At 60.6% G+C, this 230686-nt stretch carries 192 protein-coding genes, 2 pseudogenes and 2 riboswitches (1 of these 196 cut by a window edge); of the genes and pseudogenes, 104 read left to right on the top strand and 90 right to left on the bottom strand.

All coding sequences use genetic code 11. The annotated features are described in order from the left end of the window. On the bottom strand, positions 1 to 190 hold the 5' end (the start) of the coding sequence (locus tag ABOK31_RS16310; RefSeq protein WP_349956700.1) for an O-antigen ligase family protein. Its footprint begins 1196 nt before the window's first position; only the first 190 of its 1386 coding nucleotides appear in the window; its start codon is at positions 188 to 190; its stop codon lies off the left edge, out of view. 154 nt (positions 191 to 344) lie between these two features. Continuing rightward, a complete protein-coding gene (locus ABOK31_RS16305; RefSeq protein WP_349958982.1) occupies positions 345 to 920 on the bottom strand; it encodes a sugar transferase in 576 nt (191 codons plus the stop codon). 187 nt (positions 921 to 1107) lie between these two features. Between ABOK31_RS16305 and ABOK31_RS16300 the strand changes: the two genes are divergently transcribed. Further along, positions 1108 to 2043 (top strand): SDR family oxidoreductase, encoded by a 936-nt coding sequence (locus ABOK31_RS16300; RefSeq protein ID WP_349956699.1) that lies wholly within the window; start codon positions 1108 to 1110, stop codon positions 2041 to 2043. Positions 2044 to 2058: 15 nt separating this feature from the next. Here ABOK31_RS16300 and ABOK31_RS16295 read toward each other — a convergent pair whose 3' ends face one another. Continuing rightward, positions 2059 to 3345 (bottom strand): nucleotide sugar dehydrogenase, encoded by a 1287-nt coding sequence (locus ABOK31_RS16295; RefSeq protein ID WP_349956698.1) that lies wholly within the window; start codon positions 3343 to 3345, stop codon positions 2059 to 2061. A 258-nt stretch (positions 3346 to 3603) separates the two neighbouring features. Between ABOK31_RS16295 and ABOK31_RS16290 the strand changes: the two genes are divergently transcribed. Then, on the top strand, positions 3604 to 3792 hold the full coding sequence (locus tag ABOK31_RS16290) for a hypothetical protein (protein WP_349956697.1): 189 nt from the start codon (positions 3604 to 3606) through the stop codon (positions 3790 to 3792). Positions 3793 to 4018: 226 nt separating this feature from the next. Here the strand turns inward: ABOK31_RS16290 and ABOK31_RS16285 are convergent, their stop codons facing one another. The 5 genes and pseudogenes from ABOK31_RS16285 to ABOK31_RS16265 all read right to left on the bottom strand — a co-directional run bounded on the left by ABOK31_RS16285 (position 4019) and on the right by ABOK31_RS16265 (position 6662). Further along, entirely contained in the window at positions 4019 to 4321 is a 303-nt protein-coding gene (locus tag ABOK31_RS16285) for a recombinase family protein (protein WP_349958980.1), read from the bottom strand. A 168-nt stretch (positions 4322 to 4489) separates the two neighbouring features. Continuing rightward, a complete protein-coding gene (gene fic, locus ABOK31_RS16280) occupies positions 4490 to 5593 on the bottom strand; it encodes a protein adenylyltransferase Fic (protein ID WP_349956696.1) in 1104 nt (367 codons plus the stop codon). Between the two features lie 458 nt (positions 5594 to 6051). Further along, positions 6052 to 6146, bottom strand: a pseudogene (locus tag ABOK31_RS16275) (IS481 family transposase); the annotation flags it as partial. Positions 6147 to 6157: 11 nt separating this feature from the next. Next, the gene (locus ABOK31_RS16270; protein ID WP_349958979.1) at positions 6158 to 6388 is read right to left on the bottom strand and encodes a conjugal transfer protein TraD; all 231 of its coding nucleotides are present in this window, start codon (positions 6386 to 6388) and stop codon (positions 6158 to 6160) included. Between the two features lie 49 nt (positions 6389 to 6437). Continuing rightward, positions 6438 to 6662 (bottom strand): TraC family protein, encoded by a 225-nt coding sequence (locus ABOK31_RS16265; RefSeq protein ID WP_349956695.1) that lies wholly within the window; start codon positions 6660 to 6662, stop codon positions 6438 to 6440. Positions 6663 to 6853: 191 nt separating this feature from the next. Between ABOK31_RS16265 and traA the strand changes: the two genes are divergently transcribed. After that, positions 6854 to 10738 carry a Ti-type conjugative transfer relaxase TraA gene (gene traA / locus ABOK31_RS16260; RefSeq protein ID WP_349958978.1) on the top strand — a complete coding sequence of 1295 codons (3885 nt, stop codon included), beginning with the start codon at positions 6854 to 6856 and terminating at the stop codon, positions 10736 to 10738. Positions 10739 to 11042: 304 nt separating this feature from the next. Here traA and ABOK31_RS16255 read toward each other — a convergent pair. Both ABOK31_RS16255 and ABOK31_RS16250 read right to left on the bottom strand, forming a co-directional pair. Further along, positions 11043 to 11159 (bottom strand): annotated as a pseudogene (locus ABOK31_RS16255) (IS110 family transposase); the annotation flags it as partial. 93 nt (positions 11160 to 11252) lie between these two features. After that, on the bottom strand, positions 11253 to 12317 hold the full coding sequence (locus ABOK31_RS16250; RefSeq protein WP_349956694.1) for a GSU2403 family nucleotidyltransferase fold protein: 1065 nt from the start codon (positions 12315 to 12317) through the stop codon (positions 11253 to 11255). A gap of 588 nt (positions 12318 to 12905) precedes the next feature. On the opposite strand from ABOK31_RS16250, the gene ABOK31_RS16245 reads away from it, so the two are divergent. The 3 genes from ABOK31_RS16245 to ABOK31_RS16235 all read left to right on the top strand — a co-directional run bounded on the left by ABOK31_RS16245 (position 12906) and on the right by ABOK31_RS16235 (position 16270). Further along, positions 12906 to 13589 carry a DUF1275 family protein gene (locus ABOK31_RS16245; RefSeq protein WP_349956693.1) on the top strand — a complete coding sequence of 228 codons (684 nt, stop codon included), beginning with the start codon at positions 12906 to 12908 and terminating at the stop codon, positions 13587 to 13589. Positions 13590 to 13740: 151 nt separating this feature from the next. Beyond that, entirely contained in the window at positions 13741 to 14724 is a 984-nt protein-coding gene (gene galE / locus ABOK31_RS16240) for a UDP-glucose 4-epimerase GalE (protein WP_075853799.1), read from the top strand. Next, positions 14702 to 16270 carry an alkaline phosphatase family protein gene (locus ABOK31_RS16235; RefSeq protein WP_349956692.1) on the top strand — a complete coding sequence of 523 codons (1569 nt, stop codon included), beginning with the start codon at positions 14702 to 14704 and terminating at the stop codon, positions 16268 to 16270. The genes galE and ABOK31_RS16235 overlap by 23 nt, the downstream gene beginning before the upstream one ends. Before the next feature lie 71 nt (positions 16271 to 16341). Here the strand turns inward: ABOK31_RS16235 and ABOK31_RS16230 are convergent, their stop codons facing one another. Continuing rightward, positions 16342 to 16848, bottom strand: coding sequence for a DUF1993 domain-containing protein (locus ABOK31_RS16230; protein ID WP_349956691.1), 507 nt, complete (start codon positions 16846 to 16848; stop codon positions 16342 to 16344). 371 nt (positions 16849 to 17219) lie between these two features. On the opposite strand from ABOK31_RS16230, the gene ABOK31_RS16225 reads away from it, so the two are divergent. From ABOK31_RS16225 to opgC, 13 genes are all read left to right on the top strand, one after another. Beyond that, positions 17220 to 18146: a sugar ABC transporter substrate-binding protein gene (locus tag ABOK31_RS16225; protein ID WP_174176176.1), complete on the top strand. Its 927-nt coding sequence runs from the start codon at positions 17220 to 17222 to the stop codon at positions 18144 to 18146. A gap of 70 nt (positions 18147 to 18216) precedes the next feature. Beyond that, positions 18217 to 19758 carry a sugar ABC transporter ATP-binding protein gene (locus ABOK31_RS16220; RefSeq protein ID WP_174176178.1) on the top strand — a complete coding sequence of 514 codons (1542 nt, stop codon included), beginning with the start codon at positions 18217 to 18219 and terminating at the stop codon, positions 19756 to 19758. Positions 19759 to 19790: 32 nt separating this feature from the next. Beyond that, positions 19791 to 20816, top strand: coding sequence for an ABC transporter permease (locus ABOK31_RS16215; RefSeq protein ID WP_092720429.1), 1026 nt, complete (start codon positions 19791 to 19793; stop codon positions 20814 to 20816). Between the two features lie 190 nt (positions 20817 to 21006). Next, a complete protein-coding gene (locus ABOK31_RS16210) occupies positions 21007 to 22065 on the top strand; it encodes a dipeptidase (RefSeq protein ID WP_349956690.1) in 1059 nt (352 codons plus the stop codon). Positions 22066 to 22112: 47 nt separating this feature from the next. Next, positions 22113 to 23753 carry an ABC transporter substrate-binding protein gene (locus ABOK31_RS16205; RefSeq protein WP_349956689.1) on the top strand — a complete coding sequence of 547 codons (1641 nt, stop codon included), beginning with the start codon at positions 22113 to 22115 and terminating at the stop codon, positions 23751 to 23753. Between the two features lie 21 nt (positions 23754 to 23774). Beyond that, positions 23775 to 24842: an ABC transporter permease gene (locus ABOK31_RS16200; RefSeq protein ID WP_349956688.1), complete on the top strand. Its 1068-nt coding sequence runs from the start codon at positions 23775 to 23777 to the stop codon at positions 24840 to 24842. Continuing rightward, positions 24839 to 25765, top strand: coding sequence for an ABC transporter permease (locus ABOK31_RS16195; RefSeq protein ID WP_174176186.1), 927 nt, complete (start codon positions 24839 to 24841; stop codon positions 25763 to 25765). The genes ABOK31_RS16200 and ABOK31_RS16195 overlap by 4 nt, the downstream gene beginning before the upstream one ends. Then, positions 25762 to 26595 carry an ABC transporter ATP-binding protein gene (locus ABOK31_RS16190; protein ID WP_174176188.1) on the top strand — a complete coding sequence of 278 codons (834 nt, stop codon included), beginning with the start codon at positions 25762 to 25764 and terminating at the stop codon, positions 26593 to 26595. The genes ABOK31_RS16195 and ABOK31_RS16190 overlap by 4 nt, the downstream gene beginning before the upstream one ends. After that, positions 26592 to 27341 carry an ABC transporter ATP-binding protein gene (locus ABOK31_RS16185; protein WP_349956687.1) on the top strand — a complete coding sequence of 250 codons (750 nt, stop codon included), beginning with the start codon at positions 26592 to 26594 and terminating at the stop codon, positions 27339 to 27341. Before ABOK31_RS16190 ends, ABOK31_RS16185 begins: the two co-directional genes overlap by 4 nt. Positions 27342 to 27604: 263 nt before the next feature. Beyond that, the gene (locus ABOK31_RS16180) at positions 27605 to 27793 is read left to right on the top strand and encodes a hypothetical protein (protein WP_349956686.1); all 189 of its coding nucleotides are present in this window, start codon (positions 27605 to 27607) and stop codon (positions 27791 to 27793) included. Positions 27794 to 27954: 161 nt separating this feature from the next. After that, positions 27955 to 28113 (top strand): hypothetical protein, encoded by a 159-nt coding sequence (locus ABOK31_RS16175; RefSeq protein WP_174176193.1) that lies wholly within the window; start codon positions 27955 to 27957, stop codon positions 28111 to 28113. An 853-nt stretch (positions 28114 to 28966) separates the two neighbouring features. Then, positions 28967 to 37477 (top strand): glucoamylase family protein, encoded by an 8511-nt coding sequence (locus tag ABOK31_RS16170; RefSeq protein WP_349956685.1) that lies wholly within the window; start codon positions 28967 to 28969, stop codon positions 37475 to 37477. A 108-nt stretch (positions 37478 to 37585) separates the two neighbouring features. Further along, complete coding sequence (gene opgC, locus ABOK31_RS16165) at positions 37586 to 38782, top strand: OpgC domain-containing protein (protein WP_349958976.1); 1197 nt, start codon at positions 37586 to 37588, stop codon at positions 38780 to 38782. Positions 38783 to 39735: 953 nt separating this feature from the next. Here opgC and ABOK31_RS16160 read toward each other — a convergent pair. After that, positions 39736 to 41505 carry a glucan ABC transporter ATP-binding protein/ permease gene (locus ABOK31_RS16160; protein ID WP_174173288.1) on the bottom strand — a complete coding sequence of 590 codons (1770 nt, stop codon included), beginning with the start codon at positions 41503 to 41505 and terminating at the stop codon, positions 39736 to 39738. A 377-nt stretch (positions 41506 to 41882) separates the two neighbouring features. Here ABOK31_RS16160 and ABOK31_RS16155 point away from each other — a divergent pair, with 377 nt between their 5' ends. The 4 genes from ABOK31_RS16155 to ABOK31_RS16140 all read left to right on the top strand — a co-directional run bounded on the left by ABOK31_RS16155 (position 41883) and on the right by ABOK31_RS16140 (position 47655). Continuing rightward, positions 41883 to 42623: a LuxR family transcriptional regulator gene (locus tag ABOK31_RS16155; RefSeq protein ID WP_349956684.1), complete on the top strand. Its 741-nt coding sequence runs from the start codon at positions 41883 to 41885 to the stop codon at positions 42621 to 42623. Positions 42624 to 42739: 116 nt separating this feature from the next. Then, positions 42740 to 46201 carry a pyruvate carboxylase gene (pyc, locus tag ABOK31_RS16150; protein ID WP_349956683.1) on the top strand — a complete coding sequence of 1154 codons (3462 nt, stop codon included), beginning with the start codon at positions 42740 to 42742 and terminating at the stop codon, positions 46199 to 46201. 76 nt (positions 46202 to 46277) lie between these two features. Then, a complete protein-coding gene (locus ABOK31_RS16145; RefSeq protein WP_349956682.1) occupies positions 46278 to 47099 on the top strand; it encodes an MBL fold metallo-hydrolase in 822 nt (273 codons plus the stop codon). 97 nt (positions 47100 to 47196) lie between these two features. Next, positions 47197 to 47655: a GNAT family N-acetyltransferase gene (locus ABOK31_RS16140; RefSeq protein WP_349956681.1), complete on the top strand. Its 459-nt coding sequence runs from the start codon at positions 47197 to 47199 to the stop codon at positions 47653 to 47655. A gap of 7 nt (positions 47656 to 47662) precedes the next feature. Here ABOK31_RS16140 and ABOK31_RS16135 read toward each other — a convergent pair whose 3' ends face one another. The 4 genes from ABOK31_RS16135 to ABOK31_RS16120 form a co-directional block, all read right to left on the bottom strand. Continuing rightward, a complete protein-coding gene (locus ABOK31_RS16135; RefSeq protein WP_349956680.1) occupies positions 47663 to 48907 on the bottom strand; it encodes a multidrug effflux MFS transporter in 1245 nt (414 codons plus the stop codon). Positions 48908 to 49172: 265 nt separating this feature from the next. Next, positions 49173 to 49934 (bottom strand): amino acid ABC transporter ATP-binding protein, encoded by a 762-nt coding sequence (locus ABOK31_RS16130; RefSeq protein ID WP_174173294.1) that lies wholly within the window; start codon positions 49932 to 49934, stop codon positions 49173 to 49175. Next, entirely contained in the window at positions 49931 to 50611 is a 681-nt protein-coding gene (locus ABOK31_RS16125; protein ID WP_349956679.1) for an amino acid ABC transporter permease, read from the bottom strand. Before ABOK31_RS16125 ends, ABOK31_RS16130 begins: the two co-directional genes overlap by 4 nt. An 85-nt stretch (positions 50612 to 50696) precedes the next feature. Then, positions 50697 to 51470 carry an amino acid ABC transporter substrate-binding protein gene (locus tag ABOK31_RS16120; RefSeq protein ID WP_349956678.1) on the bottom strand — a complete coding sequence of 258 codons (774 nt, stop codon included), beginning with the start codon at positions 51468 to 51470 and terminating at the stop codon, positions 50697 to 50699. A 393-nt stretch (positions 51471 to 51863) separates the two neighbouring features. Here ABOK31_RS16120 and ABOK31_RS16115 point away from each other — a divergent pair, with 393 nt between their 5' ends. Together ABOK31_RS16115 and ABOK31_RS16110 are read left to right on the top strand one after the other, a co-directional pair. After that, on the top strand, positions 51864 to 52931 hold the full coding sequence (locus ABOK31_RS16115) for an SGNH/GDSL hydrolase family protein (RefSeq protein WP_349956677.1): 1068 nt from the start codon (positions 51864 to 51866) through the stop codon (positions 52929 to 52931). Further along, positions 52885 to 53997, top strand: coding sequence for an acyltransferase (locus ABOK31_RS16110; RefSeq protein ID WP_349956676.1), 1113 nt, complete (start codon positions 52885 to 52887; stop codon positions 53995 to 53997). Before ABOK31_RS16115 ends, ABOK31_RS16110 begins: the two co-directional genes overlap by 47 nt. 196 nt (positions 53998 to 54193) lie before the next feature. Here ABOK31_RS16110 and ABOK31_RS16105 read toward each other — a convergent pair whose 3' ends face one another. After that, positions 54194 to 54766 (bottom strand): TetR/AcrR family transcriptional regulator, encoded by a 573-nt coding sequence (locus ABOK31_RS16105; protein WP_349956675.1) that lies wholly within the window; start codon positions 54764 to 54766, stop codon positions 54194 to 54196. A gap of 144 nt (positions 54767 to 54910) precedes the next feature. Here ABOK31_RS16105 and ABOK31_RS16100 point away from each other — a divergent pair, with 144 nt between their 5' ends. Beyond that, positions 54911 to 55273, top strand: a complete 363-nt coding sequence (locus tag ABOK31_RS16100; RefSeq protein WP_174173300.1) for a DoxX family protein — start codon at positions 54911 to 54913, stop codon at positions 55271 to 55273. Between the two features lie 189 nt (positions 55274 to 55462). Continuing rightward, a complete protein-coding gene (locus ABOK31_RS16095; protein WP_349956674.1) occupies positions 55463 to 56041 on the top strand; it encodes a flavodoxin family protein in 579 nt (192 codons plus the stop codon). Positions 56042 to 56186: 145 nt separating this feature from the next. Here the strand turns inward: ABOK31_RS16095 and ABOK31_RS16090 are convergent, their stop codons facing one another. Next, positions 56187 to 57059, bottom strand: coding sequence for an EamA family transporter (locus ABOK31_RS16090; protein WP_174173302.1), 873 nt, complete (start codon positions 57057 to 57059; stop codon positions 56187 to 56189). Positions 57060 to 57411: 352 nt separating this feature from the next. Here ABOK31_RS16090 and ABOK31_RS16085 point away from each other — a divergent pair, with 352 nt between their 5' ends. Both ABOK31_RS16085 and ispG read left to right on the top strand, forming a co-directional pair. Continuing rightward, the gene (locus ABOK31_RS16085) at positions 57412 to 58611 is read left to right on the top strand and encodes an MFS transporter (RefSeq protein WP_349956673.1); all 1200 of its coding nucleotides are present in this window, start codon (positions 57412 to 57414) and stop codon (positions 58609 to 58611) included. 141 nt (positions 58612 to 58752) lie between these two features. Further along, entirely contained in the window at positions 58753 to 60006 is a 1254-nt protein-coding gene (gene ispG / locus ABOK31_RS16080) for a flavodoxin-dependent (E)-4-hydroxy-3-methylbut-2-enyl-diphosphate synthase (protein WP_349956672.1), read from the top strand. A gap of 24 nt (positions 60007 to 60030) precedes the next feature. Here the strand turns inward: ispG and ABOK31_RS16075 are convergent, their stop codons facing one another. Then, positions 60031 to 60672 carry a LysE family translocator gene (locus ABOK31_RS16075; RefSeq protein WP_349956671.1) on the bottom strand — a complete coding sequence of 214 codons (642 nt, stop codon included), beginning with the start codon at positions 60670 to 60672 and terminating at the stop codon, positions 60031 to 60033. 251 nt (positions 60673 to 60923) lie between these two features. Then, a complete protein-coding gene (locus ABOK31_RS16070) occupies positions 60924 to 61838 on the bottom strand; it encodes a polyprenyl synthetase family protein (RefSeq protein ID WP_349956670.1) in 915 nt (304 codons plus the stop codon). A gap of 217 nt (positions 61839 to 62055) precedes the next feature. Between ABOK31_RS16070 and mtgA the strand changes: the two genes are divergently transcribed. The 4 genes from mtgA to rpmF all read left to right on the top strand — a co-directional run bounded on the left by mtgA (position 62056) and on the right by rpmF (position 64615). Continuing rightward, entirely contained in the window at positions 62056 to 62766 is a 711-nt protein-coding gene (mtgA, locus tag ABOK31_RS16065) for a monofunctional biosynthetic peptidoglycan transglycosylase (protein ID WP_174173390.1), read from the top strand. An 80-nt stretch (positions 62767 to 62846) separates the two neighbouring features. Then, entirely contained in the window at positions 62847 to 63584 is a 738-nt protein-coding gene (locus ABOK31_RS16060; RefSeq protein ID WP_349956669.1) for a DUF1868 domain-containing protein, read from the top strand. Between the two features lie 18 nt (positions 63585 to 63602). Next, positions 63603 to 64250 (top strand): glutathione S-transferase family protein, encoded by a 648-nt coding sequence (locus tag ABOK31_RS16055; RefSeq protein WP_349956668.1) that lies wholly within the window; start codon positions 63603 to 63605, stop codon positions 64248 to 64250. Positions 64251 to 64429: 179 nt separating this feature from the next. Beyond that, positions 64430 to 64615 carry a 50S ribosomal protein L32 gene (gene rpmF, locus ABOK31_RS16050; protein ID WP_003543812.1) on the top strand — a complete coding sequence of 62 codons (186 nt, stop codon included), beginning with the start codon at positions 64430 to 64432 and terminating at the stop codon, positions 64613 to 64615. A gap of 348 nt (positions 64616 to 64963) precedes the next feature. On the opposite strand, the gene phaR is transcribed toward rpmF, so the two are convergent. Further along, positions 64964 to 65536, bottom strand: a complete 573-nt coding sequence (gene phaR, locus ABOK31_RS16045) for a polyhydroxyalkanoate synthesis repressor PhaR (protein ID WP_174173308.1) — start codon at positions 65534 to 65536, stop codon at positions 64964 to 64966. A 241-nt stretch (positions 65537 to 65777) separates the two neighbouring features. Here phaR and ABOK31_RS16040 point away from each other — a divergent pair, with 241 nt between their 5' ends. Next, on the top strand, positions 65778 to 66959 hold the full coding sequence (locus ABOK31_RS16040; RefSeq protein ID WP_349956667.1) for an acetyl-CoA C-acetyltransferase: 1182 nt from the start codon (positions 65778 to 65780) through the stop codon (positions 66957 to 66959). A gap of 163 nt (positions 66960 to 67122) precedes the next feature. Further along, on the top strand, positions 67123 to 67848 hold the full coding sequence (gene phbB, locus ABOK31_RS16035) for an acetoacetyl-CoA reductase (RefSeq protein WP_047634384.1): 726 nt from the start codon (positions 67123 to 67125) through the stop codon (positions 67846 to 67848). Positions 67849 to 67987: 139 nt separating this feature from the next. Here phbB and ABOK31_RS16030 read toward each other — a convergent pair whose 3' ends face one another. The 3 genes from ABOK31_RS16030 to ABOK31_RS16020 form a co-directional block, all read right to left on the bottom strand. Beyond that, a complete protein-coding gene (locus ABOK31_RS16030) occupies positions 67988 to 68161 on the bottom strand; it encodes a hypothetical protein (RefSeq protein WP_349956666.1) in 174 nt (57 codons plus the stop codon). Between the two features lie 151 nt (positions 68162 to 68312). Further along, positions 68313 to 68567: a YMGG-like glycine zipper-containing protein gene (locus tag ABOK31_RS16025; RefSeq protein ID WP_112341591.1), complete on the bottom strand. Its 255-nt coding sequence runs from the start codon at positions 68565 to 68567 to the stop codon at positions 68313 to 68315. 46 nt (positions 68568 to 68613) lie between these two features. Beyond that, positions 68614 to 68769: a DUF3309 family protein gene (locus ABOK31_RS16020; RefSeq protein WP_168812441.1), complete on the bottom strand. Its 156-nt coding sequence runs from the start codon at positions 68767 to 68769 to the stop codon at positions 68614 to 68616. Between the two features lie 1261 nt (positions 68770 to 70030). On the opposite strand from ABOK31_RS16020, the gene ABOK31_RS16015 reads away from it, so the two are divergent. The 5 genes from ABOK31_RS16015 (at position 70031) to ABOK31_RS15995 (ending at position 76361) form a co-directional block, all read left to right on the top strand. Beyond that, complete coding sequence (locus ABOK31_RS16015; protein ID WP_349956665.1) at positions 70031 to 73162, top strand: helicase-related protein; 3132 nt, start codon at positions 70031 to 70033, stop codon at positions 73160 to 73162. Between the two features lie 5 nt (positions 73163 to 73167). Next, on the top strand, positions 73168 to 73572 hold the full coding sequence (locus ABOK31_RS16010; protein ID WP_349956664.1) for an RNA-binding S4 domain-containing protein: 405 nt from the start codon (positions 73168 to 73170) through the stop codon (positions 73570 to 73572). Between the two features lie 207 nt (positions 73573 to 73779). Continuing rightward, positions 73780 to 74118 carry a ferredoxin FdxA gene (gene fdxA, locus ABOK31_RS16005; RefSeq protein WP_092719014.1) on the top strand — a complete coding sequence of 113 codons (339 nt, stop codon included), beginning with the start codon at positions 73780 to 73782 and terminating at the stop codon, positions 74116 to 74118. Between the two features lie 399 nt (positions 74119 to 74517). Next, complete coding sequence (locus ABOK31_RS16000; protein WP_174173313.1) at positions 74518 to 75090, top strand: CarD family transcriptional regulator; 573 nt, start codon at positions 74518 to 74520, stop codon at positions 75088 to 75090. Between the two features lie 407 nt (positions 75091 to 75497). After that, the gene (locus ABOK31_RS15995; protein ID WP_349956663.1) at positions 75498 to 76361 is read left to right on the top strand and encodes an RNA polymerase factor sigma-32; all 864 of its coding nucleotides are present in this window, start codon (positions 75498 to 75500) and stop codon (positions 76359 to 76361) included. Positions 76362 to 76488: 127 nt separating this feature from the next. Here ABOK31_RS15995 and ABOK31_RS15990 read toward each other — a convergent pair whose 3' ends face one another. The 5 genes from ABOK31_RS15990 to ABOK31_RS15970 all read right to left on the bottom strand — a co-directional run bounded on the left by ABOK31_RS15990 (position 76489) and on the right by ABOK31_RS15970 (position 83465). Then, positions 76489 to 77916 carry a M48 family metalloprotease gene (locus ABOK31_RS15990; protein ID WP_174173392.1) on the bottom strand — a complete coding sequence of 476 codons (1428 nt, stop codon included), beginning with the start codon at positions 77914 to 77916 and terminating at the stop codon, positions 76489 to 76491. Between the two features lie 374 nt (positions 77917 to 78290). Further along, positions 78291 to 79019: an ATP-binding cassette domain-containing protein gene (locus ABOK31_RS15985; RefSeq protein WP_349958974.1), complete on the bottom strand. Its 729-nt coding sequence runs from the start codon at positions 79017 to 79019 to the stop codon at positions 78291 to 78293. Further along, complete coding sequence (thiP, locus tag ABOK31_RS15980) at positions 79012 to 80649, bottom strand: thiamine/thiamine pyrophosphate ABC transporter permease ThiP (protein WP_349956662.1); 1638 nt, start codon at positions 80647 to 80649, stop codon at positions 79012 to 79014. Before thiP ends, ABOK31_RS15985 begins: the two co-directional genes overlap by 8 nt. A gap of 10 nt (positions 80650 to 80659) precedes the next feature. Then, positions 80660 to 81688 (bottom strand): thiamine ABC transporter substrate binding subunit, encoded by a 1029-nt coding sequence (thiB, locus tag ABOK31_RS15975; RefSeq protein ID WP_349956661.1) that lies wholly within the window; start codon positions 81686 to 81688, stop codon positions 80660 to 80662. 50 nt (positions 81689 to 81738) lie between these two features. Continuing rightward, positions 81739 to 81855: riboswitch (TPP riboswitch) on the bottom strand. Positions 81856 to 81926: 71 nt separating this feature from the next. Further along, entirely contained in the window at positions 81927 to 83465 is a 1539-nt protein-coding gene (locus ABOK31_RS15970; protein ID WP_349956660.1) for an MDR family MFS transporter, read from the bottom strand. Between the two features lie 167 nt (positions 83466 to 83632). Here ABOK31_RS15970 and ABOK31_RS15965 point away from each other — a divergent pair, with 167 nt between their 5' ends. From ABOK31_RS15965 to ABOK31_RS15945, 5 genes are all read left to right on the top strand, one after another. Further along, positions 83633 to 84160: a MarR family winged helix-turn-helix transcriptional regulator gene (locus ABOK31_RS15965; protein WP_174173318.1), complete on the top strand. Its 528-nt coding sequence runs from the start codon at positions 83633 to 83635 to the stop codon at positions 84158 to 84160. Between the two features lie 72 nt (positions 84161 to 84232). After that, positions 84233 to 84886, top strand: a complete 654-nt coding sequence (locus tag ABOK31_RS15960; protein WP_349956659.1) for a thiamine diphosphokinase — start codon at positions 84233 to 84235, stop codon at positions 84884 to 84886. 2 nt (positions 84887 to 84888) lie between these two features. Then, positions 84889 to 86718 carry an ABC-F family ATP-binding cassette domain-containing protein gene (locus ABOK31_RS15955; protein ID WP_349956658.1) on the top strand — a complete coding sequence of 610 codons (1830 nt, stop codon included), beginning with the start codon at positions 84889 to 84891 and terminating at the stop codon, positions 86716 to 86718. Between the two features lie 321 nt (positions 86719 to 87039). After that, positions 87040 to 88215: an efflux RND transporter periplasmic adaptor subunit gene (locus ABOK31_RS15950; protein WP_349956657.1), complete on the top strand. Its 1176-nt coding sequence runs from the start codon at positions 87040 to 87042 to the stop codon at positions 88213 to 88215. Then, a complete protein-coding gene (locus ABOK31_RS15945) occupies positions 88212 to 91385 on the top strand; it encodes a multidrug efflux RND transporter permease subunit (protein ID WP_349956656.1) in 3174 nt (1057 codons plus the stop codon). Before ABOK31_RS15950 ends, ABOK31_RS15945 begins: the two co-directional genes overlap by 4 nt. A 107-nt stretch (positions 91386 to 91492) precedes the next feature. Here ABOK31_RS15945 and ABOK31_RS15940 read toward each other — a convergent pair whose 3' ends face one another. The 10 genes from ABOK31_RS15940 to ABOK31_RS15895 all read right to left on the bottom strand — a co-directional run bounded on the left by ABOK31_RS15940 (position 91493) and on the right by ABOK31_RS15895 (position 100677). Next, positions 91493 to 92221: an SIS domain-containing protein gene (locus tag ABOK31_RS15940; RefSeq protein ID WP_174173323.1), complete on the bottom strand. Its 729-nt coding sequence runs from the start codon at positions 92219 to 92221 to the stop codon at positions 91493 to 91495. 23 nt (positions 92222 to 92244) lie between these two features. Then, a complete protein-coding gene (gene nagA, locus ABOK31_RS15935; protein WP_349956655.1) occupies positions 92245 to 93402 on the bottom strand; it encodes an N-acetylglucosamine-6-phosphate deacetylase in 1158 nt (385 codons plus the stop codon). After that, positions 93402 to 94433 (bottom strand): SIS domain-containing protein, encoded by a 1032-nt coding sequence (locus ABOK31_RS15930; protein ID WP_349956654.1) that lies wholly within the window; start codon positions 94431 to 94433, stop codon positions 93402 to 93404. Before ABOK31_RS15930 ends, nagA begins: the two co-directional genes overlap by 1 nt. Next, a complete protein-coding gene (locus ABOK31_RS15925) occupies positions 94430 to 95203 on the bottom strand; it encodes a GntR family transcriptional regulator (protein ID WP_174173326.1) in 774 nt (257 codons plus the stop codon). Before ABOK31_RS15925 ends, ABOK31_RS15930 begins: the two co-directional genes overlap by 4 nt. A gap of 122 nt (positions 95204 to 95325) precedes the next feature. Then, positions 95326 to 96351: an aldose epimerase family protein gene (locus tag ABOK31_RS15920; RefSeq protein WP_349956653.1), complete on the bottom strand. Its 1026-nt coding sequence runs from the start codon at positions 96349 to 96351 to the stop codon at positions 95326 to 95328. 133 nt (positions 96352 to 96484) lie between these two features. Then, a complete protein-coding gene (locus tag ABOK31_RS15915; RefSeq protein ID WP_349956652.1) occupies positions 96485 to 96976 on the bottom strand; it encodes a hypothetical protein in 492 nt (163 codons plus the stop codon). Between the two features lie 110 nt (positions 96977 to 97086). Then, positions 97087 to 98280 (bottom strand): VWA domain-containing protein, encoded by a 1194-nt coding sequence (locus ABOK31_RS15910; protein ID WP_349956651.1) that lies wholly within the window; start codon positions 98278 to 98280, stop codon positions 97087 to 97089. A gap of 3 nt (positions 98281 to 98283) precedes the next feature. After that, entirely contained in the window at positions 98284 to 99210 is a 927-nt protein-coding gene (metA, locus tag ABOK31_RS15905) for a homoserine O-succinyltransferase (protein WP_349956650.1), read from the bottom strand. A 48-nt stretch (positions 99211 to 99258) separates the two neighbouring features. Further along, positions 99259 to 99336, bottom strand: a riboswitch (SAM riboswitch). Between the two features lie 76 nt (positions 99337 to 99412). Then, positions 99413 to 99835, bottom strand: coding sequence for an NUDIX domain-containing protein (locus ABOK31_RS15900; protein WP_349956649.1), 423 nt, complete (start codon positions 99833 to 99835; stop codon positions 99413 to 99415). Continuing rightward, positions 99835 to 100677: a MoxR family ATPase gene (locus ABOK31_RS15895; RefSeq protein ID WP_349956648.1), complete on the bottom strand. Its 843-nt coding sequence runs from the start codon at positions 100675 to 100677 to the stop codon at positions 99835 to 99837. Before ABOK31_RS15895 ends, ABOK31_RS15900 begins: the two co-directional genes overlap by 1 nt. A 163-nt stretch (positions 100678 to 100840) precedes the next feature. Here ABOK31_RS15895 and ABOK31_RS15890 point away from each other — a divergent pair, with 163 nt between their 5' ends. Further along, entirely contained in the window at positions 100841 to 102691 is a 1851-nt protein-coding gene (locus tag ABOK31_RS15890; RefSeq protein WP_349956647.1) for an ABC transporter ATP-binding protein/permease, read from the top strand. 131 nt (positions 102692 to 102822) lie between these two features. Here ABOK31_RS15890 and efp read toward each other — a convergent pair whose 3' ends face one another. After that, complete coding sequence (gene efp, locus ABOK31_RS15885; RefSeq protein WP_047634353.1) at positions 102823 to 103392, bottom strand: elongation factor P; 570 nt, start codon at positions 103390 to 103392, stop codon at positions 102823 to 102825. Between the two features lie 152 nt (positions 103393 to 103544). Between efp and epmA the strand changes: the two genes are divergently transcribed. The 7 genes from epmA (at position 103545) to ABOK31_RS15850 (ending at position 111886) form a co-directional block, all read left to right on the top strand. Beyond that, complete coding sequence (epmA, locus tag ABOK31_RS15880; protein ID WP_349956646.1) at positions 103545 to 104609, top strand: EF-P lysine aminoacylase EpmA; 1065 nt, start codon at positions 103545 to 103547, stop codon at positions 104607 to 104609. Further along, positions 104606 to 105658: a lysine-2,3-aminomutase-like protein gene (locus tag ABOK31_RS15875; protein WP_349956645.1), complete on the top strand. Its 1053-nt coding sequence runs from the start codon at positions 104606 to 104608 to the stop codon at positions 105656 to 105658. The genes epmA and ABOK31_RS15875 overlap by 4 nt, the downstream gene beginning before the upstream one ends. A 356-nt stretch (positions 105659 to 106014) precedes the next feature. Further along, positions 106015 to 106266 (top strand): acyl carrier protein, encoded by a 252-nt coding sequence (locus tag ABOK31_RS15870; RefSeq protein WP_075853503.1) that lies wholly within the window; start codon positions 106015 to 106017, stop codon positions 106264 to 106266. Further along, on the top strand, positions 106266 to 107459 hold the full coding sequence (locus ABOK31_RS15865) for an acyl-CoA dehydrogenase family protein (protein ID WP_349956644.1): 1194 nt from the start codon (positions 106266 to 106268) through the stop codon (positions 107457 to 107459). The genes ABOK31_RS15870 and ABOK31_RS15865 overlap by 1 nt, the downstream gene beginning before the upstream one ends. Positions 107460 to 107464: 5 nt before the next feature. After that, entirely contained in the window at positions 107465 to 108373 is a 909-nt protein-coding gene (locus ABOK31_RS15860; RefSeq protein ID WP_349956643.1) for an amino acid--[acyl-carrier-protein] ligase, read from the top strand. An 8-nt stretch (positions 108374 to 108381) separates the two neighbouring features. After that, on the top strand, positions 108382 to 109341 hold the full coding sequence (locus tag ABOK31_RS15855; RefSeq protein ID WP_349956642.1) for a DUF1839 family protein: 960 nt from the start codon (positions 108382 to 108384) through the stop codon (positions 109339 to 109341). 76 nt (positions 109342 to 109417) lie between these two features. Next, the gene (locus ABOK31_RS15850) at positions 109418 to 111886 is read left to right on the top strand and encodes a glycoside hydrolase family 2 protein (RefSeq protein ID WP_349956641.1); all 2469 of its coding nucleotides are present in this window, start codon (positions 109418 to 109420) and stop codon (positions 111884 to 111886) included. Between the two features lie 63 nt (positions 111887 to 111949). On the opposite strand, the gene ugpC (ABOK31_RS15845) is transcribed toward ABOK31_RS15850, so the two are convergent. The 6 genes from ugpC (ABOK31_RS15845) to ABOK31_RS15820 all read right to left on the bottom strand — a co-directional run bounded on the left by ugpC (ABOK31_RS15845) (position 111950) and on the right by ABOK31_RS15820 (position 118387). After that, complete coding sequence (gene ugpC, locus ABOK31_RS15845; RefSeq protein ID WP_174173338.1) at positions 111950 to 113029, bottom strand: sn-glycerol-3-phosphate ABC transporter ATP-binding protein UgpC; 1080 nt, start codon at positions 113027 to 113029, stop codon at positions 111950 to 111952. A 44-nt stretch (positions 113030 to 113073) separates the two neighbouring features. Beyond that, the gene (locus ABOK31_RS15840) at positions 113074 to 114144 is read right to left on the bottom strand and encodes a Gfo/Idh/MocA family oxidoreductase (RefSeq protein WP_349956640.1); all 1071 of its coding nucleotides are present in this window, start codon (positions 114142 to 114144) and stop codon (positions 113074 to 113076) included. A gap of 7 nt (positions 114145 to 114151) precedes the next feature. Beyond that, complete coding sequence (locus tag ABOK31_RS15835) at positions 114152 to 115177, bottom strand: Gfo/Idh/MocA family oxidoreductase (protein WP_349956639.1); 1026 nt, start codon at positions 115175 to 115177, stop codon at positions 114152 to 114154. A 73-nt stretch (positions 115178 to 115250) separates the two neighbouring features. Then, positions 115251 to 116099, bottom strand: a complete 849-nt coding sequence (locus tag ABOK31_RS15830; RefSeq protein WP_349958972.1) for a carbohydrate ABC transporter permease — start codon at positions 116097 to 116099, stop codon at positions 115251 to 115253. Between the two features lie 28 nt (positions 116100 to 116127). Beyond that, the gene (locus tag ABOK31_RS15825; RefSeq protein WP_349958970.1) at positions 116128 to 117039 is read right to left on the bottom strand and encodes a sugar ABC transporter permease; all 912 of its coding nucleotides are present in this window, start codon (positions 117037 to 117039) and stop codon (positions 116128 to 116130) included. 61 nt (positions 117040 to 117100) lie between these two features. Further along, positions 117101 to 118387 (bottom strand): ABC transporter substrate-binding protein, encoded by a 1287-nt coding sequence (locus ABOK31_RS15820; protein WP_349956638.1) that lies wholly within the window; start codon positions 118385 to 118387, stop codon positions 117101 to 117103. A 181-nt stretch (positions 118388 to 118568) separates the two neighbouring features. Between ABOK31_RS15820 and ABOK31_RS15815 the strand changes: the two genes are divergently transcribed. The 3 genes from ABOK31_RS15815 (at position 118569) to ABOK31_RS15805 (ending at position 122401) form a co-directional block, all read left to right on the top strand. Next, entirely contained in the window at positions 118569 to 119273 is a 705-nt protein-coding gene (locus ABOK31_RS15815) for a TetR/AcrR family transcriptional regulator (protein ID WP_174173343.1), read from the top strand. A gap of 336 nt (positions 119274 to 119609) precedes the next feature. Then, on the top strand, positions 119610 to 121031 hold the full coding sequence (locus ABOK31_RS15810) for a mandelate racemase (RefSeq protein WP_349956637.1): 1422 nt from the start codon (positions 119610 to 119612) through the stop codon (positions 121029 to 121031). Positions 121032 to 121138: 107 nt separating this feature from the next. Further along, entirely contained in the window at positions 121139 to 122401 is a 1263-nt protein-coding gene (locus ABOK31_RS15805; RefSeq protein ID WP_349956636.1) for a Gfo/Idh/MocA family oxidoreductase, read from the top strand. Positions 122402 to 122554: 153 nt separating this feature from the next. Here the strand turns inward: ABOK31_RS15805 and ABOK31_RS15800 are convergent, their stop codons facing one another. The 4 genes from ABOK31_RS15800 to ABOK31_RS15785 all read right to left on the bottom strand — a co-directional run bounded on the left by ABOK31_RS15800 (position 122555) and on the right by ABOK31_RS15785 (position 127300). Beyond that, the gene (locus ABOK31_RS15800) at positions 122555 to 123142 is read right to left on the bottom strand and encodes a transglycosylase SLT domain-containing protein (RefSeq protein WP_174173346.1); all 588 of its coding nucleotides are present in this window, start codon (positions 123140 to 123142) and stop codon (positions 122555 to 122557) included. Between the two features lie 217 nt (positions 123143 to 123359). Continuing rightward, a complete protein-coding gene (locus ABOK31_RS15795; protein ID WP_349956635.1) occupies positions 123360 to 124385 on the bottom strand; it encodes a hydroxyacid dehydrogenase in 1026 nt (341 codons plus the stop codon). After that, the gene (locus tag ABOK31_RS15790) at positions 124382 to 126238 is read right to left on the bottom strand and encodes a DUF2264 domain-containing protein (protein ID WP_349958969.1); all 1857 of its coding nucleotides are present in this window, start codon (positions 126236 to 126238) and stop codon (positions 124382 to 124384) included. The genes ABOK31_RS15795 and ABOK31_RS15790 overlap by 4 nt, the downstream gene beginning before the upstream one ends. Before the next feature lie 39 nt (positions 126239 to 126277). Further along, complete coding sequence (locus tag ABOK31_RS15785; RefSeq protein ID WP_349956634.1) at positions 126278 to 127300, bottom strand: LacI family DNA-binding transcriptional regulator; 1023 nt, start codon at positions 127298 to 127300, stop codon at positions 126278 to 126280. A gap of 151 nt (positions 127301 to 127451) precedes the next feature. Here ABOK31_RS15785 and ABOK31_RS15780 point away from each other — a divergent pair, with 151 nt between their 5' ends. Then, positions 127452 to 128747 carry an ABC transporter substrate-binding protein gene (locus ABOK31_RS15780; RefSeq protein ID WP_349956633.1) on the top strand — a complete coding sequence of 432 codons (1296 nt, stop codon included), beginning with the start codon at positions 127452 to 127454 and terminating at the stop codon, positions 128745 to 128747. A gap of 259 nt (positions 128748 to 129006) precedes the next feature. Here the strand turns inward: ABOK31_RS15780 and ABOK31_RS15775 are convergent, their stop codons facing one another. The 10 genes from ABOK31_RS15775 to ABOK31_RS15730 form a co-directional block, all read right to left on the bottom strand. Then, a complete protein-coding gene (locus tag ABOK31_RS15775; RefSeq protein WP_174173350.1) occupies positions 129007 to 129864 on the bottom strand; it encodes an HAD family acid phosphatase in 858 nt (285 codons plus the stop codon). A 329-nt stretch (positions 129865 to 130193) separates the two neighbouring features. After that, complete coding sequence (locus tag ABOK31_RS15770) at positions 130194 to 131924, bottom strand: ABC transporter substrate-binding protein (protein WP_174173351.1); 1731 nt, start codon at positions 131922 to 131924, stop codon at positions 130194 to 130196. A 70-nt stretch (positions 131925 to 131994) separates the two neighbouring features. Further along, the gene (locus ABOK31_RS15765) at positions 131995 to 132282 is read right to left on the bottom strand and encodes a DUF2160 domain-containing protein (RefSeq protein ID WP_174173352.1); all 288 of its coding nucleotides are present in this window, start codon (positions 132280 to 132282) and stop codon (positions 131995 to 131997) included. Positions 132283 to 132294: 12 nt separating this feature from the next. Beyond that, positions 132295 to 133176 (bottom strand): ABC transporter permease subunit, encoded by an 882-nt coding sequence (locus tag ABOK31_RS15760; protein ID WP_234910290.1) that lies wholly within the window; start codon positions 133174 to 133176, stop codon positions 132295 to 132297. Positions 133177 to 133214: 38 nt separating this feature from the next. Next, positions 133215 to 134087 carry a sugar ABC transporter permease gene (locus ABOK31_RS15755; protein ID WP_349956632.1) on the bottom strand — a complete coding sequence of 291 codons (873 nt, stop codon included), beginning with the start codon at positions 134085 to 134087 and terminating at the stop codon, positions 133215 to 133217. 2 nt (positions 134088 to 134089) lie between these two features. Then, on the bottom strand, positions 134090 to 135160 hold the full coding sequence (locus ABOK31_RS15750; protein ID WP_349956631.1) for an ABC transporter ATP-binding protein: 1071 nt from the start codon (positions 135158 to 135160) through the stop codon (positions 134090 to 134092). A gap of 9 nt (positions 135161 to 135169) precedes the next feature. Beyond that, entirely contained in the window at positions 135170 to 136252 is a 1083-nt protein-coding gene (locus tag ABOK31_RS15745; protein WP_349956630.1) for an ABC transporter ATP-binding protein, read from the bottom strand. A gap of 769 nt (positions 136253 to 137021) precedes the next feature. Next, positions 137022 to 137663, bottom strand: coding sequence for a ThuA domain-containing protein (locus ABOK31_RS15740; protein WP_349956629.1), 642 nt, complete (start codon positions 137661 to 137663; stop codon positions 137022 to 137024). A gap of 24 nt (positions 137664 to 137687) precedes the next feature. Further along, entirely contained in the window at positions 137688 to 138788 is a 1101-nt protein-coding gene (locus ABOK31_RS15735; RefSeq protein ID WP_349956628.1) for a Gfo/Idh/MocA family oxidoreductase, read from the bottom strand. 141 nt (positions 138789 to 138929) lie between these two features. Then, positions 138930 to 140132, bottom strand: a complete 1203-nt coding sequence (locus ABOK31_RS15730; protein ID WP_174173358.1) for an ROK family transcriptional regulator — start codon at positions 140130 to 140132, stop codon at positions 138930 to 138932. Between the two features lie 221 nt (positions 140133 to 140353). Here ABOK31_RS15730 and ABOK31_RS15725 point away from each other — a divergent pair, with 221 nt between their 5' ends. The 4 genes from ABOK31_RS15725 (at position 140354) to ugpC (ABOK31_RS15710) (ending at position 144701) form a co-directional block, all read left to right on the top strand. After that, positions 140354 to 141655: an extracellular solute-binding protein gene (locus ABOK31_RS15725; protein ID WP_349956627.1), complete on the top strand. Its 1302-nt coding sequence runs from the start codon at positions 140354 to 140356 to the stop codon at positions 141653 to 141655. Positions 141656 to 141754: 99 nt separating this feature from the next. Further along, positions 141755 to 142666 (top strand): ABC transporter permease subunit, encoded by a 912-nt coding sequence (locus tag ABOK31_RS15720; RefSeq protein ID WP_234910291.1) that lies wholly within the window; start codon positions 141755 to 141757, stop codon positions 142664 to 142666. Continuing rightward, positions 142659 to 143507, top strand: a complete 849-nt coding sequence (locus ABOK31_RS15715; RefSeq protein ID WP_349956626.1) for a carbohydrate ABC transporter permease — start codon at positions 142659 to 142661, stop codon at positions 143505 to 143507. The genes ABOK31_RS15720 and ABOK31_RS15715 overlap by 8 nt, the downstream gene beginning before the upstream one ends. 123 nt (positions 143508 to 143630) lie before the next feature. After that, positions 143631 to 144701: a sn-glycerol-3-phosphate ABC transporter ATP-binding protein UgpC gene (gene ugpC, locus ABOK31_RS15710; protein ID WP_349956625.1), complete on the top strand. Its 1071-nt coding sequence runs from the start codon at positions 143631 to 143633 to the stop codon at positions 144699 to 144701. Here the strand turns inward: ugpC (ABOK31_RS15710) and ABOK31_RS15705 are convergent. The 5 genes from ABOK31_RS15705 to ABOK31_RS15685 form a co-directional block, all read right to left on the bottom strand. Then, positions 144698 to 145075 carry a DUF427 domain-containing protein gene (locus ABOK31_RS15705; RefSeq protein ID WP_349956624.1) on the bottom strand — a complete coding sequence of 126 codons (378 nt, stop codon included), beginning with the start codon at positions 145073 to 145075 and terminating at the stop codon, positions 144698 to 144700. The genes ugpC (ABOK31_RS15710) and ABOK31_RS15705 overlap by 4 nt on opposite strands. 274 nt (positions 145076 to 145349) lie before the next feature. Next, the gene (locus ABOK31_RS15700; protein WP_349958967.1) at positions 145350 to 145949 is read right to left on the bottom strand and encodes a TetR family transcriptional regulator; all 600 of its coding nucleotides are present in this window, start codon (positions 145947 to 145949) and stop codon (positions 145350 to 145352) included. A 220-nt stretch (positions 145950 to 146169) separates the two neighbouring features. Continuing rightward, a complete protein-coding gene (locus tag ABOK31_RS15695; RefSeq protein ID WP_349956623.1) occupies positions 146170 to 148041 on the bottom strand; it encodes a M23 family metallopeptidase in 1872 nt (623 codons plus the stop codon). Between the two features lie 132 nt (positions 148042 to 148173). Then, positions 148174 to 149532: an Nramp family divalent metal transporter gene (locus ABOK31_RS15690; RefSeq protein ID WP_349956622.1), complete on the bottom strand. Its 1359-nt coding sequence runs from the start codon at positions 149530 to 149532 to the stop codon at positions 148174 to 148176. A 401-nt stretch (positions 149533 to 149933) separates the two neighbouring features. Next, on the bottom strand, positions 149934 to 150683 hold the full coding sequence (locus ABOK31_RS15685) for a tryptophan 2,3-dioxygenase family protein (protein ID WP_349956621.1): 750 nt from the start codon (positions 150681 to 150683) through the stop codon (positions 149934 to 149936). Positions 150684 to 150832: 149 nt separating this feature from the next. On the opposite strand from ABOK31_RS15685, the gene ABOK31_RS15680 reads away from it, so the two are divergent. Further along, a complete protein-coding gene (locus ABOK31_RS15680) occupies positions 150833 to 151303 on the top strand; it encodes an Lrp/AsnC family transcriptional regulator (protein WP_349956620.1) in 471 nt (156 codons plus the stop codon). Positions 151304 to 151406: 103 nt separating this feature from the next. Here the strand turns inward: ABOK31_RS15680 and ABOK31_RS15675 are convergent, their stop codons facing one another. Beyond that, positions 151407 to 152030, bottom strand: a complete 624-nt coding sequence (locus tag ABOK31_RS15675; protein WP_349956619.1) for a TetR family transcriptional regulator — start codon at positions 152028 to 152030, stop codon at positions 151407 to 151409. A gap of 201 nt (positions 152031 to 152231) precedes the next feature. On the opposite strand from ABOK31_RS15675, the gene ABOK31_RS15670 reads away from it, so the two are divergent. Continuing rightward, the gene (locus tag ABOK31_RS15670) at positions 152232 to 153401 is read left to right on the top strand and encodes an efflux RND transporter periplasmic adaptor subunit (protein ID WP_174173369.1); all 1170 of its coding nucleotides are present in this window, start codon (positions 152232 to 152234) and stop codon (positions 153399 to 153401) included. Then, positions 153401 to 156559, top strand: coding sequence for an efflux RND transporter permease subunit (locus ABOK31_RS15665; RefSeq protein ID WP_349956618.1), 3159 nt, complete (start codon positions 153401 to 153403; stop codon positions 156557 to 156559). Before ABOK31_RS15670 ends, ABOK31_RS15665 begins: the two co-directional genes overlap by 1 nt. A 103-nt stretch (positions 156560 to 156662) precedes the next feature. Here ABOK31_RS15665 and ABOK31_RS15660 read toward each other — a convergent pair whose 3' ends face one another. After that, complete coding sequence (locus tag ABOK31_RS15660) at positions 156663 to 157277, bottom strand: hypothetical protein (protein ID WP_349956617.1); 615 nt, start codon at positions 157275 to 157277, stop codon at positions 156663 to 156665. Positions 157278 to 157589: 312 nt separating this feature from the next. Between ABOK31_RS15660 and ABOK31_RS15655 the strand changes: the two genes are divergently transcribed. Then, on the top strand, positions 157590 to 157742 hold the full coding sequence (locus tag ABOK31_RS15655; RefSeq protein WP_167376678.1) for a hypothetical protein: 153 nt from the start codon (positions 157590 to 157592) through the stop codon (positions 157740 to 157742). A gap of 19 nt (positions 157743 to 157761) precedes the next feature. Here the strand turns inward: ABOK31_RS15655 and hutC are convergent, their stop codons facing one another. Further along, positions 157762 to 158481 carry a histidine utilization repressor gene (hutC, locus tag ABOK31_RS15650; protein ID WP_174173399.1) on the bottom strand — a complete coding sequence of 240 codons (720 nt, stop codon included), beginning with the start codon at positions 158479 to 158481 and terminating at the stop codon, positions 157762 to 157764. 193 nt (positions 158482 to 158674) lie between these two features. Next, positions 158675 to 160018: a formimidoylglutamate deiminase gene (locus tag ABOK31_RS15645; protein WP_174173372.1), complete on the bottom strand. Its 1344-nt coding sequence runs from the start codon at positions 160016 to 160018 to the stop codon at positions 158675 to 158677. A gap of 101 nt (positions 160019 to 160119) precedes the next feature. Between ABOK31_RS15645 and hutI the strand changes: the two genes are divergently transcribed. The 7 genes from hutI to ABOK31_RS15610 all read left to right on the top strand — a co-directional run bounded on the left by hutI (position 160120) and on the right by ABOK31_RS15610 (position 167939). Next, on the top strand, positions 160120 to 161376 hold the full coding sequence (gene hutI, locus ABOK31_RS15640; protein ID WP_174173373.1) for an imidazolonepropionase: 1257 nt from the start codon (positions 160120 to 160122) through the stop codon (positions 161374 to 161376). Then, positions 161373 to 162908 (top strand): histidine ammonia-lyase, encoded by a 1536-nt coding sequence (hutH, locus tag ABOK31_RS15635; RefSeq protein ID WP_349956616.1) that lies wholly within the window; start codon positions 161373 to 161375, stop codon positions 162906 to 162908. The genes hutI and hutH overlap by 4 nt, the downstream gene beginning before the upstream one ends. A 1-nt stretch (position 162909) precedes the next feature. After that, positions 162910 to 164595, top strand: a complete 1686-nt coding sequence (hutU, locus tag ABOK31_RS15630; protein WP_349956615.1) for a urocanate hydratase — start codon at positions 162910 to 162912, stop codon at positions 164593 to 164595. Between the two features lies 1 nt (position 164596). Then, complete coding sequence (locus tag ABOK31_RS15625; RefSeq protein ID WP_349956614.1) at positions 164597 to 165160, top strand: HutD family protein; 564 nt, start codon at positions 164597 to 164599, stop codon at positions 165158 to 165160. 78 nt (positions 165161 to 165238) lie between these two features. After that, on the top strand, positions 165239 to 165901 hold the full coding sequence (locus tag ABOK31_RS15620; protein ID WP_174173377.1) for a sulfite oxidase-like oxidoreductase: 663 nt from the start codon (positions 165239 to 165241) through the stop codon (positions 165899 to 165901). A gap of 189 nt (positions 165902 to 166090) precedes the next feature. Continuing rightward, on the top strand, positions 166091 to 167530 hold the full coding sequence (locus tag ABOK31_RS15615) for an MFS transporter (RefSeq protein WP_349956613.1): 1440 nt from the start codon (positions 166091 to 166093) through the stop codon (positions 167528 to 167530). A gap of 103 nt (positions 167531 to 167633) precedes the next feature. Then, positions 167634 to 167939 (top strand): hypothetical protein, encoded by a 306-nt coding sequence (locus tag ABOK31_RS15610; protein ID WP_174173379.1) that lies wholly within the window; start codon positions 167634 to 167636, stop codon positions 167937 to 167939. 42 nt (positions 167940 to 167981) lie between these two features. On the opposite strand, the gene ABOK31_RS15605 is transcribed toward ABOK31_RS15610, so the two are convergent. Both ABOK31_RS15605 and ABOK31_RS15600 read right to left on the bottom strand, forming a co-directional pair. Then, positions 167982 to 168377 carry a type II toxin-antitoxin system VapC family toxin gene (locus ABOK31_RS15605; protein ID WP_349956612.1) on the bottom strand — a complete coding sequence of 132 codons (396 nt, stop codon included), beginning with the start codon at positions 168375 to 168377 and terminating at the stop codon, positions 167982 to 167984. Next, entirely contained in the window at positions 168377 to 168604 is a 228-nt protein-coding gene (locus ABOK31_RS15600) for a type II toxin-antitoxin system VapB family antitoxin (protein ID WP_349956611.1), read from the bottom strand. Before ABOK31_RS15600 ends, ABOK31_RS15605 begins: the two co-directional genes overlap by 1 nt. Positions 168605 to 168772: 168 nt before the next feature. On the opposite strand from ABOK31_RS15600, the gene ABOK31_RS15595 reads away from it, so the two are divergent. Further along, a complete protein-coding gene (locus ABOK31_RS15595; protein WP_349956610.1) occupies positions 168773 to 169963 on the top strand; it encodes an acetyl-CoA C-acyltransferase in 1191 nt (396 codons plus the stop codon). Positions 169964 to 170184: 221 nt separating this feature from the next. Here ABOK31_RS15595 and ABOK31_RS15590 read toward each other — a convergent pair whose 3' ends face one another. Next, positions 170185 to 170475 (bottom strand): hypothetical protein, encoded by a 291-nt coding sequence (locus ABOK31_RS15590; RefSeq protein ID WP_349956609.1) that lies wholly within the window; start codon positions 170473 to 170475, stop codon positions 170185 to 170187. 75 nt (positions 170476 to 170550) lie between these two features. Next, positions 170551 to 173058, bottom strand: a complete 2508-nt coding sequence (locus ABOK31_RS15585; RefSeq protein ID WP_349956608.1) for a heavy metal translocating P-type ATPase — start codon at positions 173056 to 173058, stop codon at positions 170551 to 170553. Between the two features lie 170 nt (positions 173059 to 173228). On the opposite strand from ABOK31_RS15585, the gene ABOK31_RS15580 reads away from it, so the two are divergent. The 4 genes from ABOK31_RS15580 (at position 173229) to ABOK31_RS15565 (ending at position 182267) form a co-directional block, all read left to right on the top strand. Continuing rightward, positions 173229 to 174338: an RHE_PE00001 family protein gene (locus ABOK31_RS15580; protein WP_349956607.1), complete on the top strand. Its 1110-nt coding sequence runs from the start codon at positions 173229 to 173231 to the stop codon at positions 174336 to 174338. Between the two features lie 212 nt (positions 174339 to 174550). Next, the gene (locus ABOK31_RS15575) at positions 174551 to 176047 is read left to right on the top strand and encodes an efflux RND transporter periplasmic adaptor subunit (protein ID WP_349956606.1); all 1497 of its coding nucleotides are present in this window, start codon (positions 174551 to 174553) and stop codon (positions 176045 to 176047) included. Beyond that, positions 176044 to 179163, top strand: coding sequence for an efflux RND transporter permease subunit (locus ABOK31_RS15570; protein ID WP_349956605.1), 3120 nt, complete (start codon positions 176044 to 176046; stop codon positions 179161 to 179163). The genes ABOK31_RS15575 and ABOK31_RS15570 overlap by 4 nt, the downstream gene beginning before the upstream one ends. Further along, the gene (locus ABOK31_RS15565) at positions 179160 to 182267 is read left to right on the top strand and encodes an efflux RND transporter permease subunit (RefSeq protein WP_174173388.1); all 3108 of its coding nucleotides are present in this window, start codon (positions 179160 to 179162) and stop codon (positions 182265 to 182267) included. The genes ABOK31_RS15570 and ABOK31_RS15565 overlap by 4 nt, the downstream gene beginning before the upstream one ends. 159 nt (positions 182268 to 182426) lie before the next feature. On the opposite strand, the gene ABOK31_RS15560 is transcribed toward ABOK31_RS15565, so the two are convergent. After that, positions 182427 to 185576, bottom strand: coding sequence for an efflux RND transporter permease subunit (locus ABOK31_RS15560; RefSeq protein ID WP_349956604.1), 3150 nt, complete (start codon positions 185574 to 185576; stop codon positions 182427 to 182429). A 9-nt stretch (positions 185577 to 185585) separates the two neighbouring features. Next, entirely contained in the window at positions 185586 to 186785 is a 1200-nt protein-coding gene (locus ABOK31_RS15555; RefSeq protein WP_349958966.1) for an efflux RND transporter periplasmic adaptor subunit, read from the bottom strand. 206 nt (positions 186786 to 186991) lie between these two features. On the opposite strand from ABOK31_RS15555, the gene ABOK31_RS15550 reads away from it, so the two are divergent. Further along, positions 186992 to 187669 (top strand): TetR/AcrR family transcriptional regulator, encoded by a 678-nt coding sequence (locus ABOK31_RS15550; protein ID WP_349956603.1) that lies wholly within the window; start codon positions 186992 to 186994, stop codon positions 187667 to 187669. Positions 187670 to 187876: 207 nt separating this feature from the next. Here ABOK31_RS15550 and ABOK31_RS15545 read toward each other — a convergent pair whose 3' ends face one another. From ABOK31_RS15545 to ABOK31_RS15535, 3 genes are all read right to left on the bottom strand, one after another. After that, positions 187877 to 188116, bottom strand: a complete 240-nt coding sequence (locus tag ABOK31_RS15545; protein WP_349956602.1) for a hypothetical protein — start codon at positions 188114 to 188116, stop codon at positions 187877 to 187879. 331 nt (positions 188117 to 188447) lie between these two features. Beyond that, on the bottom strand, positions 188448 to 188906 hold the full coding sequence (locus ABOK31_RS15540) for a helix-turn-helix transcriptional regulator (protein ID WP_349956601.1): 459 nt from the start codon (positions 188904 to 188906) through the stop codon (positions 188448 to 188450). Positions 188907 to 189092: 186 nt separating this feature from the next. Further along, entirely contained in the window at positions 189093 to 189401 is a 309-nt protein-coding gene (locus tag ABOK31_RS15535; RefSeq protein ID WP_174178252.1) for a hypothetical protein, read from the bottom strand. Between the two features lie 269 nt (positions 189402 to 189670). Here ABOK31_RS15535 and ABOK31_RS15530 point away from each other — a divergent pair, with 269 nt between their 5' ends. The 4 genes from ABOK31_RS15530 to ABOK31_RS15515 all read left to right on the top strand — a co-directional run bounded on the left by ABOK31_RS15530 (position 189671) and on the right by ABOK31_RS15515 (position 193784). Continuing rightward, on the top strand, positions 189671 to 190684 hold the full coding sequence (locus tag ABOK31_RS15530) for an ABC transporter substrate-binding protein (protein WP_349956600.1): 1014 nt from the start codon (positions 189671 to 189673) through the stop codon (positions 190682 to 190684). Positions 190685 to 190935: 251 nt separating this feature from the next. After that, entirely contained in the window at positions 190936 to 191949 is a 1014-nt protein-coding gene (locus ABOK31_RS15525) for an ABC transporter substrate-binding protein (RefSeq protein ID WP_174178249.1), read from the top strand. A gap of 121 nt (positions 191950 to 192070) precedes the next feature. Beyond that, positions 192071 to 192889 carry an ABC transporter ATP-binding protein gene (locus ABOK31_RS15520; RefSeq protein ID WP_113359050.1) on the top strand — a complete coding sequence of 273 codons (819 nt, stop codon included), beginning with the start codon at positions 192071 to 192073 and terminating at the stop codon, positions 192887 to 192889. 13 nt (positions 192890 to 192902) lie between these two features. Then, entirely contained in the window at positions 192903 to 193784 is an 882-nt protein-coding gene (locus tag ABOK31_RS15515; RefSeq protein ID WP_174178247.1) for an ABC transporter permease, read from the top strand. A 161-nt stretch (positions 193785 to 193945) separates the two neighbouring features. Here ABOK31_RS15515 and ABOK31_RS15510 read toward each other — a convergent pair whose 3' ends face one another. From ABOK31_RS15510 to ABOK31_RS15495, 4 genes are all read right to left on the bottom strand, one after another. Beyond that, positions 193946 to 195361: a sensor histidine kinase gene (locus ABOK31_RS15510; protein WP_349956599.1), complete on the bottom strand. Its 1416-nt coding sequence runs from the start codon at positions 195359 to 195361 to the stop codon at positions 193946 to 193948. Continuing rightward, positions 195351 to 196019 carry a response regulator gene (locus ABOK31_RS15505; protein WP_075853561.1) on the bottom strand — a complete coding sequence of 223 codons (669 nt, stop codon included), beginning with the start codon at positions 196017 to 196019 and terminating at the stop codon, positions 195351 to 195353. The genes ABOK31_RS15510 and ABOK31_RS15505 overlap by 11 nt, the downstream gene beginning before the upstream one ends. Before the next feature lie 63 nt (positions 196020 to 196082). Then, positions 196083 to 197873 (bottom strand): alpha/beta fold hydrolase, encoded by a 1791-nt coding sequence (locus ABOK31_RS15500; protein WP_349956598.1) that lies wholly within the window; start codon positions 197871 to 197873, stop codon positions 196083 to 196085. Positions 197874 to 197884: 11 nt separating this feature from the next. Next, on the bottom strand, positions 197885 to 199384 hold the full coding sequence (locus ABOK31_RS15495) for a polysaccharide biosynthesis C-terminal domain-containing protein (protein ID WP_349956597.1): 1500 nt from the start codon (positions 199382 to 199384) through the stop codon (positions 197885 to 197887). Between the two features lie 209 nt (positions 199385 to 199593). Here ABOK31_RS15495 and ABOK31_RS15490 point away from each other — a divergent pair, with 209 nt between their 5' ends. Continuing rightward, a complete protein-coding gene (locus ABOK31_RS15490; protein WP_349956596.1) occupies positions 199594 to 200448 on the top strand; it encodes a glycosyltransferase family A protein in 855 nt (284 codons plus the stop codon). Here the strand turns inward: ABOK31_RS15490 and ABOK31_RS15485 are convergent. Next, positions 200415 to 201617, bottom strand: a complete 1203-nt coding sequence (locus ABOK31_RS15485; RefSeq protein ID WP_174178238.1) for a glycosyltransferase family 4 protein — start codon at positions 201615 to 201617, stop codon at positions 200415 to 200417. The two genes, ABOK31_RS15490 and ABOK31_RS15485, sit on opposite strands and share 34 nt — an antisense overlap. A gap of 342 nt (positions 201618 to 201959) precedes the next feature. Beyond that, the gene (locus ABOK31_RS15480) at positions 201960 to 202196 is read right to left on the bottom strand and encodes an Lrp/AsnC ligand binding domain-containing protein (protein ID WP_047630985.1); all 237 of its coding nucleotides are present in this window, start codon (positions 202194 to 202196) and stop codon (positions 201960 to 201962) included. A 208-nt stretch (positions 202197 to 202404) separates the two neighbouring features. On the opposite strand from ABOK31_RS15480, the gene ABOK31_RS15475 reads away from it, so the two are divergent. The 3 genes from ABOK31_RS15475 to ABOK31_RS15465 all read left to right on the top strand — a co-directional run bounded on the left by ABOK31_RS15475 (position 202405) and on the right by ABOK31_RS15465 (position 206457). After that, on the top strand, positions 202405 to 203688 hold the full coding sequence (locus ABOK31_RS15475; RefSeq protein ID WP_174178236.1) for an FAD-binding oxidoreductase: 1284 nt from the start codon (positions 202405 to 202407) through the stop codon (positions 203686 to 203688). Positions 203689 to 203786: 98 nt separating this feature from the next. Continuing rightward, entirely contained in the window at positions 203787 to 205322 is a 1536-nt protein-coding gene (locus ABOK31_RS15470) for an aldehyde dehydrogenase family protein (RefSeq protein WP_349956595.1), read from the top strand. Between the two features lie 145 nt (positions 205323 to 205467). After that, positions 205468 to 206457 (top strand): Ldh family oxidoreductase, encoded by a 990-nt coding sequence (locus ABOK31_RS15465; RefSeq protein WP_349956594.1) that lies wholly within the window; start codon positions 205468 to 205470, stop codon positions 206455 to 206457. Between the two features lie 252 nt (positions 206458 to 206709). On the opposite strand, the gene ABOK31_RS15460 is transcribed toward ABOK31_RS15465, so the two are convergent. The 4 genes from ABOK31_RS15460 to ABOK31_RS15445 form a co-directional block, all read right to left on the bottom strand. Continuing rightward, positions 206710 to 208026: a glucoamylase family protein gene (locus ABOK31_RS15460; protein ID WP_349956593.1), complete on the bottom strand. Its 1317-nt coding sequence runs from the start codon at positions 208024 to 208026 to the stop codon at positions 206710 to 206712. Between the two features lie 255 nt (positions 208027 to 208281). Beyond that, positions 208282 to 208845, bottom strand: coding sequence for a TetR/AcrR family transcriptional regulator (locus ABOK31_RS15455; protein ID WP_349956592.1), 564 nt, complete (start codon positions 208843 to 208845; stop codon positions 208282 to 208284). 1 nt (position 208846) lies between these two features. Next, positions 208847 to 209311 (bottom strand): nuclear transport factor 2 family protein, encoded by a 465-nt coding sequence (locus tag ABOK31_RS15450; RefSeq protein ID WP_349956591.1) that lies wholly within the window; start codon positions 209309 to 209311, stop codon positions 208847 to 208849. Between the two features lie 86 nt (positions 209312 to 209397). Beyond that, a complete protein-coding gene (locus tag ABOK31_RS15445; protein ID WP_349956590.1) occupies positions 209398 to 210261 on the bottom strand; it encodes a DMT family transporter in 864 nt (287 codons plus the stop codon). A 162-nt stretch (positions 210262 to 210423) separates the two neighbouring features. Between ABOK31_RS15445 and ABOK31_RS15440 the strand changes: the two genes are divergently transcribed. From ABOK31_RS15440 to ABOK31_RS15385, 12 genes are all read left to right on the top strand, one after another. Beyond that, a complete protein-coding gene (locus tag ABOK31_RS15440; protein ID WP_349958964.1) occupies positions 210424 to 211779 on the top strand; it encodes a PLP-dependent aminotransferase family protein in 1356 nt (451 codons plus the stop codon). A gap of 161 nt (positions 211780 to 211940) precedes the next feature. Then, positions 211941 to 212597 carry a response regulator gene (locus tag ABOK31_RS15435; RefSeq protein ID WP_174178220.1) on the top strand — a complete coding sequence of 219 codons (657 nt, stop codon included), beginning with the start codon at positions 211941 to 211943 and terminating at the stop codon, positions 212595 to 212597. Beyond that, positions 212594 to 213970: a HAMP domain-containing sensor histidine kinase gene (locus tag ABOK31_RS15430; protein ID WP_349956589.1), complete on the top strand. Its 1377-nt coding sequence runs from the start codon at positions 212594 to 212596 to the stop codon at positions 213968 to 213970. Before ABOK31_RS15435 ends, ABOK31_RS15430 begins: the two co-directional genes overlap by 4 nt. A 104-nt stretch (positions 213971 to 214074) precedes the next feature. Further along, positions 214075 to 214758, top strand: a complete 684-nt coding sequence (locus tag ABOK31_RS15425) for an MtnX-like HAD-IB family phosphatase (RefSeq protein WP_174178216.1) — start codon at positions 214075 to 214077, stop codon at positions 214756 to 214758. Between the two features lie 20 nt (positions 214759 to 214778). Continuing rightward, complete coding sequence (locus ABOK31_RS15420) at positions 214779 to 216197, top strand: aminotransferase class III-fold pyridoxal phosphate-dependent enzyme (RefSeq protein ID WP_174178214.1); 1419 nt, start codon at positions 214779 to 214781, stop codon at positions 216195 to 216197. 4 nt (positions 216198 to 216201) lie between these two features. Continuing rightward, on the top strand, positions 216202 to 217155 hold the full coding sequence (locus ABOK31_RS15415; protein WP_174178212.1) for an arginase family protein: 954 nt from the start codon (positions 216202 to 216204) through the stop codon (positions 217153 to 217155). After that, positions 217152 to 217505, top strand: a complete 354-nt coding sequence (locus ABOK31_RS15410) for an EamA family transporter (protein WP_349956588.1) — start codon at positions 217152 to 217154, stop codon at positions 217503 to 217505. Before ABOK31_RS15415 ends, ABOK31_RS15410 begins: the two co-directional genes overlap by 4 nt. After that, positions 217502 to 218374 carry a fatty acid desaturase gene (locus ABOK31_RS15405; RefSeq protein WP_174178208.1) on the top strand — a complete coding sequence of 291 codons (873 nt, stop codon included), beginning with the start codon at positions 217502 to 217504 and terminating at the stop codon, positions 218372 to 218374. Before ABOK31_RS15410 ends, ABOK31_RS15405 begins: the two co-directional genes overlap by 4 nt. Continuing rightward, positions 218364 to 219176, top strand: coding sequence for an alpha/beta fold hydrolase (locus tag ABOK31_RS15400; protein WP_349956587.1), 813 nt, complete (start codon positions 218364 to 218366; stop codon positions 219174 to 219176). The genes ABOK31_RS15405 and ABOK31_RS15400 overlap by 11 nt, the downstream gene beginning before the upstream one ends. Then, positions 219157 to 220305: a peptidogalycan biosysnthesis protein gene (locus tag ABOK31_RS15395; protein WP_349956586.1), complete on the top strand. Its 1149-nt coding sequence runs from the start codon at positions 219157 to 219159 to the stop codon at positions 220303 to 220305. Before ABOK31_RS15400 ends, ABOK31_RS15395 begins: the two co-directional genes overlap by 20 nt. Further along, positions 220305 to 220742, top strand: coding sequence for an EamA family transporter (locus tag ABOK31_RS15390; RefSeq protein ID WP_174178203.1), 438 nt, complete (start codon positions 220305 to 220307; stop codon positions 220740 to 220742). The genes ABOK31_RS15395 and ABOK31_RS15390 overlap by 1 nt, the downstream gene beginning before the upstream one ends. Positions 220743 to 220750: 8 nt before the next feature. Continuing rightward, on the top strand, positions 220751 to 222082 hold the full coding sequence (locus tag ABOK31_RS15385; protein WP_349956585.1) for a cyclopropane-fatty-acyl-phospholipid synthase family protein: 1332 nt from the start codon (positions 220751 to 220753) through the stop codon (positions 222080 to 222082). On the opposite strand, the gene ABOK31_RS15380 is transcribed toward ABOK31_RS15385, so the two are convergent. Then, positions 222023 to 222874, bottom strand: a complete 852-nt coding sequence (locus ABOK31_RS15380; RefSeq protein WP_174178201.1) for a MipA/OmpV family protein — start codon at positions 222872 to 222874, stop codon at positions 222023 to 222025. The two genes, ABOK31_RS15385 and ABOK31_RS15380, sit on opposite strands and share 60 nt — an antisense overlap. A gap of 423 nt (positions 222875 to 223297) precedes the next feature. Here ABOK31_RS15380 and ABOK31_RS15375 point away from each other — a divergent pair, with 423 nt between their 5' ends. Beyond that, positions 223298 to 224044 (top strand): phosphatase PAP2 family protein, encoded by a 747-nt coding sequence (locus ABOK31_RS15375; RefSeq protein WP_349956584.1) that lies wholly within the window; start codon positions 223298 to 223300, stop codon positions 224042 to 224044. A 24-nt stretch (positions 224045 to 224068) separates the two neighbouring features. Here the strand turns inward: ABOK31_RS15375 and ABOK31_RS15370 are convergent, their stop codons facing one another. Then, a complete protein-coding gene (locus ABOK31_RS15370; RefSeq protein WP_349956583.1) occupies positions 224069 to 224710 on the bottom strand; it encodes a DUF1007 family protein in 642 nt (213 codons plus the stop codon). 418 nt (positions 224711 to 225128) lie between these two features. Between ABOK31_RS15370 and ABOK31_RS15365 the strand changes: the two genes are divergently transcribed. The 5 genes from ABOK31_RS15365 (at position 225129) to ABOK31_RS15345 (ending at position 230457) form a co-directional block, all read left to right on the top strand. Further along, on the top strand, positions 225129 to 226532 hold the full coding sequence (locus tag ABOK31_RS15365) for a site-specific integrase (RefSeq protein ID WP_349956582.1): 1404 nt from the start codon (positions 225129 to 225131) through the stop codon (positions 226530 to 226532). Positions 226533 to 227151: 619 nt separating this feature from the next. Further along, positions 227152 to 227472 carry a hypothetical protein gene (locus ABOK31_RS15360; protein ID WP_349956581.1) on the top strand — a complete coding sequence of 107 codons (321 nt, stop codon included), beginning with the start codon at positions 227152 to 227154 and terminating at the stop codon, positions 227470 to 227472. Positions 227473 to 228109: 637 nt separating this feature from the next. Continuing rightward, the gene (locus ABOK31_RS15355) at positions 228110 to 228571 is read left to right on the top strand and encodes a contractile injection system protein, VgrG/Pvc8 family (protein ID WP_349956580.1); all 462 of its coding nucleotides are present in this window, start codon (positions 228110 to 228112) and stop codon (positions 228569 to 228571) included. 94 nt (positions 228572 to 228665) lie between these two features. Beyond that, the gene (locus ABOK31_RS15350) at positions 228666 to 229373 is read left to right on the top strand and encodes a LuxR family transcriptional regulator (protein ID WP_349956579.1); all 708 of its coding nucleotides are present in this window, start codon (positions 228666 to 228668) and stop codon (positions 229371 to 229373) included. 241 nt (positions 229374 to 229614) lie between these two features. After that, positions 229615 to 230457 (top strand): serine hydrolase, encoded by an 843-nt coding sequence (locus tag ABOK31_RS15345; protein ID WP_349956578.1) that lies wholly within the window; start codon positions 229615 to 229617, stop codon positions 230455 to 230457. Positions 230458 to 230686 lie beyond the last annotated feature (229 nt).

Here is a 230686-nt window from a genome sequence, read left to right as displayed (position 1 = left end):
TATAATAATAGAGGGCGATCAGAGAGAGAAGCGCGGTGGCATAGCGATAGGCATCGCTTTCGACCACGGTCGGGGAGGCGACGAGTAGCCAGAGCAGGCCACCGATGATGGCGACCGGCTTTGCCATGCTGCTTGAGGCCTTTGTGACGCCGATCGGCTCAGCTGCGAGATCAGCATGCGGTTTGTTCATGCGCGAGTCGTCCAATGTGGTCCGCCTTCGTCTAGAGTCGGTTCATCATCCGGCATTTCTCGCCCCCATGACCGCCCCTATGGTTGCAAAGGGGCAGGAATGCGGCATTTTCCGATGCCGGTGCATCAATGATGTCGATTTCGCCGGATGCTTGTTAATGGGCAACTCCGTCGCGCCGGACCACTTTCAAGGCTGTCAGGAAAATCACCTTGAGATCGAAAAGAAAGGAGCGCCGGCGCAGATAGTCTTCGTCCAGGGCCACCTTCTCGGGGATCGGCAGTTCGTCGCGGCCGTTGACCTGCGCCCAGCCGGTCAAGCCCGGCAGCAAAGCGTCGACGCCGCGCTCGGTGCGCAGGGCTATGAGGTCGTGCTGATTGAAAAGGGCAGGGCGCGGGCCGACGATGCTCATCTCTCCTTTGAGGATGCACCAGAGCTGCGGCAGTTCGTCGAGGCTGGATTTGCGCAGGAAGGAGCCAATGGGCGTCAGATAAATCTTGGGGTCCTTCAGCAGATGGGTTGCGACCGCAGGCGTGTCGGTGCGCATGCTGCGAAATTTCGGCATGCGGAAGATCTTGTTTTTGCGGCCGACGCGATCCGACCAATAGAGGATCGGGCCGCGCGACGTCAGCCGTACTGCGAGTGCGACGATCAGGATCGGAATGAAAAAGACGATGGCCGCCGCAAAAGCGGCGAGAAAATCGAAAAGGCGCTTGGCGATCGTATAAAGCATCATCTCTTATCGTTGCATCGCCCTGTGTTGTAAGGGTAATGAAGGTCGTCATTGCCCTGTGCATCTCATATCGCGATTTTAAGCACAACCATCCACGGCAAGATTCCCCGCCCTTGTTCCGAGCGAATATCCTGTGCAAAGCATGTCTCAGCTAATAATGGTGCGCAAAAGCGGAGGCAGCGTAGGCATGATCCTGGTGACGGGTGCGACGGGTTTTGTCGGACAGGCTCTATGCGCGGAGCTTTCCCGCCGGCGGATGGATTATCGGCCGGTCAGTCGCAACTCCCGCCCAGGCTTCGCCGTCATCGGGGCAGCTAATGGCGATACCGATTGGACCGGAGCGCTTGCCGGTGTCGATATCGTCATGCATCTGGCAGCCCGCGTCCATGTCATGAACGAGAGTGCTGCCGATCCGCTAGCCGCGTTTCGCGCCGTCAATGTCGATGCAACGGCCAATCTGGCGCGGCAGGCAGCCGGCGCGGGCGTGAAACGCTTCATCTTTTTAAGCTCGATCAAGGTCAACGGCGAGGGGACGGCGGCGGGAGAGCCCTTCAGCGCTTCGGACGCGCCGCATCCGGAAGATGCCTATGGCCGCTCGAAGCTCGAGGCGGAGGAGGCCCTGCTTGCGATATCAGCGGAAACGGGTATGGAGGTCGTCATCATCCGGCCGCCGCTCGTCTACGGCCCAGGGGTGAGGGCGAATTTCGCAAGCCTGATGACATGGGCCGCCCGGCCGTTTCCCTGGCCGTTCGGGGCGGTTCGAAACCGCAGGTCGCTGATCTTCGTCGGCAATCTCGCCGACTTCATGTTGCTCAGCGCTCGCCATCCGGCCGCTGGAAATCGCGTGTTTCTGGTCAGTGATGGCGAAGATCTTTCGATCGGCCAACTGATCGCCAAACTATCCTTGGCCGCGGGGCGCAAGGCTTGGATGCTGCCGGTGCCCCCAGCGTTGCTGGAGGGGCTCGCCGCGCTTCTGGGGCGTCGAGCCGCCGCGCAGCGGCTGCTTGGCTCGCTTCAGGTCGATATCGGCGAGACGAGGGCGGTTACCGGCTGGTCGCCGCCCTATTCGATCGAAGAGGGGTTGGCGGCGACGGTCGCCGGTGCAGGGGCGAAGGCGCGCTAAGCCAGCCTTTCAGCCTTAGAGACTCCAGACGGAATGGCCTTCCAGCAAAGAGTTGCTCCGATCGAGAGCGGCCTTCACGTCGACGACGACGCCGTTCTCACTCAAGAGATCGAGGATCTTGCCGGCACCCTCGGCCAGATAGGATTTGTGGGGAACGGCAAGGACGAGGGCGTCAAGCTTGCCGAAATCCTGCAACTCCTTGAGCTTGATGCCATATTCTTCTTCAGCTTCCGAATGGCTCGCCATCGGGTCGTGGACCAGCGGTTCCAGGCCGAACTGACGCAGTTCACTGATAATATCGGGAACGCGGCTGTTGCGCAGATCGGGCACGTTTTCCTTGAAGGTCAGGCCGAATATGCCGATCCGGGCACCATTGATCGGCTTTTTCGCCGCGACCAGCATCTTGATGAGCTTCTGGGCGATGAAGGCGCCCATGCCGTCGTTGATACGCCGGCCCGACAGGATGACTTCCGGGTGGTAGCCGAGCTCTTCGGCCTTCGCGGTCAGATAATAGGGATCGACGCCGATGCAGTGGCCGCCGACCAGGCCGGGAGTGAAAGGCAGGAAATTCCACTTCGTACGGGCCGCCTTCAGCACATCGGCCGTGCGGATATCCATCTTCTCGAAAATGATCGAAAGCTCGTTCATCAGTGCAATGTTCAGGTCGCGCTGGGTGTTCTCGATCACCTTGGCGGCCTCGGCCACCTTGATGCTGGGGGCGCGGTGGATGCCGGCCTCAACCACGGCGCCATAGATGGCGGCGATCCTTTCCAGCGTTTCCTCGTCGTCGCCGGCGACCACCTTTACGATGCGCTCGAATGTATGTTCCTTGTCGCCGGGGTTGATGCGCTCCGGCGAGTAGCCGACATGGAAATCCTCGCCCTGGCGCAGGCCGGAGACTTCGGCCAGTACCGGGCCGCAGACTTCTTCGGTCACACCTGGATAGACGGTCGATTCGTAGACGACGATCGAACCTTCGCGCAAAACCTTGCCAACGGTGCGCGAGGCCGAAATCATCGGCCGCAGATCGGGTTGCCGGTTCCGGTCGATCGGTGTCGGCACGGCGACGATGAAGAAATCGCGACCCCGCAAATCCTCAATTTCGCCTGAGATCCGAAGGCCACTGGCCTTCAGCCGCTCGGGCGAAACCTCACGGGTATCGTCGTCGCCCGCCTTTAGCGCGGCGATGCGCGAAGCGTTGATGTCAAAACCGACCACATCGTGGAATTTTTCGGCGAGCGCGATCGCGACTGGTAGGCCCACATAACCGAGGCCAATGACTGCAATTTTTTCGTTCAACACACCATACCTCGAACATTCCGCCTGAATTAGCCCAAATCCGAAGCGGATGTCAGCGCCTAATATTTGCCTTCAGGATCATTTCAGATGCGATTCGCATGAATGTGATGAGCGGTCAGCTGCTTTGCAATGGCCTTAGCGTGCGGTCTTGTCGCGCGTCGCGTCTCAGCTTTGGCGCAGGATGCCTATCGAAACTTTCTGGTTTCGATCCCATTTATTTAGGTGAGACTTATCTTCTTTTCTCGGAAAGCGTGGCTCGCGATGCGAAACAGCTATCTTAAACAACTGCGCACCCAGCGCGAGCAGCTCGAAGCCAGGCTTGAGCTGCATATAGCGCGCTATTGTTTCGGCGAAGGCGAGGTGGACGACGGTACCGAAGCGGAGCTCCGGCAACGGATTGCGGAAATTTCCGACGAAATTGCCGCTCTCGAGGACGAGCGCGGCGAGTAAGATTGCATGAGGCAGGTTTCCAGCTGTCCGGATCGATTCTAACGCTTACAAAATAGCAAAGTCAGCGTTATTGATGGCATTTTTTCGCAATAAATACAGGACAATGACCATATCTAATAGCTACGCTCGCGAGGTAACTTCGACGATGCGTCCGAAGAAAGCCATTGGCTGGCGGAAGCTTCGATGCGATCGGCGCAAGCCGCTTTCCGCACCGCGGTCATTTTCGCTAAGGCCTCCGGGGTTCTTTCTCGGAGGCGGCGTCAACTGGAAGTCCGCCCGTTGTTCTTGCGGCCTTGATGCCTTTTGCTCGTTCGGAGATCAGCGCGCGTTCGAGCTGTGCAACGCCGCCAAGCACTTGGCGCGAGAACATGCGCTGCGTTATAGAGCTGTCGATCGGATCTTGTAGCAATCGGAAATGCGCCCCTCTGACCGAGAGATCCTCGATGACCTCGAATAGATGGCTCAGCGAACGAGCCGAACGATCGAGGCGTACGGCAACGAGCGCGTCTCCGGTATCAACGTTGCGCAGGCGCTTTGCCAGGATAGTGCAGCCCGGGTAAGGGATTGGACTGAACCCTGTTCTTGAACAATGATGTCGCAGCCGACCGAGCGCAGTTCAACTTCTTGGGCATCCGTTGTCTGCTCTCCTGTGGAAACACTAAATAGCCGATCAGGGGAAACTTGCCGTTCCTGTGCCTCATTGATCATGCCGCACTATGGCTTGATCACGGAGGAGGGTGAGTAACGCCGGATTGATATAGAGATTTTCTCGTCCGGCTTTGATTTCTTGGAGTAGGCCGGCTTCGACAAGAAGCTTAAGATAGACTGATGCGGATTGCCGCTTGGCGATCTGCGCCTCAACGAGGTCGCCGATCCGGCAATAAGGGTTCACAAAGATTACTTCTGCGAGTTCTCGCGAATAAATCCTCGGTATATCCCGCCGAATGCTTTCTGCCGTCTCGTTGAGAAGATCGCGAATAGCACGAATGCGAGCTGTCGACCATTCCGCTGTGTCGCGAACTGCTTCCAGCATATAGAGTATCCAGCCCTCCCAGGCGCCTTCCGTTGTCACGGCCAATAGCCGGTCATAATAAGCTCTCTTATTGCCAATGATGTAGCGGCTAAGGTAGAGCACTGGAATGTCGAGTAGTCCTTTGTCGACGAGATAGAGGAGGTTCAAAACGCGTCCGGTGCGGCCATTGCCATCAGCAAATGGGTGAATGGCTTCGAACTGGTAGTGCATTACCGCAAGGCGGATCAACGGATCGATATCCTCGGCCTCGTGGATGTAGCGTTCCCAGTTGGCAAGCTTGCTCCGGAGCAATTCCTGACCTTCCGGCGGGGTGTAGATGACCGTGCCAGTAGCCTCATTCATCAGTGCCGTGCCTGGCGTTGAGCGAATGTCGAGATCGATGCCCTTGATCGTTCGGCAGACGGCAACTGCTGTAGATGTCGAGACCGGCCGGTTCCGGAGCGATTGAAATCCTTCGCTGAGAGCCGTGCGATAACGGAGCGCTTCCTTTGTCGCGGGATCGGCGTGATTGCCGGCTTCGTTTGCAAAACGGAAGAGCCTGTCTGTCGTGGTGACGATGTTCTCGATTTCGGAGCTTGCTTGCGCCTCGAGTAGCGGGATCGAGTTAATCAGGATCGACTGGTTGGGAATAAGCTGTCCCGACACCCGTAATTCCGCGAGAGCGGCCCGAGCAGCGATGCAGGCCTTGAGTATTTCCTTCGTTTCAACGTCTGAACGCGGGGGCAACACGGGAAGATCGTTGTAAGGGCGGTCAGGTCGAAACGTCATGTCGATGATTCCTCATTTCATTGACACACAGCGGGTAATATGTCGATGGCGTCGACACATTGGCAAATTATGTCGATGAAATGCAAATTTATCGACATATCTTTCGGCTTACAAGCGGCGCTCAAAGTGTTTTACGATCAAAACCGAGAGCCATAGAGCGCGCCTTCCGACAAGGGTAGGCATTAAATCCATCGCGTCCGCCAAATGCACATCAGGAGGCTTTGATGGCCAAAGCCGCATAAATCGGTCGTTTCGCAAGAGGGCCTACTCCCGCCCCGCTGTTTGGTCAGGTTCTGACGCGGAGAAGTGGCTAGTGGCAATTCTTGGCCACGATTATTGATGAGATCTGTCCGTCAAACGGCTCCCACGGATCGATCATTCAGTCGTAGTTTAGTTACGCAATGTATAAATTGCAGGAGACGAGCAACATCCGTACGCAGCCGCTTCTTTGTTCGCTACTTGTCGCCTTCGACGTTGGTAATCGCGAAATTCCGTGACGCTGAAGGCCTCGATGTAAAGATGAACGTGTCAGAGGGGGTATCGTCGGCGGGATCAAAGCCTGGGTCAAACATCTAGATCCTTGCTCTCCGAATTATTCATGCGTGCATCGGCTCGGAACGCTTCCATACCAATCTTGTGAAGCTCGCGGTACTGCGCAGTATCTGGCGGGATCCGGCTGGCCTCGATCAAGGCGCCAAGCAGGAACGCGCGATCGGCTTTTCTCAAGCCAGCCTTGATGATCAATCCGCCGAAGATCATCTTTTCGCGCGATTCGCGCTTGCGATCGTTTGTCATATCGCGCTGCCGCCTTCGTTCGAGAAGCATAATCCGCTGATCCAGCCTCTTAAGCGGATTCGCCCGCTGTCCTTTTTTCGCCGTCGCGAAATCGCGCTGTGATTTCGACGAGAATCTCATTGAGCTCGGCGTCGGAAATGTCCAGTTCGGCGAGACCTGCCCTCCGTGCCGCGCTAGCGAAACGGTCATTGGCCTTGGCGACCATGGTCTTTCGTTTCTCTCTGAGCAGCTCGATCTGTGTGTCGATCTCGGAAACCGTGGTTCTTGCACGCATATCTGTCCTTCCTTTCATCAGAGCCGAGTCTGTTGGCATCTTTTATACTATATTAAATAATGTAGTCAAATCAGCTGCAATAATATAGGAAAGTGGAATTCGCCTTGGAAAATTGCGGATTTTTCGAAGAAATTGCCGCTAAATATCTCGCTATCCGCGATGCGGATGTGCCAGAAAATATAGAGTCAAATATGGCTATTATGTTTTTGAGAGCGAAAATAATCAGCCGCGGAGCGGGACAGAACATTGTCTCGGCTGCCGCCTATCGTCATCGTACCAAGATGATGGATGAGCAGGTGGGGACTAGGTTCCTCTACTCCGCAGACGCGGCCGAACTCGTCCATGAGGAACTCGCTCTGCCTGATGATACACCGGCATGGTTGCGAATTTTAATCGACGGACGATCGGTTGCCGGCGCCAGCGAAGCGCTTTGGAATGCCGTCGATCGTTTCGAGACCCAACGTAATGCACAGTTGGCCCGCGAGATCATCCTTGCGCTTCCAAACGAGCTCAGCAGGAAGGAGAATATCGCCCTGGTACGCGACTTCGTTCGCGAGAACCTAGTGTCGCGCGGAATGGTGGCAGACTGGGTCTATCACGACAAGAAGGGCAATCCGCACGTCCACGTTATCACCACGCTGCGTCCACTAACAGCGGAGGGATTTGGGCTGAAGCGCGTCGCTGTCGTTGACGACGGCGGTGAGCCGTTACGCCACAAAACGCGTCGCAGGCAGAAAGGAGAAATCATTCGCCATCCATGGGCAGGCAACAAGGCAACGCTGGAGGAGTGGAAGCTTGCATGGGCTCAAACGGTAACGCACCATCTGGCCCTTGCCGGTCACGATATCCGCATAGACGGCCGCTCCTATGAGGAGCAGGGGTTGCGGGGAATGGGGCAGCGCCATCTCGGTCCCGCCCGCACAGCGCGTCTACGCAACGGTGCCGATGTCTATTTCGCCCCTGCAGCATTGGCACAGCGTTACGAGACGGCGGATCGCCTCGCTGCCGACCCCGCCCTACTGCTTAGGCAACTCAGCAACGAGCGCTCGACTTTCGATGAAGCCGAGATCGCCCGTGCCCTGCACCGCCACGTTGATGATCCAATCGTCTTTGCCAATATCCGCGCGAAACTGATGGCGTCAGACGACTTGGTAATGCTACGGCCGCAGCAGGTGAGTTCGGAAACTGGTGGGGTCGAGCTGCCGGCGGTCTTCACTACGCGCGCGACGATTAGGACCGAATTCCATATGGCGCGGTCGGCATTCAACCTTTCGAACATCGGTGGCTTCGCGATATCGTCATCCCAAGTTGATGCTGCCATAGGGGAGATTGAGGCAGCGCCAAACAAGGCCATTCGCCTCGATGCCGAGCAGGTCGATGCGGTCCGACACATCACGGCCGATAGCGGCATTGCCGCAGTCGTCGGTGTCGCGGGTGCTGGCAAATCGACATTGCTGAGTGTGGCACGTCTCGTATGGGAAGGAGACGGCAGGCGCGTCCTCGGAGCAGCGCTCGCCGGCAAGGCGGTGGAGGCATTGACTGGTAGTTCCGGGATCCGTTCACGTACGATTGCCGCTTGGGAGCTTGCCTGGAAAAACGACTATGACCTGCTGCAGAAGGGCGACGTGCTGGTTCTGGACGAAGCTGGTATGGTGTCGTCGCAACAGATGGCGCGTCTTCTCAAACGCGTCGAGGATGCCGGTGCGAAAGCGGTTCTTGTCGGCGACGCGATGCAGCTTCAGCCGATCCAGGCGGGGGCCGCCTTCCGTGCCATCGTCGAGCGCATCGGCTTTGCCGAATTGGTCGGCGTTCGCCGCCAGAGACACGAATGGGCGCGAGAGGCGTCCGGTCTGTTTGCCCGTGGAAATGTTGAGGAAGCCTTGAGGGCCTATAGCGCCCATGGCCATGTCCTCGAAAGTGACACGCGCAATGATGCGGTTCAACGCATCGTCTCCGACTGGGCCAACGCTCGCCTTGATGCTATTGCGAAGGCGCAGGTCGTCGGTCGTAAGTTGCGGGGTGACGAGTTGATGGTTCTCGCCCACACCAATAGCGATGTTAGACGCCTCAACGATGCGATCCGTGCGGTCATGTTGCAACAGGATGCGCTTGGGGAAGGTAGGTCGTTTCGCACAGAGCGCGGCAGACGTGAGTTCCGTGAGGGAGACCGGATCATCTTCCTGGAAAATGCGCGGTTCGTCGAACCCAAGGCCCCCCACCTAAGTGTTCAGCATGTCAAGAACGGCATGTTTGGAACGGTGATATCGATAGCGGGTCGAGGTGGGGAACCATTTCTCTTTGTTCGGTTGGACAATGGTCGCGATGTCATGTTTTCCGAAGACACTTATCGCAATGTCGACCATGGCTACGCCGCAACGATTCACAAGACCCAAGGATCGACCTTCGACCGCGCTTTCGTGCTGGCAACGGGCATGATGGACCGACACCTGACATATGTTGCCATGACGCGTCATCGCGAGCGTGTCGATCTATATGCGGCAAGGGAAGATTTTCAGCCAAAGTTCGAATGGGGCAAGCCGGTACGCGTCGAACATGCCGCTGGCATCACGGGCGAGCTTATTGAAACTGGGCTTGCGAAGTTTCGCAAGCGGGACGACGATGGTCCTTCTCCTTATGTTGACGTCAGAACGAACGACGGAACCACGCATCGCCTTTGGGGCGTCAGTCTGCCCAAGGCGCTTGAGGAGGCCGGCGTCGGGGTCGGCGATACAGTGACTCTGCGCAAGGACGGAACTGAAAAAGTTACCGTCAAAGTCCCGGTTATTGATGAGGAAACGGGCGCGAGGCACTTTGAGGATCGTGTTGTCGACCGCAATATTTGGACAGCATATTCAACCGATAAGGCCAAGGATCGGGCGGACCAGTTTGCAGCCGAACATCATCCTCCGACGCTCTTTGCGCAACTGGTCGAACGGCTGTCGCGCCCCGGCGAAAAGACGACAACGCTCGATTTCGAAAACGAGGCGTCTTATCGATCCGTGGCTTTCGACTTCGCACGGCGGCGCGGCATCGACACTATCGCGGAGTATGGTCACGCCGTCGAGGCACAGGTTGAGCGTCTATCCAAATGGCTCAGCGTACAAAGTGATCATGTGGCGCGGCTCTGGCAACGGGCGAACGTGCCCTTCGGGGTCGCAGTCGAAACTTCGGGGCGGAATACTGCTATTCACGCAACACGCGACAAAGACGCCTTGCCCGCTCCGACGGCGGATGCTTCCGATCTATTACCCGCAGTGAATTCCCTTACCCGATCGTTTGCAGAAGAGGCGCGTCTCGCCCAACCCGAATCTCCTGCGATGTTGCCAGCGGTCACGAAATTCAAGGCAAGCCTCGATGAGGAGGCGCGGATGCATGTGATCGAGGCCGAGCACTACAAACAGGTAAGAGCTGTACTCATAGCGACTGCATCCGTGATCTGGCGCGACCCCGCAGCCGCCGTGGCGGTGATCGAAGATCTGGTGCTGAAGCAGATCGACCCTGAGCGTATTGCACGTGCTGTTGCCACAGAGCCAACGGCCTATGGCCCTTTGCGCGGCAGCGCCAGAACGATGGATAGGCTGCTCGCTGGTGGCCGGGAGCGCAGGAAAGCACTGCAGGCGGTTAACGCAGTTAGTGCCGACATTCACTCTCTTGGTCGATATTACTTGAGCGCTTTTGAGACCGAAAAATCGGTGGTCATGATAGAGCGGGAACGGATGGCAATAGCCATTCCAGCGTTGACGAGAATTGCCGAGACTGAGCTGCGACACATCACGTCCGAGACGGAGAAGAACCCGCGCGAGCTGGCGCGATTGGTCCGGTCTTTGTCACCAGATGTCCGACACGAATTTTCTGTGGTCAGTAAGGCACTTGATGCTCGCTTCGGACCGGGCGCAATTTTGCGCAACGAGACCGATGTTGCCAATATGGTCTCAAGGTCTCAGCAACCGGTCTTCAAATCCATCCTTGGCCAATTGCGCACAGTCCAGCGTGCCGTCGCTATAGATAGGACAGAAGAGATTATCGCTGAGCGCCAAAGTCGAACGATCAACCGTGCCCGTGGTATTGATCGCTGAGAACGTCCAAAGATTTGAAAGGAAAACGACAGGCTATACCCGAGTCCGTGTCGTGGAGCCGCCTTTTGGTCGTCCAACAGAAGCGAAGATGCGGGTTGTTCGGCTGGTAATGAGTAGTGGCGAGATGGCGACAGACCTGAATGCGGGTTTTGGAGGAGCGTCGGGCGCTAGTGGAATAGAGGGTGCCTTTCGCGCCGGCGCATCAGCTGTCGCCCAAAAGCGGCTGTTCGTTCGGGTAGGATCGAAGCCTAGTGTCGGCCACGGCCACGGACGGGCCGCGCTTTCGGTTCAGATCAAAAAGTCCAAGCAACTGATCACGCCGAAGTTTCTTGCGCAAAAGCGCGCTGCCAGTTCTATCAGAGCAATGGACCTGAAACACATTCTTCGCCAGATCCAGTCCGATAATACTAACATCTTTCATGGACGCCTCCTCTAAATGGTGATCAACGTCTCCATTCTGGCACACAGATGCCGTCGGGGCCGTCCCCATCAGAGCCGGTAGCGGCCCCTTCCCCTATCCCCCGTCATTTTCATCGATGACTTTCACCAGCCGATTAGCAGTTTCATTGGGGATCATGGAAAGCGCTTCGGTGATCGCCTCTCGCCAAGCCGGTCCTCTCGCCCAAGCCTCTTGAAGAGCTTCCCTCATATCGTTGAATCGGCGCACTTGCGCCATGGCCTCGATCAGTGCTGTCGCCTGATCGAGGTCTTTCTGCTGCTTCAGAAAGCTATCGGCCGTCTTAATCCGCCGCGTGGCGACGATCAGCTTATGAATGGCATACCGAGCCGGATCGGGTACGAGAACCGACACTCCAGCTTGATGCAGCAAGACCGTCCGCACCGGCTCGTAGATCAGGAAATCGAGAAACCGGAGCGGATCAGCCGAGGCACCGCCAAGGGCGGGCATTTCGGCAGGCTTGTCCAAATAATCGTCTGATCCTCGATTCCCGGTCAAAAATTCGACGCGGTAAGCATCTTGTGTCCGGAAAGCCGACGATCGCGGCGAGCCCGAACCATGCGGCGGGATCGGCTGGAATGTCTCGTCGACCGATCGGAGCAGATCGAGAATAGGGGGAAGGCTGTCTTGTACTTCGTTGGAGATTGCAAAATCTTGCGCGAGATCAGCGTCACCCGTCACCATGGAAGCGGAAGGCAGACGGACGCCGAGGAGGCCGGAGTAGCATTGATACGCGACTGTGCCGATGAGGACGCCACGCAGCCGGAAGAAACCCGCATTGGCGAGAACTTCAATGATGTCCCCAGCCCTATTCTCAGGTCTGGGAAGTCCGCCTTCACGAATCAACGTCCGAACGAGCTTGCGGCGTGACGTGAAATCATTCTTTAGCGCCTTGAATTGCGTAACCCTTTCAGTGATCGCGGCATCATCAGCAGGACCGACATAGCGGCGAGTTTGGCCGCCCTGCCCGTCGGGTTGATCGAAATACCAATATTTGCGATCCTTCACCGTGACGGAGACAAAACGGCCGTCGGCCGGGAAGTCGGAAACGAAGCTGGCATCGAAAACCCGTTGACCAAGTTCGGCTAGGATCGTTTGATACATTGTGTCGAGGCGGTTCATCAGAAGCTCCGTTATACTATTTTTGCAAATCTAGTATAACGCCGCCCATTTCTCAATCAAAGATACCAACGAAGATGCCGCAACGTGCGTAGGTCTGCCAGTTTCGGAATGCCTTGACCCAGATTTGCATTTGAGGCTGATCCGTTCTGTCGCGAAAATGCCGTTGACGAAATTGCGCTATTGGAATTCAGCCAGGGTCACGATGAAACGCAAAGTTGGGTGAAATTTCGGCGCAAATGAACAGTGCTTATGAGGCCGCGCCCCAGTTGGTTGCGAAATCCAACGTGTCCAACAAGCCACGACGACCCAGTTGAATCGCTAGTCCTGCTGCGGCCCTTATCCGACGGTCTTGGACGAGGAGGTGCACAAGACGCGAGAAAACTGCTGGAATCGTGAAGCGCTGCTTCCCACCGTCTTTGTGACAGACGACCGGTTGGGCACGTGGATGCAACTTTGATCTGCAGTATGCCGCCGCCGTCCGATCGGCGTTGCACGGCGACGTTTCGTTTCGCGGCCACGCAAGCATCTCGACATCGGCGGCTTTTCGGCGCGATAAGGTCGGAGACGATCGAAGCGCGCGAGGAACCAATGAAGCCGAGCCTTCCCACCCTTCTGAGCATCAATGGTGGCTATGTCGACACCGCCGGGTTTCTTGCCCTGCATGGGCTGTTCACGGCGCATGTCACGGGCAATTTCGTTACGCTCGGCGCTTCATTGGTACTCGGGACCTCGGGCGCGCTAGCCAAGCTTCTGGCGCTGCCGGTTTTCTGCGTCGTTGTCATCCTCGCGCGTCTTATTGGCGGCGATCTCTCGCGGCGCAATCTGCCGACGTTGCAGATCATCCTGACGCTGAAATTGCTGCTGCTTGTGTTTGCGGCAATCCTCGCCCTACGCTTCGGCCCGTTTGGCGATGGGGACGGGTGGCAGCCGATTCTGACAGGGATGACGCTTGTCGCCGCCATGGCCATTCAGACGACGGCGCACCGCATCCATCTCGGTTCGACGCCGCCGACGACGATGATGACGGGCACGACGACGCAGATCATGATCGACATTGCCGACCTGCTGCGAGGTGCCAAGCCGGAAGATAAAGTTGCGATGAAGGCGCGGCTTGGCCGCATGGGTGTCGCCGTCGGCGGCTTTGCCTTTGGCTGTGCGCTGGCGGCGGCGCTTTTCATGCTTGCCGGCATGGCTTGTTTCCTGCTGCCGCCGGTTCTGGCGCTTGCCGGAATTCTTATGCATACCGGCAAGGCAGAGGGCAAGCCGGCTTAGCTTCTGGGTATCCGTCCATTCTTGAGACTACCAATCTTGCTCCTTTCTCCCGCCTTGCAAGTCGGCTACAGCTCTCTAAGTGTACGCGTCGGATCGAACTGGTCCGCCGCGTCTGGAGCGGCAAATCCTTGTGAGTCAAGAAGGGATGGTCATGGCAGGAGAAACGGTGCTTGTGGTCGGCGGAGCCGGATATATCGGTTCGCACACATGTCTGGATCTGGCGAACAAGGGGTTCAAACCCGTCGTCTACGACAATTTCTCCAACGGTCATCGTGAGTTCGTCAAATGGGGTCCGGCAGAGGAAGGCGATATCCGCGATCGTGCGCGTCTCGATGAAGTCCTTGCCAAGCACAAGCCGGCCGCCATCCTGCATTTTGCCGCACTGATCGAGGTCGGTGAGTCGGTGAAGGATCCCGTCTCCTTCTATGAAAACAATGTCATCGGCACGCTGACCCTGCTTTCGGCAGCACAGGCGGCCGGCGTGAAGGCTTTCGTCTTTTCGTCCACCTGCGCGACCTATGGCCTGCCGCAGAGCGTGCCGCTTGATGAAAGCCACCAGCAGGTACCGATCAACCCCTATGGCCGCACGAAATACATCGTCGAGCAGGCGCTTGCCGATTACGACCAGTACAAGGACCTGCGCTCCGTCGTGCTGCGCTATTTCAATGCCGCCGGCGCCGATTTCGAGGGCCGCATCGGCGAGTGGCATACGCCGGAAACCCATGCGATCCCGCTTGCCATCGATGCCGCCCTCGGTCGCCGCCAGGGTTTCAAGGTCTTCGGCAGTGACTATGATACGCGCGACGGCACTTGTGTCCGCGATTACATCCATGTGCTCGATCTTGCCGACGCTCATGTCCGCGCCGTGGAATATCTGCTTGATGGCGGCGATTCCGTCGCGCTCAATCTCGGTACCGGCACGGGCACGACGGTGAAGGAATTGCTCGGCACGATCGAGACGGTGTCGAACCGGCCGTTCCCGGTCGAATATGTCGGCCGCCGCGAAGGCGATTCGACGACGCTCGTCGCCAACAACGACAAGGCCCGCGATATCCTTGGCTGGTCGCCGCAATACGATCTAACCGAGATCATCCAATCCGCATGGAATTGGCATGCCAAATCCAACCAGCACTGAACCCTCCTCTTTGGTTGGTGTTGGGGGCAAGCGCCCGAACGTTCTGTTGATTTCGGCTGACCAGTGGCGGGGAGATTGCCTTTCCGCCGTCGGACATGAATGCGTGAAGACACCCAATGTCGATGCGCTGGCAAAGGAAGGCGTGCTCTTTCGACGCCACTATGCCGGTACTGCACCCTGCTCGCCGGCGCGGGCGACGCTCTATACCGGCCTTTATCAGATGAACCATCGCGTTTGCCGCAATGGTTCGCCGCTGGATGCCCGTTTCGACAATGTCGCGCTTGCGGCGCGCCGCGCCGGCTACGATCCGACGCTGTTCGGCTATACCGACACGGCGCCCGATCCGCGCGACCGCGATCCCCATGATCCGCATCTGACGACCTATGAAGGCGTGCTGCCCGGGTTTACGCCGCGGCAGCTTCTGCCGGAGCATGAGAAGCAGTGGCTCTCCTGGCTGCGGTCACGCGGCCATGCCGATGCCGTCAGCCGCGATATCCATATTCCGCTCAGTGCCGAGCCCGGCGAAATTTCCAACAATGCGCCGGCCTATTCCAGGGACGAGACGCAGACGGCCTTTCTGGCGGGCGAGTTCATCCGCTGGCTTGGCGAGCAGGATCAGCCCTGGTTCGCGCATGTTTCCTTCCTGCGGCCGCATCCGCCTTTCTCGGTGCCGGAGCCCTATAACCGCATGTTCTCGACCGCCGATGGCCCGGCCTTTGCACGCGCCGCCGACCGCGAGACGGAAATGGCGCTGCATCCCCTGCTCGCCTTCGGCCTGCCGCTGATCGGCAAGGGCGGCTTCATGTATGGCGGCAAAGGCTCCATCAACGAGTGGACGTCGGAGGATTTTTCGGCGATCCGCGCCATCTATTACGGCATGATCGCCGAGGTCGATGCGCAGCTTGGCCGGATCTGGCAGGCCCTGAAGGATGCCGGCGCCTGGGACGATACCGTCATCGTCTTCACGTCGGACCATGCCGAGATGATGGGCGATCACTGGATGCTCGGCAAGGGCGGCTTCTTCGACGGAAGCTATCATGTTCCCCTTGTCATTCGTGATCCCCGTCAGAGCGCCACGCATGGCCGGCAGGTGGCACGCTTCACCAGCGCCGCTGATATTTTCCCAAGCCTGTGTGACCGGCTGGGTGTTGCGCCGGCAAATCATGTCGATGGCGAAAGCCTGCTGCCCTTCCTCTCCGGTTCCGAACCGGAAGGTTGGCGTGATGCGGCCTTCTGGGAGTTCGATTTCCGCGATATTGCCGAGGGCATTCCCGAGCGGCATTTCGGCCTGCGGTCCAATGCCTGCAATCTGGCCGTTATCCGCGATGAGCGTTTCAAATACGTCCATTGCGCGGGTCTTCCGCCGCTGCTCTTCGATCTTTCAAAGGATCCGGCGGAACTATCCAATGTCGCCGAGGACGGCGTTTACACGGCGATCAGGCTCGCCTACGCCGAAAAGCTTCTCTCGCTTCGGGCGGAGCATCTGGACCAGACGCTGGCCTATACAGAGCTGACGGAAAAAGGGCCGGTTTCGCTCCGGCCCTGAGTGGCTTCTGTCATTCGTTTTTGCGTAATTCCGGACGGAAAACCGCTGCGGGCTTTTCCTGGAATTGCTCCTTAAGCAAACGATCCGAGATAGTTCATCTTGCCGATAGACAGGCCGCGGCTGCGCAGGATGTCGTGTGCCGTGGTGACGTGGAAGAAGAAATTCGGCAGCGCGAATTTCGCCAGGTAATCCTCGCCCTTGAAGACGATCTTGTTGCCTCCGGGCGAGATCGTCACTTCCCGCACATCGCTGCCTTCCATCGTTGCCGGCGTAACCGTCGCCAGGAAATCCTGCGTTTTCTTCAGACGCTCGCGCAGATCGGCGACAGTCGTTTCGTTGTCTTCGAAGCGCGGCGCATCGATGCCGGCAAGACGGGAAATGGTGAGCTTTGCAGTATCGGAGGCGCGCTGATACTGGCCGGAGAGCGGCAGCATGTCGTCGATCAGGCGGGCGGAAATGAGTTCCTCCGCCGCAACGCCTTTTTCAGCCGCATGGGCTTCGATCTTGTCGAGATAGGCCGAAAGGTTTTGGAGGCCGCGTTGGAAGACGGGGACCGAGAAACTGTACATCGAGGGCATGTGTGTTCTCCATTGCGGGCCGCGGCGCGGCCGGTTGGTCGTCTGCATTCTATTCCGTTCCCGTGTCGATGGAATAACCGTTCCACGGTGACGGGTGCCCGTATGTAGGTTTGATCATCCGATCTTGCAGTGTGAGCGGCAAGAAAACTCGTCTTCCCCGGCTCCAGCGATGCGCCCAGAATTTGCTGTTGACCTTTGCCCTGAAAAATGGAATGAATATTCCGCATAATGAATTTTACGGTTTGTTTGTTCCGTTTTCGATGTGGCTGCCATGGGAGTGGCGACCGAATTGAATAGAGGCCCTGCAGTCGAGACTGGGGGCTCCGGCATTTAGGAGGGGTGTGGCCGGGCACCTTATCTGGGAGGAAAACATGAAGAAATTTATCCTTGGTTCTGCGATGGCTCTCCTGCTGTCGACTGCTGCTCACGCCCAAACCATCGGCGTTTCGATGGCTCTGTTCGACGACAACTTTCTGACCGTTCTGCGCAACGGCATGCAGGACTACGCCAAGGACAAGGGCGTGACGCTGCAGGTCGAAGATGCCCAGAACGACATTGCCAAGCAGCAGAGCCAGATCCAGAACTTCATCGCCAGTAAGGTCGATGCCATCATTGTGAACCCGGTCGATACCGACGCAACGGCTGCCATTTCCAAGCTCGCCGCCGATGCCAAGATCCCGCTCGTCTACGTCAACCGCGAGCCGGCCAACGTCGACAGCCTTCCGGATCAGCAGGCCTTTGTTGCTTCCAACGAGCAGGAATCCGGTACGCTGGAAGCCAAGGAAGTGTGCCGGTTGCTGGGTGGCAAGGGCAAAGCCGTCATCATGATGGGCGAACTCTCGAACCAGGCTGCCCGCATGCGCACCAAGGACGTCCATGACGTCGTTGCGACCGACGAGTGCAAGGGTATCCAGATCGTCCAGGAGCAGACCGCCAACTGGCAGCGTACCCAGGGCGCCGACCTGATGACCAACTGGCTCTCCAGCGGTCTCGAATTCGATGCTGTCATCTCCAACAACGACGAAATGGCGATCGGCGCCATCCAGGCGCTGAAGGCTGCCGGCAAGCCGCTGGACAAGATTGTCGTTGCCGGCGTCGACGCCACGCAGGATGCACTTGCCGCCATGCAGGCCGGCGACCTGAAGGTCACCGTATTCCAGGATGCTGCCGGCCAGGGCAAGGGTGCGGTCGATGCCGCGATGAAGCTCGCCAAGGGCGATAAGATCGAGAAGAAGGTCTATATCCCCTTCCAGCTCGTCACGCCGGCCAACGTCAAGGACTTCGTCAAGAAGAACTGAGAACGAAGATGATCGACGGATGCGGGCTTTGCCCGCATCCTTTGAAATCCGATCTGCCCGGGAGGGAAAAATGGTTGTGAGCCCATCCACCATGGCGGCGGTACGCGCCAGCGGCGTTGTCCCCAATGCCGCCTATCTGCTGAGCGCAGAAGGCATCCGCAAGGAATTTCCCGGCGTGCTCGCCCTTGATGACGTTTCCTTCCGCCTGAAGCGCGGAACGGTGCATGCGCTGATGGGCGAAAACGGCGCGGGCAAATCGACGCTGATGAAGATCCTTGCCGGCATCTATATTCCCGACCAGGGCGAAGTGCGCCTCAAGGGTGTGGACATCCGGCTGAAGTCGCCGCTCGACGCGCTGGAAAACGGCATCGCCATGATCCATCAGGAACTGAACCTGATGCCCTTCATGACCGTTTCGGAGAATATCTGGATCCGGCGCGAGCCGAAGAACCGTTTCGGCCTCGTCGACCACGCGGAGATGAGCCGCAAGACCGAGGAACTCTTCCAGCGCCTCAACATTTCCATCGACCCTGAAATTCAGGTGCGCGAGCTTTCGGTCGCGAGCCGGCAGATGGTCGAGATCGCCAAGGCGGTTTCCTATAATTCCGATGTGCTGATCATGGACGAGCCGACTTCGGCGCTGACCGAGCGCGAGGTGGCGCATCTCTTCCAGATCATCCGCGACCTGCGCTCCCAGGGCATCGGCATCGTCTACATCACCCACAAGATGAATGAGCTGTTCGAGATCGCCGACGAATTTTCGGTGTTCCGCGACGGCAAATATATCGGCACGCATGCCTCCACCGATGTGACCCGCGACGACATCATCCGCATGATGGTCGGCCGCGAGATCACGCAGATGTTTCCCAAAGAGGAAGTGCCGATCGGCGAGACCGTGCTGTCGGTCAAGGATCTCAGCCTCAACGGCGTCTTCTCCAATGTTTCATTCGATGTCAGGGCCGGCGAAATTCTCGGCGTGGCCGGGCTTGTGGGATCGGGCCGGTCGAATGTCGCCGAAGCCATCTTCGGCGTCACGCCGGCCTCCTCCGGCACGATCGAGCTTTTCGGCAAGAAGACCGAAATCACCTCGCCGGCGGCTGCGATCCGCCACGGCATGGCGTTCCTGACCGAGGACCGCAAGGATACGGGCTGTCTTCTTATCCTCAGCGTGCTCGAGAACATGCAGGTGGCTGTGCTGCACGACAAATTCGTGCGCGGCGGCTTCGTGCAGGAGGGCGCGATCGAAGAGGCCTGCGAGGAGATGGCGCGCAAGCTGCGCGTCAAGACGCCGAACCTCGACGAACGCATCGAAAACCTTTCCGGCGGCAATCAGCAGAAGGCGCTGATCGGCCGGTGGATGCTCACCAATCCCCGCATTCTCATCCTGGACGAGCCGACGCGCGGCATCGATGTCGGCGCCAAGGCGGAGATCCATCGCCTCGTTACCGAAATGGCGCGCAACGGCGTCGCCGTCATCATGATCTCGTCGGAAATGCCCGAGGTGCTCGGCATGAGCGACCGCATCATGGTGATGCATGAGGGACGGGTGACAGGGTTCCTGGATCGTGCGGACGCAACTCAAGTGAAGGTGATGGAGCTGGCCGCGCAGTGACGCCGCCAACCATCGCAAGGGAGGATTGAACCATGGTTAGCAAAGTTGCAGAGGCGACCGCCCCGGCAGTCACACGGCCAAGACGTCGCCGCGTGCCGCCCGAACTCGGCATCTTCCTGGTGCTGATCGGCATCGCGCTCCTCTGTGAGATCCTCGGTTGGATCTTCGTCGGCCAGAGCTTCCTTTTGAACCTGCAGCGCCTGAAAATCATGATCCTGCAGGTCTCGGTCATCGGCATCATCTCGGTCGGTGTGACGCAAGTCATCATCACGGGCGGCATCGACCTCTCGTCCGGCTCCGTCGTCGGCCTGACGGCCATGGTGGCCGCGAGCTTCGCTCAGTCGTCGACCTGGGCGCGTGCCGTCTATCCCGCGCTGACCGACATGCCCTTCTTCGTGCCGATCGGCATCGGCCTGCTGATCGGCCTCCTTGCCGGCTATATCAATGGGCAGCTGATCACGAAAACGAAGATCCCACCCTTCATCGCAACGCTCGGGATGATGGTCTCCGCCCGTGGCCTATCGAAGCTCTACACCAAGGGCCAGCCGATCTCGGGTCTGACCGACCAGTTCAATTTCATCGGCTCCGGTATCTGGCCAGTTGTCGTTTTCCTCATCATCGCGGTCCTCTTCCATGTCGTGCTGCGCTACACGCGCTATGGCAAGTTCACCTATGCGATCGGCGCCAATGTGCAGGCGGCGCGCGTATCGGGCATCAATGTCGAGGCGCATCTGGTCAAGGTCTATGCAATTGCCGGACTTCTGGCAGGTCTCGCCGGCATCATCACGGCTGCCCGCGTGCAGACGGCGCAGGCCGGCATGGGCGTGAACTATGAACTGGATGCGATCGCAGCTGCCGTCATCGGCGGCACGTCGCTGACAGGCGGTGTTGGTCGCATCGCCGGCACGGTGATCGGCACCGTCATCCTCGGCGTGATGATCTCGGGCTTCACCTTCCTCAACGTCGATGCCTATTACCAGGAAATCGCCAAGGGTTTCATCATCGTCGCGGCCGTTGCCATCGACGTCTACCGCCAGAAGAAGCGGGCCAAGCGCTGAAATGCCCGACACATCGTCAGCGTTCTAAAACATGCTCTTGAGGCGGGGTTTTTATCCCGCCTTTTCCATTCGGCGATACCATTCCATGCAAATGCAAATTTTTTTCATTTGGGTATGGCGAATCCCGTCAGCTTTTCTATTCTGGCCGCTTTCCATTCGCTCCCCCAGAGCGCTTCACCCAGGATAGAAAATGCAAGCCGTATTCGATGGTCACAACGACGTTCTCTTGAGACTCTGGCATCACGCGCGCGACGGCGCGGACCCGATCGCTGAATTCAAGGACGGGACGTCTAGCGGCCATATCGATGCACCCCGGGCTCGGGCCGGTGGCCTGGCCGGTGGTCTTTGCGCCATCTATATTCCTTCGGGCGATCTCGTCTTTGCCGATCCGGACAGCAACGGTCACTATGCCACACTGCTGGCGGCTCCGCTGGAGCGGACGCCTTCTCTCGACATCGCGCTGGACATGGCGGCGATCGCGCTGAGGCTCGATCGCGCCGGCGCCTGGAAGCTTTGCCGCTCCACCGCCGAGATCCGCAATTGCATGGAGAAGGGCGTTTTCGCCGCCGTCATGCATATGGAAGGCTGCGAGGCGATCGACGCCGATCTCATTGCGCTCGAAACCTTCTATGCCGCCGGCTTGCGCTCGCTCGGTCCCGTCTGGAGCCGCAACAACGTCTTTGCCCATGGCGTGCCCTTTGCCTATCCGAGCTCGCCGGATACCGGACCTGGCCTGACGGACGCCGGCTTTGCGCTGGTGCGCGCCTGCAACCGGCTCGGCATTCTCGTCGATCTCGCCCACATCACCGAAAAGGGCTTCTGGGATGTGGCCAAGACTTCGGACCAGCCGCTGGTCGCCAGCCACTCCAATGCGCATGCTCTGACGCCGGTCGCACGCAATCTCACCGACAAGCAGCTCGACGCCATCAAGGAGAGCCACGGCATCGTCGGTCTCAACTATGCAACGGCGATGCTGCGCGACGACGCGCGCTCGGATGCCGATACATCGCTCGAGGCGATGGTGCGCCATGTCGATCATCTCGTCAGCCGCCTCGGCATCGACTGCGTAGGTCTCGGATCGGACTTCGACGGCGCCACGATCCCAGCCGAAATCGGCGATGCTGCCGGCAATCAAAACCTGATTGCCGCCCTTCGGGACGCTGGTTATGCTGAAGCCGATCTTGTGAAGCTGTGCAGGGAAAACTGGCTTCGCGTCCTGGCGTCCGCCTGGAAGGAAGGCAGCCGATAAAGTGCGTGCCGATATTGCGTAGAGTTTAAAAAAGGGGAATGAAAACAATGATGATTACCAGGATGAACCGCGGTTTCCGCGCACTTTCTGCCGGCGTGGCTCTCTCGCTTCTGCTGATGGCGGCGCCGAATGCCTATGCTGCGACGCCCAAGGACACGCTGGTCGAGGGCTTTGCCTTCGACGACATTCTGAGCATGGACCCGGCCGAAGCCTACGAACTGTCTGCTGCCGAAATCACCGGCAACACCTACAGCCTGCTCGTCCGCCTCGACATCAACGACACCTCGAAGATCAAGGGCGATCTGGCCGAGAGCTGGTCCGTCTCCGACGATCATCTCACCTATACGTTCAAGCTGAAGCCCGGCCTGAAATTCGCCTCCGGCAATCCGATTACCGCCGAAGACGTCGCCTGGTCCTTCGAGCGTGTCGTCAAGCTCGACAAGAGCCCGGCCTTCATTCTCACCCAGTTCGGTCTTACCGGCGACAATGTGACGGAAAAGGCCAAGGCGACCGATCCGAACACTTTCACCTTCACTGTCGACAAGCCCTATGCGCCGAGCTTCGTGCTGAACTGCCTGACGGCGACCGTCGCCGAAGTGGTCGACAAGAAGCTGGTCCTGCAGCATGTGAAGCCGGCAACGCCGACTGCCGACTACAAATACGACAATGATTTCGGCAATAGCTGGCTGAAGACCGGCTTTGCCGGTTCCGGTCCGTTCAAGCTGCGCGAATGGCGTGCCAACGAAGCCGTCGTACTGGAGCGCAACGACAATTATTACGGCGATAAGGCCAAGCTCAATCGCGTCATCTATCGCTTCATGAAAGAAAGCTCGGCGCAGCGCCTGGCGCTGGAGAACGGCGATATCGACGTCGCCCGCAACCTCTCGCCGACCGATCTCCAGGCTGTCGAGAAGAATGCGCAGCTCGCGACGACCAGCGCGCCGAAGGGCACCATCTACTATATGAGCCTCAACCAGAAGAACGCCAATCTGGCCAAGCCGGAAGTGCAGCAGGCGTTCAAATGGTTGGTCGACTATGATGCCATCGGCAAGACGCTGATCAAGGGTATCGGCGAGATCCACCAGACCTTCGAGCCGAAGGGCATGCTCGGCTCGCTGGATGAGAACCCGTTCAAGCTCGACGTTGCCAAGGCCAAGGAACTGCTCGCCAAGGCAGGCCTGCCCAATGGCTTCTCGATCACCATGGACGTGCGCAGCATCGAGCCGGACACGGGCATTGCAACCGCGATCCAGCAGACGCTCGGCCAGGCCGGCATCAAGGTGGAGATCATCCCCGGCGACGGCAAGCAGAAGCTGACCAAGTATCGTGCCCGCAATCACGACATCTATTTCGGCAACTGGGGCCCGGATTATTGGGATCCCCATTCCAATGCCGATACCTTCACCACCAACGACGACAATTCCGACACCAGCACCAACAAGACGCTCGTCTGGCGCAACACCTGGACCTCGCCTGAGCTGGAGAAGGAAGCCAAGGCTGCGCTCTTCGAAGGCGATGCGGCCAAGCGCGGTGCCATGTATCAGGACATCCAGAAGAAATTCCTGGAAGCAAGCCCCTTCATCATCCTCTATCAGCAGACGGAAGTCGCCGGCTATCGCAAGGACGTGAAGGACTTCAAGCTTGGTCCGAGCTTCGACAACAACTTCGTCTGGCCGATCTCCAAGTGATAATCCGGCAGGATTAGTTCTTTGAGCACCGTCGAACGGAAAATGCAGGTGCGGCCCAAAAAGGGCCGTGCCGCTCCCTTCTTCATGGGTCTGCTGCGATTTCTGGTCGTGGCGGTCACGACCTATCTCGGCCTACTCGCCGTCACCTTCTTCATCGGGCGTGTCATCCCGATCGATCCGGCGCTGGCGATCGCCGGCGATCACGCGCCTCAGCAGGTGCTGGAGCGCCTGCATCGAGAGATGCACCTCGACCAACCGCTCTATCTGCAGTTCTATTATTATCTCCTAAGCGCTTTGACCGGCGATTTCGGCATTTCGGTGCTGACCACCAATCCGGTCATGGACGACATCAAGCGCGTCTTTCCCGCGACGATGGAGCTTGCCACGGTCGGCACGATCATCGGCGCCGTGTTCGGGGTTCCTTTCGGCGTCCTTGCGGCCGTGCGCCGCAACAGCATCGTCGACCAGATCGTCCGCGTCATCGGCCTCGTCGGCTATTCCGTGCCGGTCTTTTGGCTGGCCATGGTTTCGCTTGTCATCTTCTATGCGAAGCTGAACTGGGTCGCCTATCCCGGCCGCATCGACATCGCTTATGAATATACTTTTACGCCGATCACGGGCTTCTTCCTGCTCGACAGCGCCATGCAGGGGCAATGGGACGTCTTCTGGGACGTGTTCCGCCACATCATCCTTCCCGCATCGCTGCTCGGCTATTTCTCGCTCGCCTATATCAGCCGCATGACGCGCAGCTTCATGCTGAATGAATTGGGCCAGGAATATATCGTCGCCGCCCGCGCCAAGGGGCTTTCCGAGACGCGGGTGATCTGGGGCCATGCCCTGCGCAGCGCCGCTGTTCCGCTGATCACGGTGATCGCGCTCTCCTATGCCGGGCTGCTCGAGGGCTCCGTGCTGACGGAGATCGTCTTCTCCTGGCCGGGCATCGGCTTCTATATCACCAGCTCGCTGCGCAATGCCGACATGAACGCCGTTCTCGGCGGCACTATCGTCGTCGGCACTGTTTTCATCGGCATCAATCTGATTTCCGATCTCCTGTATCGGACGCTCGATCCAAGGACCCGACGTAAATGACTGTCGAGACCACCCAACCCAGCTTGAGGGACTGGCTGCTCTCCGATCGGCCGCAGTCGCGCCGGCAGGCGAGACTCGGGCGCGCCTACGTCACCTGGCGGCAGTTTTCCGCCAATCGCCTTGCCGTCATCGGGCTTGCGATCATCATCGCGCTCGTGCTCGTGGCGGCGCTTGCCGATGTCATCGCTCCGCATTCGCCCGTGATCGGCGATCTCACCAATGCCTATCTGAAGCCGCCCGGCACGCCGGGCTATCTTCTCGGCACCGACGACCTCGGCCGCGATATCCTCTCGCGCCTCATCTACGGCTCGCGCTGGACGCTCTATATCGTCGTGCTCGTTGCGATCATCTCGGCGCCGATCGGCCTGATCATCGGCATGGTATCGGGCTATATGGGCGGCTGGGTCGACGTGATCCTGATGCGCGTCACCGATATCTTCCTTGCCTTTCCGAAGCTGGTGCTGGCGCTTGCCTTCGCTGGCGCGCTCGGCGCCGGCATCGAGAATGCCATCATCGCCATCGCCATTACCTCCTGGCCGCCCTATGCGCGCCTGGCGCGGGCCGAGACGATGACGGTGCGGCGCTCGGACTATATTGCCGCGGTCCAGCTCATGGGCGCCTCGCCCTTGCGCATCATCTTCCGTCACGTCATGCCGCTCTGCATCTCCTCGGTGATCGTCCGCGTCACGCTCGACATGGCGGGCGTGATCCTGACCGCCGCCGGTCTCGGCTTCCTCGGGCTTGGCGCGCAGCCGCCGCTGCCGGAATGGGGCGTCATGATCGCGACCGGCTTCAAATACTATCTCGATCAATGGTGGGTGGCGGCCATGCCGGGGATCGCGATCCTCATCGTCAGCCTCGGCTTCAACCTGCTCGGCGATGGCCTGCGCGATGCGCTCGATCCGAAGGAGAGCGGCCAATGACGACGCTTCTGACCGTGGAGAACCTCAAAGTCCGCTATCCGACGCGCACCGGCGTCATCGACGCCGTACGCGGCGTATCCTTCACGCTCGGCCGCGAGCGGTTGGGCATCGTCGGCGAGAGCGGCTCCGGCAAGTCGCAGACCGGCCGCGCCATCATGGGGCTGACGTCGTCGCATGGTATCGTCACGGCCGACAGGCTTGACTTCAGCGGCATCGATCTTCTGTCGACCTCGGCAAAAGAGCGCCGGTCGCTACGCGGCAAGCGCATCGCCATGGTGCTGCAGGACCCGAAATATTCGCTCGATCCGGTCATGACCATCGGCAAGCAGATCACCGAGACGCTGCGCACGCATGAGAAGGTGAGCAAGGCGGAGGCGCGGGATCGCGCGCTTGCCATGCTCGAAGCCGTGCAGATCCGCGATCCCGGCCGTGTCTATGACCTGCATCCGCACGAGGTTTCGGGCGGCATGGGCCAGCGCGTCATGATCGCCATGATGCTGATCGCCGGGCCGGAGCTTTTGATCGCCGACGAGCCGACCTCCGCGCTCGACGTCACCGTCCAGCTCGATGTGTTGAAGATCATGGACAAGCTTGTCTCCGAGCGCGGCATGGGGTTGATTTTCGTATCGCACGATCTGCGGCTGGTGTCGTCCTTCTGCGACCGCGTGATCGTCATGTATGCAGGTAAGGTCGTGGAAGAGCTCAAGGCTTCCGAATTGAACAATGCCCAGCATCCCTACACGCGCGGTCTGCTGAACTGCATGCCCGTCATCGGCGAAAACAGGCATCCGCTGCCGGTTCTCGACCGCAAGCCGGAGTGGGCGGCATGACGGCGGCACTTGCAGTTGACGGCCTCAGCGTCGTCTATGACGGTTACTATGCTCTCGATGCCGTCGGCGTCGAGGTGAACAAGGGCGAATCCTTCGGCCTGGTCGGCGAGTCCGGCTCCGGCAAGTCGACGCTGCTGCGCGCCGTCGCCGGTCTTGCGCCCGTCACGGACGGTACGATCCGCGTCGGCGGCGAACAGCTGAAGGGCGCCAGGCGCAGCAAGACCTTCTATCGGCAGGTGCAGATGGTGTTTCAGGACCCCTACGGTTCCCTGCATCCGCGCCAGACGATCGACCGGCTGTTGCTTGAGCCGCTGGCGATCCATGGGATCGGCGATACCGAGACGCGCATTGCCCGGGCGCTGGACGAAGTCGGCCTCGGGACCGGCTTTCGCTTCCGCTATCCGCACCAGCTCTCCGGCGGCCAGCGTCAGCGCGTCGCCATTGCCCGCGCGCTGATTGTCGAGCCGTCGATCCTGTTGCTCGACGAGCCGACTTCGGCACTCGATGCCTCGGTTCAGGCCGAGGTGCTTAATCTGCTGGAACAGGTGCGTAAGGACCGACACCTGACCTTCGTGATGGTGAGCCACGATCTCGGCGTCATCACCCATATGTGCGAGCGTCTGGCCGTCATGCGCAATGGCGCTGTCGTCGAGAGGCTGACGGCGAAGGAGCTGGCAGCCGGCGACGTGAAGGAAGACTACACGCGCAATCTCATGATCGCCAGCAAGGGGTTCGTCCGCGTCTAGAGCCTTTCCGCTTTTCCTCGAATTGCGGAAAGGCTCTATCTCTTTGTTTTACGTAATTGCGGACGCAAAACCGCTTCGCACTCTTGCTGAAATTGCTCTAAGCGGACGGCAGCCTGCGCCTTCGTCGCGTTAACGAATGGGCCGTTTAAACACGACCAATCGTATAGACTATTGACACCTGCCGCAATTCTGTCATGATCTCGTTAATGGCAGTTAACTTTCGTGATCCTGATCAAGGGGTCAGACGTTAAGCGGAGGCAGGCATGTTTTTCATGGGTGGCATGACCATGGGCTATCTCCATCCGCCGGTTCCGGCGAAGCAGGAAGGTGCACGGTCCGCTACTCTTTCTGAGGAAAACAGCCGCCGCCAGGCCGGACCTGCCGAAGAGCAGGCGGCCGATACCAGCGCCATCGAGCGCAGCTTGATTTGGGCCCGCCGCATTCTTTGCTGATTAGGCGTTGCCGATCTTTCGGGTCCTCGACATCCAATGGTTTAATTTTTCTCGGCTCGTGTTCTGGACGGAAATTCATCTCTACCTAATTGATAGGAAATGTATGAATGTCTGTCCTGGTCTGGCCCGCGAGACATATAAAAAACGAACGGAGGCAACACATGGCGAATTTGGGTATGTCGAATACGCATGTGAATCAGTTCGATGGTTCCAAGCGCGCCGCCAAGACGCGGCAAAAGATTCAAACGGCGATTCACGTCGTCCTGTTTTCGGCTGCATTCCTGTTTGTTGCGGCCATTGTTTGCGGCATTGTCGTCTAACGCGACGTTTTGCCGGATGGCGGTTTTGTTTTGCCGCTGATGTGAGGCCGATGCGGCCCATCTCTTGAAATTTGCGAAGTTTGCGGATCCGGTCGATCAAGACTGGCAGTTTCTCCCTTGCGCAGCTTCCGATCTCGTTTCACTGGCATAGTTTCGCCGGGCAAAGTAAATTTGCCCGGCCGATGGAATATGCCGTGTGAAAACAGTAAACTTCACCTCAAAATATAAGGAGGTTCACGAAGGCCGTCGGCGCAGCCGGGCCTTGGTGGCGCGGAGGGGCAACCGATCTTTTGTATTGAGCTTTCCGGGATCAGGAAAGGGGCTGTCTTTTGGTGGCAGGCATAGGATTGGGCCAGGTTAGTCAACTTTCGCATTGGCACGCTGGCTTCAAACCAAGCCATGAGCTGCCGCGAAAGCGATGCTCCCGACAGGAATTTGCGAATCTTTTGAGGGGGTTCAGTTGAAGTTCATCTTCTGCGGGATATTGAGGGTTCAATATGCCGAACCATGCTGAATTTCCGAAAGCGGATCCATCAGCCGAAGGAGAATGCCTCATGATCTTGATCGATTGTCGTTGACGTGTGCGGATCGCTGCCGGAACCATTTGGCCGCGTATCCAGTTTCATGGGCACCCAACCGGGATAATGGCAAAAAGCGCCAAGATCCTTAAGACCGGCCCCGTGAAAATCTTCGCCTCTATATATTTGTTTTAAGCTGACACTTCTAATTCACCCCCTTCGCCCGCCAGGAAGCGAAGCAAAAGGGTCCAAATGCGTGAATTCTTGTGTCGGGCAGGGCAAAGACGATAAAGGCGACAATGCCACTTACTCTGTTTGGACCCAGAACCCGATCCATGACATCTCAAAATCTCTCCACCGTTACGCCACGCGATTCTGAAGCCAAGCAGATCGATCATAATGATGCGATCCGTGCCACCTATTTCTCCAACGAGCAGATAAAGGAATGCGGCGCGACCTTCGCCCGCAATGGTGCGAAAACCAAGCTGCCAGGCTTTGCGCCCTTCGATTTCTTCGCCCGGCACAAGGAAAACGAGAAAGAGATCCTGCGCGTCTATCGCTCGGCCAATGCCGATGTCGATGCCGGCGAGTCGATCACGCCGGCCGCCGAATGGCTGCTCGACAACCACTACATCATCGAAGAAGCCATTCAGGAAGTCCGCCGTGATTTTCCGAAGAAGTTTTACGACCAGCTGCAGACGCTGACCATCGACGGCATGGTGATGCCGCGCACCATGGCGCTGGCCTGGCTTTACGTCGCCCACACGCATAGCACAGTATCCAATCAGGGCCTGCTGGCGCTCGTCGAAGGTTTCCAGTCGGTGGAGATGCTGAAGATCGGCGAGCTTTGGGCCGTTCCTTCGCTGGTGCGCTACATCCTCGTCGAAAATCTGCGCCGCATTTCGAGCCGCGTCGAGCAGAGCCGCATGACCCGCAAGAAGGCCAATGCCGCCGTCGATGAGCTGATCCGTCTCAACGACGATGCCAAGGTCGCCGAGTTCCTGAAGACGCTCGAGCCCTTAACCTCGGACAATACCTTCGCCACGCAGTTCCTCTATCGCCTGCGCGACGGCTCGCATACGTCGGGTCTTGCCGTCACTTGGCTCGAAAAGCGGCTTGCCGAGGCCGGTACCGACGCCGAAAGCGTCATGATGGCGGAGCACAATCGCCTGTCGTCGGGCAATGTGACGATGGGCAACATCATCAAGAGCCTCCGTCTCATCGACGATACCGACTGGTCCGTCTGGGTCGAAGAGGTCAGCGCCGTCGACAAGCTGCTCTGGGACGAGACCGACTACGCCAAGCTCGATCCGGGTTCGCGCAACAGCTACCGCCGCCGCATTGAAAAGCTCGCCCGCCGTTCCGACAAGACCGAAATGGAGATCGCCCAGGTCGCCATGGCGATGACCGAGGCCGCCAAGGCATCGGGCGAAGGGCAGGCGCGTGAGCCGAATATCGGCGATTTCATCATGGGTCAGCAGACCCAGAAGCTGGAAAAGGCAATCGGCTACCGTGCGCCGATTTCGGTCAGCTTCGTGCGCCAGTGGCGCAAGCTGAACTGGCTGTCGATCGCAGCCCCGGTGCTGTTCCTGACCGTCGTGGCGCTCGGCGTCGTCGGCTATTTCATGCTGCATGCCGGCATGGGCTGGGCCGAGACCATCCTGCTGCTTCTGATGTTCTCGCTGCCGGCCTCGGAAGGCGCCACCGGCCTCTTCAATTTCTTCGTCACCATGTATCTGACGCCGGCGCGTCTGGTCGGCTACGAATTCAAGGAAGGCATTCCGGAAGAAGCCCGCACCCTGGTCGTCGTGCCGACGCTGATCGGCAACCGCGACAGCGTCGACGAACTCGTGCGCAATCTCGAAGTCCATTATCTCGCCAATCCGGGCGGCGAGATCTACTACGCGCTGCTCAGCGACTGGCCCGACAGCCAGGAGGAGGAGAGCGAGCGCGATCTGGAAATCCTCGACTACGCCCGCCGCGAAGTCGCCAATCTGGCTGCCCGCTACGATGAAGACGGCATCCAGCGCTTCTACCTGCTGCATCGCCGCCGTCTCTACAATCCGGCCGAAGGCGCGTGGATGGGCTGGGAGCGCAAGCGCGGCAAGCTGCACGAGCTGAACATGCTCCTGCGCGGCGACCGCGACACCACCTTCCTGCCTGGCGCCAATATCGTGCCGAAGGACGTGCAGTATGTCATGACGCTCGATTCCGATACACGCCTGGTGCGCGATACCGTGACGAAGCTCGTCGGCAAGCTGCATCACCCGATCAACCGCCCGGTTTTCGACCCCGAGAGCAAGCGCGTCGTGCGCGGCTACGGCGTGCTGCAGCCGCGCGTCACGCCGTCCTTGACCACGGGCAAGGATGCGTCGGTCTTCCAGCGTGTCTTCTCGGTCAACCGCGGCCTCGACCCTTACGTCTTCGCCGTTTCAGACGTCTATCAGGATCTGGTCGAGGAAGGCACCTTCACCGGCAAGGGCCTCTATCACGTGGATGCCTTCGAAGCGTCGCTGAAGGGCAAGATCGACGAAAACGCTGTTCTCAGCCACGATTTGCTCGAGGGCTCGATGGCGCGCTGCGCCCTCGTCACGGACTGCGAACTCGTCGAAGACTTCCCGATCCGCTACGAAGTGGAAGTCTCGCGCCAGCATCGCTGGGCGCGCGGCGACTGGCAGCTCCTTCCCTATCTCTTCAATCCGAAGCGCGGCGTCACCGGCCTTGGCCGCTGGAAGATGATGGATAATCTGCGTCGTTCGTTGACGCCAATCGCCTGGTTCTTCGCCTCCGTGCTCGGCTGGTACTTCATGGAGCCGCTGGCGGCGCTCATCTGGCAGATTCTTCTGATCTTCTGCCTGTTCGTAGCGCCGACGCTGTCGCTCATCAACGGCATCATTCCGCGTACCAGCGATATCGTCGCCCGTGCCCATCTCTACACCGTCTGGTCGGACATCCGCGCCGCCAATGCCCAGGTGGCGCTGCGCATCGTCTTCATCGCCGACGGCGCCTGCATTATGGCCGACGCCATCGGCCGTTCGCTCTACCGTGCCTTTGTCAGCCGCAAGCTGATGCTGCAATGGCGAACTGCCGCAAGCGCCCAGGCTGCCGCGCAGACGACGATCCTCGGCCACTACCGCGTCATGTGGCATGCGCCGGTGCTGGCGCTCTTGGCTCTGGCCTTCGCCTCGCTCTCCGGCGACAACGCCTTCTTCGTCGGCATTCCCTTTGCGCTGCTCTGGGTCCTGTCGCCGGCGATCGCCTGGTATGTCAGCCAGTCGGCCGAGACCGAAGACCGGCTCGAAGTGCCGGAAAGCGTTTCGTTCGAACTGCGCAAGATCGCGCGCCGCACCTGGCGCTATTTCGAGACCTTCGTCGTCGAACAGCAGAACCATCTGCCGCCCGACAACGTGCAGCAGACCCCGAATGCCGTCGTCGCGTCGCGGACGTCGCCGACCAATATCGGCGTCTACCTGCTGTCGGTCATTTCGGCCCGTCATTTCGGCTGGACCTCCTTCGAGGAAACCATCGATCGCATGGAAAAGACCATGGCGACCGTGGCGAAGCTCGAAAAATTTCGCGGGCACCTGTGCAACTGGTATCACACCGATACGCTGAAGCCGATGGGCGCGCGCTATATCTCGGCTGTCGATAGCGGCAACTTTGCCGGCCACCTGATTGCCGTTTCGTCGGCCTGCCGCATCTGGGCGGAAGCGCCATCGGCGCATATGCAGGGCAATCTGGACGGTATCGGCGACGTCGCCGGCATTCTCGCCGAAATGCTTGCCGAGCTTCCGGACGACCGCAAGACGGTGCGGCCGCTGCGCCGCCGCCTGGAAGAGCGCATTGTCGGCTTCCAGAACGCGCTCGCCGCCGTCAAGCGCGAGCATGAGTTCGCCTCCATCCGCGTCATCAATCTTTCGGTTCTGGCGCAGGACATCCAGAAGCTTGCTGCAAACCTCGACCATGAGGTGAAGTCGACGCAGAGCGGCGAAGTGCTCACCTGGTCGCAATCGCTGGTTAGGGTTTGCGAAGGCCATATTGCCGACAGCATCTTCGATCTCGCCAATGTGGATTCGCTGCGCCAGCGTCTGGCGAAGCTGCGCGACCAGATGCGCGAACTCGCCTTCGGCATGGAATACGCCTTTCTCTATCGTCCGGAGCGGCGCCTGCTTTCCATCGGCTTCCGCGTCGAAACCAACGAGCTCGATGCGGCCTGCTACGACCTTCTGGCCTCCGAAGCCCGCCTCACCAGCCTTTTCGCCATCGCGAAGGGCGATCTGCCGACCGAGCACTGGTATCGTCTCGGCCGTCAGGTCGTGCCCGTCGGTTCGCGTGGCGCGCTGGTCTCCTGGTCCGGCTCGATGTTCGAATATCTGATGCCGCCGCTCGTCATGCAGGAGCGCCAGGGCGGTATCCTCAACCAGACGAACAATCTTATCGTGCAGGAGCAGATGAACTACGCCAAGCGTCTTGGCTCGGATATCCCCTGGGGCATTTCGGAAGCGGCTTTCAATGCCCGCGACCACTACATGCACTACCAGTACACCAATTTCGGTGTGCCTTCCCTCGGCCTCAAGCGCGGCCTCGGCCAGAACGCCGTCATCGCACCCTATGCCTCGATCCTTGCCAGCCAGTATCGTCCGGCCGCGGCGCTCGAAAACCTGCAGAAGCTGCGCAAAGTGGGCGCGCTCGGCATCTACGGCTTCCACGATGCCGTCGACTTCACGCCGACCCGCGTTCCCGAAGGCAAGAAGTGCGCGGTGGTCTACAATTACTATGCGCACCATCATGGCATGTCGATCGCCGCGATCGCCAACGTCGCCTTCAATGGCCGCTTGCGCGAGCTCTTCCATGCCGATCCGGTGATCGAGGCGGCCGAATTGCTGCTGCAGGAAAAGGCGCCGCGCGACATTCCGGTCATGGCCGCGAAGCACGAAAGCGACCAGCCGGCCAATATCCAGGAAGACATGCTGCGTCCGGAGATCCGCAAGATCGCCGATCCGGCGACGCAGGATCGCGAGCTCGCCTTCCTTTCCAACGGCCACTATTCCGTCATGCTGACGGCAACCGGTGCCGGCTACTCGCGCTGGAATGGTCTGACGGTCTCGCGCTGGCGCGCCGACCCGACGGAAGACCGCTGGGGCACCTTCATCTTCCTGCGCGATACGGCTTCCGGCCAATGGTGGTCGGCGACCGCCGAGCCGCGCAGCATCGAAGGAGAAAAGACCAAGGTCGCCTTCAGCGATGAAAAGGCCGAATACAGCAAGACCGTCGGTGATCTCACCAGCGACGTCGAATGCATCGTCGCGACGGAGCACGATGCCGAAGGCCGTCGCGTGACGCTGCTCAACATGGGTGCGGAAGATCGCTTCATCGAAGTGACCTCCTATCTCGAGCCAGCGCTTGCGAGCGACGACGTCGATTCCGGTCACCCGGTCTTCACGCGCATGTTCGTGCGCACCGAGATCGGCAAAAACGGCGACGTGATCCGCGCCGAGCGCAACAAGCGCGACTATAATGAGCCGGATATGTCGGTCGCTCACCTGGTCGTCGACAATGCCGGATCGGAACGCCCGACCGAATTCGAAACCGACCGCCGCAAGTTCCTCGGCCGCGGCCGCACGCTTGCCGAAGCAGCCGCCTTCGATCCTGGCGCAACGCTCTCTGGCACCGATGGCTTCACCATGGATGCCTGCCTGTCGCTGCGTCGCGTGGTGCGCGTTCCCGCCGGCAAGAAGGTCAGCGTCATTTTCTGGACGATTGCCGCGCCGAACCGCGAGGAAGTCGACAAGGCCGTCGAGCGCTACCGCAATCCGGACACCTTCGGCATCGAGCTCACGCAGGCCTGGACCCGCACGCAGATGCAGATGCGCCATGTCGGCGTCACCTCGCAGCAGGCGGCCGCCTTCCAGAAGCTGGCGCGTTATCTCGTCTACCCGGACATGCATCTGCGCGCCGATGGCGCCACCGTGCAGGCCGGCTTGCATTCGCAGTCTGCTCTCTGGCCGGTGACGATCTCGGGCGATTTCCCGATCTTCACGCTGCGCATCAACGATGATATCGACCTCGAAATCGCCAGAGAAGCGCTGATGGCCGCGGAATATCTGCGGTCGCGCGGCATCAGCGCCGATCTCGTGATCGTCAACGAACGCGCCGTCGAGCAGGCCCAGGACATGCAGCGGGAGCTGGACAAGCTCGTCGAACACGTCCGTCACAATCAGGGCGACGGCCTGCGCCAGAACATCTTCTCGGTTCGCAAGGATCAGATCGAGAACGAGACCTATCAGGAGATCCTTGCCGCATCGCGGGTGATCTTCCATGCGCGCAATGGCAAGCTGGTCGATCAGATCGCCCGCGCGGCGACGCTGTTCGCCTCCGCGCAGTCCGACGGCCCGGCGCCGGTCAATCGTCTGACCGTGCCGACTGTGCTGCAGGAATCGATCTTTATGGCCGAGCCTATCGAGGCGCAGGACGATCTCGATTTCTGGAACGGCTATGGCGGCTTCTCCAAGGACGGCCGCGAATATGTCGTGCGTCTGCCCGGCGGTCAGTCGACGCCGCATCCGTGGATCAACGTCATTTCGAACGAGCGCTTCGGCTTCCATGTTCCCGCCGAAGGTGGCGGCTTCACCTGGAGCCACAATTCGCGCGACTATCAGTTGACGCCCTGGACCAACGATATGGTCATCAACCGTCCGGGCGAGGCGCTTTATGTTGCCGATCTCGACAGCAACAAGGTCATGACGCCCTATGCCGGCCTGTCGCGCAACGCGAAGGTCCGTTTCGAGGCCCGTCACGGCCTCGGTTACTCCGTCTTCTCGAGCGAAGAGGATGGCGTGGCGCTGGAGCTGACTCAGACCGTCGATCGCGAGCGCCCGGTCAAGTTCTTCCGCCTGCGGCTCAGCAACAAGGGCGCTGGCAGCCGGCGCCTGCGGATCTACAACTACGCCGAATGGGTGCTCGGCATCAATCAAAACAAGACCAGGCCCTTCATCCTGTCGACGCTGGATGAGGAGACGGGTGCTCTGTTTGCCAACAACCCCTACAGCATCGATTACTTCAAGCGGACCGCCTTCATGGCGGCGAGCGAGACGCATTCGAGCTTTTCGGCAAGCCGCCGCGAGTTCATTGGCCGCCATGGCACGATCCAGATGCCGGAAGCCGTGGTGACGGCTGCGGCGCTCTCTAACTCGACCGATCTGGATGGCGACCCCTGCGGTGCTCTGGCCTTCGACGTGACGATTGCCGCTGGCGAGCAGAAGGAAATCTGCTTCTACATGGGCGATACGGCGACCGTCGAAGAGGCCCGCGCCCTGGTTTTGGAAATCCGCAAGGCCGATTTCGAGGCCGTGCTTTCCGAAGGCCGCGAGTTCTGGAACGGCTTCACCGGCCATGTGAAGATCTCGACGCCGGACAAGGCGATGAACAACATGATCAACGCCTGGCTGCCCTATCAGAGCCTCGGCTGCCGCATCATGGCGCGTACCGCCTTCTATCAGTCGTCGGGCGCCTTCGGCTTCCGCGACCAGCTGCAGGATACGCTGGCATTCCTGGTGCACAAGCCGGAGCTTGCCCGCAACCAGATCCTCAATGCCGCCCAGCGTCAGTTCCGCGAAGGCGACGTGCAGCATTGGTGGCTGCCGGGCAGCGGCGCCGGCGTGCGTACGCATATTTCCGACGATGTCGTCTGGCTCGCCTATGCCATCGACCAGTACTGCACCGTGACGGGCGACAAGTCGCTCCTCGACGAGGAACTTGCCTTCGTCGAAGGTGCGGCGCTGATGCCGGGAACGCATGACGTCTTCTATCAGCCGACCGTGTCGCAGGACAAAGTCAGCGTCTACGAACATGCGGCCTTGGCGCTCGATCTCGCGATCAAGCGCAAGGGCGGCAATGGCCTGCCGCTGATCCTCGGCGGCGACTGGAACGACGGCATGAACCGCGTCGGCATCCAGGGCCGCGGCGAAAGCGTCTGGCTCGGCTGGTTCCTGGCCGGCATGCTCACCGCCTTCCTGCCCTATGCCGAGGCCCGCGGCGACAAGGAGCGCGTCAAGCGCTGGTCCGATCACCTGCCGGAGCTGCGCAAGGCGCTGGAATCGGCCGGCTGGGACGGCGGTCACTATCGCCGCGGCTATTTCGACGATGGCAGCCCGCTCGGCTCCAGCGAGAATTTCGAGTGCCAGATCGATTCGATCGCGCAGTCGTGGAACATTCTCTCCGGCGAAGGCGACAAGGCACGCGGCGAGAAGGCGATGAACGCCGTGCTCGACAAGCTTGTCGACGACGAAAACCGCATCATCCGGCTGTTCACGCCGCCCTTTGCCAAGTCGGCCCGCGACCCGGGCTACATCAAGTCCTACCCGCCGGGCGTGCGCGAAAATGGCGGTCAGTACACCCATGCGGCCACATGGGTGGTTATGGCGCTGGCGGAGATGGATCGCGGCGACGATGCCTGGCATTGCTTCGACATGCTGAACCCGATCAACCATGCACGCGATCGTGATCAGGCTGATACCTATCGTGTAGAGCCCTATGTGGTCGCCGCTGATATCTACTGCGAAGGACAATTGACGGGCCGAGGCGGCTGGACCTGGTATACGGGCTCCGCCGGCTGGCTGTATCGCGTCGCTGTCGAAGGCATTCTCGGTATCCGCGTGAAAAACGGACGACTTTTCGTCAAGCCGGCACTGCCTTCGAACTGGGACGGCTTTGCGGCGGATATCGAACTGCCGAGCGGAAATTACCGTATTTCCGTCTCAAAAGCGCCCGATGCGGCGAGATACTCGGTGACCATCAATGACAGGGCGGTCGCCCATCCCGAAGAGGGCTTTCCGGTCGGACAGTAGCGTTTCTGCACTGTTTCGCTTCGACGATCGGGGCCAAAGGGGGAACTCTTTGGCCCCGATTGCATTTGATTGTCGGAACAGGAGAGTTTTATGAATTCAAGGGCGAATATGAGCCCGGTGCCGGCACAACGAGTGAGTTTGCCGAAGCCGGTCTCCCAGAGGGATACCCGACTGGATGTTCTGAGAGCCTTGGCTCTGATCATGATCTTTATCAACCATGTGCCAGGGCAGATCTTCGAAGATTTGACCTCCAAGAATTTCGGATTTTCCGACGGCGCCGAGGCTTTCGTACTGATCTCCGGCATTTCCGTCGGTCTTGCCTACGGAACGCGGTTTCTTCCGGGCGATCGGCTGAAAATGGCATGGAAGGCGGTCAGGCGCGCCTTCACGCTCTATACTGCGCATATGATCACGACTTTCGTGACGCTGGTGCTCTTCATTTCCGGCGCGTGGATTTTCCACCAGAAGGGCCTGCTCTGCGAAGTGAACATTCTTGCCCTGCTGATGGACCCGGCGCGCGGCATTCCCGCGCTGCTGACGCTCGGGCACCAGATCGGCTACAACAACATTCTGCCCATGTACGGCGCCCTGTTCCTTATGCTGCCGCTGATCATGCTGCTGGAGGCAAGGAGTCCTTTGCTTCTGCTCGCAGTTTCGGTCGGCGTCTGGCTGGTGTCGGGCATCTATTACATCGCGCCGCACACGACGCTGCTTGACGGCTTCTGGTTCCTCAATCCGCTATCCTGGCAGCTGCTTTTCGTCATCGGCTTCGTCGCCAGCATGCATGTCAAGCGCGGCGGGCAAATCCCTGCCCATCCGGTTCTGATCGCGCTGGCCTGCGCCTATGTGCTCCTGTCCTTCATCTGGGTGACCGACAAGCTATGGATACTCGGCGACTACCTCGCCATGCTCGGCCTGCCGACCGTGGTCACCGGCTTCGACAAGACCTTCCTGTCGCTGCCGCGGCTGCTGCATGTACTGGCGCTCGCCTATCTGATCATCAGCATACCTTCCATTTCGGCGCTGCTGCGCCGCTCGGCAAGCCACCCGCTGACGATCCTCGGGCGGCATTCGCTGAATATCTTCGTTGCAGGCACGATACTCGCCATGGCCGGCCAGGTCCTTCTCTATGTGACCAACAAGAGCTCCGTCGTCGGTGCGATCTATGTCGTCTTCGGCATCGCCGCGCAGTTCCTCTATGCCTATCATCTCGAGCACAAGCGGCTTGAGCTTGCCGGCCAGCGCGCGGCGAAGGCGCCTGCAGCACCGATCGCAATGCCTGCTCATTTCGGAAAGCGTCATTGAAGGGTTCCGCCGCGCCGCGTGCCCGCACGCGGTTCGGCCCATTGATCTTCCCGCCGTTGCTGAGATCGCGGCGACCAGGCTCACGGGGCCCGCACTGACAAATGGACGGCCTGTTCAGCTTCGAGTGCAAGTTCTGATCCGATGCCGGTCGGGTGCCGACCCTAACTCCAGTCAGCATTCGTCCGTATTGACCTCCGATCAGAAAACGGAAAGGCCCGGTTTTCCCGCCGGGTCTTTCTTGTTCCGGGTGCCTGCCTATGGATGCCCGTCCGCGGTGAATGGCGCCAGCTTTGGGCTCCGCTGGCCTTTACTAAATTCAAGCTTCGCTCTTGCTCACCTGGCTTTCAAGATCGCGACCGCAGTGCTTGCGCCGCTACTCAACAGCCGAGGCACACACCAAAAGCAGCGGGCGTCGTGGGGCGAGCGGGGATGCCATCCGGTTGCCTAATCATGCGTTGAGAATGATGATCATCTTGCCGATGACAGTGCCACAGTCATTTTGTCTGGCTTGCCCTGGTCGCTCAAATTTGTGCAAAGGGCATCGATGCGTGGAGCAGCATGGGCGAGATGCTGATTTGAACTGCATCCCCTAGTCCAGGCAGGCGGCATTGCCGGATAGTCCCCTCTCCTCGCAAGCGGCGAGTGGGCCAAGGTGAGGGCCTGTTTGCGAAGACAGTAATTGCGTGATGCTGTCGATCGTCCATAAGCGATACCGTCGGCTCCTAAAACCATGGGTGCCATTTGCGATGGGTGGCTTGCAGAAGGCGGTGGGCGTGTCTGACCCAAGGCGCAGCCAGCGCGAAACAAATCAGCACTCTCCATCAAGTCGGTAGCTTGCGGCCCTCACCCCAGCCCTCGCACTGCTTATGGGGAGAGGGGGTTTCTTGTGCCGAGCACAAAAAAGCCGGGAGAGCGTTGCTCTCCCGGCTTTGATCTTGGGCCCCTTGCGAAGATCAGGCGGCTTCGTTTTCCGTTGCGTGTGCCTTGCGGACTTCCTCGTCCGTCAGGATGCCGCTGGCGCGCAGGAGGGCGGCGAAGCGACCGTTGCTCTGGCTGAGCTCGTTGAAGCTGCCGTTCTCGATGATGCGGCCGTTGTCCAGGAAGAGGACCATGTCGGCCTCGCGGACCGTCGACAGGCGGTGCGCAATGATGAAGGTCGTGCGGTTCTGGCGCAGGTTGTCGATCGCGGTCTTGACCCGGTTTTCGGTTTCGACGTCGAGCGCACTGGTCGCTTCGTCGAGCACAAGGATCGGCGCATCCTTGAGGATGGCGCGGGCGATCGCGATACGCTGGCGTTCACCACCCGAGAGCTTGTTGCCACGCTCGCCGACGCGGGTATCGTAGCCGCCTTCGCGGGTTTCGATGAAGTCGTTGGCGGCGGCGGCCTGGGCGGCACGGATCATTTCTTCCTGCGTCGCGCCTTCGCGGCCGAGGCGGATGTTGTCGCTGATCGAGCGGTTCAGCAGGCCGGCATCCTGGAAGACGGTGGCGATGAAGCGGCGCAGCGACTTGCGGGTCACCTTGGTGATGTCGTGACCGTCGACGAGGATCTGGCCCTTCTGCGGGTCGAAGACGCGCTGCAGCAGGTTGACGAGTGTCGTCTTGCCGGCGCCGGTCGGGCCGACGATAGCAACGGTCTGGCCTGCTTTCACCTTGAAGGAGATGTCGTGCAGGCCCTGCGAGGAGTTGGCGAAGCCGAAGGATACGTCGCGGAATTCCACTTCGCCCTTGACGTCCTTGATTTCGGCAAGACCGGCCGGCTCTTCGCGGTCGCGAACCGAATCTTCCAGCGTGTAGAAGTCCACGAGCTTGGCGCGCGCTTCGAAAATCTGGTTGGCGAAGTTGCGCAGCTGTTCCAGACGGCCGATCAGCACGTTCGCAAAAGCGATGAAGGTGATCAGGGCACCGAGGCTGAGGCTGCCATCCTGGACGAGGACGGTGCCGATCATCAGGATCGCCATCATGGCGACGGTCGAGGCCGTGCGGTTCAGCGCGCCGGCAAGCGCCCACCAGTCAAGGACCGGATACTGGGCAGCGAGCAGGCGTTCGGTGAAGGACTTCAGCGCCTTGGTTTCAGCTTCGATACGATTGTAGCTGTGCAGCACCGATACATTGCTGATCGAGTCGCTGACATGCGAGAAAACCGTGTTGTAGTGGCTTTCGACCGAGGTCTGGCCATCCTTCGTGCGGCTCATGACCAGACGGCCGATGATCCAGTAGAAGACGCCGAGCAGGACGAGGACTGCAGACAGGCGCAGGTCCATGGCCATGGCGGTCGGAACCATGATGACGAGCGCAACGGCGGTCGACAGATGGTTGCGCATGAATTCGAGCCACAGGCCGAACAACGCTTCGCAGGCGCGCAGAAGCGTGTTCAGCGCGCTCGCCGTGCCGCGCTGGCTATGCCAGGAGAGCGGCATCGAAATGATGCGGCCGAATGCTTCGGTGAGCAGGGAGGCGCGGCGGCCATGCGCAAGGCGGTCGGCCTCGCGGGACACCACGATGAAGGCGACAGCACTGAAGACGGCAAAACCGGCCCACAGCATCATGGTCGGTGTTACGGCTTCTTTCTTGGCAATGGCGTCGAAGATGCGGCCGAACAGAACCGGTTCATAGATGGTGGTCATCGCAAGCGCGATGTTTGCGATCACGACCATCCAAACGCGGTATCGATACGCGCCAAGATACTTCAGGGCTCTTGCATAGACTTTGAACAGTGACACGTCAGGCACCCTCTGTGCATCAGCAAAACTCGGAATGCTGCGACACTACAGATCGGTACCTGAACCGGCGATTAACGGAATCTGAAGCTGTTTTTTCAAGGGAATTTCGCGCGCAACGCGTGCTGTCACGGCGAGGTGCTATCGGTCGCCGCAGAAATGTGACAATTTGGGGACGACCCTGCCGCGGCATCATCCGTTACTATTAAGTCACGCCGAAGGCGGCCATTCAGGGTTGAATGGTAAAAAAATCGCCAAAGGCGTTCAATTTCCCGTCGGCCTGAGTATGTTGCCGGCGATTAAGCGCGCTATGGGGCCTGGCGAGCAAGGTGGCAACGCTCGTCCGCCGATAATTCAGGCTGCGAGGCCGAGGGGTAAATGTGAATATCCATTCGCTAATACAATTGCTTGTGGTCATCGAAGAATGCAAGCGTACCAAGGATGTCGTGGCCGAGCTCGAGCTTGTGCTCCGTTCCTACAAATTCGATTTCTACGGTCTGTTGAGGCAGACGCGGCCGAATGTCGATATTGCCAGTTTCATGCTGGCAGGCCGCTGGCCCGATCAATGGCCGCTAACCTATGTCCGCAAGAGATACATGCTCGTCGATCCGGTTGCGCGCTATGCCACCCGGGCGCAGCGCCCCTTCCGCTGGAGCGATGCCGTGGCTGCGCAGAAATCTGATCCGCTCCGGCGCCGGATGGAGCAGATGATGGCGGACGCCCGTGCCAACGGGCTGATCGACGGCTATATCTTTCCGATTCACGGACGAAGCGGTCTGCTTGGCAGCATGACGATGGGCGGGGAGGCGGTCGATCTATCCCCGACGGAGCTTTCGCTCTTCGATGCCGTGGCCAGAAAGGCCTTCTGGCGACTTCTGGAGCTGCGTGACGAAGCGCAATCGATCGAGGAGCAGGGAAAGGTCGATGTGAAACTGACCAAACGCGAGATGGAGGTGCTGAACCATCTGGCCGACGGCATGACGTCGATCGAGATCAGCCGGCTGCTGACGATCTCCAATCATACCGTCGACTGGTACATGAACAGCATCCAGGACAAGCTGAAGGCCAGAAATCGGCAACACATCGTTGCCATCGCTTTCAGAAACGGACTTATTCCGTAATGGCAACTATTTTGATGTCGGATGTCGCAGGAGAAATTGAACTTCCTGTGACAAGAAGTTAAGAATTCTCTTCGCGGGTGCAGCATTGCCCGTTTCGATGCCGTGAGGAGACAGCATTGCCCATTTCCAAGATCCTGGTTGCCAACCGTTCCGAAATCGCCATCCGCGTATTCCGCGCCGCCAACGAGCTTGGCATAAAAACGGTGGCCATCTGGGCCGAGGAAGACAAACTCGCGCTGCATCGCTTCAAGGCCGACGAGAGCTATCAGGTCGGCCGCGGTCCGCATCTTGCCCGCGATCTCGGGCCGATCGAGAGCTATCTGTCGATCGACGAGATCATCCGCGTTGCCAAGCTTTCCGGTGCCGATGCCATCCATCCGGGCTACGGCCTGCTGTCGGAAAGCCCGGAATTCGTCGATGCGTGCGATGCCGCCGGCATCATCTTCATCGGCCCGCGCGCCGATACGATGCGTCAGCTCGGCAACAAGGTCGCGGCCCGCAATCTCGCAATCTCGGTCGGCGTGCCGGTCGTGCCGGCCACCGATCCCTTGCCTGACGATATGGCTGAAGTCGCCAAGATGGCGGCTGAGATCGGCTATCCGGTGATGCTCAAGGCTTCCTGGGGCGGCGGCGGGCGCGGCATGCGCGTCATCCGCTCCGAGGCCGATCTCGCCAAGGAAGTGACGGAAGCCAAGCGCGAGGCGAAGGCCGCCTTCGGCAAGGACGAGGTCTATCTCGAAAAGCTCGTCGAGCGCGCCCGCCATGTCGAAAGCCAGATTCTCGGCGACACGCATGGGAATGTCGTGCATCTGTTCGAGCGCGACTGTTCGGTCCAGCGCCGTAATCAGAAGGTCGTCGAGCGCGCACCGGCCCCCTATCTCAGCGACGCGCAGCGTCAGGAGCTGGCGTCCCATTCGCTGAAGATCGCCAAAGCGACGAATTATATCGGCGCCGGCACCGTCGAATATCTGATGGACGCCGATACCGGCAAATTCTACTTCATCGAAGTCAATCCACGCATCCAGGTCGAACATACGGTGACCGAAGTCGTCACCGGCATCGATATCGTCAAGGCGCAGATCCATATTCTCGACGGCTTTGCCATCGGTACGCCGGAATCGGGTGTTCCACGCCAAGAAGACATCCGTCTCAACGGCCATGCGCTGCAGTGCCGTGTGACGACGGAAGATCCGGAACATAACTTCATCCCGGATTACGGCCGCATCACTGCCTATCGCTCGGCCTCGGGCTTCGGCATCCGTCTCGACGGCGGCACCTCCTACACCGGTGCGATCATCACCCGTTATTACGATCCGCTGCTGGTGAAGGTGACGGCTTGGGCGCCGAACCCGCAGGAGGCGATCGCCCGCATGTACCGTGCGCTGCGCGAATTCCGTATTCGCGGCGTGGCGACGAACCTCACCTTCCTCGAAGCGATCATCACGCACGAGAAATTCCGCGACAACAGCTACACGACGCGCTTCATCGATTCGACGCCGGAACTGTTCCAGCAGGTCAAGCGCCAGGACCGCGCCACCAAGCTTCTGACCTATCTCGCTGATGTCACCGTCAACGGCCATCCGGAAACGCGCGGTCGTCCCGCGCCCTCGCCGAAGGTTGCCGAGCCGGTATTGCCCTATATCGACAGCAATATTCCCGACGGCACCAAGCAGCTGCTCGACAAGCTCGGCCCGCAGAAATTTGCAGAATGGATGCGCGGCGAAAAGCGCGTGCTGATGACCGACACGACGATGCGGGACGGTCACCAGTCGCTGCTGGCGACGCGCATGCGCACCTACGATATCGCCAGCGTCGCCGGCACCTATGCGCGCGCCCTGCCGCAACTGCTGTCGCTGGAATGCTGGGGCGGCGCCACTTTCGACGTTTCCATGCGCTTCCTGACGGAAGATCCGTGGGAGCGTCTGTCGCTGATCCGCGAGGGCGCGCCGAACCTGCTCCTGCAGATGCTTTTGCGCGGCGCCAACGGTGTCGGCTATACCAACTATCCCGACAATGTCGTGAAATACTTCGTCCGCCAGGCGGCCAAGGGCGGCATCGACCTCTTCCGCGTCTTCGATTGCCTGAACTGGGTCGAGAACATGCGCGTGTCGATGGATGCCGTTGCCGAAGAGAACAAGCTCTGCGAGGCGGCGATCTGCTATACGGGCGATATCCTCAATTCCGCCCGCCCGAAATACGATCTGAAATATTATACCGATCTCGCCGTCGAGCTGGAAAAGGCCGGCGCCCATATCATCGCCCTGAAGGACATGGCGGGCCTCCTGAAGCCGGCGGCGGCCAAGGTGCTGTTCAAGGCGCTGCGCGAGGCGACCGGCCTGCCGATCCATTTCCATACGCATGACACGTCGGGCATTGCGGCCGCAACCGTGCTCGCGGCGATCGATGCCGGCGTCGATGCCGTCGATGCGGCGATGGATGCGCTGTCGGGCAATACCTCGCAGCCCTGCCTTGGCTCGATCGTCGAAGCCCTTAAAGGCTCCGAGCGCGATCCCGGCCTCGATCCCGAATGGATCCGCCGCATCTCCTTCTACTGGGAAGCCGTGCGCCACCAGTACGCCGCCTTCGAAAGCGATCTCAAGGGGCCGGCCTCGGAAGTCTATCTGCACGAAATGCCCGGCGGTCAGTTCACCAATCTCAAGGAACAGGCCCGTTCGCTGGGCCTGGAAACCCGCTGGCACCAGGTGGCGCAGGCCTATGCCGACGCCAACCAGATGTTTGGCGATATCGTCAAGGTGACGCCGTCCTCCAAGGTTGTCGGCGATATGGCGCTGATGATGGTGAGCCAGGATCTGACGGTTGCCGATGTCGAAAACCCGGCCAAGGATATCGCCTTCCCGGATTCGGTCGTTTCCATGCTGAAGGGTGATCTCGGCCAGCCGCCGTCCGGATGGCCGGAAGCGCTGCAGAAGAAGGCGCTGAAGGGTGACAAGCCCTATGTCGTTCGCCCCGGCTCGCTGCTGGCTGAGGCCGATCTCGATGCGGAGCGTAAGGTCATCGAGACCAAGCTGGAGCGCAAGGTCGACGATTTCGAATTCGCCTCCTACCTGATGTATCCGAAGGTCTTCACCGACTATGCGTTGGCAGCCGACACCTATGGTCCGGTCTCGGTGCTGCCGACGCCGGCCTATTTCTACGGCCTGAAGGAAGGCGACGAGCTCTTTGCCGAAATCGAGAGGGGCAAGACGCTCGTCATCGTCAACCAGGCGATGACGGCGACCGATGAGAAGGGCATGGTCACGGTGTTCTTCGAGCTCAACGGCCAGCCGCGCCGCATCAAGGTGCCCGATCGCGCCCATGGCGCGTCTGGCAGTGCTATCCGCCGCAAGGCCGAGACCGGCAATGCCGCGCATGTCGGCGCGCCGATGCCAGGCGTCATCTCCACGGTCTTCGTTTCGCCCGGCCAGGCGATCAAGGCCGGCGATGTGCTCGTTTCCATCGAAGCCATGAAGATGGAGACGGCGCTGCACGCCGAAAAGGACGGCACGGTCTCCGAGGTGCTGGTGCGCGCCGGCGACCAGATCGATGCCAAGGATCTGCTCGTCGTCTACGGCGCCTAAACGTCCATAAAGATACGAAAGGGGCCGGCATCGATCCGGCCCTTTTTTGTGAAGCTTTTCTGGCGGAGGCGCAGCCATGACTGATCGTTCCCTGCATATCGGGCAATATGACGTTACCCTCCTGCTCGATGGCCTCTTCGAGGCGCCGGCGGATGTGTTGATCCACGCAGATGGCGATGCTGCAAGGCAGCAGGCGATCGCAACCTGGGGCAAGCCGACGCTGCAGGTGGATGTGAACTGCTTCCTCCTGCGCGGACCCGGCGGCGCCATTCTGGTCGATGCCGGCACGGGCACGTCCTGGGGGCCGAAATACGGCCATGCGCGCTCGGCATTGCATAAAGCGGGTGTTTCGCCGGATGAAATCCAGGCCGTTTTGCTCACCCATATCCATGGCGACCATGCTCTCGGCTTGCTCGATGGAGACAAGCCGTATTTCCCCTCTGCCGATGTGTTCGTGCCGGAGCGTGACCTTGCCTTTTTCACCGATCCAGTGGTGCGCGAGGCGATGCCGGAAGCGCGGCGGGGTGGCTTCAAGGCGGCCGAACAGCTGCAGAGCGTCTACGGGTCGAGCATAAGGCGGATCGGGGCTGGCGAAGTGCTGCCTGATATAGAGGTGCATCCGCTGCCGGGTCATACGCCCGGCCACACTGGCTATCTGCTGCGCGGTGACGACGATTCTCTGCTGATCTGGGGCGATACCTTGCATCTGGGGGACCTGCAGCCGATCGATCCGAAGATCGGCCTCGCCTATGATCTCGATCCGGAGCAGGCGGTTAGAACCCGGCAGATTGCTTTGGAGGATGCTGCCCGCGAAGGCTGGATCGTCGCCGGCGGCCACATCACCGGCTTTGGGCGCGTAAAGCGGGAGCCGAAGGGCTACAGGATCCTGTCGGCGTGAGACCGATGCCGGCAAGGAAATTGGCCATCTTGCGTGGTTCCACGAAGACCGTGAGAAACGCCGCGAAAGACGTCTGGGTGCTATCGGAGGTGGAGGAGTGACGGAAGCGATTTCCTTGCGGGCGGCAACGGAGGCCGATGTCGACGCCATCCGGGCGTTGACGCGTGAGGCTTACGGCAAATGGGTGCCTCTCATCGGCCGCGAACCGCTGCCGATGACGGCTGATTATGCCGAGGCCGTGCGCAAGCATCGCATCGATCTCGTGGAGGTGGGTGGTGAGCTTGTGGCGTTGATCGAGATAGTGCCGGCCTCGGATCATCTGTTGATCGAGAACGTCGCGGTATCGCCGCGACATCAGGGGCAGGGTATCGGCAGGAGACTGCTTGCCCATGCGGAGCAAGTCGCGGCCACGCTTGGCCTGAAAGATATCCGGCTCTACACCAACAAACGTTTTGCCGAGAATGTGCAGCTCTATCTTAGGTATGGCTATGCGATCGACCGCGAGGAGCCGCTGAAAGACGGCTTCCTCGTCCATATGAGCAAGAATATCGGATAAGCCGCAATTACCTCCGTTTGCCGATCAAGGCTGCCCAGATTGCCGCCAGCAGGGCGAGCAGTGCGGATGCCAGCATCAGCGTGAAAAGCGTATGGATCGTTGCCGATTGCGCGATGAAAACCCCGCCGATCGACCCGATGAGTGCGCCGCCAGCAATCCGCATGGCGGCGGCAAGCCCAGCGGCTGTGCCGACCATATCCGATCGGACCGACATGGCGCCGCTGTTGGCGGCCGGCATGGTGAGGCCATTGCCTATGCCGATGAAGACGCAGGGGCCGAAGAACGCCAGAACCTCCGTCATGCCCCACAGCGACAAAGCGAGGCCGACTGTCAGGCCGATGCAGGTCAGCAGCCGGGCAACGACGAGGATCATGCCGAGCGGAATTCTTGCCCCGTAGCGACCGGCGAGATAGCTGCCGAGAATGAAACCGGCGGGAACCAGGCCCATGTAGAAGCCGAGCCTGGCGCTCGAGCCGCCGAGCGTGTCGCCTATCGTGAGCGGCGCTCCGCCGAGGAAGATATAAAGCACGCCCATCGAGCAGGCCATGCAGAGCGTATAGGCCCAGAACCGCGCCGAACGCAAAAGCAGCGCATAGGAGGCAAGATAATTCTTGTGCGCGGCAGATTTTGGCGCCCTCGAGCCTCTTAACTCGCGCGTGGAGAGGAGGAAGGCGGCAATGCCGAGGATCGCGAGGACGACGAAGCTGGCGCGCCAGCCGAGAAGCTCGTCCAGCGAACCGCCGAACAGGGGGCCGACCATGGGAGCCAGCGCCCACCCCATGGCGAGATAGCCGAACTTGCTGGCGGCTTCCCGATCGTCAGATGTTTCCTTGATGATGACGAGGGCGACGGAGTAGCAGGGGCCGATGCACGCCTGCATCATGCGGCACAGCAGGAAGATGCCGATGTTCGGAGCGAGAACGCAGCCGATCGACGCGATGATGAAGATGGCCAGCGCCATCAGGACGACTGGCCTGCGGCCGAAACGATCCGATATCGCGCCGCCGATGGCTTCCAGGGTTGCGGTGACGATGGAAAAGCCGGCGACGGAGAGGTTCACGAGGGCGAAATCGGCGTGGAATGCCGATGATATCTTCGGCAGCGATGGCAGGATCATGTTGACTGGCAGCACGGCTAGGGCCGAGAGCAGGATGAGGGTCGTCAGCCTAGGCTGCACGGCGGCTCTTTCGGTGGTCGTGTCGTTGTTGGTTTGCTTGGCTGAGGGGTCGATGCGGCTTTCGGTGCGCGTCATGGCCTTGTCCGTCATATGGGTGGAAGGTCGAGGGAGATCTGACGAGGCGCCGCCCGCAATCCGGGCAATAAAAAAGGCCCCGTCAGGAGCCTGCTTACCGCGCATGGGTGCTTTCGCCGGATGGTTACACCATCCTGCCCATGCGCCTTCCTACCACTACGAGAACGAGTGCCGTATTCATGGCATTAGAGCTAACCGCAAAGCCGCATGCCGTCAATGCGCGGCTTTGTCCAAAACTGAGGCCGTTTTAACTCAGGTTGCCGGCTCAGATGTCGTAGCTGAGCCCGGAATTCAGCGTCGAGATGAATTGCTTCGTCCGCTCCTGCGAGGGGTTGGAGAAGATGTTGCGCGACGAGCCGGTCTCGACGATGTTGCCCGCTTCCAGGAACACCACGTTGTTGGCGATCTTCGAGGCAAGGCGCAGGTCGTGCGTTGCCATGACCATGGTCGTGCCTTCGTTGGCGAGCTTGCCGAGGACATCGACCACTTCGGCCGCCAGTTCCGGATCGAGCGCCGAGGTCGGTTCGTCGCAGAGCAGCACGCGCGGTGAGGGGGCAAGCGCCCGGGCGATGGCGACGCGCTGCTGCTGGCCGCCCGAAAGCGTCGAAGGCCAGGCATCCATCTTGTGCGCCATTCCCACCTTGGTCAAAAGCTCGACGGCGCGGGCGCGGGCCTTGTCGGCCGGCCAGCGCAATACGGTCGTCAGGCCCTCCATGACGTTTCCGATGGCGGTCTGATGCGGAAAGAGCTGGAAATTCTGGAAAACCATGCCCGTCTGCCGGCGGATTTTCTGGATTTCCTGCCAGGACGGCTTTTTGCCCGGCTGGAAGGTGGCCGTCTCCCCACCGATGCGGATCGTGCCTGATGTCGGGATTTCAAGCAGGTTGATGCAGCGAAGCAGCGTGCTCTTGCCGCCGCCCGAGGGGCCTACGAGCGCCGTCACCGTTCCCTCCGGGATCATCAGGTTGATATCCTTGAGGATGACGTTGTCACCGAAGCGCTTTTCGATATGCGATAGCTCGATCATGCCTGTGCCTCCAGCGTGCCGCCGGAGCGGGCGAAGCGGCGTTCGAGGTAGCCCTGCAGCGTCGACAGGAAGGTGCTGAGCACGAGATAGATGATGGCGGCCTCGATATAGAGGATCAGCGGCTCATAGGTCGTCGCCACGATGCGCTGTGCCGCCTGGAACAGCTCCGGCACGGTGATGGCGGCGGCAAGCGACGTGTCCTTGACGAGCGAGATGAAGGTGTTCGACAGCGGCGGCACGGCGACGCGCGCTGCCTGCGGCAGGATGGTGCGGCTCATGGCCTGGCGCCAGTTCATGCCGATCGAATAGGCGGCTTCCCACTGGCCCTTAGGCACGGAAGAAATGACGGCGCGGATGATTTCGGACGTATAGGCGCCGACACTCAGCGTAAAGCCGATCACGGCGGCCGGAAAGGCATCGAGCAGGATGCCGAGACTCGGCAGGCCGTAGAAGATGACGAAAAGCTGCACGAGCAACGGCGTGCCGCGGATCACCCAGACATAGAAGCGGGCGATCGCCACCAGCGGCGGCGGGCCGAAAAGCCTGACGACGGCGGTGAGTAGACCGAGTAGCAGACCGAGGACAAAGGTAATCAAGGTGAGCGGGATGGTGAAGACGAGCCCTGCCCAAAGCAGTGTGCCCAATGACTCCCACATCAGTTGCAACCAATGCTCCACGGAGAAGCCTTTCGATAAGAGAATGCGTCCGGAGGTGACCCCGGACGCATCTTTTTCACAGTTTTATGTCGCTGCCTATGCCTTCTTACTTCGAAACATCCTGTCCGAAGTATTTCTGCGAGATCTTGTCATAGGTGCCGTCGGCCTTGATATCGGCCAGCGCCTTGTTGATGGCGGCCAAGAGTTCCGGCTCGCCCTTGCGGATGATGACGGCGGAGAAATCGGCGTTGGACTGCTGGGCGACGATCTTCACCGGCGCATCGGGCTTGTGCTTCTTGAAATCGAGGAAGGAGAGGCTGTCGTTGATGGTGGCGTCGGCGCGGCCGGTCAGCACGAGCTGGATCGACTGGTCGAAGCCGTCGGTGCCGACGAGTTCGGCGCCAGCCTCGGTGGCGATCTTGCCGAAGTTGCTGGTCAGCGACTGTGCGGACTTCTTGCCCTTCAGATCGGGGAAATCCTTGATGTCGGTGTTGCTGTCCTTGACGATCAGCACGGCCTTGGAGGCGATGTAGGGCTCGGAGAAATCATACTTCTTCTTGCGGGCTTCTGTGACGCCGACTTCGTTGATGACGGCATCGTAGCGGTTGGCGTCGAGGCCGGCGATCAGGCCATCCCACTTGCCTTCGAGGAACTGCGCCTTGACGCCGAGTTTGGAAGCGATCGCCTCGGCGATCTCGACATCGAAGCCGGTGAGCTTGCCGCTCTCGTCATGATAGGTGAAGGGAGCGTAGGTGCCTTCCGTGCCGACCTTGAATACACCGGCCGACTGGATCGCCTTGAGGTTTTCGCCGGCATGGGCGGGGAGCAGGAATGCAGCCTGCACGAGGGCGGCGGCGGCAACAGTCTTCAACCAGTTCATCGTTCTCTTCCGTTTCTGGAGCGGTTTCATTCAATGTCGCATACATCGCAGAAAAATTGCATCGCGAAAGCGTAGAAAACTGCGAGATAAATGGGCAATTGCGAATATTTTTCTCAAGAGGTTGGGATTGTGCCGCTGCGAGAGCCGCCGTGTCCGTCTATCCTCAATAATCGCTGATGGACGATGACGTGAGGGAGCATGGTGACAATTCTCAACACTGCCCTATGTCGTCATCTGATTATTGTCTTGGGTATGCCATTCTTCGTGCAAGGCATGCGCGTCGACGAGTGCATCCTGGCGGCTCGAAACGAGACACCGCCGGCGATCAAATTGCATTTCTATCAGAAAGCGAAAATACAAGAATTGATCTGACACAGCCGAAGAGGTGGGGAATTGCCTATCGTTGCGCGCTGGCGGCCTTGGCCGGTTACCAGGCTTGATGTCGCGGTTGCGTCTCTCTTTCTGGTTTTGAGTACAGCCCTGCCGACCTTTGCGGCGGAAACGATCGAACGGCCGTCGAAATGGATCGGTCGCGTTGCAACCAGCGATGCGGCGTTTGGCTGGCCCGGCAGCGGTTTTGCGCTGCGCTTCGAAGGCACATCGCTCTCGGTTACTCTCGTTGATACCGGGCAAAACAGCCTGGAGATCGAATTGGACGGCGCTCCCCAGCGCCTTGATCTGCAGGCGGGGCAGCACCGATATCAGCTTGCCGATGGTTTGCAGCAAGGCGTGCATAGTGCTCGTGTGATGCGTCGCACCGAAGGATGGAATGGCGATACCATATTCGTTTCCGCCGAAACCGATGGGTCGTTCCTCCCAGCGATAGCATCGACCGAAGAGATGGTGGCAATAGGCGATTCCATCACTGCGGGCTACGGCGTCGAGGGTGTCGGTCCCGGATGTCAATTTACACCCGGGACTGAAAATCAATATCTGACATATGCTGCCGTCGCAGCGCGTAGCCTCGGGATGGAGCTTACGACGCTCGCGGTTTCGGGAATTGGCCTTTCGCATGCTCGCAAGGGCACGAAAACCATGCTTGACGTCATCGACAACGGGACGTTGTTGAGAAGCGCTACGCCCGGTCCTCCTGACGAGCGTGTTTCCGCGGTGATTATCAATCTAGGGACGAACGACTTTTCGGACGGCAAGAATCCCAGCGATTTCGGCGGGGAATACGCCAAGCTTCTCTCCAAGCTCAGATATCAGTTTCCAAAAGCGTATCTCTACGCCGCGCTCGGTCCGATGATGCCACAGAAGGATTTCGATACGGCCGAGAAGGCCATCAAAGCCGTCGTTCAGACGAGCGTCGCGAAAGGCGAAAGCCGCCTTCGCTATCTGAGCTTACGCGTCAAACCGAAGGATTTTGGATGCAATTGGCATCCGAGCCGCAGCACCCAGGCGGCAATGGCGGATGTGTTGGAACAAGCAATCAAAGCGGATCGGGGCCGTCATGGTTAACGGGCAGATGCTTCCCATTCGGCGGCCAAACTCGAAGCAATTGGACTCTCTCCAGTTTCTCCGGTTTGTGGCCGCCTTCTCAGTCGTTCTCTTTCATTTCGGGCGTACTCTTGTGCTCGAGTACCATGTCGATCGCAATTATTTCGACATGGGCGCCGTCGGCGTCGACATTTTCTTTGTCCTCAGCGGCTTCATCATCAGCTACTCCTCCGATCCGGGCCGCGGGCTTGTCTATTTCGCACGCAAGCGCGTTGCGAGAATAGTTCCGCTCTATTGGTTGCTGACGCTGGTGATCGTCTTGATCGCGCTTGTGAAGCCCGACCTGCTCAATTCGACTGTGGTGACCGTGGACACGGTGATCAAATCTCTTCTTTTCATCCCTTATCAGAAAAGCGGAGGCGCCATACAGCCGATCCTTTTCCTGGGCTGGACGCTCTGTTACGAGGTGTTTTTCTACGTAATCTATGGCGCCTGCCTGATCTTCGGCGCCAGGGCAACCTGGTTCGCCTCCGCGGCTATCTTCTTCCTGATCGCGCTGCATGCGATTTGGCCGGAGGGATCCGTCGAATGGCGCTTCTATACAAGTCCGATATTGATCGAATTCGTTCTCGGCATGATGCTCCACAAGGCATATTCGGCCTCCGGCGCCATCAGGAGCGGATCGAATGCCGCCGCCGTTGCGCTCGTTCTCCTGGCATGCGGGGCCTACTTTTTCATTGTGACATTCGCCGGTCCCAGTCTGTTCGCCTCGAGCCTGTTTGCGGTCCTGTTCGTTTCAGGCTTCCTGCTCATGCGGATGCCGTCCGGGAAAATATGGGCCATTCTGGTTCTGCTGGGAGACGCGTCCTACTCGCTTTACCTCATTCACCCCTACACGTTTCAGCTTCCGGTCAAATTGCTGGGCAAGCACCTCTCCCTACCCGCTGCGACGGGAATATTGGCGCTAGCCACGCTTTGCACGATCGGGATTTCGGTGGTGCTTTTCAAATTCTTCGAACGGCCGATGCAGGCCTTTCTGATGCGGCGGCCGCAACCTGTCGAGCGGACTGCTGCTGCGGCGGAGTGAAATCCGAGGTCTCGATGCGGGTCGGAAGCGTCGCTCGCCAGGCAATCCTCGCTTGCGCATGCCTTCGAAGAGAGCGAGCTGGAGGGCACTTCCGCTTTCCGGCCCGACGCGCCCAAATTCAGGGCTTAAGCCCTTCGCCTCGTCCCCCGTTCCCAAAGCCATTTGTGCGAGATCATATCACCTGCAACATCTGCCCTCAGCGCTGACCCGATACCATCTGCATGACGAGGGTGATCCGTTGAGACCGGAAAGCGGGTCTTATTCTGCCGTGGCGCTCAAGCTCCGCCAATCCGTGAAGTGCCGCCCAGAAAGTTTCAGTTGCGGTATCCACGTCCTGGGCGAACGGCGCGATCACCGTCGCCATGGCTCCGAAGCCCTCACGGAGCTGTGCCGGCGTATCCGACCTGGCGAAGCGGAGACCGGTTGGAAGGATAAACATCGCCTCGTACATCGCCGGCCGGGCAAAAGCGAAATCGAGATAGGCTGTCGCCACGCTCTCCACTAACTCCCCGGGTGTGGACGATGGCCGGATCGCGGCGCGCAGTATCACGGCCAACTCGCCGAAGCCTTCGAGCGCGACCGCTCCGACGATTTCATCGCGATTTTGGAAATGCGAATAGAGAACCGGCTGACTGTATTCTATCTCGTCGGCGAGACGCCGGATCGTGACCGAAGCCCAGCCGTCGCGTTCCGCAATCGTCCTTGCCGCGACAACGATCCTGCGTTCACGTTCGTCCCTTTCCCGGGTCTTGCGTTCGCTGATGCCCACGTTGTTCCTCTATCTCCATTTGCACGATTTCTCTGACGTTATGGCTATCAAAAAGAACGTCGATTGACAAACTAGCATTGCTAGAATATATGATAACGCTATAATAATTTGCCGCGATATGGCTCGCCGGAGAAGAGAATATCCATGAATCTTCCAGTTCAAATTTTCACGGGTCCAACGATGCTCAATACCGTCCTTGTCTGGCTGTCCGCAGCGGCGTTTCTCGCTGGTGCCATCGTCAATGCGACGGGCCATCAAAAAATCCGCGCGGGCTTCGTGCGCCTTGGATTTCCGTTCTGGTGGTGCTGGGTCACGGCTGCCCTTGAGCTCTTAACCGCAGTGCTGTTGGTCATAGCCGGCATCCGATACATCGGGGTCGCGTTAGGCGCCTGCATCATGCTCACCGCGATCGTGGCTATTGTCCGTGTCCGGAATTATCGGGAACTCCCGCCGCCAATGCTGTTCCTGCTGCTGCTGATACTAGCCGATATCAGCGGCTACGCCTGAGCATTTCAGGGCAAACAGAGGCGATACATATGAGAGCCAGCGTGCAACCGGCTGGATAATGCTCTCCATCGCCGAGCATCGGGTGCCATCCAAACTTCAATCACAAACACATCTGAAGGAACGTGTCGGACGGAGCGAACTCGCTTCCGGACAGCGCAAAGCAACGGCCTGAAGGAGGCCAAGATCACCATGTCGAATCGTACAGCAACTACAGTCGTCGTCTATCATTCAGGCTACGGTCACACCCAGCGGATGGCGGAAGCCGTTGCCGAAGGCGCGGGCGGTACGCTTCACGCCATTGACGCCGACGGCAATCTTTCAGATGACGGATGGGCTGCGTTGGACGCTGCTGACGCCATCATCTTCGGATCGCCGACGTACATGGGCGGCCCGAGCTGGCAGTTTAAGAAGTTTGCGGACACTTCCTCGAAGGCTTGGTTCACCAACAAATGGCAGGACAAGATTTTCGGCGGCTTCACCAACAGCGCCAGTCTGAACGGCGACAAGCTCAACACTCTCGAATATTTCGTTCTTCTGGCGGGACAGCATGGCGGTCTGTGGGTCAGTCTGGGGATGAAGCCAGCGAATGTGAAGGCGTCGAAGCGGGACGATGCAAACAGGATGGGATCATACATCGCGCCAATGGCGCAGTCCGATGCCGACGCAGCTCCGAGCGAAATGTCGGTCGGCGACCTCGAGACTGCTCGCGTTTACGGCGAGCGCGTGGCACGCGCCGCACGGCGGTTCGCACCGGCTCAGGCCGCCTGATGCGTTAACTCTCGAGACGCAAATGGCTGATGAATCCGGCGGACAGGACGGTCGTTTTCAATGCTAAACAACCATGTCGGACCGTGAGCATATCCAACTGATGCGGCAATGCTCGCGAGTCCGGCAATCACCATACACTCTCGCGTCAAGCCGTAGCCGTCCTTCGCTTCATCCGCTCGCTGATAATGATGATGAACCCGGCGCTCAGGATCAAAATCGCGCCGATGAAGGTGTTGGCGCCGGGGATGTCGCCCCAGATCAAGTAGCCGAGCAGGAAGGCCCAGACGAGCGAGGTGTATTCGAATGGCGCCAGCACCGAGACAGGCGCCTGGCGCATGCCTTCGAAGAGGGCGAGCTGGCCGGCGCCGGCGATGATGCCGGTCAAGGCAAGCAGGACGATCTGGAAGGGTGTCGGCGTGTGCCAGTGGGCGATTGCCATGCCGGCTGTCAGGATGATGAACATGATGTTGGAAACGGCCATCTGGATATGGCTCTTCTCGTGCAGCGCGGTTTTCCGCAAAAGCACCATGCCGCATGCCCAGAGGACAGCCGCCTGCAGCGCCAGATAGACCGGCCAGGAGATCGATAGTCCCACGGGATTGGAGGCGATTACCACGCCGCAGAAGCCAACGCCGACGGCCATCCAGCGGGCGACGGTGACCCTTTCCCGCAGCACGATGGTCGCCAGGATCGTGCCGACGATCGGTGCGGCGTAATAGAGCGTCGTCACCTCGGCGAGCTGCAGATAGGAGGCGGCCGAATAATAGGAAATCCAGGCGATCAGGATGATGACGCTGCGCACGATCATCGGCTTGATGATCGGCGAGCGCGCCACCTTGCGGACCAACGACGGGCCTTCGAAGACGAAGCAGCCGGCAAGAATGGTGCAGCTTCGGATGAACAGGACCTGCCAGACGGGGATGGAGGCGACGAGCAGCTTCACCGCCGAATCATGGGCGGTGAACAGCATGTAGGCAAACACCGTAAGCAGGATGCCATAGCTGATGGGGTTTTTCACGGGGATGCACCAGAGGATGACCCGACTCGGGGTCGACTGAATAATCTTTCAGGCCTCAACCGATAGGAGCCTACTTTTTCGGCGTCAATAGGACATTTTGCCAATGCCGTGCGTATATGAATGATTTATTCGGGGTTGTGGCGTCTTTGCCTCCGTTCTACAGCGTTGCGCGTTATATATGACGCGCAAAGGCGGCTTAGCACATTAAAGCTGCTGCATAATTCCCTAAATCGATCCCGCTTTAGGGAATTATCAGTAACAGACGGAGACGAAATGTGACCATTTCAGTCTTTTCGGTCGTTGTGATTTCAATCGATTTAAATAGACTGCGGCGCTGATTTGGGGGGATATCATGGACGATAGGGCTGGATTCGAGGGTCTCGAGGTGCGCAGGACTGGATTTTTCACAAAATCGCGTGCGGCCGTTTCGTTGATGTTTCTCCTGAATGGCTTCATGGTCGGCTGCTGGGCGCCGAAAATCCCGGAGTTTGCCGAGCGGCTGCAGCTTTCGAAATTCGAGCTCGGCCTGATGATCCTCGTCTTCGGTATCGGCTCGCTCGTCATGATGCCGCTCGCCGGCGCGCAGATCGCCGTGCGCGGCTCGCGCGTTGTGGTGCGTGCCTTTGCAGTGCTGCTGCTGCCGATGATCCTGGCGCTTACGCTGGCGCCGAACGTCTGGACGGCGGCGATCGCGCTCTTCCTCTTCGGCGGTTTCATCGGCGCGATGGATGTGGCCATGAACGCCAATGCCGTCTCGGTCGAAAAATCCATGCGCCGGGCGATCATGTCCTCCTGCCATGCCTTCTGGAGCCTCGGCGGCCTCCTGGGCTCGGCAATCGGCGGGCTGCTGATCTCGCGCCTGGGCATTCTCGGTCATGCCGAGGCCTCGACGGCTCTCGCCGTCCTTTTCCTGGTCGTCGCCTGGCCGATGGTGTTTGGCGACCAGCCCCATCCTGACGAGGCCAAGCCGAAGGCGAAGCTGCCGATGATCCCGCTGCCTTGGCTGCTTGGCATAGTTGCGCTGTTCTGCATGGTGCCGGAAGGTGCCGTGCTCGATTGGAGCGCGCTCTATCTCGGCCAGGAAAAGGGGGCATCGGTCGCGCTATCAGGTTTCGGCTTTGCCGCCTTCTCGGCCACCATGGCGACCATGCGCTTTGCCGGTGATTTCGTCCGCGACTGGCTGGGCGCTGTGCGCACGCTGCGCGTTTGCACGGTCTTTGCCATCGTCGGCATGCTGACGGCAGCACTCGCGCCGAATGCGGAAATCGCCATCCTCGGCTTTGCACTCTGCGGCATCGGCATTTCCAACATGGTGCCGATCGCCTTTTCGGCTGCCGGCAATATTCCGGGGCTGCAGCCGGGCATCGCCATTTCGGTCGTCACCACGCTTGGCTATTCCGGCATGCTGGTCGCGCCGTCAGCGATCGGCTTTGCCGCCGAGCATGTCGGCTTCTCGCCCGTCCTGATGGCGCTGCCGGTGCTGTTGCTCGTCGTGCTCGCCTTGTCGTCGCTGGCGCGTTACGCCGACGGCATCGGCGAGAGTGAGCATTAATTTCGTCGCTTTTGCCCGCTAACGGCTAAAGTCAGTCCGATCAAAAGAGCCAGATTAAAAGAGATTGACGCAGCGGTTGACAAGGACCGCTTGGTGATCCACCTGAAAGGCACCCCTTTCAAAGGCCTGCGAGAGTTTTCCATGTCGTCCGCCAGTGATTTCGATCCGAAACCGCGCCGTTCCTCCGTTGCCGTCGATGTCGGCGGCGTGATCGTCGGCGGCGGTGCCCCCGTCGTCGTGCAGTCGATGACCAATACCGACACGGCCGATGTCGATTCGACCGTCGCCCAGGTCGCTGCGCTCTACAAAGCCGGCTCGGAACTCGTGCGCATCACCGTCGATCGCGATGAAAGTGCTGCCGCCGTGCCAAAGATTCGCGAGCGGCTGCTGCGCCTCGGCATGGACGTGCCGCTGATCGGCGATTTCCATTATATCGGCCACAAGCTGCTTGCCGATCATCCGGCCTGCGCCGAGGCGCTGGCGAAATACCGCATCAATCCCGGCAATGTCGGCTTCAAGGACAAGAAGGACAAGCAGTTCGCCGAAATCATCGAGATGGCGATCCGCTACGACAAGCCGGTGCGCATCGGCGTCAACTGGGGTTCGCTCGACCAGGATCTCCTGACCGCGCTGATGGACAAGAATGCCGCCGAAGGCTCGCCTCTGTCGGCCCGTCAGGTGACGCGCGAGACGATCGTGCAGTCGGCGCTGATCTCGGCCGATCTTGCCGAGGAAATCGGCCTGCCGCGCAACCGCATCATCCTGTCGGCCAAGGTCAGCCAGGTCCAGGACCTGATCGCCGTCTATTCCATGCTGTCTGAGCGCTCCGACCATGCGCTGCATCTCGGCCTCACCGAAGCCGGCATGGGCTCCAAGGGCATCGTCGCCTCGTCCGCCGCCATGGGCTACGTGCTGCAGCATGGTATCGGCGACACGATCCGCGTTTCCTTGACGCCGGAGCCGAATGGCGATCGCACCCGCGAGGTGCAGGTGGCGCAGGAGCTGCTGCAGGTCATGGGCTTCCGCCAGTTCATCCCGGTCGTCGCTGCTTGTCCCGGCTGTGGCCGCACGACCTCGACGGTCTTCCAGGAACTGGCGCAGAACATCCAGAACGACATCCGCAAGAACATGCCGGTCTGGCGTGAGAAATATCCGGGCGTCGAGGCGCTGAACGTTGCCGTCATGGGCTGCATCGTCAACGGCCCCGGCGAAAGCAAGCATGCCGATATCGGCATTTCGCTCCCCGGCACGGGTGAGACGCCGGCCGCCCCCGTCTTCATCGATGGCCAGAAGGCGATGACGCTGCGCGGTCCAAACATCGCCTCCGATTTCGAGGCGCTGGTAACCGACTATATCGAGAAGCGGTTCGGCCAGAAGACCGTCGCGGCGGAGTGATCCGCCGCTCGAGCTAAGGCCGGATCATATATTGCTCGTCAGCAGCTTGATGCCGGCGAAGCAATAGAAGCCGGCCATGGCGCCCTCGATCCAGCGGCGCGCATTGCGATAGATTTTCAGCGCATGCGGCGTCGAAAACAGGATCGCATAACCCATGAACGCCAGGAAGCCGGTCACACCGCAGACGCCGATGATCAGTATCGCGACCGAGCCTGGTGCGCCCTGCGGCATGCCGAGCGCGATGATGGCGAGCCAGGCGAAGATGGCCTTCGGGTTGGTGACGTGGATGCCATAGCCGCGCAGGACCAGCGATTTGAAGCTGGGCGTTTTCGGGCCTTCGGCGGCGGTCGGCAGGTCGCCGCTGGCGCGGACGGCGCGGAATGCCTTGTAGGCGAGGTAGAGCAGATAGAGGCCGCCGAAGATTTTCAGAACTTCCAGCGCCATCGCATAGGTCTGCAGCAGCGTGGCGAGACCTGCCGCCGCGGCAATCGCCCAGGTCAGCGATCCCCCGAAGATGCCGAGCGCCAAGGTCATGCCGGCCTTGCGGCCATGGGTCATCGATGTGCCGATGATGGCCATGATGGCGGGGCCGGGGCTGACGACGGCGACGATGTAGGCGATATAGGCCGGCAGGATTTGCGGCAGATAGGCAAGCGTTTCGCGCATGGAGACTATTCCCGGGGGGCGTTGGCCGGCGCGGAGAATTCTGCGTCTAGAGGCCAGTTCGGGACGGGAATGTGTCACAAAATGCAGCGGAAATCACCCGGCAACGCCCGGCAACGCATGGATTCTTGTTATGGTGACATTCCGGAACTGAATGGGTAGCCGTCATTGAACGGATGGCAGATGCCTATCGCCGCCCCGGTCTGAAGGTCAGTCGCTTGCCGTCAGGCAACACCATGTGGAAGTCTTCGGGGTCAGCTCTTGCGGTTTGCGACGAAGCGGGCGGTTTCCGTCAGGACATCCGCCTTGTCGCCATAGCCGGATAGCAGGTCAGCGGCTTCGCCGATCAGCCTTGCGAGCGCTGTTTCTGCCCATTCCTGGCCATGCAGGGCGACCAGCGTGCCCTTGCCCCGGGCGGCATCCTTGCCGGTTGCCTTGCCCATGGTGGCGGTGTCGGCTGTCAGGTCGAGGAGATCGTCGGCCAGCTGGAAGGCGAGGCCGATCTTTTCGCCGAACCTCCGGAGGCGCTTGCGGTCTTCAGTCGAGGCGCCTGATATGATGGCGCCGGCCTCGCAGGCAAAGCGGATCAGCGCGCCTGTCTTCATCGCCTGCAGCGTCGTGATGCCGCTTTCGTCGGGCGTTTCTTTCTCCGCGGCGAGATCAAGCGCCTGGCCGCCGGCCATGCCGCCGACGCCGGCTGCGCGTGATAGCGCCAGCACGAGCGCCATTTTCCGATCCGCCGGCAGCTCCGTTTCAGGGGCGGCGATAATATCGAAGGCATAGGTCAGCAGGCTGTCGCCGGCAAGAATCGCCGTTGCGTAATCGAAGGCGATATGCACCGTCGGCTGGCCGCGGCGCAGGTCGTCGTCGTCCATGGCAGGCAGGTCGTCATGGACGAGGGAATAGCAGTGCACGCATTCGAGCGCCGCGCCGACCCTGAGCGCGGCCTCTGCATTGCCGCCGAGGAGCGCCGCAGATTCCATGACGAGGAAGGGCCGCAGCCGCTTGCCGCCGTTCAGGACGCCATGGCGCATCGCACTCAGCAGTCTGTCGGGGCGAACGATCTCGTCATTGAGGCTGGTGTCGGTCAGCAGCCGGGCCAGCAGTGCTTCGGTCTTGCCGGCATTGTCCCTGAGGCGCTGTTCGAATGAGGTATCGGTGCTGTCCATGGCGGCTGTTTGGCATGAGAGGCGGTTGCTGGCAACGAGAATTGTCAACAGCCGGGTGGGGAATTGCGCCGCACTCTGGTCATCGCTTTGTGTAGACGGTATGACGAGTGCAGCATCAGAGCGTTTCCCGGATGGACTAAGGCTGTACCGGGCTGGAGCGACCGTGGACGTCAGGCATTTGGACATATCGACGGACAATGAGGAGGAGGAAGCCGAGGTGCCGCGACGCTCCTCCCTGTTGGCGCGCTTCAGAGACCGTCCATTCTGGCAGCGCATCGTCCTCGTCCTGATCGGCCTTTTGCTGCTGCCCTACGTCTTCATCGTCTTCTACCTGCTGCCGTTCATCCATCCCGTTTCCACCCTGATGATAGGCGATGCCGTCACCTTTCAGGGATATGACCGCCGCTGGGTCCCGCTCGATAAAATCGCGCCGGTGCTGGTGAAATCCGTCATGGTCTCGGAGGACGGGCAGTTTTGTTTTCACGGCGGCGTCGATTGGGGTGAGATGCGGGTCCTCGTCGAGGAGACGCTGAGCGGCAAATCCACCCGCGGCGGCAGCACCATCCCGATGCAGACCGTCAAGAACCTGTTTTTATGGAACAGCCGCTCCTTCGTGCGCAAGACACTGGAACTGCCGCTTGCTGTTTCCGCCTCGGCCGTCTGGTCGAAGCGTCGGATGATGGAGATCTATCTCAATATCGCCGAATGGGGGCCGGGCATCTACGGCATCGAGGCGGCGGCACGCTACCATTTCAAGGTGCCGGCCTCCAAGCTCACGGCACGCCAGGCTGCACTTCTCGCCGTATCGCTTCCCAATCCGATCGATCGGGTGGCAAGCAAGCCTGGACGGGGCCTCAGCCAGCTCGCCTCGTTGATCCAGCGCCGCGCGCGGAACGCCGACGCATATATCAAATGCCTTTATGATTGAGATCAGAACTTGTCGTTCGATCGGCTTGTTGTCATCTGGCATTCTCGGCCAATGACGGAAGGGCGGCTGATCCGCCAACGATGATCGGACTTGCCATGGACTTCGACGCCTTTTCGCCCGAACTGCTGCAATATTCCAAAACCCTCCATCCGGCACCGCCGCGCTATCTCGGCACCCGCTACGATCGTTCCGGTGCCTTTCAGCCCGAGCCCGGCAACACGGTCGTCTGCCATCTGGCGGAGGGTTCAGCGACGCAGCATGCTATCGTTGCGGCGAGGCAGAAATATCTCGACATGCCGGAGGCCCGGCAATTCGCCTTCACACCGGTCTCCAGCCTGCACATGACCCTGTTCCAGGGGATCATCGAATATCGCCGCGCTCAGCCCTATTGGCCCGCGGATGTCGCGCTCGACACGCCGATCGACCAGATGACCGAAATCATGGGTGAACGGCTGAAGGCCTTTTCCGGACGCAACCCATTCGAGATGGCGGTGATCAAGGCGCGGCCCAGTGGCCTGGTGGTTGCCGGCGCGACCGAAAGCGATCGCAAGGCCATGCGCGATTGGCGCAATGCCCTCGCGGATCTCCTGGGCTATCGCCATCCCGATCATGAGACTTATGTTTTTCACATCACGTTCACCTATGTCATCGAGCGATTGGCCGACGAAGCCCTGCCGCGCTGGCAGACGATGCTGGATGATGCCGCTGATACGCTTCGCGCCGAGGTGCCCGTTCTGGAATTGCGGCCGCCGGCCTTCTGCTCGTTCGAGGATATGAACCATTTCGAGGAGCTCCTCGCCTTCGAAGTTCGAGATTAAGAAAGGAATTATGCGATCATGGACAAGCTCAGCCTCTATATCGGCAACAAGAATTATTCCTCCTGGTCGTTCCGGCCGTGGATCGCGCTGGAGGGTTGTGGCGTTGCTTTCGAAGAAGTGCTGATTCCCTTCGATTTTGTGGGCGGCAATCCACGCATCCGCGAGGTGTCGCCGACGGGCAAGGTGCCGATGCTGGTCCATGGCGAATTCAAGGTCTGGGAATCGCTCGCCATCATCGAATATGTGGCCGAACTTTTCCCGGATGCCGGCCTTCTGCCTAAAGACCGGCAGGCTCGCGCGCTGGCGCGGTCCTACAGCATGGAGATGCTTTCGGGCTTCCGTGCGTTGCGCAGTGCCTGCCCGATGAACATGCACCGCCCGGTCAGCCGCCTTGATTTGCCCGAGGAGGTCATGGAAGAGGTGGCGCGCATCGAGACCATATGGCGTGAGGCACGGGCTCTTTCCGGTGGTCCCTTCCTGTTCGGGGCGTTTTCCGGAGCGGATGCGATGTTTGCGCCTGTCGTCTGCCGCCTGGAACGATACGACATTGCGGTTGCCGCCGACACGCGCGATTATATGGCTGCGATGAAGGCTCTGCCTGCTTGGAAGAAGTGGGAGGAGGCGGCGTTGAAGGAAACATGGATCATACCGGATTACGAAATCTGAACACTGATTCGGCCCCGAATATTCGGGAATCCATCGTGGCGGGCAAAAAATGCGGGAAGGGACTGGTCAAAGCCCGGCAAGCCATGTATAAGCCCGCCCAATTTCCGAAATTGATGCATGTCTGTTTCGGCCGCCTTGCTGGCCGTGGATATGTTTCGTCCGTACATGGAGTAACGAGAATGGCTGTACCGAAGAGAAAAACGAGCCCGTCCAAGCGCGGTATGCGCCGCTCTGCTGACGCCCTGAAGGCTCCGACCTACGTCGAAGACAAGAACTCCGGCGAACTGCGTCGTCCGCATCACATCGACCTGAAGACCGGCATGTATCGCGGCCGTCAGGTTCTGACGCCGAAGGAAAGCGCATAATCTAGCGCTGCCTTGATGGCATGAATGAAAAGGCTGGCAGTTCGCCGGCCTTTTTCTGTTTGGTCTGGATGTGCTGGGTGCGTGAAAAACTGGCCGTTCGTGTGCCCGACCTTTCACACACACTCTCTCTGTCACTTTCGGGACATCTCCCCCCACAAGGGGGAGATTGTTGGGAGTATGCTGCCTGTCCTCACCAAACCGATAAGCTGCAGTTCGGCGGATTCAATATCCGCTTGAGGTGAAGGGATTCTGCGCGCTACCGATCTCTCCCCTTGTGGGGGAGATGTCACGTCAGTGACAGAGGGGGGTGAAAGCTCTCCATGAATTCATAGGCACGCCGCCAGGATTTCAAAGGCTATCCAGCTTGTTTTGCATGGCGCGGAGCTGTTCCTTCAGCTCGTCGATGTCCTTCGCTTCGGCCTTGCGGCTTTCCTTGGCCGGCTGCTGCATGAAGGGTGAGAACATCTGCATGGCCTGCTGGAACATCTCGGTGTTGCGGCGGACCTGTTCCTCGACCATCTGCATGGGCAACTGCAGGTTCTTGCCGAGAGGCGTTTCGCCGAAGGCGCGATTGATCTGTTCACGCATCTGCGTCTGCTGCTCCGTGAAGGCGCGCATCGAGTGCTCGAGGAAGCTCGGCACGACCATCTGCATCTGATCGCCGTAATAGCCGATCAGCTGCCGGAGGAAGGAAATCGGCAGCAGCGTGTTGCCGGTCTTCGATTCCTGTTCGAAAATGATCTGTGTCAGGACCGAATGCGTAATATCTTCACCGCTCTTGGCATCCTGGACGATGAATTCCTCGCCCTTCTTCACCATCTCCGCCAGATCGTCCAGCGTCACATAGGTGCTGGTGCCGGTATTGTATAGGCGGCGATTGGCATACTTCTTGATTACGATCTGGCCCTCATTCTTTGCCATTATCAGTCTCCTGGCCCCGTCTGATTGTATGGAATATTCCTCCACTCCGGAGTGTAGACGCAAAAGAAGCTTGGTGACAATCGGTTTGTGCGATGCGGCAAGGCCTTTCCTTTGATTGGATTTTTTGAAGGCGGTGACAGCTTCGTGAAATCTGCGCGATGAAAATTCTTGCTGTTTGACTCGGACGCAAAGCTTTGACAGTTTCGCCTCATATACGTGTTCATTTTGTGAGGAGGCTTCCATGAGCAGTTCATCCATCGTTGTCGCCAGCGCTGCCCGCACTGCGGTCGGTTCGTTCAATGGCGCTTTCGCGACCGTTCCGGCGCATGAACTCGGCGCTGCCGCGATCAAGGGTGCGCTGGAGCGCGCCGGTGTCGATGCCAGGGAAGTCGACGAAGTGATCCTCGGCCAGGTGCTTCAGGCTGGCGAGGGGCAGAACCCTGCCCGCCAGGCCGCAATGAAGGCCGGTATTCCGCAGGAAGCGACCGCCTGGGGCGTCAACCAGCTTTGCGGCTCCGGCTTGCGCGCCGTGGCGCTCGGCATGCAGCAGATCGCGACCGGTGACGCAAAGATCATTGTCGCCGGCGGCCAGGAATCGATGTCGATGGCGCCGCATGCCGCGAACCTTCGCTCCGGCACCAAGATGGGCGACATGAAGATGATCGATACCATGATCAAGGATGGCCTGACGGACGCCTTCTATGGCTATCACATGGGTATCACGGCGGAAAATATCGCCCGTCAATGGCAGCTGTCGCGCGAGGAGCAGGACCAGTTTGCCGTTGCCTCGCAGAACAAGGCGGAAGCCGCGCAGAAGGCCGGCCGCTTCAAGGACGAGATCATTCCCTTTACCATCCAGACGCGCAAGGGCGACATCATTGTCGATGCCGACGAATATATCCGCCATGGCGCGACGATGGAGGCCATGGCGAAGCTGCGTCCGGCCTTCGACAAGGAGGGCTCCGTCACCGCCGGCAACGCTTCCGGCCTCAATGACGGCGCTGCCGCTGCCGTGCTGATGACCGAGGCCGAGGCCTCCCGTCGCGGTATTCAGCCGCTTGCCCGCATCGTCTCCTGGGCAACGGCCGGCGTTGACCCGCAGATCATGGGCACCGGACCGATCCCGGCCTCCCGCAAGGCGCTGGAAAAGGCCGGCTGGTCTGCCAGTGACCTCGATCTCGTTGAGGCCAATGAGGCGTTTGCCGCCCAGGCCTGCGCCGTCAACAAGGATCTCGGCTGGGATACGTCTATCGTCAACGTCAACGGCGGCGCAATCGCCATCGGCCACCCGATCGGTGCCTCCGGCGCCCGCGTCCTCAACACGCTGCTGTTCGAAATGAAGCGCCGCGGCGCCCGCAAGGGGCTCGCTACGCTGTGCATCGGTGGCGGCATGGGTGTCGCTATGTGCTTCGAGGCGCTCTAGAATCAAAGACGTGGAGCATGGTGACGTCCGAAAACCGCTCACGTTTTTCGGCATCATGCTCCAAGGCGTCTCGAACGGAATTTTCCGGAAGAAGTAGTGAAAGCGGAGCGGGCGACCCGGCATTCGGGCGTCCAGTTTCCGCAGCAACAAAGGGGAGTGGCACATGAGCAGAGTGGCATTGGTAACCGGGGGTACGCGCGGCATCGGCGCCGCCATTTCGATGGCGCTGCACAATGCAGGCTATAAGGTGGCGGCAACCTATGCCGGCAATGACGAGAAAGCCCGGGCTTTCCACGATGTGACCGGCATCTCCGTTCACAAGTGGGATGTCACCGACTACGAGGCCTGCGGCAAGGGCATCGCCAAGATCGAGCATGATCTCGGCCATGTCGAAATTCTGGTCAACAATGCCGGGATCACCCGCGACGCCATGTTCCACAAGATGACGCCGCAGCAGTGGCACGAGGTCATCAATACCAACCTCACCGGCCTCTTCAACATGACGCACCACGTCTGGCAGGGCATGCGCGACCGCAGCTTCGGCCGCGTCATCAACATCTCCTCGATCAACGGCCAGAAGGGACAGATGGGGCAGGCGAACTATTCCGCCGCCAAGGCCGGCGATCTCGGCTTCACCAAGGCACTGGCGCAGGAAGGTGCTGCCAAGAACATTACGGTCAACGCGATTTGCCCTGGCTATATCGGTACGGAGATGGTGCTGGCGGTGCCGGAGAAAGTGCTGAACGAGCGTATCATCCCGCAGATCCCCGTGGGACGCCTCGGCGAGCCCGAGGAAATCGCTCGCATCGCGGTCTTTCTTGCCAGCGACGATGCCGGCTTCATTACGGGATCGACGATTACAGCCAATGGCGGCCAGTTCTTCGTCTAAGGCAATTGCTGGAAAATGTGCGGCGATTCTCGATCTAAACTGCACAAATCAATGAGATAAAGCGGTTCGGCGCTTTCACGGGGCCGAGCCGCTTGAGATGACTTGCATAAGAGACGGGATTGCCGGCCCGACCCGGCAATCATCCCTGGCCTGAGCCTGCTTGCCGCTGGCGTCGTGGTTTGAATTCCAGGATGACGGCTTCCAATGCGACCTGCCGTTTCTCCTTGCCCCGTGCCCTTGCCGCGCTTGCGAGCGCGCAGAATGTGGTGCCGATGAGCACGAGTGCTGCAATGCTTGCGATGATTGCGGCCATAATGCCGTTCCTTCCTCAAAACACTGCTGCCTTCCCGCGACAGATGGCGCGGGAAGAGGATTATTCTTAGCGACTATGGCTCCCCGAGCCTGTCGATAGATCCGATACTTGCGACGAGCCGTGGGAAACGACCGGTCACGAAAGGTCGGTCTTAGCGGCAGCGGGCCTCATAGCGATGACCGTAGCGGTCGCGATAGATGCAATAGCCGCGGCGCTCATGGGAGCGTCCGATGAGGTTGCCGACGACGCCACCGGCGACGGCGCCGACAGCGGCACCACCCCAGCTATGCGTGGCCACGCCACCGATCAGCGCGCCGGTACCGGCGCCGATCGCCGTACCCTTTTCCGTTGCGGTGCACGACGCCAATGCGCCGACGAGGGCGATCGCGACGATGATCTTCTTCATGGTGTTAGCTCCCTGGTGTTGCGAGGTTTAAGCAATAACCTGCGGATCAGATCCGCCCCATCAATAACAGAATGAGGACAATGACGAGAACAAGCCCGAGACCGCCCGATGGGCCGTACCCCCAACCGCGGCTGTAACCCCAGCTGGGAAATGCGCCGATCAGCAGCAGAATCAGTATCACAAGCAATACCGTACCAAGCATGATATGTCTCCTCCATGTCCATCGCTCGAATATCCCGCCAATATCGTCATCTGACACGGCGGTATGCTTCCAGCGACTCCAGCTCAAATCTGTTTCCAGTGAATGGGCGGAGTTCCTCAACTCTGCTCATAGAAACTTGCCTGCCCGATAATTGTTCCGGCTAAGAAATAAAAATGCGGTCAGGCGATCGCTCCCGTGACTAGCGAAATGTTAACGCGCTGGCGCGACGCAACTGCCGAGGACGTCGCGGCTGACCTGCTTCTATGGTTAAAATATGATTAAAATACAATAGGTTGCGGTGAACGAAACGAGAAAGACCTGATGTCTGTGATTCGTCTGCGATTCGTTCTGTGTTTGGACTTTAGTTAACCGCAGGGCCTTTGCCGGCGTGCCGAGAGGCAAGGCGGGACCGGTGGCGAATATCGCTTGGGTGGTGCATTCACGAGCCGATTGGTTAATTCGCCACGAGCCTTCGGGCAGTATCGCCGTTCATGCCGATCCCTATGTGGCGATGCTGGCCCGGCGAAATACAACATGTAGCCGTGAACAAAGACGATACCGGTGCCTGTCAGCGATTCGTCACCGATTCGTTCCGGCTTTGATCGAGATGTTAACGTTCGCACTTAATGCGTGTGTTCATTGATTCATAATAGCTACGCTCGCTAAAAGATTAACTGCAATCGCAGATTCGGCCTGAATCCCGGTCTCAACCATTCAGAGTCCGGTATGCCTTTGCCCAGGAAACGCTAGATGTTGTGGAGAACAAAAGTGGAATCGCTTCGAATCTACGATTCGTCTCCGATTCGTTCCGGCTTTGAGCCAGACGTTAACAGGGCTGGATGATTCACGAGAAATGTCATTATTTGCAGATTGTTAACTATAAAATTACGCGAAATTTCGCTGGCTGAGGATTCTCCGCTTGACTCCTTTTGCCGTGGAAAAGCTGCATAAACAAGATTCAGTATTTGGTGGGAATCTTTTTATTGAAATCCATATGTAGTCGTGAACAAATAAGGAACTCGACGGAGTCAGCGATTCGTCTCCGATTCGTTCTCAAGCTGTTCCGGAATCGCCGGGACTCGCATGGGATGCAGCGAAAATGTATCTTATGGTTGAAGCGATCAAATATGAAATCGATTGTTGCCGCATCTGTTTTTTCATTCAGGTCTTGCCTTTGTCACATATGGTCGTCATCTGTTCGTTTCCTCCAAGAGGAGCACGCTGATCGGAAGACGGCGGTTTCTCGCCCATGCACGGACCTATGACTCAGACTTCGCAGCCCATGATCCTGAGCGGACGCGGCGTGACCGCGGTGCTCGGACCGACCAATACCGGCAAGACCCATTACGCCATCGAGCGCATGGTGGCGCACGGCAGCGGCGTGATCGGCCTGCCGCTGCGGCTGCTTGCGCGCGAGGTCTATACGCGCGTGGTCGAAAAGGTCGGGGCGCACAACGTTGCTTTGGTGACGGGTGAGGAAAAGATATCGCCGCCAAATGCGCGCTATTCCGTCTGTACCGTCGAGGCCATGCCGCGCGAGACACGCGCCTCCTTCGTCGCCATCGACGAGGTGCAGCTGGCGGGCGATCTGGAGCGCGGGCACATCTTCACCGACCGTATCCTGCACCTGCGCGGGCGCGACGAAACCCTGCTGCTCGGCGCGGGCACCATGCGGCCCATCCTCGAGCAGCTTCTGCCAGGGATCACCGTCGTCGAACGGCCCAGGCTGTCGCATCTTTTTTATGCCGGGCAGAAGAAGATCACCCGCCTGCCGCAGCGCACGGCGATCGTCGCCTTCTCTGCCGACGAGGTCTATGCGATCGCAGAACTTATCCGCCGCCAACGCGGTGGGGCGGCCGTCGTCCTTGGAGCGCTCAGCCCGCGAACCCGCAATGCGCAGGTGGCTCTCTATCAGGCCGGCGATGTCGAATATCTGGTTGCGACCGATGCGATCGGCATGGGTCTCAACCTCGATGTCGATCATGTCGCCTTCGCCCAGGACCGCAAGTTCGACGGCTATCAGTTCCGCAATCTCAATCCGGCCGAGCTCGGACAGATTGCGGGTCGCGCCGGTCGTTATCTCAAGGACGGCACCTTCGGCGTGACCGGGCAGGTCGATCCTTTCGACGACGAACTCGTGCGCCGGATCGAGGGACACGAATTCGACATGGTCAAGGTGCTGCAATGGCGCACCAAAGAACTGAATTTTGCTTCGATCGCGGCATTGCGCAGCAGTTTGGAAGACGCGCCTCGCGTGCAGGGCTTGACGCGGGCGCTGCCTGCGGTAGACCAGCAGGCGTTGGAATATCTGTCACGCGATCTGGAGATAGTCGATCTTGCCAGCAACCCGGCCCGGGTTGAGAAATTATGGGAAGCCTGTGCGCTTCCAGACTATCGGCGCATCACGCCTGCCCAGCACGCCGATCTCATTGCCGCCCTCTTTTCCGACCTCGTGCGCTATGGCACGGTGAAAGAGGATTTTCTTGCCGAACAGGTGCACCGCGCCGATCGGACGGATGGCGAGATCGACACGCTTTCGGCGCGAATCGCGCAGATAAGGACTTGGACCTATGTGTCGAACCGGCCCGGCTGGCTTGCCGATCCGACACACTGGCAAGAAAAGACGCGGGAAATCGAAGATCGATTGTCCGACGCGTTACATGAGAGGTTGACGAAACGCTTTGTTGATCGCAGGACATCTGTGCTCATGAAGCGCCTGAGAGAGAATGCGATGCTGGAAGCTGAAATCAGTGTGAATGGAGATGTCTTCGTTGAGGGACATCATGTGGGGCAGTTGACCGGATTCCGGTTCACGCCTATCGCAGGGACCGAAGGGCCGGATGCCAAGGCTGTCCAGACGGCCTCGCAGAAGGCGCTCGCGCTGGAATTCGAGGCACGTGCCGCACGTCTGCATGCGGCCGGCAACGGCGATCTCGCGATCAGCGCCGATGGCTTGGTGCGTTGGCTCGGCGATCCCGTGGCACGCCTGTCGGGCAGTGATCATGTCATGCGTCCGCGCGTCATCCTGCTCGCCGACGAGCAGCTGACGGGCAATGCGCGCGACCATGTCGCCGCTCGTATCGAGCGCTTCGTGAACCATCATATCAGCACGATCCTGAAGCCGCTGGACGATCTCCAGCGCGCCGAGGATCTGCAGGGCCTTGCCAAGGGGCTGGCTTTCCAGCTGGTGGAAAATCTCGGCGTTCTGTTCCGTCGCGACGTGACCGAAGAAGTGAAGTCGCTGGATCAGGATGGGCGCGCCTCCATGCGCCGCTACGGTGTTCGCTTCGGCGCTTACCATATTTTCGTGCCTGCGCTTCTGAAGCCGGCTCCGGCCGAGCTCATCACGCTGCTCTGGGCGCTGAAGAATGATGGTCTCGACAAGCCGGGTTATGGCGATCTGATCCCGGTTCTTGCTGCCGGCCGTACCTCTGTTGTCACCGATCCGGGCTATGAGCGCACATTCTACAAGCTTGCGGGCTTCCGGTTCCTCGGCAAGCGCGCGGTGCGTATCGACATCCTCGAGCGCCTGGCGGATCTCATTCGTCCGCTGCTGCAGTGGAAGCCCGGCCAGGCTTCACGCCCCGACGGCGCCTATGACGGCCGTCGCTTCACGACGACCACCGCGATGCTCTCCATCCTCGGCGCGACGCTCGAGGACATGGAGGAAATCCTCAAGGGTCTCGGTTATCGCGCCGATTCCGTAAAGGCGGAGGAGGCAACAGCCTTTCTCGCCCAGCAGGACGCGGCTGCGGCACCGGCGGCGCCGGCTGCTGAGGTCGTTGCCGAAAAGGCCGATCACGATGATGCCGACGCTGCGACTGAAGAGCCGGCTAAGGAAGTAGAAGCCGTTTCGCAAGAAACGGCGGCTCCCGCCGAGGCGTCGGCTGAGACCGAAGTCGCCGTGGCTGTCGAAGCCATTGCCGTTGCGGAAGCGGCCGCTGAACCGGCGGAACCGAAGCCGGTTCTGCTCTGGCGCCTGGGCGGCCGAAGCGACAACCAGCAGCGCCAGGGTGGCCGTGGTCATGGTGACCGTCGTGGCCAGCAGGGCGAGGGTCGCGGTCAGCACGGCAATCGCCGTGGCGGCAGCGAACAGCAGGCAAGTGGTGGCGAAGGCAATCGTGAGGGACGCGATCGTCGTGATGGCCGTGACAATCGCGGCGGCGACAACAAGGGTCCGCGCGGCAACCGCGAAGGCGGTCGTCCGCAGCATCAGGGCAATCGCGGTGATCGTCAGGACCGTGGCGAACGCAACGACCGGAATGATCGCAACAATCGCGGCGCGTCGCAGCCGCTGCGCTTCGAGGCCAAGCCGCCGCGCAAGGAAAAGCCGATCGATCCGGATTCTCCTTTCGCCAAGCTCGCTGCCCTCAAGGAGCAGATGAAGAAATAGAGCCCATGACGGACGAGAAACAGCCATTTTCCGGTTCGCGCCAGCGCATCGATAAGTGGCTGTTCTTTGCCCGTATGGTGAAATCCCGCTCGTTGGCGCAGCTCTATGTGCAGAACGGCAGCGTACGGGTGAATGGCGAGCGGGTCGTACAGCCGAGCCATGGCATCAAGGCCGGCGACCGCATCGAACTCTCGCTGGAGCGGCGGGATGTCATACTGATCGTACGCGCATCCGGCGATCGCAGAGGCCCATTCGAGGAAGCCAGGCTGCTTTACGAAGATCTGACGCCGCCGCCGGATGAGACAAAACGCCTCACCCCATTCGAGCAGGCGTTACGGACGCCGGGCAGCGGCAGACCCACGAAAAGGGATCGGCGCGCAATCGATCGGCTCACCTCCGACAAGGATTAGAAAACTCTGCCTGCTGCAGGCGGTTTTCAAGATTGTTTGTCCTTGAAATTGGCTGACAAAGTCGATACCTCACGATCAACCCGCCGGTAAACAGCCGGACGGCGCGTTTGTGCGTGGCGCATTCGTCTGTCCGTTCGGCTCCGTGGAAAGGTGCGACGTTCCAGGTTGCGCATCCGCGGAAAGCTAGAGACATTCCTGGAGTGCTTCATGACATATGTCGTGACCGACAATTGCATCCGCTGCAAATACACCGACTGCGTGGAAGTCTGCCCCGTCGACTGCTTCTACGAAGGCGAGAACTTCCTTGTCATCCATCCCGACGAATGCATCGATTGCGGTGTCTGCGAGCCGGAATGTCCTGCCGAGGCGATCAAGCCCGATACGGAGCCGGGTCTCGACAAGTGGCTGAAGGTCAATGCGGAATATGCCGCCATCTGGCCGAACATCACGGTCAAGCGCGACCCGATGCCGGAAGCCAAGGAAATGGACGGCGAACAGGGTAAATTCGAGAAGTATTTCTCGACCAACCCCGGCGCGGGCGACTGATCGAAGGTCGTGACAGGCCGTCGATAAAGGTGTAGTCGATATCGCAGAAAGCGAATCATTGCCGTTGGGCCGCTGGTCGGTCAACGTGGCCATTTTGGCGCGCGCGCAGCAAATTATTGATTTCCTCAGATTTTTGTGATAGGTTCCTCACACTGATCCACTGCGGCATTTCGCATGCCCAAAACCATCACGAAAGCAAATCACCAATCCGTACGCGGTTTCCTTGACATATCAACGTATTGTGTTGTCGGGTCCCGGATCGCGATGGATGGGTTTCTGTTTGCATAAGTCTGGCTGGACCAGGATGAAGTGACCCGACGGTACGTCCGTCTCATCCGGGCCTGACTGACCCGGCACCCCGGCCCTAACGGGGCGCGTAACAGGGAGTTTTTGAAAAGAATGACGACCCAGCAGAAAAAACCTTCAGCAGCACGCCACGGCTTCAAGACTGGTGAAGCGATCGTTTATCCGGCCCATGGTGTCGGTACGATCACTGCGATCGAAGAACAAGAAGTCGCAGGCATGAAGCTCGAGCTGTTCGTAATCGACTTCGAGAAAGACAAGATGCGCCTGAAGGTGCCGGTGGCCAAGGCCATGAGCATCGGCATGCGTAAGCTTTCCGAGACGGATTTCGTCGAGCGTGCATTGAAGGTCGTGCAGGGCAAGGCCCGTGTGAAGCGCACTATGTGGTCGCGCCGCGCGCAGGAATACGATGCCAAAATCAATTCCGGCGATCTGATCTCGATCGCGGAGGTCGTTCGCGATCTCTATCGTGCCGAGAACCAGCCAGAGCAGTCCTATTCCGAACGCCAGCTTTACGAAGCTGCCCTCGATCGCATGGCGCGCGAAATTGCCGCCGTCAACAAGATGTCGGAAACCGAAGCCGTTCGTCTTGTCGAGGCCAATCTGAACAAGGGTCCGAAGCGCGGCAAGGTCGTTGACGACGACGACTCGCAGGACGAAGCCGCATAAGGCCAAGGCGCCAATATTGCTTCAAAAAACCCGGCCTTCGTGCCGGGTTTTTTCTTTGGAACCTTTTCCGTTCTGCCGCGTTTAAACCTCGTGTTACCGGTCGGTGTGGGTGCGCTCCTGTGGAGAGGGGTTCCATAAAGGCCGTATTTATAGACGTTCACGAGGACCGGCCTATGCGTTTTCACTCGAAGCTCCCCGGCGATCTGAAGATGCTTCAATCGTCAGACCCGTTCGATGAGATCGAACTAGACTAGTCATCGATCATCCGGCGAGCCGGATATCGGTTTCCAATTTGCAATTTCATTCATTGATTTCCATCCGAACAGCGATGTTCGGAAACGATGCTTACTGCCCTTTTCGTCGACCGCGGCATAGAGACGATTTGAGGCCGAACCCAGGAGATGCATATGACGAATATGTCTGCAGATCGGCGCATGATCAAAGTTGCGATGGCTGCTCCCTATCTCGATCGCGACGAAGAGCACGATCTCGCCATTCGCTGGAAGGACCACGAGGATCGTGGTGCCCGCAATCAGATCGCAACCGCCCATATGCGCCTCGTCATTTCCATGGCGGGAAAATTTCGTAATTTCGGATTGCCGATGAGCGATCTGGTGCAGGAAGGTTATGTCGGTCTGCTTGAAGCGGCTGCCCGCTTCGAACCGGAACGGGAGGTTCGCTTCTCTACCTATGCAAGCTGGTGGATTCGCGCTTCGATCCAGGACTATATCCTGCGCAACTGGTCGATCGTGCGCGGCGGCACAAGTTCCGCCCAGAAGGCATTGTTCTTCAACCTGCGCCGGCTGCGCGCCAAGCTTGCCCGCAGCAATTCCAGCGTCACTGTCCAGTCCATCCATGAGGAAATCGCCGTCACGCTCGGCGTCAGCCTCGCCGATGTGCAGACGATGGATGCGCGCCTTTCCAGCAGCGATACCTCGCTGCAGGCGCCCTCGATAGCCGGCGATTCCGAAAGCGCCGAACGCATCGATTTTCTGATCAGCGACGAACCGCTTCCCGATGAGCAGGTCTCCGACATGATCGACGGCGAACGCCGCCGCATCTGGCTCGCATCGGCGCTAAAGCATCTCAACGAGCGCGAGATGAAGATCATCCGGGCGCGTCGTCTCGTCGAAGATGGGGCAACGCTCGAGGAACTCGGCGCCGATCTCGGCATTTCCAAGGAGCGCGTGCGTCAGATCGAAAGCCGCGCCATGGACAAGCTTCGCTCCGCGCTGGTCGATGCCGATCCACGCATGGCAAGCTACGCCTGAGAGATCCTGTCTCTCAGCCGGGGACGGTAACAGCCGCTAGAGCGTTTCTGCTTTTCTTTGAATTGCGAAAACGCTCCCTTAGGCAATTCCGGACGGAAAACCGCTTCGCACTTTTCCTGGAATTGCTCTATTCCGCGATAATCTTGACCTTGTCGCCCGGTGCAATATTTGCGCCGGTCGGCAGGGCATTGATCAGCTTGAATAGATCGAGCTTGCGGTCGGTGCCCATCATGCGGGCTGCAAGTGTCGTGATCGTATCGCCGGGCTTGACGGTGACGACGCGGACACGCAGCGGCTTCAGCGAAGCGGCTTCGTCCGGCGTCATATGGCGGAAGCTCGCGCGCAGCACATTGGCCGTCTGATCGAGCTGGGCGATATTTCCTTTCGGCACCGCCGTCAGGAAGCGGAAGATCTGCGTGCGATCACGGATCACGGTCACATCGAAATCCCAGCGATCGGCAGAGGCGCGCGCCGTAGCGGCGGGCATGCCGTTGACGGTGATCGACTTGATCGAGGACGGATCGAGGCCTGTGACCCAGCCGCTGGAAATATAGTTCGTCAGATTCTGGTTCTGCGTGTCGGCAACGCCATCGAAACGGATGGCGATATCGCCGGGGCCGGTCGCCATGACAGCTTCGACCTTGTTGTCGATACGGAAATCGGGCGGCACGTCGAAGCGGATGCCGAGGCCGCCATGCAGGAAGGTCTGGCCACGCACATAGCCTTCCTCGGGACTGTCGCCATAGAGCAGGCCGTCGATGCCGTTGAGATAATAGTCGCGGCCGGTATCACCGACCTTGCCTTCCTCGCCGAATTCACGTGCATGCGCCTTGGCAAGGTCGATGCGCTGCGGCGTGCTCGGATGGCTTGAAAGGAAGTCCAGGCTCTGGTCCACGTCGGAATTGGCCGACATGAAGCGGCTGTAGTCCTCCATCGCGTTCAGGAAGCGGGCAGCGGCATAAGGGTCGTAGCCGGCTTGGCCGAGCGTTCGGATGCCGATTTCGTCGGCCTGCAATTCCTGCTGACGCGAGAAGGCGGCGAGGCGCAGCTTGCCGCGGGCAAGCGCCTGCTTGCCGGCGAGATCGCTCGACAAGACTTCGGCGACGACGCGGCTGGCGATGACTTCGGCTTCTTCGCGCTTCTGCCGCTCGATGCCGTGATTGGCTGTCACATGCGCCATTTCATGTGCCAGCACGGCAGCGACTTCGGAAGCGTCATTGGCAAGCGCCAAGAGACCGCGCGTGACATAGAGATAGCCGCCCGGCAGCGCGAATGCGTTGATCGAGGGGGAGTTGAGAATGGTGATGCGGTAGGACTGCTGCGGATTTTCCGACACGCTGGTCAAGGCGCCGGCGATGCGGGCAACGAGCCGCTCGGTCTTGGCATCCTTATATTCGCCGCCATAGCTTGCAAGAATGCGCGGATGCTCGCGAGCGCCCATCTGCGCGCGCGGATCGTTCTTCTGCACCTCGGAAACGATCTGCGGATTGGCGGAGGGGGAAACGCTCGGCTGATAGGATTGGTCCAGCACCGTCTGGCAGCTGTTCAATATCATTGCGGCTGCAAGGAAGGGGACAAAGCGGCGCAAACGGGCTGCGACGGTCGCGCTGATCCTTCGTTCTGCTCGCTTGCTCTGCTTCAGGACTTGTATCCTACTCATTTCGCTGTCATGCCGGCTCGGCGCCAAATCCGGTTGATCGTTACCGGGCCGATCATCGTCGCGCGCCGACAAAGGTTAGTTCCGCCCCCATCGATCCGCATTTACCCGACGGTCTCCACCCCTTGCTGTAGCCGATTTTGGCACCGGTTGCATAGCGAGACTCCGTTTAAATGTGGCGGCGTTGTATTTTAGCAAGCATTCCCCAGGACTTTCAGCCGCTTGCCGCGACGAAATTAAGGCAAAATCGGCGACAAGATGCTGCGGCGCAATCAATGCCGCAGAAATGTGGTCAATGCCGGAATGCCGTCCGTCTCCAGGAAGGTCCCGATGGGAGCGGCGAGCTTGATCATGCCGCCATCGATGAAGACGGCATGGTCGGCAAGGCGCCGCACTTCGGCCGGATCATGCGAGACGATCAGTACCGTATTGCCGGTTTCGCGATGCAGGGTCTTCAGGAGTTCGACCATGCCGGAGCGCAGGCCGGGATCGAGGGCGGCAAAAGGCTCGTCCAGCAGCAGGATCGGCTTGTCGCGCACCAGCGCCCGGGCGAAGGCGGCCCGTTGCCGCTCGCCGCCGGAGAGCGTTCCCGGCTTGCGCTTCTCGAAGTCAGGCAGTCCAACGCGCACCAAGGCTTCCGAGACCCTATGCCGGTCATGAGCTGAGAGTTTCAGGGACGGGCTGATACCGAGACCGACATTGGTGAAGAGGTCGAGATGGGCAAAGAGGTTGTTGTCCTGGAAGACAAGCGATACCGGTCGTTCGGCGGGGTGCAGGCCGGTCACGTCTTGTCCGGCGAGCATAATGCGGCCGCGGTCGGGCTGTTCGAAGCCGGCTAGCAAATTGAGGAAGGTCGATTTTCCTGATCCGGAAGGTCCGGCGACGGCGATGATCTTGCCCTGCGGCAATGTGCAGTCGAAGCGGAAGTCATGCGCGCCGAGGCGCAGTTCGACGCCGGCCATGGCGATGCCCTGTTCCTTCATGTCCCTGCCATCATCCATTTCGCCTGCTTTCGTCATCGCGTACGCTTTGACCGGCTGTGCCGGCCATGGTCAAGAGAAGGCAGACCAAGCCGAGGATCAAGGCGTATCCGTCGGCATCGTTGGTACGGTAGCTGCCGAGCTTGCTGTAGACCAGCCAGGGGAGGGTCATCAGGCTGTTGGAGCCGAAGAGCGCCACGGCGCCGAGATCGCCGAGCGACAGGGCCATGGCGAAGGAGAGCGCCGTGAAGAACGGTTTGCGCAAACCCGGCCAATCGATCAGGCGAAGGCGGGCACTGCCGTGAAGTCCGAGGCTTGCCGCCAGCCGCTCGGTGCGAAGGCGATGCACCGTATGGGCTGGCTCGATGACACGGATGACGAAGGGCAGCGCCATCAGTGCATTGATGATCACGATCAGAAGAGCGGCGAAACGGCTGGGATCGCCCAATGGCCGCAGCGCCAGGAACCAGCCCGTCGCCAGCACGATCGGCGGCACCAGCAGGATGAGCGAAGAGCTTGCGCTTAACGCGATCGCCAGGCCACGCAGGCTGAAGGTTTTGCGGCGATCTGCCGATATCACCGAGCGGGCGCGAATGATCGCAAAGGATAGCAGAACGGCCAGAAGGCCGGCAGCGAGCGCGATCGCCAGGCTTGTAGCGACCGCCTGCAGGAAGATCGGCTGGCCGATGAGCTTCAAGAGATTTGCCTCGAGGCCGGTCACGACGACCGAAGCGAGCGGCAGGCCGAGAAAGAGTGTGGCCGCCGACAGCATGATGGCGTCGACCCATCGTGCAGCCGCTCTTTGCCCATCGATGCGTCGCAGGGCGCGGCCGCTGGTGAGCCCGTGATCGTCCGGTGCGCGAAACAGCGTCATGGCGCCAAGGATGACGAGAGTGACGGCGATTTGCAGCAGCGACAGCAACACGGCGCGGGCAGGATCGAAATCGAAACGGAGCGCCTGATAGATCGCCACCTCCAGCGTCGTTGCGGCCGGGCCGCCGCCGAGGATCAGGACCAGCGTGAAGCTGGTGGCGCAGAGCATGAAGATCAGGCCGGCAATGCCGGGAATGAGGCCGCGCAGGATAGGCCATTCGATGAAGCGAAAGACCGAGGCAGGCCGCATGCCGAGCCCGCCGGCCACGAGCCAATATTCCGCCGGCACGCGCTCCAGCCCGGCAAGCATCAGCCGGCAGGCGAGCGGCATGTTGAAGAAGACATGCGCAAGCAGGATGCCGGCAAGACCATAAATGCTGACGGGTTGCGACAGGCCGAGGGCGGCGAGCATCTGGTTGAGCAGCCCCTGCCGGCCCCATATGCCGAGCAGGCCAAGGGCGCCGATCAGGACAGGCAGGCCCATCGGCACGGCCATCAGCCGGATCAGCCACAGCCGGCCGGGAAAGCGCGGCTGGCGGGCCAATGCTCGGGCAACGGGTATGGCGAGGGCGACGGAGAGCAGCGTCGACAGCGCCGCCTGCAGCAGCGTGAACCGCAGGACGCGTAGCAGGTAAGGGTCGGTCAGCGAGGTATCACCGCCGGATTCGATGCCGGCGGTGAGCAGGGTGAGCACGGCGATCCCGACGAAGAGTGCGATGCCGGCGAAGCTGAATGCCCCGCCGGAAATGGCACGTCGTCGTTCGGGTGCCGTGAGCATGATCAGGACGTCAGTTGCCGCTGGTGGCGGTCAGCCATTCGTCGATCCAGGCCTTGCGGTTCTTGTCGACGTCGGCAGGGCTCATCAGGAAGGTCTTCGACGGCACCACGAGCTTGCTGAAGGCGTCCGGCAGCGGCGCGGAAGTGGCCGAGGCCGGCATCATCCAGTTGCTCGTGGGGATGATGTCCTGGAAGCCGGGGGAAACCATGAACTTCAGGAAGTCGCGGGCAAGCTCCTTGTTCGGCGAGGCCTTGATCAGGCCGGCGACCTCGATCTGGATATAGTGCCCTTCCGAGAAGGCAGCCGCCTGATAGCGGTCGGTCTTGTCCTCGATCATATGGTAGGCCGGCGAGGTCGTGTAGGAGAGCACCATCGGTGCCTCGCCCTTGGTGAAGAGATCATAGGCTTCCGACCAGCCAGGCGTCACCGTCAGGACGCGGCCCTTGAGCTTTGCCCAGGCATCGGCCGCCTTGTCGCCATAGATCGATTTGACCCAGAGCAGCAGGCCGAGGCCGGGCGTCGAGGTGCGTGGGTCTTCGATGACGATCTTCTGGGTGGGATCGCCCTCGACGAGATCCTTCATGCTCTTCGGCGGATTCTTGACGGTCTGGCTGTCGTAGATCACGGCGAAATGGCCGTAGTCGTAGGGTACGAAGACATCATCCTTGAAGCCACCGGGAACCTTGAGGGCCGAGGTGTCGACGCCGCTCACATCGAAGAGGCCGGTATCCTTCGCTTCATCGACGAGATTGGTGTCGAGGCCGAGAACGACATCGGCCTTGGTGCCTGCACCTTCCAGCTTCAGACGCGACAGAAGCGCGACGCCGTCGGTGACGGCGACGTAATTGACCGTGCAGCCGCAGGTCTTTTCGAAGGCAGCTTTGACCTTGGCGCCCGGACCCCAATCGGCGGTGAAGCTCTCATAGGTGTAGATGGTCAGGGTCTTGTCGGCTGCAGCGGCAGGCTGTGCGGCCAGAAAGGCCGTTCCGGCGGCAAGCGCCAGGCCGGCGAAAAATGACAATGGCGAACGGTTGTGCATGGTAGCGCCTCCTCTTTGGTTTCGTCTTGAAGGGGAAAAGGGCGCTATGATTTCGTCACGCGTCTAATCCCTCCGCCGGTGTTAGCCGGATCAGGTTCCGCGGGTTGGCCGGTCAAAGCCTCTCAGCCGGATGTCCGTAAGGACATAAGGCACCCCGTTAGAGCGTTGGCAGATTTAGCCTTGTGACGAAGGGATGACAAGGGAAATGATTCCCTTGCCGATTGCAGGCCGGAGGAGCTTACTCGGCGGCGTGCGCGGCGGCCGTCGGGCTGTCGAATTTCTTCGCCGCACCCGGGAGCTGGACGTTCTTCAGCGTCAGCGAGGTCAGGAGGCCGATGAGGCAGATGCCCGCGGCCGTCATGAACAGCGGGCTGAAGGCGCTCGCATAGGCGTTGGCGACGGCCTCGCGGGTTGCTTCCGGCAATGCGGCCATCATCTTCGGTGTCAGCTGTTCGATATCGGATACGCCGGCGATGGAGATTCCGACATTGCCGAGCTTGGCGGCGATGATGGCGCCGTAGATGGAGATGGCGATGGAGGCGCCGCCCATGCGCGAGAGCGTGACAGCGCCGGTTGCTGCACCGACGTCCCGGGCAGCGGCTGCATTCTGCACGCCGATGACGGGCACCTGCTGGGCAAGACCGATGCCGATGCCGTGCAGCAGCATCAGGCCGCCGATGAAGACGATGGGCGTGCCGGCAGGCATGAAGGCGAGCGAGCCGAATGCGATGGCACTGCAGGCAGCACTTGCGACGGCGAAGGGCTTGTAGCGGCCCCTCGCGGCGATCAGTCGTCCGGCCGAGAGCGAACCGCAGACGATGCCGCCGGTCAGGAGAATGAACAGCAGCCCGGCCATCGAGGGCGAAAGGCCCGTCGTCGTCTGCAGGAAGAGCGCGAAATAATTCACCATACCGATGGCGACGGCGCCGCTGGTGATAGAGATGATCAGCAGAAGGCCGAATGTCGGATTGCGAAACAGTGTCATCGGCACGATGGGCTCTGGTGCGCGGCGCTCGATGAAGACCCAGGCGACGGCGCAGATCACGCCGAAGGCGATGATGCCGAGACATTGCGGCGACAGCAACGATCCGAAGAGTTCGGTACCGTCGGCGGCAAGCACGATGCTCGTCGTCGTCAGCGCAAGGACGATCGCGCCAGCATAGTCGATCTTCGGTCGGCGGGCCGGCTTGCGATAGGGAAGCATGGTGGCAAGGCCGGCCAGCACGATAAAGCCGATCGGCACATTGACGAGGAAGATGGAGCGCCAGCCGAAGAGATCGCTCATCGTGCCGCCGAGAACGGGGCCGATGGCACCCGACGCCATGAGCACGAGGCTCGAATAGCTCTGGTAGCGGGCACGTTCCCGCGGCTCGAACAGATCGGCATTGACGGCGAAGATCGACACGAGGATGCCGCCGCCGCCGAGGCCCTGAAGGACGCGGGCGGCGATCAGCGTATCCATCGAAACGGCGAGGCCGCAGACGGCGGAGCCGACGGTGAAGATGGCGATCGCCGTCATCATCACATATTTGCGGCCGAAGAGATCGCCGAGCTTGCCGTAAACGGGCATGACGGCGGAGAGCGAGAGAAGATAGGCCGATCCGATCCAGCCGAAGCGCTCCAGATGGCCGAACTCACCGACGATCGTCGGCAGTGCCGTCGAGACGATCTGGTTATCGAGCGTTGCCATGAACATGGCAGTCATCAGAAACAGGAAAAGGATAAGCCGCCGCTTATGATCCGCCACGAGCGGCGCGAAGGTTGTCTGCATGTCCATGGGGCAGGAAATCCGAGCTTGGCCGAAACGCTGCGCGGTCGATCGAATGCGCGGGACGCCCCGGTTTTCATAGTTGAGATATATGTGCTAATGGCATATAATTGTCAATGACAGGTGAATGCTGTTTGCATGTTTTATTTGTTTTCTGCCTCTGATATGGTGGAAAGATGACATCTGCGACCAATACACGTGAAGTTGAAGCCCAGGCCCAGACCGATGATGAGAATCTGCTGCGCATCGGCCATGCCATGACGCGCATGCGTCTGCTGACGGGGCGCCGCATGATCGGCAGGCTTGCCATCCAGAGCGTGGCGCCAGGGCTTGAGCTTTCGCATCTCGATGTGCTCGATGTCGTCAGGCGGGCGGAGGCGACGGGTGAAGTCACCGTCGGTACCATCGCCGAGATGCTGCGCATCGATCCCTCGCGAGCAAGCCGTATCGTTGCCGACATGGTGACGCGCGGCGTGTTGCGGCGCAAGGCATCGCAGGCGGATGCGCGGCGCATCGTGGTGGTGCTCACCGCTCTCGGGCAAAGATTGCTGTCGGAAATCCAGGCACAGAAATATTCCGTCATCGGCAGCATCTTTGCCGACTGGACGCCGGAGGAGATCGAGAGCTTCTCGCTACTGTTCGACCGTTACGTCAGTGGCTACGAGCAGGTTTTCCAGGCGCGCATCAAGGAAACGGACGACTGAGCCGTCGTCGCGGCCGTTCTTGCCCATGGTGCTCTTCCCTAGGGATATGACTTTGCGCTATGGGCTTGCCTCATGAGCCAGTCCACCACCTTCACCATCCTGCTCGGCGGCGAGCTCCGTCTGACGGAGCGGTTGCGCGCTGCGGTTTCCGGCAGTCGTTTCATCGCGGCCGATGGCGGTATGCGCCATGCGCTCGCGCTCGGCGTGGAGCCTGAGGTGTGGGTCGGCGATTTCGATTCCACGCCTGCCGATTTGCAGGGCGCGTTTCCCAAGGTGCCCAAGCAGCCTTATCCAGCGGCGAAAGCGGCGACCGATGGTGAGATTGCCGTCTCGGAAGCGATCGATCGCGGTGCCACGAGACTGATCCTTGCAGGCGCCATGGGCGGCGAACGCTCCGATCACGCGATCCAGCATCTGCTCTATGGCGTGCATCTGGCCGAAAAGGGCCTCGATATCTTGCTGACCTCAGGTGACGAGGAGGCGGTGCCGCTTCCGCCCGGCAATCTCACGCTGGCGCTGCCGGCCGGCTCGCTGTTTTCCGTCCTCAGCTTCAGCGATCTGAAGGGCCTGTTCATTGAGAATGCCCGTTATCCCTTGCGCGATTTTCATTTGTCCTTTGGCGGATCGCGCACCATTTCCAACGTGGCGGAAGGCGACGTGCGCTTTTCGCTCGGCAGCGGCAGGGCGATTGTTCTTGCCCGCCCTTATGATCTTTCCGGAGTCTGATCTTGGCCCCTCCCATTCTGAAACTTGACGACATCTTTCTGAGCTTCGGCGGTGCGCCCTTGCTCGCCGGTGCCGGCCTGCAGGTGGAGCCCGGTGACAAGATCTGCCTTGTCGGCCGCAATGGTTCCGGCAAGTCGACGCTATTGAAGATCGCTGCCGGTCTCGTCGAAGCGCAATCCGGCGAGGTGTTCCGTCATCCGTCATCGACTGTGCGCTATCTTGAGCAGGCGCCGGATTTTGCCGGTTACAAGACGGTGGCGGCCTATGCCGAGGCTGGCCTCGGGCCGGGCGACGATCCCTATCGTGTCACCTATCTCCTTTCCCATCTCGGCCTGACCGGCGAGGAAGATCCGAAGAATCTCTCCGGCGGCGAAGCGCGTCGCGCGGCTCTCGCCCGCGTCATGGCGCCGGAGCCGGATATCCTGCTGCTCGACGAGCCGACGAACCATCTGGACCTGCCGACCATCGAATGGCTGGAAGGCGAGCTGCAGAAGAGCCGCAGCGCGCTGGTGCTGATCTCGCACGACCGTCGTTTCCTGGAGAAGGTCTCGACCGCGACCGTTTGGCTGGACCGCGGCACCTCGCGCCGGCTGGACAGGGGGTTTGCGCATTTCGAAGTCTGGCGCGATCAGGTGCTCGAGGCCGAAGAGCTGGAGCAGCACAAGCTCGGCAAGCAGATCGAGCGCGAAGAGCACTGGCTGCGCTATGGCGTGACGGCGCGGCGCAAGCGCAATATGCGCCGCCTCGGCGAGCTGCAGGACATGCGTTCCCGCTATCGCGGCCACAAGGGCGCTCTCGGCACCGTGCAGGCGGCTGCGTCCGACGCGCAGGAAAGCGGCAAGCTGGTGATCGAGGCGGAGAAGATCACCAAGACCTATGGCGATCGGTCGATCGTCGCGCCGTTCTCGATCCGCGTGCATCGCGGCGACTGCATCGGTCTCGTCGGCCCGAACGGTGCCGGCAAGACGACGCTTCTGAAGATGCTGACGGGTCAGCTGGAGCCGGATAGCGGCACGGTGAAGCTTGGCACCAATCTGGAAATCGCCACGCTCGACCAGAAGCGCGAGGAGCTGAACCCGGAAGATACGCTCGCCAACTACCTGACTGACGGACGCGGCGAGAACCTGCTCGTCAACGGCGAGCAGCGGCACGTGACCGGCTACATGAAGGAATTCCTGTTCCAGCCGGAGCAGGCGCGCACGCCGATCAAGAATCTTTCCGGCGGCGAGCGCGCCCGGCTGATGCTGGCGCGCATCCTGTCGCGGCCGACCAATCTGCTGATCCTCGACGAACCGACGAACGATCTCGATATCGAGACGCTCGACCTGCTGCAGGAAATCGTCTCCGGCTTTGCCGGCACCGTCATCCTCGTCAGTCACGATCGCGATTTCCTCGACCGTACCGTGACGTCGACGATCGCGCCGGCCGATCCGGAAGATCCCGACGGTCGCTGGATCGAATATGCCGGTGGCTATTCCGACATGCTCGCCCAGCGAAAGGGGGCCATCGAGGAGCGAAAGCGGGCGGAAAAGGCTGCCGAGAAGCCGAAATTGGCCGAAGCTTCGGCGCCGGCTTCCGACGCCTCGAAGAGCAAGGGGAAGCTTTCCTACAAGCAGAAATTCGCTTTGGAAAATCTGCCGAAGGAAATGGCCAAGGCGGAAGCCGAAATCGCTGCGCGCGAGCAGAAAATGGCCGATCCGAACCTCTTTTCCAAGGATGCCGCAACGTTCAACCGTCTTGCTGCGGAGATGGAAAAGCTGCGCGAAAGCCTGAGCAAGATGGAAGAGGAATGGCTGGAGCTCGAAATGCTGCGTGAGGAGCTGGAGGGCTAGGGCTCATATCCGCTCACCTTATGCGCGTCTTTACTATGTAGTAAAAACAATCGGTTGCGCTCGGCCGCAGCCGGTTCATTCCCTGTTGTCGAATCCGATAAACCGTTTATACATTAACGCATGCTGCCGGACGACGAGCCGGTTGATACCCCCGGGCCGACGTGGCCCGTGGCGCATGTTGGGGAAGTCCGAAGCGACCTGATTTCATTGCGCCTGATGGCGACAGGTTCTTCGCGGAAAGTTACAGGCAAATTTCGTGAGCGCTTACCGTGATGACGGCGCTTGATGCCGCATGCGGTTTTTCGAGGGGGGCTTCTGCCGATGCTGCCGCGTGCCGTTTTGTTTAGCTGTGTTTTTGCCGTTTTTTCCGGTGCCCAAGCACTGGCGCAGGGCGCCCCGACGGCTCCGCCCGTCACGGTCGCCAAACCCATCGTCCGCGATGTCGTTGACAGTGACGAGTTCATCGGGCGCTTCCAGGCAGTCGATGAGGTTTCTATCCGCTCGCGGGTAGGTGGCTACCTGCAGGAAGTACATTTCAAGGATGGCGCCATGGTCAAGCAGGGCGACCTGCTTTTCGTCATCGACCAGCGGCCTTTCGTGACCGCGCTGAACGAGTCGACGGCCTCGCTGGAAGTTGCGAAATCGTCGCTGACGCTTGCCGATGCGCAGTTCAAGCGCGCTCAGTCCCTGTCGACGACGGGCAGCCAGTCGGCATCGACCCTCGACGACCGCCGCCGAGATCTCGTTTCCGCCGAGGCGAATGTGCGCGGCGCGCAGGCGGCCGTCGACCGCGCCAATCTCGACATGGATTTCACCAAGATCACCGCACCGCTCAGCGGCCGTATCGACCGCCGGCTGATCTCGGTGGGCAATCTCGTGCAGGCGGATCAAACCGTGCTGACGACCATCGTGTCGCTCGACCCGATCGATTTCTATTTCGATGTCGACGAGCGTCGGTTGCTTTCCTATGCCGACGAAGCCCGCAAGAACGGCAGCGCCCTGCAGCAAGGCGGCGGCGGGCTCGATGTGACCGTGACCATCGCCGATTCCCGCCAGAAGCCGTTCAAGGGCAAGCTCGATTTCGCTGAGAACCGCGTCGATAACGAAACGGGCACGATCCGCGTCCGCGCCAGCTTCCCGAATCCCGATCTTATCCTCCAGCCCGGCCTCTTCGGGCGCGTCCAGGTACAGGGCTCCAACAGCTACAAGGCGATCCTCGTTCCGGACGAAGCCATCGGCTCGGATCAGAACCAGCGTGTCGTCTATACCGTCGATACTGCCGGCAACATCACGCCGAAGTCCGTCCGTCTCGGACCGAAACTCTATGGCTATCGCGTCATCCGCGACGGCATGACCGGCGACGAGACCATCGTCGTCAACGGGCTGATGCGCATCCGGCCCGGCGTCAAGGTGACGCCGCAGCTGATCGAGCTGCCGCAGCAGGCGACGAATGACGAGCCGCCGGCTCAGGCCGATGCACAGGGGACGAACCAATGAGGTTTTCCCACTTCTTCGTCGATCGACCGATCTTCGCATCGGTTCTATCCATCGTGCTGCTGATCGTCGGCGGCATTGCCTATTTCCAGCTGCCGGTGGCGCAATATCCTGAAGTCGCGCCGCCGACCATCGTCGTGCGCACGTCCTATCCGGGCGCCGATGCCCAGACCATCGCCGATACGGTGGCAACGCCGATCGAGCAGGAAGTGAACGGCGTCGAGGACATGCTCTATATGTCCTCCTATTCCAGCGCCGACGGCTCCATGGCGCTGACGATCACCTTCAAGCTCGGCACCGATCTCGACAAGGCGCAGGTGCTGGTGCAGAACCGTGTCGCCATTGCAGAACCGCGCCTGCCCGACGATGTCCGCCGCATCGGCATCACCACGGTCAAGAGTTCGCCCGATCTGATGATGGTCGTGCATCTCCTCTCGCCGAACAATCGCTACGACCAGCTTTATATTTCCAACTATGCCCGCACGCGCATCCGCGATGTTCTCGTGCGCCTGGATGGCGTTGGCGACGTGCAGCTCTTCGGCGAGCGGCAATATTCGCTGCGCATCTGGCTCGATCCGGAAAAGCTTGCCGCCTACGGCATGACCGCCGGCGATATCGTGCAGGCGCTGCGGGACCAGAACGTGCAGGTTTCCGGCGGCTCGATCGGCGGGCCGCCGGTTTCCGGCACTAATGCCTTCCAATATACCGTCACGACGCAGGGGCGTTTTTCCGACGCACGGCAATTCCGCTACGTCATCGTCAAAGCGACAGGCAACGGCCGTCTCGTGCAGCTGCAGGATGTCGCGCGCATCGAGCTCGGGGCGCAGGATTATGTGACCAACAGCTATCTGAACGGCAGTCCGGCGGTCGCGCTCGGCGTCTTTGCCCGGCCCGGCACCAATGCGCTCGCCGCTGCCGCCGATATAGAGAAGACGATGGAGGACCTGTCGCGGGATTTCCCGCAGGGGCTTGAGTACCGCATCATCTACAATCCGACCGAGTTCATCGCCGAGTCGATCAGCGAAGTCTACAAGACCATCTTCGAGGCGGCTGTCCTCGTCGCCATCGTCGTGCTGGTGTTCCTGCAATCCTGGCGGACGGCGATCATTCCGATCGTCGCCATTCCCGTGTCGCTGATCGGCACTTTCGCCTTCCTGCTCGCCTTCGGCTTCTCGCTGAACATGCTGACGCTGTTCGGCCTGGTGCTTGCGATCGGCATCGTCGTCGACGATGCGATCGTGGTGGTCGAGAATGTCGAGCGCAACCTCGCGCTCGGGATGACGCCGAAAGAGGCGTCGCATGTCACGATGAACGAAGTCGGCACGGCCGTGCTTGCGATCTCGCTGGTGCTGATCGCGGTCTTCCTGCCGACGGCCTTCATTCCGGGCATAACGGGGCAGTTCTACCGGCAGTTCGCCGTGACGATCTCGGTCGCGACGGCGATTTCCTGTCTGAATTCGCTGACGCTGTCGCCGGCGATCGCGGCGATCGTGTTGCGTCCGCACAGTCACGAGAAATCCAACAATGTCTTCGCGCGGTTCGGCCGCGCCTTGGGTGACGGGTTCAACCGCGGTTTCGAGTGGATGAGCAGCGGCTATTCCTGGATCGTGCGCCACCTTGTGACGACATGGGCGGCGCTTGCCTGCGCGCTTCTCGTCTTCGCCGGGCTGTTGGCCGGCACATGGTATATGGGCAGGATCGTACCACAAGGCTTCGTTCCCACCATGGACCAGGGCTATGCCATCGTCGTCGTGCAGCTGCCTGACGGCGCGTCGCTGGCGCGTACCAACGCCGTCATCCAGAAGGCGACGGAGATCATCACCAAGACGCCGGGTATCGCCAATGCTGTCGCCTTCGCCGGCTTCAACGGCGCAACCTTCACCAATGCCTCGAATTCCGGCGTCATCTTCACGCCGTTCAAGCCGTTCGAGGAGCGATTGAAGACCGGCGACACGGCCACCAAGATCATCGGCCAGCTCTTCGGCAGCCTGCAGGGCATCCAGGAAGCCTTCATCATTGCCATTCCGCCCCCGTCGATCCGCGGCGTCGGCAATTCCGGCGGCTTCAAGATGCAGATCATGGACCGGGAAAATCCGGATATGCGCCGCATTCTGCCGCTCGCCTATCAAATGATGGGAGCGGCCGCGCAGAACAAGGGCGTCAGCGGCGTCTTCACCACCTTCTCGGCCAACAGCCCGCAATATTTCCTGGCGATCGATCGCGACAAGGCGCGTGCCCTCAACGTGCCGATCCCAAATATCTTCGAGACGCTGTCGATCAACCTCGGCACATCCTATGTCAACGACTTCAACGCTTTCGGCCGCGTCTATCAGGTGCGGGCGCAGGCCGATCAGCAATATCGCATGGAGCGGGAGGATATTCTGGCGCTGAAAGTGCGCTCGGCGACAGGGGCTCTGGTGCCGCTCGGCACGCTGGTCGACATCCGGGATACGACCGGACCGACGCTCGTGCAGCGCTACAACATGTATGTCTCTGTTCCCGTGCAGGGCAATCCGGCGCCGGGCGTTTCCACAGGTTCGGCCCTCGACATCATGGAGGGGCTGGCAAAAAACCTCCTGCCTGCGGGCACGACCTTCGAATGGACGGAGCTTGCCTATCAGGAGAAGCATACCGGCAATACGGCGATCTATATCTTCGCCCTGTCGGTGATCTTCGTCTTCCTGGCGCTGTCGGCGCAGTATGAAAGCTGGATCCTGCCGCTTGCCATCATTCTCATCGTGCCGCTGGCGGTTCTCGCGGCGCTGATCGGGGTGCATCTCAGGGGCATGGACAACAATATCCTCACGCAGATCGGGCTTATCGTGCTGATCGGCCTTGCGGCAAAAAATGCGATCCTGATCGTCGAGTTCGCGCGGCAGGCGCAGGCTGAGGGGAAAAGTGCCGTCGAAGCAGCGATCGAGGCCAGCCATCTGCGTCTGCGCCCGATCCTGATGACGGCCTTCGCCTTCATCTTCGGTGTCGTGCCGTTGATGATCGCCACCGGCCCGGGTGCGGAAATGCGCCAGTCGCTCGGCACGGCGGTCTTCTCCGGCATGCTCGGCGTGACGCTGTTCGGCCTGTTCCTGACGCCGGTCTTCTACGTCGTCCTGCGCCGCCGGCGCAAGCAGGCGGAAGCCGCGCAGGAGCCTTCGGCGGCCGATGCAGCGCAATGATCTCTGATGGAGTGGCCGAGCGTTTCACGGGAATCGCTCGGCTGTTCTATCTGATTGTTTTCACGCGGTTCCAGATGGGAAATGGCTAGGCGTCTTCCGCAGATGCCTTAAAGATGCGGGTTGCGCGGTCGATATTTCTTGACCAGCTGCTGGTTGGTTTCCTTGGCGCCCGGCATGTTGGCGCTGAGATAGACGGGCGGATTGCCATCCTTACAGAGTTCGGCGGCGACATCGGCGAAGATAGCGTTCAGGACCGTCGTGCCGACGGCCGTCGAGGCAGGTCCGACCTTCAGCTCCGTGCCCGGCAGGTCGATCATGGCATCGCCCGGCGGCAGGCCGTTGTCCAGCACGATATCTGCGATATCGGCAAGTCTTCGGCGGCCATTGGCGATGGCTGCCGAATAGGCGAGCGACGTGATGGCAATGACCGTCGCGCCGATCTCGCGGCCATAATCCGCCGCCTCGATCGGCGCGGCATTGACGCCGGAATTGGAGGCGATGATCAGCACGTCGCCCGGCTGCATACCGTAGCGTTCGAAGACCGGTCGAATGAGGCCTTCAGTGCGCTCATAGACCGAACTGATGACGGCGCCTTCATGCAGCATGGCGGAGCCCACAAGCACCGGAATGGTGAAGGCGAGGCCGCCGGCGCGATAATGCACTTCTTCGGCCAGCATATGCGAGTGGCCGGTGCCGAAGACATAGACGCGGCGGTCGGCGCGGGCGGCGGCGCAGATGGCAGCGGAAGCTTTCGACATGGGCTCGGCCAGCGTTTCACGCAAGGTTTCCAGTCGGCCGATAAGGGCCGAGAAATAGCTGTCCGTGACTGCGCTCATGCCGAATGTCCTTGCATGTTGGATCAGGCCGAAGGTTGACCCGAGATCCATGTTTCCGTGACTTCGATGCCGTCGTTGATGTGAACGAGATCGGCTCGCATTCCCGGCGTCAGGTGGCCGCGATCCGTAAGCCGCAGGAAACGGGCGGGGTAGGACGTCGCCATGCGCAGGGCTTCCGCCAGTGGCAGCTCGAGGATATTGACGCCGTAGCGGATGGTGGAGGCCATATCGACATCCGAGCCGGCCAGTGTGCCATCGTCGAGCGTCAGCTTGGAGCAATAGCCGCCCTTGGTGCGATAGACCGTGCGGCCGTTCAGCGTGAAACTCGAAAGGTCGGTGCCGACGAGCGACATGGCATCCGTCACGAAGAACAGCCGGCCTTCGCCCCGCTTGGCGCGCAGCGCGACCCGCAGCGCTATCGGGTCGACATGGTGGCCATCGGCGATGATGCCGCACCAGGGGGCAGGGTGGTCGATCGCCGCGCCGACGAGACCGGGTGCACGATGCGCCATCTGGCTCATGGCGTTGAAAAGATGGGTGACGCCGCGGGCGCCGGCATCGAAACGGGCATCGGCGGCTTCCGCCGTGCAGTCGCTGTGGCCGATGCTGACGATGACGCCGCCTTCGGCCAGCGCCTGCACCTGCCGCTCGGTGATCTGTTCGGCGGCAATCGTCACCAGCAAGGTGCCGATTTCCTCACGGGCGCGGATGAAGGTCCGGACGTCGCTGTCCTCGACCGGGCGCATGAGCTCGGCAAGATGCGCACCCTTGCGCGCCGGTGCCAGATGCGGGCCTTCCAGGTGTAGGCCGGCGACGCCGCGATTGGCTTTTACCGCCTCGATGGCGCCTTCGATCGCTGCCGCGCTTGCGGCTGCGACATCCGTAATCAGCGTCGGCAGCAGAGATGTCGTGCCGTAGGGGCGATGCCCGGCGGCGATCATATACATGGAGTCGGCCGAAGGTTCGTCGTTCAGCATGCGGCCGCCGCCGCCATTGACCTGCGCATCGATGAAGCCGGGCGCAAGGACGCCGCCCCTCAATTCGATCGTTTCGGCGTTGTCGGGCACATCGTTGACGCCGGTGATGGCATGGATGCGGCCGTTGCCGATCACCAATGCGCTATCCTCGTGAAAGCGGTCGCCATCGAAGATGCGCGCGCCTTTAAAGACCTTGTAGTCCATCACATGGTCTCCGTTACCTTTAGAAGATTAGCCGGCTTGTCCGGATCGAAGCCCTTGCGACGCGTCACCGACTCGATGAGGCGATAATAGCATAGCAGCGACACCAGCGGGTCGAGCAGGCCGTTGCCTGTCGTCGGCATGCGCAGGTTGATGCCGGCGAGCGGTGCGGTCGAAAAGGAGACGGCGGTCGCGCCGAGTTTCTGCAGGCGCTCGAGCGCCTGGGCGTTGTTGGCGAAGGCGGCATCGTCGGGCGAAAAGGCGACGATCGGGAAGCCCGGCTGCACGAGGCGCATCGGGCCGTGCATGAGTTCGGCCAGTGAGAAGGCTTCGGCGTGAAGGCCGGCGGTTTCCTTGGCCTTCAGCGCCGCTTCGAGCGCGATCGCAAATGCGGGGCCGCGACCGCCGGTATAGAGCGAGGAGGCGTGGAAGAGCACATCCTCGGCAGCCTTGCCGTCGATGCCCGAGGTGGCGGCCAGCGCTTCCGGCAGCTTGGCAAGGCCGTCGATCAGGGCCTTATCCTGCGAAACCGCAGCCGTGACGCCGGCAAGGGCTGCGACCGAGGCAATGAAGGATTTGGTGGCGGCGACGCTCTGTTCCTTGCCGGCATTGAGGCCGAGCACGATGTCGGCTTCCTTGGCGAGCGGGCTGTCGGTGACGTTGACAACGGCGATCGTGGTCGCGCCGCCCTTCTTGGCGGCCGCCTGCATGGCGATGATGTCAGGGCTGCCGCCGGACTGGGACACCGTGAAGTGGATGCCGCCCTTCAGGTTCAGCGGTGCACCATAGACGGAGGCGATCGACGGGCCGACTGAGGCGACCGGGATGCCGCAGGAGATTTCGAAGAGATATTTGAAGAAGGTAGCGGCATGGTCGGATGAGCCGCGCGCCGCCGTCGTGATCAGCGACGGCTGGCCGGTCGAGAAGAGCTTCGCGATCTCGGCGAAGGCGGGCTTTTCCTTTTCAAGCAGGGTCGCAACCACCTCAGGCGATTGGCCGGCTTCCGTCAGCATCAGGGATTGGGTCTCGCTCATAGGTCATCTCCAATTCTCAATTCGGCAACAAAATCATAGGCATCGCCGCGATAGTGCGAGCGGGTATATTCAACGACGCGCTGGTCGGCCAGGCGGGAAACGCGCTCGATCAGCAGCGCCGGCGCCCCGGCCTTGACGGTCAGGATCGATGCGGAGGTGGGGTCGAGCGTCACGGCGGTCAGCCTTTGCTGGGCACGGACGGGCTTGAAGCCCTTGGCGGCCAGCGCATCGTAGAGCGACCCTTCGGATATGGCGTTTTCGCCGAGGAACTTGATGGGAACGACGGCGCGCTCGATGGCAAGCGGCTGACCATCGGCGAGGCGCAGTCGGTCGAGCCGCAACACCGGCTCATCGAGGCCGAGGCCGAGCAGGAAGGATTCTTCCGGCGCCGGTGTGCTGATGGTGCGCTGGAGGATGCGAGCTCCCGGCTCGCGACCGCGCGAGCGCATGTCGGCCGAGAAGGAGGAGAGGCGCCAGAGCGGCTGCTCGATGCGCTCGACATGCTGCGAAACGAAGGTACCGCTGCCATGGCGGGATTCGATGACGCCTGAGGTGAGGAGGTCGCGGTAGGCGGTTCTGACCGTGACGCGGCCGATTTCCAGTGCGCTGGCAAGATCGCGCTCGCCCGGCAGCGCCGTGCCTGGTTTCAGCAGACCCTCCTGGATAAGGCCGGTCAGCGCCTGTGCCAGGCGCTTGTAAAGCGGCCCGCTCCCAGTCCCATCGCTGAGGCCGCGATTGTTCAATTCGGCGATCAAACTGGTTCTATCCATGGCTGCCATATAGAACCTATTTAGAACCAATTCACAAGATGAATCTGGTCGAAGCGCAAAAAAGAATCGGCCGGGCGCTTGGGACGCCCGGCCGAATGTCAGGAAAGCGGCGCGCGCCCGGTTCAGTTCTTGGTGAAAATGTAATCCGTTTCCTGCCGCAATACTTCGCCCGGGCGGAGCACGGCATTTGGGAAGCCTTCGTGGTTTATAGCGTCGGGCCAGACCTGCGTCTCCAGGCAGAAGCCGGCGAACGGGCCGATCTTGCGGCCGTCATGGCCGGGAACCGGCACATCGAGCTTGAAGCCGGTATAGAACTGCACGCCGGGCTCGGTGGTGCGGACCTCAAGCGATACGCCGGAATTGACGCTGCGGGCGAGCACGACGGAGCGCTTGGCGGTGCGTTCGGTCGACAGGCAGAAATTGTGGTCGTAAAGCGCCTGTTCGCTTCCGTCGAAGCGCTTCATCGGCGACATCTCGCGGAAATCGAAGACGGTGCTCTCGACGGAGCGGATCTCGCCGGTCGGGACCTGCTTGTCGTCCGTCGGCGTGTAGTGATCGGCGGCGATCATGATGTCGTGGCCGAGCGCATCGTCGCGGCCGTCGAGATTGAAATAGGCGTGCTGGCAGACATTGGCGAGGGTCGGCTGGTCGGTTGTGGATTCGTAGGTGACCGACAGTTCGCCGTTGCCATGTACCCGGTAGGTCGCCTGGATCGCGCAGTTGCCGGGATAGCCGGCGCGGCCATCGGGATCGACGATCTTCAGGACCACGCGGTCGGTATCGTGCTCGACGATCGTCCAGTTGCGCTTGGCGATATTGTCCTTGCCGCCGTGCAGGTGAGTGACACCCTTTTCGTTGAGCTCGAGTTGATACTCCTTGCCATCCAGCGTGAAGCGGCCGGCGCCGATGCGGTTGGCGCAGCGACCGGGCGTGGCGCCGAAATAGGAGGAATGGGCGGGATAATCGGCAAAATCGTCAAAGCCGAGCAGGAGCGAGGGCTCGTGGCCCTCAAGGCGAAGATCCTGGATGACCGCGCCCCACGACATGATGTGCGCGGTTAACCCGCCACCGACGATCTTGACGCGATAGACCGTATCTCCATCGGCTGTCGTCCCAAAAACTTCCCGCTGCAAAGTGCTTTCCGTCATATCAACTCATCCATTGCTTTTGAGTATGTGAGGCCAGACCCTGCCCCCATTCTCGTCGTTCCGCAACCAGTCCGATGGCGAAATTTAGGGGCGGGTGGAAAGGGAGCAAGGTCTGATTAGGCTTTGCCCATAACTAGTAGACTGACACGTTATGCTGTGAATGTGAGGCGCATAAGAAAGGCAGTCGATTTCGTCCTGATCCGTCCGGCTTGTCGTGAAGAGAGTTGGTTGTCTGTCTGCTGAAAAGCGTGCGAATTAATTGGTTCGACCCATCCGCTTTTTCGGCCTCCATGATCACCATCAACCTGTCACCGCGAACGGCGAGAAGGATATGGAACGCCTTTTGACCGTATTTTTCCATATAGGAGCTCCAGCGTCCTATACCCGCCGCGTAACTCGCGTTTCCATAACTGCTCGTCTCCGCAGTAGCGCTCCAGCCATTGCTGGTGCTGATCCTCATAAACCTGCCCTGCCTGATTATTCCCATGCGGCACTTTTCACCGACGCTGGCGTTGGAGTCGATCTGTTCCCATTGTCCGGAGAAGCCCCCTTCTTCGGATCTTGCTTGCTGCGAAACGAGCAAAATGGTTGCGATGAAGAGAAGAAATTTCACAGCGTAGTGCACGCATATCTCCACCGATTTCCCCGAAGATGCGGGGAGGTATCTATCATCCTTCTCTTTCTACAAATGGTTGTGGTTATTTGGTGGCGCCGCGAGAGGCAAATGCTGAACATTCAGCGCGATAATTCCCGCGTCGCCTTTTCCAGCCCGCCGAGTGTCAGAGGGTACATGCGGTCGCTCATCAGCCGCCGGATCATCGAGATCGAGGTCGTATGGCCCCAATAGCTTTCCGGCACGGGGTTGATCCAGATGCATTTGCGGAAATGGCCGGTCATCCGGGCGAGCCAGGCTTGCCCTGCCTCCTTGTTCCAATGCTCGACCGAGCCGCCGGGCTGTGTGATCTCGTAGGGGCTCATCGAGGCGTCGCCGACGAAAACGACACGGTAGTCGGGGCCGAAGGTGCGGATCAGGTCCGTCGTTGCAGTAATGTCGACGCGCCGGCGGCGATTGTCCTTCCAGACACCTTCATAGAGGCAGTTGTGGAAGTAGAAATATTCCATGTGACGAAACTCCGCGCGGGCGGCGGAGAAGAGTTCCTCGACAACGCGGATATGGTCGTCCATCGAGCCGCCGACATCGAAGAACATCAGGAGTTTGACGGCGTTGCGGCGCTCCGGCCGCGTCTGGACGTCGAGATAGCCATGCTCGGCGGTGGAGCGGATGGTGCCGAAGAGATCCAGCTCCTCGGCTGCCCCCTCGCGCACCCAGCGGCGCAGGCGTTTCAGCGCCACTTTGATGTTGCGGGTGCCGAGCTCGACGCCGTCGTCGAGATTCTGGAAGTCGCGCCGATCCCAGACTTTTACCGCGCGGCGGTGGCGCGATGTTTCCTGGCCGATGCGCACGCCTTCCGGATTGTAGCCATAGGCGCCGAAGGGCGAGGTGCCTGCCGTGCCGATCCACTTCGAGCCGCCCTGGTGCCGGCCCTTCTGCTCGGCCAGCCGCTCACGCAGCGTCTCCATCAGTCTGTCGAAGCCGCCGAGCGCCTCGATCTCTCGTCTTTCCTCTTCGGTCAGATACCGCTCGGTGAGCTTGCGCAGCCATTCCTCGGGTATGGCCCTCGGCTCGACCACATCGCCCTCGGTATTGCCGCCGATCGCTTCCACGCCGCGGAAATAGTCGGCGAAGACCTGATCGAAGCGATCGATGAAGCGCTCGTCCTTGATCAGCGTCGCGCGGGCTAGATAGTAGAAGGCCTCGACGTCGTAATCGGCAATCCCTTCTTCCATTCCCCCGAGCAGCGACAGGAATTCCCGGAGCGTCACCGGCACCTTCGCTTCCTTCAGTTTCAGGAAGAAGGGAATGAACAAGCCTCAGGTCCTTTCCTGGCCGATCTCCTCCAGATCATACGGCGTGGTCTGGTAGATCTCGTTGATCCAGTTGCCGAAGAACAGATGCGCGTGGCTGCGCCACCGGTTCTGCGGGGAGATTTCCGGGTCGTTATGCGGGAAGTAGTTGTGCGGCATCTTGATCGGCACGCCCGCATTCACATCGCGGAAATATTCGTCCGCCAGCGAGGTGGAATCATACTCCACGTGATTGAACATGTAGAGCCGGTTGCAGGCCTGTTCGTGCACGAGGCAGACGCCCATTTCGCTCGAATCCATCAGGATCTGCAGGCCGGGCACTTTTTCGATGTCGGTGCGCTTTACCTCGGTCCAGCGCGAGACCGGAATGGCGAAATCGTCGGAGAAGCCGTTGAGATAGACTGAGGAGGGTTTCAGGTTCTGGTGGCGATAGACGCCAAAGGCCTTTTCCGTCAGCGTATATTTCGGCACGTTGTGGAAATGGTAGATCGCCGCCATCGCGCCCCAGCAGACGTTCAGCGTCGAATGGACGTTGGTGGCGGTCCACTCGAAGATCTCCTGCATCTCTTTCCAGTAGGTGACGTCTTCATAGTTCAGCAGCTCGATCGGCGCGCCGGTGATGATGAAGCCGTCGAACTTGCGGTGCTTCACTTCTTCCCAGGTCTCGTAGAAAGCAAGCAGATGCTCCTCGGAGGTGTTCTTTGCCTTGTGCGCGCCGATGCGCACCAGCGAGAACTCCACCTGCAGCGGCGATGCGCCGACCAGGCGCGCCATCTGGACCTCGGTCTTGATCTTGTTCGGCATGAGGTTCAAGAGCCCGATCTGAAGGGGGCGGATATCCTGACGGAACGCCACCGTTTCGGTCATCACCCGCACACCCTCATTCTGAAGGGTTTCAAACGCGGGGAGCGTATCGGGAATCTTGATGGGCATCTTTTCACTCGCCAAATACAAAAAAACCGGCCGCGATCATGAATCGCTACCGGTCCGCACGCGGCCCTTTAGCGACTTATTTAACGTGGCTGCAAGCCGGCCGGCCAAATCACCACGAGAGAGATTTCATAAACCTGTCATTCCGGCGGGTCAATGGGCTAACGGGTCGCCCGTGCGGCCGCTCTCTGGTGTCGTTTCTCCCTCACAGATGGTCGAGAAGTGCGTCCATGTCGTAGCCCAGGCGCTTCCGCGCTTCGGCAACCGGTATCCAGAAAAAGCGAAAGCGGATGGGTTCGCCGCCGCCAAAGGGCATCGTTTCGAAATGATGCCATTCGGCCGGTGTCGCTTCAGGCACATGGCAGCGAAAATAATGCCGGCGATAGAGATGGCTACGCCCATTCTTTTCAAATCGATAATCACTAACGCCGAGGGGATGAATGGCATCCGCAATCAATCCGGTCTCCTCGGCAAATTCGCGCGCTGCTGCCAGAGCCAGATCTTCGCCTTCCTCGACCGTACCGCCCGGCACCTGCGGTTCGATCGTTGGGAAATCCGGCTCGTCGAAGACAAGCAAATGTCCATCCCGAACGGCGTAGATCAGGACCTTGACGGCATCCGGCTGCATTATTTTCCTTGCCCTCGCGCCATGAAGGCCAGCCGTTCGAAGAGATGGACATCCTGCTCGTTCTTCAGCAATGCGCCATGCAGCTTCGGCAGCGCGTTCTTCGCATCGGCGCGCAGCGTTTCGGGATCGACGTCGTCGGCGACCAGCAGGCGAATCCAGTCGAGGGCTTCGGAGGTCGAGGGTTTCTTCTTCAGGCCCGACACGTCTCGAATTTCGAAGAATTGCGTCAGCGCCGCATGGACGAGTGATTGCTTGATGCCGGGATAATGCACCTCGACGATGCGCTTCAGCGTCTCCATGTCGGGAAAACGGATATAGTGGAAGAAACAGCGGCGCAGGAAGGCATCCGGCAATTCCTTCTCGTTGTTCGAGGTGATGATGACGATCGGGCGGATCGCGGCCTGGATCGTTTCGCCGGTCTCGTAGACATGGAATTCCATGCGGTCGAGTTCCTGCAGGAGATCGTTCGGGAATTCGATATCGGCCTTGTCGATCTCGTCGATCAGCAGCACGCACTTCTTCGGTGAGGTGAAGGCCTGCCAGAGCTTGCCCTGGCGGATATAGTTCCTGACATCATGAACTCTGATGTCGCCGAGCTGGCTGTCGCGCAGGCGAGAGACTGCATCGTATTCGTAGAGACCCTGTTGGGCCTTCGTCGTCGATTTGACATTCCATTCGATAAGGTCGAGGCCGAGGGCGGCGGCCACCTGGCGTGCAAGTTCGGTCTTGCCCGTACCGGGCTCGCCCTTTACCAGAAGCGGGCGCTCCAGTCTTATGGCGGCGTTGACGGCGACCATCAGATCCTTGTCGGCGATATAGTCGGCAGTTCCCTGGAATTGCATCGGAAGGCTTTCTCAATCTTTCGAGTGCAAGCTAATTGCTGACCTTATTCGGTTCAAGACGCGAAACCGTGTATATAGGAATGTGATCCCACCGATCTATTGCAAGGGTGGACATGAGGGCGGGTCATGATTAACTGACGGGACGCGTCGCAGGGAAGTGCTGATGGCAGTTGAAAAGCAAGCCAAGCCGAATATCCAGGGAAACGAACAGGTCGGATACGATTTGAGCCTTTTCTTTCGGCTGAGGATGATGTTCTCCGCTTTCTGGAATTCGGCTGTTCGCATCAAGATCATTTCCCTGACTGTCGCGCTCTTCGTGATCATTCTGGTCACGGCCTATGTCCAGGTGCTGCTCAATAGCTGGAATGCGCCCTTCTACGATTCGCTGGCAAGGCGCGATATTTCCGCTTTCTTCCATCAGCTCGGCGTCTTCGGCATCATAGCTGGCTCGCTGCTGGTCCTCAACGTCGTCCAGGCCTGGCTCAACCAGATGACCGCGCTCTATATGCGCGAAGGGCTGGCGCGCGATCTGGTCGATCAATGGCTGCAGGCCAAGCGTGCGCTTCGCCTTGCTTCCTCCGGTCTTATCGGCGTCAATCCCGACCAGCGGCTGCATGAGGACGCCCGCAATCTTGCCGAAAGCTCGACCGGTCTGGCCATCGGCCTGGTGCAGGCGACGATCCTGCTTTTGAGCTTCATCGGCGTGCTCTGGGAGCTCTCCAGCGGCATGGTTTTTCACCTCAGGGGCATGAGCTTCTCCATTCCGGGCTATATGGTCTGGGCGGCGATCCTTTATGCCGGATCGGCGTCCTTCCTCAGTCAATTCGTCGGCCGCCGTCTGGTGCGGCTGAACGCGGATCGCTATTCGAAGGAGGCTGAGCTGCGCTTCGCGCTCATGCATGCCAACGAGCACATGCCGGCGATCACGATTGCCGGCGGCGAGGAGAACGAGCGCCGGCGGATCAATCTCGATATATCAGCCGTGCTTGCCGTCATCCGCCAGCTCGCCATTGCCAATACCAATCTTACCTGGGTTTCTGCCGGCTACGGCTGGCTGGTGCTGATCATTCCCATCCTCGTTGCCGCGCCCGCCTATTTCTCCGGCGGCCTGACCTTCGGCCAGCTGATGGTGGCGGTTGGCGCCTTCAATCAGGTCAATTCCGCGCTGCGCTGGTATGTCGCCAATTTCGGCCCGATTGCCGAATGGCGTGCCACGCTGATGCGCGTGACCGATTTCCGCAAGGCGCTGACGGAAATGGACGACAAGACGCCGATGCCGCACACCCTCGTCTTCGAAAAGGCGGCACCGGGCACGATGGTTTGGACCGATCTGGAGATTTCGACGAAGACCAATGACGAGGCGACGGAAAACGGCTTCCGGATCGCGGAAGGTACCGTGACGATCAATGCTGGCGAGCATGTGATGATCAACGGCGATCACGGCGTGAACCGCAGGCTGCTGTTCGAGGTGCTGGCGCATCAATGGTACAGCGGTTCCGGCACGGTCAGCCTGCCACCGATGGACGATATGCTGTTTGTGCCGCACACGCCCTATGTGCCGACCGGCACGCTCAGGGAGGCAATCTGTTTTCCGGACGATCGGGACGCCTATGACGATGCCGCCGTCGATACCGTCATCGACAAGGTGGGGCTTGGCCGCCTGAAGAGCCGTCTCGACACGCAGGCCCGCTGGGATCGATTGCTCGACACAGAAGAACAGAAGGCCGTCGGCTTTGCGCATCTGCTGCTCGCGAAGCCGAAATGGGTCGTTTTCGACGATGCCCTGGAAGGGCTGGAGGCCGAAGTTCAGGCGAAGGCCTTTGCTCTGCTGGCAGAACTGGAGGATGCAACCCTGATCTATATCGGCCGCTCCGATGCTTTCATGCACGCCATGTCGCCGCGCGTCCTGCACCTGCAGTCCTTGGCTCCGCATGAGCACAGCACCGATATGCCAACGCCTGCCGAAACTGCCGGTGCTGCGCAGACGGATGAGAAAAAGGCCAGTGCACCGTAACCAAGCGCGCCGTAACTAGGGCGGCAGGGTAAGTCCTCGCATCGCCGCCGCTCTGGCTTCAATTTGCCCAAAACGAAAAACGCCCCGTCACCGGGACGGGGCGTTTTTCAATACGGAAAGAAGCTGATCGCTCAGTCCTTGGCGCGCTCGACGTAGGAATTGTCTTCCGTGGCGATGACGACGCGGGTGCCGGCGGTAATGTGCGGCGGCACCAGGGTGCGGATGCCGTTCGACAGTATGGCAGGCTTGTAGGAAGACGATGCCGTCTGGCCCTTGACGACCGGTTCGGTCTCGGTGATTTCGAGCGTCACGTGGCGCGGCAGTTCGAGTGCCAGCGGAATGCCTTCATGGATCGACAGGATGCAGGTCATGCCTTCCTGCAGATAGGCCTTCTGGTCGCCCATGGTTTCAACGTCGACGACGACCTGGTCGTAGGTGGCCGGGTTCATGAAGTGGAAGCCTTCGCCGTCTTCATAGAGATACTGGAAGTTCACGTCTTCGACGAAAGCGCGCTCGACCTGCTCGGTGGTGCGCCAACGCTCGGAGACCTTCACGCCATCGACGATGCGGCGCATGTCGACCTGGGTGACTGGAGTGCCCTTGCCCGGATGAAAGTTCTGAGCGGTGAGAACGACGTAGAGCTTGCCGTCGACGTCGAGAACGTTGCCCTTGCGGACGGAAGAGGCGATGACCTTGACCATAAGACTTCCTTGTAACGCTGCGTTTTGCGTCGTAGAGGGACTGTCTGAATGCTCTCCGAGACGCAGCTTTTGTTTGCTTGGGGGCGCAACTACCCTAAATCAACGGAAATTGCCACCCCCCAACGTGGCCGGTGCGCGGAAGAAAGCTAGGAATGAAGCCAAAGACGAGCAAAGCGTCCCCCTGGTGGACCCGCAATGTCCATGCGGACCGGCGGCCGTTCCTCATCGGCCGCAATGCCATCCAGGCGGCGCTGCGGGTTTTCTTTGCGCGCAACGACTTCATCGAGGTGGATACGGCGACGCTGCAGGTGTCACCCGGGAACGAGGCGCATCTGCATGCTTTCGAGACCGAGGCGCTGACGACAGACGGCAAGGCTTTGCCGCTTTATCTGCACACATCGCCGGAATTTGCCTGCAAGAAGCTGCTTGCGGCCGGCGAAGAGCGCATCGCGTGCTTTGCCCATGTCTACCGCAATCGCGAGCGTGGGCCGCTGCACCATCCGGAATTCACCATGCTCGAATGGTACAGGGCGAGTGAGAGCTACGAGGCCTTGATGGCCGATTGCTCCGCGCTGCTGGCACTTGCTGCGGAAACGGTGGGGGCTAAAAAACTGAGCTATCGCGGCGCCGAGATTGATCCGTTCCTTACGCCCGATCGCATCAGTGTTGCGGCCGCCTTTGAGCGCTATGCCGGCATCGATCTCTTTGCCTCTATCGGCCTCGATGGGTCGACGGATCGCGAGCGCCTGGCGGCGGATATGCGCCAGGCCGGTATGCGCGTGGCGGAGGACGACCTGTGGCAGGACCTCTTCAGCCGAGTGCTGGTCGAGAAGATCGAGCCGAATCTAGGCTTCGGCCGTGCCACGATTCTTGACGAATATCCCGTCTCCGAGGCAGCACTTGCGCGGCCCTCGGCCGGGGATCATCGCGTTGCTGAGCGGTTCGAGCTCTATGCCTGTGGCGTCGAGCTTGCCAATGCCTTCGGCGAGCTCACCAATGCCGAGGAGCAACGCCGCCGGTTCGAGATCGAGATGGCGGAAAAGCAGCGCGTCTATGGCGAGACCTATCCGCTGGACGAGGAGTTTCTGGAAGCGCTCGCGGTCATGCCCGAGGCGAGCGGCATCGCGCTCGGCTTTGACCGGCTTGTCATGCTGGCAACCGGCGCCTCGCGGATCGAGCAGGTGCTCTGGGCGCCGGTTGTGGAGTATGACGCATGAATGTGATGCGCCCGATCCGGACCATCGGCGAGCTTGAACGTGCCGGGCTGATCGATGCCGACCAGGCAGTTGCGCTCGAAGTGGTAGCGGAGCGCTATGCCGTTGCCCTGACGCCGACCGTGATGCGTCTCATCGACCCCGAGAACCCCGCCGATCCCATTGCCCGGCAGTTCGTGCCTGATGCGGCGGAACTCATCGTCACGCCCGAGGAGCGCGCCGATCCGATTGGCGATCACGCGCATAGCCCGGTCGAAGGTATCGTGCATCGCTATCCGGACCGCGTGCTTCTGAAAGCCGTGCATGTCTGCCCGGTCTATTGCCGCTTCTGCTTCCGCCGCGAGATGGTCGGACCGCAAGGGCTCGGCACGCTGGACGGCGATGCGCTCGACGGCGCCTTTGCCTATATCGGCGAGCACAGGGAGATCTGGGAGGTTATCCTTACCGGCGGCGATCCGCTGGTGCTTTCGCCGCGGCGGCTCGAAGAGATCTTGAGGCAGCTTGCCGATATCGACCATGTGAAGATCGTCCGCTTCCACACGCGCATCCCCGTCGTCGATCCCTCGAAGGTCGATGCGACGCTGATCGCGGCGCTGAAGGCGAGCGGTAAGACCATCTATGTCGCACTGCATGCCAATCATTCACGCGAGCTGACGGAGGAGGCGCGGGCTGCCTGCGCCCGGCTGGTCGATGCGGGCATCGTGCTTGTCAGCCAGTCGGTTCTGCTGAAGGGCGTCAACGACGATCCCGATGTGCTGGCGGCGCTGATGAAGGCTTTCGTCGAAACGCGGGTAAAGCCTTATTATCTGCACCATCCCGACCTCGCGCCCGGCACCAGCCATTTCCGCCTTGGCATCGCCGAGGGACAGGCGATCGTTGCGGCGCTGCGCGGCCGCATCTCGGGCCTTTGCCAACCGACCTATATTCTCGATATACCGGGTGGCTACGGCAAGGCCGACATCGGCCAAGGCTCGGTTCGCGAGTTGCGCGAAGGTTGCTATTCGGTTTCGGACTATCGCGGCGGTGAGCACATTTATCCGCCGGAAGGTTAAATGCCGCTGCGCAAGTCTATAGTTTACTGACGCTCTGATTGTGATGACGTTTTTTGAATAAAACGTAGTGGCGAATTTTGGAGCGTTAACCTTCTTGGCGCCCGGTTCTTTCCAGAAATCATTACGCCTTCATATTAGTTATTGTTGATATTTGTGTGCGGGCCGCGCCTTAGATGGCTTACGTTTGGTAAATTTCAATCAGAAAAATCTAGAATATAGCAATTTTCTACGAATTATAAGTTGTTTGTATTTACCACGTCGCTTAGCGGAATGTTCTATTTTGCCTGTTACTTCTTGGTGAACGATAAGACTGTATAACTGCGGTTATGCTTACCATTGCCAGAAGGGACTAGACTATGAACAAGACGATTCGCGATTTGCTGGCCAAGTTCGGCGCGCTTCCCGTTGCTATCGATCAGATTGAAGACGATGCTGATCTCTACGCAACCGGACTGTCTTCCTTCGCTTCCGTGCAGTTGATGCTTGGCATCGAGGAAGCCTTCGATATCGAGTTTCCCGACAATCTGCTGAACCGCAAGTCCTTCGCCAGCATCGCCGCGATCGAAAGAACCGTCGGCATGATCCTCGACAGTAGAAAGGTCGCGTAATGACTGCGGCGGTCGCTATACTTGAGGTTGGGACGGGCGAGGGAGCGGCGGTGCGCGCCGCCCGTGTCGCAGCGATCGCCAGCCAACACGCCGATGCCGTCGATGCCGAGGGTCGGTTCCCACGCGAAGCCGTCGACGCGATGCGCGCCGAAAAGCTGCTCTCCATGCAGATCCCCGCCGATCTCGGCGGCGAGGGCGCGTCGATCACCGAAATCGCCGAGCTCTGCTCGATACTCGGTCAGGCCTGCGCCGCCAGCGCCATGGTTTTCGCCATGCACCAGATCAAGCTTTCGAGCCTGGTCGAGCACGGCGCCGAGAGCGACTGGCACCGCGATTTCATGCGCCGTATCGCAAGGGAACAGCTGCTGCTCGCTTCGGCAACGACCGAAGGCGGGATCGGCGGTAACCTGCGCAACAGCATCTGCGCCATCAAGGTCGAAGGCGACACCTGCTCCCTTGAAAAGGATGCGACCGTCATTTCCTACGGCGCCCATGCCGACGCCATCCTGATTACCTCACGCAGCCATGCCGAGGCGGCGTCCTCCGATCAGGTGCTGACCTGCTTCCTTAGGGACCAGTACGACATCAAGCGCACCGTCGAGTGGAACACGCTCGGCATGCGCGGCACCTGCTCCGATGGCTTCCTGTTCAAGGGCGAGGCTCCGGCCAAGCAGATCCTGCCGAAGCCGTTTGCCGAGATCGCCGCGCAATCGATGCTGGCAAGTTCGCATCTGCTCTGGAGCGGCGTGTGGTACGGCATTGCCGCTGATGCGGTTTCCCGCGCGCAGGCTTTCGTCCGTGCCGCCGCCCGCAAGTCTCCCGGCGCACCACCGCCCGGTGCGCTGCGTCTCGCCGAAGCCTCCAGCATGCTGCAGATGGTGAAATCCAACGTGGTTGCCGGGCTGAAGGCCTATGAAGAGGCGAAGCTCGATGCAGACCGTCTCTCGTCGATGGCTTTTGCCGTGGCGATGAACAACGTCAAGATCGCCTCGTCCGAGATGATCCTGCCGATCATCAACCACGCCATGCTGATCTGCGGCATCATGGGCTACAAGAACGGTACGCCCTACAGCCTCGGCCGCCACCTGCGCGATGCGCACTCGGCGCAATTGATGATCTCGAATGACCGCATTCTCGGCAATACGTCGACCATGCTGCTCGTCCACAAACAAGATACTAGCCTGTTGGGGTAACCGTCATGGATATGCAATCCTCGTTTCTCGACCGTCTTTTCGATTCCGGTCTTTTGATCGACACCGGCGTTGACGGCCTCTATGGCCGCAGCGGCCAGTTCGAAGACGTCATTGCCGCTTTCGAGCGGCTGATCGACAAGTTCGGCGGTGCCGATGGCGCCGAAGCCATCCGCTTTCCGCCCGGCATGAACCGTGCCTTCTTCGAAACCAGCGGCTACATGAAGAGCTTCCCGCAGCTCGCCGGCACAGTGCACAGTTTCTGCGGCAACGAGCTCGACCATATGAGCCTGCTGAAGTGCATGGAAGTCGGCGACGACTGGACGAAAGACCAGCAGGCGACCGATATCGTGCTGACGCCGGCGGCCTGCTATCCGCTTTATCCCACGGTCGCCAAGCGTGGCGCCATTTCGGAAGATGGCGCGCTCTTCGACCTGCAGTCCTATTGCTTCCGCCACGAGCCCTCCAAGGACCCGGCTCGCCAGCAGCTGTTCCGCATGCGCGAATATGTCTGCATGGGCAGCGAAAAGCATGTGACCGACTTCCGTCAGAGCTGGATGGATCGCGGCGTCGAGATGATGAAGGCCGTCGGCCTCGACGTGACCATCGACGTCGCCAACGACCCGTTCTTCGGCCGCGCCGGCAAGATGCTGGCCAACAACCAGCGCGACCAGAACCTGAAGTTCGAGCTGCTGATCCCGATCACCTCGACTGCCAACCCGACCGCCTGCATGAGCTTCAACTACCATCAGGATGCCTTCGGGACGAAATGGGGCCTGAATTTTGCCGATGGCAGCGTCGTGCACACGGCCTGCGTCGGCTTCGGCCTGGAGCGCATCGCGCTGGCGCTGTTCCACACCCACGGTCTCGACGTCGAGGAATGGCCCGAGAGCGTGCGCAAGGTGCTGTGGGGCTGATCGCGTCCATGGCTGCCGTGTTTGAGGGGCTGGATCCCGCCGCCTACAAGCCGCATGCATTGCACGACAGCGAGCGCATGTGGCCGGAGACGAATTGCTACATCGATCTCTGGATCGAGGTGCTTTCGACCTTGAAGCTGCCGCCGGAAGCCATGCTCGGCTTCACGGTGGGCCAAGATTTCGAAGGTGACCAGTTCACCTTCTTCAAGGTGCCACTTGAGGATCTGGAAGCGCTCTATGGCGTGCGCTGCACCGAACTTGCGATCTACGACAAGGTCGAGAACCATGTCGCCGAGCAGATCGGCCGTGGCCGGCTCTGCCTGGTGGAGATGGACTCCTTCTTCATGCCGGATACGCAGGGCGTCGGTTATCGCCGCGAACACGGCAAGACGACGGTGGCGATCAACCGGCTCGACATGGAAGGCCGCACGCTCGACTACTTCCACAATGGCGGCTTCTTCCAGCTGTCCGGTGAGGATTTCGACGGGCTGTTCCAGCTGCATCTGACGGATGAGGATCTGCCGTTCCTGCCCTACACGGAATTTGCCAAATTTCCGGAGAAGACACCGGCCGAAGCTGCGATCCGTCAGACGGCCCGGCAGCTCCTCGCCTTCCATTTCCGTCGACGCCCCGGCGCCAATCCGATCCGTGCCTTTGCGGAGGTTTTCCCTACGCAGGTAGAAGCGATCGCTGAACGGCCTTTCGGCTTCTTCCATAAATATGCCTTCAACACGCTGCGCCAGCTCGGCGCCAACTTCGAACTTGCCGGCAGCCATTTCGACTGGCTCTCGGCCGATTTGGCCAATGCGGCTGGCGAGGCGCGGAAAATTTCCGAGACGGCGAAGTCGGTGCAGTTTCAGCTGGCCCGCGCCATCACACGCAAGAAATTCGAGCCGCTGCGCACGGCCCTTGATCCGGCCGCCGATGCGTGGGATTCCATGATGAGCGAGCTTGAACGGAAGCTTTAAGCAGCTTCCGTTCGATCGTCATACGGCTGGGTTATTTCAGAGAATATTGGGGCGGGGGAAATCCCCGGAAGATGTCATGGGCGGGCGCTTGGCGGATCTCGGCGGTGGAATGCGGCTGAGCGAAGGATGGAATCTGGTATTGACGGAGGCAGGCACCTGCATCTCGCCATCCAATGTGCCGCTGACGTCAGGCTTCATCCCGGCGCCCGTGCCGGGCACGGTGGCGGAAGCCCTGGAAAAGGCCGGTCGTTTCGACCGGACGAAGCCTGAGCCGCTTCATGACCGCGATGCCTGGTACATCTGCCGTCTGGTGGATGCGGAGGCCGGCGAGGCGGTCTTGCGGCTCGAAGGGCTGGCGACGCTGTGCGAAGTCTTCCTGAACGGCCAGCAAATCCTCGTCTCCGAGAGCATGTTCGAAGCGCACGACGTCGACGTTACCTTGCTTGGCGGGGACGAGCTGGCGCTTTGCTTCCGCGCGCTGGAGCCGAGGCTTTCCGAGCCCGGTCCGCGCGCCCGCTGGCGGCCGCAGATGATCACGCCGCAGGGCCTGCGGATGGTCCGCACGACGCTGCTCGGCCACATGCCCGGCTGGTGCCCGGAGGTTCAGGCGGTCGGCCCGTGGCGGCCGATTTCGCTGTTGCGGCCGGGCGCGCCCGTCATCCGCGATCTCTCCCTGCGGCCGGACTTGCTGGAAAACGGCGAGGGCAGGCTCTATGCCTCGCTTACGGCCGAGGGCGATATCAACGAGCTGGTGCTGAAGTGCGGGGAGACGGAGCAGGCGTTCGAGAAGGACGGTCCCGGGCGCTATACCGCAATCCTGAAAATTCCGGGTGTGGCGCCCTGGTGGCCGCATACGCATGGCACGCCGCAGCTTCATGATGTGACGCTCATCGTCGATGGCGTCGAACATGCGCTTGGAAAGACCGGTTTTCGCCGGCTGTCGGTCGATCGCGGCGCCGATGGGCAGGATTTCGCTGTGATCGTCAATGGCGAACGGATCTTCTGCCGAGGTGCCGTGTGGACCACGGCGGATATCGTGCGCCTGCCCGGCAGCAGCGACGACTACCGGAGCTGGCTGCGGCTGGCGGCTGAGGCCGGCATGAACATGATCCGTATCGGCGGCACCATGGCCTATGAGACGCTGGACTTCTTCCGTCTCTGCGACGAACTCGGCCTGATGGTCTGGCAGGATTTCATGTTCGCCAATTTCGATTATCCGAAGAACGACAAGGCTTTCAATGGCCATGTCGAAACCGAGGTCTTGCAGCTTCTGAGCTGTACGCGCCTGTCGCCTTCGCTGGCGGTTCTTTGCGGCGGCAGCGAGATCCACCAGCAGGCGGCGATGATGGGCCTGCCGGAACAGTTCTGGAAGAGCCCTGTTGTCGAGGAGATCATCCCGCCGCTGGTGCAATCGCTGCGGCCGGACGTGCCCTATGTCGTCAACTCGCCCTCCGGCGGGCCGATGCCGTTTTCTTCGAATGTCGGCGTCACGCATTATTATGGCGTCGGCGCCTATATGCGGCCGCTTGCCGATGCGCGCCGCGCCGACGCCCGCTTTGCTGCCGAGAGCCTGGCTTTCGCGCATGTGCCGCAAGCCCGCACGCTCGGTCAGCATCTTCCCGTTCCTGCAGTCCATAGCCCGCTATGGAAAGAGCGCGTGCCGCGCGACCGCGGCGCCTCCTGGGATTTCGAGGATGTGCGCGATCATTATCTTCAGGAGCTTTACGGTTTCGAGCCAAACCGACTGCGGCGGGAAGACCCGGATCTCTATCTCAACCTTTCGCGTGTCGTGACTGGCGAAGTCGCCGAAGAGACCTATGCCGAGTGGCGCCGCCAAGGTTCCGGCTGCAACGGCGCGCTCGTCTGGACGCTGCAGGATCTGCTTCCCGGCGCCGGCTGGGGGGTGATCGACGCGACCGGAGAGCCGAAGCCGGTCTGGTACGGGCTGCGCCGCGCCTTCCGGCCGGTGCAGGTGCTGCTCATGGACGAGGGCACGAATGGTCTCGATGTGCATGTCATCAACGAAAGCGATGCGGCGCTCGACCTGACCGTCGAGGTCTCCTGCTTGCGCGACGGCCGCCAGATCGTCGTTGGCGGCGGCCGCGATCTGGTGCTTGAGGCCCGTGGCAAGCAAAAGATAGCCTGCACTGAACTTTTCGGCGCCTTCTTCGATTCGACCTACGCCTTCCGTTTCGGTCCGCCGTCGCATGATGTCACGGTCGCGCGGTTGACGTCCCCGGCGACCGGCGCGGTCGTCGCCCAGGCCTTCTACTTTCCGCTTGGGCGAAGCAAGGCATTCCATGATGCCGAGATCACGGCATCAGCGGTGCAGGAGGGCGAGGATTGGTTCCTTGATCTGAGTACCGACCGTTTTGCGCAATCGGTACAGATCGATCTGGAGGCCTATCGGGCCGAGGATGACTGGTTCCATCTTGCGCCCGGCAGCAGACGGCTTCGCCTGTACCGGCGGGAGGGTGTTCCAGCCGATGTCATTCCATCCGGTCAGATCCGTTCTATCGGCAGTCGGCGGATCGTAGAGGTGTGAGAGACTACGGGAGCTTATCTCGCCCGTCAGGGCGAGATAAGCTCCACCTGCTTCAACATGCTCCTACAAGGTCACCCCATCAGGCCCAAACAGATGGCAGCGTTCGGGATCGATGTGGATGCTGACCGTTTCGCCGGCGCGGATGGTCTGTTGATCTTCCAGCGCGACCGTCAGTGCCTGGCCGCCATGCAGCGTGACATAGAGGATCGTCTGGCCGCCGAGGTGCTCGACGAGATCGACGCGAGCACTCCCCAGCCCTACGCCACGATCGCCGACGTTGAGATGCTCAGGGCGGGCACCGAGGGTGACGGGCTGTCCCGGCTGGAGACCACCCAGCCGACGCGGCAGGCGCACAGTCTGGCCGGCGAGGTCGATGACGGCGGAGCCATCGTCGGAGGCGACGATCTTTGCGTCGAGGAAATTCATTTTCGGCGAGCCGATGAAGCCGGCGACGAATTTGTTCTTCGGCTTGTTGTAGAGGTCAAGGGGAGCACCGACCTGCTCGATCTTGCCGCCATTGAGCACGACGATCTTGTCGGCCATGGTCATGGCCTCGGTCTGGTCGTGGGTAACGTAGATCATGGTGTTGCCGAGCCGCTGGTGCAGACGGGCGATCTCGACGCGCATCTGCACGCGCAGCTCGGCATCGAGGTTCGATAGCGGCTCGTCGAAGAGGAAGATGTTGGGCTCGCGCACGATGGCGCGGCCGATGGCGACGCGCTGACGCTGGCCGCCGGAAAGCTGCTTCGGCTTGCGCTGCAGCAACTGCTTGATCTGCAGGATCTCGGCGGCCTTTTCGACGCGCGGCTGGATGTCCTGCTTCTTCATGCCCGCGGTTTCGAGGCCGAAGGCGAGGTTCTTGTAGACGGTCATATGCGGGTAGAGCGCATAGGACTGGAAGACCATGGCGATGCCGCGCTTGGAGGCAGGGACATCGTTCATGCGGCTGCCGTCGAGGTAAAGCCCGCCGCCAGAGATCGGTTCCAGCCCGGCGATCATGCGCAGCAACGTGGACTTGCCGCAGCCGGAAGGGCCAACGAAGACGGTGAATTCCCCCGGCTCAATTTCAAGGTCGATCCCGTGAACCACCTGAAGCTCGCCATAGCGCTTGATAACTTTCTGCAGCGATACGCTTGTCGCCATGGGCGCTCCCTCCTTGTTGGTCCTGATGGCTCGCGGGGCAACGTTCATGACGGCCTCCAACTCTTGTATTTCTTGGCTTCCGGCCCGACGGGGAAGCGGACTTCGGTGCGGGTTTCCGATGATTCATAGAAGGCGGTGACCAGCTCCAGCGCCTGGCGGGCATCGACTGTGGTCACCGGCAGCGGTCCGCCCGACACCAGCGCTTCATGGAACAGTTTCATCTGCGTGTTGAAACGGTTCGGGATCGGCGACCAGTTGGCCAGCAACGCGTCGATCTTTGCGCCGATCTCGTCATTGGCCGGAACGATCTTCCAAGGGTCCTGACCGGGGCTATATGGCTCATGGTTGCTTTCGATCAGGACATTTTCGAAGGCGAGGCGCAGGCGGCTGATCTGCTCCTGCGAGCCGAGCGTGGCGCTGATGGTGGCAAGCGCGCCGTTTTCCATCAGCAGGCTGGCGCTGGCGCAATCCTCCACTTCGATGTCGTTGACCCGGGTGGAGACACGGCCGAAGAGGCCTGCGATCGGCCCCATCAGATAGGTCAGCATGTCGTGCAGATGGATCGAGTGGGTCATCAGCACGCCGCCGAGCTCGGTATCCCACTTGCCGCGCCAGGGAACCGCGTAGTAATCGGCGCCGCGCACCCAATGCGTTTCCGACGTGGCGACATAGGGCTTGCCGGCAATGCCTGAAGCGATGATGCGCTTGGCCTTCTGAATGCCGTCGCCATAGCGATACTGGAAGATCGGCATCAGCCGGCCCTTGGCTGTCTTTTCGGCCGCGATGACGGCATCGACATCGGCGAGCGATCCGACGAGCGGCTTTTCGCAAACCACATGCTTGCCGGCGGCAAGCGCCTGCATGATAAGCTGGAAATGCGAGCCGGGCGGCGTGCAGATGTCGATAATGTCGATATCGGGCATGTTGAGGACTTCGGAGAAATCCTTCACGCGCCTTTCGATGCCGAACTCATCGCCGACCGCGTTCAGGCGCTCCTCGTTGAGATCGCAGAGAACGGCGACTTCGTAGCGATCAGAGTGAGGCAGATAGCCTTCCGTTATGTGGGAGCGGCCGATGCCGAGGCCGATGATCGCGACTTTCTTGATGTCGGACATGACGCAATTACCTCTGAATGCTGTTGAGCGATGTTGCCTCGGCAAGCGCCTGCGCCTTCAGCGCCAGCTCCATCGCCTTGAAGCAATGTTCCTGGCCCATCGCCGTTTCGGTGCGGTCTCTTATGTCGGCGGCAAGCTGGCGGCCGTAGGGCAGCTCCACTCCGGTGCAATCGATATGCTGCATGCCCTTGCGGTCGGTGAGAAAGAGGTGATCGGTGCCGGAGCGGCCGGCAACGTCGATATATTTGCGCAGTTCGATCGTGCCTTCGGTGCCGACGATGAAGAGGCGACCGTCGCCCCAGGTGGAGAGACCGTCCGGTGTGAACCAGTCGACGCGGACATAGCCGGTGACGTCGGGCGTCCTCACATGGAAATCGCCATAGTCCTGCAGGCCGGGTGTTTCCGGATTGGCGCGGTTGGACACTGTCGCCGACAGCACTTCTGCTTCCAGCGAATCCGCGAAGAACAGGAACTGCTCGCATTGATGCGAGGCGATGTCGGTGATGATGCCCCCGTAGCGCTTGCGGTCGAAGAACCAGTCCGGCCGGGTCGGCTTGCGCAGCCGATGCGGGCCGAGGCCCGTCGTGTGGATGACCTTGCCGATGGCGCCTGATTTCACCAGTTCGCCGGCCTTGACCGTCGATGCCGTCTCGAAATGCTCGGAATAGAGAATGGAGACGATGCGCTTGGTCTCGGCCTGCACCTTGCGGACGTCGGCCAGCTGATCCAGCGTCACCATGCCGGGCTTGTCGAGCATCACATCCTTGCCGTGGCGCATGGCCTCGATGGCAAGGCCGGTCCGCTCACTGGAAATCGCCGCGCTGACGATCAACGCGATGGAGTTGTCCTCCAGGATTTCTCTTTTGTCGGCGACGCGTTTAGCCTGTGGGAAGCGGCTGGCGAAGACGGCAGCGAGGTCATCTTCTACGGCATGGAAGGCGACGAGTTCGGCGCCGGCCCGCAGCATGACGTTGACCTGGCCATAGATGTGATCGTGATTGAGGCCGATGGCGGCGAAGCGCAACGCGCTCATGCGACATTTCCTTTCAGTGGGTTTCTTGGTTCGCAGCCCCAAATCTTGGGTATTCGGGACTGCGGATTCGTAATCAGCGCTTGAGGCCGGCGGTCGCGATGCCGTCGATCAGCAGCCTCTGGAAGAAGAGGAAGATCAGGAAGACCGGGATCAGCGACAGGCTCGACATGGCAAACAGGCTGCTCCAGTCGGAACTTCCGGTGGAGTCCACGAAGGAGCGCAGGCCGAGCTGCACCGTGTAGGTGTTGATATCAGAGAGGTAGATCAGCGGCCCGAAGAAATCGTCCCATGTCCAGATGAAGGAGAAGATGGCGGCCGTCGCCATGACCGGCAGCGACAGCGGCAGCATGATGCGCCAGTAGATACGCCACGGGCTGCAGCCGTCCATCATTGCAGCCTCGTCCAGTTCGCGGGGAATACCGCGGAAGAACTGCACCATCAGGAAGATGAAGAAGGCATCGACCGCGAGGAATTTCGGCACGACGAGCGGCAGCATCGTCTTCACCCAGCCGAGCTTCAGGAAGAGGATATATTGCGGGATCAGCGTGACGTGATAGGGCAGCATCAGCGTGCCGAGCATCAGCGCGAACCAGAAATTCTTGCCCCAGAAGTTCAGTCGCGCGAAGGCATAGGCCGCGAGCGAGCAGGAAATCACGTTGCCGATGACCGAAAGCACGGCGATGACGGCGGAATTCCAGACGAAGGTACCGAAGGTGACCTGGCCGCCGAACCAGCCGCGGGCATAGGAACTGAAATCGAAATGCGACGGGATCAGCGATGCCGTGCCGAAGATCTCGTTCTGGTCCTTGATCGAGCCTGAGAGCATCCACAGCAGCGGATAGAGCATCACGATCGACGCGGCGATGAGGGCGATGTGGATGAGGACGGAGAGGAACCACGGGCGCTCGCGCGGCGGCTTCATGTCCTCGGCAAAATGGGTGAGCTTCGCGTCAGTCATCGTAGTGGACCCAATAACGAGCGGAGAGGAAGGAGAAGGCGGTGAAGATCGCGATGATAACAACCAGAACCCATGCGAGGGCAGCCGCGTAACCCATGCGGAAATAGCCGAAGGCTTCCTGGTAGAGATAGAGCGTATAGAACAGCGTCGAATCGATCGGCCCGCCGGTGCCGGAGGAAATCACATAGGCCGGCGTGAAGGCCTTGAAGGCGTCGATCGTCTGGACCACGGCGTTGAAGAAGATCACCGGCGTCAGCAGTGGCAGCGTAATCTTGAAGAAGATCCGTGCCTTGGAGGCGCCGTCGAGGCTGGCGGCTTCGTAAAGATCGGTCGGGATTTGCCTGAGTCCGGCGAGGAAGATGATCATCGGCGAGCCGAACTGCCAGATGGCAAGGATTACGAGCGTATAGAGCGAATAATCCGGATTTGAAATCCAGCTCGGGCCGTTGATGCCGAAGAGATACCAGAGCAGGGTGTTGACGATGCCGTCGGCATCGAAGATCTGCCGCCACAACACCGCGATCGCAACGCTGGAGCCGAGTAGCGACGGCAGGTAGAAGATGGCGCGATAGACCGGCAGACCCTTGATGCCGCGATTGAGCAGCAGCGCCACCAGCAGCGCGAAGGCCAGCTTCAGCGGTACCGAGCAGACGACATAGAACAGCGTCACCTTCATCGACGACAGGAACTTGTCGTCCGCCGTTGCGATCCGCACATAATTGTCGATGCCGACGAGGTTCGGCGACTGCAGCAGATTGTAGTCGGTGAAGGAGAGATAGAGCGAGGCGATCGCCGGTCCGAGGGTCAGGCCGAAGAAGCCGATGAACCACGGTAGAAGGAAGAGATAGCCGGGTGCGTTGCGCGCGAATGCGCCCGGCGCCTTATAGGTGGTTTCCACGCGCAACGGCGCGGGCGTGCCGACGACCAAGTCGCCGGCAACGCTCTTGCTGTTTGTACCCACGGTATCAGCCTCGCGTAATGTTTGCTGCTGCCTGTTCGGTGAACTTCGCGCCAGCGTCCTGCGCGCTGGTTTTGCCGAAAGCCACCTCCTCGGCGATCTTCTTCAGCAGGAATGCATTTTCGCCGGCGCCGTTCGGCGGAGACGGCGGCAGCGCTCCGACATGCGGCGTCAGCCGGCCGATATAATCGACCACCTGTTTGCTTGTAGCATCGAGATCCGGTGTCAGCAGATCGCGGATCTTCGGCGAGGCTGGGACGCCGCGTTCGAGACCGAGCGTCTTTGCGCCTTCCGGATCTTCCACCAGATAATTGACGAAGGCGACGGCGGCATCCTTGTTCGCGGATGTTGCCGAGACCGACATCAGCATGGAGGGCTTCAGATATTGCCCGGGTTTGCTGTCCGCACCCGCGACGGGATAGGAGACGATTTCGAGCTTTTCCTTGTTCAGGCCCTGAATGGCGACGAACTGGTTGGAATGGGCGAAGCTCATCGCCGCCTTCTTGGTGACAAGCATGTCGGTTTCGAGCGTCTGCTGGTCGAGCGCCTGAACGTCGGCCGGGACGCAGGCGCCGATCTTGCGCATATGGCCCCAGAAATCGAACCATTCGGTCGCGTCCTTGGCTTCGAAGGCGAGCTTGCCGTCCGTCGTGTAGAGCGCCTTGCCGCGCTGGCGCAGCCAGCATTCGAGGGCCGGCTCCCCGCCGCTTGCATCGGCCGTGCCGTAGAAGCCGCGGCGCTTCTTGGCGGCGGTTACCTTGGCGCAGGCATCACCGATCTGTTCCCACGTCATGGCGTCATGCGGCGGTTCGACGTCGGCTTCCGTCCAGGCGGCCGTGTTGACGACGACCATGAAGGAATTCACGCCGAGGCTGACGCCGTAGATCTTGTTGTCGACCTTGCCGGAATCGATGTTGGCCGGGCCGAAATCCTCGATCGCCAGGCTCTTGCCGAGATAGGGCGTCATATCGAGCAGCGCGCCGCGGCGGGCATATTCGAAGATGTAGCGGTAATCCATCTGGATGAGATCGGGCGCGTTGCCGCCGCCGGTCTGGGTGGCCAAGCGCGTCCAGTAGCTGTCCCAGCCGAAGGATTCGCCGGCGATGGTGATATCCGGGTTCTTCGCCTGATAGGCCTTTACGGCTGCAAATGTCCGGTCGCTGCGCTCCTTCGACCCCCACCAAAGAAGGCGCATCGCGGTTGCCGCATTGGCGCGGGAAAGTCCGATACTGCTGAAAGCTAGCGTGGCTGCCATTCCGGCAAGCAACTGCCGGCGGTCGATCGTCAACGTCATCCTGGTCTCCTCCCCAGCGAACCGATGATTTACGAACTGCTTTGCATGATATAACTATTTGGTTACAAGTTGGATAGAAACGCGATCGCTGTCAAGCACCAATCGCGTCGTAATGAAAACGAGGCGTGCGGGAGCCGGCAGCATCCATCGCTAATGCTATCGTTCGGGAAGGAGATCGTCTATGGCGGGCAGGGCGAGACAAGAGACTGAAAATACAGCACAAGCGGATGCCGATAAGGCCGTCGCGAAGCGATCGAAGAAGGTGTCGCGCAATCCGCAGCGCACCCAGGAAACGATCCTGGAAGCGGCAACGGAAGAATTTGCCGCGCACGGTTTCGGCGGCGCCCGGGTGGATGCTATCGCGGCGCGGGCGCAGACCAACAAGCGGATGCTGTATCACTATTTCGGCGACAAGGAGGGGCTCTATCTCGCCGTGCTGGAGGCGACCTATGCGACGATCCGCAACGCCGAAAAACAGCTCGATCTGGCACGCCGCCATCCGGAGGAGGGGATGCGGGAGCTGGCCTTGTTCACCTGGCGGCATTTCCTTGCGCATCCCGAGTTTCTAAGCCTGCTTGCCACCGAAAACCTGCATCATGCGCATTATCTGCAGCGGTCGGACAAAGTTTCGGCCATGCATTCGCATCTGATCGACGAACTTGCGGATGTGCTGCGCCGCGGCGAGGCGCTCGGCATTTTCCGGCCGGCGGTCGATCCCATATCGGTCTATCTCACGATCGCGGCACTCGGCTTTTTCTATTTGTCGAACCGTCACACCTTGTCGACGATTTTTGCGCGGAAGCTGACGGCGCCGGATGCGCTGAATGACTGGGGTGAGCATATTGTTGCCGTTACGCTCGCTTCGATCCGCGTACACGGCGCCTAGAAACGGGGGCTCCGGTGCCTTCGAGAAATTTTCAAAAGGTGATTGACAAGGCTGACGACAACGCGCGATCTTGTAACCATATGGTTACATTACTTAGGTGGCCAAATATTTGCTTTTCCTGGTTCTGGAGGGAACCGGGCATGGAGGAGATAGCGTGAAATCTGTCGTATCGACATGACCCGTCGCCTGCCGCAAGGCGATGCGACCGGCTGACGACGGTACAACTGGTTCTGCAATGAATTACATAGCCTCTCCCCGCACGCGGGGTGAGGGGCCACGCACGCCAGTAGCCCAGATACACAGACTTGCCTGACAATCACGGGAGCCGCCAGCATCATGACCGAACCATTGAACATCAGGCTTGTCGAAGCCGAGGCATTCGAGCGCCCGGTCAAGCTGCGGCTTCCCTTCCGTTTTGGGGCGGCGACGCTGCGGGAGGCGCGGCAGATTTTTCTGCGTGTGCGCATCGAGGATGCGCAGGGACGCTCGGCCAAGGGGATGGCCGCCGAGCTGATGGTGCCGAAATGGTTCGACAAATCGCCCAAACTTTCCAATGCCGACAATGAAAACCAGCTGCGCCGTTCCCTGGCTTTGGCGCTCGATGCGCTGAAGAGTGCGGGGTCGGGAACGGCCTTTGGCCTGCATGCGGCTGTCGAGGCCTCGCACCATGCCCGGGCAGCGGCTGAGAAGCTGAACGGGCTGGTGGCCTCCTTCGGTCTGGCGCTTGCCAACCGGGCCATCCTCGACGCGCTCTGCCGTCTGGAAGGGCTGACGATCTCGCAGGCGATCAAGGCAAATCGCCCCGGCATCGATCACTCCACCGCGCGCGATCTTTCGGGCTTTGATCTCTCCGGTTTCCTCGCGACCTTGCAGCCGGCTGCAAGCCTTGCCGCGCGCCATACCGTCGGCCTGGTCGATGCGATCGTGTCTGGTGATATTCCGGCGAGCGAGCGCCTGAACGACGGCCTGCCGGAAAGTTTCGAGGAGGCGATCGAAGCCTATGGCCTGACCTTCTTCAAGGTCAAGGTTTCCGGCGCCCCGGATGCCGATATCGACCGCCTTTGCCGCGTCGCTGCCATCATCGACGCCAAGGTGCCCTCTTATTCGGTAACGCTTGACGGCAACGAGCAGTTCTCATCCGCCGAAGCGGTCGCCGATCTGCTGTCTCGGGTGAAGGAGGAGCCCAGGCTCGAACGGTTTGCGGCCTCGATCCTGTTCGTCGAGCAGCCGATCGCCCGCGCCCATGCCTTCGAGAAGCCGGTGAGGGCGCTGGCCGCCTTCAAGCCGGTAGAGATCGACGAATCCGATGCCGACATCGATGCCTTCGTCACGGCAAGAGGGCTTGGCTACACCGGGATCTCTTCGAAATCCTGCAAGGGTTTCTATCGCTCGCTATTGAACCGGGCGCGCGTCGCCAAATGGAGTGCGGAGGACGGCATTCCCTATTTCATGTCGGCGGAAGACCTGACGACACAAGGGGGCCTTGCCGTGCAGCAGGACCTGGCGCTCGCTTCCCTCATCGGCATGACGCATATCGAGCGCAACGGCCATCACTATGTCGACGGCATGGCCGGCGCGCCGGAGGCGGAGCAGGCCGCTTTCGCCGAGGTCCATTCCGATCTTTACCGCGTCAGCAATGGCCGCACGCGACTGCGGATCGAGGCGGGGCAGCTTGCGATAGGCTCGGTCATCAATGCCGTTGGACTTGGTTCGTCGGTTGCGCCGGATTGGTCGGCGATGGAGAGGTCGCCGACTTAGGATTTCGGTCGCGATCGTGAGGCTTTGAACCCTCTCGGGCACGCCTCCGAGGTAAATTCAGGCCGCAGAGGCCTCATAATCGCTGTTTGCAGATTCTGGAGGAGCAGATGCAGTCATCGAAGAAACGTTACGTTCTGGTCGGCACGGGAAACCGTGGAGCGACCATGTGGGGCAAGGATCTGGTGGAGCGCTGGAGCAACGAGGTCGAACTCGTGGCGGTGTGCGATCTCAATGCCATGCGCGCCAAGCGGGCGCTCGACTATATCGGTGCATCCGTGCCCGTTTATACCGACTTCGATGAGCTGCTGCGGGTGGAAAAGCCGGATCTCGTCATCGTCTGCACCCGCGATTCCACGCATGACGATCTGATCGTCAAAGCCATGGAAGCCGGCGCCAATGTCATCAGCGAGAAGCCGATGACGACGACCGTCGACAAGATCAAGCGCATCCTCAATGCCGAGGCGCGGACTGGCAAGCGGCTGGATATTTCCTTTAACTACCGCTTTGCGCCAACGGCGGCGAAGATCAAGGAACTGATCAATTCCGGCGTCATCGGCGATGTCACCTCTGTCGACTTCCACTGGTATCTCGACACCAGCCACGGCGCCGACTATTTCCGCCGCTGGCATGCCTTCGTCGAAAATTCCGGCAGTCTCTTCGTTCACAAGGCGACGCATCATTTCGACCTTCTGAACTGGTACCTGGATTCCGATCCGGAAACGGTCGCCGCCTTTGCCGAGCTCAAGCATTACGGCCGCAAGGGTCCGTTCCGCGGCGAGCGCTGTCGCGGCTGTCGATACAAGGACGAGTGCGACTATTATCTCGACATCAGCGCAACGCCGCTACTTGAGAGCCTCTATGAAGACCCCTCTGCCGTCGACGGTTATGTGCGCGATGCCTGCGTCTTCCGCGAGGATATCGATATCCCCGATACGATGGTTGCTTCCATCCGCTATTGCAACGGCGTCAACGTCTCCTATTCCCTCAACACCTATATGCCGATCGAAGGCCATCACATCGCTTTCAACGGCCACAAGGGGCGCATCGAATTGCGCCAATACGAGAAGCAGAACTGGACGATGCCCCCGGCGGACGAGATCGTCGTCATGAAGAATTTCGGCGATGTCGAGCGCATCTGGGTGCCGCACTCATCCGGCGGACACTATGGCGGCGACGACCGGCTGCGCAACATGCTCCTGCGCTCCGGCCCGAATGATGAGCTCAAGCAGCGCGCCGGCTCGCGGGCGGGGGCAATGTCTGTCCTCTGCGGTATCGCCGCATTGCAAAGCAGCCGCACGGGCCAGCAGGTATCGGTGGCCGATATCTGGGGCGAGGATGGCGGCCTCAATCTGCTGGAGCCGCGGCCCTAGAGCGGTTCAGTTTTTCACGGAATCTCTGAACCGCTCTATCTCTTTGTTGTCTCGCAATTCCGGACGGAAAACCGCTGCGCACTTTTCCTGGAATTGCTCTAGGGTTTGCCGCTCTATACCTGAATGGAAACGGCTTCTTGCCCAGCGTTGCGATCAATTGCAGCTGGGCAGCTGCTGCGCGTAGATGCGCGTCATGCCGTTGAAACGCCTGGCGCCGGCGAGTGCGGTCGAATTGCCGCGCCACGATCCCTGCAGGTAGCCCTTCGGGCCTGAGTAATAAGCGAGATAGAGATCGTAGGAGTTATTCAGGGCAACGCCCGTCTGCAGGTGGGTCTGGTAGTGATACCAGCCGACGAAGTCGATGGCGTCGGCGAAATTGGTGCGGCTTGCTGTCCAGTTGCCTGTCTCGCGCTTGTACTTGTCCCATGTGCCGTCCAGCGCCTGCGAATAACCGTAGGCCGTCGTCGGGCGCTTCCAGGGAATGAAGCCGAGCAAGTAGCGGCGCGGCGGCCGGGCGCGCGGCCGGAAGCCGGATTCGGTATAGATCGTCGCCATCAGGATCGGCACCGGCACGCCGTATTTGCGTTCCGTCCGCTCGGCCGCCCGCTGCCAGTTGTTGAACCAGCCGTCGCGCTGGTCGAAGATCGCGCAGATGTTGCGGGTGCGCGACGGTGCGGTGGCACAGCCTGCCAGCACGCTAAGCAGCATTACGGCCAGAATGGAAAGGACGCGGGTACGCATTACTAGAACCTCTTCATTGCTGCGCCGCGCGTCTTCCAGGCGCGCAAAGGACGCAGCAACAACTTTGTTGGCGCATGATCCTTTTCAAAAATTCGAAGTCGAACTTTTGAGATCATGCGCTAAGAAGAGTGCTAGCGCGGAATGATTAAAAACGAGTTGTTCGCCTGTGCCGAAATGGGGCGATTTCAGGGTGTTTTCATGGATTTGCTGCGTCGCATCATGCCATGTGCGCCATGTCCTCGCGGCGGATTTCATAGAGCAATGGCTTGCCCTCGATGAAGCGGAGGGCTTCGTAGACGGCCATCTCGCCAAGGCGGGTTCGCTCCAGCCCGACGGCGCCGGCTATATGCGGCGTCAGGAAGACATTCGGCAGATCGTAGAAAGCCGATGCCACCTCGGGAATTTCCGGGTCGGTGACGTCGATGATCGCGTCGATGCGGCCGGTCCTTAGCGCGGCGATCAGGGCGGCTTCGTCGACCAGCGCGCCGCGTGCCGTATTGATGAACGTCGCTCCGTCCTTCATCAGCGACAGGCGGCCGGCGTCGATCATGTGGCGCGTCGCCGGCAGGGATGGTGCGTGCAGCGAAACGATATCGGCCGATGCCATCAATGCTTCCAGCTCGGCCTTTTCGACGCCGAGGCGTGTCGCTTCAGTCGTATCGACCATCGGGTCATAGAGCAGGATACGGTAGTCGAAGGGAGCAAGCAGCTCGATCACCCGCCGGCCGATGCGCGAGGCGCCGATGATGCCGATGGTGCGGCCGTAATTGCCGATGGTGTCGGTCTGCATCGGCACCGTCCGCTGGCGATTGCGGTCGGCAACGTAGAAATCGCGGAACCGGAAGACCTTCTTACCGGCAAAGATGATGGCGGCAAGCGTGAATTCGGCGACCGGCATGGCATTGGCTTGGGCGGCATGGCTGACAAGGATACCGCGATCGAACAGGCTGTCGCCGAGCAACCCCTTCACCGTGCCGGCGGCGTGGACCACCAGCTTCAGATGCGGCGCCTGCGCCAGCGCCGCAGCATCGATCGTCGGCGAACCCCAGCCGGTGATCAGGATTTCGGTTTCCGCGAGCAACCTGGCCGCGCGCGCGTCGTCGAAGCTTTGCATCGGCGCTGCATCGAGCACGCGGCCGATAGTATCGAGGCGCTGAATGAGTGCTTCCGGCAGAACATGCCGCGTACGCGATGGCTGCATGGCAAGGGCGATGGCCGGGCGGCCGGAGAGGGATGACGTCATGGCAGGCGACCCGGTGCCTCGATGGCGCTGACTGTGATGCCCTTGTCTTTGACGAGGGCGCGCAAGCCGTCGATATCGGGCTTTGTTGGCGGCTTGCTCCAGGCGTGATCGACGGCAGCGGGGTCTTTCTCCGCAAGTACGGCAGAGACGAGAATGGTCTCGCCTGCGGAAATGGTGCCGCGCAGCTGCGGTACCAGTGTTTTGGAAACGATGAGGTTGGTATTCGGCGGTGCCTTCTGCGCTATGCCTTCGCGAGGGATCGTCGAGCCGAGGTCGAGAATGCCCGAGAAATCCTCTTCGCCGATCGCATAGGCGGCACCGGCTGCGGATGAGAGCGTGTCTCTGTCGAAATCCCGTCGTGCGATGGCAAAGCCGCCTTCGGCCGTCTGCAGCGGCCGGGGCGTGATGATCTTGTGCAGGCGGATATGCCAGGGCGCGGCCGGCACCAGCCATGTTTCGACAGTCACATCGGGCATGGGCGACCATTTGGCATAGAGCGTATCGCCGGCGAGCTTGGCTTCCTCGTTGGTTTCGCGCACGCGGTAGTGCAGACCATCGTCGCTGAAGGCAAGCATGCTGTCGAAGGCGCCGCCGGCAAAAATGCGCTCGTCGCTTTCGACGCTGAAGCCATAGCGGGCGGAATAGGCGAATTTCGAATATTTCTCGGCGCCGAAGCGCATTTGCTGGTTTTCCTGGCCGCAGGAGAGCGCGACGACATCATCCTTGCCGCGCATCAGGACCATGCCGGGATGCTTCTGTGCGATGATAGCCGGCTCATTTTCCGGTGGCTTTTCCTCCGCTGTCCAGAATGGGTGCGCTTCAGGGATCGCCAGGGGCAGGAAGGCCTTGAACGCCCAATAAGGCGAGCCGGCGGAATTATAGTTCTCCGACATCAAGAGGTTGGGATAGGCAAAGCCGATCGGCAGGGTGCCGTCGCGATGGGCGATCGGCTTGTCGGCCCACCAGCGCAAGTGCCGGAGGCACAGGCCCTTGATCTCGCCCCATGGCAGCGCCTCGACATCGGCAAAGGCGAGCGCCGACCAGAAGCCGGCACAGGCGAAGCGATAGGTGAGGCTCCGGCCAAAGGGGATTGTGGCGCCGTCTGGCGCGAACCAATGGCGGAAATCCTTGGCAAATAGTATGGCGCGCTCGCGATAGCGCTCGGCGCGGTCGTCCTTGACGAGCTTGGAGTAGATCAGCCCATAAAAGTGCATGGCGAAGGGAATGTAGTGGTCGATGCGTCTGATATTGCCGTCTCGATACCAGCCGTCAGCGATATAGAAGCCGTCCAGTTCGTTCAGATAGGTTTCGGTCAGGCTGCGGTCGAAGGAGGCGCCGAGCCGGTCAAGCGCGATATCGACGAATATGCGGAAGAACTTCCAGTTGTTGTCGGCATAGTCGAAGGTGCGGGCGTGCTTGAGATAGGTGATCAGATTGTCACGGGCGCGCTGATCGAGCGGCTCCCAGATCTTTTCGGGCACGAGCGCAAGCGCGAAGCCGAGGGCGGCCAGTTCGACCATGCGCTGGTCGCGGCCATTGACCGTGCCCCAATATTCCGGATGTTTCGGGTCGACGCCATTGGCGAGGCCCTCAGCGTAACGATCCCAATGGCGGAAGTCGCCACCGCCGGCGCCGAGTGGCGCCAAGCCCCAGAGCGGGCGGGCGAAGCCCTCGAGATCGGCGGCGGCGCGGTCGAAATGCGCGCCGGCGGCATCGATGCGGACGCGGGCATTGCCTTCGGAAAAATAGGGCAGCAGCGGATCGAACAGGTCGGTCAGCGCGCGGCGCATGTCGCCGAGGTTTTTCAACGGGTTTCCGGCAAGCGGATTGGCGCTGGCGGGGTCGTAGATCATCGGCATGGCTCTCTCGATTGTTTCCGCTTTGGGGAAGGCTCAGCTTTCGGGTGGAAGGGTGCCGCCGGCGATCGGTTGAACGCCGTGGCAGATGTGGCGGGCCGGCGCATCGCGGTCGCGGAAGCGCGCGATCATCAGGCCGATGGCCTCGCGTCCGAGCGCTGCGCGGTCGACGCGCATGGTTGCCAGCCGAGGGTTGGTCATCAGGGCACATGGCAGGTCGTCGAAGCCGACGATGGCAAAATCCTCCGGCACCCGCAGGCCAGCTTCCGTGACAGCGTCGAGCACGCCGACGGCAATGAAGTCGTTCATGCAGAAAGCGGCGGTATAGCCCTCGCCGGCGGCCAGGATCTCGGCGGTCTTGTCATGGGCCTCGTGGCTGGAGCTGCCCCGGAAATTCATCGGCACGATGCGGCCTTCAGCACCTTCCACCGAAGCGATGGCTGCCTCGAAGCCGCGGATGCGCTCGCGGATCGTCTGGCGATGCGAGCCGGTGAGATGCAGGATGCGGCGGTGACCTGCATCGAGCAGGCGCCGGGTTGCGTTATAGGCGCCGAAGAAATTCGACGGCGAAACGCCGTCGAAGCGCAGCTTCGGATCGGTGCCGTTGACGAGCACGGTCGGCGTGCCGCTCGCCTCAAGCCAGCGGCACAGTTCTTCCGAGGGATCGATGCCGACGAGAAAGAGGCCTTCGGCGCCGGCGGTCTGCAGATATTCCTTGACCAGATCCGGCTCGGTTCTCGCCTCGCGGATGAGGCGGATGTCGAAGCGCATGCCGCGCTCGGCAGCACCCGCCCGCAGGCCTTCCAGAATGCCCTCGTAAAAGACGCTCAAGCCGCCGGTGACGCTGTCGCTGGCGATCAGTGCCAGGCCGCCAGCCGCCGTCTCGGCTGCGGTCTTCAGCGGATAGCCGAGATCGCTTGCGACCTTGAAAATGTGCTGGCGGATCGTTTCGCTGATGCCGGGCTCATTGGTGAGGACCCGCGACACCGTCGAGACGGAGACGCCGGCGGCAGTGGCGATATCGGCCTGCCTGATACGTTTGGAGCGAAGATCGTTCATATCGCAAACGGTATGCAAAATTATGCAAATTTGCAATAGAAAGATTTTTTATTGCACAATGCTGTGAAGTTGCATATCGTCGCGCCGACTTGTCCGCTGAAGGCGTCGGGGAGATCGCCGCGGATGACAACGCAAGAGAAGGAGGAATCTCATGCGCATGAATCGTCGTTCGTTCATGATCGGAACCGCCGGAGCCGCTGCGGGTCTTGTGTTCGGAGGAGGGGCAATGCCCGCCTTTGCCGATGCGACCCAGCTCCGGGCAATGTGGTGGGGCTCGCCCGATCGCGGCAAGCGCACGGTTGCGGTGGCCGAACTGTTCCACAGTAAGAACCCTGATCTGTCTGTCATCGGTGAGAGCATCAGCGGGGACGGCTACTGGGCCAAGCTTGCGACCGGCATGGCCAGCCAGAACATCGCCGATGTCTTCCAGCTCGAGCCGAGCACGATCTCCGATTATTCCAAGCGCGGCGCCTGCATGCCGCTCGACCAGTTCGTTCCCTCGACGCTGAATATCGACAGCTTCGGCAAGGATGTGCTGAAGCTGACCACGGTCGACAACAAGCTTTATGGCGTCGGCCTCGGGCTGAATTCCTTCGCGATGTTCTATGACGAGGACATGTTCAAGAAGACCGGCCTGACACCGCCCGGTCCGACGACGACATGGGCCGAATATGCCGATCTCGCGGTGGAAATGACCAAGGCTGCCGGCAAGCGCGGCTATTGGGGCGGTCCGTACGGCGCCCGCTACAATTATGTGCTCGACGTCTGGCTGCGCCAGCGCGGCAAGAGCCTCTTCACCGAGGAGGGCGGGCTTGGCTTTGGCGTCGATGACGCCAAGGAATGGTATAACTACTGGGAAGAGCTGCGCAAACGCGGCGGTACGGTTTCCGCCGATGTCCAGACGCTCGACCAGAACGTCATCGAGAGCAACTGCCTGGCGCTTGGAAAATCGGCCATCGGCATGGCCTATTCCAACCAGCTCGTCGGCTATCAGCTCGTGGTCAAGAGCAAGCTCGCGGTCACGATGCTGCCGCGCGAGAAGAAGGACGGCCCCTCCGGCCACTACTATCGCCCGGCGCTGATCTGGAGCGTCGGCGCCACCAGCAAGAACGGTGAAGCGGCGGCGAAGTTCATCAATTTCTTCGTCAACGATGTCGATGCGGGCAAGATCCTCGGCGTCGAGCGCGGCGTGCCGATGTCACCCGCCGTGCGCGCCGCCATCCTGCCGACGCTCAATCCGGTGGAGCAGCAGACCGTGCACTATATCGAGCTGTTGAAGGATCAGGTCGGCACCTATCCCGTGCCGGCGCCGCTCGGCTCTCAGGAATTCGACGTGAACGTCGCCCGCCCGGTCGCCGACCAGCTCGCCTTCGGCAAGATCACGGTCGCCGAGGCGGCGAAGCGGCTGGTGGAGGAAGGTGCGACGAAGTTGAAGCGGAAAAGCTGATTGATAGTTGGCTATGCGGGTGGATGACGGTCAGGCTGGTTTGGCTTTGCCTTGATTCTGTGCCTGACCCCTCACCCCAACCCTCTCCCCGCAAGCGGGGAGAGGGGGTTATCGTGCCTGATTTAGCTTCAGTTTTCTTGAAGATCGGCGACTTCTCGATCGTCCCTTCTCCCCGCTTGCGGGGAGAAGGCTAGGATGAGGGGCCAGGCGCAAAGATCCCGCAGACTTGAACTCGCCTGACAATCACCTTCGAAAGAGCCTACTTCCCATCCCAGGGCGTCAGCGCATTCTGCTTCATCCGGCGCTGTTCTTCCGGCGGCAGCTTGTAATCGCCCTTGTAGGGTGCGCTTTCGAATGAGCCATAGGTCGGGTTGGCGATGGCGATCCAGTCGTGGCCGAAATGCGCTTTGTTGGCTTCGAACACCTTCTGCCGCTCTTCGACCGTACCCTTGTAGTCGTCGGTGAAGTCGCCGAAATTATCGCCAAACATCAGGAGAATGCGATAGTTCTTGGCGATGAAGGCGCGGCGCGTGCCCTTGGCGGAACCCCAGTCGGGCTGCTCCTTCGCGCTGAGGAAGGTGTCGACATTGTCGCCCATCGGAAAGCCGAACCGCTTCAATTCCTCGACGGTCGGCTTCTCCTCGTCGACCGTGCGGTTGGTGACATAGAAGACCTTCACGCCTTTTGACGCTGCATATTGGGTAAATTCTACCGCACCGGGAATCGGCTTGTCCTGCTGCGCATTCACATATTGCGTCCAGGTTTCCGGCTTGAAGCTCGTACCCGTCGTGATGTTACGCGCCTGATAGGGCGAGGTGTTGAGGATGGTATCGTCGACATCGAGGATGATGGCGGGCGGAAAATCTTGGAAATTGCCGATCTGCTCGACAGGGGCGGCAGTCCAGGTCTTGTCAGCCAATGCTTCGTCAAGCCTGATGTGGCCGAGTGCGTAGGCACCGAGCGCGTTGGCCTGCGCCTCGACCGAAGTCTGGTCCCAGAGAACAGCGTTGAGATTGTCGTCGGGCATGGCCTCCGGCAGATCGGCGGCAAAGGCCGGCAAGGCGGCAAGACCAATAGCTGTAAAGAGCGCCCACCGCCCACAATATCCGCTTCTCATGCTGTTCTCCCTTTGTTGAAATCTGCCATGGACATCCGAAATCACCAGCGTCGGAATTTCATGATCCGGGTAAGGATAGTTCGTGCGTCGATGAAGTGTGTCAAGTCTGTGACAGGGGGCGGCGGCGCTTCTTCCGGCTTTTAGGGCGGTTCAGTTTTTCGAGGAATCTCTAAACCGCTCTATGCTCCTTGCTTTTACGCAATTCCCGACGGAAAACCGCTGCGGACTTTTCCTGGAATTGCTCTGGGTTCGGGCATGCGTGCCTTGGCGTAAAAAAAGCCGGGGCCTTTTCAGGCCCCGGCGCTGCCGCATCTCCGTATACGGGGTGCTTATTGCTTGGCGTCGGCCCAGCTCTTGACCAGCTCGTCATAGTTGATGGTGACGGGCTTTTCCTTTTCGTCGGCGACCTTCAGCTGCGGAGCGAGATGACCGTTCTTGACGGCATCGGCGTTCCAGTAGGCAAGATCGTGCTCCTCAGCGAGCTTCGGCCCGATGTCGCCCTGAACGCCTGCGCGTTCCAGGCGCTGCATGACGCGTTCCTGATCGGCGCAAAGCGCGTCCATGGCTCCTTGAGCATCCTTGGCACCCGATGCGGCGTCGCCGATCGCCTGCCACCAGAGCTGTGCGAGCTTCGGATAGTCAGGAACGTTCGTGCCGGTCGGCGACCACTGTACGCGGGCCGGCGAGCGATAGAACTCGATCAGGCCGCCGAGTTCCGGAGCGCGCTTGGTGAAGCTCTTGTCGCGGATGGTGGATTCGCGGATGAAGGTGAGGCCGACATGGCTCTTCTTCACGTCCACCGTCTTCGAGGTGACGAACTGCGCATAAAGCCATGCGGCCTTGGCGCGGTCGACCGGGGTCGATTTCATCAGCGTCCAGGAGCCAACGTCCTGATAGCCGAGCTTCATGCCGTCCTTCCAGTAGACGCCATGCGGCGAGGGCGCCATGCGCCACTTCGGCGTGCCGTCGGAGTTCATGACCGGCAGGCCGGGCTTGACCATGTCGGCGGTGAAGGCCGTGTACCAGAATATCTGCTGGGCGACATTGCCCTGCGCCGGAACGGGGCCGGATTCGGAGAAGGTCATGCCCTGTGCTTCTGCCGGAGCGTAGGCCTTCAGCCAGTCGAGATATTTCTGGATCGAGTAGACGGCGGCCGGTCCGTTGGTGTCGCCGCCGCGCGCAACGCAGGAGCCGACAGGGCGGGAATTGGCATCGACCTTGATGCCCCATTCGTCGACCGGAAGGCCGTTCGGCAGGCCCTTGTCGCCGTTGCCGGCCATCGAGAGCCAGGCGTCGGTGAAGCGCCAGCCGAGCGACGGGTCCTTCTTGCCGTAGTCCATATGGCCGAAGACCTTCTTGCCGTCGACGTCGCGACCGGTGAAGAACTGGGCGATATCCTCATAGGCCGACCAGTTGACCGGGACGCCGAGCTCGTAGCCGTATTTCGCCTTGAAATCAGCCTTGTTCTTCGGGTCGTTGAACCAGTCGTAGCGGAACCAGTAAAGGTTTGCGAACTGCTGGTCAGGCAGCTGGTAGAGCTTCTTGTCGGGAGCGGTGGTGAAGCTGCTGCCGATGAAATCGGCGAGATCGAGATTGGGGTTGGTGACGTCCTTGCCCTCGTCGGCCATCCAATCCGTCAGGTTACGCACCTGCTTGTAGCGCCAGTGCGTGCCGATCAGGTCGGAATCGTTGACCCAACCGTCATAAAGGTTCTGGCCGGTCTGCATCTGCGTCTGGATCTTTTCAACGACGTCGCCTTCCTGGATGACGTCGTGGGTGACCTTGATGCCTGTGATGGCGGTAAAGGCCGGTGCGAGAACCTGCGATTCATACTGGTGCGTCGTCAGCGTTTCCGAAACGACCTTGATTTCCATGCCCTTGAAAGGCTTGGCCGCATCGACGAACCATTGCATTTCCTTTTCCTGGTCGGCGCGCGAGAGCGTCGAGAGATCGCCGACCTCCTTGTCCAGGAATGCCTTGGCCTCATCCATTCCGGCATGGGCCGTGCCGGCCAGGGCCAGCAGCGCGACAGCCGTCGTCGTCAAGAGATGTCTTCGCATATATTCCTCCCTACAGGTTGCGAATGCATGTCAGGGCGGCCAGACCTCCCGGCCGCCATATCGGTTTGCTTCAGACCAGACGGAAGACGCCGATGGCGTAGACCACGGAAAGAGCAAGAGCCCACCACAGGCTGGGGCCTCCCAGGCCCAGCCAAGCGAGATGAATGAAGGCGGCGCCGAGCAGCGAGATGAACAGCCGGTCGCCGCGCGTCGTTTCGAAGCGCAGGATGCCGAGGCGCGGATTACCGCCCGGCGAAACATATTCCCAGACCGCCATGCCGATCAAAAGCATGAAGATCGTCGCGAAAAACAGCGCCGTCGGCAGTGTCCAAGCCATCCAGGAAAAGTCAGTATTCATGGCGGTTTTCCTTTAGACGCGGCCGAGCGCGAAGCCCTTGGCGATGTAGTTGCGGACGAAGTAGATGACGAGCGCACCGGGGATCAGCGTCAGTACGCCGGCGGCGGCAAGCAAGCCCCAGTCCATGCCGGCGGCCGAGACCGTGCGCGTCATGATGGCGGCGATCGGCTTGGCGTCCGTCGTCGTCAGCGTGCGGGCGATCAGCAGCTCCACCCAGGAGAACATGAAGCAGAAGAAGGCGGCGACGCCGATGCCGCTTGCGATCAAGGGGATGAAGATCTTGATGAAGAAGCGCGGGAATGAATAGCCGTCGATATAGGCGGTTTCATCGATTTCCTTTGGCACGCCCGACATGAAGCCTTCGAGAATCCAGACCGCCAGCGGTACGTTGAACAGGCAATGCGCCAGCGCCACGGCGATGTGAGTGTCGATCAGGCCGAAGGCGGAATAGAGCTGGAAGAAGGGCAGTGCGAAGACCGCCGGCGGCGCCATGCGGTTGGTCAGCAGCCAGAAGAACACATGCTTGTCGCCGAGGAAGCGGTAGCGCGAGAAGGCGTAGGCGGCGGGAAGGGCGCAGGCAACCGAGATCACCATGTTCATGACGACATAGGTGATGGAGTTGATGTAGCCCTTGTACCAGGACGGATCGGTGAAAATGATCGCGTAGTTGCGCAGCGTCGGCTGGTGCGGATAGAGCGTCAGCCCACCAATGATTTCCTCGTTCGTCTTGAAGCTCATATTGACGAGCCAGTAGATCGGCAGCAGCAGGAAGATGATGTAGATTGTCGGCACCAGCCAGGCCCATCGGCCTTTTTCGGAGTGCCGGCGGGCAACCTGTGCGCCCGTCGTCGCGGTCGCACTGGCGGCGGCATCGGAAGCGGCAAGCTTGTGCATGGTGGCGTTATCGGCCGTGTTGGAGAGGGGTTTGCCGCTCATCGGCTTGCTCCCGCATCGTAATTGGTCATGACGGTGTAAAAGACCCAGGACAGCAGGAGCACGATCAGGAAGTAGATCAGCGACATGGCGGCCGCCGGGCCGAGATCGAACTGGCCGAGCGCCATCTTCACGAGATCGATCGACAGGAAAGTGGTCGAATTGCCGGGGCCGCCGCCTGTGACGACGAAGGGTTCGGTATAGATCATGAAGCTGTCCATGAAGCGCAGCAGCACGGCGATCAGCAGCACGCGGTTCATCTTCGGCAGCTGGATGTAGCGAAAGACGGACCAGCGCGAGGCGCCATCGATCTTGGCGGCCTGGTAGAAGGCATCCGGAATGGAGGCAAGGCCGGCATAGCAGAGCAGCACGACGAGGCTCGTCCAGTGCCAGACGTCCATGACGATGACGGTTGCCCAGGCGTCGGCGGGATCGGAGACATAGTTGTAGTCGATGCCGAGATTGACAAGGACGTAGCCCATCAAACCGATGTCACTGCGACCGAACACCTGCCAGATCGTGCCGACGACGTTCCACGGGATGAGCAGCGGCAAGGCCATCAGCACCAGGCAGACCGGGACGCCGACACCCTTCTTCGGCATATTGAGGGCGATGAAGATGCCGAGCGGCACCTCGATCGCCAGAATGACGAAGGAGAAGATCAGGTTGCGGATCATCGAATCCCAGAAGCGGCCGGACCGAAGAATTTCCTCGAACCACTGCGTGCCCGCCCAGAAGAAGACGTTGTTGCCGAAGGTGTCCTGCACCGAATAGTTCACGACAGTCATCAGCGGGATGACAGCGGAAAAGCCGACGAGCAGCAGAACCGGAATGAGCATGAACCAGGCTTTGTTGTTCCAGGTCTTGTCCATCGTCAGGCTCCCATCTCGATGCGCCAGGAGTCGGCGTAGATATTGATGCCGGCGGTATCGAAGGCGATGTGCGGCTCGGCCGGCACCGTCTGGTCCTCGCCGATGACGGCGACGATGTCCTGGCCGTCGAGCTTCGCGCGCACCACCTTGCGGCGGCCGAGGTCCTCGACCTTGGTGACGGTGGCGGGCATGCCCTCGCGGCCGATGCGGACGAATTCCGGGCGGATGCCGAGTTCGGAACGGCCACTGCGTTTTTCAAGCGGCGCGCCGGGCAGCGTAATCGTGCGGTTGCCGAGGCGCGCATTGTTGCCTTCGATTTCGACGGGCATGACATTCATGCCAGGCGAGCCGATGAAATAGCCGACGAAGGTGTGGCGCGGGCGCTCGAACAGATCGTTCGGCGTGCCGATCTGCACCACTTCGCCATTGTACATGACCACCACCTTGTCGGCGAAGGTCAGCGCCTCCGTCTGGTCGTGGGTGACATAGACCATGGTGAAGCCGAAGCGGCGATGCAGCTGCTTCAGCTGCGAGCGCAGCACCCACTTCATATGCGGGTCGATGACGGTCAGCGGTTCGTCGAAGAGGATGGCATTGACATCCGAGCGCACGAGGCCGCGGCCGAGCGAGATCTTCTGCTTGGCATCGGCGGTCAGCCCGCGGGCCTTGCGGTGCGCGCTGTCGGAAAGGCCGATCATCTCGATAATCTCATCGACCTTGCGTTTGACCTCAGCCTCCGGAACATGCCGGTTGCGCAGCGGGAAGGCGAGATTGTCGTAGACGGTCATCGTGTCGTAGACGACCGGGAACTGAAAAACCTGGGCGATGTTGCGCTCCTGGGTCGAAAGACGGGTCACGTCCTTGCCGTCGAACAGGATGCGCCCTTCGGAAGCCTGCACCAGGCCGGAGACGATGTTGAGAAGCGTGGTCTTGCCGCAGCCCGAGGGGCCGAGCAGCGCATAGGCGCTGCCGTCTTCCCAGCTGTGATTGACTTCTTTCAGCGCGTAATCGGCATCGGATTTCGGGTGATCGTTGTAGGCGTGCCGGATGTGGTCAAGATCGATGCGGGCCATGGTCTCTCCTCAGGCGGCTTGTTGCAGGGCGGGAGTGACGGCAGCGCCATCGGTGTCGAAGACCATGATGTGGCGCGGGTCGATATAGACATCGATCGCGTCGTCGACATCGATGTCCTGCACCCCTTGAGTCAGCATGACCCAGCGCCGGCCGGCAAAATCGATATGGATGAAGCTCTCCGAGCCGGTGATCTCGGTCACCATGACCCTTGCCGGGGCGGCGACGGCTTCCGGCGTCTGCGGCGCAAGCGCCAGATGATGCGGCTGGAAGGCGATCGTGTAACGGCCATCCGGCCGCTCTTCCAAACCTCTCGGTACCGGCAGGTGGATGTTGCTGTCGAGCACAAATTCCCGGCCGCGCTTGTCAAGCGTGATCGTGTTCAGCGGCGGATCGGCAAAGGTCGTGGCGGTAATCAGATCGCGGGGATTGCGGAAGACATCGATCGTCGGTCCGAATTGCGTGATGCGGCCTTCCGACAATGTCGCGGTATTGCCGCCGAGGAGCAGCGCTTCGGACGGTTCGGTGGTGGCATAGACGAAGATCGCGCCGGATTCGGCGAAGATCTTCGGCAGTTCGGCGCGAAGCTCCTCACGCAGCTTGTAATCGAGATTGGCGAGAGGCTCGTCGAGCAGCACCAGCCCGGCGTTTTTCACGATGGCGCGGGCGAGCGCCGTGCGCTGCTGCTGGCCACCGGAAAGGCTCAAGGGCAGGCGATCGAGGAAGGGGCCAAGCCGCAGAAGATCGGCTGCCTTCTTCACTTCCTGGTCGATGATAGCGGCACTTTTGCCACTCAATCGCATCGGCGAGGCGATGTTGTCGTAGACGGTCATGGCGGGGTAGTTGATGAATTGCTGGTAGACCATGGCGACGTTGCGGCGCTGCACCGGCTGTCCCGTGACATCGGCGCCGTCGACATGGATCGTGCCCGTGGTCGGCTTGTCGAGGCCAGCCATCAGCCGCATCAGCGACGTCTTGCCCGAAAGCGTCGGTCCCAGCAGTACGTTCAGCGTGCCGCGCTGCAGCGTCAGATTTGTTTCCGCGATATGCGTTTCGCCGCCGACAGACTTCGATACGCCCCTGAGTTCAAGCACGATAGATTCCTTCCATGCGCCGCATATCAATGCTGCCGCGAGGATTGCGAAGAGACCGATCCGTCCTGTCGTTGCCGGACGGTGCCTGCTGCTGAGATTATGATTGTTCGGAAGTGGATTGTGCCGATCTGCCCGCGGAACCGTCGCGCCGGCAAGGATTGCGCCAGGCGACGTCAGTGGCCATGCGGCCGATACCGCCAACCACGCCGTTTTCCGTATCGATCTGATTTTTGGACAATAATCCCTCCCCTTGTTTCGATTTGCATCCCTCACGCGAAAACCGAAACAAGAATGACGATAAATGAAGATAAAGGAATGTCAAACGAAAACTGATCGCGTTTCAGTTTCGCTTCATAAATCTCGTCTCAGGCGTGTTTTAGCGATTTATTATCAATCTGGTAAGCAATTGATCGGAATTGCAAATGGAGGCTGATGCACCTTTCGATGCGTCCAGGCGCATTGTGGCCGAACGGAGCCTGATCGCTCGTGCTGACAGTCGTGCGATCAAAATGAGGAGTGAAGCCTGGCACGGAATGCGAGGCAGGATCTGCAACGTCAAGGTGAAATGAGGGCGATCGATGGTTGGCTGCGGGATGCGGGATGGAGTGCTTGCCCAAGCTCCGTTCACGGCCGCCTGTCCCGCCTGCTCATCATTTGCTCGAAACGATGAAATCCGCCGTGCGTGCGATTGCGCCATCATCGGGATGGCCGACGCAAAACCGCCCCTCAAGCATCATGAGGGGCGGCAATTTTCGAAATGCGCGGGGGCTTAGCGCGCCGCCCAGTTGGCGCCGCGGCGGAAGATGGTCTTCATCTGCGGCACGTCGAATTCCTTGGCCTGGTGACCGAGCGAGGAATAGAAGACGCGGCCCTCGCCGTATTTGCGCTTCCAGGCGACGGGCATGACGACGCCGTCGATCCAGTAGGCATGGTCGCCGGTAAAGGTTGTCGTCGCCAGCACCTCGTTCGACGGGTCGACATGCATGTAATATTGCTCCGACGTGTAGGGGAAATCGGTGATCCCCTCCATGATTGGATCGTCCGGCCGCGTGATATTGACGGTGTAGTCGATGATGTTGCCGGGATGGGCGACCCATTGGCCGCCGATGATGAACTGATACTCGACGCTTTCGCGGAACGAGTCGCCGGCCCCGCCATGATAGCCGGCTATACCAACGCCGCTTTCGATCGCGGCGGCAAGGTTCTTCACCTCTTCCTTCTCGATCTTCGACATGGTGACGATCGGCACGATCAGGCTGAGATCGTGGATCGAAGGGTCGGCGAAGGCCTCGGTGCTGTTTTCGAGGTAGACCTTGAAGCCGTCCTCTTCCAGCATGTCGCGGATGATATGGGCGCATTCCTGCGGTTCGTGGCCGCTCCAGCCGCCCCAGACGATAAGTGCTTCACGCATGATAATCCTCCTGAATTTTTTCGATTAACGGCCGATCTGTCCATCCACCAGGGATTCGGACAGAGGGGCCGGACGCTCCGTTTGCGTCGTGATGGTGACCGTGCGCCCGCCGTCGGAAGCCGTCTGGAAGGCTTCCATGACTTCGAGCACATGCAGTGCGAGGCTGCCATTGGCGCGGTGCGGGCGGTTCGAGCGGATGGCGTGCGCCATGTCGGCGACGCCGAGCGAGCGGTAATTGCCATCGGCATAGGGGGCGGTGATCTCGCGTTCGGCAAATTCGCCGCCCTTCTTGAGGAACTCCACCGGGCCGCCGAAGCGGTTGGGGTCGGGCACGATCAGCGTGCCTTCGGTGCCGTAGACTTCGAGCGGCACATGCTTGTGGCCGGCGACATCGAAGCTCATGCCGATCTGGACAACGGCGCCATTGGCAAAGGCCATGACACCGGCAACATGCGTCGGCACATGCACGGGGATGTGCTCGCCATTACGCGGCTCGCTGGTGATGATGCGCTCCTTGCGCGGGGTGACGGCAAAGCCGGCGACCTGCGAGACGGGGCCGAGCAGGTTGACGAGGTCGGTAATGTAGTAAGGACCCATATCAAGCATCGGGCCGCCGCCGACTTCATAATAGAAAGCCGGATTCGGATGCCAGCGCTCGTGGCCGGGGCACATGAAGGTGGCGGTGCCGCCGACGGGGATGCCGATCGCGCCCTCATCGATGATGGCGCGGGCCGTCTGGTGGCCACCGCCGAGGAAGGTATCAGGCGCTGCACCGATACGCAGACCCTTGGCGGCCGCGGCATCCGCAAGCGTCTTGCCTTCGGCGAAATTGATGCCCAGCGGCTTTTCCGAATAGGTGTGCTTGCCGGCGTCAAGCGCCTGAAGGCCGACGGCGACATGCGCCTTCGGAATGGTCAGGTTGACGATGATCTCGATCGAGGGGTCCGCCAGCAGCGTGGCGATATCGACTGCCTTCAGGCCGAATTCGGCAGCCTTTGCCTCGGCGAGCTCGCGATTGAGGTCGGCGACACTTTTGATGTCGAGAATGGGAAAGGATTTCATGGCGGTGAGATAGGCGCCGGAAATGTTCCCGCAGCCGATTATGCCGATACCGACCTTATTCATAAGCTTCCTCCAGATGAATTGTCTTGTCTGTCCTGAAGCGGTTCAGCGTTTCACATAAGCGCTGAACCGCTCTATCCTATTGTTTCGACGCAATTCCGGACGGAAAACCGCTGCGCACTTTTCCTGGAATTGCTGTGGGGATCACAGGGCCGGTGCCGGTCCCGTCGTTCCCCAGGGCGATTCGTAGAGTTCGCGTAGTGCTACGACCGCTGCGCCCTGCGCCCAGGTCTCGTCGGTCGACTGGTCGAAAACGAGTTCGGTCACGCCCTTGATCGATGGCGGGATGGCCAGCGAATAGGCATCCCGCAGGCTGTCGAGGAAGGGCTGGCCGAGCGCCAGGCTCGATCCCACCAGAATGACGCGCGGCGGGGCAAACAGCGTGACGATGTTGGCGAGCGCCATGCCGCAGGCCTCGCCGGCGCGGATGGCAGCACTGATCAGCGAGATGTCTTCGGCGTCGATCAGCGTCTTGGCGTGAGCCATTCCGCGGCCGAGGCGGATGGCTTCGGCAAAGCGGCCGCTCGGCTGGTCACCAAGAATGGCGCTTTCGCCGGCAAGGCTCGCCAGTCGGATGATGCCCTGTGGTCCCATGCCGAGCACGAGATCGCCGAGATTGTGGCTGAGGCCGCCGGCGCCACGAAAGAGCTGGCCGCCATGCAGTACACCGAGCCCTAGCGTCTGTTCCAGCGACACCAGCACCATGTCGTCCAGGTCTTTTGCCTGGCCGAACCAGTGATGCGCGAGCGTGATGGCATGGGCATCGCTTTCGACGATGGTGGTGACGCCCAGCCGCTCCGACATTTCCTTGGCGAAATCGACGCCCGTCTCGCGAAAGATCGGACTGGTGCGGATATGACCGGTGCGATGCTCGACGACGCCGGGCAGACCGAGGCAGACGGAATCGATCTCGTCCAGCGCCAGGTTGGCATCGACCACACAACGGCGCACGCCGTCTTCGATCAGATCGGCAATGACGCCGATCGGCTGCCGGTCGACGCGCAGCGCCAGCGTCAGCGTCGAAAGAACCTCGCCGCAGAAGTCCGTCACGACGAAGACCATGCGATTGGCGGCGATTTTCGCGCCGACGACGCGCGCGGCATCGGGATTAAGCTCCAGCATGACGCGGGGTCGGCCGCGGGTCGCCGCCTCGCGCAGGTCGCCTTCGGTGCGGGCCAGGATCAGCCCGTCATCCAGCAGCGAGGCTGTGATTGCCGACACTGTGGTGGTCGAAAGCTGGGTGCGGTCGCTGATTTCGATACGTGCGATGGAACCCGCCCGCCGGATCGTATCCAGCACATTGAAGCGGTTTATCGCCCGCATAAGCTCGGGATCTGCTGTTTTCATGAGATTCGTGCCGAATGACGGACCCGCTCGGCTGCGGCCTGGTATTTTTAACGGAATGCGAATTAAATAACCTATGGCACTTGCCCAATGTCAAGCCATTTTGCAGCCAATATGGCGAAAATTTAGCGATGGCGGTTGACATTTCAGCAAAGCTCCGTTGAATTATTCCGCATAAGGGAAAAAATATCTGAGGCTCTTGGTTCCCTTGGGAGGAGAAAATCATGATCCATCTACGTGGGGCCAAGGCCCTTCGAATCGCCGCTATTGCCGCCACCACAGGGCTGGCAATCCTGGCCGGCGCGACGGGCGCTGCCGCCGACACTGTCGTCAAATGGCTGCATCTGGAAACCGATCCGACCTATGTCGCCGTCTGGCGCAAGATCGCCGATCAGTATGAGGCCAAGCATCCCGGCACGAAGATCGAGATGCAGTTCCTGGCCAACGAGGCCTTCAAGGCGAAGCTGCCGACACTGCTGCAATCGAAGGACGCTCCCGATTTCTTCTTCAGCTGGGGCGGCGGCGTCTTGAAGCAGCAGCAACAGACCGGCACGTTGCTGGATCTGACCGCAGCGATGAATGCCAAGGATGGCGCCTGGCTGAAAAGCTACAATCAGGCGGCGGTCAAGGGCCTGACTTTCGATAACAAAATCAGCGCCGTACCCTACAAGCTCGGCACGGTTTCCTTCTTCTACAACAAAGCCTTGTTCGCCAAGGCTGGCGTCGATGCGAGTGCGATCAAGACCTGGGACGACTATATGGCCGCGGTCAAGAAGATCAAGGCTGCCGGTATTGCGCCGATCGCCGGCGGCGGCGGCGAGAAGTGGCCGATCCATTTCTACTGGAGCTATCTGGTGATGCGCGACGGCGGTCAGCAGGTCTTCAACGACGCCAAGAACGGCAAGGGCAACGGCTTCAACGATCCCTCGATCATCAAGGCCGGCGAGCAGCTTGCCGAGCTCGGCAAGCTCGAACCCTTCCAGCCCGGCTATCTCGGCACGACCTGGCCGCAGGCGCTCGGCGTCTTCGGTGACGGCAAGGCTGCCATGATCCTCGGCTTCGAAAATACGGTTGCCAACCAGCGCACCAATGCCGGCGACGGCAAGGGCCTGGCGGATGACAATGTCGGCCGCTTCGCCTTCCCCGCCGTGACCGGCGGTGCGGGCCTTCCGACCGATACGCTCGGTGGCCTGAACGGCTGGGCCGTCACCAAGAAGGCCCCACCGGAAGCGCTCGATTTCCTCGCCTATCTGACCAATGCCGAAAACGAGCGCACCATGGCGCAGGCCGGCATGATCATCCCGGTCGCCGTCGGCGCCGAAGACGGTGTCAAGGGTCCGCTGATGCACGAGGCCGCCGATCAGCTCGCGCATTCGACCTGGCACCAGAACTTCTTCGACCAGGATCTCGGCCCCTCGGTCGGCCGCGTCGTCAACGATGTGGCCGTCGGTATCGTCTCCGGCCAGATTTCGCCAAAGGATGGCGCGCAGCAGGTCCAGGACGCCTTCGAACAGGACCAGCTCTAGCGGCATCCGGCGCCGGCCGCTCCCTTGTGTCGGCGCCGGTTTTTCTTTGAACTGCAATCGTCGAGACTGCCCATGACCGATGTCAGCGCTACGACCACTATGCCCTCTGTCGCAAGAGCAAGACCCGCCGCGAAGCGAAAATCGCCGGCCGCGCGCGGTCGCCTGCCCGTTATCCTGCTATTCCTGCCGCCGGCGCTGTTGCTCTTCACCATCTTCGTCATCCTGCCGATGGGGGAGGCGGCTTGGTACAGCCTCTACCGCTGGAACGGCTATGGCCCGCCGACCGAGTTCGTAGGGCTGCGCAATTTCCAGGTGCTGTTCAAGAACGGCGCCTTCCTGACGTCGCTGAAGAACAATGCGCTGATCATCGTCGTGTCGATTGCGATCCAGGTGCCGCTTGCCATCTGGCTGGCGACGATGCTGGCGCACCGCATTCGCGGCGTCGTGCTCTTTCGGCTGATCTTCTTCCTGCCGTACGTGCTCGCCGAAGTGGCCGCCGGCCTGATCTGGCGCTTCGTCTATGATGGCGATTATGGCCTGTTTGCAGCAATCGCGCATTTTCTCGGCACGCCGACGCCCTATGTGCTCGCCGATAAAGACCTGGCGATGTACGCCGTGCTCGGCGTCATCGTGTGGAAATATTTCGGCTTTCACATGATGCTGTTCATCGCCGGCATGCAGTCGCTCGACAAGAGCGTCTTGGAGGCGGCCGAGATCGACGGCGCCACCGGCTGGCAGAAGTTCCGCTACGTGACGTTGCCGCTACTCGGCTCGACGCTGCGTCTCTCCGTGTTCTTCGCCGTCGTCGGATCGCTGCAGCTTTTCGACATGATCATGCCGCTCACCGGCGGCGGCCCGTTCAACTCGACCCAGACGATGGTGACTTTCCTCTACAATTTCGGCGTCACCCGCATGCAGGTCGGCCTCGGCAGCGCCGTCGGCGTCGTGCTGTTCGTGATCTGCGTTACCCTCGCCTTCGGCTACAAACGGATATTTATGCGCAATGACTGATCTGGCCTCATCCGTTCGACTGAGCACCGGCACGAAGATCTATCTTTATGTGTCGCTGACCATCATTGCCGCCATCGTGCTGATCCCGCTGCTGACGACAGCGCTCGGCGGCTTCAAGACGCTCGGCGATCTCCGCACCAATCCGTTCGGCCTGCCGGCCGAGTGGCACTTCGAGAACTATACCGGCATCCTCTTCGGTGACCGCTACTGGCGGCAGATGATGAATTCCTTGATCATCGCCGTTCTCACCGTCTTCCTGACGCTGTCGGTTTCGGCCATGGCTGCCTTCGCCTTCGCGCATGTGAAGTTCTTCGGCTCGAACTTCCTGCTGAACTATTTCCTCATCGGCCTGATGTTTCCGGCGGCCACCGCCATCCTCCCGCTTTTCATCCGCATCCGCGATCTCGGCCTGCTCAATACCTATTGGGGCGTGGTGTTGCCGCAGGTGGCTTTCGGCCTCGGCATGAGCATCCTGCTCTTCCGGAACTATTTTCGAAACCTTCCGGAAGAATTGTTCCAGGCCGCTTTTGTAGACGGCTGCGGCTATATTCGCTTCTTCTGGCATATTTCGCTGCCGCTCTCGCGGCCGATCATTGCGACCGTCAGCATCATCTCCTTCGTCGGCAGCTGGAACAGCTACATCCTGCCGCTGATCATGCTGAACTCGGACTCGATCTATCCCTGGCCGCTCGGCATGATGGTCTATAGCGGCGAATTCGGCACGGAATGGGAGCTGGTGCTTGCCTTCATCACGCTGACCATCCTGCCCACCGTCATCGTCTTCTTCCTGGCGCAGAAGCACATCATTGCCGGCCTCACCGCCGGCGCAGTGAAATCCTGAGCCTAGAGCGGCTCAGCTTTTCACGAAAACTCTGAACCGCTCTATCTCTTTGTTTTTAGCAATTCCGGACGGAAAACCGCTACGCACTTTCCCTGGAATTGCTCTCATCGGAGCACAAACAACATGGCATCCGTCGAACTGCACAACATCCACAAGGCCTATGGGGCGCTCACCGTCATCCACGATATCTCGCTTTCGATCGAGGACGGCGAGTTTATCGCGCTCGTCGGCCCTTCCGGCTGCGGCAAGTCCACGCTGTTGCGGATGATCGCCGGATTGGAAGAGATCACCGATGGCGACGTGTCGATCGGCGGTCAGGTGGTCAACGCCATGACGCCGCGCGAGCGCAACATCGCCATGGTCTTCCAGTCCTACGCGCTCTATCCGCATATGACGGTCGCGGAGAATATGGGCTTCAACCTGAAGCTCTCGGGCGAGACCAAGCAGGTGATCGAACAGCGGGTCAACGAAGCCGCGCGCATGCTCGATCTCACCAAGCTACTCGACCGCAAGCCAGCACAGCTCTCGGGCGGTCAGCGCCAGCGCGTCGCCATGGGTCGCGCCATCGTTCGCAACCCCGCCGTCTTCCTGTTCGACGAGCCGCTCTCCAACCTCGATGCGAAGCTGCGCGTGCAGATGCGCTCCGAAATCAAGGCGCTGCATCAGAAGGTGCAGACCACCTCGATCTACGTCACCCACGATCAGATCGAGGCGATGACGCTTGCCGATCGGATCGTCGTGCTGAACCAGGGCAAGATCGAGCAGCAGGGCACGCCGATCGAGCTTTACCGCAAGCCGGCCAATCTCTTCGTCGCCGGCTTCATCGGCTCGCCGGCCATGAATTTTCTCGACGGTACGGTCGAGGGTGTCGATGGCGCGCCGGCCGTGCGGCTGAAGGACAGCACGCCGATCCGCATCGCTGGGGAACGCAAGGTGAAGGTGGGCCAGAGCGTGAAGATCGGGCTCAGGCCCGAGCATCTGAGCCTTGCAAGCGGCGGCTCGCCGCTCACCGGCCAAACGCTGCTTGTGGAGCCGACCGGCGCGCAGACCCATGTGCTTTTCGATCTCGCCGGCGAACAGGTGACGGCCGTCGTCGATGGCGAGGCGCCGGTGCGCTATGGCCAGCCGCTGAATGTCTCGGTGAGCCCGGAGCAAGTCTACGTCTTCGACGCGTCGAGCGGTCTTGCTCTTTAAGTCACGATATCGATGGAATCGACGCGATCCGGATAGAAGGCCATGTAGTCCTTGATCCGGCCGACCGAAGGATAGGGGGTCTCATAGGTCCAGATGGCGTTCACCGAGCGCTCGCCGCCGGCCGGGATGCTGTAGTAGGAGCATTCGCCCTTGTAGGGACAGTAGGTTTCGTGAGGGGTCCTTTCCAGCAACGACATGTCGACATCCTTCCGCGGGATATAGATCACGGCCGGATAGGATGCTTCCTTGAGCGACAGCGCCTCATGCGTATCGGCGATGACCTTGCCGGCGACTGACACGGTGACATGGGCCTGCTTTTCCTCGATCGTGATCGGATGATCCGGACCGGGGATCTTGACCAGCTTTTCGGGCATTCTTGCTCTCCTCAGCTTTGATGACAGTCGGCGAAGCTCGGTTTTGTCGTACTTATGTGCCTGGCCCTTCACCCCACTCTCTCGCCGCTTTGCGCGAAGAGGGGGCTTTAAAATGGGAATAACTCCGGTGAACAGACATGCTGTCTTGCGTGATCGTCCCCCCCCTTTCAACGAGGAGAGGGTTAGGATGAGGGGCCAAGCACGAAACCGCGGCAGCAGGAAACTTGCCTGACGTTCTCAGTTCAAATGCATATAGGAAGCGTCCTGCCGATTATCAGGTCTCTCGCGGAGCTCGTGCTTTCGGGGCGCCCCAGCGCAGGCCATCCATCAACAGGCGCACGAGGCGGCGAGACCGGTCGTACCATTCGGGCGAACTGGGCATGGAATAAGTGCCGGACAGTGCGTGCAGCACATCGGTACTGTCGACATCGGTGCGGATCGAGCCGGCGGCGACCGCACGGTCGATCAGGCCTGAGAGCACAACCGGCACCTTGCCGTAACTATCGGCGAAGAGCTTGGAATTGCTGCTGATGAGGATGCGCAGGCTGTCGGCCATGCCGCGTTTCGTTGCGATGTAACCGACGAAGCGGTTCATCCATTCCTCCAGAGCCTCATCCGGTGCGTGTTCGCGCGAAAGCTCTTCGGCGGCATCGCACAGCGCCTCGACTTCGTGATGATAAACCGCTTCCACCAGGTGTTCCCGGCTCGGAAAATGGCGATAGAGCGTTCCGATCCCGACATCCGCGCGGCGAGCTATATCTTCCAGGGAGGCGGCGGTGCCGTGGCTGGCGAAGGCTTGTGCTGCAACTTCGATCAACTTGTCATAGTTGCGTCGCGCGTCGGCGCGCAGACGCCTGCTTTCATTCGGCAGCATAGTCTTCGGTTCCGGCAACGGCTTGCGCGCCAATTTCTGCTCCTTGCGGATTGCCACGTGATGATATCCGGCATTCGCGTCAGATAGTGCGCGGCAATATCTTCTCCATGGCGAAATACAGGAGGATTGTTATCGCATTCGGCATCGAGGCGCCATTGCCGCAAGCGGGAATCGGGTTTGCGAGAATCGGGAAGGATGTTTGTGCGGATTTCTGGCCGGCTTATGGAGACGGTGCGCCGAAATGGTTTGGCCCGAAGCCTGGTCCCAGGTTCGGTCCGAAGTCCGATCCTGAATTCGGCCCGAAGCTCGGGCCTTGCTCGAAATTGGCGAAGGGGGTGGGCGGATTGTCACGAGCCGGGGGAACGTCGAGGTAGCTCATGATGTTCTCGACATGGTTGACCTGCGAGCGCAGGCTGTCGAGCGATTTGCCCGTCAGATTGGTGCCGGCCGGCAATTGTGCTGTCAGCGGGTTTTCGTAACGGCCATTGACGCGCAGCTCGTAATAGAGATGCGGGCCGGTCGAGTAACCCGTCGAGCCGACATAGGCGATGACCTGGCCCTGGGTGACGCGCTGGCCGACGCGCAGATCCGAAGGCGTTGCCGAAATATGGGCATAGGTGGTTTCGTAACCGCCGTCGTGGCGGATGCGGACATATTTGCCGTAGCCGGTTTCCCAGGAAATCTTCTCGACAACACCATCGCCGGCGGCCTGGATGGGGCTTCCCATCGGCGCGCGGAAGTCGACGCCGTTGTGGAATTTCCTCACACCCAGGATCGGGTGGATACGCCAAGCGAAACCATCGCCGAGCGTGCCGTTCGGCACCGGCCGATGCACGAGCGACTTCGCGATCGAGTGACCACTCTCGTCATAGAATTCCGAGGGGCCTTCACCTTCGTTCTTATGCAGGTAGAAGCGATGCGTGTCGCCATCGGCGTGGAATTCGATGAACATCAGCTCGCTCCGGCCGTCATCCGCCTTGCGGAAGAGCAGGTCGACGCTGTCGGGAGCATCGTCGATGCTGGTGAGCGAAATGCCCTTGGCCTTGGCGAGCTTGATGAGCTGAGAGGCATATTCCTTGGTCAGTCCGGCTCTTTCGAGCTTGTCACTGACTGCCCGTTCATCGCTCTCGTCAACACCCTTCAAATCGACTGCGGCAACCTCCGTCGAGGATGGAGCGTCGGCCTGGCTTTCGCTGTAGAGCGTGGAAAACAGCCTGTCATTGGCCATCGGAACGAAGCCATTGGCATCGTCGCGGGCAACGACGCGCTCCCGCGTCTTGTCGCCGCTGAGGCGAGCCATAATCAGCTTCGGGCGGGCATTGGGGCCTTTTTTCTCAAGCAGCAGTTCCAGGCTATCGCCGGGGGAAACGGTGTCTGTCTCCAGTGCGCGCTGCAGCTCGTCGCCGGCATCGCTGCTCAGGCCGGCAGACGCCAGGATGTCCTGCAAATCCTGCTTATCCTTCGGCATGGATACGAGCCGGTGGAACTCGCGGCCGGTTTCGCCGGTCGTCGCGCGCGATACGCTGACGTTCAGCGGCACGCCGCGAACCGGAAAGCGAGAGCGGCGCACGGCATCATAATGCGTGGTCTGCGGATAGATACCGTGGCGGATATCCGAAAGCGACGGAGGCGAAAATACCACGTTGTCGGCGCGTTCGTCGCCATAGGAGGCATTGATGGCGCTTGCGCCATCACGTGCCAGGGCGGTTTCGTCGGATTTAAAGACCAGCGTCGTGCGATGATAGGTGAAGATGCGGGTTTCGCCGCTTGAGAGTTTTTCGGCCACCTGCGCAAAGCGGGAACCGTCGAAATGCTGTTTTGCGGCCAGCCGGCTGGCTTTGCGCATGGCCGGCTGAGGGCGCGCGAGCTGGGCCGTGCGCACCGGCGTTGCCCGCTCGATCGTGTGACGCGCCAGCAAGGGATAGAGCACGGTGGCGAGCAGGCCGAAGGACGCGGTACCTGCGAGACCGATGACGATCAGGTGGCGAAGATGGGCGGAGCGGGGCAGAAATGGAATATGAAAATCATGATGCGGCCGCGCCTGGATAGCAGCCTCTGCAGGAAATTGAACGCGCAATGGACTTTCGGCCATGAAGTGAGGAACCCTGCAGATTGCGGTGGGCCCAAACTAGGGCAAATCATGGCGAAATCTAGGCAAATATTACGAGTCAGTTAATTGCCGTGATCGTCCACAGGGCGAGATTCGCGCGTTCCAGATGATTCGTCAACCGAAGATGGTGTCGTAGAGCAGTTTGAAGTTCAGCACCAGGATGATCGCGGCAACTATCCATGATAGCACGGCGATGCTTCTGGAGATGACGAAACTGCCCATTTTCTCGCGATTTGTCACGAATTGGACCAATGGAATAACGGCAAAGGGCAATTGCATTGATAGCACGACCTGGCTCAGCACGAGCAGGTTCGCAGTGCCTTTTTCACCATAAATGGCGGTCACGCACACAACCGGAATAATTGCGAGGCCGCGGGTCAAAAGTCGCCTTGCCCAATGCGGAATCCTGAGCCGGAGAAAGCCTTCCATCACGATCTGGCCGGCAAGTGTCGCCGTCACGGTCGAGTTGAGGCCGGAGGCGAGCAGTGCCACGGCAAACAGCGTCGAGGCGATGCCGAGGCCGAGCAGCGGCGACAACAGCTCATAGGCCTGGCCGATCTCGGCCACATCCGAGTGGCCGGTGGTATGGAAGGCGGCAGCGGCGACGATCAGGATCGCGGCATTGACGAAGAGTGCCAGCATCAGCGCGACGGTGCTGTCGACCGTCGCCCATTTGATGGCATCGCGGCGACCCTCTTCCGTGCGTTTGTAGGCGCGGGTCTGCACGATGGAAGAATGCAGATAGAGATTATGCGGCATAACCGTCGCGCCGATGATGCCCATGGCGATATAGAGCATTGCGGGGTTGGTGACGATTTCGGGTGAGGGGATGAAGCCGTAGAGGATTGCCGCCACCGGCGGCGCGGCCGCTGCGATCTGGACGGCAAAACAGATGGCGATGACGGTCAGCAGCGCAATGACGAAAGCTTCGAGATAGCGGAAGCCCTTGCTCATCAGAAGCAGCAGCAGGAAAGCGTCGAGCGCGGTGATCAGCGCGCCGCCGATCAGCGGGATTCCGAAGAGCAGCTGCAGCGCGATGGCCGTGCCGATGACTTCGGCAAGGTCGCAGGCGATAATGGCGAGCTCACAAGCAAACCACAGCGCCAGATTGACCGGCCGCGGATAGTGATCACGACAGGCTTGCGCAAGATCGCGGCCGGTGGCGATACCGAGCCTTGCCGAAAGTGCCTGCAACAGGATCGCCATCAGGTTCGACAACATGATGACGGTGAGAAGCGTATAGCCGAACTGCGCACCGCCGGCGAGATCGGTCGCCCAGTTGCCGGGGTCCATGTAGCCGACGGAAATCATGTAACCCGGGCCGACGAAAGCAATCAGGCGCCGAATCCAGCTGCCGCCATGAGGAACCTTAACCGTGGCATTGACTTCGGGAAGGCTCGGACGATCATCCTCGTCGCGGCTGGCAAACTGCCATTCGCGCCGCTGCGCTGCAGCTTCCTGAACTTGCGTCATGCGGGGCTCCGGGAGGGTCAAGCTATGAGACTACTAAACAAATATGACCGATATCAGAATTATGCAATAGGCTATATTTCAATGGCCATTGCATTGTCTTCGGCCGAAGCCCTGGCCTGCCGGTCGTTTGCCTGCGGGACGAACGCCGCGCTGGTCGGCGCCGGCGATGCCTGAGCCTTTGAGGGGGGCGGATCAACCCGAAGGTTGCGATCGGGGCGAAGAAGCCCTCTTGCCGGCGGAGTGCGTAGCCGTTTTTGAGCAAGGGAGGCGGAGGGAGGAGCGGTTGGCGACCCTGTGTGGCGTACCAATGCGCCGGCGGGTTTGGCGGCTTGCTCGATCTCGTTCAGGATCAGAAGGCCTTTCGCCATTCAAGACGGCGAAAGGCGGCTTTCCGTCAGCGCCTATTCGGCTGCATCGTGCTTGGAAATGGAATCGCGGACGATGCCATATTGACCGCCCCAGCGATCAGTCATTTCGTGGCGAATATCCCAGAGATCGGGGAAGAAGCGATGGCGCGTGCCGGCCTGCAGCAGCTCGACGGGGCGGCCTTTCAGAGATTTCGAGCCGAGCCCGATGGAACGCTGGATCAGATAGATGTGGTTGGCACGGAACTTCTGGAACAGCTCGTCATATTCGACCAACGCCTCGGCGACCACGTAACTGTCGCCATGATCGTATTTCCCATCATAGATATCCGCGATCGTCAGGCCGGCGGCATCGAGATAGTTCGCCTTGAAGGCGTGCCAGAGATCCGGCGGCATGCGCAGCAGAAATCCGAAGCCAGGCGATTCCTGCCCGCTGCCATTGCCGAGCTGCAGGCGGATTTGCTGATATTCCTTGGGCGACATGGTTTCGAGAAGATCGAGCTGAGCCGTCATCATGCGCATGATCCGGTGCACGCGGCCCATGAGGGTCACGACGCGATGCGTATTGCGCTCCTCCATGAAACCGATGACATCGACCAGCGTATAGGCCATCAGCTTCATCCAGAGTTCTTCGACCTGATGGACGATCTGGAACTGCAATTCATCGCCGTTGACCATCCCGTTCAACGGCTTCTGACACGCAAGCAGCTTGTCGCACTGCAGGTAAACGCCATAGTCGCGCATTTCGGGCGCCTCGATGCGCGCGTAATAGTCTTTCTTCTGCATCTTCGTTCCCTTTGTTCCGGCCCTCGGCCGCCAAGCATGTTTGCTCACCCTCAAGGATACGAAATTCAACTTGAACATTGTTCCTATTTGTCATTCAAATTATGAGAAACGGAGTACGATCGATCATCCTTATAGCCATGGAGAGAACGATGGAGTTGGACGCGCTCGACCACAAGATCATTACCGCGCTTGAGGCTGATGCCCGCCTCTCCTTTGCGGCGCTTGCCGATCTGGCCGGTCTCAGCAAGACACCCTGTTGGAAGCGGGTGAAGGCGCTGGAGGCGGCGGGCGTGATCCGGGGATACAGGACACTTCTCGACCCGGCCCGGCTCGGCTTCGGGCTGGAAGCCTTCGTGCAGGTGTCGATCGATGTCGAGCGTTTCGATGCTTTCGAAGCCGCCGTGCGCCGCCATCCGCTGATCTGGCGCTGCCATGCGACGACGGGCGAGGCCGATTATCTCCTGCATATTCTGGCCACCGACATGGCCGCACTCGACCGGCTGCTGCGACAGGAGCTCAACCGGCTGCCCGGCGTCAGGCATACGGTGACTTCGATGTCGACGCGGGAGATCAAGTCGGATATTTCGCTGGCCGAGGCCACGCGGCATGCGGGCGCCTAGAACGTTTCCGCTTTTCTTCGAATCGCAAAAACGCTCTATATCCGTGTTTCTTTACGCAGTCCGGACGAAAAACCGCTCCGCACTTTTCCTGAAATTGCTCTAGCTAGCGGTTTTCGTTGCCGCGCATGGAGCGGATCAGGCTGCGGACCAGCCGCTCGCCGACATCGACCAGCGGAAAGGATTTGCCGGACCGAAGCCATTCGGCAAGCAGGCCGTTCATCGAGCATTGAATGGCGCGGGCGGCGGAATCGGCGGTCCATAGCGCTGCAAGCGAACTTTGTTCATCCGCCATCTCGATCAGTTTCTGCAGCTTGCCGAACATTTCGGCATTGGCCGTGATGATGCGCTGGGCCGCGTCGGACAGATGTTCCGTAAACTCGCAGCCGAGGATCATGATGGCGAAGACGCGCTGCTGATGCTCATCATTCACCAGGATCTGTAGAACTTCGATTGTGCCTTGCTCGATCAGGCCAAGAGGATCGTCATGTCCGTGCTCGATCGCATAGTCGACCATAGCTTCTTGCGGCAAGCGGATCTCGCTGTGCAGCGCGGTCAGGACCTCGGCCTTGTCTTTGAAATGCCAGTAGATCGCACCGCGCGTTACGCCTGCGCGCTGGGCGATCTTTTCGAGGCTCGAGCCGCTGACGCCGTTTTCATAGAAGATCTCGGCGGCGGCGGCGAGGACTTCCTCGCGGGTCTTGGCGGCATCTTCCTTGGTTCTGCGCATGCGCCTCCTCAAAATTTCGGCGAACGAAAAGGGGGATTTCGTCTCGCTCTATATCTCTGATTTCATGCATCAATATCTCAAAGCTGCATGCGGTTCCCCATATCATCCATAGAAGTCACATTGATTTGATATTTACAATCATTCATGTATGTTTGTATATTGCGCCGCAACAAGAATGTCGAATCTCGCGGTGATTTTCCCATGACGACGCATAAATCCCTCCTCCTGCGCAGCAGCCTCATTGTAGCCGGATTGCTCTTTTTCTGCGCGTCTTCCTCCTTCGCGCAGCAGGCCGGACAGATGCCGCCGCCGCAGGTGACGGTGGTCGATGTCAAGCCACAGACCGTGGCGCTCTCTTATGAATATGCTGCGCGCATCTCTGCCTTTAGGCAAGTCGATGTGCGGGCGCGCGTCGGCGGTATCCTGTTGAAAAGAAACTTTATCGAAGGTGCGGAAGTGAAGGCCGGCGACGTGCTGTTCCTCATCGATCCGGCGACTTACAAGGCAGCACTTGCCCAGGCCCAGGCGCAATTGCAGCAAAGCCAGGCCCAGTTGGCCCAGGGGCAACGCGAGGAAAAGCGCAACATCACCTTGTTCGACCAGAATGCGGTCACCCAGAAGGCGCGCGACGATGCGATTTCGACGCGGCAGTTGGCGGAAGCGGCCGTGGCCGCCGCGCAGGCGCAGGTTCAGACGGCGCAGCTCAATCTCGATTATACGCAGGTCACCGCGCCGGTCGGCGGCATCACCAGCCTGGAACAGGTCTCCGAGGGAAGCCTCATCGGCACCACGGGCGATACCGGCCTGCTCACCAGCATCACGCAGCTCGATCCGGTCTACGTCAATTTTTCCTTCTCGGATGCCGAAGCTGCCGAGGTGCGCCGGCTGATCGACATGAAGAAGGCCAAGGGAGAGGCGCCGAATCTCGGCGTCAAGATCTCGTTCGGCGACGGCTCGACCTACGATCATGACGGCGTGGTCGACTTCACCTCTTCCACGATCGACGTGTCGACCGGCACGTTGCAGGCCCGCGCCGTGGTCGACAATCCCGATCGCCGGCTGCTGCCGGGCCAGTTCGTTCGCGCGAAGGTGACAGGCGTCTCGCTCGACAACGCCATTACCATCCCGGAAGTGGCGCTGATGCAGAGCCCGCAGGGCCAGTTCGTCTACACGATCGACCAGGAAGGCAAGGCGCACGTCAATCCCGTGACGCTGGGCCAGAAGATCGGCGATAGCTGGCTGGTACTGTCAGGCCTCAAGGCCGGCGACAAGCTGATCACCGAAGGCATCATCAAGGTGCGCCCCGGCGCGCCGGTGCAGGCGACGGCGGATGCATCGCCCAAGGATACGAACAAGGTGGCGCAGAACTGATGTTGGGCAACAGATTCTTTATCGACCGTCCCGTTTTCGCGGCGGTGATCTCGATCGTCATCCTGCTTGCGGGCGCGGTTTGCCTGCGCATCCTGCCGATCGCGCAATATCCGGAGCTGACGCCGCCGCAGGTGGTGGTGACCGCGACCTATCCCGGCGCCAGTGCCGAGACGGTAGCACAGACCGTTGCCGCCCCGCTGGAGCAGCAGATCAACGGCGTCGAAAACATGCTCTACATGCAGTCGACGAACTCCAACAGCGGCTCCATGCAGATCACGGTGACCTTCGCGCTCGGCACCGACCCGGACCAGGCTGCGATCAACGTCAACAACCGCGTACAGCGCGCGGTCTCGACGCTGCCTCAGGATGTGACGCGGCTGGGTGTCGTCGTTACCAAGCGCTCGACCTCGATCCTCGGCTTCATCGCCATGTACTCGACCGACAGCCGCTACGACCGTGCCTATGTCGGCAACTATGCGCTGCTCAATGTCATCGACGACCTCAAGCGCATTCCGGGCGTGGGCGATGTCAACCTGCTTGGCGATATCGACTATTCAATGCGCATCTGGCTGCGGCCGGACAAGCTTGCACAGTATAATCTTACGCCGAGCGATGTCGCGACCGCCATCCAGGAGCAGAACTCGCAGTTTGCCGCCGGCCGCTTCGGCGACCAGCCGAGCAACAATCCGCAGGCCTTCACCTATACCGTGACGACGCAGGGCCGTCTGCCCGACGTCGACGCCTTCGGCGAAATCATCCTGCGTTCGACCGCCAACGCTGCGACGCTGCGCCTCAAGGATGTCGCGCGCATCGAGCTCGGCACCAAGAGCTATTCCGTCCAGAGCAGCCTCAATGGTACGCCGGCCATCCCGATTGCCGTCTACCTGCAGCCCGGCGCCAATGCCTTGAACACGATGAAGGCACTGAGGACGCGTCTGGATGAACTGCAGAAGTCATTCCCGCAAGGCGTCGCCTACGAGATCCCCTACGACACGACGAAATTCATCCAGGTGTCGATCGAGGAGGTGATCAAGACCTTCATCGAGGCGATCCTTCTCGTCATCATCGTGGTCTTCGTCTTCCTGCAGAACTGGCGGGCAACGCTGATTCCCGTGATCGCTGTGCCCATCTCGATCATCGGCACGTTTGCCGGCATGTATCTGCTCGGCTTCTCGATCAACCTTCTGACCCTGTTCGGGCTGGTGCTGGCGATCGGTATCGTTGTCGACGACGCGATCGTCGTGCTCGAAAACGTCGAGCGTCTGATGACAACAGAGAAATTGTCCCCGAGAAAGGCGGCCATCAAGGCGATGGGCGAAGTGACCGGTCCGGTCATCGCCATCGTGCTGGTGCTCTGCGCCGTCTTTATTCCGGTCTCCTTCATGGGCGGGTTGGCGGGCCAGATGTACAAGCAGTTCGCCGTCACCATCGCGATCTCGGTCACGCTCTCCGGTATCGTGGCGCTGACACTGACGCCGGCACTCTGCGCTCTGATCCTGAAGCCCGGCCATCACGAGCCGGTCTTGCCGTTCCGCATCTTCAACCGGGCCTTCGACCGGCTGACGCAGGGTTATGCTGCGGGCGTCGCGTTCTTCCTGAAGCGCGTCATCGTCGGCTGCGTTCTGGTTGCCGGCCTGCTCGGCGTGACGGGCTATCTCTTCTATACGCTGCCGGGGTCGCTGGTGCCGGACGAAGACCAGGGTTCGCTGTTCCAGATCGCCATCCTGCCGCCGGCGGCGTCGCTGACGCGCACGCAGGCGGTCATGGATGAGGCGATGGTCAACACCCAGAAGCTGCCCGGCGTCGAGAACGTCTTTGCGGTCTCGGGCTTCGACCTGCTGTCGGGCGGCCTGAAGAGCAGTGCCGGCGTCGCCTTCGTGACGCTGAAGGACTGGAGCGAGCGCAAGACGCCGGAACTCGATGCCCGCAATCTCGCAGGCCCGATGATCGGCGCCAACATGGGCATCAAGGATGCCATGGTGCTCGCCTTCAACCCGCCGCCGATCATGGGTCTTTCGACGACGGGCGGTTTCGAGGTCTATCTGCAGGATCGCAGCGGCAAGGGTGTTGCCGGGCTTTCCGATGAGGCCCAGAAGCTTGTCGAGGCGGCCTCGAAGCGGCGGGAGCTGGCCGGCGTCCGCACCACGCTCGATACCAACGTTCCGCAGTTCCGTACCGATCTCGACCGCGAGAAGGCCAAGGCGCTCGGCGTGCCGATCAACTCCGTCTTCGACGCCATGCAGGCGACGTTCGGCAGCCTCTACGTGAACGATTTCACGCTTTACGGCCGCAACTATCAGGTCAACCTGCAGTCGGAAGCGCCATTCCGCGAATCGCCCGACGATCTGCGCCAAGTCTTCGTCCGCTCCGACAGCGGCAAGATGATTCCGCTCGATACGCTCATCAAGGTGACGCGCGCCATCGGGCCGGACCAGCTCGAACGCTACAACGCCTTCAATGCCGCCAAGATCACCGGCAACCCGGCGCCCGGCTATACGTCAGGCGACGCGATCAAGGCCATGCAGCAGGTGGCAGCCGAGACCTTGCCGCAGGGCTTCCAGATCGCGTGGACGGGTTCTGCCTATCAGGAGCTGGAGACGAGCGGCGCCGGCACGCAAGCGATGATCTTCGGCGTCATCATGGTGTTTCTGATCCTCGCTGCGCAGTATGAAAAGTGGAGCCTGCCGCTCGCCGTCATCACCGCGATCCCCTTCGCGTTGTTCGGTGCGCTGCTGGCCACCTATCTGCGCGGGCTCACCAACGACGTCTACTTCCAGATTGGCATGGTGACGCTGATTGGCCTGGCGGCAAAGAACGCCATTCTGATCGTCGAGTTCGCCGTGCTGAAACGCAAGGAAGGCATGAGCGCGGCGGAAGCAGCGCTCGAGGCAGCCCGGCTGCGCTTCCGCCCGATCGTGATGACCTCGCTCGCCTTCATCCTCGGCGTCGTGCCACTGGCCATCAGCACCGGCGCAGGCTCCGCCAGCCGCCATGCCATCGGCACCGGCGTCATCGGCGGCATGCTGGCGGCAACCTTCATCGCTACCTTCTTCATCCCGATGTTCTACCGCCTGATCGCCTGGAAGCAGCCGAAGCCGGTGGAAGATGACGAGGATGATGCGATCGATCATCGCCCGCATGCGCAGGCTGCCGAGTAAGGCCTCCTGCTCATTCGCCAAGTGCTAGGAAAACAGGCGGATCGCAGTTTTGCGGTCCGCCTGTTTTCGTTGGATGCAAATCAGCCGATTGATCGGGCATCGATCACATCGGCGGTACGGTGCCGTTGAGGCCCACTGCAACTCGGTCGGCGGAGACTGTGGTCTCGCCGGTTTGCTCGCCTGTGATGAAGACACCGGCGCCGTGCTTCAGATCGGCTTTCGTTGCTGACGTCAGCGTCACGACAGGCGTGCCATCCGGGATCTTGATCTTGCGTTCGCCGCCCTTGTAGGTGAGCGTCAAGGTCGGGCCGCTGACCGAGGTCACGGCATTGGCGACCGTGGCATTGGTCATCGAACTGTTCGGCTTTGAATCCCAAGGGCGGTCGCCTTCGCCGGTTCCTTTCATCGAGGCAGGGAAGATGACCACCTCGATCGCACCATTGATGCCGCTATCGGTCGGCTGCGACGCGATGCCGACGAAATCGCCAGGCTTGATGTCGCTGACGGCCGCCTTGACGACGCCGCCAACGTTCCAGCCGGATTTCAGCGCAACGGTAACGTCCTTGCCGTCGCGAGACTTGACCTTGAGCGTATCGCCATCAAGGCTCTCCACGGTGCCGCGCACCCTCACGCGTTCGGCGGCATCGGCGCTTTGCAGCGTGGCGAGCATGGCGGCGGAGAGCGTCAGCACAGCCGCGATCAGACGTTTGCGATCCATGGGTGGGGTCTCCCTTGAGATATCGGACGAGCGATGCGCCGGTCGTCCCTGATAAGAAGGTTGGAATTGGTCGACGGAGGCCGCGGAACGGCTTCGAAGCCATCTACATTGCGATCCTATGCGCCGCTTGCGCTGTCCGCCATTCAAACAAGCGTGAGATGGCGGTCTTATCCGGCGCGGCCAGAAATTCTTGGAAAAGGCCTGTTATTTCCCAGAACATCAAGCATTGCTTAACATTTACCGTTAGACTGCGCTGGTTATCTCGAATTCCCTATCGCGCTTAGCGCTGGGCTGGGGAGATTGGAGAACGAAATGACCGCGATTCGTCCCCTTCTGATCGGAATCCTCCTGATTCTGGCACTGGTTCTGATTGCGCTCAGCATCCTGCTGGTCGATCCCGCCCAGCCTGTCCGTCAATCCGAGAGCCTCATTCCGCCGCCGACCGAGTCTCCGCAACGTCCCTGAAACAGTGCTGGGAAAACGGTCAGCTTGCCGGTGTGAAACGAGCTACAAGGCTGTGGCGATCACCGGGATAGGTGAGGCGAACGTGGGTGATCGGGCCGGCGGCGCTCCAGGTGCGACGTTCGACGACGAGGCATGCCGTACCCTTCTGGATATCGAGGTTGGCGGCGGCGTCGCCTTCGGCTGATATGGCGCGAATCTGGTGTTCGGCAGTACTCCACGGCACCTGGTTGAGCAGCCAGGGGCCTGGCGGCAATGTCTCGAAATCCGCCTTTGCCGCTTCCGGCACGGCGTCGAGATTGATGACGCGGTTTTCCAGGCAGAAGGGGCGCGGACCGGCATAGTGGATGCAGGTGATCTCCATCACCGGAATAGAGCCGACAAACTGCAGTCTGCGCGCGTCTTCCGGCCGTCCGCGCCGCTCGGCAAGCTTTATCAGCCTGTGCGAATAGGACAGATTGAGCGACAGAACCTCGGACTTGATGTCATGGATCTCAAGTACGGCGGATTGCGCCTGCGGATGGGTGACAAAGCTGCCCGAGCGCTTTCGCCGCTCGATCAGGCCGGCACGCGCAAGCTGGGTCAGCACCTTGTTCACCGTCATGCGCGAGCAGTCATATTGCTCCGCCAGATCCATTTCGAACGGAATGCGATGTCCTGGCGGCCAGACGCCGGAGACGATCTGGCCCTCGATATCGCTGAGGATGCGCTGATGCAGGGTCGCCTCTTTGCCCGTGGTCATGCCGCCCGTCTGTTCCGTGTGAGACATGGGATTTCCCGCAAGTTATTTAGGGGTCAATCGATGGGAGGAAAAGCGGTTTCTGAGAGTCGGATGATTTTAGGTCGAAACGACCTGAAATCTGAATCCGCTCTAAAATCAAAGAAGTAGAGCATGATGTTGTCCGAAATCCCCTGACACTTTTCGGCATCATGCTCTAACCGATGAGTTCGGCCATCGCCTTGCGGAACCGCGCGGAGATCGCCTCTCTCTTCTGGTGACGGCCGCCTTCGACCTGCTTTTTACCGAGGCTCCATACGCCATCCACGGTAACGCCGCCGGCGAAGGTCCAGTGATCGAGAATGCGATCGCCGGAGAGATAGGGCACTGCGCTCACATCGAGCGAAACGATATCGGCGTGATTGCCGACCGCAAGACCCGCCGGCGCCTTCAGGGCCGCACCGCCGCCTGCCAATGCGCCGTCGTACAGCATGCGGGCGGTGGAGCCGCCGGTCTCGGCGATGACGTTGCGGGCGCGCAGTGCCAGGCGCTGCGAATATTCGAGCTGTCGCAGCTCCTCGGGTACCGAAATCAGGATATTGGAGTCGGAACCGATACCGTAACGGCCACCTTCTTCCAGGAAGAGGGGAGCTGCGAAGACGCCATCGCCGAGATTGGCTTCGGTGATCGGGCAAAGGCCGGCGATCGCGCCGCTCTTGGCCATGCGGCGGGTTTCATCCTCGGTCATGTGCGTGGCATGGATCAGGCACCAGCGTTCGTTCATAGGCGCATTATCAAGCAGCCATTGCACAGGGCGGGCACCCGACCAGGCGATGCAGTCTTCCACTTCCTTCACCTGCTCGGCAACGTGGATATGGATTGGTCCATCGCCTGCGATCGGCACGAGCTTTGCCAGTTCTTCCGGCGTGACGGCGCGCAGGCTGTGCGGCGCGATACCGAGTTCGGCGCCGGGCAGGCGGCTGGTGACCGTGCGGCAGCCTGATATCAGCGCTTCGAAGCTGTCGACCGAATTGATGAAGCGGCGCTGGCCCTCGATGGGAGCGGTGCCGCCGAAGCCGGAATGGGCGTAGAAAACGGGAAGGAGTGTCAGCGCGATGCCGGTTTCGGCGCTGGCGGCGCCGATGCGCTCGGCCAGTTCGGCGATATTGGCATAGTGGCTGCCGTCCTTGTCATGGTGCAGGTAGTGGAATTCGCCGACGCGGGAGAAGCCGGCTTCCAGCATCTCCATATAAAGCTGCGCGGCGACGGCCTCGACATGATCCGGGGTCATCGACAGGGCGAACTTGTACATGACGGTGCGCCAGCTCCAGAAGCTGTCGTTGGCCGGGCCGCGGACTTCTGCAAGGCCGGCCATGGCGCGCTGGAAGGCATGGCTGTGCAGGTTCGGCATCGCCGGCACCAGAACATCCTGCCTGCTGTCACCGGCATCAGGTGCAACATCCGTCGCGATCCCGGCGATCCGGCCGCCTTCGAGGGTCAGTCGCACATTCTCGTGCCATCCGTCGCCAAGCAAAGCCGTGCGTGCATGAAGTCTCGTCATGGTCTCACCCTTTCCTTTCGGACACGGAGTCCAAAATCCCTCTTGTCAGCCTTTCGATTATGTATATACATTATGAGCCAACGAGGAAAGGCGTAAAGCTGATGGGTGGGAACAATTTTTCCGACGATAGCCAGGAAAATGGCGCGGCAAGCCGCGTGTGGCGCAATGTTCGCCTTGCGACCCTGAAAGAGGGCGAGGCCTGGCTCGGCACGATCGAGAAGGGTGCGATCCTGACCAGGGATGGCCGCATTGTCTTTGCCGGCCACGAAGCCGATTTGCCTGATACCTCCGGTGCCGAAACGATCGATCTTAAGGGGCGCTGGGTGACGCCCGGTCTCGTCGATTGCCATACGCATATCGTCTATGGCGGTAATCGCGCCCGCGAATTCGAGATGCGGCTGGAAGGGGCTAGCTACGAAGAAATCGCCCGCGCCGGCGGCGGCATCGTTTCCTCCGTCAACGCGACCCGTGCTCTCTCCGTCGATGAACTCGTTGCCGTCGCGTTGCCGCGGCTCGATACGCTGCTTTCCGAAGGCGTGACGACCATCGAAGTGAAGTCGGGCTATGGTCTGAGTATCGAATCCGAACTGAAGATGCTGCGCGCCGCCCGTAAGCTCGGCGAAGTTCGCCCGGTTCGCGTCGTCACCTCCTATCTCGGCGCCCATGCCACGCCGGCCGACTACAAGGGCCGCAACGGCGACTATATCACTGATGTCGTGCTGCCTGGCCTTAAGCAAGCTCATGCCGAAGGGCTCGTCGATGCGGTCGACGGCTTCTGCGAGGGCATTGCCTTTTCGACGGCGGAAATCGCTCGTGTTTTCGATCTCGCCAAGTCGCTCGGCATTCCGATGAAATTGCATGCGGAACAGCTCTCCAATCTCGGCGGCGCGAAGCTTGCGGCATCCTATGGTGCACTTTCTGCCGATCACGTCGAATATCTGGATGAGGATGGCGTCAAGGCAATGGCTGCTTCCGGCACCGTTGCCGTGCTGCTTCCCGGCGCCTTCTATGCCATTCATGAGAAGCAGAAGCCGCCGGTTCAGGCGCTGCGCGATGCCGGTGTGCCGATCGCGATCGCGACCGACTGCAACCCCGGCACGTCGCCGCTGACCTCGATGCTCCTCACCATGAACATGGCCGCGACCCTCTTTGGCCTGACGGTCGAGGAATGCATCGTCGGCGCGACGCGCGAAGGCGCGCGTGCTCTTGGGCTGCTCTCCGAAACGGGTACACTCGAGGCCGGCAAGTCCGCCGATTTTGCCATCTGGGATGTCGAAAGCCTGGCGGAGCTCGTCTACCGCATCGGCTTCAATCCCCTCCATGCCCATGTCTTCAAGGGAAAAAGGTTCAACCGATGACCGTCGTTCTCCATCCCGGCTCCGTTTCGCTGCAGCAATTGGCGGCAATCTACTGGACCGGCGAGTCCGCCAAACTCGATGCCTCGTTCGATGCCGGTATCGCCAAGGCGGCCGCCCGCATCGCCGAAATTGCTGCTGGCAATGCGCCGGTTTACGGCATCAATACCGGCTTCGGCAAACTTGCATCGATCAAGATCGACAGCGCCGATGTCGCGACGCTGCAGCGCAACCTCATTCTGTCGCATTGCTGCGGCGTCGGCCAGCCGCTGCCCGAGAACGTCGTTCGCCTCATCATGTCGCTGAAGCTGGTTTCGCTCGGCCGCGGTGCATCCGGCGTACGGCTGGAGCTGGTGCGGCTGATCGAAGGCATGCTTGAAAAGGGCGTTATTCCCCTCATCCCTGAAAAGGGTTCCGTCGGCGCATCGGGCGACCTTGCGCCGCTCGCGCATATGACCGCCGTGATGATGGGTCATGGCGAGGCCTTTTATGCCGGTGAGCGGCTTTCCGGCGCGGCAGCGCTCGAAAAGGCCGGCTTGAAGCCGGTCGTGCTCGCTGCCAAGGAAGGTCTGGCGCTGATCAACGGCACGCAGGTGTCGACCGGTCTTGCGCTTGCCGGCCTCTTCCGCGCCCATCGCGCCGCCCAGGCAGCTCTCATCACCGGAGCCATGTCGACGGATGCGGCCATGGGCTCTTCGGCGCCGTTCCATCCGGATATCCATACGCTGCGCGGCCATAAGGGCCAGATCGATACCGCTGCTGCCCTTCGTGGCCTGCTGGCGGGTTCCGTGATCCGCGAAAGCCATATCGAGGGCGACGAGCGCGTGCAGGATCCTTATTGCATCCGCTGCCAGCCGCAGGTGGATGGCGCCTGCCTCGACCTTCTGCGCTCCGTCGGCCGCACGCTCGAAATCGAAGCCAACGCCGTCACCGACAATCCGCTCGTGCTTTCGGACAATTCCGTCGTTTCCGGCGGCAATTTCCATGCCGAGCCGGTTGCTTTCGCTGCCGACCAGATCGCGATTGCGGTTTGCGAAATCGGTGCGATCGCCCAGCGGCGCATCGCGTTGCTCGTCGACCCGGCGCTCAGCTATGGTCTGCCGGCCTTCCTCGCCAAGAAGCCGGGCCTGAACTCCGGTCTGATGATTGCCGAAGTAACCTCGGCGGCGCTCATGTCCGAAAACAAGCAGATGTCGCATCCGGCCTCCGTCGACTCGACGCCGACCTCGGCCAACCAGGAAGACCATGTCTCTATGGCCTGCCATGGCGCGCGTCGCCTGCTCGGGATGACCGAAAACCTCTTCGCCATCATCGGCATCGAAGCGTTGACGGCTGCTCAGGGTGTCGAGCTGCGCGCGCCGCTGACGACCAGCCCTGAACTGACGCTTGCCATTGCTGCCATTCGCGCCGCCGTGCCTTCGCTCGAAGAGGACCGCTACATGGCAAACGACCTGAAATTCGCCGCAGACCTCATTGCCTCCGGCGCCCTCAATGCCTCGATCTCAACCGACATCCTGCCCTCCTTGGAGATGTGACATGACCAACCCGCGCCATAATATCCGCGAAATCCGCGCTCCTCGCGGCCCGGAACTCAACGCCAAGAGCTGGCTGACCGAAGCGCCGCTGCGCATGCTGATGAACAACCTCGACCCGGACGTTGCCGAAAACCCGAACGAGCTGGTCGTCTATGGCGGCATCGGCCGCGCTGCCCGCACCTGGGACGACTTCGACCGTATTGCCGCGACGCTGAAGACGCTCAACGAAGACGAGACGCTGCTCGTGCAGTCCGGCAAGCCGGTCGCCGTGTTTCGCACCCACAAGGATGCGCCGCGCGTTCTCATCGCGAATTCCAACCTCGTGCCGCATTGGGCAACCTGGGATCACTTCAACGAGCTGGATAAGAAGGGCCTTGCCATGTACGGCCAGATGACGGCCGGCTCGTGGATCTACATCGGCACGCAGGGCATCGTGCAGGGCACCTATGAAACCTTCGTCGAAGCCGGCCGCCAGCATTATAACGGCGATCTCAAGGGCAAGTGGATCCTGACCGGCGGCCTCGGCGGCATGGGCGGCGCACAGCCGCTGGCGGCCGTCATGGCCGGTGCCTGCTGCCTTGCGGTCGAGAGCGACGAAACCCGCATCGATTTCCGCCTCCGCACCCGTTATGTCGACGAAAAGGCATCGAGCCTCGACGAAGCGCTTGCTTTGATCGACAAGTGGACGAAGGCCGGTGAAGCCAAGTCCGTCGGTCTGCTCGGCAATGCCGCCGAAATCTTCCCGGAACTCGTAAAGCGCATGAAGGCTGGCGGCCCGCGTCCGGATATCGTCACCGACCAGACTTCCGCCCACGACCCGCTGAACGGCTACCTGCCGGCCGGCTGGACTGTGGCCGAACACAGGGCCAAGCGCGAAAGCGATCCAAAGGCCGTCGAAGCTGCCGCTCGTGCCTCGATGAAGGTTCATGTCGAAGCCATGGTCGATTTCTGGAATGCCGGCGTGCCGACGCTCGACTACGGCAACAACATCCGCCAGGTCGCCAAGGACGAAGGCTTTGAAAATGCCTTCGCCTTCCCGGGCTTCGTGCCGGCCTATATCCGTCCGCTGTTCTGCCGCGGCATCGGTCCCTTCCGTTGGGCTGCCCTTTCGGGCGATCCGGAGGATATCTACAAGACCGACGCCAAGGTGAAAGAACTCACTCCCGGCAATACGCACCTGCACAACTGGCTCGACATGGCGCGCGAGCGCATCGCCTTTCAGGGTCTGCCGGCACGCATTTGCTGGGTTGGCCTCGGCGATCGTCACCGCCTCGGCCTCGCCTTCAACGAAATGGTCAGGAATGGCGAGCTGAAGGCGCCTGTCGTCATCGGCCGCGACCATCTCGACTCCGGCTCGGTCGCCTCGCCGAACCGTGAAACGGAAGCGATGAAGGACGGCTCGGACGCCGTTTCCGACTGGCCGCTGCTCAATGCCCTGCTCAACACCGCATCGGGCGCCACCTGGGTGTCGCTGCATCACGGCGGCGGCGTCGGCATGGGCTTTTCTCAGCACTCGGGCATGGTCATCTGCGCCGACGGCACCGATGATGCGGCCAAGCGTCTGGAGCGCGTGCTCTGGAACGACCCGGCAACCGGCGTCATGCGCCATGCCGATGCCGGCTACGACATCGCGCTTGACTGGGCCAAGCAGCAGGGCCTGCGCCTGCCGGCCATCCTGGGGAACTAAGATGAAGCTGCTGCGCGCCGGTGATCACAAGCGCATGCCCTGGAAAAACGGCGGCGGAGAAACGGTTGAGATCGCCGTTTCGCCCGACGGTACCGGGCTTGCCGACTTCGACTGGCGCGTCAGCATGGCGACCGTTGCCTCGGACGGGCCGTTCTCGGTCTTTCCCGGCATAGATCGCACGCTATCCATTCTCGATGGCGAGGGCATGACCCTCTTCATCGAGGGGCGGGAGCCTGAACGCCTGACGCAGGCGAGCGAGCCGCTGCCTTTCGCAGCGGATGCGCCGACTTCGGCGACGCTGATCGATGGCACGATTACCGACCTCAATGTGATGACGCGGCGCGGACGTTTCACGCATTCGGTGCGGCGCGTTTCGGTCGATGGATATAGCGAGGTCACTTTCGGAAACGGGATCACCCTTGTTCTTTGCCATCGCGGTAACGCGGAGATCGATGGCACGATGCTTGATGCGGACGATTGCCTGCTTGTCTCGAATGGTGATGCCGCACGGCGGTCGATATCCGGCAAGGCGCGGCTCTTCTGCATCGCCATCACGGCAATATAGTCGGCTATCTGCCGCTCCTTGACTTGACACCTGCCCAGCTCGGTAATCCTATTTCTGCTCAGCAGAGAGGATAGCTGCATGAGCGACGACCAGATTCCCGCCGATAGCAAGCTCACGACTTCCAAGCGTCGCTGGGCGGCGGAGGGCAAGTTTCTGACAGGGCGCATCAGCCGGCCCGAGACTGAGCGGCTGCCGCCGGGGCAGCATCTCGTGAAGAACTGGCCGGTGCTCGATCTTGGCGTGCAGCCGCAGGTGTCCTTGTCGAGCTGGCGGCTCGATGTGTTCGGCTTCGTGGAAAAGCGGCTCAGCCTGGATTGGGCGGCTTTCCAGGCGATCGGGCAAAGCACCCATGTCAGCGACATTCATTGCGTGACGACCTGGTCGCGTTACGACAATCGCTGGGAAGGAGTTTCGACGCGCGATCTCCTTGACCTCGTCATGCCGACGGCCGAGGCGCATCATGTGCTGCTGACGAGCTATGACGGCTATACCACCAACCTGCCGCTTTCGGATTTCGCGGCCGAGGATGCGATCCTCGCCACCGGCTGGGAAGGCCAGCCGCTGACCGGCGAGCACGGCGGCCCGATGCGTCTCGTCGTGCCGCATCTCTATTTCTGGAAGAGCGCCAAGTGGCTGAACCGCATCGAGCTGATCGGCTCCGATCGCGCCGGCTTTTGGGAGAAGAATGGCTATCATATGTATGGCGACCCGTGGCGGGAGCAGCGTTACTCCGACGATTGATTTCGGCGTGAGGTGCCGCCAAAGCAGATGCGGCAAGGGTCGCGATTTCTTTGTCACTGTGCCAATTTTTGATGGCGCCGGTTCGGGTTGCGGCTTTGCAAGGCGCTATCATGGGCGTATTCAATGATCGTATGATTGTTGCCGGTAACTTCCGGTCCGTTTGAACGCTATCTTCTGAAATTTCACATCATGACCGTTGCCCGGACCATAGAACAGCCTTCCGAAGACAATTTCGGCCGGCAATCCCGCGTCATCGCCTTTGTCGTCGCCGTCTCCTTTTTCATGCAGTTTCTGGACGGGACGATCATCACCACCTCGTTGCCGCAGATGGCGGTAAGTTTTGGTGTCGAGCCGGTCTCGATGAGCATCGGTATCACGGTCTATCTGCTCACCATGGCGGCCTTCGTGCCGCTCGCCGGCTGGGCAGGTGATCGCTATGGCGCCCGGCGGGTGTTCCTGGCATCCATCGCCATCTTCACCGTTGCGTCGCTATTCTGCGGCCTATCGGGCAATTTGACCGAATTCATCATCGCTCGTGCCGTTCAGGGCCTCGGCAGTGCGCTGATGACGCCTGTCGGACGCATCATCGTGCTGCGCAACGCGCGCAAGTCCGATCTCGTCAATGCGATGTCGATGATCGTATGGCCGGCGCTGACGGCTCCAGTCATTGGCCCGGTGCTCGGCAGCTTAATCACCACCTACCTGACCTGGCATTGGAACTTCCTGATCAATATCCCGATCGGCATCATTGGCCTTGGTCTCGTCCTGCGCTTCGTGCCGGATCAGCGGGAGGAAAAGGTCGCGCGGCTCGATGTGGTCGGCTTCCTGCAATCGGCGGCGGGGCTGACCTTCCTGCTCGCCGGTCTGGAATTCGTGGTTCAGGGCACGACGGCGCTCGTGGCCAGCGTCGGCTTGATCGCTGTCGGCGTGGTCTTTTCCATCATTGCCACCCGGCATTTCCTGAAGGTTGACGAGCCCTTGCTCGATCTCTCCGCCTTCAAGGTGCAGACCTTCGCCATGTCGACGCTTTCGGCGGGTACGGCGAGCCGCGTCGCGATCAATGCCACGCCTTTCCTGATCCCGCTGCTTTTCCAGGTCGGCTTCGGCCGCACGGCGATCGATGCCGGCACCTATCTGCTGTTCTATTTCGCCGGCAATCTCGGCATGAAGGCGATCACCACGCAGATGTTGAGGATCTTCGGTTTCCGCAACGTGCTTGTCGTTAACGGTCTGATCTCATCGGCCAGCATTGCCGGATGTGCGTTTCTGTCTCCATCGACGCCGGACCTGTTGATATATTGTCTGCTATTCATTGCCGGGCTTTCGCGGTCGATGAATTTCACGGCGCTGAATACGCTTGGCTTTGCCGATATCCATGCCGCGCAGCGCAGCTCTGCCTCGACATTGTCGAGTATGCTGCAGCAGGTTTCGCTGCTGCTCGGCGTTGCCGTCGCTGCCGCCGTCCTCAATCTCTCGCGCACGATTCATGGTGAGGAAACGCTCTCGCTCGTCGATTTTCGCTGGGCTTTCCTTGTCGTTGGCCTTATCGGTGGCATCTCCGCATTGCGTTTTATCAGCCTGCCGCACGATGCCGGCGCAGAGGTATCCCGCCATAAAGTGAAGACCTGATCAAAACCTTCAAATTCTTAACGATATTGACAGGCAAGCCGCTGTAAAATGGCCTGCCAGTTCCCATATGAAATTCGCGTCAACTCCCACAGGAGGCAGTCCCATGCTGCTCAGAACCCTCGCCATCTCTGCTCTCGTCCTCGGCGTGTCCAGCGCCGCCATGGCAGAGCAGGTGCACAAGCATCATCCCAAGCGCGTCAATGTCGAGGCGTTCCAGACCGATGTCGGCAATGTCGATCATTCGAAGGACGCAATCCTGCCGGATGGCACGATCAACACCGACCCGTCGGTGACCGGCCCGATCCGCGCCGGCGACTCGATGTCCCGCCTGCAATGCGCTGCTGCCCCGAATGCAGTCGGCGTTCGTTCGAACACGTTCGCGGCAGGCCCTTCGTCTCTTTGCCCGTAACAACAGATCGCATCGGGCCGGCCTCGCCTCCGTTGGAGCAGCTTAGGCCAGCTCGATGTCCGTTTGCTTGAACTGGTCGCTTTTCGACAGTAGCGGCTGGCGATAATAACGAGCGCAGGCATAGGTCATGCAATCGTCCAGGCTGAGGCGCCCCGGCTGGCCGCCTTGGCCATAACGCTCATATGCTTCCGTCGCCAGAGCGGCGGCTCGAGGTGGCACGGCGAGCGGCTGAATGTTCATAAGCTGCAGAAACGTGCGCACCGCTTCGCCGGCCTCGGTCGGCGACAATCTCAAAGCTTCAGAGATCAAGATTGCGGCATTCGCTGCGGCAAGCGGCGAGGTCATTCGTGCCGTTGCCCGCTGCATGCGGATGGCGAAGGCGCGCGCCTCTTCCTCGTCCGTCATCATAGCCGACAGTACTGAAGCGTCGATGAACATCAAATCTCTCCCGCTATGTCGGCGCTTTCGCTTTTGGCGATGGCCTTCTGCTTGAGAGTGCGGCAGAAAGCGACGGCGACGTCGGCAAGGGCCGGCTTGGTCAGCTCCTCATCCAGCGCCTTCTGCAAGGCAAGCCGCACGGCTTCCGTCTTGGTGGTGGCCTTGGTCAGCGCCTGATAGCGCCGCGCCAGTCGGTCGATGGCATCGTCCTTGATGTAAAGTGGCATGGAATATCCCTTCAAATTTTATGGATATCCTTAAGGCCTGTATGCCGTGAGGGCAATCATATCCGCCGCCGGTTTGCATCCTATTTCCCACGATATTTAGATGACGATCATCATTTAACGTGATAGGACTCAGGTGAAGATATCGTTTGCTGACCGTGAGGAGATGTCATGTCTGCTATCGATCCCGTCGTCATCGTATCCGCCACGCGCACGCCGCTCGGCCGCTTCCAGGGAGATCTTTCGCCATTGCAGGCGCCCGAGCTTGGCGCGCATGTCATCCGAGCCGCGCTGGGGCGTGCCGGCCTTTCGGCAGAGCGGGTGGATGAAGTTTTGTTCGGCTGCGTCCTGCCCGCGGGGCAGGGACAGGCGCCGGCCCGGCAGGCTGCTCGCGGGGCTGGCCTGCCGGATGCCGTCGGCGCCACTACCATCAACAAGGTCTGCGGTTCCGGCATGAAGGCGACCATGCTGGCGCATGATCTGCTTCTCGCCGGTTCGGCCTCGATCGCGATCGCCGGTGGCATGGAATCCATGTCGAATGCGCCTTATCTGCTCGCCAAGGCACGCGGCGGTTATCGCATGGGCCATGATCGCATCTTCGACCATATGATGCTCGATGGGCTGGAAGATGCCTATGAGAAGGGCCGCTCGATGGGCGATTTCGGCGAGATGGCGGTCGAGGCCTATCAGTTCAGCCGCGACGATCAGGATGCCTATGCCGTCGAAACGTTGTCGCGCGCCCGCGCCGCAATCGGGAATGGCGCCTTCGAAGCCGAGATCACGCCGGTTTCTGTTGCCGCCAAGGGTGGCCTTGTGACGATTGCCAGGGACGAGCACCCGCAGAAGGTCTCGCCGGAAAAGATCCCGACGCTCAAGCCCGCCTTCCGCAAGGACGGCACGATTACCGCCGCCAGCGCCTCGGCCAATGCCGATGGTGCGGCTGCCTTGATCCTGACGCGCCGTTCGCTTGCCGAGCGCGAGGGGCTGCCGATCCTGGCCGAAATCAAGGCGCATGCCACGCACAGCCAAGAGCCCGCCTGGTACACGACAGCGCCGATCCCCGCGATCCGCAAGCTGCTTGACAAGATCGGCTGGAAGATCGGCGATGTCGATCTCTTCGAGATCAACGAGGCCTTCGCCGTCGTCGCCATGGCAGCCGCGAAGGAGCTTGGCATTGCGCGCGATCGCCTGAATGTCAACGGCGGCGCCTGCGCGCTGGGCCATCCGATCGGCGCCACAGGCGCGCGGTTGATCGTGACCCTGCTGCATGCGCTGGAGCGTCAAGGAGTGCGGCGTGGCGTTGCCGCACTCTGCATCGGTGGCGGCGAGGCGACGGCAATCGCTGTGGAGCGGGTCGGCTGACTCTAGCGATATAGGGGCTGGTCAGGCACGCCTATTGACGCCGCGCCTGCGGGCATGGCCCCTCATCCTAGCCTTCTCCCCGCTCATGCGAGGAGAAGGGACGGCCGTGCAAGGCTGCGAATTTGCGTAAAAGATCGTAGGCTATCGACTGAGACTCCCTCTCCCCGCAGGCGGGGAGAGGGCTGGGGTGAGGGGCAACGTGGCACGCCCTCTCCATGCTGCTAAATATAGACCAGTTCGTAGACGTAGGATTTCGCGCCCTTCTTGCTCACCCACTCGCATTCCGGCGGATAATCGGCGTCTTGTTCCGGAAGCGGCACGTTCCACGGCCTGCCGAGCAAGGCTCCGTCTTCATCATCCCAAGCGCCCCAACCGAAGCCACCTTGAAACCTGATCCAGAGATCGGCGTCCTCGCGCCTGTAGCCGATCTTTCCGTCGGGCAACTGTTTGCGATGAAACGTATAGGCCAGATCATCGCTCCGTCGCTTCAGCTGAAAGTGATCCCTATTCATGCCAGATCCGTTGTCTTGTTTCGGATACGGATACTGGCATCGGCCATTTGTTGTGTCCAATATTCCGGCATCGCACTACTTCGCCAGCCGCAGCCTGAGCGCATTGGCGATGACCGAGACCGATGACAGGCTCATCGCGGCTGCGGCGATCATCGGGGATAGAAGCAGGCCGAAGACCGGATAGAGTACGCCGGCTGCGAGCGGCACGCCGAGCGCATTGTAGCCGAAGGCGAAGGCAAGGTTCTGCTTGATGTTGCGGATGGTCGCTTCCGAGAGATGGCGTGCCCGCACGATGCCGTTGAGATCGCCCTTCACCAGCGTGATCCCCGCGCTTTCCATTGCGACATCGGCGCCCGTGCCCATGGCGATGCCGACATCGGCGGCGGCAAGCGCGGGCGCGTCGTTGACGCCGTCGCCGGCCATGGCAATGACGTGGCCTTTGGCTCGCAGCTCGTCGATCAGCGCTTTCTTGCCTTCCGGCAGCATGTCGGCGCGCACTTCGTCGATCCCAAGTTCTCTCGCGACGGCAGCCGCAGTCTTGCCATTGTCGCCGGTCGCCATGACGATCGTGAGGCCGCTTTCGTGCAGCGCCTTGATGGCTGCTGCCGTGGTCGGCTTGATCCGGTCGGCGACGGCGACCAGGCCGGCGAGCTTTCGGTCTATGGCGACGAACATGACGGTCTTGCCCTCGCCGCGCAGGCGCTCGGTCTCGGCCTTCAATGCGTCGGTCGAGACGGCAAGATCGGCCATCATCGCAGCATTGCCTAGCGCGATCGCGGTTTCGCCGATGCGACCTTCCACGCCCTTGCCTGTCACAGCCGAGAAGCCGGAGATTTCGACGAAATGCGCGCCGCGTTCCTCGGCGCCGGCAACGATCGCTTCGGCGAGCGGGTGTTCGGAGCCGCGCTCCAGGCTGGCGGCGAGCGAAAGCAGGCGTGCCTCGTCAATGCCTGTTACAGCGATGATGTTGGTCAGGTTCGGCTTGCCTTCGGTCAGCGTGCCTGTTTTGTCGACGATCAGCGTGTCCACCTTTGCAAAGCGTTCCAGTGCTTCCGCGTCACGCACCAGCACGCCCTCATGTGCGCCTCTGCCCGTGGCAATCATGATGGACATCGGCGTTGCCAGGCCGAGGGCACAAGGGCAGGCGATGATCAGTACCGCGACGGCTGCAAGCAGCGCATGGGCGAGCCGCGGCTCCGGCCCGACGAAGGCCCATACGGCAAAGGCGATGATGGCGGCGGCGACGACGGCGGGCACGAAGATGGCGGAGACGCGGTCGACCATCGTCTGGATCGGCGCGCGCGAGCGCTGCGCCTTGGCAACGAGTTCGACGATACGCGAGAGCGTCGTATCGGCCCCGACCTTTTCGGCCTGCATGATGAAGGTGCCGTTGCGGTTGATCGTGCCGCCTGTCACCGCATCGCCCTTGTCCTTTTCGACGGGCAAGGGTTCACCCGTGATCATCGATTCATCGATGGTGGATTGGCCTTCGATGACAGAGCCGTCTACCGGAACACGCTCGCCGGGGCGCACGCGCAGCCGGTCTCCGGCCTGGATCTCATCGACGGGCACATCGAGTTCGCCGCCTTTGGCGTCGATCCGCCGTGCCGTTTTCGGCGCGAGGTCGAGCAGCGCACGGATGGCCGAGCCGGTGCGTTCGCGAGCCTTCAGTTCCAGCACCTGGCCGACGAAGACCAGCGCGACGATGACGGAAGCCGCCTCGAAATAGACGGGAACGCTCTCGCCATGCCCCCTAAAGCTCATGGGGAAGAGGCCGGGGGCAAGCGTGGCGACGACGCTATAGACATAGGCGGTGCCGACGCCGAGGCCGATCAGCGTCCACATGTTGGGGCTGCGATTGACGAGCGAATTCCAGGCACGGCGGAAGAAGGGTAGTGCTGCCCACAGCACGACCGGGGTCGCGAGGATAAGTTCGATCCATGTGGCAATCGGCTCGCCGATCCAGTCGCGGATGGGCAGGCCGATCATCGGACCCATGCTGATGGCAAGCAGCGGCAAGGACAGCGCGGCGCTGATCCAGAGCCTGCGCGTGAAATCGGCCAGTTCCGGGTTCGGACCTTCATCGGCGGCGGGGACACCCATCGGTTCCAGCGCCATGCCGCATTTCGGGCAATCGCCCGGATGGTCGCTGACGACCTCCGGGTGCATCGGGCAGGTATAGAGCGTGCCTTTCGGCATCGGTTTCGGCGCGGGCTTGTTACCTTCGAGATAGGAGGTCGGATCCGCCTCGAACTTCGCCTTGCAGCCGGAGGAGCAGAAGTAGAATTTCTCGCCCTCGTGCTTCAGAAAGTGGTGGGCCGTGGCGCGGTCGACCGTCATGCCGCAGACCGGGTCCTTTGCGGTGAGGTAATCTTCCGGCGCAGCCTCGAACTTTGCACGACAGCCGTTGCTGCAGAAGTGAAACGTGCGGCCGTGATAATCCAGCGACGGCTTACCCGCGTTCGGATCGACGGTCATGCCGCAGACGGGATCGCGGGTCATCACATCCTGCGTGCTGACGTCATCATGATGGTGATGACCGTGGCCATGATGGCCGTGATCGTGTTCGTCGTGCGGTGCCATGTCATACTCCCGTGCCTGAGAGGCGTCGGATGATTTTATCAACCTTCCTATCGCTGGAAGGTCAAGACGAAAAATAGTGATTGCCATCCACAGTTCACAGGGCCTCCTTCCTATCCCCCTTAAGAGCGCAATGATAAGTTCCGTAAGATCGATGCAATGAAGTGATTCCAATGCGATATGATCTGACCGCGCTCCCCCTTGCCACGCTTCTGCCTGCCATCGTCAAGGCGGAAGATATGCTGGCGCGGCTGGATGAGCGTGTCCTCAGGCACGCGGTGGCGGATGGCTTTCGCGAGCGCGGGCACTTTTTCGATGCCGCCGGCGCGCTTTGGGTCGGCGGCGAACTGGTGCATGTGGAGGATCTCGTCCTGCACGATGCGCGCATGGATACGCGCACCCCGACGCATGAACTGACCATCGCCCACGCGGTGCTGCGCAGCCGGCGGCGCCTCTGGACCGCCGATCCCTCCTGGGGCCTGGAGGCGGCCGGTCTTGCCGTGCTGCGCGGTGACGTCGGCGAGGCCGAGGACGCGATTGTGCCGCGCTCGACGCCTGCAGAAACTATGGAACTCGACGAGCCGGAGAGCGAAGAGGACGATTTCGGTGTCGATTTTGCCGAGATCGACGCCATCCTCGCTCGATCCGACAAGATCCTGAATGGCGGCATTCTGGAAGCCCGGCAGCCAACCGTTGATGTTGACGATCCCCTCGCACTCATCCGTGATGAGGATTGGGATGAGGACGAGCGGCTGGAGAGCTGGCGCGCCGTCATCCGCGAGGCGGATCTGCTGCCGGCGGCTCTCGGCGCGGCGGTGCTCTTCGATGCCTGGGAGCGGATCGAGCCGCTGCGGCGGCAGCACTGGCTCGGCGGCTTGCTGGTCAGCGCCTATCTGCGCAGCCGCGGCAAGGTCACGTCGCATCTCTTCTGCCTGAATGTCGGCCTGAAGGCCGTCCGGCACGATCGTCGGCGCGCGCCGGATCGCATCACGCGGCTGATAGCCTTTCTGGAGGCCATGGCGCTCTCGGCCGATTCCGGGCTGAAGGAGCTGGATCGCCTGTCTCTCGCTAGGCTGCAGATGGAATTGCGGCTCAAGGATCGGCGATCGAACAGCAGCCTGCCCGAGGTGATCGATATCGTGCTGTCGCGGCCGATCGTTTCGGCGAAGATGATCGCGCGCCATGTCGGCGTCACCTCCAGGGGCGCGCTCAACCTGGTGTCCGAACTCGGCCTGCGCGAAATGACCGGCCGTGGCCGCTATCGCGGATGGGGCGTACTTTGAGCTGTCGAAACGGCTGCTGCGGGTAGGTGCGGCCGCCTTGCAACCACAACCCTGGTTTTCGTCCAATATTACAGTTTGTTACGCTAAGTGGCGCTAAAATGGACAAAATTTAATGGCTATACCAAATTCCTAATCGGCATGATGCAAGCTAAAGTCGCGCCGTCAGTTTCGGGGGTCAGAGATCGCCCGAGGTCTTGAGGAAAGGTGTTTGGATGGCTCGGACATTTCGGGTCGTGGTGTGGCTGGCGGTAATCGGCGCTGTGGGATACGGTGCCTATGCGACCCGCGATCGTTGGCTTGCGCCGGCAGAAAAGCTGCTTGGCTATCAGAACGCTGCTGCACCCGGGGAGCAAGCCCAGGGTGGACGCCGTGGCGGCCAGGGGCAGGGCGGTGGCGGACGGCGCAGCATGTCGCAGTTCAGCGGGCCGGTTCCTGTGCTGGCTGCCGATGCGACGACGGCGGACGTGCCTGTCTACATCAATGGCGTGGGTTCGGTGAAGGCGCTGAATACCGTGACGGTGCGTGCGCAGGTCAATGGACGAATCGTCGAAATCAATTTCGTCGAGGGCCAGGATATCAAGAAGGGCGACATCATCGCCCGTATCGACGATTCCGTCTATAAGGCACAGCTCGACCAGGCAATCGCCAAGAAGGCGCAGGATGAAGCCTTGCTCGCGGGCGCCCAGCGCGATCTCGTCCGCTATCAGCTGATGGTGAAGAGCGCCTCCGGCACACAGCAGCAGGTCGACACGCAGACGTCATTGGTGGCGCAATATACCGCGCAGGTCCAGGTGGACGTGGCGTCCATCGAAAGTGCGCAGGCAACACTCGATTATACGACGATCAGAGCGGCCTTCGATGGGCGCACCGGCATTCGCAACGTCGATGTCGGCAATCTCGTCAGCTCGTCCGACACGACCGGTATCGTGACGCTCTCGCAGATCAAGCCGATCTCCGTGCTGTTTTCCATTCCGCAGCAGCAGCTTGCCCGCATCAACGCGGCAAGTGCGGCTGGGACGCTTGCCGTTCAGGCCATGGGCAATGATGGCGAGACGGTGGTCGATAATGGTTCGCTTGGCGTTGTCGACAATCAGGTGGATCCCACCACCGGCACGGTCAAGCTGAAGGCGAATTTCCCCAACGACAAGCTGGCGCTGTGGCCCGGCGCCTTCGTTAATGCCCGCCTGCTCGTCGAGACGCTGAAGGGCGTCACCGTCATTCCGAGCGGTGCCGTGCAGCGCGGACCGAACGGCACCTTCGTCTATATCATCGGCCAGGATCAGACCGTTGCGATGAAGCCGGTGAAGGTGCGCCAGCAGGACGATACGCTCGCCGTCATCGCCGATGGCGTCTCGCCTGGCGACAAGGTGGTGACAACAGGCTTCGCGCGGCTTCAGAATGGATCGAAGGTGCAGATTTCGGCCAATCCGGATCAGGCGTCGCCGGCTGCTCCCTCAACCGACAACAACGGGCAGCCGGTCGCTGAAAACGACTCGCAGAATAGCGGCGCTGGTACTGCAAATGCGAGCGAACGCCCGCATCGCCGCCACAATGGCCAGGGTGGTCAAGGTGGTCAGGGCGGTGCCGGCGGTCACAATGGCCATCGCGGCCAGGATGGTCAGCCTGCCGCCGGTGGCGCGCAAGGTGCGGATACGGGCAACGGCTCGGCCTCCAACAATTCCTCCGCCGCGCCGACACAGCAACAATGAACGTCTCGTCGCTCTTCATCTCCAGGCCGATCGCCACCTCGCTTCTCGGGGTAGCGGTTTTGTTGGGCGGCATTCTCGGCTTCCTGTTCCTGCCGGTCGCGCCGTTGCCGCAGGTGGATTTTCCGACGATCCAGGTGACGACGCAGCTTCCAGGCGCCGATCCCGACACGATGGCGGCGCTGGTGACGGCACCTCTGGAGCGACCGCTCGGACAGATCCCGTCGCTCGCCTCCATGACCTCGTCGAGCGCCTTCGGCATCAGCCGGATTACGCTGCAATTCGACCTCGGTCGCGATATCGATGGCGCCGCGCAGGATGTTCAGGCGGCGATCAACGCAGCCGGCTCGACCTTGCCGCGCACGCTTCCCTATCCGCCGACCTATTCGAAGGTGAACCCGGCCGATACGCCGATTGTGACGCTGGCCCTGCGTTCCAACAGCTATTCGATCCGCGAGCTCAGCGATTTCGCCGATACGATGATGGCCCAGCGCCTGAGCGAAGTGTCGGGGGTTGGTGACGTCAACATCCAGGGCGGCGTCAAGCCGGCCATCCGCATCCAGGTGGACCTGCCTCGCCTCGCCTCCTATGGGCTCGCTCTGGAAGATATCCGGTCGGCTATCACCAATGCCAGCGTTGCCGGCGCCAAGGGCTCGCTCGACGGCACGCAGCAGAGCTTCACGCTCGCGGCCAACGACCAGATCGTCGATCCCAATGTCTACAGATCCGTCATCATCGCCTATCGCAATAGTGCGCCGGTGCAATTGAAGGACGTCGCAACGGTCGTCGAGGGGCTGGAGAACAATCGCGTCGGCGCCTGGTATCAGGGCCAGCCCGCCGTCATTCTCGATATCATGCGCCAGCCAGGCGCCAACGTCATCCAGACGGTCGAGAATGTGCTGAAGCAGATTCCGAAGCTGAAGCAAGCCATGCCGGCCGGCGTTTCCCTTGATATCGTCAACGACCGCACCGAGACGATCCGGGCCTCGATCCATGACGTGCAATGGACGCTGGTCATCAGCATCGGTCTCGTCATCCTCGTGGTGCTGTTGTTCCTGCGGACGATGACGGCAACCTTCATTGCCGGCGTGGCGCTGCCGCTGTCGCTGATCGCGACCTTCGGCGTCATGTGGTTCGCCGGCTTCAGCCTCGACAATCTCTCGCTCATGGCGCTGACCATCGGCACCGGCTTCGTCGTCGACGACGCCATCGTCATGATCGAGAATATCGCCCGCCATATCGAGGAGGGCGAACATCCGATGCAGGCGGCGCTGAAGGGCGCCGGCGAGATCGGCTTCACGATCATTTCGCTGACGGTCTCGCTGGTTGCCGTCTTCATTCCGCTGCTCTTCATGACCGGTATTGTCGGGCGCATGTTCCGCGAATTCGCGCTGACGCTGACCATCGCCGTGGTCGTGTCGGCGATCGTTTCGTTGACGCTGACGCCGATGATGTGCGCGCGCATCCTGCGCAAGCCCAAGGAGCGTGAAGGCGGCTTCCTGGCCGGTGCCGACCGCTTCACGGACTGGATGATCGAAGGCTATCGGCGCAGCCTCGTCTGGGCCGTGGATCGCAGTGCGCTGATGCTCGTTATCACGGTGCTGACGCTGATAGCGACGATCGCGCTCTATGTCGTCATCCCCAAGGGCTTCTTGCCGGCGCAGGACACCGGCCTCATCACCGCCGTCATCGAGGCCGAGCCGACGACATCCTTCGAGACCATGAAGCAGATCCAGGCTGATGTGGCCGACCGGCTGCGCAAGGATCAGGATGTCAGCGGCGTGGTTTCCGTTATTGGCGCCAGCGCCAGCAATCTGACGCTGAATACCGGCAATCTCAGCCTGGTCTTGAAGCCGCGCAGCCAGCGCAACGCCTCCGCCGATCAGATCATCGACAGGATGCGCGGCGAGGTGACAGGCATGCCCGGCATCCACGTCACCTTCCAGAGCGTGCGCGACATCTCGATCAGCACCAGGGCCAGCCGCGCGCCCTACCAATATACCCTGACGGGCACGGACACGAACACAGTGGTCGATTGGTCGCAGAAGCTCGCCCAGCGCCTGCAGGAGAGCCCGAAGCTCATCGATGTCTCCTCCGAAGTTGAAATGGGCGGCGGTCGTATCTTCGTCGATGTCAATCGCGAGACTGCCTCACGGCTCGGCGTGTCGATGCAGGCTGTCAGCGATACGCTGAACGACGCCTTCGGCCAGCGGCAGATCGCGACGATCTACGGCCAGGCCAACCAGTACCGCGTCATCCTCGAGGCGGCACCGCAATATCAGTCGGATCCGAAATCGCTCGACAAGCTCTATGTCGCTGGCGCGAGCGACACGCAGGTGCCGCTGAATGCCTTCACGACCGCGACCTTCACGACGGCGCCGCTGGTCATCAGTCATGACGAGCAGTTCCCGGCCGTGACCCTCAGCTTCGATCTTGCCAAGGGAGCGTCGCTCAGCGACGCCGTCGCTGAGATCAAGGCGGCGGAACTGGATATCGGCATGCCCGACAATATCCAGCGCAAGTATTCGGGCGATGCCGAGGAATTCGCCTCGTCGCTTGCCGGCGAGCCCTGGCTGATTCTGGCGGCTGTCGTGACGATCTATATCGTGCTCGGCCTGCTCTATGAGAGCGCCGTCCATCCCGTGACAATCCTGTCGACGCTGCCTTCGGCCGGCGTCGGCGCGCTGCTGGCGCTGATGCTGTTCGGGCAGGATCTGTCGATCATCGCCCTGATCGGCATCGTGCTCCTGATGGGTATCGTCAAGAAGAATGCGATCATGATGATCGACTTCGCGCTGGAGGCGGAGCGCAAGGAAGGTCTCGAGCCGCGCGAGGCCATTTTGAAAGCCTCGATCCTGCGTTTCCGGCCGATCATGATGACGACGCTCGCAGCCCTTTTCGGCGCCCTGCCGCTGGCGCTCGCCCAGGGCACGGGCGCCGAGCTGCGCATTCCGCTTGGGATCACCATCATCGGCGGTCTCGTGCTCTCGCAGCTCCTGACGCTTTATACGACGCCGGTGATCTATCTCGCCTTCGAGCGCCTGCGCGCCAAGGTCGTCGGCCGCACCAGCGGCATGCCAAGCGCTGAGATGAACGACTTGGCGGGTGGCGAGACATGAACATCTCCGAGCCGTTCGTCAAACGCCCTGTCGGGACGACGCTTCTGGCGATCGGGCTGATGATCCTTGGTATCGTTGCCTATCGTTTCCTGCCTGTCGCGAGCCTGCCGACCGTGGACCTACCGACGATCGTCGTCTCCGCCAGCCGTCCAGGCGCCGATCCCGCCAGCATGGCGGCAAGCGTCGCGGCGCCGCTCGAACGTCATCTCGGCACCATTGCCGGCATCACGCAATTGACGTCGGTCAGCTCGCTCGGGTCGAGCAGTATCATCGCGCAATTCGATCTCTCGCGCAGCGTCGATGGCGCTGCCCAGGATGTGCAGGCGGCTCTGAACGCGGCGGCGACGGACCTGCCAGGCGATCTGCCGACATTGCCATCCTTCCGCAAGATCAACCCGGCCGCGGCACCCGTCCTGATCCTGGCGCTGACATCCGACAACGTTCCTGCGAGCGCCATCTATGATGCGGCCGACACGGTGGTCGTGCAGCGCATTTCGCAGGTGGATGGCGTCGGTGGCGTTACCGTCAGCGGCGCCGATCAGCCGGCGGTGCGCGTCAGGCTCGACCCCGATCGGCTCTCGGCCATGGGCCTGTCGCTCGACGCCGTCCGCACGGCGATCGTCAATGCCAGCGTGCTCGGACCGTTCGGTTCCATTGATGGAGCCGGAGGAGCTTTCTCCCTCGCCGTGAACAGCCAGTTGCGGACGCCGGAGGCCTACGGGCGGATCATCGTGCAGAGCGGCGACGGCACCGCCGTACGCCTCTCCGATATCGCCACCGTCGAGCCCGGCGTGCGCAACAGCCGCTCGGATGCCTGGTATGACGGCAAGCCGGCCGTGTTGCTCAACATCACCAAGCAGGCGGATGCGAACGTCATCGCCACCGTCGATGGCGTCAAGCAGCTGATCCCGGAGCTGCAGCGGCTCATTCCCGCCGGCGTCAAAATATCGATCCTTTCCGACCGCACCACGACGATCCATGCCAGCGTCAACGACATGCAGTGGACGCTGCTTGCCACCATCTGCCTGGTCATGGCCGTCGTCTTCGTGTTCCTGCGGCGCGCGACGCCGACTGTCGCTGCCGGTGTCACCGTGCCGCTGTCGCTTGCCGGCACTTTTGCCGCGATGTGGCTCTTCGGGCTGTCGATCGACAATCTCTCGCTGATGGCGCTTGCCGTCTCCGTCGGCTTCGTCGTCGACGACGCCATCGTCATGATCGAGAATATCTATGCCAATCTCGAAACCGGCATGAAGCCGATGCGGGCGGCGCTCGAAGGGGCGAAGCAGATCGGCTTCACGGTGGTTTCGATCAGCCTGTCGCTGCTCGCCGCCTTCATTCCGCTGTTCTTCATGGGCGGCATCGTCGGCCGCTTCTTCCAGACCTTCTCATTGACGCTCGGCTTCACCATCGTCGTTTCGACGCTGGTGTCGCTGACGCTGACGCCGATGATCTGCGGCCATCGCCTGCGCCAGCATGATGTTGATGCCCGGCCCGGCCTGTTCGGCCGCGTCGTCGAGGGCACGTTGGGCGCCATTACCGGCTTTTATGGCCGCACGCTGCGGGCGGTGCTGCATCACCGAGTGTTGTCGGTGCTCGTCATCATCGGCTGCGTGGTCATGTCGGGCTATCTCTACGTCAAGGTTCCGAAGGGCTTCATCCCGCAGGACGACACCGGCTTCATCCAGGGCGGAACGCAGGCGGCGACCGACATCTCCTATCCCGCCATGGTCAAGCTGCAGCAGCAGGCGGCGGATATCGCTTCGAAAGACCCGGCTGTTTCTGGCCTCGGCTCCTCCGTCGGCGGCGGCGGTTTTTCCAGTTCCATCAATCGCGGCCAGCTTTATATCTCGCTGAAGCCGGAATCGGAGCGGGCGTCGACGGCCGAGGTCATAGACCGGCTCCGCAAGCAGCTGATGGCTGTTCCAGGCCTCAGCACGTTCCTGTTTTCGCCCGGCGATATCCGGGCCGGCGCCCGCCAGTCGCAGTCGCAGTATCAGTTCACGATCTGGGGCGCGAACTATGACGAGCTGGTGGAATGGGCGCCCAAGTTGCTGGAGCGCCTGCAGGCGCTTCCGGGATTGACCGATGTTGCGACCGACAGGCAGCCCAACGGCCTGCAGGCGACCGTCAATATCGATCGCAGCCTCGCTTCCCAGCTTGGCGTCAACATTGAGTCCATCGATTCGGCGCTCAACAACGCCTTCGCGCAGCGGCAGATCTCGACGATCTATACGCAGCGCAATCAGTATCGTGTCGTGCTGGAGGCGGATCCCAACTATGCGCTCGATCCGCATGATATTTCCAAGCTCTACGTGCCAGCGTCTGGCGGCACGCAGGTGCCGCTGAGCGCGGTGGCGTCGATCGACCGGACGCTGGCGCCGCTGGTGGTCAATCACCAGGGCCAATATCCCTCCGTCACCATCTCCTACAATCTGGCGCTCAATACACCGCTGCAGGTGGCGAACGATGCCATCCAGAAGGCGGTGCTGGACATGCATCTGCCCGACACGCTGCATGCGGATTTTGCCGGCGATGCGGCGAGCGTCACGCAATCGTCCGGCAGCCAGCCGCTGCTGCTGCTGGCGGCATTGCTGACTGTTTATATCGTTCTCGGCATTCTCTACGAAAGCCTGGCGCATCCGCTGACGATCATCTCGACGCTGCCGTCTGCCGGCCTCGGTGCGCTGCTTGCACTCGCCATCAGCGGTACCGAACTAACGATCATCGCCTTCATCGGCATCATCCTCTTGATCGGCATCGTCAAGAAGAACGGCATCATGATGGTAGATTTTGCGCTGCAGGGCGAGCGTACGCTCGGTCTGTCTTCGGAGGAGGCGATCTATCAGGCATGCCTCAAGCGTTTCCGGCCGATCCTGATGACGACGCTTGCCGCCTTGATGGGCGCCATTCCGCTGATCATCGCGACCGGTCCGGGCTCGGAGCTGCGCCGCCCGCTCGGCATCACCATCGTCGGCGGTCTTGTCGTCTCGCAGGTGCTGACGCTCTATACGACGCCGATCATCTATCTGATGCTTGCCAAGCTACATGCGAAATGGTCGCCGAAGCCGCAGCCTGCCGCGCCGGTTCCGGCTTCCTCAAGCTGAAACGGTCCCAGCTTACGCATTGCAGATCTTGTTCCTGCCGCTGTTTCCGATTCCCATTGAGCCAGGAAAGCAAAAGGCTCCGGTGTTACACCGGAGCCTTTTGTTCGAGTCTGGATTAAAACCACCCGCTTCTCGATGCTGAGGGCGGGCGGCGTTTATTTAGTGCGTGGTGCCGCTATCGGGCGCTGGCGTCTCCTGCGTCGTCACCGGGCCGACCCTGCCTTTGAAGATACGGCGGACGGAGACGAAGAGCAGCGGGATGAAGAAGACGCCGAGGACGGTCGCCGAGATCATACCGCCCATGACGCCGATGCCGATCGAGTTCTGGCTGCCGGAGCCGGCCCCATTGGCGATCGCCAGCGGCAGCACGCCGAGGATGAAGGCAAGCGAGGTCATCAGGATCGGCCGCAGGCGCTGACGGGCCGCCACCAGCGTCGCGTCGATCAGGTTCTTACCCTGGTTCTGCTGTTCGATGGCGAATTCGACGATCAGGATGGCGTTCTTGGCCGCCAGGCCGATGGTCGTCAGCAGACCGACCTTGAAATAGACGTCGTTCGACTGGCCAAACAGGGTCGCGGCCAAGAGCGCGCCGAAGATGCCGATCGGCACCGACAGCATGACGGCGAGTGGGATCGACCAGCTTTCATAAAGGGCGGCGAGCGCCAGGAAGACGACGAGGATCGAGATCGCATAGAGCTGGCTTGCCTGATTGCCGGAGAGCTTTTCCTGGGCCGACAGGCTGGTCCACTCATGGCTGAAGCCGGGCGGCAGGGTCGCCATGATCCTGTCGATCTCGTTCATGGCATCACCCGAGGAGACCCCCGGTGCGGCCGAGCCCTGGATTTCGACGGCCGACGAGCCGTTATAGCGTTCCAGACGCGGCGAACCATAGGTCCATTCGCCGTTCGAGAAGGCCGAGAACGGCACCATGTCGCCACCGGAGTTACGCACATACCAGCGGCCGAAGTCCTCCGGCTGCATGCGGAAGTCCTTATCCGCCTGCACGTAAACCTTCTTGACGCGGCCGCGGTCGATGAAGTCGTTGACGTAGGTGCCGCCCCACGCCGTCGATAGCGTCGTGTCGATGTCAGAGAGCGTGATATTGAGCGCGCTCGCCTTTTCCTGATCGATGTTGACAGAATATTGCGGCGTATCTTCCTGTCCATTCGGACGGGTGCCGAAGAGCTTCGGATTCTTGGCGGCGGCGCCGAGCAACTGGTTGCGCGCCTGGATGAGTGCGGCATGGCCGGCGCCATTGATATCCTTGATGAAGAAGTCGAAACCGCTCGAGCTGCCGAAGCCGGGGATTGCCGGCGGAGCCAGTGCGAAGACGCTGCCGTCCTTGATCTTCGAGAAGGCGCCCATCGCACGGCCGGCAATGGCCTGAGCCTTCGACTGCGGCGTCTTGCGCTGATCGAAGTCCTTCAATCGGACGAAGACAATACCGACGTTCTGGCCCTGGCCGCTGAAGCCGAAACCTGCGACGGCAAACGCACCTTCGACATAATCCTTCTCGTTGTTGAGATAGTAGTCCTTGACCTGGTTAAGCACGGTCCAGGTTCGGGAATCCGTCGCACCCGGGGGTAGCTGGATCGCCGTCAGAAGGATGCCCTGGTCTTCATCCGGCAAGAAGGAACTCGGAAGACGATTGAAGAGGTAGGCAACGCCGCCGCCGATGACGACGAAGATGAGCAGGAAGACGATGCTCAGGCGGATCATGCCGTGCACGCCGCGCTGGTAGCGATGCGTCGCCCGCTCGAAGTTGCGGTTGAACCAGCCGAAGGCGCCCTTTTCCTTCGCCCCATGCTTGGGCTTTCTGAGAATAGTGGCGCAAAGGGCTGGGGTCAGGATCAGAGCGACGATGACCGACAACACCATGGCCGAGACGATCGTCACCGAGAACTGGCGGTAGATGATGCCGACCGAACCGGAGAAGAAGGCCATCGGAATGAACACGGCCGACAAGACCGTGGCGATGCCGATCAGCGCGCCGGTGATTTCCTGCATCGACTTGATCGTCGCCTCGCGCGGCGACAATCCCTCTTCCTCCATGACGCGTTCGACGTTCTCGACGACGACGATGGCGTCATCGACCAACAGGCCGATGGCGAGCACCATGCCGAACATGGTCAATGTATTGATCGAGTATCCGAAGAGCGCCAGCACGCCGAAGGTGCCGAGCAGGACGACCGGGACGGCGAGCGTCGGGATCAGCGTGGCGCGGATGTTCTGCAGGAAGACGAACATGACGATGAAGACGAGCACGATGGCTTCGAACAGCGTCTTGACCACGTCCTCGATCGACAGCTTCACGAAGGGCGTCGTATCGTAGGGATAGACCACTTCGACGTTCGGCGGCAGGGTCTGGCTCAGATTGTTGATGGCCGTTCTGACCGCTTCCGCCGTGTTGATGGCATTCGCGCCGGAGGCGAGCATGACGGCAAGACCGGCCGAAGGATGACCGTTATAGGTGCTCGACGTCGTGTAGCTTTCCGCTCCGAGCTCGACGGTGGCGACATCGTTGAGACGGACGAGCGAGCCGTTGGACTGGCTCTTCAGGATGATGTTTTCGAATTGCTCAGGCGTCTGCAGGCGGCTTTTGGCGGTTACCGTCGCGTTCAGCTGTTGACCCTTGCGTTGCGGCAGGGCACCGAGCTGACCGGCCGAAACCTGTGAATTCTGTGCCTGGATCGCGGTGGTGACGTCGCTCACCATCAGCTGATACTTGGCGAGTTTGTCGGGATCGACCCAGATGCGCATGGCGTATCCGGAGCCGAAAATCTGCGTGTTGCCAACGCCTTCGATACGTTTCAGCGTATCGTTGAGCGTGCTCGAAACGTAGTCGGCGAGGTCGTTTGAATTGAGCTTGCCGTCCTTCGATACGAAACCGACGACCATGAGGAAGTTCGAAGTCGATTTGGAAACGACGATACCGCTTGTCTGGACCGTCGTCGGCAATTGCGCGGTGACGAGCTGCAGCTTGTTCTGCACCTGCATCTGCGCAACGTCCGAATCCGCCTTGTTGTTAAAGGTCAGCGAGATCGATGCCTGGCCGGTCGAGGTCGACGTCGAGGTCATGTAGTCAAGATTATCGATGCCGGTCATGCCCTGCTCGATGACCTTGGTCACCGAGTTTTCGACGGTTGCGGCGTCTGCGCCCGAATAGGTCGCGGAAATGCTCACCGTTGTCGGTGCGATCTGCGGATATTGCGAGATCGACAGGGTGAAGATCGACAGCGCACCCGCCAGCATGATGACGATGGCGATAACCCAGGCAAAGATCGGCCGGTCAATGAAGAAACGAGACATTGAACCACCTCACTTCTGAGCGCCGGAGGCGGCTTTGGTATCTGTCTTTTCCAACCCGGCCTGCTCCGTTGACGGCTTGCTGTCGGCTGCGGCCTGCTTTAATTCGCCGGTCGCATCATCGATGGTCACAGGAGAGACATTGACTTCCTGCCCGTCGCGGATGCGCTGGACGCCTTCGACGACAACGCGATCGCCGTCGGCGACCCCTTGATTGACGAGCCAGCTGTTGCCGATGCTGCGCTCCACCTTCAAGACCCGCTGCTGCACCTTGCCCTCGGCTGTCACGAACATGGCGATCGGTTCGCCCTTCGTGTTGCGCGTCACGGCGCGCTGCGGCACCAGGAAGCTGTTTTCGGCAATGCCTTCCTGAATAGTCGCGCGCACATACATGCCGGGCAGCAGAACACGGTCGGGATTGGGGAAGACGGCGCGGACGGTAATGGTGCCGACGGCTTCGGCGACGGAGGATTCCGCAAACTCCAGCTTGCCGGTTTCCTTGTATTGGCTGCCGTCTTCAAGCGTCAGATGCACGGAGACATTGTCGCCGCTTGTCTTCAGCCGGCCGTCGGTGACGGCGCGGCGGAATTCGAGCAGATTGGTGCTCGACTGTGTCACATCGACATTGATCGGATCGAGCTGACGAATGGTGGTCAGCGCCGTCGTTTGCTCGGCAGTGACGAGGGCGCCGACCGTGACGGCCGAAGCATCGACGCGGCCGCCGATCGGCGCGCGCATCTTGGTGTAGTTGAGATTGATACGCGCCGTCTCCAGGGCGGCTCTCGCCGATGCCACGTCGGCATTCGCCTGAGCCAAAGTGGAAAGTGCGTCATCCAGATTTTGCTTGCTGACCGCGTCCTGCGCCGTCAGGCTCTTATAGCGATCTACTTTCGACTGGGCGCTGGGCACGGCTCCTTCCGCCTTTTGCAGGGCGGCAGTGGCGCTGTCATAGGATGCCTGGAAGGAGGCCGGATCGATCTCGTAGAGGACATCGCCCGCGTTGACCTCGCTGCCTTCCTTGAAGTTGCGGCTGCGGATGATGCCACCGACCTGCGGCCGCACTTCGGCGACGAGGTAGGCGCTGGTGCGGCCAGGCAGTTCGGCGGTGATGGCGACGGATTGCGGATGCAGCGCCATTGCGCTGACTTCCGTCTTGACGACGGGAGTAGTGTTCTGGGCGGAATTCTGCTGGTTGCAGCTTGCCAGCAACATCGCAGCGACAATTCCGGCGGCGGTCAGCGAGCCGCGGCCAACCGAAAGGCGGGCGGATATCACTGGAGATGCGAGTGCAGAAGTGGGAGGGGCGAGCTTTCGCACGTTGCTATTTCCTGTTGCCTTATTTATAGTACCAAGTCGTACAGAAAATATTTGTACTGCTTCAAATGTCAATCGTATTCGGCTGTTGGGGTCAAGACGGTGTGCTGACAAAGGAACGAACAGCCAAGGCCGATCAGGTCGCCAAGCGCCGCCCTCGCGGTCGTCCGAAGACTGTGAACGACGATGCGCGCCGCGCGGAGATCGTTGCGGAGGCGCGCGCGACCTTCTACGAGCTGGGTTACGGCGGCACAACTATGGATCTGGTTGCTGCCCGATGCCGGATTTCTAAGCAGACCCTCTACAGGTTGTTTCCAAGCAAGACCGATCTCTTCACAGCCATTATTGCCGAGCATCGTGCATCCATGCTGGCCTTGCCGCGGCCTGCGGATGAGAATTTGCCGTTCGACAAGGCGCTCGAGCTGATATTCATGATCGACATCGATGAAGACCAGGAGCGCGAACGGGACGCCTTCATTCACCTTGCCATCAGCGAATCGCAGCAATCTCCGGAGATCGCGACGCTGATGCACACTTATGGCGCCAGACAATCACAGCGGATGCTGGCGGATTGGCTTATCGAACAGCAGCGGCGTGGCCTGATCGAAATTGCTGATCCGGCAAGCGGCGCGCGCATGTTGATGAGCATGATCTTCGATGCGATGATTTCGAGGCCGGGCCATCCGAAGGATTGGACGGACCGCGAAACGCGGTTGCGCCATGTGCGCCATTGCATCGCGATTTTTACCGCGGGCGTCCAGCCGCGCAAAGCCGGTCGCTGAGGCGCATCGCGATCTTTCGGATTCGCGTCCGCGTTTGGGTCCTTGAGTTTGCGCATGTTTTTGTCGCAAGGCCGCTGCAGACTTTGGCGCGACCTGCTTTCGGCCTGTTGTCCCGACAATCCCGGCTGACAAAAGAAAAATGCCGATATGGCTGCTGAGCCATACCGGCACCGTTCCGTATCCGGCAAAGGCCGGGATTACTTTAATTCAGTGTGCCACCACGTTTGCTGTGTCCGTTCCCTCTTCGAACAAGGGATTGGGCAAGCCATTTTCATACATTTCCTGCAGCACGGCCCCGAGTGCCAAATCCAGGCACCAGACCGGGAATTCCGCATTCAGGTTCTTGGCGCTCTGCCGTGCATAAGTGATGAGCCGAGCGATTGATGCCAGTTCCTTGAGCGAGTCCGGATCCTGGTATGATGCGTCGATCGGAAGTGCTGCTGTCATTTCGTACCCTCTATTGCCCCCGTTCCCGACAGACGAATCGTGTCTGGCCGGGAACATGAGCAAACCGTAACGAAAGTTTTGCAGCTTGGCGCGTGACATGCGGCGTGACACGATGCGTGATTGCGGCAAAATTTTGATTTTGCAATTTCAGGGCGTGAAATACGTCATGCAAAGGATAGGGAGGGGCGTCGCGTCGAACATTTGCGTCCAAAGCCGGCCCGGTATTTCCGCTATCAGCGAGATTTTCGTGTCGCCAGGACATCGACCTTTCAGCTTGATTTCAGTCGATGCCGGGCTGGCCGAGTTGAAATGTTCGGTGGGAGCTTAGGCTCTAGTTGCGCAGGCCGACCGATACGTTTGATGCGCGCGGAAGGTGATCCGGCAATACGTCGGAAGTATTTGCCAGCGATTTGATCAGCGTCAGCACCGACTGGCGAACGCTCGGATCGTTGATCTTCATGAACGCCTTGTTGAGGCTCAGGCCTTCTTTGGACGTCAGGAAATCCGACAGATCCTCAAGGCCGTTGATTGCGCCGAGGCCATCGGTGTTCAGCGGCTGCGAATTGTCCTGCTGGAAGAAGAAGGCAACCGGTACGGCGAGCACGCTGGCGATGGCCTGCAGCCGGCTTGCGCCGATACGATTGGTGCCCTTTTCGTATTTTTGTACCTGCTGAAACGTCACGCCGATCTGTTCGGCAAGCCGCTCCTGGCTCATGCCAAGCATAAGACGGCGCGTGCGCACGCGAGAGCCTACATAGGCATCGATCGGGTTCGGTACTTTTGCACTCACTGCGCAATCTCCTTATTCATATAGGGCTGGTGGACTACACCATACTTTGACCCTTCATGATAAAGGGCGCGTGCTCTATCTGCCCGCAAAATGTGCGTTAAATGTGGGTGGAGTTCAACTAAAAGTCTTTTTATGTTAAGTTTTGTAACTCCGTACACGCATAAACCGCAGAAAAGCCGATTCGCGTCAATGCGGATTGAAGACGGAGGACGGCTTGCAATTATAGACGGGGCAAACCGGGTTATCCCTCGTCGGCACGTAGCTGCGGCCGGCATAGTCGGATATGTCGCATTGCGCGCTGTCGGCCACATAGCGATCGTAGAGAACCGGGCCGCCGCGAGGCGCAGGATAGCGCAATATCACTGCACGTTCGGCGGCGATCAGTTGCTGCACCGATGTGCAGGTTTTGCCGAGCGACTCGTAGCGGGAAATTGCCGATGCCGGCCCGGCTATAGCAATCACCGTCAGAATAAGGGCTGCGGCAATGATCCTCATCGATGGTTTCTCCCAGCCAAAGCGCTCAATCTAAAATAGTCGTCATACGGGAAATACCAAGATGCAGTGATGCTTCCCGTTGTACGGCGAGCCGGTTCTCGTTGATCGGGTGTCAGCGGCAACGACCGTCCCGAAACGAACTGCCAACAGGCAACGAGTTGCTTTCAGCTCAATGAAAGGTTGGGCGTGCATGTCTCTCTCGCTTCAGGAGGAAGCGCGTACCGTGCGTTGTCAATCGACGCCGGTACACAAATGGAGAGGAGGACTTCATGCGTGCATCCAGCATTCTCAGATATTCCGCGGCTTTTTCCATTGCGGTAGCCGCCGCCGGTTTTGCGGCAACGGCGGCACGGGCGGCCGACAAGATTTCCATCATGGTGGGCGGTTACGAAAAGCAGATCTATCTGCCGGCCAAGCTTGCCGAAGGGCTCGGCTATTTCAAAGACGAGGGTCTGAACGTCGAGCTTCTCAATGAGCCCGCCGGCGTCGATGCCGAGAACGAAATGCTCGCAGGTGCCGTCCAGGGTGTCGTCGGATTCTATGACCATTGCATCGATCTTCAGGGCAAGGGCAAGTTCGTCGAATCCGTCGTGCAGTTCAGCCAGGCGCCCGGCGAGGTCGAGTTGGTGTCGGCCAAGCATCCGGAAATCAAGTCACCAGCCGATTTCAAGGGCAAGAGCCTCGGCGTCACCGGCCTCGGATCTTCGACCAACTTCCTGACGCAATATCTGGCCGTCAAGGCCGGCCTGAAGCTCGGGGAATTCACCTCCGTGCCGGTCGGTGCCGGTCAGACTTTCATTGCCGCCATGCAACAGGATGCCATCCAGGCCGGCATGACGACGGAGCCGACGGTCTCGCGTCTCTTGAAAACGGGGGAAGCCAAGGTTCTCATCGACATGCGCACGATGGACGGAACGAGGGCTGTGCTCGGTGGAACCTATCCGGCTGCGTCCCTCTACATGCAAGAGTCGTGGGTCAAGGATCACAAGGAGGAGGTGCAGAAGCTTGCGAATGCCTTCGTCAAGACGCTGCATTTCATCAATACCCACTCGGCCGCCGAGATCGCCGACAAGATGCCGAAAGACTTCTATGTCGGTGATAAGGACGGCTATGTGAAGGCGCTCGAAAACGGCAAGGCCATGTTCACCCCCGATGGCGTCATGCCCGAAGATGGTCCGAAAACCGTTCTTGCCGTTCTCTCCGAGTTTTCAAAGAACGTGCAGGGCAAGACGATCGACCTGTCGAAGACCTATACGACCGAATTCGTCAAGAACACCAAATAGTCTGTAGTATCGTTTCCGGCGCTGACCGGACACTTCGGGCTTTAAGTTCCATCCCGAAGTAGAAGACTATCGCCGGCGGCCATATTTGCGCTGCCGGCGCTCATGAAATAAAATTGCAATGTCGCCCAACAGGAATCGTGCACTGAAAGCTGACTGAAAGGTTGCTCACGCTAGGTTTGCTGAGCTTCGTGGAGGAAGCATATTTTCTGCAGCGTCGAATGACGCAACGATTCAAACAGGAGGAGACATTGATGCGTCCATCGCGCACCTTTTTTCATACCGTAGCCCTTTCCCTCGTCATGACTGCAGCTTCCTTTGCTGCCACGGCCGCCAATGCTGCCGACAAGATTTCCATTATGGTGGGCGGCTACGAAAAGCAGATCTATCTGCCGGCCAAGCTCGCAGAATCCCTCGGTTACTTCAAGGATGAAGGCCTCGACGTCGAGCTTCTCAACGAATCCGCCGGTGTCGATGCTGAAAACCAGCTGCTCGCCGGTGCCGTTCAGGGCGTCGTCGGCTTCTACGACCACTGTGTCGACCTGCAGGCCAAGGGCAAGTTCATCAAGTCCGTCGTGCAGTTCAGCCAGGCTCCGGGTGAAGTCGAGCTGGTTTCGGCCAAGTATCCCGATATCAAGTCGTTCGCCGACCTCAAGGGCAAGCGCGCCGGCGTCACCGGCCTCGGCTCGTCGACCAACTTCCTGACGCTCTACATGGCGTCGAAGGCTGGTCTCTCTCCGGCCGATATCACGCCCGTTCCGGTCGGCGCCGGCCAGACCTTCATCGCCGCCATGCAGCAGGACGCCATCCAGGTGGGCATGACCACCGAGCCGACGATCTCGCGTCTGCTCAAGACGGGCGAAGCCAAGATCCTCGTCGATCTGCGCACGCTGAAGGGCACCGAAGCAGCGCTCGGCGGTACCTATCCGGCCGCATCGCTCTATATGGATGCCGCATGGGTCGACGCACATAAGGAAGAGGTGCAGAAGCTTGCGAACGCTTTCGTCAAGACGCTGCGCTTCATCAACACGCATTCTGCCGCTGAAATTGCCGACAAGATGCCGAAGGACTTCTACGTCGGCGACAAGGACGGCTATATCAAGGCTCTCGACGCCGGCAAGGAAATGTTCACGGCCGACGGCGTGATGCCGGAAGATGGTCCGAAGACCGTGCTCGCCGTGCTCTCGCAGTTCTCCAAGAACGTCAAGGGCAAGACGATCGACCTGTCGAAGACCTACACGACGGAATTCGTGAAGAACGTCAAGTAAGCAGTCATAACGCCGCTTCCGGCCAGTTTTCAGACAGGTTCCGGAAGCGGCAGTTCAAGGGACTTTACAGTTCACTGGGCTTTGCGTGCACGCCCTGAAGGCACGCGTCAGGATCAGCACCATGCAACAGGATGAACGCCGCACCCCGGCGATCGAGCTCATCAATGTCAGCCGCCGTTTCGTATCGCCGACCGGCAAGTCGTTGACCGCACTGCGCGATTTCAACATGACGGTCGAGCGCGGCGAATTCGTCGCCGTTGTGGGCCCCACGGGCTGCGGCAAGTCGACGACGCTCAATCTCGTTACCGGCCTTGCCAAGCCGAGCGCCGGCGAAGTCCGCCTGATGGGCGGCCCGGTCAACGGCATTGATCCGCGCGTCGGCTTCGCCTTCCAGACGGATGCGCTCTTTCCCTGGAAGAACGTCATCGAAAACGTCATGGCCGGTCCGCTGTTTCGCGGCAAGTCCAAGGCCGAGGCCGAAAAGATGGCCAAGGACTGGCTCGCCCGCGTCGGCCTTTCGAAGTTCCTGCATCACTATCCGCATCAGCTCTCGGGCGGCATGCGCAAGCGCGTCTCGCTGGCGCAGACCTTCATCAACGAGCCGGAAATCCTGTTGATGGACGAGCCCTTCTCGGCGCTCGACGTGCAGACCCGCACGGTCATGCATGAAGAGCTCCTGAAGCTCTGGGCCGAACGCCAGGCGTCCGTCGTCTTCGTGACGCACGATCTCGAAGAAGCAGTGGCGCTTGCCGACAAGGTCTATGTGCTGACGGCCGGTCCGGCGACGGTGAAATCGGTCTACACGATCGACCTGCCGCGCCCGCGCGTCGTCTCCGAGATCCGCTACGAGCAGAACTTCATTGATTATTGCAAGACGATCTGGGACGACCTTCGTGAAGAGGTCGAGACCAGCTATCGCCGTGCCGCGGAAGCGGCATAAGGGAGGATTGATCATGGCAAACACAGCTCTCGAAGCAGGCAACGCCCCGATCTTCCGCGCCGGCACCTCGGATGCGGAAATCGAAGCCGCGGCCCTGAAGGCGCTCGCTCGCCGCAAATACGTCGTGGTGGCTTGGCAGATCGGCATTCTGCTCGCCATTATCGGCCTCTGGCAGCTCGCCTCGGACCTGCACTGGATCGACCCGTTCTTCTATTCGAGCCCGTATGGCATCGCCTTGCGCCTGTGGGAATGGGTTGTCGACGGCACGGAAAGCGGTTCGCTCTGGTATCATCTCGGCGTCACCATGGAAGAAGCGCTGATCGGCTTCATCATCGGTTCGGTCACCGGCGTTCTCGTCGGCGTCGCCCTTGGCCGCAACAAGCTGGCTTCCGATATCCTGTCGATCTACATCAAGGCGATCAACTCGATCCCGCGCGTCGTTCTCGCGCCGATCTTCGTGATGATCATGGGTCTCGGCCTGCCGTCCAAGGTGGCGCTTGCCTTCATCATGGTGTTCTTCGTCGTGTTCGCCAATGCCTTCCAGGGCGTTCGCGAAGCCGACCGCAACATGATCGCCAATGCCCGCATCCTCGGCGCCTCCAACTGGCAGGTGACCCGCAATGTCATCCTGCCGTCGGCAATGAGCTGGATTTTTGCAAGCCTGCACATCTCCTTCTCCTTCGCCATCATCGGCGCCATTGTCGGTGAGTTCGTCGGATCGCTGGCCGGTATCGGCTACCTGATCTCGATCGCCAAGGGCACCTACGATGCGGCCGGCCTCTATGCTGCGATCATCCTGGTGATGGTGGTGACGCTCGGCGCCGAATACGTGATGACGCTCATCGAGAACCGCATCACCCGCTGGCGTCCGCAGCAAAGCCTCGACACACACTAAGCGTTGGTTTTCTGGTACCTCCCAAGGCCAGGGGCCGGGCATCTTTGCCCGGCCTTTTTGTTGTGTGTCCATAGTAGTCCCCTCTCCCCGCTTGCGGGGAGAGGGGACTACTCCGCGGTTGCCGCGCTCGACAACCAAGGACTGCGATTTAACTTCACCGTTCAAACCGCCGGCAATCGCACGCTGACCAGCAGGCCGCCACCGGCCGTCTCGCCAAGCGTGACCGAGCCGCCGGCGCCGTCGACCACTTCGCGGACGATGGCAAGGCCGAGGCCGCTGCCTTCCGGCTCGGTGCCCATGATGCGATAGAAGCGTTCGAAGACCTGTGCGCGTTCGGCTTCCGGGATGCCGGGTCCGTTATCCTCGACCCATAGCAGAGCCGTATCGCCTTCCCGGCCGATGCCGACCGTCACACGCCCCCCTGCCTGCGTGTAGCGGAGTGCGTTGTCGACGAGGTTGACCAGCATCTCGCGCAGCATGGTGCCGTCGCCTTCGATATGCACCGGCGTCTCATCGGCCTCCAGCCCGAGATCGATATTGCGGCGCAAGGCTTCCTCGGCCAGCGTTTCCAGCACCCGCCGGGCGGTTTCTGCAAGATCGATCGTGTCGTTGCGCGGCCGGCGGCTGCCGGGTTCGGCGCGCGAGAGCGTCAGGAGCTGACTGGCAAGCCGCGTGACCTGCCGCGTGCTGGAACGCAACGCCGTCAGCGCCTCGTCGCGCCTGATATTGTCGGTTTCGCGGGCGGCAAAGCTCGCCTGGGTCGAGATCAGAGCAAGCGGTGTGCGCAGCTGGTGGGCGGCATTCGAGACGAAGCGGCGTTGCGCCGCCATCTGGTTCTGTACCCGCTCCATATGATCGTTGAGGGCGTGGACGAGCGGCCGGAGCTCGTTCTGCACCATGTGAGGGTCCAGCGGATCGAGGCGCTGGCGGCCGCGCTCGCGCACGGCGTCACGTAGGCGCAGCACCGGAGCGAGGCCGCGCTGTAGGCCGACGATGGTCACTAGGCCGGCAAGCAGGACAAGCGCGAGCTGTTTGGTGAAATCGGAAAGCCACAGCCTGCGGCGCATGGCATATTGGCTATTGTGGGTGATGGCAACGGCGACGGAAATCGTGCCGTCTTGGTCGAGGCCGACCACCGGGTGGCTGAGCATGAGCACGCGGACACCGTCGGTCCGAAAGACCCGGTCTTCGCCGGTCAGGTCTCGCTTCGGCCGTGGCAGATCGGGAAAGCCGGCGATGAGGTTGCCCCAGGCAGTCACGACCTGGTAGAAGACGCGGTCGCCATAGCCGGTATCGAACATCTCCAAAGCTGCAGGCGGAATGTCGATCTGCACCGTGCCGCTGGCATCGACACGCACGGCCTCGGCGATCACGCGTGCCGAGGCAAGCAAGGTGTGATCGGTGACGAGATTGGCCGTCGCGTCGGCCGAACGGAAGCTCAGATAAAGGTTGATGCAGATCGCGCCGATCAGGGTCAGCACGACCCAGGCGAAGAGTTGCGCACGCAGGCTCGTCGTCACCGCACCGACGGCGCGGCTCAGGATTCCCTTGGATGGTGAAGCCTCATCATTGTGCATGGCGGAGGAGGTAGCCGAGGCCGCGCAGCGTCGCGATCTGCACGGTGCTGCCTTCGAGCTTCTTGCGGACGCGATGCACATAGATTTCGATGGCGCTGGTGTCGGCGAGATCGTCAAAGCCGAAGACGCTTTCCGAGAGCGTCGCCTTGGTGACGGTGGTGCCGGCCTTCATGACCAGATGTTCGAGTACGGCGTGCTCCCGCGGCGTCAGCGCCAGGGATTCGCCGGCCAGATAGAATTGTCTAGTGCCGCCATCGAATACCAGGTCGCCGACGGCGATCTCGGGGGCGGCGCGGTCGTGGCCGCGACGGACGGCCGCGCGGATGCGGGCTTCCAATTCGGCAATCTCGAAGGGTTTTGCCAGATAATCGTCGGCGCCGCTGTCGAGGCCGGCGACCCGACCATCGAGGCTGGCATTGGCGGTCAGGATGATAACGGGCACCTTGTTGCCGCTCTGGCGCAGGCGTTTCAGCAGCGTCAGCCCATCCATTTTCGGCAGCGACAGATCGAGGATGACGATGGCGTAGGCCGCCACTTTCAGCATGTGTTCGGCATCTTCGCCGTCATAGGCGATGTCGACGACATATTGCGCCTGACGCAGCGCCTTGCCGAGCCAGGACGCCAGTTCGCGGTTGTCTTCGACGATCAGGAGCCTCATGCAGCGACTATACAGCAAGTGTCGGATATGGCGAACATTTCCGGCGGTTTTCCAGCCAGGGCATCATCGATTGGCGAGCCTTAGGCCCATCTCCCTGACCTCCCGCAGATAGACCTTGCGCGCATAGGGCGGGGTCAGATTGTGGTCGGCTTCGGGAATGATGGTGAGGCGTATGTCCGGAAAATGCTTCAGGCCGGCGCCGTTCTCTCCGAACTGGTCATGCAGATGATCGAGCCCGATATCATGGGCGCTGTAAATCAGGGACATGTCGACACCACGCTTGGCAAGCGTGCGGAAACCGCCCAGCACAGGTCCCTGCGCCGCGGCGAAGAAAGGAAAGGCGCTGAGCAGCTGGCGGCTTGCTCGCACTGCGCGCCGGCCAAGCCCGGTCACCATGTTGCATAGGGCGCTTTTCGCATCGATCTGGCCACCGAAAAGCCGCTTCAGCGTTTCCATTTGCAGGAGCTTGCGCCCATAGGTTTCCAGCGAGCGCGGAGCGAAGCGCAGGGCTTCATCGACCGATCGGCTCTCATCCCAATGGAAGCTGTAGGGATTGACCGTGATAAGACCATTGCAACGAGCGTCGCGTATCGCCGCCTGGAAGGCCAGATAGCCGCCGCTGCAACGTCCCACCACATAGGCTGGCAGCAGGTCCTGTTTCTCCAGAAGATCCAGCGCCTCTTCGACATCCAGATGCTGTTCGCGGGAATAGAGCACCTGCTCGGGCGCGCCGGAAAGCGGCGGACTGTCGCCGACATTGGCCGTATCGAAGCGCAGTGACGCAATGCCATCGCGGGCAAGCGCGCGCGCCATGCCGACCGACATCCGGCCCCAGCCGGCATGTCTGTCATAGGCTGTCGTCAGGAGAAGCGCGGTTGCGCCCGTGCGGGCACCCTGCGGCTCGCAGAGAATGCCGAACAGACGGTTCCCTGCTCCGAAGCGCAGCGGCGTCTCGCGAAAGCCATCACCGATAAGGGGTTCATCGACCGGCGGGGTAAGATCGGCCGATGCGATTTCACCGGTTTCGGCGGCAACCGACTGCGCCCATTCGACTATTGTCCGGCCAGCCGCCGTCGGCATGGTGGCGATGGTTGGGTTCGAGACGAGATCGTCATAACCGTCGTAGGAAGCCTGCATGACCTGGGGGCTGAGCGTTTCGAGGTGACGCGCGAAATCGTCGTCCCCCGGGCGGCCGGGACGCGTCAGCACCAGGCAATTCGGCGTGCCCAGTCGGTCAAGCGTCATGAGGTTCAGCTTCCTGACCGCATCGGCGGCGCTATCAGGCATGCGCAGGCTCGCGACGGTGACACCGTCGGTCTGACGCTGCGCTTCGGCAAGCCCCATGCCCTCGTCGATCATCTTGGACCAGACGGTCAGCTCGCGCAGGTAGGCGCGGCCGGAGATGACGGGCGCGAGAAAGGCGATGCCGTCAATGCCGGCAAGCCGTTCGGCGAGCGTGGCGGCGATGGTCCCGCCGAGGCCCTGGCTGACGAGGATCAACCGTTCGCAGCCGGAAAGCTTCTTCAGCTTTGCGGCTGCCGCGAGAGCGGTTTCATGCCACGGCTCCAGACCTTTGCCTTCATCGGTCAGGTCGAGAGCATCGCCGGTGCCGGCATAATCGAAGCGAAGGCTGGCGACGCCGATATCGGCGAGATCTTCCGCCAGAATCCGCCAGAACTTGCGCACGCACATTTCCTCGAAGCCCCAGGGGCTGAGAAACAGGACGGCGGTGCCGCGTGAAGGTGCCATGGCCGATGTAAACAGGCCGACCGTTCCGGCGAAGGTTACCGGGGTCGCTGCCGATCTTAGCCGCCTTCCTTTGTCTTTTTCTTCGGCGGCTCCCCAACCAGCCATGCTTAGTCTCCTCACATTCGGCGTGGGGCCAATAGGGCCAGAGCCTGAGTGGCAATCGGATTGATACGTGCAGGCAATCGCGTCGCGATCTTCTGCATGACCTCGATATCTTCGGCTGGAACGGCTTTCAGCATTCTGAGCGCAATGCCATAGGCCAGCGCGCCGGCGATGATGGCGCCTATGAGACCTGCGACACCGGTCAGTGCCTGAACGAAACCATAGGCTGCAACCGCACACAGAATGGCAGCAACCGTGACTTTTGCAAGGTTGATGAGCATGCCGCGCGTCGATCCTTCGAATTCCATGCGGCGTACCGTCATCAGGCACAAGGCGACAAAGGCGAGCAGGCGGACCAGCGCCGCACCCTCGCCTCCGTAAAAGGGTACGGCGATGACGCAGCCGATGACCATGATGACGCTGGCGACGACGCCAATGACGGTGCGTTCGCGCACGCGATCGAGCGAATAGAGATACTGCGTGCAGATCTGCATGAAGACATAGGGTACGGCAGTCAGGGACAGGAGCGCCACCATGCCGCCGCTCGGCGCAAAGGCCGGGCCGAAGATCGTCACGACAAGCTCCGGCGAGATGGCTGCCAGGCCGAAGCTCATCGGCAGGGTGATATAGGCAATGCTGCGCGCCACACCGGCAAAGACCTCGACCGGCAGCTTGTCCGATTCCCGCGCGTGCATCTGTTCGGAATAATAGGGCAGGAGGCTGCCGCTCAATTGTACCGGCAGCTGCAGAGCCAGGTTGGCGAGCGACAGGCCGACGGCGTAAAAGCCGACGGCTTCGATCCCCCAGTAACGCTGCAGGAACAAAAGCTCGATGCGGTTGAGGAAGACGGAACTGTTGATGAGCTCGATCGAGAGAATGAGCGATGAACTGATCAGAGCTGAAAGGCCGACGCCGCAGCTGTTCTTGCGGGCGATTGCAATCCTGAGCGTCGCGATGAACATCGGCAGCTGGCCGATCGCGTAGCCGGCAAGCGCACCGCTGACGCCGAAGAAAATCGCGCCGAAGAGGACGGTGACGAGCTGCAGCGCCGAACTTATCACCGTGATGCGCAGGAACGCTCCGACTTGCTGCTCGCCGATCAGATAGTTCTTGCTGTAGGCACCGAGCGACTGAAGAACGAAGAACACGCCTGTTATGGCAACGACTGCGGACGCATCGCCGGCCCAATGCAATCGCTCCGTATCCCAATAATAGGCGGCATAGCCGAGAAGCAGAATCCCGGTTGCGAGGATCGTCGGCTGCAGAAGATAAGCGGCAAAGCCCAATCGTTCTTCAGTAGAATAGCCGTTCCCCTTCAGCTGGGGCAGAATGCGCAGCAGGGTGACGCCGGCGCCAAGCTCGGCGATCAGCGCGCCCGTCGTCGTTAGCCACAGGGAAAAGGCGATGATGCCGTTGGCCTCCGGGCCAAGCAGGCGCGCCGCGATGATCGAACATGCAAAGCCGGTCGCAAGCAGGGTCAATCCCGCCGCTGCATTCAGAACCGAATTTGCCATTATGCTCTTCGTCATGAAGACTGACCGTTCCTCAAATTGCCGGAACCTATTGCACTTGCACATGTCCGGCTCTTCGTGGGGATAGCGTCAGCTCTATTTCATATGCCTTAATATTTAGGGTTTAATGCTGCGCTAAGTTCATTTTTTACTTCGGCTAATATTCTTTCTCTCTGATATTGGCTGCCTCGGGGCTTGTGCGGAGGGTTTTAGTGTTCAGCCTCATCGTCTGCACCGTCGATCGGTTCGACCAGCTGGAGCGGCTTTTCCGTTCGCTGGCCGGGCAACGTCACCGGGATTTCGAAGTGATCGTCGTCGATCAGAACGTCGACGACCGCCTGCGCGCGCTGATCGACAGCTTTTCCTCGTCCTTCCTCATTCGCCACATCCGCTCGCCGAAGGGGCTTTCGCGGGCACGCAACAACGGCATGGCGGTTGCCGAAGGCGATTATGTCTGCTTTCCCGACGACGACTGCTGGTACGAGGCCGATACGCTTTCGACGGCGGCAACACTGTTTTCAGCCCATCCGGAGCTGGCGATTGTCACCGGCCGCACGCTCGATGCCGAAGGTCTCGCTTCCGTGAGCCCGACGGGCGAGGCGCGGCTTGCGCTGACACGCTGGAACTATCTGAAGTGCGGCAACTCGAATGGCATCTTCGTGCGCCGCGCGGCTTTGGCCGATATCGGTGGCTTTGACGAGGATCTCGGCGTCGGGTCGGAGTCGCCGTTCCAGAGCGGCGAAGAGGCGGATTTCCTGCTGCGGGCGCTTGCGGCCGACCGTCGAGCGATGTTCTTTCCCGAGCTCACCGTCCATCACGATCAGGTCACCAGCGAATACGGGCCGCGGCAGGTGGAGCGGGCGCGCAAATATGGACGCGGCTTCGGCGCGCTGATGCGCAAGCAGGCGTTTCCCTTGTATTATGTCGGTTACCGGCTGTTTCGCCCCGTCGCTGGCTGGCTTGCGGCGCTGGCGCGTTTCAACCTCGATGCGGCCCGCTACAAGCGCGCTTGGCTGATAGGTATTCTGGAAGGCTATGCCACCTGGCCGCGCTGGCGCAGAAGCTGAGGCGACTTGCCCTTCGGCGTCAGCGTCTCGGCATAGACTTCCATGTAGCGCTGGGCCACTTCGTCCCAGGCATAGGCGCGGGCATCGCGCAGCAGTTCCTGCCGCAGGCTCATGTCGTCGGCAAGAAGGCGCTCGAAGGCTGCGGTTAGCGTATCGGCGGCGGCTTCCGGATCGGAAAAATCCGAAAGCATCAGGGCAGGATGGGTTTCAGCCATCGCCTTATAGGCTTCGTTGGCGTTCAGCACCGGCAGCAGGCCGGCACTCATGGCTTCGATCGCCACCAGGCCGAAGCCTTCATATTCCGAGGCCGAGGCGAAGAGCGAGGCGCGGGCGATGATGTTGCGGATCGAGCCATCGTCGATCGACACATGCAGCGCAACATTGTGCTCCAGGCCGCGCGCCGCGATTTCCTTTTCCAGCATCGGCCGGTCGAGATCCGATGCGGCACCGATAATGTCGAGATGCCAGTCGGCATGGCGGGCCGCCAGCACTTTCATGGCATCGAGCAGATGGTCGAGCCGTTTGTTGACCGAGAAGCGGCCGATGGTGACGACGCGGCGGCGGGCTTCCAAGGCCGCGCAATTGGAAAACTTGCCGACGTCAGCGCCGTTTTCGATCAGATGGACGCGGCTTTCGGCAATCTGCCCAAAGAGCCGCGCGTCGGACTGGCTGCAACAGATGAGAGAGGCATAGCCGAGTGCGGAAAGCCGCGTTGCCGTGTTGAACCAGACCTTCTTGATGGCGGCATATTTCTGCGTGTGGAAGAAGCCGCCATGGGTGGTGGCGACCATCGGCCGCCCGTGCATCAGCTTGCCCCAGGCCAGCGCATCGAAGAAGAAATCGACGGCGTGGACATGAACGAGGTCGGCATCGGCCAGATGGCGGAAGACTTTTGGTGCCAGCGGATAGCGGCTGGAGCCGGACCAGGGAATGCGCACGATCTCGATGCCGTCGATGGTTTCGTGCTCCGCGAGTTCGCGACCTGGATCGGAAAACAGGCTGTTGCAAGTGACGACACGCACGCGATAGCCGCGGGCGACCAGCTGACGGCAGAGATTGGCAACGACGTCTTCCAAGCCGCCCTTGTTCGGCAGGAACTGGCGCACGACATGCACGATCAGCGGCCCGGTCTGCTTGTTTGCCTGATTATCCGCAACAGCCGATGTCATCGATCCACCTTCGATCCCTATGCCGCACCGCGCGTCGGCAATCCGGCGCTGCAGCGCGCCGCCCGTTGATCAGTCGGCAAAGCAGATCACTGGGTCGGTTAAAAAGGATTTAATCGTGGGCTGAAAGCCAAGCGGTTTCGGGCAAGAGGGTTAATGTAGGGGCGTTTCACCGGGAGAATTGGGCTTGCCGTGCGAGTATGGTTGATGCCGGGCGGTTTTGTCTGGCCGTCACTTTTGTGCCTGGCCCCTAACCCCAACCCTCTCCCCGTCAAAACGGGGAGAGGGTTGGGGTTAGGGCAATTTCGAATGAGATGGTGTGTTCAGACCCGAGGTCCGGACCTCTTAAAACGCTCGGAAGGTCAGCGTCGTCAGCGAGCGGATGATACCCGGGATATTGGCGATGTGGTCGTTGATGAACTTGCCGATATCCTGCTCCTCGGCGATGTAGACCTTCATCAGCAGATCGTAGTCGCCGCTGGTGGAATACAGCTCCGACACCAGCTCCGTCTGGTAGATCGCATCGGCGACCTCGTAGGTCTTGCCGGGGGAGCATTGGAGCTGAACGAAAATGGGCTTCATGAGGGTGTCCTGCTTTTGCCTGCGACCGCGATGGCGATCGGCTTTTTCTCTATAATGGTCGAAAGCGCCGTCGCCATGCAAGTTTTTCTCCAGAGCGGATGATTTTTCGGCATCATGCTATGTCCATCGGATGTCGCTCTTGCCGCTTCCGCAACTTCGCGCACAGCGCTAGATTGGCGCGATTATCTCTGTCGATTGGACCGATTTCATGCTGAATGACCCACGCTCCCATGGTCTCTGGGAAAAGACCGCCCCCTTGCCGCCGGCAACGAAGCCGCTTTCTGGCGAGATATCTGCCGATGTCGTGGTGGTCGGTGGTGGCTATACCGGTCTTTCGACGGCGCTGCATCTGGCGGAAGCCGGCACGAATGTCGTGTTGCTGGAGGCCAATGAAATCGGCTTTGGCGGTGCCGGGCGCAATGTCGGCCTCATCAATGCCGGCATGTGGGTGATGCCGGACGATCTTCCCGGCGAACTCGGCTCCGTTCATGGGGAGCGCCTGCTCGAGCTGCTCGGCAACGGGCCGAAGCTGGTCATGGAGCTGATCGACAAGCACGGCATCGCCTGCGAGCTCGAGCGCAACGGTACGCTGCATTGCGCCGTCGGGCCGGAGGGATTGAAGGAAATCGAGGAGCGTGCCCGCCAGTGGAGCAAGCGCGGCGCGCCGGTCACAGTGCTCGACGCGCGGGAGACGGAACGTCGCATCGGCAGCTCGGCTTATGCGGGGGCACTGCTCGACATGCGTGCTGGCACGCTGCAGCCGCTTGCCTATGCCCGCGGCCTTGCCCATGCCGTGGTGAAGGCAGGCGTTACAATCCATACCGGCAGCCACGTGATCTCTACGGAAAGAAGCGGCGCGAAATGGGTGGTTTCGACCGGCGGTGGCAAGGTCAATGCCGACTGGATCGTGGTGGCCACGGATGCCTACAGCACCGGTCCCTGGGAGGCGATCAGGAATGAGCAGGTACATCTGCCCTATTTTAATTTCGCCACTGTGCCGCTCGGCGACAACCTGCGCAAATCCGTGCTGCCGGGGCGTGAGGGCGCTTGGGATACCAAGGAAGTGCTCTCGTCCTTCCGCATGGATCAAGCGGGCCGGTTGGTCTTCGGCAGCGTCGGCGCTCTGCGCAATACGGGCCTTGCCATCCACAAGAGCTGGGCGCGGCGGTCGATCAAGAAGCTCTTTCCGCAGCTTGGCGACATCCCCTTCGAATGCGAATGGTACGGCAAGATCGGCATGACCGACAATGCCCTGCCGCGCTTCCACAAGCTCGCCCAGAATGTCGTCGGTTTCTCCGGCTATAACGGTCGCGGCATTGCGCCGGGCACCGTGTTCGGCAAGGTGCTTGCCGGCCATATTCTCGGGCAGATTTCCGAGGCCGATCTGCCGCTGCCGGTGACCGACATCGTCGAGCCGAGCTTCAGGGCAGCAAAGGAAATGTGGTACGAGGCGGGCGCCCAGGCTGCGCATTTCGTCGGTGCCCGGGTCTGAAGCAATTCCAGGAAAAGTGCGCAGCAGTTTTCCGTCCGGAATTGCGAGACAATAGACAGAGCAATCAACGAACCACCATTACGGGAAGAGGAAACAAGATGACCGCGACATCAGATCTTGCTGCCGAAACCAAGGCAATATTGACGGAGCTTGGCGTATCGGCTGATCGCTATACCGGCGGAACACTGGCCGTTACCTCTCCGGTCACCGGCGCCGAGATCGGCCGGCTCAGGGAGCATTCGGCTGACGAGGCGAAGGGTGCGATCGCGGCGGCGCATGAGGCGTTTCTATCCTGGCGCAATGTGCCGGCGCCGAAGCGCGGCGAGCTGATCCGCCTGCTTGGCGAGGAGCTGCGAGCCGGCAAGGCGGCTCTCGGCCGTCTCGTTTCCGTCGAAGTCGGCAAGATCACCTCCGAAGGTCTCGGCGAGGTGCAGGAGATGATCGATATCTGCGATTTTGCCGTTGGCCTCTCGCGCCAGCTTTACGGCCTGACAATCGCGACCGAACGCTCCGAGCATCGGATGATGGAAAGCTGGCATCCGCTTGGGGCGATCGGCATCATCTCCGCCTTCAATTTCCCGGTTGCCGTCTGGTCGTGGAATGCGGCGCTTGCCATCGTCTGCGGCAATTCCACCATCTGGAAGCCATCGGAAAAGACGCCGTTGACGGCGCTTGCCGTGCAGGCCCTGTTCGAAAGGGCGCTGAAGCGCTACGTCGCCATGGGCGGCGAGGCGCCAGCCAATCTCTCGACGCTGTTGATCGGTAGCCGTGATCTCGGCGAGCTGCTGGTCGATCATCGCCAAGTGCCGCTGGTCTCGGCGACCGGCTCGACGGCCATGGGCCGCGCGGTCGGCCCGCGTCTTGCCGGTCGGTTCGCCCGTGCCATCCTCGAGCTTGGCGGCAATAACGCCGCGATCGTCTGCCCGACGGCCGATCTCGACCTGACGCTCCGCGGCGTTGCCTTCTCCGCGATGGGCACGGCCGGCCAGCGCTGCACGACGCTGCGTCGTCTCTTCGTCCATGACAGCGTCTACGATCAGCTCGTTCCGCGCCTGCAGAAGGCCTATGGTTCGGTGACGATCGGCAACCCGCTTGAAGCAGGAACCCTCGTCGGCCCGCTGATCGACAAGCAGGCCTTCGACCGCATGCAGTCGGCACTTGCCGCAGCGAGGGCGGCCGGCGGCACGGTGACTGGCGGCGAGCGTGTCGAAAACGCTTCTGCCGACGCCTTTTACGTCCGTCCGGCTCTGGTCGAAATGCCCGAACAGACCGGCCCGGTCGAGCAGGAAACCTTCGCGCCGATCCTCTATGTCATGAAGTACAGCGATTTCGACAAGGTTTTGGCGCTGCATAACGCCGTGCCGCAGGGCCTGTCGTCGTCGATCTTTACTAACGACATGCGGGAAGCGGAGACTTTCGTGTCGGCGCGCGGTTCGGATTGCGGTATCGCCAATGTCAATCTCGGTCCCTCCGGCGCCGAGATCGGCGGCGCATTCGGCGGCGAGAAGGAAACGGGTGGCGGGCGCGAGTCCGGCTCCGATGCCTGGAAGGCCTATATGCGTCGGGCGACCAATACGATCAATTACGGCCGTACGCTGCCTCTGGCCCAGGGCGTCAAGTTCGACGTCGCATAGCAGGAGCATTTCCAGGAAAAGTGCGCAGCGGTTTTCCGCCCGGGATGCGTAAAGGAACAATGAGACAGAGTTTTTGCTGCATTGCGATGGGGCGGATGAGGGCGTAGAAAGTCTTTATCCGCCTCATTTTTCAAGGTCTCCTGTCATGCATCTGTCGCTCGCCGAAGCCGAAACGCTTGTTGTGGGGGCGTTGCAGCGAAACAAGGTGAGCGTTGAGAACGCTCGTGCCGTGGCTGTCGCGCTCGTCGCGGCGGAGGCTGCCGGGCAGGGTGGCCATGGTCTGCGCCGCGTCCCTGCCTATGCTGGCCAGGCCAGGGTCGGCAAGACCGATGGTTTTGCCACGCCACAGATGAGCCGACCCTTTCCAGCTGTGCTGCGCATCGATGCCGGCAATGGCTACGCCTATCCCGCGCTCGATCTTGCCGTTGCCGAGCTTCCCACGATTGCCCGCGAGCAGGGGATTGCGCTTGCCGCCATCAGCCGATCGCACCATGCCGGCGTCATGGGCCTGACAGTGGAGCGGTTTGCCGATCAGGGACTGGTGGCGCTGATGGTCGCCAATGCGCCGGCATCCATGGCACCCTGGGGCGGCAAGACGCCGGTCTTCGGCACCAACCCGATCGCCTTTGCCGCACCGCTTCCGGGGGACGATCCGATCGTGATCGATCTGGCGCTGTCGAAGGTGGCGCGCGGCAAGGTGATGGCCGCGCGGCAGCAGGGCGCCTCGATCCCCGCCGACTGGGCTTTCGATCGCGGGGGAAAGCCGACCACCGACGCCGAAGAGGCGCTTGCCGGCACAATGGTTCCAGCCGGCGATGCCAAGGGGGCGGCACTCGCTCTCATGGTTGAAATTCTGGCGGCCGGCCTGACCGGCGCCAATTATGCCTTCGAGGCCTCCTCGCTCTTCGACGACAAGGGTGCGCCACCCGCGCTCGGCCATACGATCATCGCGATCAATCCGGCGGCCACGAGCGCGGCCGATACGGCGCAGCGGCTGGCTTTGCTGGCGGGTGAGATCACCCGCGATCCCAATGCCCGCCTGCCGGGCCGACGCGGTCAGAGTTCGCGGCGTCTTGCATTGGCGGAGGGGATCACCGTCGAGGATGAAGTGATAGCGGCGATAGAGAAGCTTTGAAGGTCGCTCAAGATGATGGACGGGTGAGTGTGGCTTTGTCGTGATCCGGTGCACGGCCCCTCACCCCAGCCCTCTCCCCGCGAGCGGGGCGAGGGAGTTATCGCGCAAAGCAATGTGTCGATGGGCGAAGAGGGTAGCGGTTTGACTCGTTCGTCCCCTCGCCCCGCTCACGGGGAGAGGGTTAGGGTGAGGGGCCAGGCAGATAGTCGCTACGTTAACGAGAATGCCTGACGGCTACCCACGATCAAAAAATCAAGCGACCGCAGGCTTTTCGTTCAGCCAGCCGCCGGTGAAGCCGGCGCGTTCGAGGCCGGTGCGGAGGATCGGCGATTGCCGCATCAGATTCCAGATCATGCCGGTGCGGGCGTTTTCGATCATCATGACCAGCAGGCCCTGGTCAAGCGCGACCGAACGGTCGTCCACCCAGCCTTCCGGGCCGGCGCCCTTGACACTCGGATTGAAGCCGCCGGGGAAGCGGCCGTCGAGCAGCAGGTTGGGATAGGTTGAAAGCAGCGCCCGCGTGCCGTCGAGTGCGGCCTGGCGGTCGAAAGGTAGGCAGGACAGCGGTCCCCAGGGCGCGATGGTTCCATCATCCGGGCCGAGCGGGGCGCCGCGGGCGGCATAGCCGAAAACTTTCGGCGCATAGCGCAGGCTATGCTTGGTGCCTGTGGGGTTCGGACCGTCGCAGGCCGAAAGCCCCCATATGTCCTTCGCATAGCCGGCGAAATGGCCGGGATTGCGATCGGTATAATCGCGCTGCACTGATATCGCCGTCTGGGTATTGCGGAAGTAATCGGTATCCTTGTCGGCCACATGCTTGTCGCGGATGCCGCGAAAATCGATCCAGGCATGCGAGAAGAGGTGGATGAACAGCGGCCCTGCATAGAGGAAGGGCGTGTCCTTGAACATCATCCAGGTATAGGTCGACGCAAAGGCGTCGTAGCTCGATGGCGGAATGGGATGCGTGGGCGAGCCGAGCGCCAGCACATAGAGGAAAATCGCCTCGTCATAGCCCTGATAGCGCCAGCGCAGGAAACCGCTGGCCGGCTTCCAGCCCATGCTGATCGTCTGGCCCTTGTTCAGCGCCCAATGCCAGTCGCAGCGTTCGTAAAGGAATTTCGCCTGCTTGCGAAGGTCGCGCTCGACCTGGTTGTTTCCGGTAAAATAAGCGGCCGCCGTCAGTACACCGATCAGCAGAAGACCGGTATCGATGGTCGAAAGCTCGCTGTTCCAGGCGCGGTTGCCCGTCTCCATGTAGAGGAAATGATAGTAGAAGCCGCGATGGCCGGTGGCGCCACGCTCGGTGCCCTGATCGCTGTTGGCGAAGAAATCGAGAGCGGCCAGCACCCGTTTGGCCGCATCGGCGCGGCTGATCCATCCACGCTCGACGGCGACCGGATAGCTCGAAAGCGCGAAGCCGACCGCGGCGATGCTGCAGTGGCTCGTCTTGATGGACGTATCCGCCACCAGCCCGTTTTCCGGATTGGTGTGGAGCATGAAATAGTCGAACGCCGAACGTTGCAGTTGGTCGATCAGCGCATCGTCGGTGTCGTTTACCTGTTGCAGCATCTTCTATCCGTCTCCTCGGCGCTCCTGTTGCCTGCTGAGCATAGGAGCCTGGATAGTTGCAAATCAAACATGGTTAACATTGCCACGCATTTGTGGAGGATTGTTTAAGATCATGGTCTTATCTGCGGTTCATCCCCAATTCTTAAGGGCAGCGTCGCAGTTTTCAACGGGTTTGACGTGCCTAGCCTGCCAGTCCGCCATTTCTGCCAGGCGCTGAACGCGGTGGCAGACGGTGATTCGCGCCGATCGCACCGCCTATTGAAGCGCTGAGTCCATTCTCTGTTCCAGCCGTTTCAGGGTTCTGCCGAAAATCGCCTCGTCTCCGAGGGCTCTCGCAAGCGTCAATGCGCCCTGGATGCCGACGATGGTCTCTTCGGCGAGCGCCTTCGCCTCCGTGCCGGGCAGGTCGATTTTTTGCAGAGCCCCGGCAAGCGCTTCGATCCAGCGATGGAAATAGCCGCGGATGGCGGCGGAAAAGCGGTCGCGCGTTTCATCGAGCGCGAAGGCGCCGATCAGGCAAACGCGGCGGCCGGAGCGGAAATAGCTGTCCGTCGTCTCCCACATGCGGGCAATAGCGGCGCGTGGTTCCTGCTCTTCGAGCGGCTCGAACATTTCCTTGATGAACCAGGCATCGATATTGGCCATGATCTCCGCCGCCATATCTTCCTTGCCGCCCGGAAAGAAGTGATAGAGGCTGCCTTTCGACAGTTTCGTGCGTGCGGTGATCTCGCTCATCGATGCGCCCTCATAGCCGAGCTCGCGAAAGACTTCGGCAACAAGGGCGATGGCGTCGGATTTTTCGAAGACGGTACGCACCATCTCAAAGGCCGAGGTCGGAAAGGCTGGGATGATCGTCCGGCCGGCGGCCGAGCGGCCAATGGAATTTCCGGTCTTCCTGCCTGATAGGCATGTCGTTGATGGAGGCGAAGCGGCGCTGCATCAGGCCCTCGGCATCGAATTCCCAATTCTCGTTGCCATAGGAGCGGAACCAATGACCGCTGTCGTCGTGCCATTCATAGGCAAAGCGCACGGCGATGCGATTGCCTTCGAAGGTCCAGAGTTCCTTGATCAGCCGGTAGTCCAGTTCCTTTGCCCATTTGCGCGTCAGGAATTCGACGATCTCCTTGCGGCCGCGCGGGAATTCGGCGCGATTTCGCCACTGGCTGTCTTCTGTGTAGACCTTGGAAACGCGTTCCGGATCGCGACTGTTCCAGCCGTCTTCGGCCATGCGGACTTTGGCGATTGCGGTTTCGCGGGTGAAAGGCGGGATGAGAGGGGTCGGCATGACATGTTCCTTCTAAACCAATCGGTTATTTATAGACTGATCGGTTTAGAAGATCAAGCAGTGGTCTTTTCGTCGGGGCGAGGGTCTCAATGGGCGAATTTTCGTGCCCCGGCGACGCAGGCGACGACAGCAAGCGTCACCACGAGCATGGACCAGCTGACGCTTTCCTTGAGAAGGGCAGCGGCGAGCGCGAAGCCGAAGAAGGGCTGGAGGAATTGCAGCTGGCCGACGGCTGCGATGCCACCCTGGGCGAGCCCGCGATACCAGAAGACGAAGCCGATCAGCATGCTGAAGAGCGAGACATAGATGAGGCCGAGCCAGGCAGGGCCGCCGATGCCGTCGATGTTGTGCGGCATGGTCATGAAGCAGAGCGCGATCATAACCGGCAGCGACAGGACGAGAGCCCAGCAGATAACCTGCCAGCCGCCGAGCCGGCGCGAGAGCACCGCGCCCTCGGCATAGCCGAGGCCGCAGACGATCACGGCTGCAAGCATCAGGAGATCGCCGACCGGCGAGGCCGACACGCCCTGCGCAAGCGCATAGCTGCACACGAGCGCACTGCCGAGGACGGAGAATATCCAGAAGGCCGGGCGCGGCCGCTCGCCGCCGCGCAGCACGCCGAAGATGGCGGTCGCTAAGGGCAGCAGGCCGATGAAGACGATGGAGTGGGCGGAGGTGACATGCTTGAGCGCCAATGCTGTCAAGAGCGGAAAGCCGACGACGCAGCCGAGGGCGACGATGGCGAGTGAGGTGATATCGCCGCGAGTCGGGCGCTTTTCACGAAAGGCAAGCAGCAGGCCAAGACCCAGGAGGCCGGCGATCGCGGCTCGGGCAACGGTCAGGAACACAGGGTCGAAATCCATCACGGCCACCCGCGTCGCCGGCAGCGAGCCACTGAAGATCACCACTCCCGTCAAACCGTAAATCCATCCTGTTGTCGTCTTGTCCATCACGCATGCTCCTTCTTGGTCTTCGCGGTATCGACGTATTTGTCTGGCCAAGCCAGAGACGGTGCAGTACAATTTATAGAAACTGTTATGGTATAAGGGGCAGTACGGGTGGATGACCTGTTGGTGGCAAGCGCAGTCGGCGGCACGCGCATCGAGGGAGTGATGGCGGCGATTTCCGACCGTATTGCCGCCCGCAGCTTGATACCGGGTGCGCGGCTTCCTTCTGTGCGCAGCTTCGCAAAGACGATGCAGGTGTCTGTTTCCACCGTGGTCGAGGCTTATGAGCGGCTCGCCGCCGAGGGCACGATCCGCTCGCGGCCGGGCGCCGGATTCTATGTCTGCGGCCCGCTGCCGCCGCTTTCGCTGTCCGAGACCGGAGCGAAATCGGATCGCAACGTCGATCCGCTCTGGATTTCCAGACAATCGCTCGAGGTAGGGGATGATGTCCTGAAGCCCGGCTGCGGCTGGCTTCCACCCTCCTGGCTGCCGCAGGCGGCGTTGCGGCGGGCAATGCGGACGCTGGCAAGAGGCGATATGGGAGCGCTCGCCAATTACGGGACGCCGCTCGGCCTGCCGCTGCTGCGGCAGCTGCTCGCCCGGCGTCTCGGCGAGCATGGCATCACGGTGCCGCCGGACCAGATCCTGCTGACGGAATCCGGCACCCAGGCGATCGACCTTCTCTGCCGTTTCCTGCTCGAACCCGGCGATACCGTGCTGGTGGACGATCCCTGCTATTTCAATTTTCATGCGCTCTTGCGGGCGCATCGTGCCAATGTCGTCTCCGTGCCCTTCACGCCTACGGGGCCGGATGTCGAACTGTTCGGACAGATTCTCGAACGGCACAAGCCGCGGCTCTACATCACCAATTCCGCCATTCACAATCCGACGGGAGCGACGCTTTCGCCCGTGACGGCACACCGGCTGCTGAAGCTGGCGGATGCTGCCGGGCTGACGATCATCGAGGACGATATCTTTGCCGACTTCGAGGATGTTCCGGCACCGCGGCTTGCCGCCTATGACGGGCTCGACCGGGTGATCCATATCGGCAGCTTTTCGAAGACGCTTTCGGCCTCGGTGCGCTGCGGCTTCATCGCAGCGCGGCGGGGTTGGATCGATGGGTTAGTCGATCTCAAGGTCGCGAGCAGCTTCAGTTGCGGGCAATTGTCGGCCGAGCTCGTCTATCTCGCGCTGAAGGATGGCAGCTATCGCAAGCATGTCGAGGCCTTGCGTGTAAGGCTCGCCAAGACCATGGCGGACGTGTCGACGCGGCTGGAAGCGATCGGTATCGTGCCTTGGTTGAAGCCCCGGGCTGGTATGTTTCTCTGGTGCAGGCTGCCGGAAGGGCTCGATGCCGCCGATGTCGCGCGTGCCTGCCTTGCCGAGGGCATCGTCCTTGCGCCGGGCAATGTTTTCAGCCTCTCGGATACGGCCGGACGTTTCATGCGGTTCAATGTCGCGCAGTCGACCGATCCTCGCATCTTCGAGGCGCTGGAAACCTCCATGCGGAAACTGAGGTAACGGTTTCGGCTGGTGGATTGCGGAGACTTTTCGGCCTGTTTGGAGGATGCAGGAGGCCCGCGCTCTTGCCAGATGGAAATGATCCGTCATAGCTTTGCCACATCGCCGCGCCAATTGCGGCCCACATCGGCTAAGAAATATTCGACTAAATGGGGTCGGTCGTGCGCGTTCTGCTTGTTGAAGACGACAATATCCTCGGATCATCGCTGAAGAAGGCGCTGGAAAAGCACGCCTATGGCGTCGACTGGATGCGCGATGGCGAATCCGGCCTGGAGGCTGCGGAGAGCTCGCATTTCGCAGCGATCGTGCTCGATATCAATCTACCGCAGCTGAGCGGCATGGAAGTGCTGCGGCGTATCCGCCAGCGGGGTAATTCCGTGCCCGTACTTTTGCTGACGGCGATGGACTCCGTGCGTCAGAAGGTCGAAGGCCTCGATGAGGGCGCCGACGATTACTTGGTCAAGCCTTTCGATCTCGACGAGCTGCTGGCGCGGCTGCGTGCGCTCATCCGCCGGCGCGACGGGCGGACCGAAAGCGTCATCCGCTGCGGCGATGTCGAGGTCGATCCCTCGGCCATGGTGGCGCGCAAGGGCAGCGTGCAGGTCCATACCACCGCTAAGGAATTCCATCTGTTGAAGCTGCTGATGGAGCGCAGCGGCCGCTACGTGACGAAGAACGATATCGAATATGCGCTCTATGACGCGGAAAACACCGTCGAGAGCAATACGATCGAAGTGACGATCTACAATCTGCGCAAGAAGCTCGGCACCGATTTCATCAAGTCGATCCGCGGCGTCGGCTATATGATCGAGCGATGAACAATTCAACGCTTACCCGCAAGCTATTTCTCCGTATTGCGCCGGTCGTCGTCGTGACGATCGTCGTGATCGCCGCTTTCGCCTTCAACAGCGCGACGCGGGAGATCAACAATATCTACGATGCCCAGCTCATCGACGACGCGAATGTGATCTGGAGCCTGCTGCGCCGTCCGCTGGAGAAGAATCCGGACCATGCGGCAAAGCAGATCGACGATATCGACTTCACCATGGACAATCAGCTGGCCTTCAATGAAGACGCCGATGACTATGCCGATGCGCACATGTTTCGTGCCTGGGTCGATGGCAATATCCGCTTCTACAGCAGCACGGCCTTTCTCTCAGACGTGCCGCAGCAGAAGGTCGGCTTCACCACACTGACCTATGGCGGGGACGAGTGGCGCGTCTATTCGCTGCCGATCCCGAATACGACCATCGTGATCGAGCTTGGCGAAAAGATCGCGCTTCGCGAAACGCTCGTTTCCAATATTCTCCTCAATCTGTTCTTTCCGCTGCTGATGCTGGTGCCCGTCATCGGCTTCCTCATCTGGCTCGGCATCAATAGCGGTCTGCGCACGATTCACGGGCTGGTGCGGCAGATTCGTACCCGGTCGCCGGATGATCTCTCAGCCATCCCCGTCGAAGAACTGCCGCGCGATCTGTTGCCGCTTGGCCGGTCGATCAACCAGCTGCTCGAAAAGCTCGGCCAGTCGCTGACGCTGGAGCGGCGCTTTTCCGACCTTGCCGCGCATCAGCTGCGCACGCCGCAGGCAAGCGTGAAGCTGCTTTTGCGGATGCTGGAACATAGCGATAGCGACCATGAGCGGCAGGCGATCATTTCCGACCTCGTTTCCAGCAACAACCGCACTATCCATCTGATCGAGCAGCTGCTGCGGCTCGCCAGGGTCAGCCACCATCCCCTCAATCTGACGGAGATTACGCTTTACCACTGGATGGCGTCGCTCATTGCCGAATTAGGCAACATCATCACCAGCCGCGAACTCGACGTGGTGCTGGAGGGGGATGAGGCAATCCAGGTCAAGACCGACGAGTCGCTGCTGCGGATGCTGGTCACCAATCTGCTCGACAACGCCATCAAATACACGCCTGTCGGTGGGGAAATCAAAGTTTCGATCGCTTCGGAGGATGGTTTCGGCCGCATTTCGATCAGCGACAGCGGCCCCGGCATTCCGCCGCATGAGCGGGAAGCGGTGTTCCAGCGCTTCTATCGCCTCAACACGCTTCACACGGAAGGGGCCGGCCTTGGTCTCGCTATCGTTGCAGATACGGCGGACCGACTTTCGGCAATGGTTGATCTTTCTACTTCACGTTTGGGCAATGGTCTTCAGGTCGATCTAAGATTGCCGTTGAGTTAAAAATACAACGTCTCGTCGTTTTTCATTTTCGCATCATTTTCCGCTCATACCCGGCTCATCTGAGGTTGTTAGACGCAACTTAGGATAAGGCGAAAGGGTATTTCATGCAGGTGTTTTGCGATTTTGATGGAACCATATCCATCGAAGACGCGACGGATATGGTGCTAACCCGTTTCGCCGGTGCTGAGTGGGAAGATATCGAACAGCTGTGGAAGCAGGGGCTGATCGGCTCCGGCGAATGCATGCGTCGGCAGATTGCTCTCATCCAGGCAAACCGGGGCGAGCTCGATCTGTTTCTGGACACGCTGTCGATCGATCCGGGCTTCGAGAGTTTTCTGTCCTTTTGCCGCCGCGACGAATTGCCTGTCACGATCGTCAGCGATGGTGTGGACTATTTCATCCGCCGCATCCTGGCGCGCCACGGCATCGAGGGTCTGCCGATAGTTGCCAATGTGCTGACCTGCAGCGTTTCGCAGGGCCGTGAGTCCTATTCGCTGTTTCCGCCGTTTACTGCAACCGGCTGCGTATCCGGTGCCGGTGTCTGCAAATGCCGCGTTGTCGATAGCAACGACCTGCAGGTCTACATCGGCGACGGGCGAAGCGACTTCTGCGTTTCCGACAAGGTCGATCTCGTTTTCGCCAAGTCCAAGCTTGTCGACTACTGCGAGGAAAACGGCATTCCGTATGTCGGTTTCGAAGACTTTTCCGATCTGCTTCCAAAGATGGAAGCCGTTCTCCCGAGCGTCGAACGACGCTCCCGTACGCTGCCGCATTTCAAGACAGCGTAAACTAGACCAAGAGGCATTGAATGAAAACGAATGCAGCCGAAGCCTTCAGCGGCGAGACCGATTCCGTCCGCTCCGAAGAAGAATTGCGCGCCCTCGAAGAGCTCTATTGCTCGCATGGCGACACGGTTCACTACACCGACAAGCCCAAGTTCTTCGAGGAATGCGAAGGTTCCTACGTCTACGATCGGACCGGAACGCCGTTCCTCGATCTGCAGATGTGGTACTCCGCCGTCAATTTCGGCTATCGCAACGAGCGCCTGAACGAGGCTGCCCATCGCCAGCTCGATCGGCTGCCGCAGGTCGCATCGCAATATCTGCACCGCGAGAAGGTGGAGCTTGCCGCGATGATCGCCCAGGATGCCGAGCGCAAGTTCGGTCACAAGGGCCGCGTTCACTTCAACGTCGGCGGCTCGCAGGCCGTTGAAGATTCGCTGAAGCTCGTGCGCAATTACACCGGCGGCAAGAGCCTGATGTTCGCCTTCGAAGGTGGCTATCACGGCCGCACGCTCGGCGCTTCGGCAATCACCTCGAGCTATCGCTATCGCCGCCGCTACGGCCATTTCGGCGATCGCGCCCAGTTCGTCGAATTCCCCTATTATTTCCGCGGCCCGAAGGGCATGTCGAAGGAAGAATACGGACATTATTGCGTCCAGAAGTTCGCCCGCCTGTTCGAGAGCGAATATAACGGCGTCTGGGACCCGAAGGCCGGCAAGTCCGAATATGCCGCCTTCTACATCGAGCCGATCCAGGGCACCGGCGGCTACGTCATTCCGCCGATGAACTTCTTCGTCGAACTGAAGAAGGTGCTTGACGATCACGGCATCCTGCTCGTCGTCGACGAAATCCAGATGGGCGTCTACCGCACGGGCAAGCTCTGGTCGATCGAGCATTTCGGCGTTTCGCCGGATGCGCTGGTCTTCGGCAAGGCAATCACCAACGGCCTCAACCCGCTTTCGGGCGTCTGGGCTCGCGAAGAGATGATCAACCCGACCGTATTCCCGCCCGGCTCCACGCATTCGACCTTCGCCAGCAATCCGATGGGCACTGCCGTTGCGCTCGAAACGATGAAGATGCTGGAAGAGCAGGATTTCGGCGCCGCGATCATGGAAAAGGGCGCGCATTTCCTCGATGGGCTGAAGCAGCTGCAGAAGCGCCACGCCATCGTCGGCGAAGTCGATGGCCTGGGCCTCGCCCTGCGCATGGAAATCTGCAAGGACGACAGCTACACGCCGGACAAGGCGACGATGGACTGGATGTGCGACGAAGGCATGAAGGGCGACCTTCAGGTGGGCGGCAAGACCTACGGTCTCGTGCTCGACGTCGGCGGCTACCACAAGAACGTCATCACGTTTGCTCCGAACCTGCTCATCACCCGCGAAGAGATCGATCTGGCGCTTGCCCTGCTCGATCAGCTTCTGACGCGCGCTGCCCGGAGATAAGACCGTGCAACTGCTGCTTCTTCATCTCGATGATGCTTTGGAGTTGCAGCCTGATTTCGTGCGCGCCTGCAAATTTGCCGGCGCGCACCAGTATTTCGGCAAGAATGCCGGGTCGCAGGTTCGGCTGTGGAGCAAGCAGGGCGCCCTTGACGATCTCAACCGCGAGATCGTCAAGAACAGGCCGACGACCGGCAAGGACCCGCAATTGTGCTTCATGGGTTCCGGCGATTTCCATCATGTCACGGCCTTGCTGCTCGACGGCGCACTCGAAAGACAATCCGGTGCGGTCACACTGATCCACTTCGACAATCATCCGGATTGGGTCAAATTCGACGGCGGCATGCATTGCGGCTCTTGGGTCAATCGCGCGCTTGCCAACCCCAGCATCCAGAAGGTCCTCACGATCGGCGTCTGCAGCCATGATCTTCGCAGTCCGGAGCGCAAGGGAGCCAATCTACACTGGCTCGGCGACGGCAAGCTGGAACTCTATCCTTACGAACATCCGCCGAGCCGCGTGGCGGCCGATTACGGCACCGGTGCCAGCTATCGGCAGGAAAGAGGCGCGCTGCACTGGAAATCGATCGTCGAAATCGGCGAGGAAAATTTCATCGACCATATGCTTAGCCGCATTCGCACCGAGGCGGTCTACGTCACGATAGACAAGGACGTGCTCGCCGCCGACGATGCCGTTACCAATTGGGATCAGGGCCGTATGCGACTGCCTTATCTCCTGGCTCTGATCAGCGAAATCGGCAGCCGCCACCGCATCATCGGCGCGGATGTCATTGGGGATTATTCAACTCCGAGTTATGCTGGCAGTCTTCGGACACAGTTCATGAAGCGCGCGGAGATCTTCATCGATCAGCCGCGCATGCGACAGGGTGCCGAAACAATGAGGAACATCAACAGCGCGGCCAATCACGCCCTGCTGGAGGTGCTGGCGGAGTATATGCAATGACCGGCAGCCTGACACTTTCCATGCTTGGGCTCATAGTATTCTGCATCGTCGCGGAGACTGCCCGCGAGGTCTGCTTCAAGCAATCGGCCAGCGAGAACGCGCCTCTTTCGGCGCTGGCCAAACCGATCACCTGGCTCGGCATTCTGCTCTGGGCCATTGAGCTTATCGCCTGGACGGCCGTTCTGGAGCATGTGCCTCTGACCATCGCCTTCCCGCTGATGGCGATGAGCTATGTCGTCATCGTGCTCGCCGGTGCCATCATCTTCAAGGAAAACATCAACCTGCGCCACGCGACGGGCGTGTTTCTCGTCACCGCCGGTGTGGTTTGCGTGGGAGTTACAGGACTATGAAAATCTTTGCGCACACCCGATGGGACCTAGCACCAGTTCTTGCCGCCGTCGCCCATCTCGCCTTCGACGTCTATCTGATCGTCGGCTTCGAAAGCCGGCCGCTTTGGCTCTCGGCCGTTCTCGGCTGCCTCTATGCCGTTTCGATCTCCTGGAACATCAACAGCATATCGCACAATTTCATCCACACACCCTATTTCAAGCCGCGCTGGATGAACTACGGCTTCAGCCTGCTGGAATCGGTCGCGATCGGTTTTTCGCAGACCTATTATCACTGGGTGCACATGCGCCATCATTCCGGCAATAGCGACCGTCCGAACGAAAAGGGCGAGACGATCGACATGCTGTCGATCTATCGCTACGGCCGTGACGGCCAACCGGAAAACGTCTGGTCCTATACGTTCCTGAGCTTCTTCCGTGACAGCCTCGGTGATATTCACAAGGCCATCGCCCGCAACCGCCCGTTCGATGCCGCCTGGGGACGGTTCGAGCTCTATTTCTTCCTGGGGCTTGCCGCGATCGCGCTGATCTACGACTGGAAGGCGGTGCTGTTCTTCGTGCCGTTCTACTATATCGGCAATTGCCTGTCTTCGCTGAACGGCTATTACGAGCACCTGAACGGTGATCCGGACGAGCCGATTGCCTGGGGTGTTTCCAGCCATCAGCCTTTCTATAACTGGCTGTGGTTCGGCAACGGTTATCACGCCGAGCATCACTATCGTCCGCGCACCCACTGGACGAAGCTTCCGGCGCTGCATGATCAGATCAAGGAAGAGCAGGAAAAGAACGGCACGCATGTGATCAGCACCTGCCATGCGCTTGGCTTCATGGCCAAGGAAAACCGGCAGTCGGAGCTATCTCATGAAAGCTGATGAATTGAGCTTCTTCATGGAGGGCTCAAATGGCAAAGGCGTCCTTCTGGTCCACGGCCTCACGGGCGCGCCCGCCGAAATGAAGCTGGTGGCTCGGCACTTGAACCGTAAGGGCTATAGCGTCTATGCGCCGCTGCTGGCCGGCCACGGCGTCGATGCGAAGACCTTGCGCCAGACCCGCTGGGAAGACTGGCTCGCCTCGGTCGTCGAGGCATCGGAGCTGCTGGCATCCAGAACGCAGGAGGTCTTCGCCGCCGGTATCTGCGTCGGCGGCAAGCTCGCCATGCTGGCTGCCGAACAGCAGAAGACCATCAGTGCCGTCGCAATCTACTCCCCCTGCTTCAGCTATGACGGCTGGGACGTTCCCTTCTACTATCCGCTGCTGGCCTCGCAGATCGGCTGGCTGTCGCGCGTTCCGTTCCTTGATCGGCTGAGCTTCAGCGAGACGACCTCGCTCGGGATCAAGGACGAGCGCATGCGCCGGCTGATCGAAGGCATGGCGAGCGAAGGGGTTCTGGAAAAATTCCCCGGCAAGGGTCTGGTCGAGATGCATCGGCTGGGCAAGACGCTTCGGAACATGCTGCCGCAGATGCAGACGCCGACGCTGATCCTGCATGCCGAGGACGACGATCTCGCCAGCCCGAAGCATGCCCGCTATATTTCCGAGCATATCGGTGCTCCGCATGAGCTGAAATGGATCACGGACAGCTATCACATGATCCATGTCGACCGGCAGCATCGGCAAGTGGCCGATTTCACGGCCGACTTCTTCGAGGCGCGTCATGTCGCAGCCGCTGCTTAAAATCGTGCCGCAGTCGATCGATGATCCGGTGGCCGAAGTTCACTTCAGCATTCGCGCCATCGGCCGCGACGCATGGAATGCGTGCTTTCCGAATGATGTCGAAGACTATGATTGCCTGCTAGCGATCGAGGAAGCTGGCCTCGAAGGGTTCGAATGGCGCTATATCACCCTTACGGAAGGTGGGCGTGTGAGCGCCGCCATGCCGGCCTTTCTCTGCCTCTACGCTCTCGATACGACGCTGGATGAGGGGTTCCTGCGCCGGTTCGTGCGCAGCATCCAGCGCCGCTTTCCCGGTTTCCTGAAGCTGCGCCTTGCATGCCTCGGATCGCCCTGCACGGAAACGGGCGCCATCGGTTTTCATCCCGACATCTCGCGCGAGCGTCGTCGCGTACTGCTGACGGAGATGCTGTCCTTCTTCGAGCAGGTCGCTGCGACGGAGCGTTGTGCGCTGATCGGTCTCAAGGATATTCCGGAGCAGGCTTCGGCGGAGTTCGGCGATCTGCTTGGTGCGCGCGGCTATGCCTCGATCGGCGGCCTTCCGACGGCCTGGCTCGACATCGATTTCAAGACGATCGATGAGTATCTTGCCAGGCTTTCGGCCGGTACTCGCAAGGACATGCGCCGCAAGATGAAATCCTTCGACCAGGTCAGGGTCGAGATGCGGACGGATTTCGGCGAATTCCTGCCCGAGGTGATGGCGCTCTATCACGACACGCGCAACCGCAGCGAATTGCAGTTCGAGGAACTGACGCCAGCCTATTTCCAGGGCATTCTCGGCCATATGCCCGGCCGCTCCTTCTGCGCCTTCTATTTCGTCGGGGACAAGCTGCTTGCTGCCAATCTGATCGTGCATGACGGGCGCGTGGCCATCGACAAGTTCTTCTGCATGGATGGGGAAAAGGGTCGACCCTACAATCTCTATTTCATCAGCTGGTTTACCAACCTGCGCTATTGCCTGGAGAACGGCCTCAGCCGTTATCAGAGCGGGCAGGCCCATTATGAAAACAAGCTGCGGCTCGGCAGCAAGCTGACCGCCAATGCGATGTATTTCCACCATCGCAATCCTTTGCTTCAGAGTGTGCTGCGACTGGTATCGCCGCTGTTCTCGACAGACGAGGCGGATGCGTAATGCCTAGTATACGTTTTTTCTGGCTCGCCGTGCCCGTGTTGAGCACCCTGTACCAAGTCCTTATCAAGCTTGGTGCCGGGCACTTGCACGATGCGGGCATGCAGGTCTGGCTGTGGCAGGCCCTTTCCTCTCCATGGATATTGATGGCGATCGCCGTCGAGATCGTCGGCTTCTTCATCTGGATGAATGTGCTGGCCGAGCTCGATCTCAGCCGTGCCTTTCCGCTTACGGGCATCAGCTATGTGCTGATCGTCGCGACCGGCTGGTTCGTCTTCGGCGAGCGGGTCGTCGCCCTGCAGATGGTCGGCAGCGGCTTGATCCTGACGGGCGTCTGGTTGATTGCAGGCGCGGGTGTCGAGACGAAAGCGCACCATGAGGAATTGGAATTGGAGCCGAAGCAGGAGGAACTGCGTACGGGGACCGGCAAGGATAGGTGATGCCCAACATGCAAGCTGACAACCGCCCAAAGGGCAAAACCCCCGCCATTTTCTCCAGCCTTGTCGACTGGTGCGTGAAGCGGGCACTCTCTTCCATCGTGACGCGCGGCGCGTTGAGCGTGACGACGGCAAGCGGCCGCGTGCTGACCTTCGGCGATGGCACCGGTGAGCCGGTTCATGTTCGCTTCACCGACGACCGCGCCGAATGGGCGCTCCTCATCGATGCCGACAAGCGGCTTGGCGAACTCTTCATGGATGGCCGCTTCATCGTCGAGCAGGGCACACTCTACGACTTCGTGGCGATGATGCTGAGGGAGGGGCAGAACACCACGCATCCCCTTATTGCCCGCATCATCGATCACCTCAGGACGAAGCTGCGGATTTTCCGCCACCGCAATCTGCCTGGGCGCTCTAAGGCCAATGTCGCGCATCACTACGACCTCGATGGCCGGCTCTACGAGCTCTTCCTCGACCCGGACCGGCAATATTCCTGCGCCTATTTCGAGCATGCGGACCAATCGCTCGATGACGCACAGCTTGCCAAGAAACGCCATCTCGCCGCCAAACTGCTGATCGGGCCGAACAACAGCATTCTCGACATCGGCTGCGGCTGGGGCGGTTTGGCGCTGCATGTGGCGGAGCAGGCACCGGGCGGCTATGTGCTCGGCGTCACTCTCTCCGAGGAGCAGCATGAATATGCTTCGAAGCGCGTCACGGACATGGCCGGGGGAACGCCGGCCGAGGTTCAGTTCGCACTGAGGGACTACCGCAGCCTGACCGGCCGCTTCGACAGGATCGTCTCTGTCGGCATGTTCGAGCATGTCGGACTGGCATCCTATCGCACCTTTTTCCGCAAGTGTGCGGAGCTGCTCGAGGATGACGGCATCATGGTGCTGCACACCATCGGCTGCTCGGCGACCCCCGGCTTCACCACGCCGTGGCTCGACAAATACATCTTTCCGGGCGGTTATATTCCGGCACTCTCCGAAATCGTGCCTGAGATCGAGGCGGCGGGACTTGCCATCACCGATGTCGAAGTGCTGCGGCTGCATTATGCCAAGACGCTCGAGGCGTGGCGGGAGCGCTTCATGGCGCGCTGGGACGATGCCGCCAAGCTTTACGACGAGCGTTTCTGCCGGATGTGGGAATATTATCTTTCGACGGCGGAGGCCGCTTTCCGCTACGAGGATCTCGTCGTTTTCCAGATCCAGATCGCCAAGCGCAACGACATCATCCCGCTGACGCGCAACTACATCGCCGAGAATGAGGCGAAGAGCGCCTCAAAAGTTGATGTTGAAGGTTCTGTTCAGCGTGAAGCCAATGATGTTCTGGTCGGGTGAGCCGAAGCGCGAGGTGATCGGGCTGTCGGCGGCATCGCCTACCAGGCGGTTATATTTCTCATAGACCTGTACGCTCCATTCCGGGGAGATCGTGTAGGTCGCAGCCACGGTGAAGCCGACCGACTTTACGCCGGCGCCGGCATCGAAGGCATTGATATGGCCATGTCTCGCAGCTTCATTCTCCGAGATGCCAAAGTTGGTGCGCATATACACTGAATTTGCCATCGACAGGCGAGGGCCGGCAGACAGAAGCCATTTGTCTCCGAGCGGCTGGAACCAGTCGAGAGCGAAATCACCGACCAGACCATCGCCACCCCAAAGCGACTGGCGTATTTCCGTGCGGAACCGCAGCCGATTTTCCATCAGCCAATATTGGGCGAAGCCGCCCGCGTCGAAATTCCAGCGCACTCTGCGCTGACTTTGCAGATGCAGATCATTGAGATCGAAGCGGTCATCCCTCAAGCCGACCACAGGGCCGATTTCGAGGCCTCCGAGATCGAAAAGCTGAAAGTCGAAATTGTCGTCCGGAGCGCTGTATTCCGTGGCCTCGCCGAGGCGGTGGACGTCGAAGGAGGGCAGGGCGCCGAAGGTATAGTGCTTCGATCCCTCATAGCTCGGTCCGTATTCCACGGTTGCCCCAAGCGTCACGACCCAAGTACTGGATGAGGATTTAGCAGGGGTATCGTCCGCTCTGGAAGAGGCGGGAAACATGCCGACTATAGACGCTGCCAGCAGCCCCGTTCCGGCCAACGCAGACAGCCGGGCGGAGAAAGATGTCCCAACATTTAACACTCTGACAACACCTGATGCCTGATCGCCCCTGCAGCACTACTAGCACAGCTCGCGGCTTGGAAAATAGCGGAAAGTTTGAAAGCAAACACGGCGTCTAGCCTGTGGCCTGAACGCTTCTGCATTGCTTGTGGAAACAAAGGCGCGGCTCGCCTTCCATTCATTGCTAACGCCCCATGAACCACCCCTCGGCAGAAAGTAAAGCCAGCCACATACCGTCGTGGCTACCGCAGCGACTGCCATAAATTCCCGTTACGATAGAGACATTTTATGTCACGAACCTGAAGCGCACGTGCCACTTAACATATCGTCCCGGCTTTCATCGGTTGGAACCTGCGAGTTCTATTCCTAGATAGGCTTTGTCCGGTATCGGGCTTCGATCGTGGACGAAGCGACGTAAGAACAGGCAAGGGCAGGTATTAGCGCATGAAGGATCGGCCGTTAGGCATATCGGGTATCCCTGGATGGTTGAACCGCTACGAGCCCTTGCTGCTTGTGATGTTCGCCGCGCTTTCGGGCGGAATTCTTCTGTTCATCTACCTGACGGGAGAAGTCCTCGAAGGCAGTACGAAGGGTTTCGACGAGGCGATCCTGCTGGCGCTTCGCCAGCCCGGCAATCTTTCTGTTCCGATCGGGCCGGGTTGGCTGACCCATGCCGTCAAGGACGTCACAAGCCTCGGCGGGACGACGGTGCTCGCGCTGATGACGACGCTGGTGACGATCTATCTGCTGCTCGACCGGAAGCGTGCCATCGCCTTGTTCATCCTTGCTTCGGTGCTCGGCGGCTGGGCGCTGAGCGCGGCCCTGAAGGTCGGCGTTGCGCGGCCGCGGCCGGATATCGTGCCGCATCTGGTCGAGGTCCACGATCTGAGCTTTCCGAGCGGCCATGCGATGGTGTCGGCCGTGACCTATCTGACCCTTGCCGCGCTGATCTCAGGCACGCGAACCTATCGTTCGACGCGCGTTTTCACCGTCGCGGCCGGCATCCTTTTGACATTGATGATCGGCGCGAGCCGGATCTATCTGGGTGTCCACTACCCCACCGACGTTCTCGGTGGCTGGTGCGCCGGCGCGACCTGGGCGCTCGCCTGCTGGATCATCGCCCGCCGCTATATATCGCTTGTCCCAAATGGCGAGCGATCGGCGCGAGACGATGCTCCGCCTTTCAAATGAGGGGCGCTCTTTCCGGGCCTGGTATCAGCACTGGACTTCCAGCCGCGTCGCCACAAGCAGCGAATAGTCCGTGCCCTTGGGATCGCTGAAGAACATGCTGGTCAGCGCGGCCTGGTTTTCCGCCATGACTTCCTTGGGATTGGGCCTGACCACCTTGCGCTTGCAGCGGCCGAAGGCCGGTCCCGACGTGGTCATATCGTTGTCGGTGGCGAAATCGACCGCCGTATAGAGCGTCTTGTCGTAGATCCCGAAGATGGTGGTTCCCTTGAGGAAGGTCTTCTGTTCCGGCTTCAGCGAGAAGGTCAGGGTCAGCGAACCATCCTTGTAGTCGGCCTCTATCGCATCCGGCTTGGCCATCGGCACTGTTTTGCCGTTGCTGGTGACGTTCGTGTAGTAACCGTATTGCGCCAGCGAATCCTTCACCGTCTTGCCCACGGCCTTGAGCTCGCTCGCGCTCAGCGCCTGATCCCCGGCCTTGCCGAAATCCATGAGAACGGAAGAGGTGAAGACCTCGTCGAAGCTCCAGACATTGCGCAACTCGCTGATCGAGCCGTCAGGCGCGGAGACGACCTCGAACTTGGCATCGATGAAGATATGCGGATGGGCGAGTGCGGGAACGGGCAAAAGCGACAGGATCGCAATCAGCAGGGAAATCTTTGTCTTCATGCTTTTCATGCGAGCGGCTACCGCGTTTCGTCCGTCTATCCGATGCGCAGACCTGGACGGCAAATGAGACTGATTTGAGACCCCAGGCGTGCTGGACACGGCATAGATGCAAGCAAGGGAAATAGAAGTGTAGAAACCCGGCTTTTCGGCCAAAAACCAGCCTTCAGCCTGAGCCGTGGCTTCTTCATATCAGAGAAAGACTGGAAAACTGGAGCGGGCGAAGGGATTCGAACCCTCGACCCCAACCTTGGCAAGGTCACATATGCCTTACGCCATGATATCCTAAAATACGAAAAATATCACAATATCAATGTGTTATATTGACAGCGCCGCCGTGTCAACGCTAGGGTAGTCCGAGAATTTCCGCTTTCCGTGGTATCTCGGTGGTATCCAGAAAGCGTGGACGGAGGCGAACAAAATGGTCAAGCGGGCAGGTGTGGCGTTGACCAAAAAGGTCGTCGACGCCGCCGAGAAACAGGCGAAGCGCTACCATCTCTGGGACAGCGAGCTGGCAGGCTTCGCCTTGCGTGTCGAGCCCTCCGGCGTGAAGACCTTTATGATCAAATACCGCGCCAATGGCGGCGGCCGCTCAGCGACGCAGCGTTGGCTGGTCATTGGCCGGTTCGGACCGCTCACCCCTGATCAGGCTCGTAAGATCGCCAAGATCAAGCTCGGCAGCGTCGCCGCCGGTGCCGATCCGGCAAGCGAGCTGCAGGCCAAGCGGCGCGAAATGACCATGACGGCGCTCGTCGACCTCTACGAAAAAGAGGGGTGCGTCATTCAGCGGGGTAAGCGTCAGGGCGAGCCGATGAAGCCCAAAACCAAAGCTTACACGCTCGCGCGGCTCCGTAATCATGTCGTTCCACTGCTCGGGACGCGCCGGGCGCCCGAGATCAACCCAGGCGACATCGAGCGCTTCGTCGCCGATGTGACGGCCGGGAAGACCGCCAAGGACGAGAAGGTTGGCCCGCGCAAGCGGATTATCGTTCGCGGCGGTGATGGCGCCGCCCGCAAGGTGGTGCGAGACCTATCGGCCGTTTTCAGCTTCGCACAGCGCAGCGAGATCGTGAAGCGCAACCCTTGCGAAACGGCGGCGGTTCGCAAGACCGACAATCGGAGCGAGCGCTATCTAACGCTTGAGGAAATCACTCGTCTGGGCGCTGCCCTGGATGAACTCGAAGCCGAGGGTGTGAACCCCAAAGCCGTCAACATCGCTCGCCTATGGGCGCTCACCGGCTGCCGCCGCGATGAAATCGCCGGATTGCGCTGGTCCGAGTTTCATGCGGATGAGGGCCTGCTGATTCTTGGCGACAGCAAGACCGGCAAGTCACTGCGCCCGCTCGGAGCTGCTGCCGTCGCCCTGCTCAAGAGTATCGATAAGATCGACGGCTCGGATTTCGTCTTCCCAGCCGAACGCGGTGACGGGCATTATCAGGGCATCAAGACGATGTGGAGCAAGGCGATCACCAAGGCGGAGCTGCCCGGCGTTACGCCCCACACACTCCGGCATACGATGGGGTCGACCGCCACCTCGACGGGTGAGGCGCTGGCGCTCACCGGCGCGATCTTGGGACATGAGAATCCGCGTTCTACTGCAATTTACGCTCATGTGCAGACCGACCCGTCCCGTCAAGCGGCAGAGCGCGTCAGCGCAAAAATCGCTGCAGCGCTTGCCGGCAGGTTGGGGAGTGGGGTGGCCTCTTTGCAATCCATCGATGCAGTGGAAATGCTCGTCCGCAGTCTCGTTGAGCAGTTCGCCCAGCGCGGTGTCGATGCGATGCAGATCGCTGCGTTGATGGGCCAAATTGCGCAGGACGAGTAAAGCCAATTCTGTTTGGCAGCAGCCAAGAGTTTTTGCTTCCAAGGTGTTAGACTGGGGAAATCGCGGATATCGAGCATTTGCCTCAGCACATCTTGTATTTGATCCTATGTCGTCGCTGCAAACCTTTGAAAATTTTGAATATTACCCGCTATGCAGACCTAGCGGTTCGATTCCTATCAAGAGCCGCATGTTATCGACGTCGGTTGACTTGGTTTGGCTGTCGGACTTCAGAAAGAATTGGAGGAGATGGAGCTACTTCGGGGAGCGGAGCTCTGCGAGTGACGGCAAGGCCAACTGACGGCAGCGCATCGGCATGTGGTACCTGGACAGGCTTGAGGCTTGATCGTTCACCCTGAACAATTGCACTCTACTTTTGCCACCAAGGAAGGGATAGAATCTTCTACCCGATCGGCAATCGGCCCGCGCAGAACATTTGCGAGGTACAGCTCCGGTAAGGAGAAGAGCAGTTCGGCAATACCGATGAATTCGAATGTTCAGACAGGTCAGCGAACCGCGGCAAAGTCGTCACCGTCTTATCGAGAGTGAGAGGGCCGACAGAGTTTCCGTGACGGGTTGAGGGTTGGGAGAGAGGCTCCCGGCGCCCGTCATGGAGTGATCCATGTCCCACACCAAAATTCTGATTCCCGCTGAAGACCGCGTCGGTGGATATAAGCTGGATTCAAGGCGTGGCGACAGAGTAGGGCGCATATCCTCCAAGTGGTTCGAGCGGCCGGCCGATGAACGCTACCTTTCGATGTCTGATCTTTACGCGATCGTTCACGGTCGAGCGGAGCACAGCCGGACGCGGATTCTGGAGACTGGCGCAATCCGCATAGAAGCCCGGCGCGATAGCGTCGAATATCTGGCACTTTTACTGTCGAATGCGGACTTGCAAGGATTTCATCGATTGCCTCCGATGGCATCAAATGACTACTCGTGACCCTCGGAATGTGGTTGAGCCGATCGGGGAACTACTATCGCGCGACCGCATCGGCCTCATCGTTAGCCGTGCGGAGAGCTGACGGAATGTCCGCAAGCCATTCCTGCCGTTTTCTGATGGCGGAGGTTTTTGCTTTTTTGTCGCGATATCTAGAAACCGAGTAGTCCTTTGTCCGCGCACTCTATCGAGAGAGGAAAGATAGGCGACCCATCGCGGCTGAGGATCGTGCGCTTTATAGACACCGGATATGCCACTGATATTGTCACGTCTCAAGCAGTTTGCCGTCTCTCTCTCAGGGTTGCCGGAGGCAAAGTGTGCATGACCGTATCACGATAGTCATGTGTTTGAGCCAAAGCAGCTTCAGGACATCCGTAGGTGCTATCCTTAGAGGTGCGACTGATATGCTACCCGAGGCGGCAGGCGCCTGAGCGCATAGATATGGATACTATCTCCAGAGTTATAATTCGCGCTTTCATTGCAATCAAGCCGAGCTGTTGACCCACGCAATCTTCGTCCATGCGCCCTTGATTTTCCAATATGCCATCTATCTTTGATTGCGTCGTATGCTTGTAGTACTTGCATCGTAAATCAAGCTTTGCTGATCCTACGTTGTGAAATTCAAGAAGGGCACGCTGCAATGGCGCTTGACGAACTTGATGACACGCTGACGAACGAAGGTTTTTCGCAGGTCGATCGCATTATCCGGATTGAAACGGTTTTGGGAACCGATGTGCTTTTCGCCGAACGCCTCGATTATCAGGCTGGCATCAGCGAATTGTGCGAATTACGGGTGGATGTGCGAGCCAAAGATGGCGAGATCGACCCCAGAAGACTGATCGCAACGCTTACCAACGTGTCGCTGGAAATCGGAGAGGGACAAGGCATGGCCTGGAACGGACTCGTTCAAGGCGTAACCGCCGGGCCACCACTGAGCAGAGGCGGGCGGGCCTATACGCTGATGATCAGGTCGCAACTGTCTCTGCTCAGCCAAAAATCGGCCTGGCGCGCCGGAGCATTCCAACCGTTTCATCGCTTTGCCCGCACGGGTGCCGGCGACACCGCATCGCCCGCCGCAGGAGGAATGTGGTTCCGCTTATAAACAACTTTTGATTGCGTAATTGGCACGATTGCACTGTATTGCCAGCCTTGCATGTACTGGGTCTGCTTCTTCAATGTCCTAATCAGAAGGTACTATGAGAAAACGGCTTCTAGAACTAATCGATAGCGTGGCCGCATCGAAAACTCGCGTCGTATTAGAAAACTCTTTCCGGCAATTTTCGAGTTCTCTAGGCATTGATCTGTTCGCGTTCACGGTTGTAGCACCGCCATATCGTCTCGACGGCGTATCGTCATATCCTAAACCTTGGGTAACGCGATATCTCGCGAAAAACTACATATGCTTTGACCCGGTAGTAAAAATTGCAAGGCTAGCCCAGGCTCCGTTCGAGTGGTCATTTGAATCGCTTTCTTCGACGTCGCAAGAGGAAGCTCAGATCATGCGCGAAGCGGCCGAGTTTGGCATCCGGGCGGGCGTCTCGGTTCCCGTCAAACTTCCTTACGACGCGTTTGGCATGTTAACTCTCGCTGCTGACTCGGCAACTTTTCATCTCGATCTTGAACCATACCTGGGCCTTCTCGCTGTCGCCATCTGTTTAGGAAGTATGGTGTTGAATAGTGAGCGGACAGCACCAATCCTTTCGCAGCCGATCAACCTAACGAAGCGACAGGTGCAATGCCTCATGTGGGCCTCGTATGGCAAAAGCGCGAAGGCCACAGCTGCAATTCTCGGTATTTCAGACAGCGCCGTTGCATTTCATATCAAGAAGGCACGCCAACGACTGCAAGCTCGGACTATCTCCGAAGCTATTCGTACGGCCTATGATATGAAACTCCTACTTTAGGCGGAACTACGCTTGCTTCGCATATTATCCACTGGCAAAATCTCGTTCCTGCCATGGAACATCGCAATGGGGATGCGTCATAGTTAAGAGATATCTACAAGTATCGCTATTTCTGGTTTTGTTTACCGCCTCTGCAACTGCGCGGCCATGGCAAACTGCCGATCCCGCATCTACTGGTTGGTCCGTCGAGAAGCTACAGACGGCACGAGATTATGCGACCAGTCTGAATCCCACCGCGGTCATGGTTGTGCAGAACGGCAGAGCGATCGCCAACTGGGGCGACGTGTCTCGCAAGGTGAATGTGGCGTCCGTCCGTAAAAGTTTGGTCAGTGCGCTCTTTGGTATCGCGGTTTCCGAAGGCCGAATTGATCTCGGCAGCACACTTGCCGATCTCGGTATTGACGACAAACCTCCGGCCCTGACCGAAGCTGAAAAAGAGGCTACGGTGCGCGATCTGCTTATGGCGCGGTCCGGTATCTACCATCCAGCCGCATATGAAACCGGCGATATGCGGCGAAACAGACCGGAACGGGGGAGCCGAGCACCCGGCAAGTTTTGGTTCTACAATAACTGGGATTTCAACGTGCTCGGCACGATCTATCGGCAGCAAACCGGTGAGGATATTTTTGAAAGCTTCGCGCAGCGGATCGCGCAGCCAATAGGCATGCAAGATTTCTCAGCGCACGATGGCACGTATGTATCCGAGCGGCATTCCATTCACCCCGCATATCCGTTTCGCCTCACCGCCAGAGACGCCGCGCGCTTCGGCCAACTCTTTCTCGATGAAGGTCGATGGAATGGTCGGCAAGTCATTCCTGCATCTTGGGTTAGAGCGTCAACCACCGCCTATTCTGCCACAGACCGCGGTAGCATGGGGTATGGATATCTTTGGTGGACGTTGAACCCCGATGTATTCGGCCGCGGTGCGGCCCTGGCGTCCGGTTATGGCGGCCAAGCGATTGCTATCGTGCCGTCAAAACATCTCGTGGTCGTACAGACTGTCGATCCCGCTCAAAACCCGAAGGGGGTGAGGACGAGCCATTTCGTCAAATTGTTGCAAGACCTTGTCGCTGCAGCGCCGTAATGTTCAATTGTACGAATATCAGTCAGGCGGTAAACCGGCAGATCAACGATTTTGTCGTAGCTGTCGCACTGCTGGTTTCGGCAACGCAATCGCGTTTTTTTGTCCGCACCTAGCTATCGAATTGTTCTCGCCCCGGCTCAAAGAACCGCGAGTAAGGAACTCCACGACGACAATTAGGTAGAAGGAAGAGTGCGCACCAAGCATACGAGCGCACTGGAAATGACCTGCC

This window comes from Rhizobium sp. ZPR4 (assembly GCF_040215725.1).
GTDB classification, from domain to species: domain Bacteria; phylum Pseudomonadota; class Alphaproteobacteria; order Rhizobiales; family Rhizobiaceae; genus Rhizobium; species Rhizobium rhizogenes_D.
This window is presented reverse-complemented; position numbering and strand designations above follow the sequence as displayed.

What these genes read in the sequence shown, in the direction of transcription:
- ABOK31_RS15810 (WP_349956637.1), top strand. Translation starts at nt 119,610, where the DNA reads ATGACCGAACCATTGAACATCAGGCTTGTCGAAGCCGAGGCATTCGAG.
- ABOK31_RS15430 (WP_349956589.1), top strand. Translation starts at nt 212,594, where the DNA reads ATGAACAATTCAACGCTTACCCGCAAGCTATTTCTCCGTATTGCGCCG.
- ABOK31_RS15385 (WP_349956585.1), top strand. Translation starts at nt 220,751, where the DNA reads ATGCAAGCTGACAACCGCCCAAAGGGCAAAACCCCCGCCATTTTCTCC.
- ABOK31_RS15645 (WP_174173372.1), bottom strand. Translation starts at nt 160,018, where the DNA reads ATGACGAGACTTCATGCACGCACGGCTTTGCTTGGCGACGGATGGCAC.
- ABOK31_RS15685 (WP_349956621.1), bottom strand. Translation starts at nt 150,683, where the DNA reads ATGCAGAAGAAAGACTATTACGCGCGCATCGAGGCGCCCGAAATGCGC.
- ABOK31_RS15890 (WP_349956647.1), top strand. Translation starts at nt 100,841, where the DNA reads ATGGCAGTTGAAAAGCAAGCCAAGCCGAATATCCAGGGAAACGAACAG.
- fic (WP_349956696.1), bottom strand. Translation starts at nt 5,593, where the DNA reads ATGACGTTTCGACCTGACCGCCCTTACAACGATCTTCCCGTGTTGCCC.
- ABOK31_RS15850 (WP_349956641.1), top strand. Translation starts at nt 109,418, where the DNA reads ATGGGCGGGCGCTTGGCGGATCTCGGCGGTGGAATGCGGCTGAGCGAA.
- phbB (WP_047634384.1), top strand. Translation starts at nt 67,123, where the DNA reads ATGAGCAGAGTGGCATTGGTAACCGGGGGTACGCGCGGCATCGGCGCC.
- ABOK31_RS15405 (WP_174178208.1), top strand. Translation starts at nt 217,502, where the DNA reads ATGAAAATCTTTGCGCACACCCGATGGGACCTAGCACCAGTTCTTGCC.
- ABOK31_RS15995 (WP_349956663.1), top strand. Translation starts at nt 75,498, where the DNA reads ATGACGAATATGTCTGCAGATCGGCGCATGATCAAAGTTGCGATGGCT.
- ABOK31_RS16195 (WP_174176186.1), top strand. Translation starts at nt 24,839, where the DNA reads ATGACTGTCGAGACCACCCAACCCAGCTTGAGGGACTGGCTGCTCTCC.
- ABOK31_RS15440 (WP_349958964.1), top strand. Translation starts at nt 210,424, where the DNA reads ATGGCGGCGATTTCCGACCGTATTGCCGCCCGCAGCTTGATACCGGGT.
- ABOK31_RS15400 (WP_349956587.1), top strand. Translation starts at nt 218,364, where the DNA reads ATGAAAGCTGATGAATTGAGCTTCTTCATGGAGGGCTCAAATGGCAAA.
- ABOK31_RS15450 (WP_349956591.1), bottom strand. Translation starts at nt 209,311, where the DNA reads ATGCCGACCCCTCTCATCCCGCCTTTCACCCGCGAAACCGCAATCGCC.
- ABOK31_RS15870 (WP_075853503.1), top strand. Translation starts at nt 106,015, where the DNA reads ATGAACAAGACGATTCGCGATTTGCTGGCCAAGTTCGGCGCGCTTCCC.
- ABOK31_RS15730 (WP_174173358.1), bottom strand. Translation starts at nt 140,132, where the DNA reads ATGAAAACAGCAGATCCCGAGCTTATGCGGGCGATAAACCGCTTCAAT.
- metA (WP_349956650.1), bottom strand. Translation starts at nt 99,210, where the DNA reads ATGCCCATCAAGATTCCCGATACGCTCCCCGCGTTTGAAACCCTTCAG.
- ABOK31_RS15580 (WP_349956607.1), top strand. Translation starts at nt 173,229, where the DNA reads ATGCGATATGATCTGACCGCGCTCCCCCTTGCCACGCTTCTGCCTGCC.
- epmA (WP_349956646.1), top strand. Translation starts at nt 103,545, where the DNA reads ATGAAGCCAAAGACGAGCAAAGCGTCCCCCTGGTGGACCCGCAATGTC.
- ABOK31_RS15990 (WP_174173392.1), bottom strand. Translation starts at nt 77,916, where the DNA reads ATGATATTGAACAGCTGCCAGACGGTGCTGGACCAATCCTATCAGCCG.
- ABOK31_RS15410 (WP_349956588.1), top strand. Translation starts at nt 217,152, where the DNA reads ATGACCGGCAGCCTGACACTTTCCATGCTTGGGCTCATAGTATTCTGC.
- ABOK31_RS15700 (WP_349958967.1), bottom strand. Translation starts at nt 145,949, where the DNA reads ATGCTGCCGAATGAAAGCAGGCGTCTGCGCGCCGACGCGCGACGCAAC.
- efp (WP_047634353.1), bottom strand. Translation starts at nt 103,392, where the DNA reads ATGGTCAAGGTCATCGCCTCTTCCGTCCGCAAGGGCAACGTTCTCGAC.
- hutH (WP_349956616.1), top strand. Translation starts at nt 161,373, where the DNA reads ATGACCGTCGTTCTCCATCCCGGCTCCGTTTCGCTGCAGCAATTGGCG.
- ABOK31_RS16055 (WP_349956668.1), top strand. Translation starts at nt 63,603, where the DNA reads ATGGACAAGCTCAGCCTCTATATCGGCAACAAGAATTATTCCTCCTGG.
- ABOK31_RS15895 (WP_349956648.1), bottom strand. Translation starts at nt 100,677, where the DNA reads ATGCAATTCCAGGGAACTGCCGACTATATCGCCGACAAGGATCTGATG.
- ABOK31_RS15460 (WP_349956593.1), bottom strand. Translation starts at nt 208,026, where the DNA reads ATGCTGCAACAGGTAAACGACACCGACGATGCGCTGATCGACCAACTG.
- ABOK31_RS15555 (WP_349958966.1), bottom strand. Translation starts at nt 186,785, where the DNA reads ATGTTGCTGGCAAGCTGCAACCAGCAGAATTCCGCCCAGAACACTACT.
- ABOK31_RS15465 (WP_349956594.1), top strand. Translation starts at nt 205,468, where the DNA reads ATGCATCTGTCGCTCGCCGAAGCCGAAACGCTTGTTGTGGGGGCGTTG.
- ABOK31_RS16135 (WP_349956680.1), bottom strand. Translation starts at nt 48,907, where the DNA reads ATGACGCGCACCGAAAGCCGCATCGACCCCTCAGCCAAGCAAACCAAC.
- ABOK31_RS15595 (WP_349956610.1), top strand. Translation starts at nt 168,773, where the DNA reads ATGTCTGCTATCGATCCCGTCGTCATCGTATCCGCCACGCGCACGCCG.
- ABOK31_RS16265 (WP_349956695.1), bottom strand. Translation starts at nt 6,662, where the DNA reads ATGCGTGCAAGAACCACGGTTTCCGAGATCGACACACAGATCGAGCTG.
- ABOK31_RS16100 (WP_174173300.1), top strand. Translation starts at nt 54,911, where the DNA reads ATGAATCTTCCAGTTCAAATTTTCACGGGTCCAACGATGCTCAATACC.
- ABOK31_RS15510 (WP_349956599.1), bottom strand. Translation starts at nt 195,361, where the DNA reads ATGCACAATGATGAGGCTTCACCATCCAAGGGAATCCTGAGCCGCGCC.
- ABOK31_RS15925 (WP_174173326.1), bottom strand. Translation starts at nt 95,203, where the DNA reads ATGGATAGAACCAGTTTGATCGCCGAATTGAACAATCGCGGCCTCAGC.
- traA (WP_349958978.1), top strand. Translation starts at nt 6,854, where the DNA reads ATGGCTATTATGTTTTTGAGAGCGAAAATAATCAGCCGCGGAGCGGGA.
- ABOK31_RS15790 (WP_349958969.1), bottom strand. Translation starts at nt 126,238, where the DNA reads ATGATCTACGACCCCGCCAGCGCCAATCCGCTTGCCGGAAACCCGTTG.
- ABOK31_RS15920 (WP_349956653.1), bottom strand. Translation starts at nt 96,351, where the DNA reads ATGACGGAAAGCACTTTGCAGCGGGAAGTTTTTGGGACGACAGCCGAT.
- ABOK31_RS16245 (WP_349956693.1), top strand. Translation starts at nt 12,906, where the DNA reads ATGAAGCCGAGCCTTCCCACCCTTCTGAGCATCAATGGTGGCTATGTC.
- ABOK31_RS15535 (WP_174178252.1), bottom strand. Translation starts at nt 189,401, where the DNA reads ATGAGGATCATTGCCGCAGCCCTTATTCTGACGGTGATTGCTATAGCC.
- ABOK31_RS15695 (WP_349956623.1), bottom strand. Translation starts at nt 148,041, where the DNA reads ATGGCCGAAAGTCCATTGCGCGTTCAATTTCCTGCAGAGGCTGCTATC.
- ABOK31_RS15680 (WP_349956620.1), top strand. Translation starts at nt 150,833, where the DNA reads ATGGAGTTGGACGCGCTCGACCACAAGATCATTACCGCGCTTGAGGCT.
- ABOK31_RS15930 (WP_349956654.1), bottom strand. Translation starts at nt 94,433, where the DNA reads ATGAGCGAGACCCAATCCCTGATGCTGACGGAAGCCGGCCAATCGCCT.
- ABOK31_RS15485 (WP_174178238.1), bottom strand. Translation starts at nt 201,617, where the DNA reads ATGACATCGGCTGTTGCGGATAATCAGGCAAACAAGCAGACCGGGCCG.
- ABOK31_RS16075 (WP_349956671.1), bottom strand. Translation starts at nt 60,672, where the DNA reads ATGCGCGAAACGCTTGCCTATCTGCCGCAAATCCTGCCGGCCTATATC.
- thiB (WP_349956661.1), bottom strand. Translation starts at nt 81,688, where the DNA reads ATGCACAACCGTTCGCCATTGTCATTTTTCGCCGGCCTGGCGCTTGCC.
- ABOK31_RS16060 (WP_349956669.1), top strand. Translation starts at nt 62,847, where the DNA reads ATGATCGGACTTGCCATGGACTTCGACGCCTTTTCGCCCGAACTGCTG.
- ABOK31_RS15480 (WP_047630985.1), bottom strand. Translation starts at nt 202,196, where the DNA reads ATGAAGCCCATTTTCGTTCAGCTCCAATGCTCCCCCGGCAAGACCTAC.
- ABOK31_RS16230 (WP_349956691.1), bottom strand. Translation starts at nt 16,848, where the DNA reads ATGCCCTCGATGTACAGTTTCTCGGTCCCCGTCTTCCAACGCGGCCTC.
- ABOK31_RS16220 (WP_174176178.1), top strand. Translation starts at nt 18,217, where the DNA reads ATGGTTGTGAGCCCATCCACCATGGCGGCGGTACGCGCCAGCGGCGTT.
- ABOK31_RS15620 (WP_174173377.1), top strand. Translation starts at nt 165,239, where the DNA reads ATGAGCGACGACCAGATTCCCGCCGATAGCAAGCTCACGACTTCCAAG.
- ABOK31_RS15475 (WP_174178236.1), top strand. Translation starts at nt 202,405, where the DNA reads ATGCTGAATGACCCACGCTCCCATGGTCTCTGGGAAAAGACCGCCCCC.
- galE (WP_075853799.1), top strand. Translation starts at nt 13,741, where the DNA reads ATGGCAGGAGAAACGGTGCTTGTGGTCGGCGGAGCCGGATATATCGGT.
- ABOK31_RS15560 (WP_349956604.1), bottom strand. Translation starts at nt 185,576, where the DNA reads ATGTCTCGTTTCTTCATTGACCGGCCGATCTTTGCCTGGGTTATCGCC.
- ABOK31_RS15500 (WP_349956598.1), bottom strand. Translation starts at nt 197,873, where the DNA reads ATGGCTGGTTGGGGAGCCGCCGAAGAAAAAGACAAAGGAAGGCGGCTA.
- ABOK31_RS15750 (WP_349956631.1), bottom strand. Translation starts at nt 135,160, where the DNA reads ATGGCCCGCATCGATCTTGACCACATCCGGCACGCCTACAACGATCAC.
- ABOK31_RS15530 (WP_349956600.1), top strand. Translation starts at nt 189,671, where the DNA reads ATGCGTGCATCCAGCATTCTCAGATATTCCGCGGCTTTTTCCATTGCG.
- ABOK31_RS15970 (WP_349956660.1), bottom strand. Translation starts at nt 83,465, where the DNA reads ATGGACATGCAGACAACCTTCGCGCCGCTCGTGGCGGATCATAAGCGG.
- ABOK31_RS16235 (WP_349956692.1), top strand. Translation starts at nt 14,702, where the DNA reads ATGCCAAATCCAACCAGCACTGAACCCTCCTCTTTGGTTGGTGTTGGG.
- ABOK31_RS15525 (WP_174178249.1), top strand. Translation starts at nt 190,936, where the DNA reads ATGCGTCCATCGCGCACCTTTTTTCATACCGTAGCCCTTTCCCTCGTC.
- ABOK31_RS15805 (WP_349956636.1), top strand. Translation starts at nt 121,139, where the DNA reads ATGCAGTCATCGAAGAAACGTTACGTTCTGGTCGGCACGGGAAACCGT.
- ABOK31_RS16190 (WP_174176188.1), top strand. Translation starts at nt 25,762, where the DNA reads ATGACGACGCTTCTGACCGTGGAGAACCTCAAAGTCCGCTATCCGACG.
- ABOK31_RS15735 (WP_349956628.1), bottom strand. Translation starts at nt 138,788, where the DNA reads ATGAATAAGGTCGGTATCGGCATAATCGGCTGCGGGAACATTTCCGGC.
- ABOK31_RS16030 (WP_349956666.1), bottom strand. Translation starts at nt 68,161, where the DNA reads ATGGCCGCAATCATCGCAAGCATTGCAGCACTCGTGCTCATCGGCACC.
- ABOK31_RS15365 (WP_349956582.1), top strand. Translation starts at nt 225,129, where the DNA reads ATGGTCAAGCGGGCAGGTGTGGCGTTGACCAAAAAGGTCGTCGACGCC.
- ABOK31_RS16085 (WP_349956673.1), top strand. Translation starts at nt 57,412, where the DNA reads ATGGACGATAGGGCTGGATTCGAGGGTCTCGAGGTGCGCAGGACTGGA.
- hutU (WP_349956615.1), top strand. Translation starts at nt 162,910, where the DNA reads ATGACCAACCCGCGCCATAATATCCGCGAAATCCGCGCTCCTCGCGGC.
- ABOK31_RS15860 (WP_349956643.1), top strand. Translation starts at nt 107,465, where the DNA reads ATGGATATGCAATCCTCGTTTCTCGACCGTCTTTTCGATTCCGGTCTT.
- ABOK31_RS15610 (WP_174173379.1), top strand. Translation starts at nt 167,634, where the DNA reads ATGCTGCTCAGAACCCTCGCCATCTCTGCTCTCGTCCTCGGCGTGTCC.
- hutI (WP_174173373.1), top strand. Translation starts at nt 160,120, where the DNA reads ATGGGTGGGAACAATTTTTCCGACGATAGCCAGGAAAATGGCGCGGCA.
- ABOK31_RS15375 (WP_349956584.1), top strand. Translation starts at nt 223,298, where the DNA reads ATGAAGGATCGGCCGTTAGGCATATCGGGTATCCCTGGATGGTTGAAC.
- ABOK31_RS15420 (WP_174178214.1), top strand. Translation starts at nt 214,779, where the DNA reads ATGAAAACGAATGCAGCCGAAGCCTTCAGCGGCGAGACCGATTCCGTC.
- ABOK31_RS16015 (WP_349956665.1), top strand. Translation starts at nt 70,031, where the DNA reads ATGACTCAGACTTCGCAGCCCATGATCCTGAGCGGACGCGGCGTGACC.
- rpmF (WP_003543812.1), top strand. Translation starts at nt 64,430, where the DNA reads ATGGCTGTACCGAAGAGAAAAACGAGCCCGTCCAAGCGCGGTATGCGC.
- ABOK31_RS15355 (WP_349956580.1), top strand. Translation starts at nt 228,110, where the DNA reads ATGGCGCTTGACGAACTTGATGACACGCTGACGAACGAAGGTTTTTCG.
- ABOK31_RS15985 (WP_349958974.1), bottom strand. Translation starts at nt 79,019, where the DNA reads ATGGATGATGGCAGGGACATGAAGGAACAGGGCATCGCCATGGCCGGC.
- ABOK31_RS15605 (WP_349956612.1), bottom strand. Translation starts at nt 168,377, where the DNA reads ATGTTCATCGACGCTTCAGTACTGTCGGCTATGATGACGGACGAGGAA.
- ABOK31_RS16010 (WP_349956664.1), top strand. Translation starts at nt 73,168, where the DNA reads ATGACGGACGAGAAACAGCCATTTTCCGGTTCGCGCCAGCGCATCGAT.
- ABOK31_RS15425 (WP_174178216.1), top strand. Translation starts at nt 214,075, where the DNA reads ATGCAGGTGTTTTGCGATTTTGATGGAACCATATCCATCGAAGACGCG.
- ABOK31_RS16020 (WP_168812441.1), bottom strand. Translation starts at nt 68,769, where the DNA reads ATGCTTGGTACGGTATTGCTTGTGATACTGATTCTGCTGCTGATCGGC.
- ugpC (WP_349956625.1), top strand. Translation starts at nt 143,631, where the DNA reads ATGGCATCCGTCGAACTGCACAACATCCACAAGGCCTATGGGGCGCTC.
- ABOK31_RS15360 (WP_349956581.1), top strand. Translation starts at nt 227,152, where the DNA reads ATGTCCCACACCAAAATTCTGATTCCCGCTGAAGACCGCGTCGGTGGA.
- ABOK31_RS16175 (WP_174176193.1), top strand. Translation starts at nt 27,955, where the DNA reads ATGGCGAATTTGGGTATGTCGAATACGCATGTGAATCAGTTCGATGGT.
- ABOK31_RS15390 (WP_174178203.1), top strand. Translation starts at nt 220,305, where the DNA reads ATGCCTAGTATACGTTTTTTCTGGCTCGCCGTGCCCGTGTTGAGCACC.
- ugpC (WP_174173338.1), bottom strand. Translation starts at nt 113,029, where the DNA reads ATGGCGACAAGCGTATCGCTGCAGAAAGTTATCAAGCGCTATGGCGAG.
- ABOK31_RS15625 (WP_349956614.1), top strand. Translation starts at nt 164,597, where the DNA reads ATGAAGCTGCTGCGCGCCGGTGATCACAAGCGCATGCCCTGGAAAAAC.
- ABOK31_RS15740 (WP_349956629.1), bottom strand. Translation starts at nt 137,663, where the DNA reads ATGCGTGAAGCACTTATCGTCTGGGGCGGCTGGAGCGGCCACGAACCG.
- thiP (WP_349956662.1), bottom strand. Translation starts at nt 80,649, where the DNA reads ATGCTCACGGCACCCGAACGACGACGTGCCATTTCCGGCGGGGCATTC.
- ABOK31_RS15590 (WP_349956609.1), bottom strand. Translation starts at nt 170,475, where the DNA reads ATGAATAGGGATCACTTTCAGCTGAAGCGACGGAGCGATGATCTGGCC.
- ABOK31_RS15615 (WP_349956613.1), top strand. Translation starts at nt 166,091, where the DNA reads ATGACCGTTGCCCGGACCATAGAACAGCCTTCCGAAGACAATTTCGGC.
- ABOK31_RS16170 (WP_349956685.1), top strand. Translation starts at nt 28,967, where the DNA reads ATGACATCTCAAAATCTCTCCACCGTTACGCCACGCGATTCTGAAGCC.
- ABOK31_RS15950 (WP_349956657.1), top strand. Translation starts at nt 87,040, where the DNA reads ATGCTGCCGCGTGCCGTTTTGTTTAGCTGTGTTTTTGCCGTTTTTTCC.
- ABOK31_RS15505 (WP_075853561.1), bottom strand. Translation starts at nt 196,019, where the DNA reads ATGAGGCTCCTGATCGTCGAAGACAACCGCGAACTGGCGTCCTGGCTC.
- fdxA (WP_092719014.1), top strand. Translation starts at nt 73,780, where the DNA reads ATGACATATGTCGTGACCGACAATTGCATCCGCTGCAAATACACCGAC.
- ABOK31_RS15565 (WP_174173388.1), top strand. Translation starts at nt 179,160, where the DNA reads ATGAACATCTCCGAGCCGTTCGTCAAACGCCCTGTCGGGACGACGCTT.
- ABOK31_RS16040 (WP_349956667.1), top strand. Translation starts at nt 65,778, where the DNA reads ATGAGCAGTTCATCCATCGTTGTCGCCAGCGCTGCCCGCACTGCGGTC.
- ABOK31_RS15570 (WP_349956605.1), top strand. Translation starts at nt 176,044, where the DNA reads ATGAACGTCTCGTCGCTCTTCATCTCCAGGCCGATCGCCACCTCGCTT.
- ABOK31_RS15720 (WP_234910291.1), top strand. Translation starts at nt 141,755, where the DNA reads ATGCCCTCTGTCGCAAGAGCAAGACCCGCCGCGAAGCGAAAATCGCCG.
- ABOK31_RS15600 (WP_349956611.1), bottom strand. Translation starts at nt 168,604, where the DNA reads ATGCCACTTTACATCAAGGACGATGCCATCGACCGACTGGCGCGGCGC.
- ABOK31_RS15775 (WP_174173350.1), bottom strand. Translation starts at nt 129,864, where the DNA reads ATGAGAAGCGGATATTGTGGGCGGTGGGCGCTCTTTACAGCTATTGGT.
- ABOK31_RS16130 (WP_174173294.1), bottom strand. Translation starts at nt 49,934, where the DNA reads ATGATCGAGCTATCGCATATCGAAAAGCGCTTCGGTGACAACGTCATC.
- ABOK31_RS15945 (WP_349956656.1), top strand. Translation starts at nt 88,212, where the DNA reads ATGAGGTTTTCCCACTTCTTCGTCGATCGACCGATCTTCGCATCGGTT.
- ABOK31_RS15815 (WP_174173343.1), top strand. Translation starts at nt 118,569, where the DNA reads ATGGCGGGCAGGGCGAGACAAGAGACTGAAAATACAGCACAAGCGGAT.
- ABOK31_RS15350 (WP_349956579.1), top strand. Translation starts at nt 228,666, where the DNA reads ATGAGAAAACGGCTTCTAGAACTAATCGATAGCGTGGCCGCATCGAAA.
- ABOK31_RS15940 (WP_174173323.1), bottom strand. Translation starts at nt 92,221, where the DNA reads ATGAGCGCAGTCACGGACAGCTATTTCTCGGCCCTTATCGGCCGACTG.
- ABOK31_RS15520 (WP_113359050.1), top strand. Translation starts at nt 192,071, where the DNA reads ATGCAACAGGATGAACGCCGCACCCCGGCGATCGAGCTCATCAATGTC.
- ABOK31_RS15960 (WP_349956659.1), top strand. Translation starts at nt 84,233, where the DNA reads ATGAGCCAGTCCACCACCTTCACCATCCTGCTCGGCGGCGAGCTCCGT.
- ABOK31_RS15660 (WP_349956617.1), bottom strand. Translation starts at nt 157,277, where the DNA reads ATGGATCGCAAACGTCTGATCGCGGCTGTGCTGACGCTCTCCGCCGCC.
- ABOK31_RS15470 (WP_349956595.1), top strand. Translation starts at nt 203,787, where the DNA reads ATGACCGCGACATCAGATCTTGCTGCCGAAACCAAGGCAATATTGACG.
- ABOK31_RS15395 (WP_349956586.1), top strand. Translation starts at nt 219,157, where the DNA reads ATGTCGCAGCCGCTGCTTAAAATCGTGCCGCAGTCGATCGATGATCCG.
- ABOK31_RS15900 (WP_349956649.1), bottom strand. Translation starts at nt 99,835, where the DNA reads ATGCAGCCGGATGCCGTCAAGGTCCTGATCTACGCCGTTCGGGATGGA.
- ABOK31_RS16210 (WP_349956690.1), top strand. Translation starts at nt 21,007, where the DNA reads ATGCAAGCCGTATTCGATGGTCACAACGACGTTCTCTTGAGACTCTGG.
- ABOK31_RS15770 (WP_174173351.1), bottom strand. Translation starts at nt 131,924, where the DNA reads ATGCGAAGACATCTCTTGACGACGACGGCTGTCGCGCTGCTGGCCCTG.
- ABOK31_RS16095 (WP_349956674.1), top strand. Translation starts at nt 55,463, where the DNA reads ATGTCGAATCGTACAGCAACTACAGTCGTCGTCTATCATTCAGGCTAC.
- opgC (WP_349958976.1), top strand. Translation starts at nt 37,586, where the DNA reads ATGAGCCCGGTGCCGGCACAACGAGTGAGTTTGCCGAAGCCGGTCTCC.
- ABOK31_RS15370 (WP_349956583.1), bottom strand. Translation starts at nt 224,710, where the DNA reads ATGAAGACAAAGATTTCCCTGCTGATTGCGATCCTGTCGCTTTTGCCC.
- ABOK31_RS16070 (WP_349956670.1), bottom strand. Translation starts at nt 61,838, where the DNA reads ATGGACAGCACCGATACCTCATTCGAACAGCGCCTCAGGGACAATGCC.
- ABOK31_RS15785 (WP_349956634.1), bottom strand. Translation starts at nt 127,300, where the DNA reads ATGAACGATCTTCGCTCCAAACGTATCAGGCAGGCCGATATCGCCACT.
- ABOK31_RS16250 (WP_349956694.1), bottom strand. Translation starts at nt 12,317, where the DNA reads ATGAACCGCCTCGACACAATGTATCAAACGATCCTAGCCGAACTTGGT.
- hutC (WP_174173399.1), bottom strand. Translation starts at nt 158,481, where the DNA reads ATGACCACGGGCAAAGAGGCGACCCTGCATCAGCGCATCCTCAGCGAT.
- nagA (WP_349956655.1), bottom strand. Translation starts at nt 93,402, where the DNA reads ATGGACTACAAGGTCTTTAAAGGCGCGCGCATCTTCGATGGCGACCGC.
- ABOK31_RS16215 (WP_092720429.1), top strand. Translation starts at nt 19,791, where the DNA reads ATGGTTAGCAAAGTTGCAGAGGCGACCGCCCCGGCAGTCACACGGCCA.
- ABOK31_RS15495 (WP_349956597.1), bottom strand. Translation starts at nt 199,384, where the DNA reads ATGGCAAATTCGGTTCTGAATGCAGCGGCGGGATTGACCCTGCTTGCG.
- ABOK31_RS15835 (WP_349956639.1), bottom strand. Translation starts at nt 115,177, where the DNA reads ATGAGCGCGTTGCGCTTCGCCGCCATCGGCCTCAATCACGATCACATC.
- ABOK31_RS16205 (WP_349956689.1), top strand. Translation starts at nt 22,113, where the DNA reads ATGATGATTACCAGGATGAACCGCGGTTTCCGCGCACTTTCTGCCGGC.
- ABOK31_RS15795 (WP_349956635.1), bottom strand. Translation starts at nt 124,385, where the DNA reads ATGACGTCATCCCTCTCCGGCCGCCCGGCCATCGCCCTTGCCATGCAG.
- ABOK31_RS15345 (WP_349956578.1), top strand. Translation starts at nt 229,615, where the DNA reads ATGGTTGTGCAGAACGGCAGAGCGATCGCCAACTGGGGCGACGTGTCT.
- ABOK31_RS15800 (WP_174173346.1), bottom strand. Translation starts at nt 123,142, where the DNA reads ATGCGTACCCGCGTCCTTTCCATTCTGGCCGTAATGCTGCTTAGCGTG.
- ABOK31_RS16180 (WP_349956686.1), top strand. Translation starts at nt 27,605, where the DNA reads ATGTTTTTCATGGGTGGCATGACCATGGGCTATCTCCATCCGCCGGTT.
- ABOK31_RS15705 (WP_349956624.1), bottom strand. Translation starts at nt 145,075, where the DNA reads ATGCCCGAAAAGCTGGTCAAGATCCCCGGTCCGGATCATCCGATCACG.
- ABOK31_RS15585 (WP_349956608.1), bottom strand. Translation starts at nt 173,058, where the DNA reads ATGGCACCGCACGACGAACACGATCACGGCCATCATGGCCACGGTCAT.
- ABOK31_RS15760 (WP_234910290.1), bottom strand. Translation starts at nt 133,176, where the DNA reads ATGCACAAGCTTGCCGCTTCCGATGCCGCCGCCAGTGCGACCGCGACG.
- ABOK31_RS16000 (WP_174173313.1), top strand. Translation starts at nt 74,518, where the DNA reads ATGACGACCCAGCAGAAAAAACCTTCAGCAGCACGCCACGGCTTCAAG.
- ABOK31_RS15670 (WP_174173369.1), top strand. Translation starts at nt 152,232, where the DNA reads ATGACGACGCATAAATCCCTCCTCCTGCGCAGCAGCCTCATTGTAGCC.
- ABOK31_RS15515 (WP_174178247.1), top strand. Translation starts at nt 192,903, where the DNA reads ATGGCAAACACAGCTCTCGAAGCAGGCAACGCCCCGATCTTCCGCGCC.
- ABOK31_RS15690 (WP_349956622.1), bottom strand. Translation starts at nt 149,532, where the DNA reads ATGACGCAAGTTCAGGAAGCTGCAGCGCAGCGGCGCGAATGGCAGTTT.
- ABOK31_RS15780 (WP_349956633.1), top strand. Translation starts at nt 127,452, where the DNA reads ATGCGCATGAATCGTCGTTCGTTCATGATCGGAACCGCCGGAGCCGCT.
- ABOK31_RS15855 (WP_349956642.1), top strand. Translation starts at nt 108,382, where the DNA reads ATGGCTGCCGTGTTTGAGGGGCTGGATCCCGCCGCCTACAAGCCGCAT.
- ABOK31_RS15965 (WP_174173318.1), top strand. Translation starts at nt 83,633, where the DNA reads ATGACATCTGCGACCAATACACGTGAAGTTGAAGCCCAGGCCCAGACC.
- phaR (WP_174173308.1), bottom strand. Translation starts at nt 65,536, where the DNA reads ATGGCAAAGAATGAGGGCCAGATCGTAATCAAGAAGTATGCCAATCGC.
- ABOK31_RS15455 (WP_349956592.1), bottom strand. Translation starts at nt 208,845, where the DNA reads ATGGTGCGTACCGTCTTCGAAAAATCCGACGCCATCGCCCTTGTTGCC.
- ABOK31_RS16145 (WP_349956682.1), top strand. Translation starts at nt 46,278, where the DNA reads ATGACTGATCGTTCCCTGCATATCGGGCAATATGACGTTACCCTCCTG.
- ABOK31_RS16305 (WP_349958982.1), bottom strand. Translation starts at nt 920, where the DNA reads ATGCTTTATACGATCGCCAAGCGCCTTTTCGATTTTCTCGCCGCTTTT.
- ABOK31_RS16110 (WP_349956676.1), top strand. Translation starts at nt 52,885, where the DNA reads ATGTGTTGGAACAAGCAATCAAAGCGGATCGGGGCCGTCATGGTTAAC.
- ABOK31_RS16300 (WP_349956699.1), top strand. Translation starts at nt 1,108, where the DNA reads ATGATCCTGGTGACGGGTGCGACGGGTTTTGTCGGACAGGCTCTATGC.
- ABOK31_RS15725 (WP_349956627.1), top strand. Translation starts at nt 140,354, where the DNA reads ATGATCCATCTACGTGGGGCCAAGGCCCTTCGAATCGCCGCTATTGCC.
- ABOK31_RS16270 (WP_349958979.1), bottom strand. Translation starts at nt 6,388, where the DNA reads ATGACAAACGATCGCAAGCGCGAATCGCGCGAAAAGATGATCTTCGGC.
- ABOK31_RS15755 (WP_349956632.1), bottom strand. Translation starts at nt 134,087, where the DNA reads ATGGACAAGACCTGGAACAACAAAGCCTGGTTCATGCTCATTCCGGTT.
- ABOK31_RS15575 (WP_349956606.1), top strand. Translation starts at nt 174,551, where the DNA reads ATGGCTCGGACATTTCGGGTCGTGGTGTGGCTGGCGGTAATCGGCGCT.
- ABOK31_RS15865 (WP_349956644.1), top strand. Translation starts at nt 106,266, where the DNA reads ATGACTGCGGCGGTCGCTATACTTGAGGTTGGGACGGGCGAGGGAGCG.
- ABOK31_RS15830 (WP_349958972.1), bottom strand. Translation starts at nt 116,099, where the DNA reads ATGAAGCCGCCGCGCGAGCGCCCGTGGTTCCTCTCCGTCCTCATCCAC.
- ABOK31_RS15840 (WP_349956640.1), bottom strand. Translation starts at nt 114,144, where the DNA reads ATGTCCGACATCAAGAAAGTCGCGATCATCGGCCTCGGCATCGGCCGC.
- ABOK31_RS16225 (WP_174176176.1), top strand. Translation starts at nt 17,220, where the DNA reads ATGAAGAAATTTATCCTTGGTTCTGCGATGGCTCTCCTGCTGTCGACT.
- ABOK31_RS15545 (WP_349956602.1), bottom strand. Translation starts at nt 188,116, where the DNA reads ATGACAGCAGCACTTCCGATCGACGCATCATACCAGGATCCGGACTCG.
- ABOK31_RS15665 (WP_349956618.1), top strand. Translation starts at nt 153,401, where the DNA reads ATGTTGGGCAACAGATTCTTTATCGACCGTCCCGTTTTCGCGGCGGTG.
- ABOK31_RS15820 (WP_349956638.1), bottom strand. Translation starts at nt 118,387, where the DNA reads ATGACGTTGACGATCGACCGCCGGCAGTTGCTTGCCGGAATGGCAGCC.
- ABOK31_RS15765 (WP_174173352.1), bottom strand. Translation starts at nt 132,282, where the DNA reads ATGAATACTGACTTTTCCTGGATGGCTTGGACACTGCCGACGGCGCTG.
- ABOK31_RS15715 (WP_349956626.1), top strand. Translation starts at nt 142,659, where the DNA reads ATGACTGATCTGGCCTCATCCGTTCGACTGAGCACCGGCACGAAGATC.
- ABOK31_RS15875 (WP_349956645.1), top strand. Translation starts at nt 104,606, where the DNA reads ATGAATGTGATGCGCCCGATCCGGACCATCGGCGAGCTTGAACGTGCC.
- ABOK31_RS16025 (WP_112341591.1), bottom strand. Translation starts at nt 68,567, where the DNA reads ATGAAGAAGATCATCGTCGCGATCGCCCTCGTCGGCGCATTGGCGTCG.
- ispG (WP_349956672.1), top strand. Translation starts at nt 58,753, where the DNA reads ATGTCGTCCGCCAGTGATTTCGATCCGAAACCGCGCCGTTCCTCCGTT.
- ABOK31_RS15675 (WP_349956619.1), bottom strand. Translation starts at nt 152,030, where the DNA reads ATGCGCAGAACCAAGGAAGATGCCGCCAAGACCCGCGAGGAAGTCCTC.
- ABOK31_RS16185 (WP_349956687.1), top strand. Translation starts at nt 26,592, where the DNA reads ATGACGGCGGCACTTGCAGTTGACGGCCTCAGCGTCGTCTATGACGGT.
- ABOK31_RS15655 (WP_167376678.1), top strand. Translation starts at nt 157,590, where the DNA reads ATGACCGCGATTCGTCCCCTTCTGATCGGAATCCTCCTGATTCTGGCA.
- ABOK31_RS16290 (WP_349956697.1), top strand. Translation starts at nt 3,604, where the DNA reads ATGCGAAACAGCTATCTTAAACAACTGCGCACCCAGCGCGAGCAGCTC.
- ABOK31_RS16120 (WP_349956678.1), bottom strand. Translation starts at nt 51,470, where the DNA reads ATGAACTGGTTGAAGACTGTTGCCGCCGCCGCCCTCGTGCAGGCTGCA.
- ABOK31_RS15445 (WP_349956590.1), bottom strand. Translation starts at nt 210,261, where the DNA reads ATGGACAAGACGACAACAGGATGGATTTACGGTTTGACGGGAGTGGTG.